The sequence below is a fragment of the Flavimaribacter sediminis genome, from assembly GCF_019492055.1.
GTDB lineage: Bacteria > Pseudomonadota > Alphaproteobacteria > Rhizobiales > Rhizobiaceae > Flavimaribacter > Flavimaribacter sediminis.
Genome location: NZ_JAICBX010000003.1, coordinates 115,344 through 346,029 on the forward strand (window position 1 = coordinate 115,344; position 230,686 = coordinate 346,029).

At 60.3% G+C, this 230,686-nt stretch carries 195 protein-coding genes and 3 pseudogenes (2 of these 198 only partly in view); 85 read left to right on the top strand and 113 right to left on the bottom strand.

Going from position 1 to position 230,686, the window contains the following annotated elements; genetic code table 11:
• Positions 1 to 258 carry the beginning of a glutathione S-transferase gene (locus tag K1W69_RS16240; protein ID WP_258571144.1) on the bottom strand. It extends 414 nt beyond the left edge of the window, so the window shows 258 of its 672 coding nt (coding positions 1-258); its start codon is at positions 256 to 258; its stop codon lies beyond the left edge, outside the window.
• A 70-nt stretch (positions 259 to 328) separates the two neighbouring features.
• Between K1W69_RS16240 and K1W69_RS16245 the strand changes: the two genes are divergently transcribed.
• Positions 329 to 583 carry a hypothetical protein gene (locus tag K1W69_RS16245; RefSeq protein WP_220229482.1) on the top strand — a complete coding sequence of 85 codons (255 nt, stop codon included), beginning with the start codon at positions 329 to 331 and terminating at the stop codon, positions 581 to 583.
• 7 nt (positions 584 to 590) lie between these two features.
• Here the strand turns inward: K1W69_RS16245 and K1W69_RS16250 are convergent, their stop codons facing one another.
• From K1W69_RS16250 to K1W69_RS16270, 6 genes are all read right to left on the bottom strand, one after another.
• Positions 591 to 998: a secondary thiamine-phosphate synthase enzyme YjbQ gene (locus K1W69_RS16250; protein ID WP_220229483.1), complete on the bottom strand. Its 408-nt coding sequence runs from the start codon at positions 996 to 998 to the stop codon at positions 591 to 593.
• Between the two features lie 46 nt (positions 999 to 1,044).
• A complete protein-coding gene (gene rpoD / locus K1W69_RS16255) occupies positions 1,045 to 3,081 on the bottom strand; it encodes an RNA polymerase sigma factor RpoD (RefSeq protein ID WP_220229484.1) in 2,037 nt (678 codons plus the stop codon).
• 512 nt (positions 3,082 to 3,593) lie between these two features.
• On the bottom strand, positions 3,594 to 5,573 hold the full coding sequence (gene dnaG, locus K1W69_RS16260) for a DNA primase (RefSeq protein WP_220229485.1): 1,980 nt from the start codon (positions 5,571 to 5,573) through the stop codon (positions 3,594 to 3,596).
• A 139-nt stretch (positions 5,574 to 5,712) separates the two neighbouring features.
• The gene (locus tag K1W69_RS16265; RefSeq protein ID WP_258571145.1) at positions 5,713 to 7,074 is read right to left on the bottom strand and encodes an erythromycin esterase family protein; all 1,362 of its coding nucleotides are present in this window, start codon (positions 7,072 to 7,074) and stop codon (positions 5,713 to 5,715) included.
• The gene (locus K1W69_RS27080; RefSeq protein ID WP_258571146.1) at positions 7,061 to 7,738 is read right to left on the bottom strand and encodes a phosphoribosyltransferase; all 678 of its coding nucleotides are present in this window, start codon (positions 7,736 to 7,738) and stop codon (positions 7,061 to 7,063) included. The genes K1W69_RS16265 and K1W69_RS27080 overlap by 14 nt, the downstream gene beginning before the upstream one ends.
• Positions 7,739 to 7,872: 134 nt before the next feature.
• On the bottom strand, positions 7,873 to 8,469 hold the full coding sequence (locus K1W69_RS16270) for a TetR/AcrR family transcriptional regulator (protein WP_220229486.1): 597 nt from the start codon (positions 8,467 to 8,469) through the stop codon (positions 7,873 to 7,875).
• Positions 8,470 to 8,592: 123 nt separating this feature from the next.
• Here K1W69_RS16270 and K1W69_RS16275 point away from each other — a divergent pair, with 123 nt between their 5' ends.
• A complete protein-coding gene (locus K1W69_RS16275) occupies positions 8,593 to 9,471 on the top strand; it encodes a crotonase/enoyl-CoA hydratase family protein (protein WP_220229487.1) in 879 nt (292 codons plus the stop codon).
• Positions 9,472 to 9,531: 60 nt separating this feature from the next.
• Here K1W69_RS16275 and K1W69_RS16280 read toward each other — a convergent pair whose 3' ends face one another.
• The 3 genes from K1W69_RS16280 to K1W69_RS16290 form a co-directional block, all read right to left on the bottom strand.
• On the bottom strand, positions 9,532 to 17,007 hold the full coding sequence (locus K1W69_RS16280; protein WP_220229488.1) for an autotransporter outer membrane beta-barrel domain-containing protein: 7,476 nt from the start codon (positions 17,005 to 17,007) through the stop codon (positions 9,532 to 9,534).
• Positions 17,008 to 17,764: 757 nt separating this feature from the next.
• Complete coding sequence (locus K1W69_RS16285) at positions 17,765 to 18,490, bottom strand: helix-turn-helix transcriptional regulator (RefSeq protein ID WP_220229489.1); 726 nt, start codon at positions 18,488 to 18,490, stop codon at positions 17,765 to 17,767.
• A 389-nt stretch (positions 18,491 to 18,879) separates the two neighbouring features.
• A complete protein-coding gene (locus tag K1W69_RS16290) occupies positions 18,880 to 19,332 on the bottom strand; it encodes a GatB/YqeY domain-containing protein (RefSeq protein WP_220229490.1) in 453 nt (150 codons plus the stop codon).
• Positions 19,333 to 19,626: 294 nt separating this feature from the next.
• Here K1W69_RS16290 and carA point away from each other — a divergent pair, with 294 nt between their 5' ends.
• A complete protein-coding gene (gene carA / locus K1W69_RS16295; protein ID WP_220229491.1) occupies positions 19,627 to 20,820 on the top strand; it encodes a glutamine-hydrolyzing carbamoyl-phosphate synthase small subunit in 1,194 nt (397 codons plus the stop codon).
• Between the two features lie 12 nt (positions 20,821 to 20,832).
• Here the strand turns inward: carA and ypfJ are convergent, their stop codons facing one another.
• Positions 20,833 to 21,756, bottom strand: coding sequence for a KPN_02809 family neutral zinc metallopeptidase (gene ypfJ, locus K1W69_RS16300; RefSeq protein ID WP_220229492.1), 924 nt, complete (start codon positions 21,754 to 21,756; stop codon positions 20,833 to 20,835).
• 250 nt (positions 21,757 to 22,006) lie between these two features.
• Here ypfJ and K1W69_RS16305 point away from each other — a divergent pair, with 250 nt between their 5' ends.
• The 4 genes from K1W69_RS16305 (at position 22,007) to K1W69_RS16320 (ending at position 27,714) form a co-directional block, all read left to right on the top strand.
• Positions 22,007 to 22,276, top strand: a complete 270-nt coding sequence (locus K1W69_RS16305) for a helix-turn-helix domain-containing protein (protein ID WP_258571148.1) — start codon at positions 22,007 to 22,009, stop codon at positions 22,274 to 22,276.
• Positions 22,277 to 22,454: 178 nt separating this feature from the next.
• The gene (carB, locus tag K1W69_RS16310; RefSeq protein WP_220229493.1) at positions 22,455 to 25,937 is read left to right on the top strand and encodes a carbamoyl-phosphate synthase large subunit; all 3,483 of its coding nucleotides are present in this window, start codon (positions 22,455 to 22,457) and stop codon (positions 25,935 to 25,937) included.
• Positions 25,938 to 26,157: 220 nt separating this feature from the next.
• Positions 26,158 to 26,634: a transcription elongation factor GreA gene (gene greA, locus K1W69_RS16315; protein ID WP_220229494.1), complete on the top strand. Its 477-nt coding sequence runs from the start codon at positions 26,158 to 26,160 to the stop codon at positions 26,632 to 26,634.
• Positions 26,635 to 26,670: 36 nt separating this feature from the next.
• Positions 26,671 to 27,714 (top strand): glycosyltransferase family 4 protein, encoded by a 1,044-nt coding sequence (locus tag K1W69_RS16320; RefSeq protein WP_220229996.1) that lies wholly within the window; start codon positions 26,671 to 26,673, stop codon positions 27,712 to 27,714.
• On the opposite strand, the gene K1W69_RS16325 is transcribed toward K1W69_RS16320, so the two are convergent.
• Complete coding sequence (locus tag K1W69_RS16325) at positions 27,711 to 28,184, bottom strand: Lrp/AsnC family transcriptional regulator (RefSeq protein WP_220229495.1); 474 nt, start codon at positions 28,182 to 28,184, stop codon at positions 27,711 to 27,713. The genes K1W69_RS16320 and K1W69_RS16325 overlap by 4 nt on opposite strands.
• Before the next feature lie 266 nt (positions 28,185 to 28,450).
• Between K1W69_RS16325 and trxB the strand changes: the two genes are divergently transcribed.
• Both trxB and K1W69_RS16335 read left to right on the top strand, forming a co-directional pair.
• Positions 28,451 to 29,416: a thioredoxin-disulfide reductase gene (gene trxB / locus K1W69_RS16330; RefSeq protein WP_220229496.1), complete on the top strand. Its 966-nt coding sequence runs from the start codon at positions 28,451 to 28,453 to the stop codon at positions 29,414 to 29,416.
• A 57-nt stretch (positions 29,417 to 29,473) separates the two neighbouring features.
• A complete protein-coding gene (locus tag K1W69_RS16335; protein ID WP_220229497.1) occupies positions 29,474 to 30,370 on the top strand; it encodes a LysR family transcriptional regulator in 897 nt (298 codons plus the stop codon).
• A 413-nt stretch (positions 30,371 to 30,783) separates the two neighbouring features.
• Here the strand turns inward: K1W69_RS16335 and K1W69_RS16340 are convergent, their stop codons facing one another.
• A complete protein-coding gene (locus tag K1W69_RS16340; RefSeq protein WP_220229498.1) occupies positions 30,784 to 31,986 on the bottom strand; it encodes a pyridoxal phosphate-dependent aminotransferase in 1,203 nt (400 codons plus the stop codon).
• A 459-nt stretch (positions 31,987 to 32,445) separates the two neighbouring features.
• On the opposite strand from K1W69_RS16340, the gene K1W69_RS16345 reads away from it, so the two are divergent.
• The 5 genes from K1W69_RS16345 (at position 32,446) to K1W69_RS16365 (ending at position 36,323) form a co-directional block, all read left to right on the top strand.
• Positions 32,446 to 33,345, top strand: a complete 900-nt coding sequence (locus tag K1W69_RS16345; RefSeq protein ID WP_220229499.1) for a DMT family transporter — start codon at positions 32,446 to 32,448, stop codon at positions 33,343 to 33,345.
• A 336-nt stretch (positions 33,346 to 33,681) separates the two neighbouring features.
• Positions 33,682 to 33,897, top strand: a complete 216-nt coding sequence (locus tag K1W69_RS16350; protein WP_220229500.1) for a cold-shock protein — start codon at positions 33,682 to 33,684, stop codon at positions 33,895 to 33,897.
• Between the two features lie 288 nt (positions 33,898 to 34,185).
• Positions 34,186 to 35,202 (top strand): amino acid ABC transporter substrate-binding protein, encoded by a 1,017-nt coding sequence (locus tag K1W69_RS16355; protein ID WP_220229501.1) that lies wholly within the window; start codon positions 34,186 to 34,188, stop codon positions 35,200 to 35,202.
• 145 nt (positions 35,203 to 35,347) lie between these two features.
• The gene (locus K1W69_RS16360; RefSeq protein ID WP_220229502.1) at positions 35,348 to 35,632 is read left to right on the top strand and encodes a hypothetical protein; all 285 of its coding nucleotides are present in this window, start codon (positions 35,348 to 35,350) and stop codon (positions 35,630 to 35,632) included.
• Positions 35,633 to 35,822: 190 nt separating this feature from the next.
• Positions 35,823 to 36,323 carry a BA14K family protein gene (locus K1W69_RS16365; RefSeq protein ID WP_220229503.1) on the top strand — a complete coding sequence of 167 codons (501 nt, stop codon included), beginning with the start codon at positions 35,823 to 35,825 and terminating at the stop codon, positions 36,321 to 36,323.
• Between the two features lie 6 nt (positions 36,324 to 36,329).
• On the opposite strand, the gene K1W69_RS16370 is transcribed toward K1W69_RS16365, so the two are convergent.
• Together K1W69_RS16370 and K1W69_RS16375 are read right to left on the bottom strand one after the other, a co-directional pair.
• Entirely contained in the window at positions 36,330 to 36,983 is a 654-nt protein-coding gene (locus K1W69_RS16370; RefSeq protein WP_220229504.1) for an MBL fold metallo-hydrolase, read from the bottom strand.
• Between the two features lie 64 nt (positions 36,984 to 37,047).
• Positions 37,048 to 37,938: a branched-chain amino acid aminotransferase gene (locus tag K1W69_RS16375; RefSeq protein ID WP_220229505.1), complete on the bottom strand. Its 891-nt coding sequence runs from the start codon at positions 37,936 to 37,938 to the stop codon at positions 37,048 to 37,050.
• A gap of 206 nt (positions 37,939 to 38,144) precedes the next feature.
• Between K1W69_RS16375 and K1W69_RS16380 the strand changes: the two genes are divergently transcribed.
• Genes K1W69_RS16380 through K1W69_RS16390 form a run of 3 tightly spaced genes read left to right on the top strand, consistent with a single transcriptional unit; the run spans position 38,145 to position 40,782 of the window.
• Positions 38,145 to 38,627, top strand: a complete 483-nt coding sequence (locus K1W69_RS16380) for a MarR family winged helix-turn-helix transcriptional regulator (protein ID WP_220229506.1) — start codon at positions 38,145 to 38,147, stop codon at positions 38,625 to 38,627.
• A 21-nt stretch (positions 38,628 to 38,648) separates the two neighbouring features.
• Positions 38,649 to 39,347: a response regulator gene (locus K1W69_RS16385; protein WP_220229507.1), complete on the top strand. Its 699-nt coding sequence runs from the start codon at positions 38,649 to 38,651 to the stop codon at positions 39,345 to 39,347.
• Positions 39,348 to 39,399: 52 nt separating this feature from the next.
• Positions 39,400 to 40,782 (top strand): ATP-binding protein, encoded by a 1,383-nt coding sequence (locus K1W69_RS16390; protein WP_220229508.1) that lies wholly within the window; start codon positions 39,400 to 39,402, stop codon positions 40,780 to 40,782.
• Positions 40,783 to 40,790: 8 nt separating this feature from the next.
• Here the strand turns inward: K1W69_RS16390 and K1W69_RS16395 are convergent, their stop codons facing one another.
• The 4 genes from K1W69_RS16395 to K1W69_RS16410 form a co-directional block, all read right to left on the bottom strand.
• Positions 40,791 to 41,132, bottom strand: coding sequence for a tRNA-binding protein (locus K1W69_RS16395; RefSeq protein WP_220229509.1), 342 nt, complete (start codon positions 41,130 to 41,132; stop codon positions 40,791 to 40,793).
• 5 nt (positions 41,133 to 41,137) lie between these two features.
• On the bottom strand, positions 41,138 to 41,947 hold the full coding sequence (proC, locus tag K1W69_RS16400) for a pyrroline-5-carboxylate reductase (RefSeq protein WP_258571149.1): 810 nt from the start codon (positions 41,945 to 41,947) through the stop codon (positions 41,138 to 41,140).
• A gap of 5 nt (positions 41,948 to 41,952) precedes the next feature.
• Positions 41,953 to 42,453, bottom strand: coding sequence for a type III secretion system chaperone family protein (locus K1W69_RS16405; RefSeq protein ID WP_220229511.1), 501 nt, complete (start codon positions 42,451 to 42,453; stop codon positions 41,953 to 41,955).
• A 316-nt stretch (positions 42,454 to 42,769) separates the two neighbouring features.
• On the bottom strand, positions 42,770 to 43,084 hold the full coding sequence (locus K1W69_RS16410) for an accessory factor UbiK family protein (protein WP_220229512.1): 315 nt from the start codon (positions 43,082 to 43,084) through the stop codon (positions 42,770 to 42,772).
• Between the two features lie 169 nt (positions 43,085 to 43,253).
• Between K1W69_RS16410 and lgt the strand changes: the two genes are divergently transcribed.
• The 7 genes from lgt (at position 43,254) to K1W69_RS16445 (ending at position 49,959) form a co-directional block, all read left to right on the top strand.
• Complete coding sequence (gene lgt / locus K1W69_RS16415; RefSeq protein WP_220229513.1) at positions 43,254 to 44,099, top strand: prolipoprotein diacylglyceryl transferase; 846 nt, start codon at positions 43,254 to 43,256, stop codon at positions 44,097 to 44,099.
• The gene (locus tag K1W69_RS16420) at positions 44,096 to 45,190 is read left to right on the top strand and encodes a class I SAM-dependent methyltransferase (protein ID WP_220229514.1); all 1,095 of its coding nucleotides are present in this window, start codon (positions 44,096 to 44,098) and stop codon (positions 45,188 to 45,190) included. The genes lgt and K1W69_RS16420 overlap by 4 nt, the downstream gene beginning before the upstream one ends.
• A gap of 53 nt (positions 45,191 to 45,243) precedes the next feature.
• On the top strand, positions 45,244 to 46,062 hold the full coding sequence (gene pgeF, locus K1W69_RS16425) for a peptidoglycan editing factor PgeF (protein ID WP_220229515.1): 819 nt from the start codon (positions 45,244 to 45,246) through the stop codon (positions 46,060 to 46,062).
• Positions 46,046 to 47,197, top strand: coding sequence for a M24 family metallopeptidase (locus K1W69_RS16430; RefSeq protein WP_220229516.1), 1,152 nt, complete (start codon positions 46,046 to 46,048; stop codon positions 47,195 to 47,197). Before pgeF ends, K1W69_RS16430 begins: the two co-directional genes overlap by 17 nt.
• 31 nt (positions 47,198 to 47,228) lie before the next feature.
• Positions 47,229 to 47,819 carry a hypothetical protein gene (locus tag K1W69_RS16435; protein WP_220229517.1) on the top strand — a complete coding sequence of 197 codons (591 nt, stop codon included), beginning with the start codon at positions 47,229 to 47,231 and terminating at the stop codon, positions 47,817 to 47,819.
• Positions 47,820 to 47,941: 122 nt separating this feature from the next.
• The gene (locus tag K1W69_RS16440; RefSeq protein WP_220229518.1) at positions 47,942 to 48,874 is read left to right on the top strand and encodes a ribose-phosphate pyrophosphokinase; all 933 of its coding nucleotides are present in this window, start codon (positions 47,942 to 47,944) and stop codon (positions 48,872 to 48,874) included.
• An 8-nt stretch (positions 48,875 to 48,882) separates the two neighbouring features.
• The gene (locus K1W69_RS16445) at positions 48,883 to 49,959 is read left to right on the top strand and encodes an AbrB family transcriptional regulator (RefSeq protein WP_220229519.1); all 1,077 of its coding nucleotides are present in this window, start codon (positions 48,883 to 48,885) and stop codon (positions 49,957 to 49,959) included.
• On the opposite strand, the gene K1W69_RS16450 is transcribed toward K1W69_RS16445, so the two are convergent.
• Entirely contained in the window at positions 49,951 to 50,529 is a 579-nt protein-coding gene (locus tag K1W69_RS16450; RefSeq protein ID WP_220229520.1) for a TetR/AcrR family transcriptional regulator, read from the bottom strand. The genes K1W69_RS16445 and K1W69_RS16450 overlap by 9 nt on opposite strands.
• Before the next feature lie 375 nt (positions 50,530 to 50,904).
• Between K1W69_RS16450 and K1W69_RS16455 the strand changes: the two genes are divergently transcribed.
• From K1W69_RS16455 to K1W69_RS16475, 5 genes are all read left to right on the top strand, one after another.
• Entirely contained in the window at positions 50,905 to 51,576 is a 672-nt protein-coding gene (locus K1W69_RS16455; protein ID WP_220229521.1) for a 50S ribosomal protein L25/general stress protein Ctc, read from the top strand.
• 177 nt (positions 51,577 to 51,753) lie between these two features.
• Positions 51,754 to 52,461, top strand: coding sequence for an aminoacyl-tRNA hydrolase (gene pth / locus K1W69_RS16460; RefSeq protein ID WP_220229522.1), 708 nt, complete (start codon positions 51,754 to 51,756; stop codon positions 52,459 to 52,461).
• A gap of 7 nt (positions 52,462 to 52,468) precedes the next feature.
• Positions 52,469 to 53,572: a redox-regulated ATPase YchF gene (gene ychF, locus K1W69_RS16465; protein WP_220229523.1), complete on the top strand. Its 1,104-nt coding sequence runs from the start codon at positions 52,469 to 52,471 to the stop codon at positions 53,570 to 53,572.
• Positions 53,573 to 53,586: 14 nt separating this feature from the next.
• Positions 53,587 to 54,066, top strand: coding sequence for a MaoC family dehydratase (locus tag K1W69_RS16470; RefSeq protein ID WP_220229524.1), 480 nt, complete (start codon positions 53,587 to 53,589; stop codon positions 54,064 to 54,066).
• Positions 54,063 to 54,542 carry a MaoC family dehydratase gene (locus K1W69_RS16475; RefSeq protein ID WP_220229525.1) on the top strand — a complete coding sequence of 160 codons (480 nt, stop codon included), beginning with the start codon at positions 54,063 to 54,065 and terminating at the stop codon, positions 54,540 to 54,542. The genes K1W69_RS16470 and K1W69_RS16475 overlap by 4 nt, the downstream gene beginning before the upstream one ends.
• Here the strand turns inward: K1W69_RS16475 and K1W69_RS16480 are convergent.
• The 7 genes from K1W69_RS16480 to K1W69_RS16510 all read right to left on the bottom strand — a co-directional run bounded on the left by K1W69_RS16480 (position 54,539) and on the right by K1W69_RS16510 (position 64,288).
• A complete protein-coding gene (locus K1W69_RS16480; protein WP_220229526.1) occupies positions 54,539 to 55,084 on the bottom strand; it encodes an adenine phosphoribosyltransferase in 546 nt (181 codons plus the stop codon). The genes K1W69_RS16475 and K1W69_RS16480 overlap by 4 nt on opposite strands.
• A 66-nt stretch (positions 55,085 to 55,150) precedes the next feature.
• Positions 55,151 to 55,984 (bottom strand): cytochrome c1, encoded by an 834-nt coding sequence (locus tag K1W69_RS16485; RefSeq protein ID WP_220229527.1) that lies wholly within the window; start codon positions 55,982 to 55,984, stop codon positions 55,151 to 55,153.
• A gap of 26 nt (positions 55,985 to 56,010) precedes the next feature.
• Positions 56,011 to 57,306, bottom strand: a complete 1,296-nt coding sequence (locus tag K1W69_RS16490) for a cytochrome b (RefSeq protein ID WP_220229528.1) — start codon at positions 57,304 to 57,306, stop codon at positions 56,011 to 56,013.
• Between the two features lie 14 nt (positions 57,307 to 57,320).
• Positions 57,321 to 57,887 carry a ubiquinol-cytochrome c reductase iron-sulfur subunit gene (gene petA / locus K1W69_RS16495; protein ID WP_220229529.1) on the bottom strand — a complete coding sequence of 189 codons (567 nt, stop codon included), beginning with the start codon at positions 57,885 to 57,887 and terminating at the stop codon, positions 57,321 to 57,323.
• A 191-nt stretch (positions 57,888 to 58,078) separates the two neighbouring features.
• On the bottom strand, positions 58,079 to 59,929 hold the full coding sequence (locus K1W69_RS16500) for an ABC transporter ATP-binding protein (RefSeq protein ID WP_220229997.1): 1,851 nt from the start codon (positions 59,927 to 59,929) through the stop codon (positions 58,079 to 58,081).
• 14 nt (positions 59,930 to 59,943) lie between these two features.
• Positions 59,944 to 62,262, bottom strand: a complete 2,319-nt coding sequence (locus tag K1W69_RS27325; protein ID WP_220229530.1) for a mechanosensitive ion channel family protein — start codon at positions 62,260 to 62,262, stop codon at positions 59,944 to 59,946.
• Between the two features lie 166 nt (positions 62,263 to 62,428).
• Positions 62,429 to 64,288, bottom strand: a complete 1,860-nt coding sequence (locus K1W69_RS16510; RefSeq protein WP_220229531.1) for an ABC transporter ATP-binding protein — start codon at positions 64,286 to 64,288, stop codon at positions 62,429 to 62,431.
• A gap of 382 nt (positions 64,289 to 64,670) precedes the next feature.
• Here K1W69_RS16510 and K1W69_RS16515 point away from each other — a divergent pair, with 382 nt between their 5' ends.
• Positions 64,671 to 65,150 carry a tRNA (cytidine(34)-2'-O)-methyltransferase gene (locus tag K1W69_RS16515; RefSeq protein ID WP_220229532.1) on the top strand — a complete coding sequence of 160 codons (480 nt, stop codon included), beginning with the start codon at positions 64,671 to 64,673 and terminating at the stop codon, positions 65,148 to 65,150.
• 7 nt (positions 65,151 to 65,157) lie between these two features.
• Here the strand turns inward: K1W69_RS16515 and ilvD are convergent, their stop codons facing one another.
• A complete protein-coding gene (gene ilvD / locus K1W69_RS16520) occupies positions 65,158 to 67,002 on the bottom strand; it encodes a dihydroxy-acid dehydratase (protein WP_220229533.1) in 1,845 nt (614 codons plus the stop codon).
• Between the two features lie 213 nt (positions 67,003 to 67,215).
• Positions 67,216 to 67,476 carry a hypothetical protein gene (locus K1W69_RS16525; RefSeq protein WP_220229534.1) on the bottom strand — a complete coding sequence of 87 codons (261 nt, stop codon included), beginning with the start codon at positions 67,474 to 67,476 and terminating at the stop codon, positions 67,216 to 67,218.
• A gap of 241 nt (positions 67,477 to 67,717) precedes the next feature.
• Here K1W69_RS16525 and hemF point away from each other — a divergent pair, with 241 nt between their 5' ends.
• Positions 67,718 to 68,629, top strand: coding sequence for an oxygen-dependent coproporphyrinogen oxidase (gene hemF, locus K1W69_RS16530; protein WP_220229535.1), 912 nt, complete (start codon positions 67,718 to 67,720; stop codon positions 68,627 to 68,629).
• 7 nt (positions 68,630 to 68,636) lie between these two features.
• Here the strand turns inward: hemF and K1W69_RS16535 are convergent, their stop codons facing one another.
• From K1W69_RS16535 to K1W69_RS16545, 3 genes are read right to left on the bottom strand one after another with little or no spacing between them, the layout of a single operon-like run.
• A complete protein-coding gene (locus tag K1W69_RS16535; protein ID WP_220229536.1) occupies positions 68,637 to 69,911 on the bottom strand; it encodes a CCA tRNA nucleotidyltransferase in 1,275 nt (424 codons plus the stop codon).
• Positions 69,912 to 69,917: 6 nt separating this feature from the next.
• Positions 69,918 to 70,556, bottom strand: coding sequence for a CoA pyrophosphatase (locus tag K1W69_RS16540; RefSeq protein ID WP_220229537.1), 639 nt, complete (start codon positions 70,554 to 70,556; stop codon positions 69,918 to 69,920).
• Entirely contained in the window at positions 70,553 to 71,164 is a 612-nt protein-coding gene (locus K1W69_RS16545; RefSeq protein ID WP_220229538.1) for a DUF1285 domain-containing protein, read from the bottom strand. The genes K1W69_RS16540 and K1W69_RS16545 overlap by 4 nt, the downstream gene beginning before the upstream one ends.
• A gap of 193 nt (positions 71,165 to 71,357) precedes the next feature.
• Here K1W69_RS16545 and K1W69_RS16550 point away from each other — a divergent pair, with 193 nt between their 5' ends.
• Genes K1W69_RS16550 through K1W69_RS16565 form a run of 4 tightly spaced genes read left to right on the top strand, consistent with a single transcriptional unit; the run spans position 71,358 to position 78,161 of the window.
• Positions 71,358 to 72,374, top strand: coding sequence for an AAA family ATPase (locus K1W69_RS16550; protein WP_220229539.1), 1,017 nt, complete (start codon positions 71,358 to 71,360; stop codon positions 72,372 to 72,374).
• The gene (locus K1W69_RS16555; RefSeq protein ID WP_220229540.1) at positions 72,374 to 73,294 is read left to right on the top strand and encodes a DUF58 domain-containing protein; all 921 of its coding nucleotides are present in this window, start codon (positions 72,374 to 72,376) and stop codon (positions 73,292 to 73,294) included. Before K1W69_RS16550 ends, K1W69_RS16555 begins: the two co-directional genes overlap by 1 nt.
• Positions 73,291 to 76,101 (top strand): DUF4159 domain-containing protein, encoded by a 2,811-nt coding sequence (locus K1W69_RS16560; RefSeq protein WP_220229541.1) that lies wholly within the window; start codon positions 73,291 to 73,293, stop codon positions 76,099 to 76,101. The genes K1W69_RS16555 and K1W69_RS16560 overlap by 4 nt, the downstream gene beginning before the upstream one ends.
• Positions 76,098 to 78,161: a hypothetical protein gene (locus K1W69_RS16565; protein ID WP_220229542.1), complete on the top strand. Its 2,064-nt coding sequence runs from the start codon at positions 76,098 to 76,100 to the stop codon at positions 78,159 to 78,161. Before K1W69_RS16560 ends, K1W69_RS16565 begins: the two co-directional genes overlap by 4 nt.
• A 312-nt stretch (positions 78,162 to 78,473) precedes the next feature.
• Here K1W69_RS16565 and K1W69_RS16570 read toward each other — a convergent pair whose 3' ends face one another.
• Together K1W69_RS16570 and K1W69_RS16575 are read right to left on the bottom strand one after the other, a co-directional pair.
• Entirely contained in the window at positions 78,474 to 79,016 is a 543-nt protein-coding gene (locus K1W69_RS16570) for a GNAT family N-acetyltransferase (protein ID WP_220229543.1), read from the bottom strand.
• Positions 79,017 to 79,198: 182 nt separating this feature from the next.
• Positions 79,199 to 79,774, bottom strand: coding sequence for an NUDIX domain-containing protein (locus K1W69_RS16575; RefSeq protein WP_220229544.1), 576 nt, complete (start codon positions 79,772 to 79,774; stop codon positions 79,199 to 79,201).
• A gap of 152 nt (positions 79,775 to 79,926) precedes the next feature.
• Here K1W69_RS16575 and K1W69_RS16580 point away from each other — a divergent pair, with 152 nt between their 5' ends.
• The gene (locus K1W69_RS16580; protein ID WP_220229545.1) at positions 79,927 to 80,910 is read left to right on the top strand and encodes a glutathione S-transferase family protein; all 984 of its coding nucleotides are present in this window, start codon (positions 79,927 to 79,929) and stop codon (positions 80,908 to 80,910) included.
• A 3-nt stretch (positions 80,911 to 80,913) separates the two neighbouring features.
• Here K1W69_RS16580 and K1W69_RS16585 read toward each other — a convergent pair whose 3' ends face one another.
• Positions 80,914 to 81,360 (bottom strand): NUDIX domain-containing protein, encoded by a 447-nt coding sequence (locus K1W69_RS16585; protein ID WP_220229546.1) that lies wholly within the window; start codon positions 81,358 to 81,360, stop codon positions 80,914 to 80,916.
• Between the two features lie 29 nt (positions 81,361 to 81,389).
• Between K1W69_RS16585 and K1W69_RS16590 the strand changes: the two genes are divergently transcribed.
• Positions 81,390 to 82,301 (top strand): metallophosphoesterase family protein, encoded by a 912-nt coding sequence (locus K1W69_RS16590; protein ID WP_220229547.1) that lies wholly within the window; start codon positions 81,390 to 81,392, stop codon positions 82,299 to 82,301.
• 5 nt (positions 82,302 to 82,306) lie between these two features.
• Here K1W69_RS16590 and K1W69_RS16595 read toward each other — a convergent pair whose 3' ends face one another.
• The 11 genes from K1W69_RS16595 to K1W69_RS16645 form a co-directional block, all read right to left on the bottom strand.
• Positions 82,307 to 82,948: a hypothetical protein gene (locus K1W69_RS16595; protein WP_220229548.1), complete on the bottom strand. Its 642-nt coding sequence runs from the start codon at positions 82,946 to 82,948 to the stop codon at positions 82,307 to 82,309.
• 81 nt (positions 82,949 to 83,029) lie between these two features.
• Positions 83,030 to 83,818 (bottom strand): alpha/beta fold hydrolase, encoded by a 789-nt coding sequence (locus K1W69_RS16600; RefSeq protein WP_220229549.1) that lies wholly within the window; start codon positions 83,816 to 83,818, stop codon positions 83,030 to 83,032.
• A 33-nt stretch (positions 83,819 to 83,851) separates the two neighbouring features.
• On the bottom strand, positions 83,852 to 85,570 hold the full coding sequence (leuA, locus tag K1W69_RS16605; RefSeq protein ID WP_258571150.1) for a 2-isopropylmalate synthase: 1,719 nt from the start codon (positions 85,568 to 85,570) through the stop codon (positions 83,852 to 83,854).
• 294 nt (positions 85,571 to 85,864) lie between these two features.
• Positions 85,865 to 88,036 (bottom strand): anthranilate synthase, encoded by a 2,172-nt coding sequence (locus K1W69_RS16610; protein ID WP_220229999.1) that lies wholly within the window; start codon positions 88,034 to 88,036, stop codon positions 85,865 to 85,867.
• A 217-nt stretch (positions 88,037 to 88,253) separates the two neighbouring features.
• Entirely contained in the window at positions 88,254 to 89,933 is a 1,680-nt protein-coding gene (locus tag K1W69_RS16615) for a formate--tetrahydrofolate ligase (protein ID WP_220229550.1), read from the bottom strand.
• Between the two features lie 132 nt (positions 89,934 to 90,065).
• A complete protein-coding gene (putA, locus tag K1W69_RS16620) occupies positions 90,066 to 93,170 on the bottom strand; it encodes a bifunctional proline dehydrogenase/L-glutamate gamma-semialdehyde dehydrogenase PutA (RefSeq protein ID WP_220229551.1) in 3,105 nt (1,034 codons plus the stop codon).
• A gap of 177 nt (positions 93,171 to 93,347) precedes the next feature.
• Complete coding sequence (locus K1W69_RS16625; protein ID WP_220229552.1) at positions 93,348 to 94,472, bottom strand: DUF2333 family protein; 1,125 nt, start codon at positions 94,470 to 94,472, stop codon at positions 93,348 to 93,350.
• Between the two features lie 4 nt (positions 94,473 to 94,476).
• Positions 94,477 to 95,766 (bottom strand): DUF6638 family protein, encoded by a 1,290-nt coding sequence (locus K1W69_RS16630; RefSeq protein WP_220229553.1) that lies wholly within the window; start codon positions 95,764 to 95,766, stop codon positions 94,477 to 94,479.
• A gap of 7 nt (positions 95,767 to 95,773) precedes the next feature.
• Positions 95,774 to 97,690, bottom strand: coding sequence for an AAA family ATPase (locus K1W69_RS16635; RefSeq protein ID WP_220229554.1), 1,917 nt, complete (start codon positions 97,688 to 97,690; stop codon positions 95,774 to 95,776).
• Positions 97,687 to 98,838 (bottom strand): hypothetical protein, encoded by a 1,152-nt coding sequence (locus K1W69_RS16640; protein WP_220229555.1) that lies wholly within the window; start codon positions 98,836 to 98,838, stop codon positions 97,687 to 97,689. Before K1W69_RS16640 ends, K1W69_RS16635 begins: the two co-directional genes overlap by 4 nt.
• A 25-nt stretch (positions 98,839 to 98,863) precedes the next feature.
• The gene (locus tag K1W69_RS16645) at positions 98,864 to 99,952 is read right to left on the bottom strand and encodes a coiled-coil domain-containing protein (protein ID WP_220229556.1); all 1,089 of its coding nucleotides are present in this window, start codon (positions 99,950 to 99,952) and stop codon (positions 98,864 to 98,866) included.
• A 201-nt stretch (positions 99,953 to 100,153) separates the two neighbouring features.
• Here K1W69_RS16645 and K1W69_RS16650 point away from each other — a divergent pair, with 201 nt between their 5' ends.
• The gene (locus tag K1W69_RS16650) at positions 100,154 to 101,647 is read left to right on the top strand and encodes an FAD-dependent oxidoreductase (protein WP_220230000.1); all 1,494 of its coding nucleotides are present in this window, start codon (positions 100,154 to 100,156) and stop codon (positions 101,645 to 101,647) included.
• A 7-nt stretch (positions 101,648 to 101,654) separates the two neighbouring features.
• On the opposite strand, the gene K1W69_RS16655 is transcribed toward K1W69_RS16650, so the two are convergent.
• The 4 genes from K1W69_RS16655 to betI form a co-directional block, all read right to left on the bottom strand.
• Positions 101,655 to 102,290, bottom strand: a complete 636-nt coding sequence (locus tag K1W69_RS16655; protein WP_220229557.1) for an HAD family hydrolase — start codon at positions 102,288 to 102,290, stop codon at positions 101,655 to 101,657.
• Positions 102,287 to 102,676 carry a c-type cytochrome gene (locus tag K1W69_RS16660; protein WP_220229558.1) on the bottom strand — a complete coding sequence of 130 codons (390 nt, stop codon included), beginning with the start codon at positions 102,674 to 102,676 and terminating at the stop codon, positions 102,287 to 102,289. Before K1W69_RS16660 ends, K1W69_RS16655 begins: the two co-directional genes overlap by 4 nt.
• Positions 102,677 to 102,766: 90 nt before the next feature.
• On the bottom strand, positions 102,767 to 103,348 hold the full coding sequence (locus tag K1W69_RS16665) for a thymidine kinase (RefSeq protein ID WP_220229559.1): 582 nt from the start codon (positions 103,346 to 103,348) through the stop codon (positions 102,767 to 102,769).
• Positions 103,349 to 103,434: 86 nt separating this feature from the next.
• On the bottom strand, positions 103,435 to 104,007 hold the full coding sequence (gene betI / locus K1W69_RS16670) for a choline-binding transcriptional repressor BetI (RefSeq protein WP_220229560.1): 573 nt from the start codon (positions 104,005 to 104,007) through the stop codon (positions 103,435 to 103,437).
• Positions 104,008 to 104,196: 189 nt separating this feature from the next.
• Here betI and K1W69_RS16675 point away from each other — a divergent pair, with 189 nt between their 5' ends.
• From K1W69_RS16675 to K1W69_RS16705, 7 genes are all read left to right on the top strand, one after another.
• Positions 104,197 to 105,105 carry a choline ABC transporter substrate-binding protein gene (locus tag K1W69_RS16675; RefSeq protein WP_258571190.1) on the top strand — a complete coding sequence of 303 codons (909 nt, stop codon included), beginning with the start codon at positions 104,197 to 104,199 and terminating at the stop codon, positions 105,103 to 105,105.
• 177 nt (positions 105,106 to 105,282) lie between these two features.
• Positions 105,283 to 106,119, top strand: coding sequence for a choline ABC transporter permease subunit (choW, locus tag K1W69_RS16680; protein WP_220229562.1), 837 nt, complete (start codon positions 105,283 to 105,285; stop codon positions 106,117 to 106,119).
• A complete protein-coding gene (choV, locus tag K1W69_RS16685; protein WP_220229563.1) occupies positions 106,116 to 107,177 on the top strand; it encodes a choline ABC transporter ATP-binding protein in 1,062 nt (353 codons plus the stop codon). The genes choW and choV overlap by 4 nt, the downstream gene beginning before the upstream one ends.
• Before the next feature lie 82 nt (positions 107,178 to 107,259).
• Positions 107,260 to 108,021, top strand: a complete 762-nt coding sequence (locus K1W69_RS16690; protein WP_220229564.1) for an SDR family NAD(P)-dependent oxidoreductase — start codon at positions 107,260 to 107,262, stop codon at positions 108,019 to 108,021.
• Positions 107,972 to 109,048 carry a CaiB/BaiF CoA transferase family protein gene (locus K1W69_RS16695; RefSeq protein ID WP_258571152.1) on the top strand — a complete coding sequence of 359 codons (1,077 nt, stop codon included), beginning with the start codon at positions 107,972 to 107,974 and terminating at the stop codon, positions 109,046 to 109,048. Before K1W69_RS16690 ends, K1W69_RS16695 begins: the two co-directional genes overlap by 50 nt.
• Before the next feature lie 3 nt (positions 109,049 to 109,051).
• Positions 109,052 to 109,840: a HugZ family pyridoxamine 5'-phosphate oxidase gene (locus K1W69_RS16700; RefSeq protein ID WP_220229565.1), complete on the top strand. Its 789-nt coding sequence runs from the start codon at positions 109,052 to 109,054 to the stop codon at positions 109,838 to 109,840.
• On the top strand, positions 109,824 to 110,165 hold the full coding sequence (locus K1W69_RS16705) for an ArsR/SmtB family transcription factor (protein ID WP_258571153.1): 342 nt from the start codon (positions 109,824 to 109,826) through the stop codon (positions 110,163 to 110,165). The genes K1W69_RS16700 and K1W69_RS16705 overlap by 17 nt, the downstream gene beginning before the upstream one ends.
• Before the next feature lie 6 nt (positions 110,166 to 110,171).
• On the opposite strand, the pseudogene K1W69_RS16710 reads toward K1W69_RS16705, so the two are convergent.
• Positions 110,172 to 110,465, bottom strand: a pseudogene (locus K1W69_RS16710) (GNAT family N-acetyltransferase); the annotation flags it as partial.
• 118 nt (positions 110,466 to 110,583) lie between these two features.
• Here K1W69_RS16710 and K1W69_RS16715 point away from each other — a divergent pair.
• A complete protein-coding gene (locus K1W69_RS16715; protein ID WP_220229567.1) occupies positions 110,584 to 111,540 on the top strand; it encodes a nucleoside hydrolase in 957 nt (318 codons plus the stop codon).
• 44 nt (positions 111,541 to 111,584) lie between these two features.
• Here K1W69_RS16715 and K1W69_RS16720 read toward each other — a convergent pair whose 3' ends face one another.
• The 3 genes from K1W69_RS16720 to K1W69_RS16730 all read right to left on the bottom strand — a co-directional run bounded on the left by K1W69_RS16720 (position 111,585) and on the right by K1W69_RS16730 (position 114,331).
• A complete protein-coding gene (locus tag K1W69_RS16720; protein WP_220229568.1) occupies positions 111,585 to 112,379 on the bottom strand; it encodes an SDR family NAD(P)-dependent oxidoreductase in 795 nt (264 codons plus the stop codon).
• A gap of 1 nt (position 112,380) precedes the next feature.
• Positions 112,381 to 113,412: a phosphotransferase family protein gene (locus K1W69_RS16725; protein ID WP_220229569.1), complete on the bottom strand. Its 1,032-nt coding sequence runs from the start codon at positions 113,410 to 113,412 to the stop codon at positions 112,381 to 112,383.
• An 88-nt stretch (positions 113,413 to 113,500) separates the two neighbouring features.
• Positions 113,501 to 114,331 carry an SDR family oxidoreductase gene (locus tag K1W69_RS16730; protein ID WP_220229570.1) on the bottom strand — a complete coding sequence of 277 codons (831 nt, stop codon included), beginning with the start codon at positions 114,329 to 114,331 and terminating at the stop codon, positions 113,501 to 113,503.
• A gap of 174 nt (positions 114,332 to 114,505) precedes the next feature.
• On the opposite strand from K1W69_RS16730, the gene K1W69_RS16735 reads away from it, so the two are divergent.
• Complete coding sequence (locus tag K1W69_RS16735) at positions 114,506 to 115,807, top strand: NAD(P)/FAD-dependent oxidoreductase (RefSeq protein ID WP_258571154.1); 1,302 nt, start codon at positions 114,506 to 114,508, stop codon at positions 115,805 to 115,807.
• 39 nt (positions 115,808 to 115,846) lie between these two features.
• Here the strand turns inward: K1W69_RS16735 and K1W69_RS16740 are convergent, their stop codons facing one another.
• From K1W69_RS16740 to ggt, 6 genes are all read right to left on the bottom strand, one after another.
• On the bottom strand, positions 115,847 to 117,043 hold the full coding sequence (locus K1W69_RS16740) for an alpha-D-ribose 1-methylphosphonate 5-triphosphate diphosphatase (protein ID WP_220229571.1): 1,197 nt from the start codon (positions 117,041 to 117,043) through the stop codon (positions 115,847 to 115,849).
• A 160-nt stretch (positions 117,044 to 117,203) separates the two neighbouring features.
• Positions 117,204 to 117,944 carry a SpoIIAA family protein gene (locus K1W69_RS16745; protein WP_220229572.1) on the bottom strand — a complete coding sequence of 247 codons (741 nt, stop codon included), beginning with the start codon at positions 117,942 to 117,944 and terminating at the stop codon, positions 117,204 to 117,206.
• A 109-nt stretch (positions 117,945 to 118,053) separates the two neighbouring features.
• The gene (locus tag K1W69_RS16750; protein WP_220229573.1) at positions 118,054 to 118,623 is read right to left on the bottom strand and encodes an invasion associated locus B family protein; all 570 of its coding nucleotides are present in this window, start codon (positions 118,621 to 118,623) and stop codon (positions 118,054 to 118,056) included.
• 223 nt (positions 118,624 to 118,846) lie between these two features.
• The gene (locus K1W69_RS16755) at positions 118,847 to 119,959 is read right to left on the bottom strand and encodes a calcium:cation antiporter (RefSeq protein WP_220229574.1); all 1,113 of its coding nucleotides are present in this window, start codon (positions 119,957 to 119,959) and stop codon (positions 118,847 to 118,849) included.
• Positions 119,960 to 120,144: 185 nt separating this feature from the next.
• The gene (locus K1W69_RS16760; RefSeq protein ID WP_220229575.1) at positions 120,145 to 121,614 is read right to left on the bottom strand and encodes a hypothetical protein; all 1,470 of its coding nucleotides are present in this window, start codon (positions 121,612 to 121,614) and stop codon (positions 120,145 to 120,147) included.
• Complete coding sequence (ggt, locus tag K1W69_RS16765) at positions 121,604 to 123,199, bottom strand: gamma-glutamyltransferase (protein WP_220229576.1); 1,596 nt, start codon at positions 123,197 to 123,199, stop codon at positions 121,604 to 121,606. The genes K1W69_RS16760 and ggt overlap by 11 nt, the downstream gene beginning before the upstream one ends.
• A gap of 201 nt (positions 123,200 to 123,400) precedes the next feature.
• Between ggt and K1W69_RS16770 the strand changes: the two genes are divergently transcribed.
• A complete protein-coding gene (locus K1W69_RS16770) occupies positions 123,401 to 123,928 on the top strand; it encodes a YHS domain-containing (seleno)protein (RefSeq protein WP_220229577.1) in 528 nt (175 codons plus the stop codon).
• 3 nt (positions 123,929 to 123,931) lie between these two features.
• On the opposite strand, the gene K1W69_RS16775 is transcribed toward K1W69_RS16770, so the two are convergent.
• Both K1W69_RS16775 and K1W69_RS16780 read right to left on the bottom strand, forming a co-directional pair.
• Entirely contained in the window at positions 123,932 to 124,777 is an 846-nt protein-coding gene (locus tag K1W69_RS16775; RefSeq protein ID WP_220229578.1) for an alpha/beta fold hydrolase, read from the bottom strand.
• 33 nt (positions 124,778 to 124,810) lie between these two features.
• The gene (locus K1W69_RS16780) at positions 124,811 to 126,031 is read right to left on the bottom strand and encodes a HupE/UreJ family protein (RefSeq protein ID WP_220229579.1); all 1,221 of its coding nucleotides are present in this window, start codon (positions 126,029 to 126,031) and stop codon (positions 124,811 to 124,813) included.
• Between the two features lie 155 nt (positions 126,032 to 126,186).
• On the opposite strand from K1W69_RS16780, the gene K1W69_RS16785 reads away from it, so the two are divergent.
• The 8 genes from K1W69_RS16785 (at position 126,187) to K1W69_RS16820 (ending at position 144,938) form a co-directional block, all read left to right on the top strand.
• Entirely contained in the window at positions 126,187 to 126,666 is a 480-nt protein-coding gene (locus tag K1W69_RS16785; RefSeq protein ID WP_258571155.1) for a cupin domain-containing protein, read from the top strand.
• Between the two features lie 293 nt (positions 126,667 to 126,959).
• A complete protein-coding gene (locus K1W69_RS16790; protein ID WP_220229580.1) occupies positions 126,960 to 129,740 on the top strand; it encodes an ABC transporter transmembrane domain-containing protein in 2,781 nt (926 codons plus the stop codon).
• Positions 129,741 to 129,802: 62 nt separating this feature from the next.
• On the top strand, positions 129,803 to 130,282 hold the full coding sequence (locus tag K1W69_RS16795; protein WP_220229581.1) for a cyclic nucleotide-binding domain-containing protein: 480 nt from the start codon (positions 129,803 to 129,805) through the stop codon (positions 130,280 to 130,282).
• A gap of 270 nt (positions 130,283 to 130,552) precedes the next feature.
• Positions 130,553 to 132,943 carry a FecR domain-containing protein gene (locus K1W69_RS16800; protein WP_220229582.1) on the top strand — a complete coding sequence of 797 codons (2,391 nt, stop codon included), beginning with the start codon at positions 130,553 to 130,555 and terminating at the stop codon, positions 132,941 to 132,943.
• Positions 132,943 to 135,804 carry a PKD domain-containing protein gene (locus tag K1W69_RS16805; protein ID WP_220229583.1) on the top strand — a complete coding sequence of 954 codons (2,862 nt, stop codon included), beginning with the start codon at positions 132,943 to 132,945 and terminating at the stop codon, positions 135,802 to 135,804. Before K1W69_RS16800 ends, K1W69_RS16805 begins: the two co-directional genes overlap by 1 nt.
• Positions 135,801 to 142,136, top strand: coding sequence for a PKD domain-containing protein (locus tag K1W69_RS16810; protein ID WP_220229584.1), 6,336 nt, complete (start codon positions 135,801 to 135,803; stop codon positions 142,134 to 142,136). Before K1W69_RS16805 ends, K1W69_RS16810 begins: the two co-directional genes overlap by 4 nt.
• 36 nt (positions 142,137 to 142,172) lie before the next feature.
• Positions 142,173 to 143,903: an adenylate/guanylate cyclase domain-containing protein gene (locus K1W69_RS16815; protein WP_220229585.1), complete on the top strand. Its 1,731-nt coding sequence runs from the start codon at positions 142,173 to 142,175 to the stop codon at positions 143,901 to 143,903.
• A gap of 6 nt (positions 143,904 to 143,909) precedes the next feature.
• On the top strand, positions 143,910 to 144,938 hold the full coding sequence (locus tag K1W69_RS16820) for an alpha/beta hydrolase (protein WP_220229586.1): 1,029 nt from the start codon (positions 143,910 to 143,912) through the stop codon (positions 144,936 to 144,938).
• A gap of 4 nt (positions 144,939 to 144,942) precedes the next feature.
• Here K1W69_RS16820 and K1W69_RS16825 read toward each other — a convergent pair whose 3' ends face one another.
• Positions 144,943 to 146,313, bottom strand: coding sequence for a DHA2 family efflux MFS transporter permease subunit (locus K1W69_RS16825; RefSeq protein ID WP_220229587.1), 1,371 nt, complete (start codon positions 146,311 to 146,313; stop codon positions 144,943 to 144,945).
• 88 nt (positions 146,314 to 146,401) lie between these two features.
• Between K1W69_RS16825 and K1W69_RS16830 the strand changes: the two are divergent.
• A pseudogene (locus tag K1W69_RS16830) lies at positions 146,402 to 147,100 on the top strand (SDR family NAD(P)-dependent oxidoreductase).
• Between the two features lie 30 nt (positions 147,101 to 147,130).
• On the opposite strand, the gene K1W69_RS16835 reads toward K1W69_RS16830, so the two are convergent.
• From K1W69_RS16835 to K1W69_RS16925, 19 genes are all read right to left on the bottom strand, one after another.
• A complete protein-coding gene (locus K1W69_RS16835; protein ID WP_220229588.1) occupies positions 147,131 to 147,871 on the bottom strand; it encodes a tyrosine-protein phosphatase in 741 nt (246 codons plus the stop codon).
• Positions 147,872 to 148,024: 153 nt separating this feature from the next.
• Positions 148,025 to 149,413 carry a dipeptidase gene (locus K1W69_RS16840; RefSeq protein WP_370688266.1) on the bottom strand — a complete coding sequence of 463 codons (1,389 nt, stop codon included), beginning with the start codon at positions 149,411 to 149,413 and terminating at the stop codon, positions 148,025 to 148,027.
• Between the two features lie 5 nt (positions 149,414 to 149,418).
• Positions 149,419 to 150,474: an ABC transporter ATP-binding protein gene (locus tag K1W69_RS16845; RefSeq protein WP_220229590.1), complete on the bottom strand. Its 1,056-nt coding sequence runs from the start codon at positions 150,472 to 150,474 to the stop codon at positions 149,419 to 149,421.
• Positions 150,475 to 151,263 carry an ABC transporter permease gene (locus tag K1W69_RS16850; protein ID WP_220229591.1) on the bottom strand — a complete coding sequence of 263 codons (789 nt, stop codon included), beginning with the start codon at positions 151,261 to 151,263 and terminating at the stop codon, positions 150,475 to 150,477.
• Positions 151,264 to 151,266: 3 nt separating this feature from the next.
• The gene (locus K1W69_RS16855) at positions 151,267 to 152,091 is read right to left on the bottom strand and encodes an ABC transporter permease (protein ID WP_220229592.1); all 825 of its coding nucleotides are present in this window, start codon (positions 152,089 to 152,091) and stop codon (positions 151,267 to 151,269) included.
• A 67-nt stretch (positions 152,092 to 152,158) separates the two neighbouring features.
• A complete protein-coding gene (locus K1W69_RS16860) occupies positions 152,159 to 153,190 on the bottom strand; it encodes an ABC transporter substrate-binding protein (RefSeq protein ID WP_370688272.1) in 1,032 nt (343 codons plus the stop codon).
• Positions 153,191 to 153,316: 126 nt separating this feature from the next.
• Positions 153,317 to 155,185, bottom strand: coding sequence for an adenine deaminase (locus K1W69_RS16865; protein WP_220229594.1), 1,869 nt, complete (start codon positions 155,183 to 155,185; stop codon positions 153,317 to 153,319).
• A gap of 15 nt (positions 155,186 to 155,200) precedes the next feature.
• Positions 155,201 to 155,692 (bottom strand): (2Fe-2S)-binding protein, encoded by a 492-nt coding sequence (locus K1W69_RS27090; RefSeq protein ID WP_220229595.1) that lies wholly within the window; start codon positions 155,690 to 155,692, stop codon positions 155,201 to 155,203.
• Positions 155,689 to 158,832 (bottom strand): molybdopterin cofactor-binding domain-containing protein, encoded by a 3,144-nt coding sequence (locus K1W69_RS16875; RefSeq protein WP_220229596.1) that lies wholly within the window; start codon positions 158,830 to 158,832, stop codon positions 155,689 to 155,691. The genes K1W69_RS27090 and K1W69_RS16875 overlap by 4 nt, the downstream gene beginning before the upstream one ends.
• A 5-nt stretch (positions 158,833 to 158,837) precedes the next feature.
• Complete coding sequence (locus K1W69_RS16880; protein WP_220229597.1) at positions 158,838 to 159,701, bottom strand: aromatic ring-hydroxylating oxygenase subunit alpha; 864 nt, start codon at positions 159,699 to 159,701, stop codon at positions 158,838 to 158,840.
• Position 159,702: 1 nt separating this feature from the next.
• Complete coding sequence (locus K1W69_RS16885; protein WP_220229598.1) at positions 159,703 to 161,097, bottom strand: amidohydrolase family protein; 1,395 nt, start codon at positions 161,095 to 161,097, stop codon at positions 159,703 to 159,705.
• Positions 161,079 to 162,692 (bottom strand): GMC family oxidoreductase, encoded by a 1,614-nt coding sequence (locus tag K1W69_RS16890; protein WP_220229599.1) that lies wholly within the window; start codon positions 162,690 to 162,692, stop codon positions 161,079 to 161,081. Before K1W69_RS16890 ends, K1W69_RS16885 begins: the two co-directional genes overlap by 19 nt.
• A gap of 31 nt (positions 162,693 to 162,723) precedes the next feature.
• Complete coding sequence (locus tag K1W69_RS16895) at positions 162,724 to 163,332, bottom strand: thiamine pyrophosphate-dependent enzyme (protein WP_220229600.1); 609 nt, start codon at positions 163,330 to 163,332, stop codon at positions 162,724 to 162,726.
• On the bottom strand, positions 163,329 to 163,829 hold the full coding sequence (locus tag K1W69_RS16900; protein WP_220229601.1) for a thiamine pyrophosphate-binding protein: 501 nt from the start codon (positions 163,827 to 163,829) through the stop codon (positions 163,329 to 163,331). Before K1W69_RS16900 ends, K1W69_RS16895 begins: the two co-directional genes overlap by 4 nt.
• A 100-nt stretch (positions 163,830 to 163,929) precedes the next feature.
• Complete coding sequence (locus tag K1W69_RS16905) at positions 163,930 to 164,883, bottom strand: LysR family transcriptional regulator (protein ID WP_258571156.1); 954 nt, start codon at positions 164,881 to 164,883, stop codon at positions 163,930 to 163,932.
• Positions 164,880 to 166,682 carry an adenine deaminase gene (locus K1W69_RS16910; protein ID WP_220229602.1) on the bottom strand — a complete coding sequence of 601 codons (1,803 nt, stop codon included), beginning with the start codon at positions 166,680 to 166,682 and terminating at the stop codon, positions 164,880 to 164,882. The genes K1W69_RS16905 and K1W69_RS16910 overlap by 4 nt, the downstream gene beginning before the upstream one ends.
• Positions 166,683 to 166,700: 18 nt before the next feature.
• Positions 166,701 to 167,333: a glutathione S-transferase family protein gene (locus K1W69_RS16915; RefSeq protein ID WP_220229603.1), complete on the bottom strand. Its 633-nt coding sequence runs from the start codon at positions 167,331 to 167,333 to the stop codon at positions 166,701 to 166,703.
• The gene (locus tag K1W69_RS16920) at positions 167,333 to 168,070 is read right to left on the bottom strand and encodes a Rieske 2Fe-2S domain-containing protein (RefSeq protein WP_220229604.1); all 738 of its coding nucleotides are present in this window, start codon (positions 168,068 to 168,070) and stop codon (positions 167,333 to 167,335) included. Before K1W69_RS16920 ends, K1W69_RS16915 begins: the two co-directional genes overlap by 1 nt.
• Complete coding sequence (locus tag K1W69_RS16925) at positions 168,067 to 168,357, bottom strand: hypothetical protein (protein ID WP_258571157.1); 291 nt, start codon at positions 168,355 to 168,357, stop codon at positions 168,067 to 168,069. The genes K1W69_RS16920 and K1W69_RS16925 overlap by 4 nt, the downstream gene beginning before the upstream one ends.
• Before the next feature lie 511 nt (positions 168,358 to 168,868).
• Here K1W69_RS16925 and K1W69_RS16930 point away from each other — a divergent pair.
• The 8 genes from K1W69_RS16930 to K1W69_RS16965 all read left to right on the top strand — a co-directional run bounded on the left by K1W69_RS16930 (position 168,869) and on the right by K1W69_RS16965 (position 178,541).
• Entirely contained in the window at positions 168,869 to 169,990 is a 1,122-nt protein-coding gene (locus K1W69_RS16930) for a BMP family ABC transporter substrate-binding protein (RefSeq protein WP_220229605.1), read from the top strand.
• 89 nt (positions 169,991 to 170,079) lie between these two features.
• The gene (locus K1W69_RS16935; RefSeq protein WP_220229606.1) at positions 170,080 to 171,663 is read left to right on the top strand and encodes an ABC transporter ATP-binding protein; all 1,584 of its coding nucleotides are present in this window, start codon (positions 170,080 to 170,082) and stop codon (positions 171,661 to 171,663) included.
• Position 171,664: 1 nt separating this feature from the next.
• Positions 171,665 to 172,714, top strand: coding sequence for an ABC transporter permease (locus tag K1W69_RS16940; RefSeq protein WP_220229607.1), 1,050 nt, complete (start codon positions 171,665 to 171,667; stop codon positions 172,712 to 172,714).
• A 10-nt stretch (positions 172,715 to 172,724) separates the two neighbouring features.
• Positions 172,725 to 173,660, top strand: a complete 936-nt coding sequence (locus K1W69_RS16945; protein ID WP_220229608.1) for an ABC transporter permease — start codon at positions 172,725 to 172,727, stop codon at positions 173,658 to 173,660.
• A 2-nt stretch (positions 173,661 to 173,662) separates the two neighbouring features.
• Entirely contained in the window at positions 173,663 to 175,063 is a 1,401-nt protein-coding gene (locus K1W69_RS16950) for an 8-oxoguanine deaminase (protein WP_220229609.1), read from the top strand.
• Between the two features lie 11 nt (positions 175,064 to 175,074).
• Entirely contained in the window at positions 175,075 to 175,932 is an 858-nt protein-coding gene (locus K1W69_RS16955; protein WP_220229610.1) for an aromatic ring-hydroxylating oxygenase subunit alpha, read from the top strand.
• A 3-nt stretch (positions 175,933 to 175,935) separates the two neighbouring features.
• A complete protein-coding gene (guaD, locus tag K1W69_RS16960; protein ID WP_220229611.1) occupies positions 175,936 to 177,297 on the top strand; it encodes a guanine deaminase in 1,362 nt (453 codons plus the stop codon).
• A 77-nt stretch (positions 177,298 to 177,374) separates the two neighbouring features.
• A complete protein-coding gene (locus tag K1W69_RS16965) occupies positions 177,375 to 178,541 on the top strand; it encodes an ABC transporter substrate-binding protein (protein WP_220229612.1) in 1,167 nt (388 codons plus the stop codon).
• Here K1W69_RS16965 and K1W69_RS16970 read toward each other — a convergent pair.
• Positions 178,538 to 179,110, bottom strand: a complete 573-nt coding sequence (locus tag K1W69_RS16970; RefSeq protein ID WP_220229613.1) for a TetR/AcrR family transcriptional regulator — start codon at positions 179,108 to 179,110, stop codon at positions 178,538 to 178,540. The genes K1W69_RS16965 and K1W69_RS16970 overlap by 4 nt on opposite strands.
• Positions 179,111 to 179,221: 111 nt before the next feature.
• On the opposite strand from K1W69_RS16970, the gene K1W69_RS16975 reads away from it, so the two are divergent.
• On the top strand, positions 179,222 to 180,436 hold the full coding sequence (locus tag K1W69_RS16975) for a cytochrome P450 (protein WP_220229614.1): 1,215 nt from the start codon (positions 179,222 to 179,224) through the stop codon (positions 180,434 to 180,436).
• On the opposite strand, the gene K1W69_RS16980 is transcribed toward K1W69_RS16975, so the two are convergent.
• Positions 180,420 to 181,424, bottom strand: a complete 1,005-nt coding sequence (locus tag K1W69_RS16980; RefSeq protein ID WP_220229615.1) for a zinc-binding dehydrogenase — start codon at positions 181,422 to 181,424, stop codon at positions 180,420 to 180,422. The genes K1W69_RS16975 and K1W69_RS16980 overlap by 17 nt on opposite strands.
• Before the next feature lie 79 nt (positions 181,425 to 181,503).
• Positions 181,504 to 181,773: an aa3-type cytochrome c oxidase subunit IV gene (locus K1W69_RS16985; RefSeq protein ID WP_220229616.1), complete on the bottom strand. Its 270-nt coding sequence runs from the start codon at positions 181,771 to 181,773 to the stop codon at positions 181,504 to 181,506.
• A 157-nt stretch (positions 181,774 to 181,930) separates the two neighbouring features.
• Here K1W69_RS16985 and K1W69_RS16990 point away from each other — a divergent pair, with 157 nt between their 5' ends.
• Positions 181,931 to 182,224 (top strand): hypothetical protein, encoded by a 294-nt coding sequence (locus tag K1W69_RS16990; protein WP_220229617.1) that lies wholly within the window; start codon positions 181,931 to 181,933, stop codon positions 182,222 to 182,224.
• A gap of 23 nt (positions 182,225 to 182,247) precedes the next feature.
• Positions 182,248 to 182,577 (top strand): hypothetical protein, encoded by a 330-nt coding sequence (locus K1W69_RS16995; RefSeq protein ID WP_220229618.1) that lies wholly within the window; start codon positions 182,248 to 182,250, stop codon positions 182,575 to 182,577.
• Between the two features lie 20 nt (positions 182,578 to 182,597).
• Here K1W69_RS16995 and K1W69_RS17000 read toward each other — a convergent pair whose 3' ends face one another.
• Positions 182,598 to 183,197: an SAM-dependent methyltransferase gene (locus tag K1W69_RS17000; RefSeq protein WP_220229619.1), complete on the bottom strand. Its 600-nt coding sequence runs from the start codon at positions 183,195 to 183,197 to the stop codon at positions 182,598 to 182,600.
• Between the two features lie 630 nt (positions 183,198 to 183,827).
• Between K1W69_RS17000 and K1W69_RS17005 the strand changes: the two genes are divergently transcribed.
• The gene (locus K1W69_RS17005) at positions 183,828 to 185,264 is read left to right on the top strand and encodes an NAD-dependent succinate-semialdehyde dehydrogenase (protein ID WP_220229620.1); all 1,437 of its coding nucleotides are present in this window, start codon (positions 183,828 to 183,830) and stop codon (positions 185,262 to 185,264) included.
• A gap of 58 nt (positions 185,265 to 185,322) precedes the next feature.
• Here K1W69_RS17005 and K1W69_RS17010 read toward each other — a convergent pair whose 3' ends face one another.
• The 11 genes from K1W69_RS17010 to K1W69_RS17060 all read right to left on the bottom strand — a co-directional run bounded on the left by K1W69_RS17010 (position 185,323) and on the right by K1W69_RS17060 (position 195,525).
• Positions 185,323 to 186,162, bottom strand: coding sequence for a fumarylacetoacetate hydrolase family protein (locus K1W69_RS17010; protein ID WP_220229621.1), 840 nt, complete (start codon positions 186,160 to 186,162; stop codon positions 185,323 to 185,325).
• Between the two features lie 19 nt (positions 186,163 to 186,181).
• The gene (locus K1W69_RS17015; protein WP_220229622.1) at positions 186,182 to 187,477 is read right to left on the bottom strand and encodes an L-fuconate dehydratase; all 1,296 of its coding nucleotides are present in this window, start codon (positions 187,475 to 187,477) and stop codon (positions 186,182 to 186,184) included.
• 19 nt (positions 187,478 to 187,496) lie between these two features.
• Entirely contained in the window at positions 187,497 to 188,231 is a 735-nt protein-coding gene (locus tag K1W69_RS17020) for an SDR family oxidoreductase (RefSeq protein ID WP_220229623.1), read from the bottom strand.
• Between the two features lie 17 nt (positions 188,232 to 188,248).
• The gene (locus K1W69_RS17025) at positions 188,249 to 188,701 is read right to left on the bottom strand and encodes a MaoC/PaaZ C-terminal domain-containing protein (RefSeq protein ID WP_220229624.1); all 453 of its coding nucleotides are present in this window, start codon (positions 188,699 to 188,701) and stop codon (positions 188,249 to 188,251) included.
• Positions 188,702 to 188,703: 2 nt separating this feature from the next.
• The gene (locus tag K1W69_RS17030) at positions 188,704 to 189,777 is read right to left on the bottom strand and encodes a Gfo/Idh/MocA family protein (protein WP_220229625.1); all 1,074 of its coding nucleotides are present in this window, start codon (positions 189,775 to 189,777) and stop codon (positions 188,704 to 188,706) included.
• Complete coding sequence (locus K1W69_RS17035; protein ID WP_220229626.1) at positions 189,770 to 190,099, bottom strand: L-rhamnose mutarotase; 330 nt, start codon at positions 190,097 to 190,099, stop codon at positions 189,770 to 189,772. Before K1W69_RS17035 ends, K1W69_RS17030 begins: the two co-directional genes overlap by 8 nt.
• Positions 190,099 to 191,223, bottom strand: coding sequence for a mandelate racemase/muconate lactonizing enzyme family protein (locus K1W69_RS17040; RefSeq protein WP_220229627.1), 1,125 nt, complete (start codon positions 191,221 to 191,223; stop codon positions 190,099 to 190,101). The genes K1W69_RS17035 and K1W69_RS17040 overlap by 1 nt, the downstream gene beginning before the upstream one ends.
• Before the next feature lie 4 nt (positions 191,224 to 191,227).
• Positions 191,228 to 192,325, bottom strand: a complete 1,098-nt coding sequence (locus K1W69_RS17045) for an ABC transporter ATP-binding protein (RefSeq protein ID WP_220229628.1) — start codon at positions 192,323 to 192,325, stop codon at positions 191,228 to 191,230.
• Positions 192,326 to 192,327: 2 nt separating this feature from the next.
• Positions 192,328 to 193,194: a carbohydrate ABC transporter permease gene (locus tag K1W69_RS17050; protein WP_220229629.1), complete on the bottom strand. Its 867-nt coding sequence runs from the start codon at positions 193,192 to 193,194 to the stop codon at positions 192,328 to 192,330.
• A gap of 1 nt (position 193,195) precedes the next feature.
• Positions 193,196 to 194,092, bottom strand: a complete 897-nt coding sequence (locus K1W69_RS17055) for a carbohydrate ABC transporter permease (RefSeq protein ID WP_220229630.1) — start codon at positions 194,090 to 194,092, stop codon at positions 193,196 to 193,198.
• A 116-nt stretch (positions 194,093 to 194,208) separates the two neighbouring features.
• Positions 194,209 to 195,525, bottom strand: a complete 1,317-nt coding sequence (locus K1W69_RS17060; RefSeq protein WP_220229631.1) for an ABC transporter substrate-binding protein — start codon at positions 195,523 to 195,525, stop codon at positions 194,209 to 194,211.
• 168 nt (positions 195,526 to 195,693) lie between these two features.
• On the opposite strand from K1W69_RS17060, the gene K1W69_RS17065 reads away from it, so the two are divergent.
• Both K1W69_RS17065 and K1W69_RS17070 read left to right on the top strand, forming a co-directional pair.
• Positions 195,694 to 196,476 (top strand): IclR family transcriptional regulator, encoded by a 783-nt coding sequence (locus K1W69_RS17065; protein ID WP_220229632.1) that lies wholly within the window; start codon positions 195,694 to 195,696, stop codon positions 196,474 to 196,476.
• 63 nt (positions 196,477 to 196,539) lie between these two features.
• A complete protein-coding gene (locus K1W69_RS17070) occupies positions 196,540 to 197,376 on the top strand; it encodes an amidohydrolase family protein (protein ID WP_220229633.1) in 837 nt (278 codons plus the stop codon).
• Positions 197,377 to 197,390: 14 nt separating this feature from the next.
• Here the strand turns inward: K1W69_RS17070 and K1W69_RS17075 are convergent, their stop codons facing one another.
• From K1W69_RS17075 to K1W69_RS17085, 3 genes are all read right to left on the bottom strand, one after another.
• On the bottom strand, positions 197,391 to 198,500 hold the full coding sequence (locus K1W69_RS17075) for an ABC transporter substrate-binding protein (RefSeq protein ID WP_220230007.1): 1,110 nt from the start codon (positions 198,498 to 198,500) through the stop codon (positions 197,391 to 197,393).
• A gap of 17 nt (positions 198,501 to 198,517) precedes the next feature.
• Entirely contained in the window at positions 198,518 to 199,678 is a 1,161-nt protein-coding gene (locus K1W69_RS17080; RefSeq protein ID WP_220229634.1) for a CaiB/BaiF CoA transferase family protein, read from the bottom strand.
• Between the two features lie 360 nt (positions 199,679 to 200,038).
• Positions 200,039 to 200,566 carry a hypothetical protein gene (locus tag K1W69_RS17085; protein WP_220229635.1) on the bottom strand — a complete coding sequence of 176 codons (528 nt, stop codon included), beginning with the start codon at positions 200,564 to 200,566 and terminating at the stop codon, positions 200,039 to 200,041.
• Positions 200,567 to 201,044: 478 nt separating this feature from the next.
• Here K1W69_RS17085 and K1W69_RS17090 point away from each other — a divergent pair, with 478 nt between their 5' ends.
• The 3 genes from K1W69_RS17090 (at position 201,045) to K1W69_RS17100 (ending at position 204,826) form a co-directional block, all read left to right on the top strand.
• Positions 201,045 to 201,422 (top strand): hypothetical protein, encoded by a 378-nt coding sequence (locus tag K1W69_RS17090; protein ID WP_220229636.1) that lies wholly within the window; start codon positions 201,045 to 201,047, stop codon positions 201,420 to 201,422.
• Positions 201,423 to 201,692: 270 nt separating this feature from the next.
• The gene (locus tag K1W69_RS17095; RefSeq protein WP_220229637.1) at positions 201,693 to 202,211 is read left to right on the top strand and encodes a putative pterin-binding protein; all 519 of its coding nucleotides are present in this window, start codon (positions 201,693 to 201,695) and stop codon (positions 202,209 to 202,211) included.
• Between the two features lie 11 nt (positions 202,212 to 202,222).
• Positions 202,223 to 204,826 carry a hybrid sensor histidine kinase/response regulator gene (locus tag K1W69_RS17100; protein WP_220229638.1) on the top strand — a complete coding sequence of 868 codons (2,604 nt, stop codon included), beginning with the start codon at positions 202,223 to 202,225 and terminating at the stop codon, positions 204,824 to 204,826.
• A gap of 34 nt (positions 204,827 to 204,860) precedes the next feature.
• Here K1W69_RS17100 and K1W69_RS17105 read toward each other — a convergent pair whose 3' ends face one another.
• Positions 204,861 to 206,102 carry a polysaccharide biosynthesis/export family protein gene (locus K1W69_RS17105; RefSeq protein WP_220229639.1) on the bottom strand — a complete coding sequence of 414 codons (1,242 nt, stop codon included), beginning with the start codon at positions 206,100 to 206,102 and terminating at the stop codon, positions 204,861 to 204,863.
• Between the two features lie 232 nt (positions 206,103 to 206,334).
• Here K1W69_RS17105 and K1W69_RS17110 point away from each other — a divergent pair, with 232 nt between their 5' ends.
• The 4 genes from K1W69_RS17110 to K1W69_RS17125 are packed head-to-tail and all read left to right on the top strand — an operon-like array spanning position 206,335 to position 210,597.
• Positions 206,335 to 207,600: an oligosaccharide flippase family protein gene (locus tag K1W69_RS17110; RefSeq protein WP_220229640.1), complete on the top strand. Its 1,266-nt coding sequence runs from the start codon at positions 206,335 to 206,337 to the stop codon at positions 207,598 to 207,600.
• A 9-nt stretch (positions 207,601 to 207,609) separates the two neighbouring features.
• A complete protein-coding gene (locus tag K1W69_RS17115) occupies positions 207,610 to 208,548 on the top strand; it encodes a glycosyltransferase family 2 protein (RefSeq protein ID WP_220229641.1) in 939 nt (312 codons plus the stop codon).
• A gap of 24 nt (positions 208,549 to 208,572) precedes the next feature.
• Positions 208,573 to 209,568, top strand: coding sequence for a glycosyltransferase family 2 protein (locus K1W69_RS17120; RefSeq protein ID WP_220229642.1), 996 nt, complete (start codon positions 208,573 to 208,575; stop codon positions 209,566 to 209,568).
• An 18-nt stretch (positions 209,569 to 209,586) separates the two neighbouring features.
• On the top strand, positions 209,587 to 210,597 hold the full coding sequence (locus K1W69_RS17125) for a glycosyltransferase family 4 protein (RefSeq protein ID WP_220229643.1): 1,011 nt from the start codon (positions 209,587 to 209,589) through the stop codon (positions 210,595 to 210,597).
• 64 nt (positions 210,598 to 210,661) lie between these two features.
• Here K1W69_RS17125 and K1W69_RS17130 read toward each other — a convergent pair whose 3' ends face one another.
• From K1W69_RS17130 to K1W69_RS17150, 5 genes are all read right to left on the bottom strand, one after another.
• Positions 210,662 to 211,063 carry a GFA family protein gene (locus tag K1W69_RS17130; RefSeq protein WP_220229644.1) on the bottom strand — a complete coding sequence of 134 codons (402 nt, stop codon included), beginning with the start codon at positions 211,061 to 211,063 and terminating at the stop codon, positions 210,662 to 210,664.
• A 30-nt stretch (positions 211,064 to 211,093) separates the two neighbouring features.
• On the bottom strand, positions 211,094 to 211,261 hold the full coding sequence (locus K1W69_RS17135) for a RidA family protein (protein ID WP_220229645.1): 168 nt from the start codon (positions 211,259 to 211,261) through the stop codon (positions 211,094 to 211,096).
• A gap of 27 nt (positions 211,262 to 211,288) precedes the next feature.
• Positions 211,289 to 212,596 (bottom strand): hypothetical protein, encoded by a 1,308-nt coding sequence (locus tag K1W69_RS17140; RefSeq protein WP_220229646.1) that lies wholly within the window; start codon positions 212,594 to 212,596, stop codon positions 211,289 to 211,291.
• Between the two features lie 3 nt (positions 212,597 to 212,599).
• Entirely contained in the window at positions 212,600 to 214,153 is a 1,554-nt protein-coding gene (locus tag K1W69_RS17145; protein WP_220229647.1) for a GumC family protein, read from the bottom strand.
• A gap of 148 nt (positions 214,154 to 214,301) precedes the next feature.
• Entirely contained in the window at positions 214,302 to 214,925 is a 624-nt protein-coding gene (locus K1W69_RS17150) for a response regulator (protein WP_258571158.1), read from the bottom strand.
• A 239-nt stretch (positions 214,926 to 215,164) separates the two neighbouring features.
• On the opposite strand from K1W69_RS17150, the gene K1W69_RS17155 reads away from it, so the two are divergent.
• Positions 215,165 to 216,532 (top strand): WecB/TagA/CpsF family glycosyltransferase, encoded by a 1,368-nt coding sequence (locus K1W69_RS17155; protein WP_220229648.1) that lies wholly within the window; start codon positions 215,165 to 215,167, stop codon positions 216,530 to 216,532.
• Between the two features lie 32 nt (positions 216,533 to 216,564).
• On the opposite strand, the gene K1W69_RS17160 is transcribed toward K1W69_RS17155, so the two are convergent.
• Positions 216,565 to 217,488, bottom strand: coding sequence for a 50S ribosomal protein L11 methyltransferase (locus tag K1W69_RS17160; RefSeq protein WP_220229649.1), 924 nt, complete (start codon positions 217,486 to 217,488; stop codon positions 216,565 to 216,567).
• A 1,049-nt stretch (positions 217,489 to 218,537) separates the two neighbouring features.
• Positions 218,538 to 219,311: a class II aldolase/adducin family protein gene (locus tag K1W69_RS17165; protein ID WP_220229650.1), complete on the bottom strand. Its 774-nt coding sequence runs from the start codon at positions 219,309 to 219,311 to the stop codon at positions 218,538 to 218,540.
• Positions 219,312 to 219,634: 323 nt separating this feature from the next.
• Here K1W69_RS17165 and K1W69_RS17170 point away from each other — a divergent pair, with 323 nt between their 5' ends.
• The 3 genes from K1W69_RS17170 (at position 219,635) to K1W69_RS17180 (ending at position 222,616) form a co-directional block, all read left to right on the top strand.
• Entirely contained in the window at positions 219,635 to 220,591 is a 957-nt protein-coding gene (locus tag K1W69_RS17170) for an NAD(P)-dependent oxidoreductase (RefSeq protein ID WP_220229651.1), read from the top strand.
• A 160-nt stretch (positions 220,592 to 220,751) separates the two neighbouring features.
• Positions 220,752 to 221,408 carry a TetR family transcriptional regulator C-terminal domain-containing protein gene (locus tag K1W69_RS17175; protein WP_220229652.1) on the top strand — a complete coding sequence of 219 codons (657 nt, stop codon included), beginning with the start codon at positions 220,752 to 220,754 and terminating at the stop codon, positions 221,406 to 221,408.
• An 11-nt stretch (positions 221,409 to 221,419) separates the two neighbouring features.
• Complete coding sequence (locus tag K1W69_RS17180) at positions 221,420 to 222,616, top strand: pyridoxal phosphate-dependent aminotransferase (protein WP_220229653.1); 1,197 nt, start codon at positions 221,420 to 221,422, stop codon at positions 222,614 to 222,616.
• A 279-nt stretch (positions 222,617 to 222,895) separates the two neighbouring features.
• On the opposite strand, the gene K1W69_RS17185 is transcribed toward K1W69_RS17180, so the two are convergent.
• Together K1W69_RS17185 and K1W69_RS17190 are read right to left on the bottom strand one after the other, a co-directional pair.
• Positions 222,896 to 223,780, bottom strand: coding sequence for a mechanosensitive ion channel family protein (locus K1W69_RS17185; RefSeq protein ID WP_220229654.1), 885 nt, complete (start codon positions 223,778 to 223,780; stop codon positions 222,896 to 222,898).
• A 344-nt stretch (positions 223,781 to 224,124) separates the two neighbouring features.
• Complete coding sequence (locus tag K1W69_RS17190) at positions 224,125 to 224,739, bottom strand: TetR/AcrR family transcriptional regulator (RefSeq protein WP_220229655.1); 615 nt, start codon at positions 224,737 to 224,739, stop codon at positions 224,125 to 224,127.
• 113 nt (positions 224,740 to 224,852) lie between these two features.
• Here K1W69_RS17190 and K1W69_RS17195 point away from each other — a divergent pair, with 113 nt between their 5' ends.
• Positions 224,853 to 225,971 (top strand): zinc-binding alcohol dehydrogenase family protein, encoded by a 1,119-nt coding sequence (locus K1W69_RS17195; RefSeq protein WP_220229656.1) that lies wholly within the window; start codon positions 224,853 to 224,855, stop codon positions 225,969 to 225,971.
• 776 nt (positions 225,972 to 226,747) lie between these two features.
• On the opposite strand, the gene K1W69_RS17200 is transcribed toward K1W69_RS17195, so the two are convergent.
• Entirely contained in the window at positions 226,748 to 227,446 is a 699-nt protein-coding gene (locus tag K1W69_RS17200; RefSeq protein WP_220229657.1) for a hypothetical protein, read from the bottom strand.
• 59 nt (positions 227,447 to 227,505) lie between these two features.
• Here K1W69_RS17200 and K1W69_RS17205 point away from each other — a divergent pair, with 59 nt between their 5' ends.
• Together K1W69_RS17205 and K1W69_RS17210 are read left to right on the top strand one after the other, a co-directional pair.
• A complete protein-coding gene (locus K1W69_RS17205) occupies positions 227,506 to 228,447 on the top strand; it encodes a LysR family transcriptional regulator (protein ID WP_220229658.1) in 942 nt (313 codons plus the stop codon).
• 91 nt (positions 228,448 to 228,538) lie between these two features.
• Positions 228,539 to 229,159: pseudogene (locus tag K1W69_RS17210) on the top strand (IS5 family transposase).
• Positions 229,160 to 229,567: 408 nt separating this feature from the next.
• Here the strand turns inward: K1W69_RS17210 and K1W69_RS17215 are convergent.
• Entirely contained in the window at positions 229,568 to 230,578 is a 1,011-nt protein-coding gene (locus K1W69_RS17215) for an ATP-binding protein (RefSeq protein ID WP_258571159.1), read from the bottom strand.
• Between the two features lie 38 nt (positions 230,579 to 230,616).
• Positions 230,617 to 230,686, bottom strand: the final stretch of a protein-coding gene (locus tag K1W69_RS17220) for a response regulator (RefSeq protein ID WP_220229660.1). 620 nt of this gene lie beyond the right edge of the window; only the last 70 of its 690 coding nucleotides appear in the window; its start codon lies off the right edge, out of view — the gene reads right to left on this strand; its stop codon occupies positions 230,617 to 230,619.

Genomic DNA, 230,686 nt, shown 5'->3' on the forward strand with positions numbered 1-230,686 from the left:
ATCGGACTGCCGCAGCGACCACACCATGATATCGAGGCTTTCGTCGATCGCCGGCGCCCCAGGCAGGACCAGACATGGAACCGTGGCCGACGGGGACGCCGCCAGGAACTCCGGCGCCTTGTCCTTCAGAACCACCTCGCGCAACTCAACGGTTATGCCTGCCGAGCGCAAAGCAAGCCGCGCCCGCATCGCATAGGGACAGCGTCTGAAGGAATAGAGAACCGGCAATTGTGCAAAATCAGCGCGCATCATGGTCATCGATTTGGATATTCTTGGAACCTTCACAAAACTATGGTCTTGTGCCGACATTCAGAAACAGGAATACGATATGAAAAAACTTCTTGTCTCCGCAATTGTACTTCTGACGGCTCTTTCGCATGCGGCCAACGCCACCTCTGCAGCAATCAGCGACGATGAAACCGCTCAGGTCACGAAATCCATTACCGCCTGGGGCTGCGACGGCGGCGTCATCTTCAAGTCACCGTCCGGAGAGTTCGAGGTTGAAGACGCAACCTGCAATGGCGGGACCTACAAAATCGAACTCGGTCCGGATTTCGTCGTCACCTCCATTGAGCTTGAATAGCCGGCCGCTACCCGGAGACATGCAGCACGATCTTTCTCTGATGCGGCGCGCGGCGGTGTTCAAACAGATAGACCCCCTGCCAGGTTCCAAGCAGGGGCCTTCCGTTCGCTACCGGGATTGACAGGCTGACCTGCGTCAGCGCCGACTTGATATGCGCCGGCATGTCGTCCGGCCCCTCCATCGTGTGCCGCAGCCAGCTCATGTTTTCAGGCGCAATGCGGGCAAAGAATTCGTTGAGATCGCGACACACATCAGGGTCGGCGTTTTCCTGAACCAGCAGGGAACACGACGTATGGCGGACGAACACCGTCAGCAGCCCCTCGACGACGCCGCTCTCCGAGACAAATTCGACAGCCTCGCCGGTAAATTCATAGAGGCCCTGACCGCTGGTGCGAATCGATATCTGACTTTGCATGACGCAATCCGGAAAATGAAAAGGGCCCGCCGGGGCCCTTAATCTGTCAGCTGTCGAGGAAGCTGCGCAGCTTGCGCGACCGGCTCGGATGTTTCAGCTTGCGTAGCGCCTTCGCCTCGATTTGGCGGATACGTTCGCGTGTCACCGAAAACTGCTGACCGACTTCTTCCAGCGTATGGTCGGTGTTCATGCCGATGCCGAAGCGCATGCGCAATACGCGTTCCTCGCGCGGTGTGAGCGACGCCAGCACGCGGGTCGTCGTCTCGCGCAGGTTGGCCTGGATCGCTGCGTCGATCGGCAGGATCGCATTCTTGTCTTCGATGAAATCACCGAGATGCGAATCCTCCTCGTCGCCAACCGGCGTTTCAAGGCTGATCGGCTCCTTGGCGATTTTCAGCACCTTGCGCACTTTTTCCAGCGGCATGGCGAGCTTCTCGGACAGTTCTTCCGGCGTCGGCTCGCGGCCGATCTCGTGCAGCATCTGGCGCGAGGTGCGGACAATCTTGTTGATCGTTTCGATCATATGCACCGGAATACGGATCGTTCGGGCCTGGTCGGCGATCGACCGGGTGATCGCCTGCCTGATCCACCAGGTCGCATAGGTCGAGAACTTGTAGCCACGGCGATACTCGAACTTGTCGACCGCCTTCATCAGGCCGATATTGCCTTCCTGGATCAGGTCAAGGAACTGCAGTCCGCGATTCGTGTATTTCTTCGCGATCGAAATCACCAGACGGAGGTTGGCCTCCACCATTTCCTTCTTGGCGATGCTGGCTTCGCGTTCGCCTTTCTGGACCATGTGGACGATGCGGCGGAATTCGGAAATCGAGATGCCCGTTTCGGTCGCAAGATTCTGGATCTCTCCGCGTATGTCCTTGATCGTATTCTTTTCGCTCTTTGCGAAATCCTTCCAGCCCGAGCCGGAGAGGTTGGCGATCGACTTCATCCAGTTGGGATCGAGTTCCGCGCCCTGATAATGCTGCAGGAATTCCTCGCGTCTGACCTTGTAGGATTCAGCCAGGCGCAACAGACGGCCCTCGTTCTGAACCAGACGCTTGTTGATGTCGTAGAGCTGCTCGACGAGCGCATCGATGCGATTCTGGTTGAGCGCAAGCGATTTGACCGCTGCAATAAGCTCTTCCTTGAGCTGCTTGTACCGGCGCTCCTGCGCCGTCGACAATGTTCCGCTGGCGGCCAGTCGCGCTTCGACCTGAAGATCCTGCAGCTTGCGCAGTTTCTTGTAGGTGTCGGCGATGACGTCAAAGGTCTCCATGACCTGCGGCCGCAGTTCCGCCTCCATGGCGGCGAGCGACAGGTTGGATTCGTCTTCCTCGTCGTCTTCGTCTTCTTCCGACGAGACGCCTTCGCCGCCGACGTCGGTTATATCATCGGATCGGCGGCGCTCGTTGCGCGCCTTTTCCTTCTCTTCGGCAGCCTTGCGATCGGCTTCGATCTTCTCGGCCGACTGGAATTGCGGAGCAGCCTTGGCTTCCGGTCCGGAATAGGTCGTTTCGAGATCAATGATCTCGCGCAGCAGCGTATCGCCCTCGTTGAGCTCGTCGCGCCAGATGATGATAGCCTGGAAGGTCAACGGGCTTTCGCAGAGGCCCGCAATCATTGTTTCGCGGCCGGCCTCGATGCGTTTGGCGATTGCGATCTCGCCTTCGCGCGACAGAAGCTCCACCGAACCCATTTCGCGCAGATACATGCGCACCGGATCGTCGGTCCTGTCGGTCGGTTCTTTTTTCTTCGCTGTCGCAACCGCGGTTCCACCGCTCACCGCAACGTCAGTGCTCGTGTTTTCCGTTTCGTTCGAATTGGAACTGTCGTCGCCTTCCTCTTCTTCCTCGACGACATTGATGCCCATGTCGCTCAGCATTGACATGGTGTCCTCGATCTGTTCGGAAGTGACTTCCTCGGACGGCAAAACTGCGTTCAGCGCATCCATCGTTACATAGCCGCGCTTCTTGGCGGCCTTGATCATCTTCTTGACGGCGCTGTCGGAGAGGTCGAGAAGCGGTCCATCGCCGCTGGTGTCGCGTTCTGCCTCGGCTTCTTCGTTTTCCTTGACCTTGGTTGCCATATATATCCCGTCGCTTTCGTTGCCGCGCTGCGTCTCCCGGCAGAGCGGAACCCTGCCAGCGTCCTAAGAATCAGTAGTTCGAACTGAATAGCGGTATGATGCTTAAATCCTGATTAACCATAGACGGCGGCTTTATGCTCATTCAGCCCACCCCGTGGTTCGAAACGTTCCTGAAGCGTCTGCGGACACAATTTCGAATTGCCTGACCCGATGATCCCGATTGTCCATCTGGTGATTCCGTCAATTTACCATTACGTCAAGCGAATCCCGGTAAAAAACGTAGAATTTGGCGCAAATTCACCAAAATTCACGTAAATCCCCGTCGGGTCCTGCGACGTCACTTCAGATGCCCGTCGCGCTTGCCCGTGAATCTCGCGGCAGCCTGCATGATTTCCTGACCGCGACTTCGGCGCGCGTCCCTATCCTGCCGATGTGGACCTATTTAGGAGCGTAGGCCCGCTTTGCAAGATGCTGCACCGGCGCCAAAGCCAAGATTCTTTCGGTCGCCCGATTCACTGACCAGCCGCTCCCCTCACGCGGCCGGACAATATTCCGAATCCGTCGATGATGGCCTCCTGCTGTTCCAGCCTGTCGATCTCCTGCTGCACGGACCGGAGGCTATTGAGCAGACCAGGCATGGCGTCTTCGTCCCCGGTGTCGGTGATGACGGCCAGATCCCGTTCGAGCTCCAATTTCTGCATTTTGAGTGACCGCGTCCTGTTGTGCAACGCCAACGCCTGCCCGAAGCCGGCCTGCGCGTCTTCCAGCGCAGCTTCGGCGGTCGCCGTCCACAGACCGGTGTAACGAACCTGCTTCTCGAGCGTTTCCACCGTCTCGGCGAGCCCCGCGACCCTGATCGCCGCGCGCACCTCTTCCCGATCGACGGCCTCTTCCTTCATGCACTGGTTCATCAACACGCCCAGCAGGGCCCGCAGGGCGGCGCTCTCGAACTCGATCGCCGCCGCGTCGTCAAACTCGGTCGTCAACAACTGCGGGTGATTGACGAGTGTCAGGGCCAATACGCTTTCGCGCAGGGCCGGCGCCCGTGTGGCGCCGGCGACCAGCGTCGACTGCGCGAGCCGGCTGCTGACGGCGTAACGTTTCCCGGCCTGCTGTCCCCTGGGCCCGGATCGCTGGTTCCCCTTCCTATAGGACCCGTATCCGCCTTCACGCCCCCGTCGCGCGCCCTGGCTGGACGACGTGTCGAAAAAGCCGTTCAGGCGGTCCCGCATGTCCTGCTGGTAGTGTCGCCTGACGCTTTCGTTGGCGATCGAGGCCATCAATCCGCCAATTCGCGATTCCAGCTCTGCGCGTTTTTCCGGCGTGTCGAAGACGCCTGAACGCGTCTCCCTGAACCAGAGCATATCCGCAAGCGGGCGGGCGTTGCGCAACACATCGTCGAATGGCGCCCGGCCGGCGTCCCGCACGAGGTCGTCCGGGTCTTTTCCCTCTGGCAAAGTCGCGAACCGGACAGACCGACCCGGCTGCAATCCCGCAAGCGCGGTGTCGATGGCCCTGTTCGCGGCTCTCTGACCTGCCGAATCACCGTCGAAACACAGGATCGGCTCCGACGTCATGCGCCACATCAGATCAAGCTGGTCTTCGGTCAGCGCCGTGCCGAGCGGCGCTACGGCGTTTGTCACGCCGGCCTGGTGAAGGGCGATGACATCCATATAGCCCTCGACGGCGATCACCGTTCCGGCGCCGTCCGCGCCTTGCGCGGCGCGTCGGGCCTGCGGAAAATTGTAGAGCACGCGCCCCTTGTGAAAGAGCTCCGTATCGTTGGAGTTCATGTATTTCGCCGGTATGTCTGACGACATGGCGCGCCCGCCGAAAGCGATCACCTTTTCGCGCGGATTGACGATCGGAAACATGATCCTGTCGCGGAACCGGTCGTAAGACACGGAAATGTTCGGCCCGTGCACCACCAGGCCGCAGGATTCGATCTGGCTCTTCTCGACGCCTTTTGAGGCGAGGTGTTCCTTCAGAGCGTTGCGGCTGTCCGGCGCATACCCGAGACGGAACGTCTGGATGGTGCGGCCCGACATGCCCCGGTCGCGCAGATAGGCGCGCGCCTTGGCGCCTTCCGCCGCCTGCAACTTTTCCTGAAAGAACACGGTGGCCATTTCCATGACGTCGATGAGGCTCGCCCGCTGCTTTTCGCGCCGCGCGGCCTGTGGATCGGGCGCCGGCAGCGGCACCCCCGCCAAGTCGGCGACCTGCTCAACGGCCTCGACGAAGCTCACGCCTTCAAGCTCGGTCAGGAAGCGGAAATGATCGCCGGACACGCCGCATCCGAAACAATGGTAGCGCCCCTTGCTGTCCTCGCAATGGAAGCTCGGCGTCTTTTCCCCGTGGAACGGACAGCAGGCCCACCAGTCGCCGCGCGACACGTTGGTCTTGCGCTTGTCCCAGGACACACGTTTCCCGATGACCTCGGATATCGGAATCCGGTCGCGCAGATCATCAAGGAACGACGGTTCAAAACGCATGCTGTCTCCGGGCGGCGGGCGAAAAGGGTGTCTGGCTTGCTGGCAAGCCGATTGCCGGTCTTTGGAGCACGTCTATCAGGCGGGGCGGCGGCTCACCATTCAAATAGTCCAATCTTCCCACTATTCCACATGACGGATTTCACAGTCCGCTGGGATAGGTCTCATCCAGTTCGCCCTGGCGCCAGTGCGGCGTCGTGTCCAGAGGCTCGACCGCCTCCGTGACATCGTAGTGCAGCAGGAAATCGAACTGCTCCGGAAGACAACACCGGAAATAGTGACTGCTGCGTTCCGTCTCCGGACGATAGATCACGCCGATCGCCCGCTCGAGACGCGGGACCATGAGCATGTCCACGGCCTCGTTGTCCTCTCGCAGATCCATCAGAAACTGCTTGTGGTTGACGTGATGGAAGACTTCTTCGTAGCTGTCGGGCATCGGATCGCGGACTGTTTTGCGTTCAACCGGCGCGTCCCAGCCGGAGGCGGCCGTCACGGTTCCACGGCACGTCGAAAATCCGATCAGCAAGGCCTCGTCGCCCATTTCATGTTGCACAAGCTGGCCGATATTGAACTCGCCGCGCGTGGACATGTCCGTCGCACCGGCGTTGCCGACATGCGAATTATGCGCCCACACGACGATTCGCGCCTCCCGTCCCAGCTGATCGGAAAGATGCCGGTCCAGGTCCTGCAGCGTCTCGAACATATGCTGGTCACGCAGATTCCAGGAATTGGGGCGGCCGCGGAACATTGTGCGGTAATATTCCTCGGCGTTGCGGACCAGCTTCGCATTCTGTTCGGCGCAGAAGAATTCGTCCTCGGCGACGAGACCGTCCGCCTCCATGTATTCCCGGGCCTTTTTGCGCAGTTCGACCAACTGCGCAACAATCTCGTCCTCGCAGTCTTCGGTTATGCCGAATTCGATTGCACGGCCGTAGGATTGGGGATTTTCGGCAAAATGGTCGAGGCAGGAATAGCGGATGCGTGCGCGCATTGCGGCTTCCGGGTCCGTCTTGTCGAGATAGTCGATGACGGCGTGCGCCGATGTGCTCATGCTGTAGAGGTCAAGCCCGTAAAATCCGACGGGCCTGCGGCCTTCTCCCGCATTGGCGTTCTGCATGTTGAAGGCGCGCAGCCAGTTGACGAAATGCAGAACCTCGATATTGCGCCACATCCAGGTGGGAAACCGCTCGAAATCGGCGAGCGCCGCTTCCGGCGAAACATTTGACCCTGCAGAGCACACGTGACGATTGACCGTATAGGCGTCCGGCCAGTCCGCTTCCACGGCCACGGCGTCAAAGCCCAGTTCGTCGATCAGTCTTTCGGTAATCTCGGCGCGAGCGCGGTAGAATTCCCGGGTGCCGTGCGACGCTTCGCCGATCAGAACATGACGACAATTCTGCGCCGCGCTGACGATCGGATCATAATCAAGCATGGCGCCGCCGATCGGACATGCATGTCTACCGATGGCTTCAACGAGTACGCTGTCGATATCAGTTTTTGTCATCCGGACGCACCTCGCCCGTTCTCCTCGCCCTGCATTTGTTCAGCAGGTCCACCACCAGTGTATCACCGATCTGCGAAAAGTCTGCATACCATTGCCCAACCCCGTAAAACGGATGCGGCGTTGCAAGGCATACGACCTCGTCGGCCAGCGCCAGCAGTTCATCCCTTGTGGATGACGCGCCGACCGGGGCCACCGCGACAATCCGTCCGGCTTCGGCCTGTCTCAGCGCAGCGATCGCCGCCTTCATGGTGGCGCCCGTGGCAAGGCCGTCATCCACCACGATCACGGTCTTGCCTTCGACAAGGGGCGGCGGGCGGTCGTTGCGATAGCGTGTGTTGCGCTGACGGATCAGTTCGCTCTCGCGGGCGACGGCGTCCTCAATCGCATCGTCGGAAATATTCAGTTCCTTGACGATGTCCCTGTTGAGCACGCGGATATTGCCCCAGGCGATCGCGCCCATGGCCAACTCCGCATGGCCAGGGACTCCAAGCTTCCTGACCAGCAGAACGTCGAGCGGCAGGTCCAGGATCCGTGAAATCTCGTAGGCGACAGGGACGCCGCCCCGTGGAAGGGCGAGAACCACCGTGCCCGGTTGTCCGGCATAGTGCGACAAGGCTCCGGCCAGCCGCTTGCCGGCGTCATGCCTGTCCTGCAACAGTTCCATATTGTTCCTCCTCCTGCGCTTACTCCCGGGTCACGCAGGGAACTCCGGTCCCATCCCCACTATATCACACGCACAATTTGCGGATTTGATGATGATCAATCGCCCTTGTCTCCCCGCGCGTCCCCCATGCCGTTTCAGCCGTGATGGAATCTGTGACGGATCAGAAGCCTCAATTGTTCGGAATAGTCTTGCCGCATGGCGGCATGGACTTCCTTGCCGAACATCTGTGTCAGCGTCGGCTCGGACACGACGAAATAATTGATCGATCCGAGGAACTGGTACACCAGCGCCAGCGCCCGGGCTTCCGTCAGGTCTTCCTCCAGGGGAATTGTCCTGACTATGGAAACCAGCGAATCGAGAAACGGCTTCAGATACCAGTTGCCTGCCTGTTCCGCCCGCGCGCGATTATCCAGAAGCTCCCGCATCAGGATTTGCGCCTCCTCGGAATGGGCAAGCTGCCGGTCCAGTATGCCGGTCATAAGCGCTTCGAGCTGGGCGAGAGGGTTCGTCACATGGGCCCTGGTCCGGATGATGTCGCTGATAATGCCTTCCGCAATGCCTTTCAGGATCTCGCCGTAGAGCTTTTCCTTGCTGCCAAAATGATGCAGCAGAGCCTGTTTGGTCAGGCCAATCTCATCTGCAATATCGGCGATGCTGGCGCCATAGAAGCCTTTTGCAGCAAAGCATCGCCTGGCGCTTTCAAGCAGCTGTTCGCGGGTGTTCTTGCTCATGGCGCATACCGATCGGTATTTTCCAAAAATTCATTCAGTGGCTAGAATAATATAGATTTATTGACTTTTCCAACAAGAAATGCCAATTTCCTTACCAATCGGTAAGTTCGCTTGGAGGAAACCGTGCCGGAACTTGTAAAATATGGAAAAGACGGGGCTATCGCCACGATCACGCTCAACAGGCCGGAGAAATTCAACACGCTTCGCGCCGATGTGCTGGACGAACTGGACGGGGCGTTAAAGGCCGCCAATCGCGACGACGCGGTGCGCGTCATTATTCTGGAGGGCGCAGGCGACAGCTTCTGCGCCGGGTTCGACTTTTCGAACGGCCTCGAACACTATGAAGCGCTGATGGAGGAAAATTACGATCCCGGAATGGACGTCAATCTGGTGACCAACCAGTACACCAGCTATATCCCGCAATTCATGGGCATCTGGCGGGGCTCGAAACCGGTCATCGCCAAGGTGCACGGCTATTGCGTCGGCGGCGGATCGGAAATGGCGCTCTGCGCCGATCTGGTGATCGCGTCCGACGACGCCCGTTTCGGCACGCCCTATTCGCGGGTCTGGGGCTGTCACCTGTCAGGCATGTGGATCTATCGTCTGGGGCTCGCGAAAGCCAAATATTACGCGCTGACCGGCGAATGGATCAGCGGCAAGGAAGCCGCCGAAATCGAACTGATCAACTTCTCCTACCCGCTGGAAGACCTCGACCGGAAGGTCGCCGAACTGGCGGACAAGCTCGCGACAATACCGCTGACGCAATTGCTTGCGATGAAACTCATCGTCAATCAGGCCTACGACAATATGGGACTGCAAAGCACGCAGACGTTGGGGCCCATCCTCGATGGAATCATGCGCAACACGCCGGAAGGTCGGGACTTTGTGCGTGTGGCGAAGGATGAGGGCGTCAAGAGCGCCGTCGCCCACCGCGATGGTCCGTTCGCCGACTACAGCCAGGCGCCGCCGGAACAGCAACCGCGTCGAAGAAGCAGCCTGTAGATACAGAGAAACCGGACTCCCAAAGGGCCCCGGCGTCTCTTGTCGCCATGTCTTCCCAGGTCAGAAGTTGACCGAGAATTTGAGCTGTCCGCCAAGGCGTGTGGTGGTTTCTGAGAAACTGCCGCCCACCTGAGCCCGAACGGCTGTGTTCCGGGTGGCGAGCACGTCCAGGCCAGCCGAAAGATCCAGATAGGTCTGGTTGAAGTTCGCCGTCGACGTGAAGTCCGGAATATAGGACGGCGAAGCCTGGAACTGCGCAGTCGCACTCGGCGATGCGTCGCCGAGGAACTGGGTGACGCCTGCCGATACTGTCGGTCGGATGATTACGCCCGATCCGAGCGTAAACTGTGCGCCGATGTCCAGGCCAGCCTGCAGGTTTGTGTAGACCTCGTCGCTGCCCTCTATCCGCAGAGCGTAGGCGTTGTCGCCGTATTCGTTGTAGTCGCCCGTCGACAGATAGTCGAACCCGATGGCCCCGCGCGGCCGGACATACCAGTCACCGATTTCGATCCTGCGCGACGCTTCCAGCTTGCCGCCGATCAGACCCATGGTCTGGGTGGCGTTTAACGGATTGCCAAGGAACGGATTGCGGTCGTAGTCGTAGGAACCGATGCCTCCGGTCACGATCCCTGACAGGTCGAGCAGCGAGAACTCACGAGTAGCCGCGAACCCCACCCGGAATTGCTGGCCGTTGCCGCTGGCCGACGCCTCGGCGACCGACAGCGAACTCGATTCGAACGAGAAGCCGCCGCCCACCGTCCAGCCATTGTCAAGGTCACGCTCGCCGCCGCCGGCGATCTCCCAGGCATGATGGTTGTATGCGAGGCTGTCGGAAGTCGCGCCGCCTTCGAGGTTCTCTCCTTCGAAGGAAACCCAAACGCAATGGTCATCCTGCAAATCTCCCTTGAAGAGACCTTGGCAGCCGAGCATATCGTCCCGAAAACCGACAGAGGAAAGAATATTAGCGACCTGATTGTCGACCAGAACCTCTGCGCCAAAGCTGTCCAGCGCGGCGACATAGGTTTCGGCGTTCTCGATAGCGATCAAGTGTCGGAACTCTGTGTCATGGTAATGTTCAGAGACATACAGCGCATGAAGGGTCGAGGCGATCTCCTCCTGGTTGGAATTCGTTTCGGCCAGAATATCCTCATTGGCGAAGTGTAAATCGCTATGCAGATGCAGGTTGCCGAACGCGTCTTCGACGAGCGCATATTGCCCGACCGCCGATGTGATCAGCTCTAGTTCGTCATAGACAAGCGCGCCTTCAACGCTCAGCAGGGACAGCACCTGCTGTCCGACAACAGGCGACCAGTCTTCGGCCAAAAGCACCTGAATCACGCCGTGAATTTCGGCGTCGCCGTTGATGACGAGATTATCCAGGCGCTGGAGTTCATTTTCATGACCGGGATCAAGGGTGAGGACAATCCTGCCCGTGCTGCCCTGCGTAAAGTTTCCTGTGATCGTCGACATAGCCACGGCGCCCGCTTCGCCAAGTTCCAGCACGCCGTGGTTCACAAACGTATCCACGTTCATCAGTTCACCGGCATAGATCTCGCCGTCCGACTGGTTCACCAGGTGGATCTCGGAGGCCTTCAGCCAGTTGCCTATAATCGTGCCGTTGTTGGTGACGCTCACCGAGGTGTCCTTGACGTTGATCGCCACGCCGTCAACGCCAAGCACCGATGTGATGGTGCCATTGTTGACGAGGGTGTTGTCGTCGGTGCCGTTTTTGATAAAGACGCCGGCGCCGTCTTCGCCGTCGGCGTAAGCCGTCGCCTTGCCCCCCTGGACCGTCGCGCCTACCGCGATCGTCACGGCGATCTTGCCCATGCCCTCGCCGACGCTCTGGGCGAAAATGCCATGCGCGCCTTTTCCGGACACGATTATGTCGCCGGAAACATCCACCGAAACCTTGGTGGCGCCGGATATGCCTGCGGAAGGTCCGCCGGCGCTCTGGGCAAAGATGCCGTCAGACCCGACGCCGGTGGTGGTGATGGTTCCGCTTTCGTAGACGACCGATACTGTGCCGCCCATTCCGTCGCCGCCGCCATTGCCGATATAGACCTCGGGATCCGGGGTGGATGTTCCGTCAGCCTGACCTCCAACGCCGCCGCCGCCGCCAACAGACTGGGCGAAGATTCCGACGCTGGCGCCGCGATCCGTAGTGATATCGCCATTGACTGTGACAGTAACGTCGCCGCCGTCTCCGAAGCTGGACACGTCGGATGTCGACATGCCGTCTAGACCCGTGCCGTAGTATTCGGACGGACCGAACTGGACTGAGCCCGCATAGCCGCCGCCGCCGCCGACCGACTGGGCGAAGATACCGAAAGAGGCGACGTTGTACGCTGCGTCGGTGTCCATCGCCGTGGAAATTGAACCGCTGTGGGTCACTGTCACATCGCCGCCGTCGCCCGAGGCTTGTCCGCTGCCGCCGACGCTCACATCGCCGTCCGCGCCTTCAAGGGCGCCAAGCACCGTGCCGCCGCCGCCGCCGATGGTGTAGGAAAATTGCACCGCCGCCAGCACATCATCGGCAGTGAATTCGAAGTTAGAATCACCGCCGCCGCCGCCAATGGACTGCGCGAAAATGCCGATGGCCCGGTCTCCCGCCGTTGCTATCGACGCCCCGCTTTCATTGATCACCGAAACGGCGCCGCCGTCGCCGGCCGCTTCGCCGTCGCCGCCGATCGTCAGGCTGTGGTTGTCCTCTCCGGAAGCCGAGCCGGCCGAGCCGCCGCCGCCGCCCACAGACTGGGCATAGATGCCGTAGCTGCCGTTGCCGCTCGTCGAGATGCTGGCGCTGTTGGTGACCTCGACGTCGCCGCCATCGCCGCCGGCGCCGCCGCTGCCGCCGATGGACAGCGAATAGTCGGTCCAGGTTGTGATCTTGGTGTATGGATCGTCGTCCGTGGCGTCGCCATAGACCTCGTCGATGTCCTCCAGCGTCTCGTTGGTCGTGAAGGTGTCGAAGCCAGGTGCTGCCGAACCGCCGTAACCGCCGCCACCGCCGACGGATTGAGCAAAAATGGCGTGACTTGCGAGTCCCGTCGTTTCGATCGAGCCCTCATTGGTCACGGTCACGTCTTCGCCGTGGCCGCCCTCGCCGCCGGAGCCGCCAAACTGACCGGTGAAGGAAAATTCCGTCGAGCCGGAGTCCTCGTCGTCATCATCGCAATTGGCGTTGGCGAGCGCCACGACCGTAAAGTCGCAAATGCCCGACACGCTCAGCGAATAGTTCGAAGCCGAACCGCCGTCTCCGCCGCCGCCGCCGACCGAATGGGCGAAGATGCCGTGCGAGTTCATGCCGCTGGTCGCGATCGTGGCCGTGGCGCCGTTGGCAACCTCGACCTTGCCCGCGAGCGCGCCGTCGCCTGCCGATCCGCCCACGGCGATATTGACCGAGGCGCTGACGGAACTGCCCTCATCAGCATCGTCTTCGCCGCTTGCCGATTCAAGCGATGCGTCGGCTATGATGTTGCCGCCGCTGCCGCCCGAGCCGCCATTGCCGCCCACGCTCTGGGCATAGATACCGGAAGAACGGCCGCCATACGTAGTGATGACACCATCGTTCTCGACGGACACGTCGCCCGGAACCGCGCCTCCGCCGCCCGCGCCGCCGACTGCAATGCTCACGTTCGCGTTGTTGTCGCTTTCGTCCTGCAACTTGAGCAACACATTGTAGGCGCTGCCGCCGCGGCCGCCATTGCCGCCGACCGCCTGCGCGAAAATGGCATGGCTGTCGTCTCCCGACGTCGTCACGGCGACGCCCTCGGCGTTGGTCACGGCAACATCGCCGCTGCTTCCGCCGCCGCCGCCTTCTCCACCGACAGTGACCTGAACATTGACGGTTGTGCCGGATGTGGCGACATTGGCGGTTCCCGAATAGGCTGACCCGCCGGTCCCGCCCGAACCGCCGACGCTCTGGGCGAAGATGGCCGTCGAACCAAAGCCCTTGGTCACGACATCAGCGTAGTTGTAGACAGCCGCATTCTGGCTGGCGCCGCCTGATCCCCCATCTCCACCGACGGTGATATCCATGCTGCCGGCCGGGATGTCCGGATTCAGACTGACTGTTATCCCGGCTTCGGCGGCGAAACCGCCGGCGCCGCCATTACCGCCGATGCTTTGCGCGACAATGCCCTCGGACAGGGAGCCGTATGTTTTGACGGCGCCTGTATTTGTCACCTCGACATAGCTGCCGGCGCCGCCGTTTCCACCGTCGCCGCCAAGCGTAATGGACGCATTGCCTTGCGAGACCAATGTCGAGGACATCGAGCCGCCGCCACGGCCGCCGCTCCCGCCGACGCTGGATGCCGAAATCCCCGGTGACAAGTCACCCGATGTTCTGATTTCAGCAGCGTTGTCAACCGATGCGAACCCTGCAGCGCCACCTCCGCCTCCGGCCCCGCCGACGGAGATGTTGACGGAAGCGGCGCTGGCGACGCCGCCGCTGAAATCGAACCCGCCGGAACCACCCGAACTCAGCGCGACGATGCCGCTGCTCATGTCTTCATTGGTTTCAATGAGATTGCCGGTGGCGACGACCTTGACATCACCCGCCACGCCCCCTGAGCCGCCATCGCCGCCAAGCGAGACGCCCAGACTGCCGGCCGAAATCGCGCTGGCGGATATCGCGACGCCGCCGTCGCCCCCGCCGCCGCCGAGGCTCATCGCTTTGATGCCCGCCGAAAACGATTCCGTTGTATATATCTGATAGTCAGTTGAGACGACGGTCACATCGCCTGAACCTCCGCCGTCGCCACCCTGGCCGGCGAAGGCCAGATTGATGGACTCGCTCGTAAAGCCGCTGACGGCCGCCGAAAGATAGGCCGCGCCGCCGCTGCCTCCCACGCTCTTGGCGATGATGCCGCTGGAACTCATGCCCTGGGTAATGATCCTGCCACTTGAATAGACGAACACCTCGCCGCCGCTTCCGCCGTTCCCGCCGTCACCGCCAATGGCCAGATTGACCGCGCCGGTGCTGACCACCGAGCCTGAAATCGTGGTTCCGGAATGGCCGCCACCGCCGCCGACACTGGACGCGACGACGCCGGAAGAGCCATCGCCGTATGTTTGCAATCTTCCCGCATCGATCGTGCTGTCTCCAAGCACAGTCGAACAATTGCTCGTATAGGACGTATCGGTGCCGCGGCAGACCGTCACAACACCGCCGTCGCCGCCATTGCCGCCGTCGCCGCTTTCGCTATAACCGACATTGAACGTAAGCGCGCCCACACTGCTTGCCACGGCGATTGAGGTGCCGGCTGACCCGCCGGCGCCGCCGGTGCTGTTCGCCAGGATGCCGATCGAATGATCGCCGTTGGTAATAACGCCGCCTTGAATGCCGACCTGAACGTCTCCGCCATCGCCGCCGCCGGCCCCGTCGCCGCTGAGCGCAACCGAAACGCCGGTCGCCACGCCGGCCGAAAGCGAAAGCGCGTTGCCGCCGTGCCCGCCGCCGCCGCCGACGCTCTGGACAACGAGCCCGTTGGACATGTCTCCCCCAGTGCCGAGATAGTAAAATTCGCCGCCTGTCGCATCCATCGCACTGGCGTCCGTGTAGGTCGCGTCACCGGCGTCGCCGCCCTTGCCGCCATCGCCTGCAATGGCAAGCGAGAATTCGGCGCTGATCGAAGTGGAACTCGAACCCTTGCCTCCGCTGCCGCCGATGCTCTGAACAAGAATGGCGTCCGAATGATCTCCGCCTGTATAGATCGTTCCAGCATTTTCGACCGTGACGTCGTCGGAGGTTGCTCCGTCTCCTCCGTCACCGCCAATCGCTAGCATTCCTTTCGTCGAGGCGCCCGATCCGCCGCCGCCGCCGACGCTCTGCGCCAGAATCCCTTCCGAGTATTCGCCATAGGTCGTGATGTCAGCAATATTGTAGACGTCGACCGTAGACCCCGAACCTCCCAGTGCGCCGGACCCGCCGACGGCGTAGATCCCGTTGGCGCTTCCGCCGTCCCCGCCGCCGCCGCCGATACTCTGTGCGAAGATACCGCGGGAGCGGGCGTAGTTGGTCGTGATCGTAGAGGAATATGCCTCGACGCTAACGGCGCCGGCCTGCCCTCCGGCAGACCCTGTGCCACCCAGCGTTTCAATCCCGTCACTTGACGATCCACTGCCGCCGCCGCCGCCAACGCTTTGCGCAAAAATGCCGTCGGAATGGTCGCCCCAGGTTTCCAGGGTTTCACCATCCAGAATGACTTCGACTGCGCCCCCCGTTCCAGCGCTGTTTGAACTGGCCCCGTAGGCAACGACGCCGGTGGCGGTGCCTCCGTCGCCGGCAAATCCGCCCACGCTCTGCGCGACGATCGCATCTGAATCGCTGCCAACTGTGTACAGGTCGCCTGTCAGATAGACTTTTACGTCGCCGCCATTGCCCGAACTGGCGCCGTCGCCGCCACCGCTTTTCCCCACCGTGGTGCTTGCGTCGCCGCCATCGCCGCCCGCGCCGCCATAACTGCGCGCAAGAATGCCTCTTGCCTCACCGGTGGAGATCGACACACTGTCGGCGGCGGTCAGATCAACCGTTACGTCGCCGCCAACTCCGCCGGACCCGCCGTCGCCGCCATGGGCATTGCCGGCGTGATTTGTTGAGTCTCCTCCGTCGCCGCCGTCGCCCGCTACGGACTGAATAATAATCGGCGTTGCTTCGTTGACATACGCCATGATCGTTGCGCCTTCACCCGCCTCGAACACGACGTCGCCGCCATCGCCTCCTCGCCCTGCATCTCCACCGTTGGAAACATAAGCATCGTCGCCGTGGCCGCCGTCGCCTCCATCTCCTCCGCTTGAAGAAACGAATATCGCGTCGACACTTCCCTGATTTGGCTCCATGTCGAAATATCCCGAAACGGTAATCTGGATGTCGCCTCCGTCACCCCCGTTTCCGCCGTTTCCGGCATAGGCTCTATAAAGAGTCGTTGCCTCCGCGGCGCCGCCGTCCCCGCCGAGACCTCCCTGACTTATGATATCCAGCAGTTCGCCACCATCATATGTTTCGTTAGACAGACTATTGCGCGTTGCAGAGAAATTCATCAGATCCAGCGTGATGTCGCCGCCGGCGCCGCCTGTACCACCGTCCCCGCCATAGCCGTTCGACGACCCCCATGCGAGGTCGGACCACCCTTCAGCGCCATTTCCCCCATCGCCGCCCCAGGCGTAGGCCCAGATTGCAGTTGCGGGCACAGAGGCCGTGACATCGCTTATGGTGATCATCAAATCACCGCCTTTTCCGCCGTCTCCGCCGTTATGACCACGCCTCTCCCCACTGCCCTTGTTTCTGGAAGGAGACTCCCCTTCCTCACCGTGGGAATAGAGTTCAAAAGCCAAATATTCGGCGACAGTCACGGTGAAAGGCGTCTGTGCCTGATCGGTATTGAAATCCAGAGTCAGATCCGCTCCGTCGGCTCCTTCGTCGAAAGGTGTACTGCGAATTGTGAAAGCGTTGTGCCCGGTCAGCGAATCCCCGCTCAAATCCTTGACCGTCACGGTGATGGAGTCGTGGGCGTAGTATGGCGAAACATACACATATCCGGGTTTGCCGGTGCATACTTCAACCAGCGCATTGTCTGAATCGGTTGTCGAACAACTCGCATCTCCCGTGGAAGACGCCGGCCCTGCCAGAACAAGCATCCAAAGCGAAGATACAAGGATCGCGGATCCCGCGCGGAAGATATGTGAAGAAGAAACCGACCTGCCGTCAGAACTCCGGCGGAAGAACGTATCCAACATTGATGTGCGCCCGTATTCGTAAAACAAAATTGAAATATGAGAACCGGACCAGAACATCCGATGGACTTCACATTTCAGTAAAAATCAAACAGCAATAATAAATCTATTAGTTGCATTTCTTTCCGAATCTCGGGAAGCCGTGCAACAAACATATTGAGTTGATATGAATATCCGAAAATCGGTGGAGATACATATCTTTGTATTGTTTTTATTTGTTTTTTATATGTGCCGCGCCACGAATATTTGACCGAAGCACCCTTCAAAGCCTCTTGATAATGCGATCAACACCTGGGAAGGTCATTGCACATTGATATGCAAAAAAGCAATCTAAAATTGTATTACTTTGGACAGTTTTTCCACGCAAATCGACATTGCGACACAGGCCTGGAGTTCGACGCGGAATTAACAAATGCATCGTCCGTCCGCGTTTGCCTGTCACAAACAAAGACGAACCGGATTGCCCGGCTGGCTAACGGCTCACCGCAATCGCCGCCGGCAAAGAGCCTCTATAGTCAGGAGAAAAAAAGCGGTCCGCGCCATCGGAAAATCGAGTTCAGATCCATCCTTCGCGGATGGACTGGGCGACGGCCTGGATGCGGTTGACGGCGTCCAGTTTTCTGGCCGCGCTCACGAGGTAATAATTGATCGTGTGTTCGGACAGCGACATGATCTGCGAAATCTCGCTGCTGGTCTTTCCCTCGGCCGACCAGCGCAGACACTCGAGTTCGCGCTGCGACAGCGGCGACTCCTTGCCCTCGGCCAGATGCCGGTTGATGGAACTCATTCGGTCCTGGAAATATGTGCTGATCAGAAACAGTTCCAGGAATTCCGCAGTCGTCAGATCCTCGCGCTCTCCTGAAAAAGACACGCAGGCGCGATTGCCCAGATTATCGCAGACAGGAAACAGCGCACTGTATCCAAGGCTGTAACGTTGCAGGAGCTCGTTCAGGGATTCACTGCCGGAAAGCAGGTCTCCGCCCGCCGGCTTGTTACTGACATTGTAGACAAACGGAACGCTTGTGCTTCGGATCATGGAAATCAGCGGACCACTGTCGATCAGATTCTTTTTCTCAAACTGAGTAATCAGTTCCGAAGGCCAGTTCGTCGCCAGATTGTGTTGCGGAAATCGACGCGGCTCGTTTTGCGGGATGATGGCAACCGAATAAAATTCGAACCCGTAATACTTCGAGACACCTTCGAGGAACCGCGAGACATCGACGTCATCCTCCAGAGTCCCGAACTTGCTGGTGACGTTTTGGAGTATCTCTGTTGCTGGCATATTTGGTCTGCTTACAATTTATGGACAGGTTTAATAAAACTAAAAAACATACTTCGACACAATCAGACCACTATGCAATCATCTTGCATCTGAACGCCATCTCCCCAAGAGAACCGGCGCGAAAAACTTAACCGCAACTTTCATCAATACTCAAGAAACGATTATTATGTATATAATATGGCAATCACAAATTAGTACGGACAATGCGCTGAAACTTGTAACGATCAGACAATCAAAGATTGTAAAAAGGCCGCGCACTTCTGTCAACAAGCTGCAAGCCGATTGAACCCGCCGCAACAGCGCTCAAAAAAATCGCCCGACTTTGCAGCCGGGCGACGTACGACGCCGACCTGAGACGCGCGGACGGCCCGGTTTAATAAAACTGCTCCCTAATGTTTAAGCATGTCCTTGACCATCCCGGAGGCCTTGGAAAAATCCATCTGGCCGGAAAACCGCGTTTTGAGCGTGTTCATGCATTTGCCCATATCGCGCAGTCCCTGGGCGCCGGTCTCCTCCACCACCCGGCGACAGGCCGTCTGAACCGCTTCGTCGGAGAGTTGCGCGGGAAGAAAGGAGCGTATCACGTCCATTTCCTCGCGCTCCTGTTCGGCCAGTTCCACGCGCGCCGCCTCTTCGTAGATTCGCGCGGATTCCTCGCGCTGCTTGATCATCTTCGACAGAATCTGCAGGATTTCTTCATCGCTGACCGGATCTTTGCCAGTGCCGCGATTTGCGATATCCCTGTCTTTAATGGCAGCAAGAATCAGCCGAATCGTAGAAACCCGACGTGTGTCTTTTGCCTTCACCGCGTCTTTCAAAGCGGCTGTCAACATGTCTCGCATTCAGTTTCTCCTGCATTTCGCCGCGCACCATAGTTGGACGAGATAGCGATTGCAAATGTTTTGAACTCGCCTAACTAGTTGATATTATTTGCTATTATTTCAACGCGCAAAATTCCGGCACTGGTGTTCCGATCCTTCGCGCCGTCGGCCGGCGGCTCCCAGCATTAACACTTTTGTTCCGATGGCGGCAATTCAAAGTTTCCGCGCGGCCTTGAGAGACAGCCGGCGCGGACTTGAACATCGCCGCTCTTACCTTTATCTCGCGGCAGATTGCAGCTCTAACGGACAAAGTTCATGACAACGGCCTGGCCAAAGAAAAAAACCACCGCACTGCTGGTGCTCGCAAATGGAATGGTCATCGAGGGCCATGGGCTGGGCGCGGTCGGCGCGGTCGAGGCGGAAGTCTGTTTCAACACCGCATTGACCGGCTATCAGGAAATCCTGACTGACCCGTCCTACGCCGGTCAGATCGTCACATTCACTTTTCCGCACATCGGCAACATCGGCGCCAATGACGAGGATATCGAGGATCTGACTCCGGCGGCTCATATCGGTGCTGTCGGCGCGATTTTCAAGGCCGACATCACGGAACCGTCAAATTACCGCTCGCGGCAGCACCTGAACGATTGGCTGGCGACCCGCGGCGTCGTCGCCATGTCCGGCGTCGACACCCGCGCCCTGACCGCATGGATTCGCGACAACGGCATGCCCAATGCGGTGCTCGCACACAATCCGCAAGGCGAATTCGACGTCGAAAGCCTGAAGGCGCGCGCCGCCGCATGGCACGGTCTGGTCGAACTGGACCTTGCGAAGGACGCGACCAGTGGTCAGTCGTCACGCTGGATCGAACGCCCCTGGGTCTGGAACGAAGGCTATGGCGAGGGCGACGATGACGGCGCGGTCCATATCGTGGCGATCGACTACGGCGTCAAGCGCAACATATTGCGCCTGTTTTCCGGTCTCGGATGCCGTGTCACCGTCGTTCCGGCGACGGCGACCGCGGAGGATATTCTGGGTTTGAAACCGGACGGCGTCTTCCTGTCAAACGGGCCGGGAGATCCCGCCGCCACCGGAGAATACGCCGTTCCGACGCTGCAAAAGCTGATGGAAAGCGACGTACCGATCTTCGGCATCTGCCTCGGCCACCAGATTCTGGCGCTGGCGCTTGGCGCCAAAACCGCCAAGATGCACCAGGGTCACCACGGCGCCAATCATCCGGTCAAGGACCACACGACGGGCAAGGTGGAGATCGTCTCCATGAATCACGGCTTCGCCGTCGATGGAAATTCGCTGCCGGCAGGGGTCGAGGAAACCCACACCTCGCTTTTTGACGGAACGAACTGCGGCCTTCAGGTCGTGGGCAGGCCCATATTCTCCGTGCAGCATCACCCGGAAGCGTCGCCGGGTCCGCAAGATTCGCACTATCTGTTCCGGCGTTTTTTGAACCTCATCCGCGAGAAGCGCGGCGAGACTGCGCTGGTCGAATAGACTGGTTTGCGATCACACGGGCTCGCTGAACGTATCGCAACTGTCCAGCCGTCCGCTGTCGAAGCCGCGTTTGAACCAGGTCATGCGCTGTTTCGAGGTGCCGTGGTTGAAGCTGTCCGGCACCACATAGCCCTGGCTTCGCCGCTGCAGCGTGTCGTCGCCGATCTGCCGGGCCGCGTTCAGCGCCTCCTCCAGGTCTCCGCTCTCGAGAAGCCCCTTCTGGTCGGTGAAGTGTCCCCAGACGCCAGCGAAGCAATCCGCCTGCAGTTCGACGCGAACCGACATTTGGTTGGCCTCGGTCTCGCTCATGGTTTGGCGCATCTGGTTGAACTTGGGCAGGACGCCGATCAGATTCTGCACATGATGACCAACCTCGTGCGCAATAACATAGGCTTGCGCGAAATCGCCCGACGCGCCGAAGCGGTTCGCCAGCTCATTGTAGAATGAAAGATCGATATAGACCTTCTGGTCGCCGGGACAGTAGAACGGTCCGGACGCCGCGCCGGCCATGCCGCAGGCGGAACGCACCCTGTCAGTGAACAGGACCAGCGTTGGTTCGGGATACACGGCGCCGTTTGCCTGGAAAACTCCTTTCCACACATCCTCAGTCTCCGCAAGCACTGTGGCGACAAACTGGCTCATCTCGTCCTGCCTGGGCTGGGCGATCTGGCCGCCGTCCTGCTGATAGCCCGGAGACATCGATCCGCCGCCTTCAAGAAGCTCCGCCGGGTCTATGCCCAGAGCCCGCAAAATGAAGAACCCTATGACAAGAATGACAATCAGCGAGATGCCGCCGCCGGAGGCGCGTCGCGTTCCGGATCCGCCAATGGGAATTCGAATCCTGCCTGGACTGCGTCGCGAAGAGCCGCCGAAGCCGCCCCGGCTGCCGCGCCTGTCTTCGATATTGCTGCTTTGCCGTCGACCCTTCCAACGCATCGAACCGTCTCCCGTCTGAAACAGAGCCTGCCGCCGCCCATCGGTTGTTAACACCGCCAGGCGGATACGGTTCCGCCTGTGGAGTCCTGCGGCTGGATACGGCTCACGGCGCAGTTTACATTGAAAATCGCGCCACCCCTCGATTTCAACGACGTCCAGCATTTCAGAACTGATGTAAAAATGCCATACAAAGCTGATAATGAAGCATTATTTTTCAGGAATATTCGAGTAACGACAAGAAGGGCGAAGATTGACATTGACACCAGATGACTTCAGACGCTGGCGAAAGTCCCTTGGTCTCAAGCAGAAAGACGCAGCCCGGGTTCTTGGCCTGAAGAAACGCATCATTCAATACTATGAAAAAGGCAAGCGTGATGGAAAGCAGATCACCATTCCGCTGACCGTCGCTCTGGCCTGCTATGCCATCGCCAACGGCGTTTACGAATACGATGCGTCCGAACTGAGCGACGAGGCGGCGTCGTCCCCGCCAGACGAACCGCATCCGGCAAATGCCTGCTGACCTGTAAAGTTCCTTTGGAAAAACCGTGGAAGACGGGGTTTCCCTGTCTGCGCCTTTGCCCTATAAGCGCGCCTCAGAACGCTCCTGGAGGATGCGGTTCGCCTTCAATTGATGACTACAGTGCACGCACCCGGATTCCATGCAATCCCCGTTGCTACTGCTTGCCGGAAGACCAATCATGCCCAAGCGCGACGACATAAAGTCCATTCTCATAATCGGGGCCGGACCGATCGTCATCGGTCAAGCCTGTGAATTCGATTATTCCGGCGCCCAGGCCTGCAAGGCGCTGAAGGAAGAAGGCTATCGCGTCGTCCTCGTCAATTCCAATCCGGCGACGATCATGACCGACCCGGAACTGGCGGATGCGACCTATATCGAACCCATCACGCCCGAGGTCGTCGCCAAGATCATCGCCAAGGAGCGTCCGGACGCTTTGCTGCCGACCATGGGCGGGCAGACCGCGCTCAACACCGCTCTTTCGCTGCGGCGCATGGGGATCCTCGAGCGCTACAACGTCGAGATGATCGGCGCCAAGCCAGAGGCGATCGACAAGGCCGAAGACAGGGCGCTGTTCCGCGAGGCCATGGCGAAAATCGGTCTCGAGACGCCCCGCTCGATGCTTGCGAATGCAACGGAAGTGAAGGACCGCGACCGCAAGGCGCATGAGGCCAAGCGCGAAGAACTCAGAAAGCAGTTTGAGGGTGACCAGCTGGACGCTGCCCTCGACGCGCTTGAGACGGAGTGGCAGCTCGACGAAACTGACCGCAAGCAGCACTATATCGGACACGCGCTCGGCATCGCCGCCCAGGCGCTCGACCATGTCGGACTGCCGGCGATCATCCGGCCCTCCTTTACGCTCGGCGGAACCGGCGGCGGCATCGCTTTCAACCGCTCGGAATATTTCGAGATCGTCGAATCGGGCCTTGACGCCTCGCCGACCACGGAAGTGCTGATCGAAGAGTCCGTACTCGGCTGGAAGGAGTTCGAGATGGAAGTCGTCCGCGACCGCGCGGACAATTGCATCATCATCTGCTCCATCGAGAACGTCGATCCGATGGGCGTTCACACCGGCGATTCCATCACCGTCGCGCCTGCCCTGACGCTCACCGACAAGGAATACCAGATCATGCGCAACGCATCGATCGCGGTGTTGCGCGAGATCGGAGTGGAAACCGGCGGATCGAACGTACAGTTCGCCGTCAATCCGGAAGATGGCCGGCTGGTCGTCATCGAAATGAACCCGCGCGTTTCGCGCTCCTCGGCGCTCGCTTCCAAGGCGACCGGGTTTCCGATCGCCAAGGTGGCTGCGAAGCTCGCCGTCGGCTATACGCTCGACGAACTCGACAATGACATCACCGGCGGCGCGACGCCGGCGTCTTTCGAACCGTCGATCGACTATGTGGTCACCAAGATTCCCCGTTTCGCCTTTGAAAAGTTCCCCGGCGCCGAACCGCTTTTGACCACGTCGATGAAATCGGTCGGCGAGGTAATGGCGATCGGCCGCACCTTCGCCGAATCGCTGCAGAAGGCCCTGCGCGGCCTTGAAACAGGCCTGACCGGTCTCGACGAGATCGACATTCCCGGTCTCGGCGAAGGCGATGACAAGAACGCAATCCGCGCCGCGCTCGGAACGCCCACCCCCGACCGGCTTCGCATGGTCGCGCAGGCGCTCCGGCTGGGCGCCTCCGCCGAAGAGGTGCACCAGGCGTGCAAGATCGATCCCTGGTTCCTCAGCCAGCTCAAGGCGATCGTCGACATGGAAACGCATATCCGCGCCCACGGATTGCCGGAGGACGCCGACAATCTGCGGATGCTCAAGTCAATGGGCTTTTCCGACGCCCGGCTGGCGGGTCTGACAGGCCAGCGCGAGAAAAACGTGGCGCGGCTGCGCGACCGGCTTGACGTGCACCCGGTCTACAAACGGATCGACACCTGCGCGGCGGAATTCGCCTCGCCGACCGCCTACATGTATTCGACCTACGAAACGGCCTTTGCAGGCGCGCTGCAATCCGAAGCGGATGTTTCCGACCGCAAGAAGGTCGTCATCCTCGGCGGCGGTCCAAACCGGATCGGCCAGGGCATCGAGTTCGACTATTGCTGCTGTCACGCGGCCTTCGCGCTGGAAGACGCCGGCTATGAATCAATCATGGTCAATTGCAACCCGGAAACTGTCTCGACGGATTACGACACGTCCGACCGGCTCTATTTCGAACCGCTGACGGTCGAGGACGTGCTGGAGATCCTGAGGATCGAACAGCAGAAGGGAACGCTGCATGGCGTCATCGTCCAGTTCGGCGGGCAGACGCCGCTGAAACTTGCCAATGCCCTGGAAAGCGCCGGGATTCCAATCCTCGGCACCGAGCCCGACGCAATCGATCTCGCGGAAGATCGCGACCGGTTCCAGAAACTCCTGACACGGCTCGACCTTCTGCAGCCGAAAAACGGCATAGCCCATTCCGTGGAGCAGGCGCGGCTCGTCGCCGCCGAAATCGGTTATCCGCTGGTCGTCCGCCCATCCTACGTTCTGGGCGGCCGGGCGATGCAGATCATACGCGACGAGCAAAGCCTTTCGAACTATCTGCTTGGCACGGTTCCGGAACTCGTTCCCGAAGACATCAAGGCGCGTTATCCGAACGACAAGACCGGCCAGATCAACACGCTTCTCGGCTCCAATCCGCTGCTTTTCGACAGCTACCTGTCCAACGCGACTGAAGTCGACGTCGACTGCCTGTGCGACGGCAACGACGTCTTTGTCGCAGGAATCATGGAGCATATCGAGGAAGCTGGCATTCATTCCGGCGACAGCGCCTGTTCGCTTCCCGCGCACTCGCTGTCCGGAGAAATCATCGACGAATTGGAACGGCAGACCCGGCGGCTCGCGCTCGCTTTGCATGTCGGCGGCCTGATGAATGTGCAATACGCCATCAAGGATGGTGAAATCTACGTGCTTGAAGTCAATCCGCGCGCCTCCCGCACCGTGCCATTCGTCGCCAAGACCATCGGCGCGCCAGTCGCCAAGATCGCAGCCAGGGTCATGGCCGGCGAAAAACTGGACGCGGCGATCTCCGCCTACGGCGCGGTTCCGGACACGAAAAATCTCGCGCATATCGCCGTCAAGGAAGCTGTCTTCCCGTTTGCCCGCTTTCCGGGCGTCGACACGCTGCTCGGCCCGGAAATGCGCTCCACTGGCGAGGTGATGGGCCTTGACACCGACTATGCGCTCGCCTTCGCCAAGGCGCAGCTCGGCGCCGGCGTTGAGCTTCCGCGCGACGGCGCGGTCTTCATCTCGGTTCGCGACGAGGACAAGCAGTTCGTCCTGCCTGCGGCGCGGCGGCTGGCCGAGATCGGCTTCAGCATCGTGGCGACCGGAGGCACGGCGCGCTTCCTTGCCGAAAACGGCGTCAAGGCGACCCGGATCAACAAGGTCCTCGAAGGGCGCCCGCATGTCGAGGACGCGATCCGCAATCGCGAAATCCAGCTCGTCGTCAACACGACCTCCGGCGCCAAGGCGATGTCGGATTCAAAATCGCTTCGCCGCGCGGCGCTGATGCAGAAGGTGCCCTATTTCACCACCATGGCCGGGGCTCAGGCCGCGGCAGAGGCCATTGCCGCGCTCAAGGCCGGCAACCTGGAAGTGCGGCCGCTGCAAAGTTATTTTTAACCGAGAGCCCGTAATTGCATTCGATCCGCATGACGCAATCCTTCGTTGCGGTTGAATTGGGTCGAATAGCGAAAACACTGGCTTTTTGGGCGCATTTGCTGCTAGACTGCGTCGATTAACGCATGAAACGGTTCCGGATCTGCAGATTCGGGGGCCGTTTTCTTTTGCGCCAAAGCAGGGCTCTCAAGCTGCTTCGGCGCCAAGAATGACGGAGAAGGACATGGTAGAAAAAGTCCCGATGACACCGGGCGGTTTCGCCAAACTGAATGAAGAACTGCGCTGGCGCCAGCAGGAAGAGCGCCCGCGGATCATCGAGGCAATTGCCGAGGCAAGGGCCCATGGCGACCTTTCGGAAAATGCGGAATATCACGCAGCCAAGGAAGCCCAGAGCCACAACGAGGGCCGGATTTCCGAGCTGGAAGATTTGACGGCGCGCGCCGAGGTCATCGACCTGACGAAAATGTCGGGCGACACGATCAAATTCGGCGCCACGGTAAAGCTCGTCGACGAGGATACTGAAGAGGAAAAGACCTATCAGATCGTCGGCGACCAGGAAGCCGATGTGAAGCAGGGACGGATCTCCCTGTCTTCCCCCATCGCCAGGGCCCTCATTGGAAAGTCGCAAGGCGATTCAATCGAGGTCAATGCCCCCGGCGGGGCCAAGGCCTACGAAATTCTCGAAGTCAACTGGGGCTGACCGCGTCGATCGATGGGTCCTGAAACTCCGGTCAGTATGGACGAGGTCGAGGTTCTCGCACCGAACTTCAAGCGTCGACTGTCCGGAGTGACCTCCACGATCGTCCAGCTGGCGCCGTTACAGCGACGGATCGGCGTGAAGATCGCGACCCTCGGCCCCGGACTTCCCGAACACCTGCCGCACGTCTCCTGGCGCGACCTCGTCAAGGCGTGGCGTCCGCCGCCCGGCAAAACTGCGCGCGTCTGGCATGCGCGGCGAAACAATGAAATGATCGTGGGCATCGTGCTGCGCGACATTCTGCGCATGCCCTTGAAACTGCTTTTCACATCGGCGGCGCAGCGTCATCACAAGCCCTTCACGCGCTGGCTCATAAGGCGCATGGACCGGGTAGTTGCGACCAGCGAGCGCTCGGGTTCCTTTCTGCAGGCGCCGCACACCACCATCCTCCACGGCGTCGACACCGACATGTTTCACCCTCCGCAAACGGCGGAAGACACGATCGCCGCGAGCGGTCTCGCCGGAAAATACCTGATCGGATGTTTCGGCCGCATCCGCCATCAGAAGGGAACCGACCTGTTCGTCGCGTCGATGATCGATTTGCTCCCGCGTTTCCCGGACTGGACGGCGGTGATATCCGGCCGCGCCACGGCGGAACACCAGGCGTTTGCAGACCGTCTGAAGGACGATGTCCGGTCGGCCGGGCTTCAGGACCGGATCGTTTTCCTTGGCGAAGTGCCGGACATCAAGGTCTGGCACCGCCGCCTGACGCTCTATGTCGCCCCGTCGAGAAACGAAGGCTTCGGGCTGACGCCCTTCGAGGCGATGGCTTCGAAGACAGCGGTGGTGACCTCCGACGCCGGCGCATACTCTGAAATGGCCGTGCCTGGCATTTCCGGAAACATCGTCGCCGCTGGCGACGGTCCGGCGCTCACGAAAGCGATAGAGCCCTACCTCGCAGACCCCGCAAAGGCGATCGACGACGCGGAGAAGAGCCTCGCGCATGTGAGGGCGAATTTCGGCCTCGAGCGGGAAGCGTCGGCCCTGAAGGCCGTCTATGAAGAAATGCTTGAGGGCGGCTAATCAAACGCCACCTTGCCCTCGTTCTTCACCTGGCGGATCGTCAGCATGGTGCGGACAGTGTCGACATTTGCGGCCGTTGTCAGTTCGTCGATGACGAAATCCTGGAAAGCGGCGAGATTGCGCGCAACACAATGCAGCAGGAAATCGCTTTCACCGCTCACCATCCACGACTGTCGGACAAAGGGCCAGGACAGGGTTTTCTCGGCGAACGCCCTGAGATTGGCTTCCGACTGCAAGGTCAGCCCCACCGCGCAGAAGGCGACGACATCGAAACCAAGCGCCGGCGCGTTCAGCATCGCGCGATACCCTTCGATGACGCCTGCTTCCTCGAGCTTGCGCACGCGCCGCAGACAGGGGGGCGCAGAAATGCCGACCCGTTCGGAAAGCTCCACATTGGTCATCCGGCCGTCGGCTTGCAACTCTCGCAATATCTTCATGTCGATGCGATCAAGCTCAGCGCGAATCGGCATGCGGCCCTCTCCCTTCTAATGGCTGGAAACGAGACCATTAATTTCGCCGGCGCGCAAGATAATTTCTCTTCCACAGCGCTTGGTCCAAGCCCTGCGCCGCGTCGTTGCACGGTATCGTGAAATATGCGCCCTCTACTTGAAACAGATCGCCGCCGCTACGTACATTGGGACAAACCGGCCCGGCGGGTGAAATGCCCTGTGCGGGCGCAATCAGCCGTGCTATAGGCCCGGCAACCAAGACGAGACCAGTTTCAAGGAATGCAGATATGACGACGCGCCATGCACGCGTGCTGATCGTGGGCTCGGGACCGGCGGGATACACCGCCGCAATCTACGCCGCCCGCGCGATGCTGAATCCGGTGATGATCACCGGACTGGAACAGGGCGGCCAGTTGATGATCACCACCGAAGTGGAGAACTATCCTGGATACGCGGATCCGGTTCAGGGTCCGTGGATGATGGACCAGATGCGCCAGCAATCCGAAAATGTCGGCGCCGAAATCGTCAATGACCTTGTCACGGAAGTCGATCTCGAGGTTCGCCCGTTCCGGCTGAAGACGGATTCGGGACAGGAATACAGCTGCGATTCCCTTATCATCGCCACCGGCGCGCAAGCCAAGTGGCTGGGGATCGAGACAGAGCAGACCTTTATGGGGTTCGGCGTTTCCGCCTGTGCTACGTGCGATGGGTTCTTCTACCGCGGCAAGAACGTTGTGGTTGTCGGCGGCGGCAACACGGCGGTCGAGGAAGCCCTTTACCTGTCCAATCTTGCGGAGAAGGTCACGCTCGTGCATCGCCGCGACGAACTGAGGGCTGAAAAGATCCTGCAGCAGCGCCTGCTCGCCAAGGACAATGTAGAGGTGGTCTGGGACAGCCGCCTCGTTGAAATCACCGGCGCGACGGGCGTTCCGCCCTCTGTGACGGGCGCGCGGCTGGAGAATGTTCGCACCGGCGCAGTGACGGACATCGAAACGGACGGCGTATTCGTCGCCATCGGCCATGCGCCCGCCGTCGCCCTGTTCGAAGGCAAGCTGAAGCAGAAATCCAACGGCTATCTGTGGACGGCGCCGGATTCGACGGCGACGAACGTTCCGGGCGTGTTTGCAGCCGGCGACGTCACCGACGATATCTACAGGCAGGCGGTCACGGCCGCCGGCATGGGGTGCATGGCCGCCCTTGAAGTGGAAAAGTATCTGGCGGAAATCGAAACGATAGCGGACGCCGCCGAGTAGACGGCATCCGCCACGCGAACAGAGCAAGACGCAAAGAAAAAAAGAGAAGCCGGGGCTATGCCGTTGGACTGGGATAAATTGCGGATATTCCATGCCGCTGCGGAAGCGGGGTCGTTCACCCACGCGGCCGAGACGCTGCATCTGTCGCAATCCGCCATCAGCCGGCAGGTCAGTTCACTGGAGCAGGACATCGGCGCGCCGCTGTTTCACAGACATGCCCGCGGCCTGATCCTCACCGAGCAGGGAGAGTTGCTCTACCGGACGGCGCATGACGTTCTTTTGAAACTCGAATCGGTGCGCTCGCGCCTGACCGAGTCCAAGGACACGCCAAGCGGCAAGTTGCGCGTCACCACCACGGTCGGCCTCGGTTCGGAATGGCTGACTGACAGGATGCACGAATTTGTCGAGCTCTATCCGGATATCCAGGTGCAACTGCTTCTCGACAACGAGGAAGTCGATGTGACGATGCGCCATGCGGATTGCGCGATCAGGCTGCGGCAGCCGCAGCAGCCGGACCTGATCCAGCGCAAGATCTTTACGGTCCACATGCACATCTACGCCTCGCCCTCCTATCTCAACCGCTTCGGAGAGCCGGAAACCGTCACGGATTTCGACGATCATCGCATCGTCACCTTCGGCGAGCCCGCCCCGAGCTATCTGCTCGAGGTCAATTGGCTGGAGCTCGCCGGGCGGCCGGCCGGAAATCCGCGCACCCCGCAATTGCAGATCAACAACATGTCCTCAGTCAAGCGCGCCGCGCAGCTCGGCATTGGCATAGCCATGCTGCCTGACTACATGGTCGGCCATGACGCAGGCCTCGTGCGGCTCGATATCGATGCCGACGTGCCCTCGTTCGACAGTTTCTTCTGCTATCCGGAAGAAATGCGCAGCTCCGCCAAATTGCACGCCTTCAGGGATTTCCTGATCTCGAAAGCGAGAAACTGGAAATACTGAGCGCCGTTGACGCGACTTATAAACAGGAATTCGCAGGCTTCTAGAGCCTGCCTGTCAGGGCGATTGCGACTTGTTTTTCGCACGAACCCTTTGAGACATAACGACCAAAGGTCGAGTTATGCAAAATCGCATAGCTGATATGCGGCCCTTCCTATTGATAAATACCACCGAAACCAACATATCGGGGATGGCTAACAACCGGGTGGATTTCCTCCCAGTACCACCTTGTTAGCTGTTCCCCTCTGGAGGTTTCGTTTTATAAACCTTCCCGCTTCGGGCCGGAGAGCAATCTCCCGGCCCGTTTTTTTTAGCTACACTATAGAAATGACGCCGGATAAGCATAGTCCGTTGCTGTTTCCGCCAAATCCCCTGTCAAATCACTGACAGCTTGCCCGTGGCGGATTGGCGTACGGTCATCGGCATGCCGCGCAGAACCGCTGAATTCTGCGGCAGGATTCTTCGAGTTGCTCCTCGGACGTTGCATAGGAAATCCTGAAATTTGGTCCGAGGCCGAACGCCCCGCCATGCACGACAGCAACCCCTTCCGCCTCCAGAAGCTCCGTGACGAAGTCCTCGTCTGTCTTCATGCGCTTGCCGCTTGGCGCGGTTTTGCCGATCAGGCCGGCGCATGACGGATAGACATAAAACGCGCCTTGCGGCGTCGGGCAGTCGATGCCCTTCGCCTGGTTGAGCATCGACACCACCAGGTCGCGGCGGGCTTCGAACACCGCCTTGTTCTTCCTGACGAAGTCCTGCGGACCGTTGAGCGCTTCCACAGCGGCCCATTGCGCGATCGTCGTGGCGCCCGACGTCTGCTGGCTCTGGATCATGTCCATGGCCTTGATCAGCTGACGGGGGCCGCCGGCGTAACCGATCCGCCAACCCGTCATCGCGTAGGCCTTGGAGACGCCGTTCATCGTCAGCGTGCGGTCCTTCAGCGATGGCTCGATCTGGGCCGGCGACACAAAACGGAAATCGCCGTAGCAGAGGTGCTCGTAAATGTCGTCCGACAGGATCCAGACATTCGGATGCCGCTTCAGCACTTCGGTCAACGCCTTCATCTCGCTCTCGTCATAGGCGGCGCCGGAAGGGTTGGACGGGGAGTTGAAGATCAGCCACTTGGTGCGGTCGGTAATTGCGTCTTCGAGCGTTTCCGCATCCAGTTTGAAATTGTTTTCCAGCGTTGTTTGCGCAAAGACCGGCTGACCACCGAATATCGCAGTCATTTCCGGGTAGCTCACCCAGTAGGGCGTCGGAATGACGACCTCGTCGCCGGGATTGAGGGTCGCCATCAGCGCATTGAACAGGATCTGCTTGCCGCCCGTGCCGACGATGATTTCGTCAAGGGCGTAGTCGAGCTGGTTTTCGCGCTTGAATTTTGCGGAGATCGCCTTCCTGAGCTCCAGGATGCCGGCGACCGGAGGATATTTCGTCTCGCCGCGCCGGATGGCGTCGATCGCCGCCTCCTTGATATTGTCCGGCGTATCGAAATCCGGTTCGCCCGCGCCCAGACTGATGACGTCGCGGCCGCTGGCTCGCAAATCCCGGGCTTTTTGCGCGACGGCGATGGTGGCGGACGGTTTGACGCGGGAAAGGGCGTCGGCAAGAAATGCCATGTCAGGTACTCCGGTCGTTGTCGGCATGCAGGCGGAACGGGGTCATTTCTATTGCGAAATGCGATCCAAACGCAAGGCGCATATGGGCTCGGCTTCGGCACAACTTAAACGCTTTTGTGACTGTCACAAACTTATCGCGAGAAGGCCCCAATTCGGCCCTTTATCCGACCGAATTCACCTCTTTATTTCACCGTGTTGAGCGAATGCGAGGGTGGTTTTATGGAGTCGGACATCGACTATACGGAAAAGCATAGCAGGGAAAAACAGACGCGGATCCGCTACTATCTTTGCGCCTTCGCGGTATTCTCATGCGTCGCTCTGTTTTTGAACCTCACCGTCATTTATTGACCGCCGCTCTCCATCCGCGCCCGTCGCAGGGCGCAAACCTGGGCTTCTTGCCTGGGGCTTCCTCTCCTGATAGGGCGTGACCGGTTTCGGATCGCAGGCAGGGTGAGCACGATGGGTCGGGCGCAGGCCAATATGCTTTTGTTGCTGGCAGGGGCCATCTGGGGCGCCGGGTTCGTCGCGCAGTCGACGGCCATGGACGACATGGGGCCGTTTCTCTTCATAGGTCTGCGCTTTGTCTTGGCGACGCTTGTGTGCCTGCCGTTCGCTTGGATGGAAGCGAGACGCGCGTCTGAAAAGCTGGACCGGGCGTCTGTCAAGGGATTCGTCTGGATCGGGGTGGCCCTGTTTCTTGGAATGGCCAGCCAGCAAGTAGGCCTGCTATCCACAAGCGTCACCAATTCCGGGATTCTGACAGGGCTTTATGTGGTCTTTGTACCGGTGCTGTCCGTGATCTTCCTCCGGCAGCGCCCACACGCCGTCATCTGGCCTGCTTCGGCTGTCGCCTTTTGCGGCATCTGGCTTTTGAGCAGCGGATCCATGACCGGTCTGTCAGTCGGCGACCTGCTGACGATCCTGTGCGCCGTCTTCTGGGCGATCCAGGTAACTCTCATCGGATATTTCGGCCAGTCTTCGGGTCGGCCGCTGGCGCTTTCATGCGTGCAGTTCGCCATCTGCGCAGCGCTTTCCCTTGCGGTCGCCGTGGCGATCGAGCCCATTCGCCTTGATGCGATCGCCGCCGCAGCGCCGGAAGTTCTCTATTCGGGTATTTTCGCCAGCGGGCTGGCCTTCTCGCTGCAGGCCGTCGGCCAGCGATTCACAACGCCAGCGCAGGCGGCCATCTGCCTGTCTTCGGAGGCTTTGTTCGCCGCCCTCTTCGGCGCATTGCTGCTTTCCGAACGCTTCACGATAGCGGGCTATTTGGGCTGTCTGCTCATTTTTTTGGCAATTCTGACGGTCGAAATAGTTCCCTTGACGCGAAACAAGCTAATGCAAGACCAGGCAGCCGACTAACGATAGTTTATTTATTTAGTTAACTATCAATGCTTTAACAGAAGGCAGACACTCAAATCGGGAATCGTCATAAAACTTTCTCTTGCTAATTTCCACAACCTGCATCACTCTACGCGTCGTTCGGGCAAATCTACGAACACGGGAAAACCTATTGAAAGCCATGCGGACCGGAGACGCATAATATTCCGGGTGATAAGCTAGCAGGTCATTTGAACCGCCAGGATCACGATAACAGGGACCTTTCCTCACCAATTCGAGAACTGCCTGCCTTGCCCGGAAACGGGTAATACAAGATACGTGGGTAAGCGACCTGCGGAGCAAAGAGGACCTGAAAGCATGGCCGAGACTGGCACTGTGAAGTTTTTCAATACCGACAAGGGCTTCGGCTTTATCAAGCCGGACAATGGCGCGTCGGACATTTTCGTACATATCTCCGCTCTGAAGGATTCGGGTCTCGAGACCCTGATGGAAAATCAGAAAGTAAGTTTCGACACGGAACCCGACAGACGCGGCAAGGGACCGAAAGCGGTCAACCTGTCGATCGTTGGCTGATCAGATCGAAATATGAAAGCGCCCGGCAATGCCGGGCGCTTTCAATTTCGGTCGCCAGTTCCTCCGCAGCTTGCGGTTCGCAAGTCGCCATCTGCGCCGGTTGCGCGTGGATTGCCACGGCGGCCGAACGAACGCCTGCGACCGGACCTTTGCCCTGTAGCATCGCTCGCCTCTGTAATTTTGCCGCAGGAGGCTCATTGGATATTCCAATGGCGGCCCTGACCGAATACTATCAAGAGTTGAATACTGTAGTAATTTTCAAAATTTGTTTTGGGAGGAAGAGATCGCATGAAAACCGCGCTTCTCAGTTTTTTCGTCGGCTCACTCATCGCTTTGGGCGCTGCGCCGGCAGTTTCAGCCACTTTGGATACGGTCAAGGAAAATGGACAGCTGGCCTGTGGGGTGAGCCAGGGTAATCCCGGTTTTTCCAACCCCGACAGCAATGGCGTCTGGAGCGGATTTGACGTCGATTACTGCCGCGCCGTCGCAGCCGCAATCTTCGACGACCCGCAAGCGGTCACATTTCGTCCCCTGTCTTCGCCGGAACGGTTCACGGCGCTTCAATCGGGCGAAATCGATGTTTTGTCGCGCACGACGACCTGGACCATGTCGCGCGACACCACGCTGGGCGCCAATTTCGTCGGCGTCATGTATTATGACGGACAGGCCATGATGGTGCGCAAGGGCCTCGGCCTTAGATCGGCGCTCGAACTGTCTGGCGCCTCGGTCTGCAGCGCGACCGGCACCACCACCGAATTGAACGTGGCCGACTTCTTCCGTCTCCACGACATGCCCTACGAACTGGTCGCATTCGAAAAGAATGACGAAGTGACCCAGGCCTACGACGCCGACCGATGCGACGTCTACACGACAGATGCTTCCGGACTTGCCGCCAACCGGCAGAAGCTGACTGATCCGCAGGCCCATGTGATTCTGCCGGAAATCATCTCAAAGGAGCCCCTCGGACCCGTTGTTCGTCAGGGCGACGATCAGTGGCTCAACATCGCCAAATGGGTTCTCAACGCCCTGATAAACGCCGAAGAACTTGGCGTCACCCAGGCGAATGTCGATGAGATGAAATCCTCCGAAAACCCCGCCATCAGAAGGCTTCTCGGTGTGGAAGGCGCATTCGGGGAAGACATCGGACTTGGCGACGACTGGGCCTACAATGTCATCAGACACGTCGGAAACTATGGTGAGATCTTCAATCGCAATGTCGGTCCGGACACGCCGCTGGGCATTGCGCGGGGCATGAACGCCCTGTGGACGGACGGCGGCCTGCTCTACGCGCCGCCAATACGGTAAAAGTAAACGCAGCACGGTCTGCGTAAATTGAATAATTGTATTATTTCAACGGCTTCCGTTCAGATACGATTCATCGTGACAATCGTACTTTCCGGGCATGAATAAGCAGATCGTCGATCTGCCCTTGCTCGGAAAGGAGCCGGTCATGAATAAAATTACCCTCACCGCCATCGCAGCCGTCATTGCGGTCGCGTCAGTTGCGCCGCTCGGCGCCGCCAATGCAGCCGGCATGAATCCAGGCGCGCCAGGCAAGCCGCCGCATGTTCAGCCGCACCAGCCGATCTACAAGCCGCATAAGCCGAATACGCCGCGGCCGCCGGCCTATTGCTATCCCGTCGTCGTCAAGAAGAATGACAATACTGCCGCCATTGGCCTCATCGGGTTCGCGGCAGGCGCGCTCCTCGGCAACGCCCTGGCGAATTCCAGATAGCGCCGGTATCCGGGAATTCCGGAGGCCGCGACGCGGCGAATATGGGCGCTTCCGGCGCAATTTTGAGGCGCCACAGGATAACCGAATTTGTCTGTTCAGATTCCGTTCAGCAACAGGATCTCATAATGGCCGGGAACGGATGCATCGAAATATCCGTTTCTCGGTATGATGCAAATGCGGGAATGAACACATGAACTTGCTGAGTAAATCGCTTCTGGCCGTGATGGCCATGTCGGTTTCGGTCATGCTGCCGCTCAGCGGCGCAAACGCCGGAGGACCGCCTCCACCGCCCCACAAATACTATGGAAAATGGCACAAGGCGCCGTATCCGCGCTGGGGACCGAGATATGGGCCCCGTCCCTACTGGTACGGTCCGCGCGCCTACTACGGTCCTCGCGGCTACTATTACGGTGACGACGCGGTCGCCCTCGGCGTGCTCGGACTTGCCACAGGGGCCATCATCGGCGGCGCCATTGCGGAAAGCAACCGGCCAGGATCGTACAACAATCCGTTGCCTGCGCCGTCAGCTCCTCCGCCGGCCGGCTACCGCACAAGCGGGCCCGTCGCGGGCGCCGAACCCTGGAGCGACGAATGGTACCGCTACTGCGCGAACAAGTATCGCTCGTTCGACGCGACAAAAGGCACCTATCGCGGCTATGACGGCCGGGACCACTTCTGCGTCGTCAGATAGAGCGCGTCAGGCGGACAGCCCGGTCAGGAAAGGATTGGTGCGGCGTTCCTCGCCAATCCTGCCGCCGGGGCCATGGCCGCAAATGAAGCCGACGTCGTCGCCCAGCGGAAAAACCTTTGTGCGGATCGATTCCAGCAACTGTTGATGATCGCCGCCGGGAAGATCGGTCCTGCCGATCGACCCGCTAAACAGCACATCGCCGACATGGGCGAACTTCGCGGCGCGATTGTAATAGATCACGTGGCCCGGCGCGTGACCCGGACAATGATAGACCTCGAATGCGTGGCCATCGAAGGCGAGGCTCTCGCCCTCCTCCAGCCACTTGTCGGGCGTCACGTTTCTGACCGCGCCGTCCAGGCCGCACATCGCGGCCTGATCCTCCAGCCCGCTCAGCAGCGGCAGGTCGTCGCGATGCGGACCGATGATCTCCACGTCCAGCGCATCCTTCAGGTCCATCGCGCCGCCGGCGTGATCGATATGTCCGTGGGTCAGCCAGATCGCCGTCACATCGATGGCGTTCTTCTCGATGACGTCCTTTATCTGGTCCACATCGCCGCCCGGATCGATGACGACCCCCTTCTTGCTCTCGGAATCGAACAGGATGGTGCAATTCTGCTGGAATGCGGTGACCGGGATGATCCCCGCCTGAAGCTGACCCATAAAATTTCCTCCGAAGACCGAGCGCCGTCAGGCGCAACGCCCCGCGCCCCTCGTGAACCGCCTGCTATTCGGCGGCCTGCTTGATCGGTTGCACAGCGTTTGTGTAGTCGTTCATCAGGTTTTCGGTAATCTCGCCGACGGTGAACCGGTACGGCCCGATTTCTGATACCGGCGTGACTTCTGCGGCCGTTCCGGTCAGGAAGCACTGCTCGAACTCCGCCATCTCCTCCGGCATGATCGTGCGCTCGACAACCTCGTAATTGCGCTTTTTCGCGAGATCAATCACTGTCCGACGCGTAATGCCGTCAAGAAAACAGTCGGGCGTCGGGGTATGAATGACGCCGTCCTTGACGAAGAAGATGTTCGCGCCCGTTGCTTCCGCCACGCGACCGCGCCAGTCCAGCATCAATGCATCCGCATAGCCTTTAGCCTCGGCGGCGTGTTTGGACAGGGTGCAGATCATGTAAAGACCGGCCGCCTTTGCCTTACTGGGCGCGGTGGCCGGATCAGGCCGCCGGTATTGGGCGATATCCAGGCGAATGCCCTTGAGCCGCTCTTCCGGCTTGAAATAGGACGGCCACTGCCAGATCGCGATCGCCACGTTGATCTTGTTGCTTTGCGCCGAGACGCCCATCATCTCGCTGCCGCGCCATGCGACGGGGCGGATATAGGCATCGTCGAAACCCTGCATCTTCAAAAGGCTGTTGCAGGCCTGATCGATCTCCTCGACGGTGAAGGGAATTTCAAAGCCGAGGATACGCGCCGATTCAAAAAGGCGTTCCGTGTGTTCGCGGAGCTTGAAGATTGCGCCTCCATAGGCGCGCTCGCCCTCGAAGACGCTGCTTGCATAGTGCAATCCGTGCGTCAGCACATGCACCTTCGCGTCCTTCCAGGGGACGAATTCTCCATTGAACCAAATATGTCCATCGAGTTGATCGAAAGGAGCCGATGCCATAGCGTTTTCCTCCGGCGCTTGAAGCGAGCCTGGTTGTTTTGATTGCGGGACCTTCTTGTTTCCGTATAAAACCCGCTAGGGGTTGTCCATCGTAGAATTTTCCGACGGCGATCCGGCCACGGCGCCAAATCCTTGACGCCCGGCAACGCTAGCAATAGCATGAAAATATGTCAACAAGGCTGACATATTTGAAGGGAAATGGCCACATGTCGTCCGACCAGGCAAGGAAGACGTCCGAGGAAAAAACAGTAACCGGACCGATTTCCGACGCCGAGGGCATTGATTTCGATCTCATCGAACAATTGTTCTTCGCCTATCGCGACTTTACGTCCGACCCTGACGCCATTCTGGAAAAGTCCGGTTTCGGCCGGGCGCACCACCGTGTTGTGCATTTCGTCAACCGGCAGCCGGGAATGACCGTCGCCGACTTGCTCGACACGCTGCGCATCACCAAGCAGAGCCTGGCGCGGGTTCTCAAGCAATTGGTGGATTCAGGATATATCCACCAGGTCGTGGGTCCGAAGGACCGTCGGCAGCGCCGCCTGTACCCCACCCTGAAAGGACGCGAACTTGCGCTGGAGCTGGCGCGGCCACAGTCTCGCCGCATAGCCAAAGCACTTAGTGCGCTTGATCCGCAAGGTCGTGATATGGTCAGGACATTCCTGCAAGGTATGACCGACACGGATTGAGCGCAGAAGAAGGACGATCGCATGGCTGCAAAACCCCTCTCCGACGACGCGGCGCATCTTCTTGTCATCGATGACGACACTCGTATCAGGGACCTGCTCAATCGGTACCTGACCGAGCAGGGCTATCGCATCACCACCGCAAGCGACGCAACCGAGGCGCGCCGGAAGCTTGCCGGCCTCGAATTCGATCTGCTGATCGTGGACGTGATGATGCCCGGTGAAAACGGCGTGAACCTCACGAAGTCCCTGCGCGAGGTGCGCGACGTCCCGATTCTTATGCTGACGGCGCTCGCAGAAATAGACCATCGCCTGGAAGGCCTGGAAGCCGGCGCCGATGATTACCTGCCCAAGCCCTTCGATCCGCGTGAACTTGTCTTGCGCATCAACAACATCCTGAAACGCGGCGGCCCGGTCGATATTCAAAAGATCGAGCAGATCGTCTTCGGCCCCTACACATTCGGCCTCGCACGGCGCGAACTCAAGCGCGGCGCCAACGTCATTCGGCTTACAGACCGCGAGCAGGAAATCATGGTTCATTTCGCTGAACGCCCCGGCGAGACCATTCCGCGCCACGAACTGGTGGGCAACGACGTCGGCATTGGCGAACGGACGATCGACGTCCAGATTAACCGGCTGCGCCGCAAGATCGAGGACGACCCGGCCAATCCGATGTGGCTGCAAACTGTCAGGGGCATTGGATACCGCCTGAGTGTAGAATAAGGTGTAGCCGATTTCGACAGCCGTGGCAGGAGATCCACGGCAGGGACGGCTGATGACGACCATAGATTCCATAAGACGCGAATACGACCAGCACCCGCCCCGCGGCCTGAACCGCTTTACACGCTGGTTCACCCGGCGCATTCCGACCGGCCTTTACGGACGCACCTTGCTGATCATCATCGTTCCGATGGTGCTGCTGCAGTCAGTCATCGCCTTCGTCTTCATGGAGCGCCACTGGCAAACCGTGACACAGCGTCTGTCGACGGCGGTGGTGCGCGACATCGCCGCGATCATCGACGTGATCGAAACCTATCCGCAGGACGCCAATTATGATGAGATCGAACGCATAGCCGCACAGCGTCTGGGGCTGAGCGTCGCAATTGAACCGGCCGGCAGCCTGCCGCCGCCAATGACAAAGCCGTTTTTTTCGATACTTGATTCCATTTTGAGCGAGGAAATCACCCACCAGATCCGGCGGCCGTTCTGGATCGACACGGTCGGCAACTCCAATCTCGTCGTGATCCGGATACTTCTGGACGACAAGATAATCCGTGTCTTCGCGCGGCGCAGCCAGGCCTATGCGTCGAACACCCATATCTTCCTGTTGTGGATGGTCGGCACGTCGCTGGTGCTGCTGGTCATCGCCATCCTATTCCTGCGCGGCCAGATCCGGCCGATTCTCAGCCTTGCCCAGGCCGCCGAATCCTTCGGCAAGGGTCAAAAGACGCCGGAGGATTTCCGCCCGCGCGGCGCCGACGAGGTGCGACGGGCCGGCCTCGCCTTTATCCGCATGCGCGAACGCATTGAGCGGCAGATCGAACAGCGCACCGCCATGCTGACCGGCGTCAGCCATGACCTCAGAACAATCCTCACCCGGTTTCGACTGCAGCTCGCCCTCGTTGGAAACGCCGACGAAGTAAAGAGCCTGAGCGACGATGTCGACGACATGCAGTCAATGCTGGAGGGATATCTGTCTTTCGCCCGCGGCGAGGCCGAAGAGGATGTCGGCGAACTCGACCTCGAGGAATTGCTGGAAAAACTCGCTGACGACGCCAAGCTCCGCGGCCACAGCCAGACCACGTCGATCGAGGGCAATCCAATCGTCACGGTTCGGCCGAAAGCATTCACCAGGCTTGTCACCAATCTGGTCTCGAACGCCTGGCGATACGCCGACCACGTCGACATTCAGGTGCAGGTCAACCGCAGTTGGTTGACAATTACCGTCAACGACGACGGACCGGGCATACCGGAAAAGATGCGGGAAGAGGTGTTCAAACCGTTCTTCCGGCTCGACGAGGCGCGAAACCAGGACACCAGCGGCACCGGCCTCGGCCTTTCAATCGCAAGGGATATCGCCAGAAGTCATGGCGGTGACATAAGGTTGTCGACAAGCCCGCAAGGCGGTTTGCAGGCAATCGTCCGCGTTCCGGCTTAAACGCGGCGCTAAAACAGCTTGCCGCCGTCGGGCACCTTCTTGTCGATCGCCGCAAGCACGACCGCGCCTTCTTCATCCGGAAAGCCAAGCACCAGCACTTCGGACATGAACGGTCCGATCTGCCGTGGAGGGAAATTCACGACCGCCATCACCTGCCGGCCGACAAGTTCTGCGGGCTCGTAATATTTGGTTATCTGCGCGGAGGATTTCCTGACGCCGATCTCGGGCCCGAAATCGACCTTCAGCTTGATCGCCGGCTTGCGCGCCTCGGGGAATTCGGACGCCTCGACGATGGTTCCCGCCCGGATGTCGACTTTCTCGAAATCCTGCCATGCTATCGTCTCGCTCATCGCAATTACCCCGCCAGTTCTCCGGCGCGTTTCTTTGCAGCAGCGACAGCGCGCGTCAAGAGATCCTGCATCGCGTCGCCGCCCATGAGCACATCAAGGGCCGCCGCCGTGGTCCCGCCAGGGGAGGTAACGTTTTTGCGCAGTGTCTCGGCCGGATCGTCGGAACGGCGCATAAGTTCTCCGGCGCCGGACACGGTCGCTCGCGCAAGCCGCATCGCGATATCCTCGTCCAGTCCCGCCCTGCGACCGGCCTCGGCCATGCATTCGGCGAGATAGAAAACGTAAGCGGGCCCGCTGCCCGACACCGCGGTGATGGCGTCGATGAGCGGCTCTTCGTCAACCCATTCGACAGGGCCCGTAACAGACAACATCCTGTCGGCGGCGTCACGCTGCGCCGGGCTGACGGCTGCGTTGGCCCAGGCGCCTGTAATGCCGCGTCCCACCATTGCAGGCGTGTTCGGCATCGCCCGAACAACGGCGATATCGCCGAGAAACGACTGGATCGTCGAAACCGTCGTGCCTGCGGCGATGGATATGCACAGCGTATCGTCGCCAATCATGCCGGTCAGCGCTGGAAGCGCCGTCTCCATCATTTGCGGCTTCACGGCCAGGACAACGATCGCCGCCTCCACATCGGAAGGCGCGGCTTTCTCATGCCGCAGGCCGTGCTTGTCGATAAGGAGTTGCACTGTGGGCGACGGCGACGGATCGACGATGATATAGGAGCCGGCGTCCGTGTCGGAGTCCAGCCAGCCGGCCAGCATCGCGCCGCCCATATTGCCGGCGCCCACAAGGACGGTCGGAGCGGAAGACATTTCCGTCACGCTTCTCCAACTGTTTCGAACATCACTGTGTCGACGGCCGCCTTGGCGTCCATTCCCGACCAGATCACGAACTGGAACGCCTGGAAGTAGAGTTCGCATGTTTCGAGCGCGCTCGACAGCAGCACCTCCACCTGGGCGTTGGTCGGCTCCGCGCCTCCGGCCAGCAGCAGCGACTGCCGGAATATGATGACATGTTCCTGCTGCCACAGATCGAAATGCCCCATGAGCACCTGGCCGTTTACCTCGAACAGGAGCTTGACCACCTCGTTGACCCGGTTGTCCGGCACATTGATATCGAATGCGCAGGCCAGATGGAGGGCCTCGTAATCCTCCATCCAGGAAAATGAGATGTGGTAATCCGACCAGCGCCCCTCGATCGTCATGGCGATCTCGTCTTCGCCCGACCGTTCAAAGGACCACTCGTTGCTCGTTGCGACAACCTCGATCATGTCGACCGGATTGGACTGTCGCTCATATACCAGTTCCATAAGACCCATGCCGCACCTTCTCAGTCTGGAATTCAATACTCACGGTGATCGAAAACGGACGCCGAAACATGATTACCGTTTACGCGCAAACCCGTTCGCCCGCACAAGATTGCGAAACAGACCCGCAACCGGATCAACCGGCCCTCGTAGCGACCCGTTTCGAATCATCTTGTAAAATCAGTGTATAATGGCAGAGTCTGAGAACCAGCCCCTTTTTGGAGCCTGCTCCAAATCACATGTGGACAGTGTTGTGGGCGGTGACTCTAAGAGATTCTGCGGAAAGGACTTTTCCGGATTCCGGGACGCCTGAATTTTTTTATGAATTTTATTTGGCGGCCGTGTCCGGAGCCGTTTTTTTACGCGTCGTCGACGATTTGGCAGCCTTTTTCTGTTCGGAGAGCTGCGCTTCGAGTTCATCGATGCGTTTCGCCAGCGCCTCGTTTTCGTCGCGCGCCTTCACGGCCATCTCCCGCACTGCTTCGAATTCTTCCCGCTGGACGACGTCCATGCCGGCAAGCACCCGTTCCATCTGCGTTTTGAAAGCCGTTTCCATTTCATTGCGCGCGCTCTGGGCCACACCGGCGGCGTCCGTCATCAAACGGGCGAATTCATCCATGAATCGATTGGGTCCTGACGTCATAGCGATGCCTCGTTGTCTGTGAAAAATCCGTTTTCCCGGCGCGTCGGACCGCAAACGGGAACGCCCAAGAGGTAGGAGTTTCAGCGTCGACATGCAAGTCTTGACCTCGGACAACAAGCCCGGCATGGTCCGCGCGCAGTTGAGCCCTTGAAACCGAAAGATCGCGTTCATGGAAACCGTTCAGGCGGTATTGCCCTATCCGAATATCGATCCGGTCATTTTCTCGATCGGACCCGTCGCGATCCACTGGTACGGCCTCGCCTATGTCGTCGGCATTCTTCTTGGCTGGCGCTATGCGCGCAAGGTGGTTTCCACCAACCGCCTCTGGGCAGGCGACAGACCGGCAATGACGGTCACCGATCTGGACGATTTCCTGCTGTGGGCCGCCGTCGGCATCGTGGCCGGCGGTCGCGTCGGATACATGCTGTTTTACGACTGGCCGACCTTTGCGGCCAACCCCTTGAGCATATTGGAGGTCTGGAACGGCGGCATGTCGTTTCACGGCGGCCTGCTCGGAACGATACTGGCGATGTTTCTGTTCGCCCGGGTCCGGCGCATTTCCACCTGGAGCCTGTTCGACGTGGTCGCCGCGTCAACGCCGCTCGGTCTGCTGCTTGGCCGCATCGCCAATTTCATCAACGGAGAATTGTGGGGCAAGACGACCGACGTCCCCTGGGCCATGGTCTTTCCAACCGGAGGGCCGGAGCCACGCCATCCGAGCCAGCTTTATGAAGCGTTCCTGGAAGGGCTGGTGCTTTTCACTCTCCTGGCTTTCCTCATCTGGCGCATGGGCAAGCTCAAATCGCCCGGTTTCGTCAGCGGCGCATTTCTGGCCGGCTACGCCGTCAGCCGCATCCTGGTCGAGTTCGTGCGTCAGCCGGATGTCCAGATCGGCTACCTGTACGGCGGCTGGCTGACGATGGGCATGATCCTGTCCTCCCCGATGCTGGTGCTCGGCCTCCTCGTCATGGCGATAGCCAGACCCGCCGCCGGAACCGCGGACACCGGAAAATGACAACTCCGCTGGGCGGAAAGATCGCCCGCCTGATTCGCCTCAACGGCCCGATCGGCGTAGCCGATTATTTCTCCCTGTGCCTCGCCGATCCGGACTACGGCTATTACCGCACGCGCGAGCCGTTCGGCGCGGAGGGCGACTTCATCACCGCGCCGGAAATCAGCCAGCTTTTCGGCGAATTGATCGGCGTCTTCCTCGTCAACGCCTGGAAAGCGCATGGCGCGCCTTCGCCCACGCGCATCGTTGAACTCGGGCCCGGACGCGGCGTCCTGATGGCCGATGTGCTGAGGGTGGTCCGCAAACTCGCGCCCGATCTCGCGGCTACGGCGACGGTCGAGCTTGTCGAGACCAGCGAAAGACTGAGAAAGATCCAGTCCGACGCGCTGTCCGCATATACAGCGCCCGTACGCTGGCATGACGATATCGACACGATAGAGCCCGGCTTTACGCTGCTGGTGGCGAACGAGTTTTTCGACGCCCTTCCGATCCGCCAGTTCGTTTCCACCGATTCCGGCTTTCGCGAAAGGATGGTTGCGCTCAACGACGATGATGACAAACTCGTCTTTTCGGTCGGATCGGCATCTCTCGACGACAGCCTTCTGCCCGCTCACGCCGCTATCAGCTCCGGAACCGTGTTCGAGATTTCCCCTGCCCGCAACGCTGTCGCCGCAAAGATCGCAGAGCGGATCGAAAGAGATGGCGGCGCCGGTCTCATTATCGACTACGGGCACCTCCGCTCCGGCTTCGGCGACACTTTGCAGGCGGTGCGTGAACACAGATACTTGTCTGTGCTCGGAACGCCCGGAGAGGCTGATCTGACAAGCCACGTCGATTTTGAAATGCTGGCCCAAGCCATGCGCGGCGTTCATGTCATGCCGGTGATGACACAGGGCGATTTCCTGCTCGCGCTCGGCCTTCTTGAACGCGCCGGTCGGCTCGGCGCCGGCAAGGACGAAGACGCGCAGCAGCAAATCACCGCCGCCGTGCACCGGCTTGCAGGCGACGGAAGTCATGATATGGGTAACCTTTTCAAGGTAATGTGCGTCACCGGCGACAAACTGGATCTGGCGCCATTTTTTACGGATAATTGACATGCACGGTCACATTACACATCATTTGACCGTGCGAAGCTGAGGGGCCAACCATGCTTGACCTGGGCCGACCTGATCCGATTGTCAGCGACATGCTGGAGGAGGCCTGTTCAAAAACCGCAATTCGTCATGGCTATTTCACCCGGATCGGAGGAACGTCCGGGGGAATCTATCGCGGATTGAACGTTGGCCTCGGATCGGATGACGAGCCGGGCGACGTACGGGAGAATCGCGCCCGGGTTTGCCGCTGGTTCCATTTGCCGGAAGACAGTCTGGCCACCCTGCACCAGATTCATTCGACGGACGTCGTCGTGGTGGATCGACCGATGGACGACATGCGGCCGAAGGCCGACGCCCTCGTCACCGCCACGCCCGGCATCGTGCTCGGCGTGCTTACGGCGGATTGCGGGCCGATCCTTTTCGCTGACCCGGAGGCTCGCGTTGTCGGCGCCGCCCATGCGGGCTGGAAAGGCGCATTGAACGGCGTGGCGGAAGCGACGATCGATGCGATGGTGTCGCTGGGCGCCCGACGCGAGGCCATCATCGCCTGCCTCGGCCCGTCCATCAGCGGCGCAAATTACGAAGTCGGTCCGGAATTCGTTGATCGGTTCCTGGCGCAAGGCAGCGCGAACGCGGTCTATTTCGAACCGTCGGCCAATGACGGACACCGGATGTTCGATCTCCGGGCCTTTACGCTCGACCGGCTGGCGACGGCTGGCGTGCGGCCGGTTTCTGTCGGCGAATGCACCTACGCCGACGAAGACCGTTTCTTTTCATTCAGACGCGCCACCCATCGTGGCGAGCCGGACTACGGCCGGCAGATTTCGGCAATAAGCATAATCGACGGGGAGAACCATGGCGCTGCAGTTTGAGAGGGAAGAATACAAGTGGCGAATGCGTCGCTTGCTGGATGCAATGGAAGACAACAAGCTCGACGCCATGCTGCTCTTCGCCCAGGAGAGCATGTACTGGCTGACGGGATACGACACGTTCGGCTTCTGCTTTTTCCAGACGCTCGTCGTCACCGCCGACGGCTCCATGACCTTATTGACCCGCTCGGCCGATATGCGCCAGGCGCGCCATACCTCGATCATCGAAAACATCTCGATCTGGACGGACCGCGCCAACGCCGATCCGGCGGTCGACCTGAAGAACCTGCTGAACGATCTCGACCTGCTGGGCAGCAGGATCGGCGTCGAATACGACACGCACGGCCTGACGGGCGGCAATTGCCGCAAGCTCGACAACCAGTTGCAATCCTTCGCCGATCTCAGCGATGCGTCGCACATCATATCGCGTTTGCGGCTGACCAAGAGCCCGGCGGAAATCGACTATGTCAAACAGGCCGCGACGCTGGCCGATGCGGCGCTTGACGCCGCGCTGCCGCTGGTCGCGCCCGGCGCGGACGAAGGCGATATCCTCGCCGCCATGCAGGGCGCCGTCTTTGCCGGAGGCGGAGATTATCCGGCGAACGAGTTCATCATCGGATCCGGCGTGGACGCCTTGCTATGCCGCTACAAGGCCGGCCGAAGGAAACTCGACGAGAACGACCAGCTCACACTCGAATGGGCGGGCGTGTTTGCTCATTATCACGTGGCGATGATGCGCACCGTCATAGTCGGCAAGCCGACGGAAAGGCACCTGGAACTCTACGACGTATGTCGCGAGACCATTGAGGAAATCGAAGCGGTGCTGCGGCCGGGCCACACCTTCGGGGACGTTTTCTCCACCCATGCCAGCACCATGGAGCAAAGGGGAATGACACGGCACAGGCTGAACGCCTGCGGCTATTCGCTTGGCGCGCGCTTTACGCCAAGCTGGATGGAACGCGAAATGTTCTTTTCCGGCAACCAGCAGGAAATCCGGCCCGACATGTCCCTGTTCGTGCACATGATCATCATGGATTCGGAAACCAACACGGCCATGACGCTTGGCCAGACATATCTTACCGGAGAAGAGGGGCCGACGCCGCTTTCGGCGCATGGTCTCGATCTGATCATCCGGTAGGACCGAGAGCGGGGGAAAGGAAAGCGCAGGCGTGCGAACGATCCCGACCTTGACGATAGTCGGTGTTTTGATACTGGCGCTTGCCGGCTGCAATGCGGGCAGGACGCTCGGACTGTCCCGGGGTCCGCAGCCCCCGGCGGATATTCCGGGTGAACAGCAGACGCTGCAGCAGGCCGGCCTCGTCAACGGAAATACGCAGACGCAAGCCTCCGGCTCGCCCATCCAGAACTCCCTGGCGGCGCTTCCCGGCCGACGCAGGGGAACCATCAGCTTCACGCCTGTCATCGGCGCGCCGATCAGCGCGGTTCAACCCTTGTCGAGCGGGCTCGGTTCCGCGGCCCGCAGCAACGGTCTAATGATCGTGAACGCGATGAGCGGCGACAGCGATCACATTCTGAAGGGTTACTTCTCCGCGTTTTCCGACGGCGACACGACGACCGTCGCCTTTGTCTGGGATGTACTCGACAACAATGGCATGCGCCTCCACCGCATTCGCGGCCAGGAAGTCGCGCAAGGGTCCGCGTCGGATCCCTGGTCGGTCGTCAGCGCCGGCGTCATGGAAACAATCGCCTCAAAAACCATCAGCGACTATCTGGCCTGGCGCGCGACGGCGCGATCCTGAATTTCCTTTCCCGGCAAACTCCTGATTCCTGTTTAAAATCACATAATCCCGCGCCAGTCTCTTGCAATCGCATGCGAGGCCGTTAAAAGCCGCGGTAGAACACCGTGACGACAGGCAGCGCCATGAAAGTTTTCGCAGGCAACTCCAACCGGATCCTGGCGGAATCCATCTGCAATTACCTCAATATTCCTGTTGGGAACGCCACCGTCAGACGGTTCGCCGATCAGGAAATCTTCGTTGAAATCAAGGAAAACGTCCGGGGCGAGGATGTATTCATCATCCAGTCCACGTCGTATCCCGCGAACGATCACCTGATGGAGCTTCTCATCATGACCGACGCCGCGCGGCGCGCCTCCGCGCAGCGCATCACAGCGGTTCTGCCCTATTTCGGCTACGCCCGCCAGGATCGCAAACCCGGTCCCCGCACGCCCATCTCAGCCAAGCTCGTCTCCAACCTGATTACCGAGGCGGGCGCCAACAGGGTTCTGACCCTCGACCTGCACGCCGGCCAGATCCAGGGCTTCTTCGATATTCCGACAGACAACCTCTTCGCCGTGCCGATTCTCGCCCGTGACATCAAGGACCACTATGATGTGTCCAACGTCATGGTCGTCTCGCCGGACACCGGCGGCGTCGTACGGGCGCGAGCGCTCGCAAAACGCCTCGACGCCCTGCTCGCCATCGTCGACAAGAGACGCGACAGACCCGGCGAATCGGAAGTCATGAACGTCATCGGCGATGTCGACGGAAAAGACTGCATCCTCATCGACGATATCGTCGATTCGGGCGGAACGCTCTGCAACGCCGCCGAAGCGCTGCTGAAGAACGGCGCCACAAGCGTCACCGCCTATATCACGCACGGCGTTTTGTCCGGAGGCGCGGTCGCGCGCGTCACCTCCTCCAAACTGACGGAACTGGTGATCACGGATTCCATCCAGCCCACCACCGCAGTTCAGAACGCCCACAATATTCGGGTCATCAGCACCGCCAGCCTCATCGGCGAGGCGATTAACCGCACGGCGTCTGAATCCTCGGTTTCCAGCCTGTTCGATTGAGCGCGAACGTGTCCAGTTGGATGGACCGCATACCGGTCCGTCAGACCAGGATCGTGCTCGCCACTCTCGCCATCGGCGCCGTCGGCGCCGTGATCGCCGTTGTACTGCATTTTCCCGCAGCGTTTCTGACCGGCCCTCTGATTGCCGTCACGATCGCCGGTTTCGCCGGTCTGGAACTCGACGTGCCGGTCTTTTTGCGCCACGTCAGTTTCGTCGTCATAGGCATGGTGATGGGGTCCGGCGTTTCGCCGGCGACGCTGGAGGCGGCGCGGCAATGGCCGCTGAGTTTCATCGGACTGATATTCAGCGTCACGCTCGTCATGGTCACCGGCTGGGCGATGCTTGCGCGCATCTGGAAACTCGACAACAACTCCGCCCTGCTTGCAGCGACGCCGGGGCATCTGAGCTACGTCTTCAGCCTCGCATCGGAAACCCGTAGCGACACGCTCGCCATCGGCATGATCCAGAGCCTGCGTCTGCTTGCCCTGACCCTGCTCGTGCCTTTCACGCTGGCGGGAATGGGACTGTCTTCCCCCGACAGCACGGGCTCTGTCGACGCGATGAGCCTGCCCTGGCTGCTGATCAACGCCCTCCTTGCGATCGCCGCCGGCTGGCTTTTTCTCAAGGCGCGTGTGCCGGCGGCTTTCCTGATGGCGGGCTTGCTGATTGCAACATTGAGCCACATCACCGGAATTGCCGTCGGCGCGGTGCCGCAATGGCTGTCGGTTCCATGTTTCGTGATTCTCGGAAGCCTGATCGGGACCAGGTTCAGCAACGTTTCCTGGGTGGCGTTCAGGCGCTCCGCCGGCGCCGCCGTCGCCGTGACGGTTTCGGCTTTCGCCATCTCGTTCGCCTGCGCGCTGGCCGTCGCTCACGTAACAGGACTCGATCCGAAACAGGTGCTTCTGGCCTATGCGCCGGGCGGTCTGGAGACCATGGCCGCGATCGCCGTCAACATGCATATCGACCCGGCCTATGTCGCAAGTCACCACGTCTTCAGGCTGTTTATCCTGTTGGCGCTGATCCCGCTCTTTCTCAAAGCCCCGAAACCGGATGAACGCAAGGGCGGAGCAGGCTCAGACTGACAGGTTGAGAATATCGCTCAGCAGCGCCGCCCAGTCTTGGTTGTCGCGGCCGGTCTTTCCGGTCGCCTTGGAGCCTATGTAGAAGCGCGTCACGATCGCGGCCTTGCGCCTGCGCGCCGCGGCGTCAAGCGGTTTGAGTTCGTCGATATCGCTGATCGCTTCGAAAATCGCGTCCTCCAGCTTGCGCGTCATGCACAGGGTCTTGTCGGCGACCTGCTCGTCTTTCGGCGCGACTTCGACCATGGCGTTGCACACGAAGCAGCCTCTTGCAGTTTCCTGCCGGTCTTCCTGGGCATGCCTGAACAGCGCCAGGATGCGTTCGAAGCCATCGCCGCGCGCGCCGTCCGTCAACAGCGTCGCCGCGGCCGCGATATTCTTGCGTTCATAGTGGTCGAGCGCAGCGAGATACGCCGCATGCTTGTCGCCGAACGCCTTGTAGAAAGATCCGCGCGACAGACCCATGGCGCGCAACAGCGCGGGCAGGTTCGTGGCGGAATAGCCGAAACGCCAGAAGACGTTCATGGCGCCGTCAATAGCCGCTCCCATTTCGAATTCGCGTGGCCTTGCCATGGTTCAGCGTATCTTTTCGTCCCCTTTCAGCCGGGCGCGTCTTCGAGGCGCGTCAACGCGGTCGTGGTCGACGACCTTCAGGTCGCGCCGGCTGTCCCCTTTCGACCGCTTCCCCCAAGACGCCGCCGATGACGCCAGTACATATGTCATGCGGTCGATTTGGCAATCCCCGGAGACGCCTGCAAACAGTCGATGCAACACAGCCTGTCGCGGCGGATTGGCTCTTGCGTCCCGGGACGGCCTCGGTTATACACCGCCGGTCCGTGCAGACACCCTTGGAGGCAACGCGGACGGGGCGCCAATGGCGCTCACAGTTTTCCGGCGGGTTTTGCCAATCCGGAAGGCTCTCCATATAGAACCTCGAAAGGAAATGCCATGAGCGACTCTTATGAGCTCAAGGCCGAGGCGCGCGAACGGGTAGGTAAGGGGTCCGCCCGAGAACTTCGCCGCAACGGTTATATTCCTGCTGTCATCTATGGTGACAAGCAACCTCCCCTGTCGATCGCCCTGCCCTACAAGGACGTGACGCTCAAAATTCACGGCGGCGGCTTTCTGACGACGCTCGCCACCATCGATGTCGACGGCAAGAAGATCCGCGTCCTCCCGAAGGACTATCAGCTGGATCCGGTCCGCGACTTCACCATGCATGTCGATTTCCTCCGGATTTCGAAGAACACGACTGTTACGGTGGAAGTCCCCGTTCATTTCATCAACGAAGAAACCTGCCCGGGCATCAAGCGCGGCGGCGTGCTCAACGTTGTTCGCCACGCGGTCGAAGTGACCTGCCCGGCCGACGCGATCCCGGACAACTTCATTGCCGATCTGGCGGAACTGGAACTCGGCGACGGCGTTCACATTTCGCAGATTTCCCTCCCTGACGACGTCAGCCCGACGATCACCGACCGCGACTTCACCATCGCGACGATCGCGACGCCGGCTGGCCTGAAGAGCGACGAGGACGCCGAAGCGGAAGAAGCTGAAGACGATGCAGAAGCAGAGGAAGCAGCGGAAGACGCAGAAGAAGGCGGCGAAGAGAGCGAAGACTAAGTCGCAGCCGTTTTCGAAAATCAGGCCCTGCATGTCTGCCGCAGTCGCAGAATTTCCATGCAGGGCCTTCAATTTCAGCGTGATGGAACTATGATCCGCCCACGCTCCGGCGACGCCGCAGAGGCAGCCGGTCAGAACGACGCACTCCGAATCCCGAACACAGGGGACATCTGAGCAATGCTGCTGATCGCAGGTCTTGGCAATCCCGGCAGTCGCTATGCGGATAATCGACACAATATCGGTTTCATGGCGGTCGATTCCATTGCCCGCCATCAATCCTTTTCCCCATGGACCAGGAAGTTCAAGAGCGAAATCGCCGAGGGCGCCCTTGGCGGTCAGAAGACGCTTCTGATCAAGCCGCAATCCTTCATGAACGTCTCGGGCGAGCCCATCGGCGAGACCATGCGGTTCTACAAACTGTCGACGGACGATCTCATTGTGATTTATGACGAACTCGATCTGGTGCCGGGAAAGGCGCGCATCAAGACCGGGGGCGGCCATGGCGGACACAATGGCATACGCTCGATCGCCGCGCACTGCGGCAATGATTTTACGCGTTTGCGGCTCGGCATCGGGCACCCCGGCGCCAGGGAACTGGTCAACAAACACGTTCTCGGCAACTTCGCCAAACAGGACCGTGAATGGCTCGACCCGCTACTCGAAGCCATCGGCGTGAACGCCGCGATGCTCGCCGGGGGCGAGCACTCCAGCTTTCTGAACAAGATTGCGCTCGCCGCAGGCGAAGCGGGCAAAAAAGCAGAAGCAGCAAAAAACAGCGGACAGTCCCACATCCATGCTGCGCGACGCGCAAAACCGGACATCAACAAGGCGTCGGGACCTATGGCGGGCATGCTGAAGAAACTGTTCGGCAACAAGGACGGATAATCGGAACATGGGTTTCAAATGCGGCATCGTGGGCCTTCCCAATGTAGGCAAATCCACACTGTTCAACGCGCTGACGAAGACGGCGGCGGCCCAGGCCGCCAATTATCCGTTCTGCACCATCGAACCCAATACGGGCGAAGTCGCCGTGCCGGATCCGCGGCTGACGAAAATCGCATCGATCGCACAGTCGAAGGAGATCGTTCCGACCCGCATTTCCTTTGTCGACATCGCCGGTCTCGTGCGCGGCGCCTCGAAGGGCGAAGGTCTGGGCAATCAGTTCCTCGCCAATATCCGCGAGGTGGACGCAATTGTCCATGTGCTTCGCTGTTTCGAGGATGACGACATCACCCATGTCGAGGGCCGGATCGATCCGGTCGCCGACGCCGATACGATCGAGACGGAGCTCATGCTTGCGGATCTCGAAAGTCTCGAGCGGCGGGTGGAGCAGACGCGCAAGCGCGCAACCGGCAAGGACAAGGAATCGATCCTTATCCTGCCGATGATGGAAAAGGCGCTGTCCCAGCTGCAGAACGGCAAGCCCGTGCGCGTCATGACGCCGGACCTCGCCGCCGAAGACATGCGGCTTCTGAATATCCTCAATCTACTGACCTCCAAGCCGGTCCTCTATGTCTGCAATGTCGCCGAAGCCGACGCCGCCTCCGGCAACGCGCAGACAGAGGCTGTGGCGGCAATGGCCGAAGCGCAAGGCGCGCAGCACGTCGTCATTTCCGCGGAAATCGAGGCGCAGGTCGCGCAGCTCGATGCGGAGGAAGCCGCTGAATATCTGGGCGAACTTGGCCTCGAAGAACCCGGTCTCGACAAATTGATCCGGGCGGGATACGCGCTGCTCGATCTCATCACCTATTTCACCGCAGGTCCGAAAGAAACCCGGGCCTGGACGGTGCGCCGCGGCTCGAAAGCGCCGCGCGCCGCCGGCGTCATTCACACAGACTTCGAACGGGGTTTTATCCGGGCGCAGACCATCGCCTATGACGATTTCGTAGCGCTTGGCGGCGAAGTCGCCGCCCGCGAGGCGGGCAAGGCCCGCGACGAAGGCAAGGAATACGTCGTACAGGACGGCGACATCATGCTCTTCAAGTTCAACACGTAACGGCGGCCTCTACCATGAACACGGCGTCGGACAATCCAAAACTCTGTTACGAGGATTTCACGCCTGGACGGGCATTCGCCCTCGGGCCGCTAACAGTAGACGCGGAGGAAATCGTCGAATTCGCCGCCGAGTTCGACCCGCAACCCATGCATCTGGATGAAGCAGCGGGAAGAGAGAGCCTGCTTGGCGGCCTTGCGGCTTCAGGCTGGCAGACCTGCGGCCTGATCATGCGCATGATGGCGCAATCCTATATCCTCAATTCCACGGCCCAGGGCGCGCCGAAGGTTGATTATGTCCGATGGAAGCGGCCTGTGCTGGCCGGAGACGTATTGAGCGGCGTCTCGCGCGTGCTGTCCGCAAGACCTTTGAAATCACGTCCGGGTCTGGGAATTGTCCAGTTCGAGCAGGAGATCCACAACCAGCGCGGTGAGCTTGTGTGCGAGTGCTCCAATCCTACATTCTTCGCCATGCGCGATAAAAGCGACCGACAATGAACGGTCTCGACGCATTCATAATCGGCGAGAAGCTCGACTACGGAACCCACACGTTCACGCCGGAGGAGATTATCCGGTTCGCTCGCAAATATGATCCGCAGCCATTCCATCTCGACGCAGAAGCCGCCCGCGATTCCATGTTCGGCGCGCTGTGCGCGTCAGGCTGGCATACGGCTTCGGTCTGGATGAAGCTGGCCGTCGATTATCGCCCGATCTGGTTCCAGTCGCTGCGCGAAAGAGGATTGCCGGTTCCGTATTTCGGGCCGTCGCCGGGCATTTTCGATGTTGTATGGACAAAGCCCGTCTATGCCGGCGACACGATCCATTACCACAGCGAATGCATCGACAAGCGCCCGCGCAAGACCGATCCCGAATGGGGAATCGTGATCACCCGCGCCAGCGGCTTCAACGAGGCCGGCGATCAGGTCGTTTCCTTCGACAATGCGGTGCTGATCAGAAAACAGCCGAGCGACTAATCGCCCTCGTAGGAGACCAGTGTGCGCACGGTCACGTCCATCCCCTCGAGCTTCGCGCGGCCGCCGAGATCCGGCAGATCGATCACGAAACAGGCAGCGACCACTTCTGCGCCCATCTGCCGAAGCAGCTTGATGGCGGCCTCCGCCGTGCCGCCAGTGGCGAGCAGATCGTCCACGAGGATGACGGTCTGGCCGGGCTTGACCGCATCCTCGTGCATCTCCATCTCGTCGATGCCGTATTCGAGACTGTAGGCGATCCGCACCGTGTGATGCGGCAGCTTGCCCTTCTTGCGAATTGGCACGAAGCCGGCCGACAGCTGATGCGCAACGGCTCCGCCGAGAATGAAACCGCGGGCTTCGATACCGGCGACCTGCTCCACCTTCGTCCCCGCGTAGGGGTGAACGAGTTCATCGACGGCGCGGCGGAATGCGCGGGCGTTGCCCAGAAGCGTCGTAATGTCGCGAAACTGGACGCCGGGTTTCGGATAGTCCGGGATCGTGCGGATGGACCCCAGAAGAGTTTCCTCGAGAGACGAATGCATCGGAGTTCCTCGCAGACAAACGAAAGGCGGCCGATGGCCGCCTCTGCAAATAAAGGCCTTCCGGCGTTAATGGTCAACCCGTGACCACACCGCCTTCTTGGTCAGATAGAGTAGACCGGAAAAGATGAGCAGGAAGATGATGACCTTGAAACCGAGTGATTTGCGCTCGGTCAGGTGGGGCTCGGCCGTCCACATGAGGAATGCGGAGACGTCCTTGGCGTATTGCTGAACAGTTTCCGGCGTCCCGTCGTCATAGGTCACGATGCCGTCGGTGAGCGGCGGGGCCATGGCCAGCGCATTGCCGGCCAGGAAATACGGATTGTAGTAGGTGCCCTCGGTGACCTGTACGTCGTGCGGCGCTTCTTCATATCCCGTCAGCAGAGCAGCAATGTAATCAGGACCACCCTCGGCGTACATCGTGAAGATGTCGAACACGAAACGCGGGAAGCCGCGGTGGGCTGCGCGCGCCTTCGCCATTAGCGAGAGGTCGGGTGGAGCGGCGCCGCCATTGGCGAAAGCGGCGGCCTCGGCGTTCGGATAGGGCGACGGAAAGTAGTCGGCCGGAATGCCGGGACGATCGAACATGTCGCCTGCATCGTCGGGGCCGCCCTCGATCGTATACTCGGCGGCGAAGGACTTGACCTGCGCCTCGGAATAACCGAGCGCTTCGAGGTTGCGGAAGGCGATGTATTTCAGCGAGTGACACGCTGAGCAGACATTGGTGTAAACCTTCAGCCCGCGCTGCAACTGCTGCAGGTCGTAAGTGCCGAACGGACCGGCAAAGGACCATTTCAGCTGATGCGGCTCTTTCGAATGGGTGTCCCCTGCAGCCGAGGCGGCTGAAAGACCAATGCCCGTCGCCAGCAGCGCAGACAGCAAAGTTGTGACGAGTTTTTTCATTGGAAGATTATCCTTCATCACTCTGTCTAGCCACGATTTTCCGGCGCTGCGGGAGCGCCTTCCGGGCTGCCGCCGCCATGTTTCGCCAACACCGCTTCAGTGATCGAGTTCGGAACCGGTCTCGGTTTCTCAAACAGGCCGAGCAATGGCAGGATGATAATGAAAAAGGCGAAATAATAGGCGGTGCCGGCCTGGGCCATGGCGGTGTAGACGCCCTCGGCGGGCTGTGATCCGAGCCATCCCAGGAATATCGCATTCGCCACGAACAGCCAGAAGAACAGCTTGTACCACGGACGGTAGACGGCGGAGCGCACCTTGGACGTGTCGAGCCAGGGCATGAAGAACAGGATCAGGATCGATCCGAACATCACCAGGACGCCGCCGAGCTTGGAGTCGATCGGTCCGACGTTGAAGGTGATCGCGCGAAGCATGGCGTAGAACGGCAGGTAGTACCATTCGGGCACGATATGCGCCGGCGTCTTCAGCGGATTGGCTTCGATGTAGTTGTCCGGATGGCCGAGATAGTTCGGCAGGTAAAAGATGAAGTATGCGAAGATCAGCAGGAACACCACCGTCGCGAAACCGTCCTTGATCGTCGCATAGGGCGTGAACGGCACCGTATCGGTCTTCGATTTCACCTCGACGCCGGTCGGATTGGTCTGTCCCGTCACGTGCAGAGCCCACACATGCAGGATCACGACGCCGGCGATCATGAAAGGCAGCAGATAGTGCAGCGAGAAGAAGCGGTTCAGCGTCGGATTGTCTACCGCGAAACCGCCAAGCAGGAGTTGCTGGATCGGTTCGCCCACGAGCGGGAACGCCGTGAAGAAGTTGGTGATCACGGTCGCGCCCCAGAAGGACATCTGTCCCCAGGGAAGCACGTAACCCATGAAGCCGGTGGCCATCATCAGCAGGTAGATGATCACGCCGAGGATCCACAAAATTTCCCGCGGCGCCTTGTAGGAGCCGTAATACATGCCCCGGAAGATGTGGATGTAGACCGCGATGAAGAAGAACGAGGCCCCGTTTGCGTGCATGTAGCGCAGAAGCGAGCCGGAATTCACGTCGCGCATGATCAATTCGACCGAATCGAACGCCTGGGACGTCGAAGACACGTAATGCATCGCAAGCACGATGCCCGTCAGAATCTGCGAAACGAGCATGACCGAAAGGATCGCGCCAAACGTATAGGCGTAGTTCAGATTGCGCGGCGTCGGATAGGCGACGAAGGAGTCATAGACCAGGCGCGGCAGAGGCAGGCGAGAGTCGACCCACTTGCTGACGCCGGTTTTCGGCTCATAGGTTGAATGTCCACCACTCATCGGTAATTCCCCTGCTAGCCGATCTTGATTCGCGTATCGGTCAGAAATTCGTATGGCGGAATGTGCAGGTTCTCCGGCGCCGGTCCCTTGCGGATACGGCCAGCCGTATCATAGTGCGAACCGTGGCACGGGCAGAACCATCCGCCAAAATCCCCCGACTGACCGAGCGGCACGCAACCCAGATGGGTGCAAGAGCCGATCATGACGATCCAGTTCTCGCGATCCTCGCCGGCGGACCGGTCGACGTCGAGAGCCGGCGCGTCAGGCGCCAGATTTTCATTGCGCGCAGACGGGTCCGGCAGATCGTCGAGCGGAACGGCGTCCGCTTCGGCGATTTCCTCATCCGTTCGATTTCGGATGAACACCGGCTTACCGCGCCATTTCACCGTTATCGACATGCCCCGTTCAAGACCGGAAACATCGACCTCGATGGTCGACAACGCCAGCGTAGTCGCATCCGGGCGCATCTGGTCGATGAAAGGCCAGGCCACCGAAGCAGCGCCCACGACGCCCGCCATGGCGGTCGTCAGATACAGAAAATCGCGACGGGTCGGTTCGCCTGTCAGTTCGTGTTCACTCACGGTTTCAGCCTTCCTCTGCGCATGCTCGTCCGTGGCTGCTGGAATATACGGTCACATGTCGTCCCCACGACCGCGCCCGAATACCCGCAATCGGCCGGTTTCTAGGATGCTTCTTAGAATATGTCCAGTCTACAACATGGGACAGAGGCACAATGCCGCAAGTTTTTCCGCGATTTGCGGCTTGACCCCCTTTAGTTGTTGATAAATCCACCCGATTGTCTCTCCCACAGCCTGGCGTAGAGACCGTTCCGGGCAATCAATTCGGCGTGCGAGCCATCCTCGATAATCCGGCCCTTGTCCATCACGACAAGGCGGTCCATTTTCGCGATCGTCGAAAGCCGGTGCGCGATGGCGATGACTGTCTTGCCTTCCATCAGAGCGGCCAGATTTTCCTGTATTGCGGCCTCGATTTCGGAATCCAAAGCCGATGTCGCCTCGTCCAGCACAAGGATCGGCGCATCCTTCAGCATGACGCGGGCGATGGCGATCCTTTGCCGTTGCCCGCCGGACAGCTTGACGCCGCGCTCGCCGACATGCGCGTCCATGCTCGTGCGGCCGCGCTGGTCGCGCAATTCGCCGATGAATCGCCACGCATGGGCCTTGCGGGCCGCTTCCTCCAGCTCCGCTTCGCCGGCGCCCGGCCGCCCCAGCGCGATATTGTCGCGAATCGACCGGTGCAGCAGCGAGGTGTCCTGGGTGACCACCGAAATGAGCGACCGCAGGGAATGCTGGGTGACGCCGGCAATGTCCTGGCCATCGATGACGATACGTCCCGAATCAAGATCGAAGAATCTTAAGAGCAGGTTGACGAGCGTCGATTTGCCAGCGCCGGACGGCCCGACGAGACCGACCTTCTGTCCGGGTTCGACGCGGAGGGTGATCCCGTCGAGCACCGTCTTGCTCTCTTCGTATCGAAATTGCACGTTCTCGAACTGGATCCGGCAATCGGAGACCACAAGTTCCGTGGCGTCGTCGCCGTCCGTCAGCGTCACCGGCCGCGCGACCAGCTCCATCGAATTCTGGATCACGCCGTAGTTGCGCATCAGAATATTCAGCTGGTTCATCATCCGGCCGAGCAACAGGCTCAGTCTCAACACGATTGCCATCGTCGCCGCGACCGATCCGACGGTGATCTCGCCTGCAAGCAGAAGCCCGACGGCGATCGCCGCCATGGCGATCGTCATGACGCTGGAAAGAATGGCGAGGGAGACGCGCACCCCGGTCAGATTGCGGGTGAAGGATTTCAGAACTGAGATGAAGCCATCGAACGAGCCGCGCAGATTGCGCTCGACCTCGTCGTCGCGACCGAACAGTTTCAGCGTCTGTATGTTGGAATAACTGTCCACCAGGCGGCCGCTGACTGTCGAGGCGGCTTCCGCGGCGTCCCTGGAATTTCGCCGTATGCGCGGCACGAAAAAACGGGCGACGACAATGAAGCCCGCCACCCACGCCAGGACAGGAACAGCCAGGCGCCAGTCAAGATCGGCCATCATGATCAGCGTCGCGATGACATAGATCACGATGAACCAGGCCACCTGCAGCATGGAGATCATGAAATCGCCGATGGCCTGGCCCGATTGCCACACCTTCGTCGCCACCCGTCCCGCGAATTCGTTTTGAAAAAAGGAGAGGCTCTGGCGCCCGACATGCGAAGCCGCCTGCCATCGCACGAGTGAAAAGAAACCCGGAACGACGGCCTGTTCCTCGATCAGCGAGGAAAAGGTGACGACGATGAACCGTCCGACCAGAACGACCAGGGCCATGAACAGAAGTTCGCCGCCATGCTCGGCCAGAAGCCCGTCCCAGCCTGACGCGGCGTCGAATCCTTCGAGCATGTCGACAAGCCGGCCGACGAAATAGAACAGGGCGATCTCCATGAGAGCGACCGCGCCGCCAAGCGCAAGCATGGCCGCAAACGGCCACTTCTCCTGACGCACGTAATGCCATATGAAAGCGACCGCGCCCGGCGGCGGCGCGCCGGTTTCGCGGGCGGCATACGGATCGATCCAGCGTTCGAAATAGCCAAGGATCGTGTCGAGAATACGCACTATGCGCGTTAGGCCTCGGACGCCTTGGCCTCAGCCATCTGCTTGACGGCCTTGCCGGCGGCTGCCGCAATAGCCGAATCGGATGCATCATCCGCATCCACGGCGCCAGGCATATTGACCCGCACTTCCGGCCTTGCAAATTCGATCCCGTTCTCGGCAAAGGCCTTCTGCACCTTGGCGTAGACGTCCTTGCGGATCACCCATTGCTTGCCGGGCTTGGCCATGAACTTGCCGCGCACCACCATACCCACATCGTTGACGTCGGAGACGCCCTGGGACTTGAAGGTCTGGATGATGTCGTCGGCGTAGGGCGCCTCGAGCATTTCCTTGCCGATCTGCTTGAAGATCTTCTTCACCTTGTTTGCGTCGGTGTCGAAAGGCACGGTGAATTTCACTTTCATGATCACCCAGTCGCGCGAATTGTTGGTGATCTTCGGAATCTCTCCGTAGGGAACCGTGTGGACCGGACCGGAAGGATGACGCAACTGCAGCGACCGGATCGAAATCTTCTCCACTGTGCCCATCGTGCCGTTGATGTCCAGGAACTCGCCAACACGGAAAGCGTCGTCCATCAGGAAGAACACGCCCGAAACGATATCCTTCACCAGCGTCTGGGCGCCGAAGCCGATGGCCAGACCCAGAATACCGGCGCCGGCCAGAAGCGGCGCGATGTTCACGCCAAAGCTGCTGAGCGCGATCAGCACCGTGATGGTTATGATTGTGATCTGGATCGCCATCTTGGCGAGCGGCAGGACGGTCGACAGTCTCGACCCGCCTGCCCCGCCGCCTTCTCCTCCAGCCTCTTCGGGGGCGCCGCTGATCGCGGTGTTTTCATCGGCAAGCTTGCGATTGATCCACAATGACGCCACTTCCCAGGCGAGATAGCCCGCAATCAGTATGAACAGGGCCTCGAAGAAGGACGACGCTATGCGCGCGCCCAGTCCGGCTGTAGCCAGCGTGCCAAGCTGAATATCCCAGATCCTGATCAGCAGGACGACGACAATGCCGAACACGACCGTGCGTCCGATGCGGATGTAGCTGCGCTTGGTCGAATGATACGCCGCTTCTGCCACAGCGCCCTCGCCGCGCATCGGCGGCACGAGATGATGCACCAGCGCTCGGATTGTCGTGTTCAGCGCCGGCGCGATAAGCAGCAGCGCAAGCGTCAGATAATGCTGTCCCTTGTCGATAAGGTCGAGCCTGCCGTTGATCGCCACGAACTGCACGGTCAACCATGTCAGAGCTATAAGCGCTATGGCGACCCAGGGAAATGCGCGGGCGGTCATGACTTCAGAGCCCGTCACGTCCTCGGTGTCGCCGAGAAGCATTTTCGTCAATCCATGGCGCGCCTTGTAGGTCATGACGCCGAGCCAGACGAACACGCCCAGATTGATCCAGAACACAAAGGCGTTGCCGAGAGCAAATTGTCCGTTCGTCATCAGGAATTCGACCAGGAAGATATTGAATCCGGCCAGTATGACGACGCCGAGGGCGTTATAGTAGATGAACTTTGCAGTCCAGTCATCGGCGTAGACCAACCGCATATCCGGGCGGCCGGGCGCAAGAACGAATCGCGCCAGGGCGGCGACCAACCGCGGAACGACGATGAGATACAGCATGAAGGCGTGCACAACCTGCCGATCCTGATCGGCGATGAACTGCATGATGACGATGCGGCCGACAATGAAAAACGCCAGCAATCCGGCCATGTCGACAACCAGCCGTTTGCCAAGAAATTCAAGGGTCTGGCGCAGGTTCTCCGGCGCGTGTTGATGTTCGTACTGCCGACGCCATTTCGACGCGAGCCGATCCACGATGAATTCGGCGACGAGGCCTGCGGCGATTGCGCCGACGACGAGCAGGATCAACTGGAAGAAGCCCGCGCCGCCACGATCCTCTACGAATTTGCTGATCGCCTTGCCGAGACCGACGACCGAGGCCGGTATCCTGACAACGGAATTTATCAGGTTGTGACCCAGCTTTCCAAACGAGTCGTAAAGCACGATCGCGCTGTTTTGTTCCGGCGCCTTGTTCTTTTCCGCGTCCTCCGCCGCAACCGCGTCGAGACGTTGCAACAGTAACTGCCGCACCTGCTCGTCATCCATCTGGGATACGATTTCGCGAACCATTGCCGGCGTCAGGTTCTCGGGCAGCGTCACCGGCTTCGTTTCAGACGATTTCTCCGCCGACGCAGCCTTGGCCACGCCCACCATCGACTGCGCCTGGACCGGTCCGCACAAAACGGACATCAGCAGCGCCAATCCGAGAAAACAGGCTCCAAGCCGCTGCAGACCAAAGTACAGGCGCACAATTCCAGCAGAACGCACGATCACCATCCCAGTATATCCCCTCTTCGCGGCCGATGTGTCAGAGCCGCTCACAGATCAGAATTGATCTTTCGGGGCCTGACTATCACAAGATTGTCGATACAACCAGTTGACAACAAACCGCAGACGGAATTCGCAATTCCCGACCGAAGATGCTGCCGAAAGTCTACTCGGCGGCCGCCGTGTCGGCGTCGAGCTTGTCCGAATTGATGAAGCCGCCGGACTGTCGCGCCCAGAGATCCGCATAAAGCCCCTTCTCGGAGATGAGTTGCTCATGCGTGCCGGTCTGAACGATCTCGCCAGCATCCAGAACAATCAGCCTGTCCATCTGCGCGATGGTCGAAAGCCGGTGGGCGATTGCAATCACCGTCTTGCCCTCCATCAGGGCGAACAGGTTCTCCTGGATGGCCGCCTCAACTTCCGAATCGAGCGCCGAGGTTGCTTCGTCCAGGACCAGGATCGGCGCGTCCTTGAGGAAAACGCGCGCGATGGCGATGCGCTGCCTCTGGCCGCCCGACAGTTTGACGCCGCGCTCGCCCACATGGGCCTCGAGCCCTTTTCGACCCTTCATGTCTTCCAGATCCTGGATAAAGTCCCAGGCGTTGGCCTGTTTCGCCGCATGGAGGATATCGGCTTCCGTTGCGTCGGGTTTTCCGTATGCGATATTGTCCCGGATCGACCGATGCAACAGCGAGGTGTCCTGCGTGACGACGCCGATCTGACCCCGCAGGCTGTCCTGGGTCACCGCCGAGACATCCTGTCCGTCGATGTAGATCCGACCGCCCTCCAGGTCATAGAAGCGAAGCAGCAGGTTGGTCAGCGTCGTCTTGCCGGCGCCTGAGGGGCCGACGAGCCCAATCTTCTCGCCCGGCGCGATCGAGAGGGACAGATCGTCGATCACCCCGCCTTCCTTGCCGTAGTGAAAGCGGATGTTCTCGAAGGAGATCTTGCCCTTCTGCGGCGCCAGATGCACTTTTGGATCGGCGTCGACGATCTGGTGCGGCTTCGACATCATCGACATGCCGTCGATTACGACCCCGAGATTTTCGAAAAACGCCGCCACTTCCCACATGATCCACTGGGACATGTTGTTGAGGCGCAGCGCCAGGCCGATCGCGACCGCGATCGCCCCGACCGAGATCACCTCGCCCAGCCACAGATAGATTGAAAGGAAGCCCACCAGGAAGATCAGCACTGCATTGTTGAAATAGACGACCGCCTGGAACCAGGTCACCATCCGCATCTGCCGGTAGACGGTGTCCAGGAACTCGTCCATTGCCGAGCGCGCATAACTTTCCTCGCGCCGCGCATGCGAAAACAGCTTGACGGTCGCGATGTTGGTGTAGCTGTCGACGATACGGCCCGTCATCATCGAGCGCGAATCGGCCTGCTGCCGCGCCAGTTCCTTCATCCACGGAACGAACGTGTAGATCAGCGTGCCGTAGACGACAGCCCACAGAAGCAGCGGCATGGCGAGCCGCCAGTCGGCGGAGGCGACAAGCACCACGGTCGTGGTGAAATAAACGCAGATATAGACGAAGACATCGAGCATCTTCATCACGGATTCGCGCACCGCCAGCGATGTCTGCATCACCCGGGTGGCGACGCGGCCCGCAAATTCATCGGCGAAGAAGGACAGGCTTTGACGCAGAAGGTAGCGATGCATCTGCCAGCGGGCGATCATCGGGTAATTGCCGAGCAGCGTCTGGTGGATGACCAGCGAATGCAGCAGCACCACGCCGGGCAGCCCGATGAGCACGAAAACGGCCATGAAGGCGAGCCGCCATCCTTCCCGCTGCAAAAAGCCTTCGCGGCCGGCCTCGGAGAGCCAGTTCACGATATCGCCAAGAAAACCGAACAGATAGACCTCGCCGATCGCGATGAGCATCGTCAGGATCGACATCGCCACAAGCCACGGCATGGCGTCGCGCGAATAATGCCAGCAAAATGCGAGCAGACCCGTCGGTGGACGCACCGCCTCCTGCTCTGGATAGGGTTTCAAACGTCTTTCGAACCACTGGAACATGGCCTTGGACTCCGTATGCGATCTGACGGTGATGAGGCGGAACGCCAAACCGGCAACGACTGGATCGGTCTTGCCTCGTCAAGATGGAACTGTTGAGTGTACAATCAATGATCGCGCTCGGATGGCGCAGATCGTTCGCAAATGGCCAATATCGCGAAAACGGGCGTCCGCCTGTTGCGATAGATTTGGCCGGGTTTTTAAATCATCATCGTCGTAACCGCCGCGAAACAAAAGGCCCGCGCCGCAGCGCAAGCAATCGTCCCGCATTGTCTGGAACATTGGAGCGACTTTTTACCGCGATTCCGTCTTGCAATCCACCGTAGCAGCGATGAAATCATTTGATGGGTCTGTTCAACATTCCTAATTGTTGTATTTCGGCATCATGACGCCACCTGAAACCGATCTGCGCATAGCTCTCTTCCAGCCGGACATTCCGGGCAATACAGGCGCGATTTTGCGGCTGGCCGCATGCCTGGGCCTGAGCGTCGACATCATCGAGCCCGCAGGCTTTGACCTGTCCGATCGCGCGCTGAAACGCGCCGGCATGGACTATGTGGAACAGGCCTCGCTTCACCGCCATCTCAACTGGCCGTCATTTCAGGAATGGGCGGCGGCGGAACAGCGACGTCTCGTCCTCGCCTCCACCCGCGCGCCGACCGCCTATACCCAGTTCTCCTTCCAGCCACGTGATATTCTGCTGTTCGGTCGCGAAAGCGTCGGCGCGCCTGACCATGTGCACGCGGCCGCAAACGCGCGGATCCTTATCCCGATGGCCGAGGGCCGGCGTTCGTTGAATCTTGCGCTCAGCGTCGCCATGATCGCCGGAGAGGCGATCAGGCAGGGTCAATTGTCCGCGTCTTGAGGCGGCTTCAGTCGATTTCGCGCACCGCGCCCTTGGAGGCTGACGTCGTCAAAGCCGCATAGGCGCGCAGCGCCTTGCTGACCTTGCGCGTGCGCTTTTCCGTCGGCTTCCAGGCTTCGGCGCCTTTCGCCTCCATAGCCGCGCGGCGCTTCGCGAGTTCCTCGTCGGAGACGTCGACCCGGATGATCCGGTTCGGAATGTCGATGACGATCGTGTCGCCCTCCTCGACAAGTCCGATCACGCCGCCCTCGGCTGCTTCCGGAGAAACGTGGCCGATCGACAGGCCGGAGGTTCCGCCGGAGAAACGTCCGTCGGTCACGAGCGCGCACGCCTTGCCCAGCCCCTTCGACTTCAGGTAGCTGGTCGGGTAGAGCATTTCCTGCATGCCCGGTCCCCCGCGCGGCCCTTCATAGCGGATCAGCACCACGTCGCCTTCGTGGATCTTGCCGGTCAGGATCGCCGAGACGGCGCTGTCCTGGCTTTCGCAGATTCGCGCTGGCCCCGAGAACTTCAGAATGCTTTCGTCGACGCCGGCCGTCTTCACCACGCAGCCGTCTTCGGCGATATTGCCGTAAAGCACCGCAAGCCCGCCATCCTGGCTGTAGGCGTGGTCGCGGCTGCGGATGACGCCCTTCTGCCGGTCGAGATCCAGTTCGTCCCAGCGTTTCGACTGCGAAAAGGCGACCTGCGTCGGCACGCCGCCGGGCGCCGCCCGGAAGAACTGATGGACGCTTTCGGAGTTGGTCTGGGCGACGTCCCAGCGGGCAAGCCCTTCCTTCAGGCTGGCCGAATGCACGGTCGGCAGGTCCGACTTGAGCAGTCCGGCGCGATCGAGTTCGCCGAGAATGCCGAAAATGCCGCCGGCGCGATGCACGTCCTCCATGTGGATGTTCTCGACGGCGGGCGCGACCTTGCAAAGCACCGGCACCTGGCGCGACAGCCGGTCGATGTCGTCCATCGTAAAGCCGACTTCGCCCTCGTGCGAGGCCGCCAGCAGATGCAGCACCGTGTTCGTCGATCCGCCCATGGAGATATCCAGCGTCATGGCGTTCTCGAAAGCCCCGAAACTTGCGATATTGCGCGGCAGGGCGCTCTCGTCGTCCTGTTCGTAATAGCGCTTCGCTAGATCGACGATCAGGTGGCCGGCCTCGACAAACAGTCTTTCCCGGTCGGAATGGGTGGCGAGCGTCGAGCCGTTGCCGGGCAGCGCCAGGCCCAGCGCTTCGGTCAGGCAGTTCATCGAATTGGCGGTGAACATGCCGGAGCACGATCCGCAAGTCGGGCAAGCCGACCGTTCGATCTGGTCGACGAAGGAATCGGAGACGCGGTCGTCGGCGGCCGCGACCATTGCGTCGACCAGATCGACGGCTTTTTCCTTGCCGTCCTCCATCACCACCTTGCCGGCCTCCATCGGTCCGCCTGAGACGAATACGACAGGAATGTTCAGGCGCATCGCGGCGTTCAGCATGCCGGGCGTAATCTTGTCGCAATTCGAGATGCAGACGAGCGCGTCGGCGCAATGTCCATTGACCATGTATTCCACAGCGTCCGCGATCACCTCGCGCGAAGGCAGCGAATAGAGCATGCCGTCATGGCCCATGGCGATGCCGTCATCGACGGCGATCGTGTTGAATTCCTTGGCGACGCCGCCGGCGCGCTCCACTTCGCGCGCCACCAGCTGGCCAAGATCCTTCAGATGCACATGACCGGGCACGAACTGGGTGAAAGAATTGGCGATCGCAATAATCGGCTTGCCGAAATCGTTGTCTTTCATCCCCGTTGCGCGCCAAAGGCCGCGGGCGCCGGCCATGTTGCGGCCGTGGGTGGAGGTTCTGGAACGATACTGGGGCATGCAGGTAATTCCTTGGTTGTTTTCATGCAGCTCGCATCGCGGATTTGCGGTTCCCGCCAGCGTCGCAAACGCCCTTTACGGGGCCTTTTCAGACGCCAACCACACGAGGCGCTCTTGACCGGTTTGAGGCAAAATGATCGCGCCTCGGTTTCGGGTTATTAGCAGGTCGCAGAAAAACGCCCGAATTTCAAGGGCGGAGGAATAACAGGCGCGTCAATCGGCCGTCGGCAATCTTCGCATCGTGAATTCGATTTCGTCATCCGGAAGCTGGCGCCAGCTTTCCACTTCCGTCCAGTAGGCGGCTTTCGGCCAGGCGTGAAACCACTCGCGCGCCTTGGCCCTGGCCAGGTTTCGGGGAAGTCGAAATGTTTCACGAATAAACGGATCGCCTTTTCCGCGATCGCCATTCTCGCGGCTCTTCCGGATTCGTTTCCGCAACCCGTCCATGGGCGGAACTGGAGGCAATCGGACCATGTTACTTGACCTCGCGAAGCCGCAGGATAAAGCAAAACGACCGGATACGAAACGTCTTTGTGTCGAATTCCGGGATCGCCCGCGCCAAGCGAATTGCAACGGGTTCGGTAGTATAGTTTCGGATTTTTGCAGTGTATTGAATGCGGTATACGCATTTTGATTCAATTTTCACAGTCAGCCTCTATGGCATGTGCGCAGACTTGATATAAAAGAGTCGCGATGAAAATGGGGGCACCAGTTCATGCAACGACCGAACCTTCCCGTGGGCCATCCCGACGCCCTGGAAGACAAGATGCGCAAAGCGAGCACATGGTTCGAAACGCTTCGCGACGCCATCTGCGAGATATTCGAGCAGCTTGAAGACGAGGTGACGGGTCCGCTTTCGGATGACGCGCCGGGTCGCTTCGTGCAGACAAAATGGCTGAGAGAGGAAGGCAAGGGCGGCGGCGGCATCATGTCGATGATGAGTGGCCGCGTCTTTGAAAAGGTTGGCGTCCACACGTCCACGGTCCATGGCGAGTTTTCGCCGGATTTCCGCAGCCAGATCCCCGGCGCCGAAAAGGATCCCAATTTCTGGGCTTCGGGAATCTCCCTGATCGCGCATCCGGTCAATCCGAACGTGCCGGCCGTCCATATGAACACGCGGATGGTCATCACCTCCACGCAATGGTTTGGCGGCGGCGCGGACCTGACCCCGGTCCTCGATCGCCGACGCACGCAGGAAGACCCCGACAGCAGGCTTTTTCACAGGACGATGGAAATCACCTGCAACCGGCACAAGGTCGCCGATTACGAAAAATACAAGGAATGGTGCGACGAATATTTCTACCTTCCGCACCGCAAGGAGCCGCGCGGGATCGGCGGTATTTTCTTCGACTGGCTGCGGTCGGAGGAAAAGGAAGGCGGATGGGACGCCGACTTCGCCTTCGTGCAGGATGTCGGTCGCGCGTTTGCTGTCGCTTACCCCAAGATCGTTCGCAACAATTTCAACGATCACTGGGACGAGAACGAGCGCAACGAACAGCTGATCCGGCGCGGGCGCTATGTGGAGTTCAACCTGCTCTACGACCGCGGCACGATCTTCGGCCTGAAGACCGGCGGCAATGTCGATTCGATTCTCTCTTCCATGCCGCCGGCCGTTCGCTGGCCTTAGTGAACGGTCAATCCCCGATCCGCGCCTGGATGTCCGGAACCTTTTCCAGCAAGGCGGCGCGATCGAGCCGGAAATCGCTGGCAATCCACGCCTCTTCGATCGCTTTGAGTATCCGCCCCATTTCGGGACCGGCCTGCACCCCGAGCGCAGTCAGGTCCTTGCCCCGCACCGGCATGACCGGCCGTTCCCAGTTCTCGCAAAAGGCGATCAGCCTGGAATATCCGGCGGCCTGCATCAGCGCGTCATTGTCCGTCTCCGCGGCGGCGCGCGCCGCGGCGAGTTGCAGCCGCAAACCATCGATCACGCCCCCCGGGGATGTTTGATACAAAATCCGCTTGAGCTTGCTTTCAGCGACAGTCGGCGACAGGCGTTCCGCATCGGCCCACGCGATCAGCCGATCCTTTTCCGCATTCGACAATTTCAGCCGTTCGCCCAGCGCCGCCATGCGCGGCCCGTAGGGCGGCGTGATTGCCATCAGCCGCAGCAACGCGTCCGGCTTCCAGCCAAGTTGCTGCTCGGCGCGCACAAGTCCGTGAATCGCGTCTATGCCCCACTTTTCCGTCTCCGGAAGAATGGTCGTCAGAACGCCGCTCTGTCGCATCCACAGCAGCGCGCGCGACGGATCAGGAGCGGCGAGCAGACGCTTCAGTTCTGACCACACGCGCTCGGCGGAAAGCTGCGCCAGGCCGTCCTTGAGCCTGGCCGACGCCCTGAGGCCGTCCGCATCGGGACGCCCGTCGCCGTACCAGGCGAAAAACCGGAAAAAGCGCAGGATGCGCAGATAGTCCTCCTTGATCCGCGTCTCGGCGTCGCCGATGAAGCGCACCAGCCGCTTCTCGATATCCGCCAGCCCTCCGACGAGATCGATGACGGCGCCGTCAGCGTCGGCGTAAAGACCGTTGATCGTCAGATCCCTGCGCTCGGCGTCCTCCCGCCAGCTGCTTCCGAAGGCCACCTGCGCGTGGCGTCCGTCCGTCTGCACGTCCACCCGCAGCGTGGTGACCTCGAACGGCTTGCCGTCGACAACAACTGTCACCGTTCCGTGGTCGACGCCGGTCGGGATCGTCTTGAAGCCGGCAACCGTCGCCCGGTCCGCCACCGCGTCGGGCGACAGCGTAGTCGCGAGATCGATGTCGCCGACAGCCAGTCCCATCAGCGTGTTGCGCACGGCGCCGCCGACGATCCGCGTTTCCGCGTCGCCTTCATTCAGCACGGCGAGAATTCTGCGCAAAGGCGCATCGCCGAACCATTCGGCGTCGGCGATGATGGCGGCGCTTGTCATGGGCGTCTACCGGTCCGCAAAGTAGATTTCGTAGAGCGTGCGGATAATGCCGGCCGTCACGCCCCAGATATATCTCTGGTCGTAGGGCATCGTGTAGTAATGCCTTTCGAGACCCTGCCACACCCTGCTCTCGCGATTGTGGTTCGCAGGATCCATCAAAAATTCCAGCGGCACCTCGAAGGCGTCGTCGACTTCATGCCGGTTAAGCTCGATCGAAAAACCCGGCTCGACAATCGCCAGCACCGGAAAAATCCTGAAGCCGGTCGCCGTGCAATAGAGCGGCAGCCTGCCGAACGGTTCGATATGATCCGCCGGCAACCCGATTTCTTCATCCGCCTCCCGCATCGCCGCGGCTTCGGGTGATTCGTCTTCCGGGTCGATCGCGCCGCCAGGAAAGGCGATCTGACCCGAATGGGTGCGCATTTTCGTCGTTCGCTGCGTCAACAGCAGGCTGGTGTGGTCTCCGTAATCGACGAAAGGCACAAGCACGGCCGCATCGCGCAGTTTCTGCTTCAAAACCCAGGTGTGCAGATCCGGATTGAGCAAATGGTCGCCGAAAAGCGCGTCGTCGTCGACCGCCGGCCGCGCGGTTATCGTGTCTCGCAACGCTCGCGCGCTGAATCGCTGATCGGCGTCGAGCTTCATCGGCTGAGAGCCTCGAGTTCCCGCATTTCCATCATCGGAAATACGCTTTCTCCAGAGCGCACGGCGAACATCTCCCGCCCGTCGATCTCGACAGGCTCGCCAAGCGCCACGAGGTCGTACATCACCGGGCGGCTGATCAGGGCCTCCAGCCGGCCGCGAACATGAAGATAAGGCTTGAGTTCGTCGTTTTCGCCAGCGATTTCAAAGCGCAAGGCATGGTCCGGACCGGCCTCCACCACGTCGCCGACATTGGTTCTGAACGTCAGGATCTGCTGGTCGCCCCGCTGTGTCACGCTCATTTCCACGCCGACAAACGGCGCGTCCTCCACGCGAATTCCGACCTTTTCCACCGGCGTCACGAGATAGGTCTTGCCGTCCGCGTCCTTGCGCAGCACGGTCGAGAAAAGCCGCACCAGCGGCTGCCGTCCGATCGGCGTTCCCATATAAAACCACGTTCCGTCGGCGCGGATCTCCATGTCGAGATCCCCACAGAACTCCGGATTCCATTTTCCAACGGGCGGCAACCCGCGGGTCGAGGCGGCCGCGCGGGAGATCAGCGCCTCCAGTCCGGCTGCGTCGGATGTCTCCGTCAACTTGCCTTCTGCCATAGCGGAATCGTTACTCCTTCATTCACAACTTTGTCACTTAGTGCAGTTCCAGCTTCGTGTCATTCATAGCAGAATGCAGAAAACCCGTTGCGACAATGCGAATCCCCATTGATGGTGATCATAATTACGCCATTTAACGGTTGGTGAATGCAAGTGTAGACGTTCTCGATCAAGACAATACGGAGACTGTTTTATGGGCCTTGTCGAAAATTCCACCCAGACGATGGATGAGAAGGAGATACTGGCCGTAGCGGAAACGGCTCTCGAGGACATCAGCGCGATCCGCAAGGAAGTCGGCAACGTCATTTTCGGTCAGCAGACCGTCGTTGAGCACACGCTGCTAACCGTATTGTCCGGCGGACACGCCCTGCTCGTCGGGGTGCCCGGCCTTGCCAAGACCAAGCTCGTCTCCACGCTCGGCACGGTTCTGGGTCTCGACGACAACCGCATCCAGTTCACGCCGGACCTGATGCCGTCCGACATTCTCGGCTCCGAGGTCATGGACCAGGACGACGCAGGCAAGCGGTCCTTCCGGTTCATCGCCGGACCGGTCTTCACCCAGCTGCTGATGGCCGACGAGATCAACCGCGCCTCGCCGCGCACCCAGTCCGCCCTGCTGCAGGCGATGCAGGAATACCACGTCACCGTCGCCGGAACCCATCACGACCTGCCGCAGCCTTTCCACGTGCTCGCGACCCAAAACCCGCTGGAGCAGGAAGGCACCTATCCGCTGCCGGAAGCCCAGCTCGACCGCTTCCTGATGCAGGTCGATGTCAACTATCCGGAAGAAGACGCAGAGCGCCGGATTCTCCTGGAAACCACCGGGGTCGAGGAAAAGCCGGCAAAGGCGGTTCTTACCGGTTCGCGCATTCAGGAAATCCAGGCGCTCGTGCGCCGCATGCCCGTCAGCGAACAGGTCGTCGACGCCATCCTGGCGCTCGTGCGCCTGGCCCGACCCGGCAACGGCAACGCCGACACCGACCGGCATGTCGCCTGGGGACCCGGGCCGCGCGCCGGCCAGTCGTTGATGCTGTGCGTGAGAGCCCGCGCGCTCTATGACGGCCGATTGGCGCCGTCGGTCGACGACGTCTACGCGCTGGCGCTGCCGATCCTGCAGCATCGTATGGCGCTGACATTCGCTGCGCGCGCCGAGGGCGTGCACATTCGCGACGTGATCGCCAATCTGGTCAAGACCGCAAGCGGGGAATAATGGCGCCCGTCGGACAGACCACGCAACCGGTAGCCGTCAGCGACGCGCTGGTTCGCGCGCGACAGCGCGCCGCCCTGGTGCCCGACCTGCTGGTCGAGGCGCAGCGTGTCGCCAATACGGTGATCACCGGCTGGCATGGCCGCCGCAAGCGCGGGGTTGGCGAGAATTTCTGGCAGTTCCGTCCCTATGTGGAAGGCGAGACGCTCGCCAGGATCGACTGGCGCCGATCGGCGCGCGACGACAGCGTCTATGTGCGCGACCGCGAATGGGAAGCCGCTCATACGATCTGGCTCTGGGCCGACGCCTCCCCGTCAATGCTGTATCAGTCCAGCCTCGCACAGGTCTCGAAGCAGAGCCGCGCCGTCGTCATTCTGCTCGCGCTCGCGGAAGTGCTCGCGCGTTCCGGCGAACGCATCGCCTCGCCCGGCGTCATGGATCCGATCGCCGCGCGCAACGCCTCGGAGCGGCTCGCCACAGCCCTCATGCTGCAAAAGGAAGAAAGCGACTGGCCTCGGCTCGACCGCATCGGCCGCCATAGCGACGTCGTGTTGATATCCGATTTCCTGGACCCCGCCGAAACCGTGCTCGAGCGGCTCGCGCCAATCGCGCGGCGCGGCGTGCGCGGCCACGTTCTGGAAATCTGCGATCCCGCGGAAGAAGTGTTTCCCTACAATGGCCGCACCGAGTTCATCGATCCTGAAACCGGCGAGAAACTGACCGCCGGAAAGGCCGAGACGCTGCATGACGACTATCAGCGGGCGTTTCTGTCGCGCCGGAGCAACATCGCCGAGAATCTGCGGCGGCTTGGCTGGAACTTCATCACCCACCACACCGATCAGCCTGCGTCGTCGGCGCTCGTTGCGCTGCACACCCATCTGTCCGGCGTGGTCGGAGACGGTTTGAGAGGTACGGCGGCTTGAGTTTCCTCCCCATCGCATTCGGAGCTCCCGCCGTCCTGTTCGGCCTGTTGGCCTTGCCTGTCATCTGGTGGCTGCTGAGACTGACCCCGCCGCGCCCCAAGACCGAACCCTTTCCGCCGTTTCGCATCCTCGCGCGCATTCTGAAAAAGGAGGAGACGCCGTCCAAGAGCCCCTGGTGGTTGACGGCGCTGCGACTCCTCATGGCGGCGCTCGTGATCGTCGCGCTGGCCGATCCAATCCTCAATCCGCAGGAAACCACAGTCAGCGACGAAGGCCCGCTGGCCATCATCATGGACAACAGCTGGGCGACCGTCAGCGACTGGGACGAACGGGTGGCGACCGCCGAGCGCCTGATTTCCGACGCGGAAAGCCAGAACGTGCCGGTCTCCATCGTCTTCACGGCGGACCGGACCAACGACGCGACGCCGGATATCGCCGCGCGAGCGCGCGAGCGGCTGCTTGCCGCGGAACCGCGTCCGCTGACTGCCGATGATCTGTCGGCGATCGAAAGCCTGACTGCGGCTCTGCACACCACGCCGCTCGGCACAATCGCAGTGTTGTCCGACGGCATCGCCGAACCCGGCGCCGAGCAAGCCTGGGACATGCTGGCCGAACTCGAGACCGCCCAGGCGCTGATTTTCGAAACCGACGGCGAAAGCACCGTCGCGATCACCTCCGCCGAAAACAGCGCCGACGGTTTCAATCTGTCGGCGGTCAGGGTCAACGACAGCGCTGCGCAAACCCTGCCGATTACGGCCCGCGACAACAGGGGCCGGCCAATCTCCACTGGAACGCTGGAATTCGCGGCGGGGGAACAGCGGGGGCAGGCGTCCCTCTCGGCGCCTTTCGAGCTGCGAAACGACTTCGCACAGATCGTCGTCGACAACGCGGCCACCGCCGGCGCGACCTATCTGCTCGACGACAGTTTCCGCAGGCGGCGCGTCGCCCTGTTGTCGGCCGAACCGCTGGATCTGACGCAGCCGCTGCTTTCGCCGCTCTACTATCTCACGCGCGCCCTGCAGCCCTTCGCGGATCTCATCGCGCCGGAAAGCGATGAATTGTCCGACGCGATCTCGGAGGTGCTCGAGCAGCGTCCCTCCGTCGTCGTCATGGCCGATATAGGGACCCTTCCCGAAGAATCGGAAGCCGAACTTTCGGAATGGGTGGAGGATGGCGGCATGCTGGTCCGTTTCGCCGGGCCGCGCATGGCGAGCGGCATCGGCGATGATCCGCTGGTTCCCGTCAAGCTGCGTCAGGGCGAGCGCACGCTGGGCGGATCACTGTCCTGGAGCGAACCGCAACCGCTGTCTGAATTTCCGGAAAACAGTCCGTTTGCGGGCATGTCGCGGCCAGACGACGTGAGCGTAAACACCCAGGTTCTTGCAGAACCGTCGCCAGACCTCGCCGCCCACACCTGGGCCAGCCTGCTCGACGGCACGCCGCTCGTCACCAGTCGCGAATCCGGCCAGGGCCGCATCGTGCTGTTTCATGTGACGGCGGAGCCGAAATGGTCCTCGCTGCCGATTTCCGGACAATTCGTCGAAATGCTTCGCCGCTCGATCCTGCTGTCGCGCGCCACCACGGTCGCGGGAAGTCAGGACACCGGCGTCAATCTGCCGCCCTACCAGTTGCTGAACGCAAGGGGCGCCTTGGTTGCGCCAACAGGCGCCGCGCAGCCGCTGCAGATCGCCCGCGGCGAAGCGCCGGTCGTCTCCTTTGACAATCCGCCAGGGCTCTACGGCGCGGAAAGCGGCTTTCTGGCGCTCAACCTGATGCGCCCTGACGACACGCTGGAACCGTTCGTCCCGCCGGAATTCGTTGTGACGGCGACGCGGTCCGGTTTCGTCGCCGGTGAAAGCCGCGATCTCAAGCCGCCGCTTCTGACGGCGGCTGTCATCCTGCTCATCGTCGACAGCCTCGTGGTTCTCGGAATGGCGGGCGCCTTCGCGCGTCGAAACTTCAGCCGCCCGGCCGCGTCCTCGCTCGGCATGGCGCTGGTCGCCGTCGCGCTCGTCCTTTCCTACGGCGGAAACGGCCTCGCGGCCGACGAAATGCCGAATGACGACCAGATTCTGGCTTCTCTCGATCGCACCCATCTCGCCTATGTCATCACCGGCGACGCCGTCGTCGACGAGACCAGCCGGCAGGGCATGACCGGGCTGTCGCGTTTTCTTTCTTTCCGCACGTCGCTGGAGCCGGGGGGAGCCATCGGCGTTGATCTCGAAACCGATCCGCTCGCCCTCTACCCGATGCTTTACTGGCCGATTTCCGTCGATGCGGAGCCGCCCTCGCCTGAGGCGATCAGCCGGATCGACGCCTTCATGAAAAATGGCGGCACCGTTCTGTTCGACACGCGCGACGCGCTCGCCGGGCTCGACGAGGCGGCGATCACGCCGGAGACGGCGCGGTTGCGCAATATCCTGGCCGATCTCGACATTCCCGCTCTCGAACCGGTGCCCGAGGATCACGTGCTGACAAAGGCGTTCTATATCCTCAACGAGTTTCCCGGACGCTATCGCGGCAGTCCGCTTTGGGTGGAGACGAGTTATGACGCCGGTGAAGAGAGTGATCGTCCGGCGCGCAGCGGCGACGGCGTCTCCTCGATCATCATCACCGGCAACGACCTCGCCGGCGCCTGGGCGATCGACCGCAACAATATTCCCGTCTATCCGACGGTGCCGCCGGATCCCCTGCAACGGGAATACGCCTATCGCGGCGGCGTCAACATCATGATGTACATGCTGACCGGCAACTACAAATCCGACCAGGTTCACATTCCGGCGTTGCTGGAGCGTCTTGGCCAATGATCCATTTTTCACCGCTCATTCCACCCGTCTACATCTATGTCGTGGCCGCTCTAGGCGCGCTGCTGATGGCGCTTGGACTGTGGCAGAGGGTGCGCGGCGCATGGATCAGGGTGCTTGCGCTTGCCGCCCTGTGCCTCGCGCTCGCCAATCCGGTCTATATGCAGCAGGAGCGCGAACCGCTTGACAGCGTGGTCGCAGTGATCGTCGACCGCAGCCAGAGTCAGGCGTCCCCGGAGCGCGCGGAAGCGACGGACGAGACGCTCGCGCGTCTTGAAGAGCAGTTGTCGCGCTTCCGCGGACTGGATGTCCGGGTTGCGGAAACCACCCATGACGCGGCGGACAATTCTCCCTCGACACGGCTTTTTTCCACGCTCTCGACGACGCTCAGGGACGTGCCGACAGCGCGGATCGCAGGCGCGGTGATGATCACCGACGGACAGATTCACGACGTGCCCGAACAGGCCGCGCAGCTTGGCTTCAACGCGCCGGTGCACGGGCTCGTGACCGGCAGCGCGGACGAGATCGATCGCCGTGTCCAGTTTGTCAATGCGCCGCGTTTCGGCATTGTCGGCGAGACCCAGGAAATCGTCTATCGCATCGTTGATGACGGGCGCTCCGGCGGCGACGTTACGGAAGTAACCGTCAGGATCAATGGCGAGGTCTACAGCCGCGAACTTGCGCCGATCGGTCAGGAAATGCCGCTGACCATCGACATTGAACACGCCGGCGACAACATCATCGAGCTGTCGGTGGAGCCGGTTCCCGGCGAAGTGACGCTCGCCAACAACAAGGCCGTCACCATCCTCGACGGGATTCGCGAAAACCTGCGCGTGCTCCTGGTTTCGGGCGAACCGCACAGCGGCGAGCGCGCCTGGCGCAATCTCCTCAAATCCGACACATCGGTCGACCTGGTTCATTTCACCATCCTGCGCCCGCCTGAAAAACAGGACGGCACGCCCATCGACGAATTGTCGCTGATCGCTTTTCCAACCCGCGAGCTCTTCGTCGAGAAAATCAACGAATTCGACCTGATCGTATTCGACCGCTATCAGCGCCGCGGCGTTTTGCCGGTGCTCTACTACGATTACATCGCCCAGTATGTGGAGGACGGCGGCGCGCTGCTGATCGCCGCAGGTCCGGAACATGCCGGGCAGGATTCCATCGCGAGCACGCCGCTCGCGCCGGTTTTGCCGGCGGCGCCCACCGGCCGCGTCAGCGAAGTCGGCTTCTATCCGCGCCCGACCGATGTCGGCGCGAGGCATCCCGTCACCCGCGATCTGCCGGGCTCCGGCCAGGAGCCGCCGCAATGGGGCCGCTGGTTCCGGGCTGTCGAATCCGAAGCGCCGGTTGACGACACGGTGCTGGAGGGACCCGACGGCATGCCGCTCCTGGTGCTCGAACGCGTCGGCGATGGACGCGTCGCCATGCTGATGTCGGATCACGGCTGGCTCTGGGCGCGCGGCTTCGAGGGCGGCGGTCCGCATGTTCCGCTCTACCGGCGCATCGCCCACTGGCTCATGAAGGAGCCGGCGCTCGAAGAAGAAGCGCTGACGGCCACGGCCAACGGCAATGTCATCACCATTGATCGCCAGACCATGGCGGACGCCGTGCCGGAAGCCGTGCTCACGTCGCCGTCCGGCGAGACGGTTTCGATCAACCTGTCAGGCGGAGAAGACGGACGCTTCACCGCTGACGCGCCTGTTGCCGAAAGCGGCCTGTTCGAAATATCCAACGGGGACATGTCGACGCTCGTTCATGTCGGGGCGACCAATGCGCCGGAATTTTCCGCAACCGTGTCGACCACGGAAGTCCTGAAACCGATTGCCGATGCGACCGGAGGCATGGTTGCGCGGGTTTCGGACAATGGCGGCGCCGTGCAATTGCCGCCGATCGTGCCGGTCAAGGGCCTGCAGCGCGGCTCCTCGGATCGCATGATGCTGAACCTGACCGGAGAATCCGAGCTCAGGGGCATTAACAGGATCCCGCTCTTCGGCGGCTTCCTCGGTCTCGCCCTGCTGCTTTTCGCGCTCGCCGGCACGTGGTACCGCGAAGGCCGCTGACCTCGCTCAAAAAACTTCGTCGCTGACGAACAGAGAACAAAGCTGGAACTTTCCGACTGCAAATTCCGGCCATTTGTGCTATACTGTCGTCCTGTTGAACGCTGTTTCCTGGGTGTTGGATGGCGCTGTAAGGGGCGGAAAATGCGGATTCCCGAAACAAACCCAGTTTACCCTGAAAGGGCCGATCGGCAGATTCCCGAAACAAAGCCAGAATTGACCGAACCCGTCGCTAATCCAGGAAGAAGGCTGGCAAAATCGTCATAACTTATTGTTTTTAATTAAAAAATTAATCGCAGATCAGCTATGCGCCTCTCAGGCGATTTCCTGCACCATGAGTTCGAAAGCCTCGGCGACGGGATCTTCGCGCCACCGGATCGGTCCGTTTAACCGCTCCTGGATGTCCAAGTGATCCGTCGCCACGAGTATGCGCGACCGATCCACGGGGCCTGGAAAATCCAGCCGCGCAGTCACCGGTGTGAACCCGAGCGGGCCGTAGTAGGGAGGGTCGCCGACAAGGATCACAGCCTCGCTCCCCTTGGCCTTGGCGGCGAGCACCGAAATCCGCACCAGTTCGCGGCCGATGCCGAGGTTCTTGTGCGACGGACGCACGGCCAGTGGTCCGAGCATATGGCCCAGGGCCTCTCCCGCCATGACCGGCGTCAGGCGAACCGAAGCGATGACCTCACCGTCCACAGTGGCGACGAAAGACAACGATCTGTCATGCGGCCCCTGCTCGCGAACACGCTCCGCCGCGCGCGTCAAACGGCCCGGCCCGAACGCCTCTTCATTGATGAAATTGATGACGTCGTCGTGGGTGGGGTCTTCGGTCAGATAGACAGGATTGAGAGCGGACATGGCGAACCCGGATTATTGAAATGAAAAGACAATGGACGGCCGTCTGCCTGTCGGCAGCACGTTATCAGCGTCGTCGCAATTGTCCCGGGTTGTGCATCTCGCTTCCTTTCGCAAGTCCGGGGCGGATAGCACAAAGATATCCGGCTGTGCAAGCAATTATCCGTTTCCGGCGCCCACCGTGCTCAGCGCCGCTCCAGAGCCAGGTGCTGAATCAGCATGATCGTCTTGGCGTCGCAGATTTCTCCGGTCCGAATCATCGCGAGCGCGTCTTCAAGCAGAACGTGCAACACCTCGATATCCTCGCCTTCCTCCACGTTGCCGCCGCCCTCCGCGGCGCGGTCCGAACGGTCGTAGGTTCCCTGGTAAAAGGACAGATACTCCGTCACCGATCCGGGGCTCATATAGACGTCATACAGATGGTCGAGTTCGGACACGCGATAGCCGGTTTCCTCCTCAAGTTCCTCGCGCATTCGCTGCTTGGGATCGGCCCCGTCCAGCATGCCTGCCGGAACCTCGATCATCATTCCGTCATGGCCGTTGACGGCGGCCGGCAGCCGAAACTGCCGGATGAGAAGCACGGTGCCGCCTTCGGGATCATGAAGAAGGCAGGCCACGCCGTTGCCCCGATCATAGGCTTCCCGCCGCTGGGCCTGCCACGCGCCGGAGCGGGTCTTCAGCTCGAAATCGTAACGCGCAAGATTGCCCCAGTCGTCGGACAGAACCGTTCGTTCCCGGATGCGAAATAAGTTGTTGGCCATATATGTTCTCCAATGCCTGTATCGAAATATCCTTAAAAGGCAGGCGTCAACGCCTTGTGAACGTCTAAGACCATAAGAACAGACTGTTCAACCGAACGGTCTTCGTCTTCCGGCGTTAGGACCCTATGTGAGTGTGGAAAAGGAGTTTTGACATGGGTAAACTGGTCGACGGCGAGTGGAAAGACGTCTGGTACAATACGAGCGAAACAGGCGGTCGTTTCAAGCGATCTGATTCGAGCTTTCGCAACTGGGTGACCGCGGACGGAAGCCCCGGACCAAGCGGCGAAGGCGGCTTTTCAGCCGAGGCCGGCCGCTACCACCTCTATGTCTCATACGCCTGCCCCTGGGCCCATCGAACGCTGATATTCCGACTCCTGAAGGGCCTCGAAGAGGCGATCGGCCTTTCCGTCGTCGACTATCACATGGGAAAGAACGGCTGGGAATTCCGCGGCAGGGAGGGCGGGACAGAGGATCACATCCATGGGCTGGAGAAGCTCTGGCAGGTCTATGTAAAGGCCGATCCGCACTACACCGGCCGGGTGACCGTCCCGGTGCTGTGGGACAAGGAGAAAGGAACGGTCGTCTCCAACGAATCCTCGGAGATCATCCGCATGTTCAACAGCGCCTTCAATGAAATCGAAGGCGTCGACAGCGATCTCGATTTCTATCCGGAGGCGCTGAGAGCGGACATCGACGCAATCAACCAGCCGATCTACGACAACGTCAACAATGGCGTCTACAAGTGCGGCTTCGCCACCAGCCAGGAGGCTTACGAAGAAGCCTTCGACGCCCTTTTCGCGGAACTCGATACACTCGAGGAGCGTCTGGCGACCAACCGCTATCTTCTCGGAGAAACGCTGACCGAGGCCGACTGGCGGCTCTTCACGACGCTCGTTCGTTTCGACCCGGTCTATGTCGGTCACTTCAAGTGCAACCGGAAGCGCATCGACGACTATCCGGCGCTTTCGGGCTATATGCGCGAACTCTACCAGATGCCCGGCGTCGCCCAGACCGTAAACCTCACCCACATCAAGAAGCACTACTACGGCAGTCACGAAAGCATCAATCCGACCGGCGTCGTGCCGAAGGGTCCTGACCTCAACTACGACGCGCCCCACGATCGCGGAAGGCTTTGATCGTTACCAGGTGCGAGAAACGGATTGACCTTCGAGCACTTCAGCAAGCCTGCGCCGGGTCGCTTCCGTGGTGTTGTCCGGCAACGCGTCGGTTTTAAAAAAGCCGGCTTCGGCGATCTCGGCATTGCCCTTTAACGGCGCCGTCTGCGAGACGTTCCGGCACACGAAAAGCGCGACATGATCGCGCCGGCTGGCGTTTCGATTGAAATAGAAACCGAACAGCTCGGCGGCGGCGCCGATTGCAAGGTTTCCTTCTTCCGCCAGCTCGCGCTCCAGCGCCTCGTAAGCGCTTTCCCCGGCGTCTACGCCGCCGCCCGGTAGATACCAGCCGCCGATATAGGTATGCCTGACTAGGAAAACCCGACCAGCGGCGTCGAAAGCCGCTGCGCGAACTCCAAGCGTCATCGGACGTTTAAGGATATGGATCAGATGCAAAAATCTGACGAGCATTTCAACTCATCTCGCTTTAAGGTCATTACATGTTTCGCCTTGCTCATATCTCCGACGTCCATCTTGGACCGCTCCCGAAAGTAACACTACGACAATTGGCGTCCAAGCGGATCACCGGCTACGTCAACTGGCATCGCAATCGCCGCAAGCATCACGCCACCGACGCGTTGACCATCCTGATGGAGGACATCTTCGCCCAGGCGCCGGATCACCTGGCCATCACCGGAGATCTGGTCAACCTGTCGACCGATATCGAAATCGAGACGGCGACGGCGTGGCTGCAAGCCGCCGGCGACCCCGAAACCACGTCGGTAGTGCCTGGAAATCACGACGCCTATGTGCCCGGCGCCTTCCGGAAAATATGCGCCGCATGGGCGCATTACATGGCCGGCGACGACGTGAGGGAAAGGCCGCTGACAGTGAAGTCGTTTCCCTATCTGCGCCGTCGCGGGCCGGTTGCGCTGATCGGCGTGTCGACCGCCAACGCCTCCCTGCCCTTCATGGCGACGGGCATTTTTGACGAGACCGAGGCGCGGCGCTTGCAGGCGCTTTTGAAGCAGGCGGGAGAGGAAGGTCTGTTCCGCATCATCCTTATCCACCACCCGCCGGTCAACAACGCCGCCGCCTGGCATAAACGCATGCAGGGCATCGGCAGGTTCCAGAAAGTCGTCGCCGAGGAAGGCGCCGAACTCGTCCTGCACGGCCACACCCACCTCGACACGCTGCACCGGATCATGGGCAAGGCGAAAACAGTTCCCGTGCTGGGTGTGCCGTCGGCCAGTGAAGGCCCATCCGGCCGCCGGCCTGCCGCCGGCTACAACCTGATATCGATCGAGGGCGCGAATGGCGACTGGCGTTGCAATGTGGCGCGTCACAGGCTCGACCGATCGGGCGAGGAGATCGTGCTTTCAGACGCGATTGATCTGCACTTGAAAGTCTAGGCGTCTTAAAGACCTGCTATGGACGGGCTGATTTCGCCCCAGAAAATTGCCCCCATCGCGAACAGCGTCACCAGACTTCCGATGATGAACCAGATGAGACCGGTCGCAAAGCCGGATCCGTTGGCGTGGTCCTTTTTCGCCGCTGGCTGAGGCGCTGCTTCGATTTCGGCCGCCTGCGCCGGGGCTGGTTGCGGCCGCTGAACCGGTTCGGAAGCGGCCGGTCTGGCGTTTCTGAAACCGTCCCCCGCCAAAAAGCGCTGGCGCTCGACGGTCCGCTCGGCAATGTAGATGGTGACCTGATCGGCCATCTTCATCAAATCGTCGGACTCGGCAAGCACACTGCGCCCGTAGCGCCTGTCGAGCACGAAGCGAAAGGTGCGACGGTCATGTCCCATGTGGACATGGGAGACGGCGTCGACCCAAAGACGCGGCTGCGCGCCTGACGACAATGCGAAGTCGAACTGGTCGTCGTCTTCCGACACCTCGTCAAAAACCGGTTGAAGTTCGTTATAGAGCAGTTCGAGACGGGCGCGATCCGCCTCCTTCATGTCGACGATGACATCCTGCCTCTCGGCGGCGGCGATCTTGACCTCGCGCACGGCGTCGGACAGATGTCTCTTGTTCTGGGGAGCGGGATCGTTGCTCATGAGCCGAATAACCTGCTGATATGGTTAATTTACAGTTACCCATAACATGGGACTTCGCCTCGACGCGAGCAAGCCGACATTTCAATCGCCCACAGAAGCTATATTTTGGCGTATGAGGGTCTCGACCTCGTAAGGCCGCTCCTCGATCAACATGTGACCCGTGTTCTCGAAGACATGGGCGGCGAAAAGCGCCGGCAGGCGATGAGACTGGCGCGTCGGCAAAACCCGGTCCTGCGTTCCCCAAAGCACCTTGACCGGCATGTCGAGTGCCGCGAGCAGCTCGCGACGTATAACGCCCTGGGATACGCCCGCATCATCCTCGACAAAGATGCTCTGCATGATCTGTTTCATTCTGTCGGCGGCCCCGTCGGCTTTGCGCAAGTCGGTCAGGCGCAAAACAAATTTCTGAGGGATCGTCGCGTTCCAGCCGAACATCTCCTCGAGACAGGCGATGAAGTCCTGTCCATTGTCGGCGAGCGCATAGCGTCTGAGAAGCCGGTGATTGATTTCCGCGCCGAAACCGCCTGGCGCGAGCAGGGTCAGAGACGCAACGCGTTGCGGCTGCCGGGCCGCGACAAGCGCCGCCACGGCTCCACCCATTGAATGGCCGACAAGGTGCGCCCGTACGACGCCGCGCCGGTCGAGGTCGGCGATCAGCGCCTTCGCCATGCGGCCGCCGCCGCCCACGCCGGAGGACGACGCAGAACCGCCATGTCCGGGCAGGTCGAAGGCGAGCGTTCGCCGGTCGACCGACAAGGCGTCCTGCAGGTGCGACCAGACGAAAGAGCCAGCGGCGAAGCCATGCAGAAAGACAAGCGGCGGTCGGTCCCCTTCGCCCTTCTGGAGAGCGTAGAGACCGTCCGCCGTCATTGTGTGATCGTCAGTAACCGGCATCGTCAGCGGCTACTTGGACGCGATGAGGCGGTTCGCCGCAGAGACGACTGCCTCAAGCGAAGCCGCAACGATGTTCGTGCTGACGCCGACCCCGAATATCTTGCCGCCCGGATGCTCCATTTCCATGTAGCAGATCGCCGATGCGTTGGCGCCGTGCTGGAGAGAGTGTTCCGAATAGTCCGCAACGGTCAGTTCGATCCCGATGTGGCGCGACAGGGCGTTGACGAAACCGTCGATCGGACCGTTGCCGGTCCCGGTGATCTTCATGGTTTCGCCCTTGTCGGTAACAACCGCCTCGACCTCGCGAACGCCTTTCGTCTCAGTGGACGCGTAGGTGTGGTGGTCGACATATTTGAGCCGTCCTTCCGGCTGATCGACATAAATATCCATGAACCGGTCGTAGATCATCCGCGAGGGGAGCTCTTCGCCCGCCTCATCGGTGATGCGCTGGATTTCCGACTGGAACTCGACCTGCAGCCCGCGCGGCAGGTTTAGCCCGTAATCCTCGTGCAGCACATAGGCGATGCCGCCCTTGCCGGACTGCGAATTGATACGGATGATCGCTTCATAGGTGCGGCCCACGTCCTGCGGATCGATCGGCAGGTACGGCACTTCCCAGAGTTCCTTGTTGGAGGAGCGGATCGCCTTCATGCCTTTGTTGATCGCGTCCTGGTGTGATCCGGAAAAGGCCGTGTAGACCAGTTCGCCAACATAAGGGTGGCGTTCCGGGATCTTCATCTGATTGGCGTATTCGTAGACGCTCTTCATGTGCTCGATCCGCGAACAGTCGAGTTTCGGATCGACGCCCTGGGTGTACATGTTCAGCGCCAGTGTGACGATATCGACATTGCCGGTGCGCTCGCCATTGCCGAACAGCGTTCCCTCGACCCGGTCGGCGCCGGCCATCAGGCCCAGCTCCGTGGCCGCAATTCCGGTCCCGCGGTCATTGTGCGGGTGGAGCGACACGATCAGGCTGTCGCGACGATCGAGCTGACGGCACATCCATTCGATCTGGTCAGCGTAGATGTTCGGCGTCGACATCTCGACGGTCGAAGGCAGATTGATGATGAGCTTGTCATCCGGCGTCGGCTGAACGACCTCGATCACCGCATTGCAGATTTCCAGCGCGACCTCCAGCTCGGTGCCCGTAAAGCTTTCCGGGGAATACTGGAATCGGTAGCCGCCTCCAGCCTTTTGCGCCATGTCGGTGATCATCTTCGCGGCGTCGACGGCGATCTCCTTGATGCCCGCAACGTCCTTGGCGAAGACCACGCGACGCTGCAGTTCGCTGGTCGAATTGTAGAAGTGCACGATCGGCCGATGCGCGCCTTCCAGCGACTCGAAAGTCCGGGTAATCAGTTCGGGACGGCACTGGACCAGCACCTGCAGGGAGACGTCTTCAGGCACTCCGCCCTGTTCCACGCACCAGCGCGCGAAGTCGAAATCGGTTTGCGAAGCGGAAGGAAAGCCGATCTCGATTTCCTTGAAACCCATGTCCAGCAGCAACCTGAACATTCGCGACTTGCGGTCGTGCCCCATGGGATTGACGAGTGACTGATTGCCGTCTCGCAGGTCCACCGAACACCACACCGGCGGGCTCTCGATGCGCTTGGAAGGCCAGGTCCTGTCGTCGAGGCCCACTGCTGGATAGGGGTGATATTTCCGGGACGCGTCCGGCATGCCGGACTGCTTTTTACCGGCTTCGCCGATTGTCTGTACAATAGTCATGTCTGTTTCTCGATCTCTTCAGACGAGGCCCTCGGGCTGTCGCCATGCGGCCTTCAGGCCGTTTCACTTTACTGATGAAGGTTTCAAGGAGCTGGCGCCATCGGCAAATCGACCGCCGGACGCTCCCTCAACGAGCCCGGCGATCGCCAGTAAGGCCGAGAAGAAGAAGCACGGACAGGGCCGGCGCGCACAAGGTGCTCGCGACCTTCAGATCTTCAAAAATATCAAACGTGCTCTTCGACATGGGCGGTCTTATAACCGCCCGCTCGAAGCACGGCAAGCCTTTTCAGCCGGTCAGGCGCGACGGGCGAGATGCGCCACCACATTCTCGATCATGCGCATTCCGGCGTCCTGGCCGAGCGACATGATGGATTCGGGGTGGAACTGGACGGCCGCCACGGGTTCGCTTCGATGCTCGATCGCCATGATCGTTCCGTCCTCCGCTTCCGCCGTGATGATGAAATCCTGCGAAAGCGTCGCGGGATCGGCGAATATCGAGTGGTAACGACCGACGGTCACGGAATTGCCCAGACCCGAGAAAACCAGACCGGGTTCGGACACGCGAACGCGCGACGGCTTGCCGTGCATGGGTATGGCGAGCGTCCGGAGATCCCCGCCATAGGCTTCCGTCAGCGCCTGCAGTCCAAGACAGACGCCGAAGATCGGCAGGTCGCGGCTTCGCGCTTTCTTGATCGTCGCCTTGCAGTCGAAATCTTTCGGCGAACCCGGCCCCGGCGACAGTACGACGAGATCCGGTTTGACCTCGTCGAAGACCGCGTCCGAAATCGGCGACCGCATGGTGGTTACCTTTGCGCCGGTCTGGCGGAAATAATTGGCGAGCGTATGGACGAAGGAGTCCTCGTGATCGACGAGCAGGATGCTGACGCCGTCGCCTACCCTTGCGGCGGACCGCGTGGACGCGACATCGTTGGCCTTGCCAGCCTCCCGGATTGCTGAAAGCATGGCCGACGCCTTGAGTTCCGTTTCCGCCTCTTCCTCGTCCGGATCGGAATCGTAAAGCAACGTCGCCCCTGCCCGCACCTCCGCGATGCCGTCCTTGATACGGATCGTTCTCAGCGTCAGTCCGGTGTTCATGTCGCCATTGAAGCCGACCATGCCGATAGCGCCGCCATACCAGGCCCGCGTGCTCTTCTCGTTCTCCTCGATGAAGCGCATCGCCCAAAGCTTCGGTGCGCCGGTGACGGTCACCGCCCAGGCGTGGCTCAGAAAGGCGTCGAAAGCGTCCATGCCATCGGCAAGTCGTCCCTCGATATGATCGACAGTATGGATGAGACGGGAATACATTTCGATCTGGCGCCGGCCGATGACGCGCACGGTGCCCGGTTCGCAGACGCGGCTCTTGTCGTTGCGGTCGACGTCGGAACACATCGTCAGTTCCGATTCATCCTTTTTCGAATTGAGCAGCTTGAGGATCTGCTGTGAATCCGCGATCGCGTCCTCGCCGCGCTTTATCGTTCCGGAAATCGGGCAGGTCTCGACACGGCGACCATTGACGCGCACGAACATTTCGGGCGACGCGCCAACCAGATATTCACGCTCGCCAAGATTGATGAAAAAGGAATAGGGCGACGGGTTGGTTTCCTTCAGGCGCCGCGAAATCGCCGATGGCGGGCTGACGCAGCGTTCGTAGAACATCTGTCCGGGAACCACCTCGAAAAGGTCGCCGCGCTGGAATTTCTCCTTCGCCTTTCGCACGAGGCGCGCATATTCGCCGGGTTCGTGATCGCCGCGCGGCGGGGTGTTTTCCGCCATCTCGAACGGCGTGGAGTCAGTCTCGGCCGACTTGCCGACGGTGGTGTGGTCCCGCCGCGAGAATTCGTAGCGGTCGACCCAGGCCTTGGCTGAATAATGGTCGACAACGAGGATCTCGTCAGGCAGGTAGAGCACCAGATCGCGCTGGCCATCCGGTCGCTTGAGATGCAGATCAACGCTGTCGAACTGTAACGCCAGATCGTAGCCGAATGCGCCGAACAGTCCGAGATTGTCGTCTTCCTCGTTGAAAAACAGATCGATGATGGCGCGCAGCGGCGTGAAAACCGTCGGAACCTTCGACCGGCGCTCCTCCGAAAAGGATCCCTTCGGCATGAGCACGGTCAGTTCGAGACTGCGCTGGAGTTTCAGCCCGAGTTCGATCTCCTTTTCGCGCTCAAGACGCCGGGCAACGATGGCGAGCAGCGCCTCGCCGCGTTCATTGTGCGCCTCCACGCGCATGGAGCGACCCCTCGCGATGATAGAAAGGGGCGGATCGATGATCGCCGTGTCCCAGCGCGTATAGCGGCCGGGGTATTCGTAATTGGAAGAGAAGACTGCGCCGCGCCGGCTGTCAAGGCCTTCGATATAGTCGTCGAGCGCCGTGGAATAGGACACCGCGTGGCGCGTTCGGCTGACCGACACCCCGCCGCGCGTCGTGAATTCCTCGGAGTCTTCGGTGTTTTTCGTTGCCATCATCAGTCACGATCCCCGTTTCGCCGACTGCCCGGCACAAAAAAGCCGCCGGACTGGTTCTCGGCGGCTTGCATTGTCGTCACGCATGACTGGTCGCGGCCGCTTTTAGCGAACCCACCACCAGTTCATGTTGTTACGATCATTTCTCATAACGTCTTGTTAGCGCCAAGCGCAGCGCCATGCAAGATGGCGCGTGTGTCAAATTGCGATGAGGCATTCAGAACAAGCCCTCGATATAGCCTTGCGGGTTCAGGCGAATATGTTCCGATGACGGCGTGCGGGGCAACCCCGGCATCGTCATGATGGCTCCGGTTATCACAACGATGAAGCCTGCGCCGGCCGAAAGCCTCACCTCGCGCACCGGAACAGTGTGACCCGTTGGAGCACCCCGCAGATTGGGATCGGTCGAGAAGGAATACTGCGTCTTCGCCATGCAGACCGGCAGGTTGCCGTAACCCTGGTCCTCCCACTGCTTCAACTGGTCCCGCACAGACTTGTCGGCGATGACCTCGGAAGCGTGGTAGATGTTCTTCGCCACCGTCTCGATCTTCTCGAACAACGACATGTCATCGGCGTAGAGCGGCGCAAATTGAGACTTCCCGGATTCCGCCAGGGCGACCACCTTGTGCGCGAGGTCCTCAATGCCTTTCGAGCCTTCCGCCCAGTGCCGACACAGGACCGCCTCAGTGCCCAGGGTTTCGACATAGTCCTTGACTGCCTGGATTTCCGCATCGGTGTCGGAGATGAAGTGATTGATCGCGACGACTACCGGGACGCCAAATTTCTTCACGTTCTGGACGTGGCGACCGAGATTGGCGCATCCCTTTTCGACGGCCTCCACATTCTCTGCGCCAAGATCTTCCTTCTTGACGCCGCCATTCATTTTCATTGCGCGCACCGTTGCGACGATCACCGCGGCGGCGGGTTTCAGTCCCGCTTTGCGACACTTGATGTCGAAGAACTTCTCCGCTCCGAGATCGGCGCCGAAACCGGCTTCGGTGACGACGTAGTCGCCGAGCTTCAGGGCCGTGGTCGTCGCCACGACGGAATTGCAACCATGCGCGATGTTGGCGAAGGGGCCGCCATGCACGAACGCCGGATTGTTTTCCAGTGTCTGCACGAGATTGGGCTGCATCGCGTCCTTGAGCAGCACGGCCATGGCGCCATCGGCCTTGATGTCGCGGCAGAAGACCGGCGTCTTGTCGCGGCGATAGCCGATGATGATGTCGCCGAGACGTCTTTCCAGATCCTGCAGGTCGGTGGCGAGGCACAGGATCGCCATGACTTCCGAGGCGACAGTGATGTCGAAGCCGGCTTCGCGCGGAAAACCGTTCGCCACGCCGCCCAGCGAACACACGATCTCGCGCAAGGCCCGGTCGTTCATGTCCATAACCCGCCGCCATGCGACGCGGCGCAGGTCGATGCCGAGTTCATTGCCCCAGTAAATATGATTGTCGATCATCGCCGACAGAAGATTGTGGGCGGAGGTGATCGCGTGAAAGTCGCCTGTGAAGTGCAGGTTCATGTCCTCCATCGGAACCACCTGCGCATAGCCGCCGCCGGCGGCGCCGCCCTTGACCCCGAAGCAGGGGCCAAGCGAGGCTTCGCGAATGCAGATCACCGCCTTCTTGCCGATACGGTTGAGACCGTCGCCAAGACCAACCGTGGTCGTCGTCTTGCCTTCGCCGGCCGGAGTCGGGTTGATCGCGGTGACAAGGATCAGCTTGCCATCGGGCTTGCCCTGCAGCGACTTGATGAAATCGGCGGAGACTTTCGCCTTGTCATGCCCGTAGGGCAACAGGCTTTCGCCCGGAATGCCCAGTTTCTCGCCTACCTCCATGATCGGCTTTTTGGAAGCGCCGCGCGCAATTTCGATGTCGGACTTGACTTCGGCCATTTGGGTTCCTCCCGATAGTGACAGCGGACTTCCTCAAAGCCGCAGCACAATTTAGAGCCCAAAAACCCGAGCGCCTAAAGGTCCAATAAAGTCGAAAAATGCGTCATTCGCGACAAGTCGACCGGAAGCGGCTCATTCGTCCCCGATCGCAAGAAGCGTCGCGTTGCCGCCGGCCGCCGCCGTGTTGATCGACACCACCTGCTCCTGCGCGAAGCGGCTGAGATAGTGTGGGCCGCCCGCCTTGAAGCCGGTGCCGGACAGGCCGGAGCCGCCGAAAGGTTGCGTGCCGACCACGGCGCCGATCGTATTGCGGTTGACATATATATTGCCGGTGTCGAGCGCTGAAACGACCTTGCCTACCGTCGCCTCGATGCGTGTGTGGACGCCGAGCGTCAGGCCATAGCCGGTCGATGCGATCTCTTTCAGAACCTTCTCGAGATCCTTCGATTTCCAGCGCACCACATGCAGGATCGGACCAAAGACTTCCTCCTTCAACGCTGACGCCTTGTCCAGTTCTATGATATGCGGCGCAAAGAACGTGCCGCGTTCCGGCGCTTCGCCGGCATAGCGCACGGACTGCGATATCTCCATGGCGGCGACGTGTTCTGCAAGCATGCGGCGTTGGGTTTCGTCGATGATCGGCCCCATATCGGTGGAGGCGATTTTCGGGTCGCCGATAGACAGTTCCCTTGCCGCGCCTTCGATCATCGCGATCATGGAATCGGCGACGTCGTCCTGAACGAAAAGGATTCTCAGCGCCGAGCAGCGCTGGCCGGCGGAACGGAACGCCGACATGACGACGTCGTCGGCCACCTGTTCCGGCAACGCCGTTGCGTCAACAATCATGGCGTTGAGCCCGCCGGTCTCGGCGATCAGCGGAACGATCGGACCGTCCTTGGCCGCAAGACTGCGGTTGATCGCTCTTGCCGTTTCGGTCGAACCGGTAAAGGCCACCCCGTCAATCTCCGGATGCGCGGTCAGGGCGGCGCCGACATCCCCGGCCCCCGGCAGATAGATAAGCGCGTCTTCCGGAACGCCCGCTTCATGCAGTATGCGTACCATTTCGTAGGCGATCAGGGGGGTCTGCTCGGCCGGTTTGGCGATAACCGCATTGCCGGCGGCCAACGCCGCCGTCACCTGCCCGGTAAAGATCGCAAGCGGGAAATTCCACGGGCTGATACAGGCGAAGACACCCCTGCCGCGCCAGCCGTAGCGGTTTTCCTCACCCGTGGGTCCAGGCATTACGGTCGGCTTGCCGAACTGACGCTGCGACTGGTTCGCATAGTAGCGGCAGAAATCCACGGCCTCGCGAATCTCGGCGATGCCGTCGTCCAGTGTCTTGCCGGCTTCTCGGGCAAGCAGGTTCATCATCCGGTCACGGCTGGTCCCAAGGGCGTCCGCCGCCTTCTCCAGCGCCTCGGCGCGTTTTTCGACCGGAAGGCGCGACCATGACGCAAAGCCCTTGCGCGCCGCCTTCATCGCCTGTTTGACCAGTTGCGGATCGGCGAACCGGACGGCGCCCACCTGATCCGACGGATCGGCCGGCGATAACACAGCGGTTTCCTCCCCGAATGGCTTGTATCCGGGCAACAACGGCGCGGCGGCGACGGCTGATCCTGCTCGCCCGATGCCTTCGAGCAAAGCGGTAAGTTCACTGCGATCGCCGAATTCGACGCCGGCCGAATTGCGACGATCAGGATAGATTTCAGAAGGCAGGCCGATCTGCGAATGACGCGCGCTTCGCTTGTCGAGTTGCAGCATCAGGGCCGGACGTTTCAGAAGGTCCGAAACCGGAATTTTATTGTCCCCGGCGATTGTCACGAAAGACGAATTGGCCCCGTTTTCGAGAAGCCGCCTGACGAGATAGGCGAGCAGGTCGCGATAGCCGCCGACCGGGGCGTAGATACGGCACGCCATCGGGGCGCTGTCCTTCAGGACGGCCTTGTAGAGGGCTTCGCCCATGCCGTGCAGGCGCTGGAACTCAAAGCCGGAACGATCGTCGCCGGCCATTTCCAGAATCGTGGCGACAGTAAGGGCGTTGTGTGTCGCGAACTGCGGGAAAATGCGCTCTCTTGCCTCGAGCAATTGTCTTGCGCAGGCCAGATAACAAACATCCGTCGCCGCCTTGCGCGTGAAGACCGGATAGTCTGCAAGCCCGCGCTCCTGCGCCCGCTTGATCTCCGTATCCCAATAGGCGCCCTTGACGAGCCGCACCATCATCCGGCGGCCGGTGGAGCGGCAAAGCGCATCGATATAGTCGATGACCTGCGGCGCCCGCTTCTGATAGGCCTGGATCGCGAGGCCGAACCCGTCCCAGCCGTCGAGCGACGGATCGGAAAACACGGCGTCGATCACGTCGAGCGACAACTCCAGGCGATCCGCCTCCTCCGCGTCAACCGTGAAATTGAGCTGGTGACGGCGCGCCATCTGCGCCAGTTCGAGAAGCTTCGGCGCCAGTTCCTTCATGACCCTGTCGCGATGGGTTGCGAGATAACGCGGATGCAGCGCGGAGAGTTTGACCGAAATGCCCATCCGGTCCGGCAGCGTCTTCTTGCCGGCAGCCTTGCCGATCGCCTCGATCGCATCCGCGTAGGACTTGAAGTAACGCCGCGCATGCTCTCCTGTCCGGGCGCCCTCGCCCAGCATATCGAAGGAGTGGCGACAGCCGCGCTGCTCGTTCTTTTCTGCGCGCTCCAGGGCGTCCTTGATGGTTTCCCCGAGCACAAAATGATAACCGAGGAACCTCATGGCCTGTTTTGTCGCCGTGCGCACCGTCGGCATGCCGAGCCGGCGCACGACGCCCTGCATGACCGATTCCGGCGTCTCGCCGGGCCTGATCACCCGCGCCGTCATGCCGAGCGCCCAGGCCGACGCGGAAACGAACCAGGTCTCGCCATGCGGCGTATGTTCGCTCCAGTGGCCTTCCTTCAGCTTGTCCTCGATGAGTTGATCCTGGGTTCGCGCGTCCGGCACCCGTAGCAGGGCCTCGGCCAGCACCATCATCGCCAGCCCCTCGGGCGTCGACAGGCCGTATTCCCGCAGGAAATCCTCAATGCCGCCGATTGAGCCCGAATTGTCCCGTATGGCGCGGATATAGCGGCTGGCGCGCTCGTCGATCCGGGCGTTCTGATCGACGTCAAACTGCAACTGCGATGCAAAACCCTTGATCAGCGCGTCGTCGTCGCCGGCATAGGGAGCGGAAAACCGGAACCTTCCATCGGAAAACGGGGCATTCATGGCGATCTCCTGTGATTTCCGCGATGATACGACGAAAAAGATGGAGATAATCACCAAAATTGATATTCAGGAATGTGTATTTCCCTGACATTTGCGCCGGATCTAGCGCATTCTATTCGCAATAGTGCTTTCACGTTCGACAGGCCGCGAAATGTCAGTTGAACGGACGAAAAATGCTCAGCGATCCAGAATCGAGCGAAGCTCCACAAGGTTCGAGCGGACGCGCAAAAGGTAAAATCCGACAGTCGTCAGATGCGACGGCATGATCCAGCCGTCCTCACGTCCGTTGGAGACGATGACCGGATCGAGTTCGAGCGTAGCGCGGAGCTGCTCTTCCATCGTGTCCCAGACATCGGTGAGCTGCCGCGATTCGATGATATCGGCAAAATCCGCATGGGCGGCTTTCAGGACGCCGTAATAGGCGTAGAGCTGCCCGTAAGCGTACCAGAACTGGTTGTCGGCGCGGGTATCGAACCATCCGGCGTTCGAGGCGTCCGACCGGTCGCGCAGCGCCGCCGACGTCGACCCGATGTCGCTGGCGATGCGATCCAGAAAGCGGATCAGATTGTCGGCGCGCACGTCGAAGACGGCGTTGCAGTTTTCCAGCCTGTCGTTGAACTTGAGGAGCCGTTCCCGGCCTTCGCGATAGGCGTCCGGCGTCGGCAGAATCGGCGATGGCGGCGACAGGGTGAAATACCAGGTGTATTCGTCATACTGCAGACGGCCCCTGGCGCGCGTCAGATCCTCGTCCGCAGCGGAGGTTCCGCGCACGCGGCCAAGCGCGTCCACAAGTTCAATCGCCGTGCGTTGCACCGCCTGCTGCGCGCCGCGCTGGAAGGAAGCCTTGTTGTCGAGAAACGGCGTCGAGTCCCAGTCGATCCCGAAGAAGCCGAGCTTGTAGAGCACCATCGACGACATCCAGCGATTCTGGTTGACGTTGAAATCGATCAGTTCGGCGAGCGCGTCGACGATCGCAGACCGGCTGCAGGTGCGCGTGGTCTGTGAGCTGTTTTCGATCGACGTTTGCTCGCCGGCTCCGGTCTCCAGGCGATCCTGCTGGAACTTCGTGACGTAGTCGGGATCGAAATTCCTGATCCAGAGCGCGTTCCAGAAAAACAGACCGTAGAGTACAAACAGACCGAGCACCAAAACCCCGATCACGGCGCGCAAGATGAATCCCCTGCGGCGATACCACCGTCCAAGCAACAGAAAAGGCCAGAGGATCCAGGCGATCAAAAGGCCTATGCCATGCCCAATCCAGTGAAATATGCGCTCGAAAAAGGCGATGATCGGATCCAGCATGGTCTCAGTCCTCGTCTAGTCCGTAAAGGCGTTGGCGAAAGGCGCGCTTGTCCTGCAGATAGGTACGCGTGAGTGTTGCCACAACATGGGCGCGAAAGCCATCGCTGTAATCCTCGTAAAGATCATAGAAGCCAGGCTTGTCGAATATGAAACGCGAAACGAAATCGGACGGCGCCATCAGACTGATAAGCTGGTTCGTCAGCCAGCGGTCCGGATGCGACGGGTCGGCCCGGACCAACAGGAACCGCAAGGAGGCCGGCATGTCGTTGATGTGGACATCGCCGCCATTGTCCAGCCTTCTCGAAACGTCCCGTAGAAAGGAGAGTTCGCTATCCTGCGCGACGAGATCTGCATGACGAAGACCCCAGTTGTGCAACCACTGGCCATCCACCCCGGAAAAATCGATATCCGGCTGCGTCCGGTTGACAAGCGCCCACAGCGCCATCTCGATGCGGTGATCGAGGAAGCCGGAGGTTTTCAGCCAGCCCGCATCCGCCGTCTCGATGCGCCCGCTCTGATCCAGAAACCGGAAAATACTTTCATGATCCTCCAGCGGCAGATAGCTGACCTGCCACGGCCTGGAACGGCGAAAACCCGGAGCGGCCGGGTCGCATATGACTGTCAGGTCGCGATCGTCGGCGAATACGAACAGGCCGCCGAAATGGCTTGTCCAATAGGCGTCCTGCCGGAACACCAGCTTGTCAGGCACGAGATCGTTCTGGCGTATGTCGCCCGTGTGACGGACAAGCTCCACCATGCGCTCGATCATGGCGTCGTTGCGCCATGCATTGGGCGACGTCAGCAAACGGTCCGCCAGTTCGCGCAGTTCCTCCGATTTCGCCAGCGTCCCGTCAGCCGCCCGCACGTGGAATGTGACTTCGTTGATCGAAAGCAGGTCCTCGATTTCCTGTACCTGCGAAACATGCTCCTCGATCTCGCCGTAAAGGGCATCGCGAATCGTCACGGCGTGGACAGCCCGTCGATTGGCCTGGAAAAACTGATGCATCAGCGACGCCGTGTTGGAAAAACTCGTATGAACGACCGGCAGGCTTTCCTGGAACGGCGACAGAATGATGAAGCGGCGGTTGATCCGGTTCGGATCCAGATAATCCCGGTCATCGAGTTCCAAGGCGATTTGAGGCGAAAAACCGGTCATATCGATATCGAACGCTTCGAGTTTTGTTGGCGGCAAGCCGAAAGCAGTCATCGCTCGATTGTAGCGCTCGATGAGGTGCGGCTCGGAGATCTCCATGAGCCGGCCGTAGATCAACTTTCTTTCGAGAAGGCGTTCCATAGAGAAATCAGGCCTGCCAGCGTCCGTCGCGTTTCATGTCTTCGATCTCGCGCACGGCCTTTTCGCGTTGTCGCTCGCGACGAACGATTTCCTGCACGGCTGCGTCGTCTGACTTGTCCGTGTATCGAAATTCGGAATCGGCGTAGCGGTTGATCTCTTGCAGAACCATGTCGATCGTGAAAGGACCTCGCAGGTCCTCAATCATCGCTTTCTTGTCGTCGTAAGACTTGTGCATGAAAGCTTCGGGCGTTTCGAACCATTCGTCCGGCAGGTCGATATCCATCGCCCGCAGCTTGATCGCATCGGTGATGTTCTTGATGGCGCGCCCGGTAAAGCGCGGCTCGGCCCGTTTGATCCGGTAGAGGTATTCGCCGATATCGGCCATCGTTTGTGGTTCGCCCCTTTCCTTCGCAAAGGCGTCCCAAACGGCGACGAGCCCGTCTTCCCTGGGCCGCTCGTGCCCCTCATAGGAAGCAGCCACCGCCCGGTTGATCTCCTGCCCGGCGAACAGCGAATGCGAGCCGAGCGGAATGTCGTGGTTTTTGCCGGCAAGCAGCACGAAGATATCGATATAGTCGTCCCTGCTTTGCGGTCCGTCGACCAGCCAGCGGGCGCCGGCGCGCTGGCGAAGCGCGTCGTCCACGTTCTCCGGATAGTTGGAGAACATGCCGAAGCAGCAATTCCCGCGCACCACGGTGGAAGCCCCTGCGAAACTCTCCATCAGCACCGCGGTCACCTCGTGCTGGCCGGCTGAAGCGCGATCATCCGAACGTCTGGCCGCCACCTGGTCGATGTCGTCGATCGTGCCGAAACCGATCGCACGCGGATTGACGACATTGTTGACAAACTCCTTGCAGTTCTGGCCGGACTTGCCCTGATAGGAGGAAATCTGGTCGACGCCGAAGTTCTCGTAGTGGAAATTGTAACCGGCGATGCGGCAATAATCGTTGATCAGCCCCGCAATCATCTGGATCAGGATCGTCTTGCCGGTTCCCGGCATTCCGTCGCCGATAAAAGTGAAGAGAAAACCGCCGAGCTCGACGAAAGGGTTCATCTGTCTGTCGAAGTCATAGGCGACCAGCATCTTGGCGAGCTTCATCGCCTGGTACTTGGCGATGTGGTTGCCGATAATCTCGTTCGGCTTCTTGAAGCTCATGACAAGAGGCTTGCGTTTTTCTCCGGGCGCCACCTCGAAGCCGTTGAGGGTGAAATCGTCCTTCTCGATCCGGATATGCGCCTCGGCGAATCCTGCTAGACCTGTAAAGCGCGCCCGGCGCTGCAGAAGGCCGTCGATCGCCGTGCGGGCAAACGCCTTGGCGCGCGCGTTCAGGGCGATCTCGTCCGGACTGCCGCTGATCGCCATGTCGAGGCCTGCAAGCAACGATTTCAGCGCGTCCTGCGGGGTGTCGAATTCGTAGGCGGGCTCTTTCGAGTCTGCGACCGGCTCCACCTCGCCGTCGAGCAACTGGCTGAGATAGGCAGCGAAGGTGAACGCCGCCACATAGGAAGAGGCTGAAAGGAGCGCCTTGAAGCGCAGCGCGTCGTCGCCCGACAACGGCGACGCCCGGTTGCGCGATTTCAGACTCTCGAGGTCGCTCTGCTTTGCAAAGTCATCGGCGATCGCCAGCGCGATCGCAAGCCCGCGGCGGGCGCGATACAGAAGCGCGTGTTTCGGGATCGACAGCATTTCGTCAACCGGCGGAACATCGGAGACGGTCCTGCTGAATTCCACCTGCCTGGTTCTTCGCGCCGAACCGGTGGACACGGTTGAGACGAAACGCCTTCCGGTCCCCGCCAGCGCTGTGTTCGACCGTCCGTCGTCGTGCTCCAGGATAACGGTCCTTGTCACCATTGACTGCGCGGTCGCAATATGCGTCTCGATATCGTCTTCGGGAATAGTCGTCAGGCCTGCATTGCGGCTCATTTGTGAACCTCGCTGATGATCTGGTTGCCGGAAATCACGTGCACCGAATAGCCCTGGAAAACGTCGGCCGCCTCATTGCTCGCAAACAGGGCCTGGTAGGCGTCGTGCGTCACGAGCGCATGGTTTTCGTAATAGCTTACGCCCTGTCGCGTGGCTTCGAGATCGTTGGTTTCGATATGAAACTCCTGTTTCGCGGGCTGGCTGCTCCACAGGCCGTGACGTGCAGGCTTCTCGGATTTCGACACGACTTCCTGCAGCGTCCACGTCAGCATCCAGGCATTTTCCGGTCGGCTGACCCGGGAAAGCACGTCGGTCACCCGATTGTTGTGCTCGGTGATTCCGGCGGAGTAAAACGGCCCCAGCACGAAACGGTGCAACTGCTTCGGATGCAGTTCGTCGAAATCCTTGTCCATATTGACAGCGATCGTGGCGGGCGACAGCGAATAGGCGCTGTTCTTTTCCGCAAAGGCGTCGAATTCGTGCGCAATCAGCGGATTGAGGAGGCCTTCCACAGGCAGCGGAATCTCGATGTTCCGGTTCAGCCGGTTTTCCTTCGTCACCAGCATTTCGGTCAGTTTGCTGCTCGAATCCTCGATGACGGCGAGATAGACCATCGGCAGGGAGCGCGTGCCGTCGAAAACACCCCAATGCACCACGCAGTAGGGCCGGCCGCTCTTTGGATTGACCGAAACCTTGACCGTTTCCGGAAGCATGAAAGGCAGGAAAACATCGCCCTTCCGAAGCGATTCGAGATAGAGCCGTTCAGCGAGTTTTTCCTGCTGCCTCGCGGGAAAACTTCGCTTGGTGAAAATGTGATCGACCATTTGCCGCCGCAGATCTTCCGCGTCCGGTATCGCGGCGAGCCGCTTTTTGGCGGCTTTTCGATCGTTCGCGAGCTCAAGCACGTTGTGATAGACGGGGAAACCGCTTTCCGCGCGCTGAATACGGAAACGGTCGGCGAAGCCGATCCGGTTCCGCCAGCAATCGAAGGTCCCGTTCAGACGCTCGATGTAGGCGCTCACGACCTGGGCGATGAGCCCGTGCTGGTAAAAGGGCGATGTCCGATCGCCGAGAAACACGTCCAGCCCGTCAAGGGCGGCGCGCATCGCGTCGAAATATCGCTCCGCCTGGTTGTTGGCGCTTTTCATCGATCTGCCGATGCGGCTCGTTGCATCAGGACTGAACGTAGTTGGAGGCGTTGTGCTTTTCCATCACCTCCGAAAACCGTCTGGCGAACGCGTCGTCGGCCAGTTTCTTGCGGCGCTGGATATCCTGTGTCGAGAGCATGTTCTTTTCGTGCATTTCCAGAAGATCGGCGATGTGGCGCTGCGCCGCCGAACCGATGCCGGCCATGGTTTCTTCGGCCGCGGTGTCGACCTGACTTCCGAGCGTATTGATCTTGTGAGCGACATCCTGCTGGGCGGCTGTCTTCAGCGAATCTTCCAGGGCCTTGTAAAGAACGATGCGCTGTTCGGTGTCGATGGTCAGCTTGTTGATCAGTGTGTTCTGTGCGGCGATCTGGTTGTTGAGGGAATCGACGAAGGTCTGGAACATCGACGTGTAGCGCTCAAGCGTCTGGCTTTCAGCCAGCAATTCCTGCTCCTTGGCCTGAGCCTGATTATACTCGGTGGCGAGCGCCGTGCGTTCGGATTCAAGTTGCGTGCGGGTCGACTGGTCGGTGGACGCCGCGATCTTGTTCTCGATATCCATCAGCAACGGGTTGAGTTCCTCGATGCGGGCTTGCGTGGTCTCGAGACTCGCCATCGTCGATTTGCGTCGTTCGATGACCTGGACGAGACTGGCCTCGGATGTCTTGTAACGGTCCTCGAGGACGGATTTCTGCTCCTTCAGAATGCCGACGATGGCGTCAGACTTCGCCAGCAATTCCTGGAGATTGTCGGACAGCGACATGTTGCGCACCCGGTCGGTGCGCAGTCGCTGCATGCGCTGCTTGGAAAAGACGCCGACGAATTTCTCCCACCCGGAAAAATTCTTCATGCTCTCGAACTCGGCGCCGAAGACGTTTGTCGCGTCTTCAAGACCGATGATGAGATCAGCGATATTGCCTTCCATGACTTTCTGCTGACGGATCACATCCTCGATACGCGCATTCTCGATCTCGAATTCCGCGTCTCCGAGTTTGGTCTCGGCTTTGGAAAATTCCTGTAGAACCGCCCCGGATTTCTCGATCTTCGACCGCATGTCGTTGACGATATCGCGGGTCTTTTCAATCTCCGCGTCCATATTCTGCAGCTTCGCCATCCGATTCCCTCTCTTTCAACCGCCTGCAAGCATACATGCATCTATGTTGTGACAACACAATGCAACCGCAAGACAAGAAGTGATTGTTGTTGTCGTTAAAAGACTCACATGCAATCCGAGACAACGCCCCGGAAGCCCCGCTCAAGTATCGTCTCTTGATCTACTGTAGTATCCTGATCGTCAATTGGAGAAAATTGGGGTATCGCCATGGAGACGGCAGCCGACGTTTTGATATGCGGCGCGGGCGCGGCTGGACTAGTGCTTGCCATAGATCTCGCCAGAAGAGGCGTCTCCTTCCGCCTGATCGACAAGATCGACGAACCCTTCGGCGGCTCGCGCGGCAAGGGGATTCAGCCGCGCAGCCAGGAGATATTCGAGGATCTCGGTGTTCTCGACCGCCTCGTTGCCGTCGGCGGGATGTACCCGCCCCAGCGAAAACACCGCGACGACGGCGGTTTCACCGAAATCCCGGTCACCGAACACGTCGATCCGACGCCTGCCGAGCCTTACCACCTTGCTCTCATGGTTCCGCAATATCTGACGGAAGGGGTATTGCGTGACCGGCTTGCAGAAACCGGCCATAAACCGGACTACGGTTGCGAACTGGTCGGACTCGAGCAGGACGGAAAAAGAGTAAACGCGCGCATCCGCCATAATGAACGGGAAGAGACCATGCGCGCCCGCTTTCTCGTCGGCTCGGACGGCGGCCGCAGCTTCGTGCGCCATGCGCTCGATGTCGGCTTTGAAGGCAAATCGCTGCAGGCCCGGTCGATCGTCGCGGATGTAAGGCTGACGGGTCTGGACCGTGACGCCTGGCACATGTACCGGAGAACCGAGGCGGAACAGCTCTCGATATGCCCGCTTGCCGGTACCGATCTTTTCCAGTTGCAGGCCCCCATCCCGCTCGAAAGCGAACCGGACCTCTCGCTCGGCGGTCTCGAAGCAATGGTAAAGCAACGCACCGGGCGCGACGATATTGCAATTACTCAGGCAAACTGGTCGTCCTCCTACACTATGAGCGCGCGCCTTGCCGATCGTTACCGCATCGGACGTGTTTTCCTTGCCGGCGACGCCGCCCACATCCATCCGCCAACCGGTGGACAGGGCCTCAACACCAGCATCCAGGACGCCTACAATCTTGGCTGGAAGCTCGGGGCGGTTCTGGGCGGCGCGCCGGACCGCCTGCTCGACAGCTATGAGGCGGAGCGACGTCCGGTGGCGGCCGGCATGCTGGGTCTCGCCACAAAACTCCTCGATGAACTCAAGCACGGAGAAATGCGACGGGGCCGCGACGTCGTCCAGCTTGACATCGGTTATCCGCATTCGCCGCTGCTATTGGAAGAACCGGCACGCACCGGCGGCCTGCGCGGGGGAGACCGCGCGCCCGATGCGCCACTGCAGGGCGCCGCGGGTCAGGCGCGCAGGCTGTTCGAGATATTCCAAGGCGCGCACTGGACCTTGATCGGGTACGAAACCGGCGACTGCCATCCTCCCGCGCGCAAGGGGTTGAACATTCACAGGATCGGAGCGGGCCGAGAGCTCGTCGATGTCTGGAGTCATTTCAGCGAGGCCTATGGTCTTGCGGCAGGTGAATGGGCCCTCATTCGTCCGGATGGCTATGTCGGCGCGATTGTCGGAGAAACCGAGATGGCGCTCCTGGAAGAATACCTGCAGAAAGTGGGGCTGACTGCCTGATTTGCAGTCACCTGCCTTGCGGCATTCCATTCCCAAACGCAGCTTCGACAAGGCGCGACAGGCTCGAACCCCGGTCCCAATGGGCCGCACGCCAACCGGCGGCGCGCGCCGCCTCCACATTGGCGATCGTGTCGTCCACAAGAATGAGGTCTTGCGGTGAGCCGCCGCTTCGCTTCACGGCGGCGTCGAAGAACGCGCGGTCGGGCTTTTTGGCGCCGATCTGCGCAGAATATGTGATCCCGTCCACGTGCTTGCCGAGACCAAGACGGTCCATCAGATACTTCGCTCTCAGATGCTCCTGATTGCTGGCCAGGAATATCGCCGCGCCGTTTGCGCGCAACGCGTCACAGTCAGCGAGCACCGAATCGTCGAGCCTGGAATCGTTTTCGAACCAATAATCGACGAATGCCTGCGGAGTAACTGATGGCGCCAGCGCGGGCAGGCAGGCGGAGAGGACATCAAGCAGGTTCTTCCGACCTATGACGATATCGGGCCAGTGTGGCTCGAAGAACGCCTTCTGGAGACCGGCCGGATCCACCCCCAGATCGTTCGCAATGTCGGTTGCCCACGACAGGCCGTCTTCAGGGCGGCCATTGACGACCACACCGTCGACATCGAGCATCAGGCAGAGCTTACCAGTCATTCCGCCGCGGAAGGATCGGACAGATAAGCAAGCAGGTTCTCGATATCGCCGTCCTTCTTGAAGCCGGCGAAGACCATGGTCGTCTTTTTGACCAGCGCCCTGGGTTTGCGGAGATAGACGGTGAGCGTCTCCTCGTCCCAGACTTTGCCGTCGGCGCCGAATTCAGTCATCGCGCCGGAATATTTGAAACTGTCAATGCTGGCGACTGGACGGCCAACAATACCGACCAGGTGCGGCCCGACCCTGTTCTTTTCCTGATCAACCGTATGACAAGCCCTGCATTTCCTGAAAACCTTGGCGCCCTCCGCCGGGTCGCCGTCGGCAAGCGCCGGCGCGGTCGCGGATATCGTGAAAACGGCCATCGCGGCGAGGAATTTCGAAAACATGGCTTGGTCCCCCGGGCTGTTGTCGTCGAACACGCGGATTCTATACACAATTTGCCGGCTCTGGACATGACACGGTGACGCATCGCGCAGCTATGAACGCCCCATGGCCTCTTTCCAGTGACGGCGGCAGAGCGAAACATATCTGTCGTTGCCGCCGATTTCGACCTGCGATCCCTCGCGAAGCGGTTTGCCGTCAGCGCCCAGACGCACGACCATCGTCGCCTTTCGCCCGCATTCGCAGATCGTGCGGATTTCCCTGAGCGAATCGGCGATGGCGAGCAGCACCCTTGAACCGGGGAAAAGCGCACCCTGAAAATCCGTGCGCAGTCCATAGGTCATGGCCGGAATATCCAGTTCGTCGACGGCGCGCGCCAGTTGCCAGACCTGATCTTCGCTCATGAATTGCGCTTCATCGACAAAAATGCAGGCAGCCGGCGTCTCCTCATGCTGTCGACGGATCATCTCGAAAAGATCGTCCTGCGTGGAAAACGGAATTGCATCCGATTCGAGACCGATGCGGGAACCGATTTTGCCCTTGCCCGACCGGTCGTCGAGGGCGGCGATGAACAACAGCGTGTGCATGCCGCGTTCCCGGTAATTGTAGGAGGCCTGCAGCAGGAGCGTCGATTTGCCGGCGTTCATCGCCGAATAGCTGAAATAGAGCTTTGCCAATTCCCGATTCCGAATTCGAATTCGTCCGGACGCACCATAGGAGCCGCGCTCCATGCGGCAAGCAGCGGGAAGCGGTTTTCCCCGCCTTACTGACCAATCTGCCTTTCCAGATAGTCTTCAACCAGTTCAGCAGCGGACATGCCCGCAGGAAGGCTGCCGAGCGCCTTGCGGATATAGAGCCCGTCGATCATCGAGGCCATGCCTTCGGCGACAGCGCCTGACCGTGCGCCGATCAGCGGTTTCAGATTGTATATCAGGTTCGATCGCAGCCGACGCGAATAGATCGACAGCAACGCATGGGCCTTGTCCGACTCCTGTGCGTGGACGTAAAACACAAGCCAGACCGATATTGTCTCCGGTCGGAACTGTTCGGAACCGAGACTGGCCCGGATGATGGCAATTAAACGTTCATGAGGCGTTGTCGCCTCTTCGAGTTTCGCCCGCACCTCGCGCCGGTATTCCGCCAGCAAATGACGCATGGCTGACAGCAGCAGATCTTCCTTGTTGTTGAAATAGTGGTGGGCAAGCCCCTGCGAAACACCGGCGCGCTGGGCGATTTCGCGGATCGTGACGTCGATCGAACCCTTGGAGTGTATCGCCGAAATCGCCGCCTCGACCAGCGACTTGCGCCTGATTGGCTCCATTCCCACCTTCGGCATTTGCGTCCTTTCACTTGTCAACGTAGCGATTATGCGTCATTTTTCGCGCGGCAGGCGATTTATTTTGAACGCACATTCAATAAAGCTTGCAAATTCTCGCTGTTTATGGCGCGATAGGCGGGGAAGTGTAAAACAGAAAAACAGGGGCCCCGCATGAAGACTATCACATCATCCATTCTCGCTTTCGCCATGAGCGCGGCCATCGCCGCCCCGTCTCTGGCGGCGGATCCGGAAAGCTGCGGCACGGTGACCTTCTCCGACGTCGGCTGGACGGACATAACAGCGACCACAGCGGCCACGACGAGCGTTCTTGAAGCGCTTGGTTACGAGGCTGACGTAAAGGTTCTTTCCGTGCCGGTCACCTATACCGCGCTCAAGGAAGGCGATATCGACGTATTCCTCGGCAACTGGATGCCGACCATGGAAGCCGACATCGCGCCCTACCGCGAAGACGGATCGGTCGAGACGGTTCGCGAGAACCTCGAAGGCGCGAAATACACGCTCGCAACCAACGCCGCAGGCGCCAAGCTCGGCATCGACGATTTCAGCAAGATCGCCGAAAACAAGGACGCGCTCGACGGCAAGATCTACGGCATCGAGCCCGGAAATGACGGCAACCGCCTGATCCTCGACATGATCTCGTCCGATACGTTCGGCCTGAAGGATTTCGAACTCGTCGAATCGTCCGAGCAGGGCATGCTCGCCCAGGTGGCGCGCGACGTGAAGCGCGACCAGCCGATCGTGTTTCTCGGCTGGGCGCCGCATCCCATGAACGCGAATTTCGACCTCACCTACCTTTCAGGCGGCGACGACGTTTTCGGACCCGACTTCGGCGGCGCGACCGTCTACACCAACGTGCGCGCCGGTTACACCGACGACTGTCCGAATGTCGGCCAGTTCCTGAAGAACCTGAAGTTCACACTCGCCATGGAAAACGAGATCATGGGCGCGATCCTCGACGACGGCGAAGATCCGCAGGATGCGGCCAAAGCCTGGCTGAAGGCCAATCCGGACGCGCTCGCTCCGTGGCTCGAGGGCGTTACGACCCTCGACGGCGGCGACGCCATGCCGGCCGTCAAATCCAGCCTCGGTCTCTGAGGCACATCTGATCACTCCGCCCCGGCGTCGCCTCCGGGGCGGACTTTTAATTTCTGCAGCCAAAGCGCGAACCGCGCCGCAATACTCTCTCGAAACGTTTCGACAAAGTGATATGGTGACGCGCGCCCGACACTGTCCCATTGTGACGGGAACCATCAGGAAAGGCGAGGACCAGCCATGGAATGGCTGACGGAGTACAAGATTCCCATCGGCAAATGGTCCAAGGCCGTCGTCGATTGGCTCACGGAAAACGCCGACTGGTTTTTTGACGGACTGGCCGAAATTCTCGGAGCCGTCATCGACGCCATCATGTGGGTCCTTCAAACGCCGCCGCCGCTTGTCGTTATCCTGGCTTTGACCGCGATCGCCTATGTCATTCGCAGGTCGTGGCCGATCACCGTCTTTGTCCTTCTCAGCCTGCTCTTTGTCGTCAACCAGGGGTACTGGACGGAAACCACGGAAACGCTGACCCTCGTCATGACGGCCTGCATTGTCTGCATGGTGATCGGCGTGCCTGTGGGCATCGCCGCCGCCCACAGGCCGAAGCTGTATGCAACGCTGCGTCCCGTGCTGGACCTGATGCAGACGCTGCCGAGCTTCGTCTATCTCATCCCGGCGATCATCTTTTTTGGCATCGGCATGGTTCCTGGCCTTATCGCGACCGCGATCTTCGTCCTGCCGGCGCCAATCCGCCTGACGCATCTGGGAATCACCTCGACGCCGCAATCCCTGCTTGAGGCCGGCGAAGCGTTCGGCGCAACGCCGCGACAGTTGCTCTGGAAAGTCGAACTCCCCTACGCCATGCCGCAAATCATGGCGGGTCTCACCCAGACAATCATGCTGTCGCTTTCGATGGTCGTGATCGCGGCCCTGGTCGGCGCCGACGGGTTGGGCGTTCCGGTCGTCCGCGCCCTGAACTCCGTCAACACCGCTCTCGGCTTCGAGGCGGGCTTCGTCATCGTCGTCATCGCCATCGTGCTTGATCGGGTGCTTAGAGCGGGAGACGGTAAATGATTGGCGATCCGGTGGTTCGTTTCGAAAATGTCGATATCGTCTTCGGCGACAATCCGGCGTTGGCTCTGCCGCTGATAGACCGGGGCGAGAGCCGCGACGCCATCCAGGAAACGACCGGACAGATCCTCGGCGTCGCCGGCGCAGAACTCGATGTCATGGAAGGCGAGATCATCGTCCTCATGGGATTGTCCGGCTCGGGCAAATCGACGCTCCTTCGCGCCGTCAACGGCCTCAACCCGATCGCGCGCGGACAGACGCTGGTCGACAGCGGGTCCGGTTTCGTCAATCCGCAACAATGTTCAGCGAAAGAACTTCGAAAGCTGAGAACCAACCGCGTCGCCATGGTCTTCCAGCAATTCGGGCTGCTGCCCTGGCGCACGGTCGAGGACAATGTCGGCTTCGGGTTGGAGCTCGCAGGCGTTTCCACCGCCGAACGCAAGACACGGGTTCGCGAGCAACTCGACCTTGTCGGGCTATCGCAATGGGCGGATCGCAAGGTCAACGAACTTTCGGGCGGCATGCAGCAGCGCGTCGGACTTGCAAGAGCCTTTGCAACAGGCGCGCCCATCCTGCTCATGGACGAGCCCTTTTCGGCGCTCGACCCTCTGATCCGCACGCGTCTGCAGGATGAACTGCTGCAGCTCCAGGCGCAGTTGCAAAAGACCATCATTTTCGTCAGTCACGATCTCGACGAGGCTTTCCGGATTGGTAATCGCATCGCCATCATGGAAGGCGGGCGGATCGTGCAATGCGGCACGCCGCAGGAAATCGTCCAGAACCCGGCCAACGAATACGTCGCGGATTTCGTCGCCAACATGAACCCGCTGACCATGCTGATCGCCTCCGACGTCATGGCTGAGGGCATCAGCGAAGCAGCGTCACAAGACAGCTTTTCGGCGACGGCGGCTCCAGACACGCCGCTCGTCGACATTCTGGATTCGATTGCCGCCAAACCCGGCGCCGTGGGGATCGTCAGCAACGGCCGGATCGTCGGTTCGATAACCTCGCAAGACATTGTGAAGGGCTTGACCCGTCATCGCCAATCTGCCACCGAGTAGCCAACCTGCAGCTGGCTAACAGGCGGCTCAGACAACAATCACGCAGAACTCCGGCCAAGGAATTCAAAGAGAGAGATTCGAGATGAAAACAGAAGGACAAGCCGCCATTGTCACGGGAGGCGGATCGGGTCTCGGCGCCGGAACAGCGCGTGCGCTTGCCGCCGCCGGCGCCAAGGTCGCCGTGCTCGACATCAATGCGGAACAGGCAAAATCCGTCGCTGACGAAATCGGCGGGATCGCCCTGACCTGCGACGTCGCCAGCGGATCGAGCGCCGAAGAAGCGGTCGCCAAAGCCGCCGAGGCGCATGGCGAAGCGCGTATTCTCATCAATTGCGCGGGCATCGCCAACGCCGGCCGCATTGTCGGCCGCGAAGGTCCGCACGACCTCGAATTGTTTTCCCGGGTGATCAACGTCAATCTGATCGGCTCTTTTAACTTGATGCGACTGGTCGCCGATCGCGCTTCAAAGCTCGACCCGCTTGACGACAATGAACGCGCGGTGATCATCTCGACGGCTTCGGTCGCCGCCTTCGATGGCCAGATCGGCCAGGCGGCCTATTCCGCGTCCAAGGGCGGCATCCACTCCATGACACTTCCCGCGGCGCGCGAACTCGCCCGCTTCGGAATCCGCGTCATGACGATCGCGCCTGGCATCTTCGGCACGCCGATGCTGATGGGCATGACCCAGGAAATCCGCGAAAGCCTTGCAGCGGCCGTGCCCTTCCCCTCGCGCCTCGGCACGCCGGAAGATTACGCCAGCCTGGTCATGCATATCCTGGAAAACACCATGCTGAATGGCGAGACGATCCGTCTGGACGGGTCCATTCGCCTGGCGCCCAAGTGACATGAAGGGACCGCTCGACGGCATCAAAATCGTCGAGATGGCGGGCCTCGGGCCCGCCCCCTTCGCCTGTTATCTTCTGGCCGGCATGGGCGCCCAGGTCACGCGCATCGAAGCGGCCAGGCGCGGTTCTACCTTTATAAAGCTGACTCCCGAAACCAACCCCGACATTCTGATGCGGGAGATCCGCGAGATCGACCTCAAGTCGCCGGAGGGCCATGACGAAGCGATGCGCCTCATCGAGGCGGCCGACGTGCTGGTGGAAGGCTTTCGACCAGGCGTCATGGAGCGGCTTGGGCTTGGCCCCGAGCCTGCGCATAAGGTCAATCCGGGCCTGATCTACGCTCGCATGACCGGATATGGTCAGGACGGACCGATGTCCGCGACCGCCGGACACGATCTGAATTACATCGCGATGTCCGGCGTGCTCTCCCTCATCGGCCGCAAGAACGCTCCCCCAACGCCGCCGCTCAATCTCGTCGGCGATTACGCCGGCGGTTCGATGATGCTCGTCACCGGCGTGCTGGCGGCGCTCTTCGAGCGTGTCCGGACCGGACGGGGACAGGTCATCGACGCGGCGATGGTCGAAGGTTCGGCGCTTCTTGCCACCCCGGTCTTCTCCTTCATCGCGTCCGGCATGTGGAATGTTGATACGCGCGGCGAAAACCTGCTCGACAGCGGCTGTCCCTTCTACGATTGCTATGAAACCGCCGACGCAAAATTCGTCGCCGTGGCGCCGCTCGAGCCGCAATTCTTCGCAAATCTCGTCGACACGCTCGGTATCGACGCCGAATGGAAAAAAGCGCAATACGACCAGACCCGCTGGGACGAACTGAGGCGGCTTCTGAGTTATACATTCGCGCAAAAGCAGCGGGACGAATGGGAAACGATCTTTTCGGGGATCGACGCCTGCGTGACGCCCGTTCTGTCTCCCGAGGAAGCCGCGTCCCATCCGCACAACCGGGCGCGAAACAGTTTTACGTCGCAAAACGGCGTGATGCCGGGACCTGCGCCGAAATTCACGAGTTAGGCAATGGCGGAGACAAAGGCGACCATTCTCGAAACGGACGAACAGGCGCGCGCGCTGGCGGCTCGGCTTTTCCGCACCGCCCGTTTCGGCGCGCTTGCGGTTTTGCACGCCGACACCGGCGCCCCTTTCGCCAGCCGTGTGGCTGTCGCAACCGCCTGCGACGGCGTTCCGGTGATCCTCGTGTCCCGCCTTTCAGAGCACACGTCCGGCCTGCTCTCCGATCCGCGTTCAAGCCTGCTCGTCGGGGAGCCCGGCAAGGGCGATCCGCTGGCCCATCCCCGCATCAGCCTTGTCTGCTCTGCTGTCAGGATCGACCGGGACGATCCCCGTCACGCTTCCGTTCGAAGCCGTTTTCTCAGACGACATCCCAAATCCGCGCTCTACGCAGATTTCGCGGATTTCCTGTTCTTTCGGCTTGAGCCGTTGTCCGCCAGCCTGAATGGCGGCTTCGGCAAGGCTTACCGGCTTGCGCCCGAGGACATCCGCATTGATTCGCCTGCCAACGAAGAACTCGCCGGGATGGAAGAAAGAGCGGTCGCGCATATGAACGAAGACCACTCGGACGCCGTCGATCTTTACGCCAAAGCGCTCGCCGGAGAAAGCGGCGATGGCTGGAAATTGGCGACGGTCGATGCGGCGGGGTTTGATATGATTCGCTCTGAGCGCGTCAGTCGTGTAGAATTCAACCCAATTTTGAAGACAGCGGCCCAACTGAGGCCGGAATTGGTGGCGCTCGCCCGGAAAGCGAGCAAGACGATGGATAACCGACGTGAACATGACGGCAGTAATTGAAGACGAAATGACTCTCGACACGGAGAAACTGGAGGAGAACGCCGAAAGGGCGGCCTGCCTGCTGGGCGCCATGGCGAACGCAAACCGGCTTCTCGTGCTCTGCAACCTGGTAAAAGGCGAAATGTCTGTGAATGCGCTGGCCGAAAACGTCAATCTCAGCCAGTCGGCGCTATCCCAGCATCTGGCGAAACTCCGCGCTCTGGATCTCGTGAAAACGCGTCGCGAGGCGCAGACGATCTACTATTCCATCGCCTCCCACGAAGTCAGCGCAGTTCTCGAAACACTCTATGCGCTCTATTGCGCGCCTGTGCTTGAGCCGGCCTGACCCAAATCAGCGCTGATACTTGATGAACGGAGTAAGAGTTTCAATCCGGTCATAGAGCTTGCGCGCCTGGGTATTAAAATCCTGAGTCGTCCAGTAGACCGACGGGCGCCCTTCAGCGTCTGCAGCGCTATACACGGTTTCGATCAGCGCGCGACCGACGCCTTGTCCCCTTGCCTCCGGATCTGCATAAAGGTCCTGAAGGTAACAGACATTCTCGATGCGCCAGCCATGCCTGTGAAACAGGAAATGCGCGATCCCGACCGGTTTGCCGTCAAGCTCGGCAATCAGCCCGCGATACTCGTTCGGCGCGCCGGCATTGCCCGCCAACAGCGCCCCGCCTTGCAGGAGGTGTTGACCTTGCAATGAAGATCGGCCACTACCGATCTCTCTTTTCTTCGGGACACGAGGGATCCGCCCCATGAAACACAAGGTAGTTATCGATACCGATCCGGGTATCGACGATACAATGGCCATTGCCTATGCGGTCGCCCATCCGGAGATCGACCTTCTGGGGTTGACTACGATTTTCGGCAACGTCTCCGCCGCGGAAGCAACGCGCAACGCCCTGTGCCTCCTCGACTTCTTCGGTCACGACGCCGATGTCGCCCAGGGTGAATCCCGGCCAATGGAAATTAATCCCAATCCCCATTCCTACTATGTGCATGGCCATAACGGCCTCGGAGACATCGACCTGGACGCGCCCAAAAGGCGCGCCATCGATCAAGGCGCAGCCGAATATCTCGTTGAGATCACTCGAAAAATACCGGGTGAAATCAACATTTGCGCGGTTGGACCGCTCACCAATCTGGCAAAGGCGCTGGAACTCGACCCGACGATCACGCAGCGCGTCAAGTCTGTCGTGGTGATGGGCGGAGCCGTCTATCGCCGTGGCAACGTTTCGCCCGTTGCCGAAGCGAATATATGGAACGATCCGCATGCCGCCGACGCCGTGTTCGCGGCGGACTGGCCGCTCGTTCTGGCGCCGCTGGACGTGACGACGCCGGTGGTCCTGTCACCCTCGTTCTTCGCCGATCTGCGAAGCGCGAATTCACGGGTCGGAGGACTCCTGGCCGACATGGCGCAGTTCTACACCCGCTTCTACCGCAGCCACAGCGGCATCGAAGGATGTATTCCGCATGACGTTATGGCCTTGTCCTGGCTCACCATACCCGGCGTCTACCGGCAGCAACGCGGGTCCATGGCCGTCACGACGCAGGGACCGGGCATCGGACAGACGCTGTTCCAGCCAACCGGCCGGCGATCGGTTGACCCGATGTGGATGGAACGGCCGCAGCACACCGCGCTTGTCGAGATCGACCCTGGCTTCTTTACCGCCGATTATTTCAGCACCATCGTCGGCCTGAAAGAACACTGAGGACGCAAAGCCGACAGAACTGTAAAACGGCGAAACCGGTTGGTTCAATAACCGGTCAGGCCGCCGTCCACATGCAGCGTCTGTCCTGTCATGAAGCTGTTATGCGGCGATGACGCAAAGACGAAGACTTCCACGATCTCGTCCACCTCGGCGAGCCGGGCCATCGGTATCCCTCTGACCATCTGCTCCTCTGTGAGGACCTTGCCGCGCACGTTCTGACCGAGCTGGCTCGTCGCCATCGGCGTGCGCGCAAAGGACGGGCAGACCGCATTGATGCGTACGCCTAGGCGCGCATATTCCTGCGCGACCGAACGGGTCAGGCCGACCACGCCGTGCTTGGCGGCCGCGTAGACCGAGAGACCGGATGCGCCGGTGACGCCGGCGACGGACGCGACATTGACGATAACGCCGCCCTGGCCGGTTGTCCTGAACTGGTTCTCCATGGCGGGAAGCTGATGCTTGAGGGCATAGAACACGCCTAACAAATCGACATCAATGACGTGGCGCGCCTCTTCGGATCCGATTTTCGGAAGTTTCGTAAATCCGTCCTGGACGATTCCAGCATTGTTGAGGGCCACATCAAGTCGTCCGAACCGCTCCAGCGCCAGAGAAACAAGCTGTTCCGACAGGCTCTCGTCTGCGACATCTCCGGCAAGAAACGCGATCTCGGCGCCGGTTTCCTGATTGACCTGATCGACCGTCATTTGCAGCGCCTGCGCCTTGTAGTCCGAAAGGACCAGATTCGCGCCCTCGGCCGCATAGCGACGCGCCGCCGCGCCGCCGAAACCACCGCCCGCGCCGGTTATCAGCACTGTCGACCCTTCGAATAGTCCGCTCACGTCACTCTCCCTCCCGTGTGATGTCCACCGCCATCGCGGCAAGAACCGGCACCGCCGTGCCCATCTGCTTCGCGCGCTCCGGATTTGAAGCGTTCCCGTCCAGCGCCCGTTTCAGCACACCCTGCAGAATTGCGCCAAGGCGGAAAAACGAGAACGCCAGATAGAACGGCCAATTGTTGATTTCGCCAATATTGCGCCGTCCGCAATAGGCGTCGACATATTCCCTTTCGGTCGGAAGGCCGATGGCAGTCCGGTCGAGGCCGCCGAGACCGCGAAAACCGCTCTTGTGGGGCAGTCTCCACTGCATGCACTGATAGGCCAGATCCGCCAGGGGATGACCAAGCGTCGACAGTTCCCAATCCAGAATGGCGAGTATTTTCGGCGCTTCGGGATCGAAGATCATATTGTCGATCCGGTAGTCTCCGTGCACCAGCGAAACCTGTCCGTCATCGGCGGGCAGATGGCGTTCAAGCCATTCGATCAAAACGTTCATGTCCTCGATCGACTCGGTTTCGCTTGCCCGGTACTGCTTCGTCCAGCGACCGAGCTGGCGCTCGAAATAACTGCCCGGCTTGCCGAAATCGCGGAGCCCGACAGTGTCCACATCGACGTCGTGCAACGCCGCCAGTGCGGCGTTCATCGCGTCGTAGATCGAGAATCGATCCGCCTCGTCGACTTCAGGCAAGTCCGGCTGCCAGAATATTCGGCCTTCGAGGTAGTTCATGACGAAGAACATTCGGCCGATGGAGGAGTCTTCCTCCGACAGATAGAACATCTCAGGCACCGGCACGCCGCTGCTTCTCAGCGCCTTCATGACGCGGAATTCCCTGTCCACCTGATGCGCCGATTTGAGCAATTCTCCCGGCGGCTTCGCCCGCAACACATACTTGCCGCTCGCCGCCGTAAGCAAATAAGTCGGATTGGATTGCCCCGTGTTGAACTTCTTGATTTCCTTCAGTCCCGAAAAGCCGGCAATGCCGGCCTCGAGTTCCGAACCGAGAGGTTCGAGAGCAAGGTCGTTTGTCTTCGTCATGCGCAATCCTCCCAAATCCGCGCTTCGGAAACCTCTCCCTTAACGGACAGGATGCTCTATACGCGTATATTCCGCCACTGAAAATCCGTCAGCCGGTATGGGCGGCTTCTGCAAAAAGGCCCTTCCCATGGTGGACGGAAAGACCGCCGTCTATGGGCAGAATCGCTCCGGTGATGTACGAACCGCCCTTGCTGCACAGATAAAGCGTCGCAGCGGCAATGTCGTCCGGAGATCCGATCCGCCCGATCGGAACGCCTTGGGATACAGTGTCGACCTGCTTGTCGGTCCCGGTGGCGAACGCCGTCATATTGCTCTGGAACGGGCCAGGCGCAAACGCATTGACCGTGATGCGCTGTCCGGCGAGTTCGCTTGAAAGAATGCGCGTCAGATGATGGACGGCGGCTTTCGAGGCAGAATAGGAGTAGGCGCCTTCAGCGAGCGGTTGGGTTCCCATCACGGAGCCGAGATTGATGACCCGCGCCGGGTCTTCATCGCTACCCGCCTTTTCGAGCAGGGGGAGCAGTTCCTGCGTCAGTGTAAAGAGGCCCGCCACATTGACGCCCAGCACACGACCCCAGGCATGATACGGAAATGTGCCGAGTGGTTCGCCCCACGTCGTGCCCGCATTGTTGACGAGAATGTCAAGCGCGTCAGTGCGCGATCGAACGGCGTCGGCCAGGGCCAAAATGCCCTCTTCCGTTGCAACATTTCCAGCGAAGCCTTCAGCCGACCCGGGAGCGTCCATGGCGTTGAGTTCGCTAGCAACCGCCTCGCAAGCCTCGGCCTTGCGCGAAGCGATCATGACCGAAGCGCCGCCTCTGACGAGCGCCGTTGCGACCATGCGGCCAATACCCGTCGCGCCGCCAGTCACCAGGGCTTTCTTGCCCGTGACCGAAAACAATTCCTGCAAATAGTCCATGACATCCTCCCTGATGCAACATACTGAGTAGTATGTTTCACGCCGATGGACGAATGTAAACCCATACCGTGGGCTTGATTCTGCATTCCACCACTATTCTCGGATGATGACCCAGGCTGGTCGGATGGTGTATGAATAATCATCTCTGCGATCGGTCGACACGAAAGGAATATTTTGGACCTTCTTTCCGAAAATGACGTCCCGGGCGCCTATCCCGACAGCTACTATCATGCAACGGCCCACGCCGAGCCGGATCTGCCCGAACTTGAGCAGAACGAGCAATGCGATGTCTGCATCATCGGCGGCGGCTACACCGGCCTGTCGACGGCGCTTCACCTTGCCCAGTCAGGACTGGACGTGATCCTTCTGGAGGCGAACCGCGTCGGCTGGGGCGCGTCCGGTCGCAACGGCGGCCAGCTGGGTTCGGGGCAACGCGTCGACCAGGATCAACTGGAAACGATGTTCGGCGTGGAGAAAGCGCAGGCGCTCTGGCGGCTTGGGGAGGAATCGAAAGCGCTCGTCCACAAGCTCATTGCTGACCACAAGATAGAGTGCGGCTATCATAGCGGCATCATGTACGTCGATCACCGACGGCGCTTTGTCGAATCCAGCAGGGCCTATGCCGAAAAACTTCAGAACGACTACGGCTACGAGCAGATCCGCTTCATCGACAAGTCGGAACTCGGCGAAATCATGCAGACGGACGCCTATCACGGCGGCGTTCTGGATTCCGGCGCCGGGCATCTGCATCCGCTGAATTTTGCGCTCGGTCTGGCTAGAGCCGCCAGATCCGCCGGCGCGCGCATTTTTGAAAACAGCCGCGTCACGGCGGTCGAAAACGGCCCGACACCGACGGTCATGACTGAAAAGGCGACCGTGAAAGCCAATCATCTCGTCTATGCCTGCAACGGCTACATTGGCGAGCTCGAAGAAGCCGTGTCGACCCGCGTGCTGCCGATCAACAATTACATCATCGCCACCGAGCCCATGGATGCGGCGCTGGCGCAATCGCTGATTGCCAACAATGCGGCGGTCGCCGATTCAAGGAACGTCATCAACTATTTCCGGCTGTCGCCCGACAACAGGCTTCTCTTCGGAGGCGGCGAAACATATGGCTACCGCTTCCCGAGTGATATAAAATCCTATGTCCGTCGTTACATGCTGAGGGTCTATCCGCAGCTGGAGGACGTTCGCATCGATTACGGCTGGGGCGGGACCCTGGGCATCACCTTCAACCGTTTGCCGCACATCACCCAGGTGGAGCCGAATATCATGTCGGCGTCAGGCTACTCCGGGCACGGGATCGGCATGGCGACGCTGTGCGGCAAACTGCTGGCCGAAGCGATCAACGGATCGACGAGGCGGTTCGACCTGATGGAATCGATCCCCAATGCGCCGTTCCCGGGAGGAACCGGCCTGCGCCAACCCCTGCTGGTGCTCGCGATGCTCTATTACAGTCTTCGCGACAAAATCTGATTCCATCCACCGACGAACTCGAAGGCCGTTGGCGCCAGATCATCTTACGTCGGACCGAAAGACCTGGCGCCCCTCGACAAGCGCCGCTAAGACGTTGGGGAAACGAGCTCTGTCGGATCCCGGATCGACAAGCAACAGATCGGCGCGGCGACCGATTTCGATCCGGCCACGATCCGTCATCCCGAGCGCGTCGGCGGGATTGGCTGACACGAGATCCCAGGCGCGCTCCAGTGGCAGTATTCCGTCGCCGGCAAGACGGAAAGCGGCGTGCAGCGGCGCCGGATAGTAGTAGTCGGACGAGAGCACGCTGCACACTTCGTCGGCAACGAGGTCCGCGGCCGAGGGATTGCCAATCTTGTGGCTTCCGCCGCGCAACACGTTCGGCCCGCCCATGACGACGTGTTCCCCATGCGCGCGGGCGTCGGCGGCGACGTCGCCTGAAAGCGGGAATTCGGCAGTGTACGCGCCAAGCGCCCGGTATCGGGCCCGCGTCTGTGTATCAGGATCATCGTGACTGAGCAGCGGCGCGCCGGCGGCGTTCGCCATGTCGGCGAGCGCTTCAATCGTCGCCTGTGTCTCGGCGTCGCTTTGCGCAACCCTGTCCACAAGCTTGCAAAACGCGTCCACGGACAATCCGGTGCGACCGGCATGGCGGGCGAGTTTCTCGGGGTTTTCCATGTCGTTGCGCGTATCAGCCAGATGATCGTTGAAGGCGACGACGCCAATCGAACCGTCGGCAATCAGCGGCGCCACGTCTTCAAGGCCATCATGGTTTTGCACCTCAAAGCGCAAATGCATATGCGTGTCGCACCGCAGGCGGCCTCGCCGGGCGCGCAAGGTTTCGGCGAGCGCAAGGAAAGTGTCCCTTCCCCGCAGACCCGGCTCCCAGGAATAAGTTACGCCGTGCATTGCGGTGGTTATGCCGAAACCGGCCATCAGCCGGTCGGCCTCGTCAAAGGCCAGTTCCGGCGGAAACCGCACGCCTGGGCGCGGCATCAGGGATCGCTCGAAAGCGTCGCCATGAATATCGACGATCCCGGGAAGCAGCAAAAGGCCACGACCGTCCAGCCGCGCGCGTCCGCCTCCGCCTTCAGATCCGGAAACTTCGGCAATGCGCCCTGCCTCGATGCGAACGACTATTTCGTCGAAACGCCCTTCGACAAGCGCCCGCGCGCCTGTCACATCAATGGACTGCGGAACAGTTCCGTCCGCTCGGGCGTACTCTGGGTCGGTCATGATGAAACCAGGAACAAGGGGGTGAAACCCGTTATGGCGACGTTCGCGAAAGATCGAAAGAAAGTCTCCTATCCGATCTTTGTGACAGTTTCCCAACGGGCGGCGGACGTTCGTTCAGTCCGTCCGCGCCAACTGCCGAAGCCTGATGGATTATCGCCGCCTACGCCTTGATCCAGGCAATGGCTCCATCGAGGTCCCCGCGCTCGAAGAGATGAACCTGCCCCGACATGAGAGGAGCAAACAGCCTGGCGCTGTTTCGCAACCATCCGATATCCGTCACCAGGGCGATCTTCGAGAAGGAATGCAGATGGCTGAACCCGAGTCGGGTGTCATCCCAGATGGCGGACGCCGTTGCGCCTTCGAAATCCTCGTCCATGACCACGAGAAACTTAAGCCGATCGTGGGTCTTCAGTTTCTGCTCGATCAGCGGATACATGAAATCGAGATAGTCCTTCGACGTCAGTTTACCGACGACTTCGCAAGCAACAACATCGTCGGGCATACCATCCATCAGCCGGAAGGAATGTCCCGGCGGATCGATAACGGAGGCCCAGTCGAGAGCTTCTTTCAGGGCGTCGCTCCTGAAATGTCGAATACGCGCCCCGACGAAATGATTGACGATCGACGGCATGGCGGAAAGAACCGCACTATCGCTGACGATGGCCACTTTCGGCACGATCTTCTCGTGCTCGCGCACGAGTTTGAGATGCGCCACAAGTGAATCCAGATCTTTCCAGATCGGAAACTCTTTCGCGTTCAAGACAAGCGCGGGCACCGTGTCCTTGTCATTGATATACTGGTCGATGCGCGCTGAAAGTCCTTCGAAGTCTTCGGCGGTCAACGAGCCTTGCGGTTCGGCGACAATGACGTTTTTTGCGCTGTCAACTGCGATATTGAGCATGGCGACAACCTCCTTGGACGACGCCGACGGCGTTCGCTCGGCCGGGCCTTTGGCCACATTGACCGATTTCGACCCGCAGAACAACCATGGGCGCGCCGGTCAGGCGCGGTCAGAATGACGCATATTTCTGGCTGGCGGAAGTAAAGCCCTGCAGCGAGAGATTGACCGTTATGGTTTTACCTTCAACCGTGTCGAAGATGATCTTGAGTTCGTTGCCTCTCTTGAAGGAAGCGAGCCACTCGGGCTTGAGAACGGCGTTTGCATACACGCCGGAACCGTCGCTGTGCGTATAGGGCAACGGGATCGGCTGGTTGTCGTCGACTTGCAGCCGCAGCGGGTTCTGAAGCACCAGGCCATGGGGCAACGCCATGCTGATGAGATCCTGATCGGAATTCGGTTGCGGCAGGATCGTGAAACGCAGAAGCCGCTGATTGGTGTCTTTCAGAAGCACTTGCTGGAACATCTCGCACCGCATATCGGAGGAGGCGCCGCTACCGGTGCAATTAACGATCCAGTTGCCGCCGGTTGCAGTCGGCGCTTCCTGCCCGTTTCTGGGCGTCTTGTTCGTGGTGGCCTGCGCCAGCAGGATTTCTTCGGCGGCGTGCGCCGTTGCAAACGGCGCAACAGCCGCAGCAATCAGGAACACAAAACCGGCTCTCAAAATATTTACGTAAGTCACAAGAGGAATCTCCCTTTGCCGTCAGACGGTCTTACCCACAATTCTCTGGCGTCCAACCGAACCGGCAAACTGAAGACACGACCGGCGGGACGCATATCCGAGATCTGTCGCCTTCCACGAAACCATTAGAGCGTTTCGCGTTTGGATGGAAGCACCCGTTGGCGGGAAATCGACCCGCCTTCAACTGTATTGCTGTACCGCCAAAGCGACGTTCAACCAAGGGTCAGGGATCGAAAATCAAAACGACGTAGACGACAAAGATCACGAGATGAACCGCCCCCTGCAACATGTTGGTCCTTCCGCCCCCGAAGGTCAGCGCGCTGACGAACATGGTGAGCAGAAGCAGGGTGAGATCGGTGTTGGTGACGCCGAGTTGAATCGGCTGATTGATGAACACCGAAATCGCGAGCGCGGCCGGAACCGTCAGCCCGATCGTCGCGAGCGCCGATCCGAGACAGATATTCACGGCGCGCTGAAGGTAGTTCTCCCGCGCTGAATGGAAGGCCGCGAGCGCTTCCGGAGCGAGAACCAGGCTGGCGATCAGCACGCCGCCAAGAGCGGCCGGCAATTGCCACGTTCCCACCGCAAAATTGGCGAGCAGCGCCATTTTCTTCGACAACAGCACGATTGGCACGAGAATGCCGACCAGCAACACTGCATGAAACAGGATTGAGTTCGCTTCGCCATGCGAATGATGCTCGGCTCCGCCCTCGGAGGCATTTTCGGCAAGCGGCTGAACGAAAAAGGAGCGGTGGCGCCGGGTCTGCATGGCCAGAAAGGTTGCGTACAGCACGATGGTGATGACGGCGAAGAGTTCCGACTGCGTGTTGTTCAGACTAGCGTCGGATGTCGAAACCGTGAACTTCGGCAGGATCAGCGACATGCTCGCAAGCGTCACCAGCACGGTCAGAAACGCGTTGGCGCCGCGAAGGTTGAACTCCTGTTCGCGATGATGAAATCCGCCAACCAGAAGCACCACCCCGACGACGCCGTTCATGACGATCATGAGCACGGCCATCATGGTGTCCCGGGCGAGCGTCGGCGCGGCGTCGCCGCTCAGCATGATGGACGATATCAGCGCGACTTCGATCGTAATGACGGCGATCGTCAGGATCAGCGTGCCCAGCGGTTCCCCAAGCAGATCTGCAAGATGATCCGCATGCCGAACCGCGGAGAAGGACATAGCCATCATCACGCAGAACAACACAACGAACAGCATGAGAAAAATCGGCAAACTAAACGTGTCGCCGAACAAAAAAGCAGCCGGCCCATAGAGAAGGATCGCCATTACGACGCCGAATAAAAGTGGTGTTTCCTTCCGCACATGCTTGAACATAGAAAGCTTCCGATACAGTCAAAAAGACGATTTCAGATTTCTGACTGCCACACTTTCCGCGATTTGCAAACCATACGGAGCAGATAAGACGGCGTCGCGGCTAATACGCTGAAGAAAATACCTGAATTCTGCGCACAGAGCTGCGTTGTACTTTGCCGGCCACCGCGAAATGGCGGCAATTCCCGTCAGACCACCGCGCTGACGATGAGTATGACGATTGACGCAACCACCCAGGAAAGGATCGTGAACACGCCGTTCCAGCGCCATGAGTGCACAGTGCCGGGAATTCCGGTCACCCGGTAAAGCACCAGTGAAGACGCGCTGAACGGAGAGCCTGTCAGATTCAGTCCCCAGCCGATCAGCAGCGAAAGGCCGAGCACCGAAGGCTGCAGACCAAGCCCCGGCATATCGACGAGAATTCCACCGACGAACGTCACCGCCATCATCGGCGGCAGGCCGATACAGGAGGCCAGCGGAATAATGGCCGCGACCGAAATGTAAACAAGCAACGGGTTGACGCCGTCCATGAAGGTCGATCCGGCAAACCAGGAATGATCAACAAGCGAGGCGCCGAGAATGCCGATGAAGCCCGCCAGTCCGAGTGTGGCGGCCTCGGGGCTGCCCGCCGGAATGGATTGCGTGAAGACACCTCGCGCGCGATTGACGAATACTGGCCAGGGATGGGCGGGATTTTCCAGGCACTGGACGAACAGCCAGAGAATAGATACGGGAACCGCCGCAATCATGATCCCCGAAACAAGTGGTATGCCGCTTGCGTGCCTGATCATCCAGGCCAGACCCACCAGCGCCGCGCTGACGCTCAGGAAGCGACCGATCGCAGCATAGGGGAAATCGGGTGGCGGGACGGCGGGTACCGGCACGCCGTCGCGCACAAGTTTCTGGCGCGCCCGGTGACCGGTCAGGCGGTCTTCCGCCCAGCCAACGCCGAGCAGGACGATCGCCATCAGAACGCCGGCGATCGCAATGACCGAAGCCCTTGCTCCCGGCACGGTGGTGATGACGACGGCCTGGGCGATCGCTGTCGGCGCCCATACGTTGAACCAGGAAAAGCCCCTGCTCAGCGCGCTGATCTGCCGCCGCAAACGGATTTCCGACAATTGCGGCGTGACGACGGACGCCGCATCCACGCCGCGCTTGATCAGTGGGCCGAGGAGACTGATTGCTCCGAAGTTCAGGAGCACGCCCATGAAATGTCCGCCAAGATGCAAGGCGATGTAGCGCCTGCCAGGCGGCTGGCTGGTCAGGTACGAGCCGATCGCAACAACCGACGACGAGGTGTTGGCGCCGGCGCGCAAGCTCGTCATCAGCATCATGAAGGCGGCGAGGTAGGCGGCCCGTGACAGATCCTCGATGACGTGTTGCACGCCGTCGGCGTCGGCGCCCCAGAGCGCAATTGCCGTCACCAGCGCGGCGATCGTCAGTAACGCCCTTTCTCTCAGGCGGAAATATGACTGGCACACCACGCAAAAAATGACGAAGAGCACGCCGCCCGCAAGCTTCGCTGACCATGAGGGTTCGAATACGGTCCAGATCGCGGCAATGCAAAGAAGGCCACAGCAAAACGCAATCAAGGCTTTGAGGCGATCGCCGCCGTCGGATGGGGCAATGGAAGCGGCGTTCGTGTCAGTAGCCAATGGCGCAGCCGTCCTTTCGAGGGTCGGACGCGCCTGTCAGCACATTGTTCCGCCAGTCAATATGGATCGCCTGCGCTCCGCCGATCGGGCGCGCCGCCAATTCGATGCGATGGCCGCGGGCAATGAGTCTCTCGCGAACCGCGGAGGGAACGGCCCGCTCCATCTCGACGGCGCCCGTCGCAGGATTGACCATGAAGCGCGGCAGATCCATCGCCTCCTGCAGGTCGTATCCGTAGTCATAATAGCGCGTAAGAAACTGCATGTGTCCGAAAGCCTGGTAGTGACCGCCCATCACGCCGTAGGACATCACCGCCTTGCCGTCGCGTGCGATCATGCCGGGGATCAGCGTATGCAGCGGCCGCTTGCGCGGAGCGATGCAATTGGGATGCCCTTCGGCCAGACTGAACCCCGTGCCGCGATTGTGTAAAAGCACGCCGGAACGCGGCGCTACGAGGCCGCTGCCGAAACCGCTGAAAAGCGAATTGATGAAACTGCAGGCGTTGCGTTGCCTGTCGACAACGGTGATATAGACCGTATCGCGATGGTTCGGCAGCTCCAGTTCCCTTGGCGGCGGCGTGGCGCGGAACCGATTGATCGACGCATGAAGCTCTTGCGCTGCGTCCCGCGACAGCAAGGCCTCGACAGGTATCTCGGAAAAATCCGGATCGCCCACGTAAGTGTTGCGAACTCTGTACGCGAGCCGACACGCTTCCAGTTCCGTATGTATCCGTTCGACGGAAATCGGACCCGTCCGGTCGATTTCGGCCTCGGACATGAGATTGAGCAGCATCAGCGCCGTGACGCCCTGGCCTGCGGGAGGGCATTGATAGACCGTGTTGCCCCGGAATTCGACGGATATCGGCGTGACATAGTCGCCTTGCGTCTCGGCGAAATCGGCAAGCGAGTGCAACCCGCCAAGTGACTGGAGATAACCGACGATATCATCGGCGATCCATCCGGAATAGAAGACGTCGCGGCCCTCCTCGCCGATTGCGCGTAGCGACCGCGCCAGCCGCGGCTGTTTGTGAATCGTGCCGAGTCCGGGAATTTGCCCGTTGTTGAGGAAGATGTCCGCCGTTGACGCGTCATCCGCCAGAAACGCTGCGGCGGCCGCTAAATCGGAATGAACACGCGAGGAAATCGGGTAGCCGTTCTCCGCGTAGAAGATCGCGGGTTTCAGCAATTCGCCGAGTTTCATCGAACCGTGATCGCGGCACAGCTGCGACCAGGCGTCGACTGCGCCGGGCGTCGTCACCGCGTGCGGCGAGCGCTGCGGTATCCGGGCGATCCCCTGCTCCCGGAACCAGGAATGTTCCGCGGCCATCGGCGCGCGACCCGATCCGTTGAAGGCGATCGGCTCAACAGCCCCCTGCGGCGCATACAGGCAGAAGCAGTCGCCTCCGATTCCGGTCGAGCCCGGCTCGACCACGCACTGGACGGCGCAGGCTGCAATCGCCGCGTCCATGGCGTTGCCGCCGCGCAACAGAACCTGTATCGCAGTTTGAGTAGACAGCGGATGAGACGTCGCGGCCATCCCGCCGGTCGCGACGACCGGGGAACGACCGGGAAGTGACAAATCTCTCAACGCTGACCTCCGGAAGACGGGCAAGGACGGGACTTGTCTTTCCTATCGCGAATTGCAAACGAATGACCAGCCTGAAGTTGACGCTCACGCCGGATCAATTCGCCGTCACGCAGCCCTAACGCGAGTGTGTATAGCCGTGAGTGGCGGGCAATTCCGCCGGTGCGTATCGTAACGGTAGAAATTTCAACCGGGAGATAAATCATGTCAATTCGTTCCTTGTTCCTCGCGACGGCCTTTGTCGCGGGAAGCGCAACGCTTGCGTTCGCAGGCGAACAATATGTCGATAGCAGCGGCTACGCCGCATCCGGCTTCGACGTCGTGGCCTATTTCGATATGGAGCAATCGGAAGTCGGCAAACCACAATCGGACGCCGTGCGGGGCAATTCAGCCTATACGGCGGAGTACAACGGCGCCAATTGGGCTTTCTCTTCTGCCGAGAACCGAGACCGTTTTGTCGCCGATCCAGGCAAATACGCGCCGCAGTACGATGGTCATTGCGCCTATGGCGTTTCCAAGGGCGGCAAGGTGCCGGCCAATCCCAACCTGTGGCGGATTGTCGACGGCAAGCTCTATCTCAATATTACGAAGCCTGTGGTCGGATTCTGGGAGGAAGACATTTCCGGCAACCTGTCCCTCGCCCAGTCCAACTGGAGCGGCATCGAGGGTTCGCCCGCCTCGGAAGCGGAAATTCCGCAATACGACGGACCGATCGGACCGGTGTCAAACTGACGCCTATTGTCCAAGGAAGCTGCCGACGACCCGGTTGAAGCGGTCCGGGTTCTCGATGAACATGAAGTGGCTTCCACCCTCTGCTTCGCTGAACATTTCCAGTCGTGAACCGACTATGTTTTCAGCGATCCAGCGCGTCGCGCGGGGAGAGACGACACTCGCCTCTCCCCCGATGACAAGGCTTGGAACAACAATCCGTGGTATGACGTCCCGCCAATCGTTGAAAATATTGCTGAGGAGCAACCGCGCCGCCAGATCGCGCGGCATCAGCAGGTTTTTGTCGATGACCCACTGGATCGTTTCGGGTGGAGCGCCCGACGTGAACATTGACCGGATCATCTCGCGCGTTGCCTGCTCGCCGTCTTCTCCGGCAAGCCTGTGAGCGACTTCGAAAGCCATCGTCGGCTGGAACGCCGAGCCTGTTTCGTCGATCTTTTCCTGCTCCCAGTACGGATTGATCGCCAAACAGGGCGGCTCGTCGACAAGGACTAGCCGGTCGACCCTGGAAGCCCCGTACTGGTCCAGATAGGCCCAGATCACCGAACACCCCATGGAATGGCCAAGCAGAGCGGCTTCGTCGATCTCCAGGAACTCCAGGAGTTCGCGCAAGTCCTGCGCCAGCCGGGAGACGCGGTAGCCATAGTGAGGCTTTTCGGAGCCTCCGTGGCCGCGCTGGTCAAGCGCGATGACCCGGTTGCGACCGCGCAACGCCTCGATCTGAAACCGGAATTCCTCCAGGCACTGCGACCAGCCGTGAAGCATGACCAGCGGCATCCCGCTCCCGGTGTCGAGAAAGTTCAGCGCCACCCCGTCCGAAGTCGTGAATGTCCGGACGCTCTCCTGATCCATCAGACGTTCCTCCATCCTTGATGATCCGTCGCCTCAGACCATGCCCGTAAAACGCTCTGCAATCCACCATCCCGACACCATCGCGATCATCGCGAGCACGGCGACCCTGATCGGCCGGACCGCGCGCACTGAAAGCTGCGACAGCATGGCCATACTTGTCAGCGCCACCGCGAGGATGGCCACCTGGCCGAGTTCTATACCGATGTTGAAGGCGATCAGAGACAGCATGAGGTGTGGAGACGACGGCCCGAGCATATCCGTCAGGACGAACGAGAACCCGAGACCGTGCAACAGGCCGATGAGGCCAAACACCCATGGTGATCCGGCTTTGCCCGCCAGCGCGGCAATGGCTGCGTAGAGAACGGAGACGGCTATCGCCGTTTCCACGGCGGGGACAAACCAGGGCCACTGCGGCGCGAGACCGAACAAGGATGCAATCAGCGTGATCGAGTGACCGACCGTAAAAGCGCTCACCATCCAGAAGAGATTCAAGGTCAGGCCAACCGCCAGGGCGATCGCCACGACCAGCAGAACATGGTCCGGGCCTTCCGCGATGTGCCGCACGCCCCGCCAGAGAAAGGTCCTGAAAGCGAAAAGCCTGCTGCCGTTGATCGCGGCGCCGCCCTCCAGTTGACCGGTCTCGACATAGGCCGCCGCGCAGGCGTGCCGCGCATCGATGATGACGTTTTCTATTGTCATGCCGGAGTCCAGACGGATAGCCGGAAATCCGGACCGCACATTGATTGTACCGGACAACGGCTCTTCCGAAAGGACAATCCTCGCCTCGACGATAGCTTCGCCGAGAAGAGGATCGCCGTCCGCTCCGGAAAGGGCAAGTTGCGCTTCGGCGTCTGAAGCAACGGAAAAGTCGCGGTGCCGGGTCCGGTCCAGCAATCGCAAGGCCGTCACGCGCGGCGACAGGTCGCCTGCGGCGTGTCGCCATCTCAGGGAGCGCTCGACGCGACGGGCAAGTTCCCCCCGGCTGTCCGCCACGGCCGTGGACGACAGTCGGTAGTTTTGCGTTGCGCCCGTCTGCTCCAACACAAGAAGGGATGAAGTCAGTGGCTCTCCAGTTCTTTGCGACCTGACCACGAGATCGGCGAATACGAGCGGCGCAGGCATCTGCACATAGGCGACCGTCCTGTTGTCCTGGATGGCGACGAGAATCGTCCGGCTCCGCACATCTTCCAAAAAATGCGCCTTTGCCGGAAGACAGAAGGCCAACACCGTGGCTATCGCGATGATGAGTTTCATGAACCCGCCTTGTGATGCGGAACTGTACGCGCCATGGCGCTCACAGTGAAGCGGATCCATTCAAGTCGACCAGCAAATTGCGCGTTCACATTGCATTGGCGAGCCTGTAAACGGTAGAGCTGTCAATATCTGTTGATCAAAGGGATACTTTAACAATGCTCAGCATCCGGAATTTTCGTCGGATTTCCAGCAGCCAGTTTAACCACGGCGCAATGGCGCTGATTTCGGGCCTCGGCCTGTGTTTCCTTGTCGCCTCGCAGGCCGCGGCGCTGGAATACAAGCGCCTTGAACCCCTGCTGGAAACCGGTGAAACGATCATTGGCCAGACTTTCGTCTACCCGCAGGGCAGCCCTGCCGAAGTGACCGCGGTGATCGTGACAATGCTGCCGGGCGAGGAAACGGGGTGGCACGTTCACGAAGTTCCGCTGTTCGGTTACATGCTCGAAGGCGAACTGACCGTCGATTACGGCGCCGAGGGCAAGAAAACCTACAAAGCGGGCGACACGCTTATGGAAGCGCTCGATCACCCGCATAACGGCGTCAATACCGGCACGGGCGTCATGAGAATTCTCGCGGTCTTCATGTCGAGCGAGAACGGCGTCAAGACAAAACCGGTCGAGGCGCCAGCTGATTGAGCGCGAGCGCTGGACAAATATATTGCGCGGCAAAATGAAAACGTTCAGAATTGGATGGGGTTTAACAGGTACTGGATTCGTTTCTGCGCCTGTTGTCATCCGCGACAACGAATTCATTGTGGCGAGATGCGCGAATCGCCGTCAGGCGCCAACGGGTCCGTAGGAGAGGGTTATTTGATTTACCGGCTTCGCATAGGTGGGCTTGCAGGGCGCATGCCCAATCGCATGCGTGGGCAAACGCACAGTCGACTCACCCCCTGTGCTGCTACACATCTGACGAACCGGATAATGTGATGAACGCCCACAGCCGCGATCATAACACGCACCCGAGGCCGTCGACCGAGCTTGAGCCCAGCCTGCTCAAGTATATCTGGAAGAATTCCAGGAACGACCAGGTATGGATGCTGGTCGTCATTCTCGTCTCGATGATCCCTTACTACATGACGCTCGATCTGCCGAAATCGATCGTCAACGGACCGATTCAGGGCAACGGATTTGAAAACCCTGGCGCGACCTCCAAGTTCCTGGAATTCTACCTGCCCTATGGCGACGCCATCTTTGGTCAGCCGGTTCTCCTGTTCGGCGGATTTGAACTCGACAGGATCGGCCTGCTCTTCGCGCTGTCCTTCATGTTCATTTTTCTGGTCGCCGTGAATGGCCAGTTCAAGCGGTATATCAACACCTTCAAGGGCCGAATGGGCGAGCGCATGCTGCGCCGGATGCGGTACGAACTCTTCGACCGGGTTCTCCGCTATCCGCTAAGACATTTCCGCCAGGTCAAATCGTCGGAAGTCTCCTCGATGATCGTCAACGAGGTCGAACCGATGGGAGAATTCATCGGCGACGCCTATACGCAACCCTTGTTGATGGGCGGACAGGCGATTACCGGCTTCGGGTTTATCGCCGTCCAGAACATCTATCTCGGAATTCTGACGCTCGTCGTGATCGGTTTTCAGGCGGTCATCATTCCAAGAATGCGCCGCAGGCTGATCGCTCTTGGCCGCGAACGCCAGATCAAGTCGCGCGAACTGGCCGGACGCCTCGGTGAAATCGTCGACGGTATTCAGGATGTCCATACCAACGACACGACGAATTTCGAGCGCGCCACGATTTCGAGCCGCCTCAGCAACCTGTTTTTCATCCGCTTCGAAATCTATCAGCGCAAATTCTCCATCAAGTTTTTCAGCAACATGCTGATCCAGTTCCTGGCCTTCCTGTTTTATGCAGTGGGCGGCTACATGGCGATCCGCGGATCGCTCGATATCGGTCAGCTCGTCGCCGTTATCGCGGCTTACAAGGATCTGCCCGGACCGATCCGCGGCCTTCTCGACTACGACCAGCGGCGTTTGACGGCCGAAGCTCGTTACAATCAGGTGGTCGAGCAGTTCAGCGTGCCCAATCTGCAGGATCCGGACATGCAATCGCTTCCGGAAGGCGAGGTCCCTCATTTCTCGTCCGGCTACACCCTTTCCAACGTGCAGGTGATGGACGATTCCGGAAACAGGCTGCTCGACGGCGTAACGACGAAAATCGATATCGGAGAGCGCGTCGTCCTCCTGAGCAACAGCAGCGAACCGCTCAGCGTCTTTGCAAAAACGCTCGCCAGAGTCACCGATATCAGTTCCGGAAAACTGACGATCGACGGCAAGGAAGTGGACGCCTTGCCGGAATACTTGGCCGGACGACGGATCTCCTATGTCGACAGCAGCACGTTCTTTCCGCAAGGGACAATCTACGAAACGCTGACCTACGTTCTCAAGAACCATCCTCCTGAGCTTTCCGAGGAGGAAGCCAAGAACTATGAGATGACCAAACTCGAGATCACCGAGGCCAAGCGGACGGCGAACAGCCTGCTTAATGCGGAGGTCGACTGGATCGACTATGGCAAAGCCGGCGTCTCCAACCAGATTGAACTCGATGCGGAAATCTACCGCATTCTTAGCGATCTCGCGATGCAGAAGGACATCGTCGCCTTCGGCCTGCGCGCAACCGTGAACGCCGAGGAGAACGAGGAATTCTGCAAAGGCATCCTGGAAGCGCGAAACGAATTCCGCTCCAGTTACACGGAACTCGGCCTCGAAAACTCCGTCGAAACCTTCGAATATGACAGCTACAACAATTTCGCCAATATCGGAGAGAACCTGCTTTTCGGAACGTCGTCGGATCCCGACTACGAGCCGGAGAACCTGCCATCGAACAAGATGATCCGGAAATTGTTGGCTTCCGAAGGCCTGGAAGAGCCATTGTTTTCCATGGGCAAGGAAGTGGCCGAAACGACCGTCGAACTCTTCAGTGGCCTGTCGGAAGAAAATCCGTTCTTCGATCAGCTGGAATATCTCAAGCCGCAGGAACTTCCGGAATACAACGAGGCGATCAGTCGGGTGGCGTCTGCCAAGTACAAGGACATCAGCGAGAAGGACAAGAAACGTTTCCTCAGACTTGCCTTCACCTATACCGAATCGCGCCACCGCCTCGGACTTCTCGATGACGAACTGATGGACAAGATCGTGGCCGCGCGGAAGGCTCTTCGCCAGGAGCTGGAGGAACTGCCGGAAAATCCGGTCAATTTCTATGATCCGGGCGCCTATATGTCGTCAGCCAGCGTTTTGGACAACGTCCTTCTTGGCCGTATTTCTTCCACCATGGCCGGCGCGGAAGACGCCGTAACAGAAGCCATATTGCGTATTCTCGATGAACTGGAGCTGCAGGGCAGCGTGTTCCGGATCGGCCTCAACTTCAATATCGGGTCGGGCGGCAAGCGGATGTCGGAAACACAACGCCAGAAAATGCATGTGGCGCGCGCTATCCTGAAGAACCCGGATGTTCTGATCGCCAATCAGCCCCTTTCAGGCGTCGACCCGCAATCGCAGAGGCGAATTCTGGAGTCTATTCTGGAGCGGGCGAAGAAATCGGAGAACGGAGGTCCGGCGATAATCTGGGCGCCGACCGACCAGAGCGTCGCGACATTGTTCGATCGTGGGCTCATGTTTGAAGGCAACAAGATTGCAGGTGATGACAAACCCGGCAAATTGCTGGATGATTCCAAAAACGAAAGCGAACTGGCCGGAGCTTGAACATTGGTGATATATATTGATCCTCATTATTTCCTGAATGTCAGCAGTTCGAGGCGAAGCTGATGAAAAGCACCCTCAACAGCGAAGTTGAAATGCTTCGCACCATTCCGCTGTTTGCCGGGGTTGATCCGGCCAAACTGAAGCTTCTCGCTTTTTCGTCCGAACGCGTGACTTTCAGCGACGGACAGATCATTTTCAAACAAGGCAAGGAAGGCGACAACGCATACGTGGTCCTCGACGGAAACGCCGATGTTATTTTTGAAAAGGACGGAGAGGAAATCCCGGTCGCCAAGGTGGGCAAGAACGCACTGATCGGCGAATTGGCCATCCTGTGCAACGCGCCCCGCTCGGCGACCGTCAGGGCAAGGGGAAGGCTGGAGGCGCTCAATATCAAGAAAGAGTACTTCCTCGGCCTGATCACGGAATTTCCGAATATCGGCATCCATGTCATGCAACTGCTCGCCAAGGACATCACCAACGCTACGCGCGAATTGGCGAACGCCCGCATGGAACTTGCAAAACATACGTCAGAGCAGCACTGACGAGGCCGGATCTGGCCGACAACGCCTGACGCCAAGCCGTAACAGACTTTATCGACGCAGAGAACGTGTTTGCGTCTTGCGAATTCCGTAAGTCCAACGAAATACTGACCTCCTCGTCGTCTATCTGGTGATAACTTTATTGTTACCGGACGCCTAAACAGCAAATAAAGCCAATTGCATAACATTTAGCGCCCAAGTTTACGGTTGTAATTACATATAGTTCATCTGTACTGTATGGCAGGGCGCAGGAAATTGGGGATTTGGGACGCCTTGAAGCTTGAACGTCTGGCGCGATCGGCTGCTTTGGCATTGCTAACCACAATCGCCATCGTTCTTCCTGCTATTCAGCGGGACGAAACGGATGCGTTCGCCCAGACCTCCGACGCGATGACCGGGGCGTTTGCTCTGGAAGATGAGTTCGTCACCATCGCGATGCTTCCCGGCACAAATCTTCGCGACATTGCGGCGGAATACCTCGACGATCCGGATTTGTGGCCCATTATTCTGAGCCTGAACGACATAAGCGACGTTACGGAGATCGCCGAAGGCCAGGAACTGCAACTCCCGACAAGCCAATTGCAAACCGCAGTCAAGGCGCTCGCCGCGTCCCTTGAGAGCATTCAGCTTGCGAATGAGGCCGGGGCCCAGTTGTTTGCGCCCATACTGATCCGAAACGCCATCACCTTGCGAGACAAGGCGATCCGGGAAAAGCAGAACGGCGTTTACAAGGAGAGCATTCTGCTGTCGTCCCGCTCGATCGATCGTGCGGAATCCGCTCGCAAGAAAAGTCAGGAAAATCGCGACGTTGAGGCCGAAGCGCGTCTGAGCGATCGGCAGGGTTGGGTCGAAGGCCAGAAAATACAGGAGAACAGCTGGACGCAACGCGAGCTCAACGCCGTGCTCAATGAACAGGAAAAACTGAGAACCCTGTCGAGTTCGACGGCGCAGGTCGTGTTCCGCGACGCCAGCCGGCTGCGTTTGAACGCCAATTCCCAGGCTGTCATCGAGCGCATGCGCGCAGACCCGCTGCAACGCCGCGAAGACGCCCAAATCAGTCTCGTCCAGGGCGATTTCTATGCCCTTCTGGCGTCGGAGAACAACCGAAACCGGCTGGAGGTCAACCTGCCGAACGCTGACGCCACGATCGACTCGGGAAGTTTCTGGGTCAGCCAGGACCAGTCCGGCGCCAAGTTCTCAAACTTCGACGTCAAACCGGTCTCGGTCACAGCCGCCGGAGAGACGACGGTGCTCGGCCGAAATGAGGGCGCGGTGATCCGCAACGGCAGAGCCCCGGAGGAAAAAGTCAATATCCAGGGCCGCGTCCATCTGGTTTCGCCCGATGAAGGCGCCGTCTTCTATGGCAACGATGCCGAGCTTGTGTGGGACCCGATCGGAGGTGGAGAACAATACTGGGTCGAAATCGCCTATGACCCGCGTTTCGACCGCATGGCCAAGAGCCTTTTTGGAATTGAAGGCGCGCAGGTCGGCAATCTCGAATTGGATCCCGGCGGCTACTTCTGGCGCGTTGCGGCGATCGACGCCTTTGGTCTGCCGGGGCAAATGAGCACTGTGCGCAAATTCGAGGTCCGGTTCGACGATACGCCGCCATTCCTTAAAATCCTCGTCCCCGGACCTGACGCAATTCTTCGCAGGGCGTCCATCACGCTGGAGGGCGAAACCGAACCGGAGGTGGAAATCGTCATCGAGGGCGACCGCCTCGAAGTCGGGCCCGATGGCCGTTTCGGGTATCAAATGGAGGCTGTTGAAGGCGAAAACAGCGTCACGGTGACAGCCATCGACAGGGCCGGCAACGAAACCCAGCGTGTCGCGAAATTCACTTACCTCAGGGACGAGAACACGAACATCGCCTTTGACGACGCTCTGATCCGCGACGAGCGCGGCCGCTTCCTGACGGCGGGCGATACCCTGACGCTGTCCGGCAAGGTGAATGCGGACGCAAAAATATCCGTCGTTGACGCCGAAGAATCCATCCGCTCCGAAACCTATGCGGAGCCGGACGGCGCCTTCCTTGTCAATATTCCCATCGCCGGCGACGAGGAAAACCTCGCAATCCGGGTGACGAGCCCCTCGGGCTACGCCTTCGAAGAAACCCTTGAAGCCGTTATTCTCGACACTGCGCCCACGATACGATTTTCAAGCCCGCCGCCGCTCGTAACGTCTGAATCCATGCTGCAGTTGGCGATCGAGACGGATCAACCGGCAAGCGTCATCGTGAATGGCCATGAGGCAAGAGCGGAGAATGGCGCCGCCCATGTCGAGATCGAATTGCAGCAAGGGCCAAACCTGATCGAAACCGTCGCGACGAATGCTGTCGGCCTGGTCGCGATCGACAAGCGCACGGTGATTTTCGATACCGAAGCGCCCACCATCACGCTTCAGAATATCGAGGTCACGCCAAAGGGCGAGACAGCCCTTGTATCCTTGAATATCGGAGCATCCGATGCATCCGGACTGGCGAAGACGTCGCGTTTCAATATCCGATCGGGCGAGCAGCAACACAGCGGCGTATTGCGCTTCAACAAGATACGGAAGGCCTATCAGGGAAGCATGGAAATTCCGTTCGGGGAGGATGAATTGATTTTCGAGATCGAAATCGCTGATGTCGCCGGCAACGTCAATAATCTGAGGCTTGTGCAGTAATGCCGATCAGACGCCGCACGCAGCCGACCTTTACGTCTGCCCTCGTCGCGATTTTTATTGCCGGCGCTCTGCTTCCCGTCCGCGCCGAGGAGGCTGGATCGTCGTCGCAAACGCCGGTTCTCGTGACGTTCGGACCGCGCGCGGCGCAGTCGGAAGGCGACCACGACTATCGGCAATTCTTTCGCATTTCCTCGCCGTCGGACGCCGGCCGGCTTTATATCCGCGTCTACGATCCCGATGTCGGCGGCGCCCACGACGAACCCTTGTCGGGTTTTAACACGCAAACCCGTTTCAGCCTGTACGGAGACCGGTCCGAAACCACGATCTATCGCGATCCGCAGGGCGTCGTTCAGGAAACTGTCATGGGCGACCCGATCGGATCTGTCGAATTCAGGTCGGACAGCGAAGCCGACGGACAATGGGTCACGTTGTTTACGGTAGATGCATCCGATGGCGTTGAGCGCGGCGAAAAGCGCGAGTTCGTTCTTGCCGTAGAGGGGATGTCCGGCAATGACGGCAATGTCTTTGACGTTTTCGTCAGCCGCGAGGAGAATGAAAATGTCGCTCCCGACGGCACAAGCCTCTATTCCTATATCCCGACGTTCCAGTCGCCTGAAGATGGCGTTTTCGTAGAACTGCGCTTTCTGATTCCACACAATGCCGACGCGCTCGATGTCGAGAATTTCGACGCGGCGCGCGGTGAAATCGCCTATGCGGGTCGCTTTCGATCGCTGCCGCTCGGAGCATCGAACAAAAGCGAGTGGAAACGCGACAGGATAATGCTGAAGGCGGATGAACCCGGCCGCCTCGGATCGGTAACGTTCGCCGGCGGCAACGAATCGCCCAACGACCTGACGGTCTTCGCCGGCGTTCCGAAAGACGGCGCAAATTCCGTTGCTGCGCCCGTGCCGGTCGAACTTCCCTTGCGTGTTTTTCCTCTCAATCGCCGGCCACTGACGAGCTTCAACAAACGCCAGACCGCTTGTCTGGAAATGCGTTTCGGCGCATCCGCCTCCATCGATCCCGACACGGATGCAATCTCTCATTTCTGGCGGTTCGATGGCATGGGTCCGTGGATTCCCGGCGCAGTGCTGACCCACGTTTTTGAAAAACCGGGGGACCATACCGGGCGCCTCGAAGTATTCGACGACACGGGTATGGTCGCAAGCGGAGACGCATTCGATTTCTCCTTCTACGTCAAGCCGCGCCCCGTCGCCGCCTTCACAAATCCAATTCTCGCAGCGCAGGGCGCCGAGGTCCGGTTTGACGCGACGGGTTCATCGACAGTCGATCGGCCGGCCGGCAATCATATCATCGAATATCAATGGGACTTCGGCGACGGCGACAGGCTGATCCAGCGCGAGGGCGAACCGGATTTCGGTAAGCCAGTTCACGCCTACAAAAAATTCGGAAACTACACGATAGGCCTGACCGTCGTCGATTCCGCCGACAATCCCTGCAATACAGGCAGCATAACGGGAACGATCGAAGTCAATGCGCCGCCGGTCGCGAACGCCGGCGGCGATCGCGAATTGCTCACCGGCGAGATCGCGAAATTCGACGCCTCCGCATCCCATGACCCGGACGGCTCCGTGACCTATCATCACTGGAATTTCGGCGACGGAACCGAATCCATTCGCCAGGTGACCGAACATGCATGGCATCGGCCGGGCGCCTATGAAGTCACGCTGTCTGTCCTCGACGATTCCGCTTTCGAAACAGCCAGGGATTCCGAAACGATCACCGTCACCGTGCGCGACGCCGCCAACATGGAGCCTCAAGCCGTCGCCGGCCCGGATCGCGTCGCCGCCGTCGGAAAACCGTTCGCGCTCGACGCCGGCGGGTCCGCGGACAGCGACGGTTCGGTTCTCGTTTACGATTGGGACTTCGGCGACGCCACCGGCGCGAACACGCCAAAAATCAGCCACACCTACTGGGAGCCCGGCGCCTATCCGGTTACGCTCAAAGTCAGGGACAATGACAAGGGCGAAGCCATCGACACGCTTGTCGTCACCGTCGCGCCTCCGGACAACCGTGCGCCACTCATCGAGTTTCCCTCACGGTTCGAGACGATGGCGCACGAGCCGCTTCTTTTCAACGCCTCTGAAGCCGACGATCGCGACGGCTCGATCATCGCCTGGGAATGGGATTTCGGAGACGGGACAGTCGGCCTCGGACCTGTCATCGAACACCGCTACGACGCGCCGGGCGTGTACGAAGCAAAGCTTGTGCTCACCGATAATGGCGTCCTGAACAAGCAATCGAGCACGATCGACTTTAAGGTCGACGTCGCGCACAGACCCAATGAGAGGCCGATGGCGGACGCGGGTCAGGACATAACGACGGTCGCCGGTTCTTCCATCGCGTTGAGCGCCGCCGGGTCGAACGATCCGGACGGCTCCATCATCGCCTATGAGTGGGATTTTGGAGACGGCAATAGATCAACAGGCGTCGACACACGACATATCTACCAGTTTCCGGGGACCTATCGCGTCGGGCTGAAAATCACGGATGATGGCCGAAGCGGCGATCGTCTCGAACACGAAGACACCATAACCATAACCGTGCTGCCGGCGGAAAACCTTGAGCCCGTGGCGATCGCGGGCGGGGATCTTACAGTCGGCGTGCAGGAGATTGTCAGGTTCGACGGTTCAGCGTCCTACGATCCGGACGGAAACGTCATGCGATACCGGTGGGACTTCGGAGACGGCGGCAAATCGCCCGACCGTCGCCCCTACCACGCGTTTCATGATCCGGGAGAATATGAAGTGCGGTTGGTTGTGACTGACGACGGCGAGGAACCAAAAACGAGCGAGGCGGCTTTCACCGTCACGGTCAGGGAGGCAGGCGCAGAAAAATGACATTTTCGTACATGCGCGCATCCCTCTTCAAACACGCCTTCGCTTCGGCGGCGTTCCTGCTGGCAACCCTGCCGGTCCAGATCACGCCTGGCGGATCACATGGAGCTGCTCTCGCTCAGGACAACGAATACGCCGACACGCGGGCGCTCGTGACCTTCGGCCCGGCCGCCCGCCGGATCGAAGGCGATCACGACTTCCGGCAATTCATACGCTTTTCCGTGCCAGAGGATGCGGGCGCGCTTTATCTCCGCGTCTTCGACCCCGACAACGGCGGCAAGCACGATGAGACGATCGGTTACAACAGGGGTCATACGCGCTTCAGCCTGTACGGCGCCCGCGCCAGCATGCGTCTGTGGCGCGACGAAGACGGCGTCGTCCAGGAAAACGTCGAAGGCGAAGCCATTACCTCGGCCGAGTTCGGAACAGACCCGGAAATTGACGACACCTGGCACGGGCTCTTCGTCTTTGACTCCGAGGACGGAAAGCCCGCAGGCGAAGGCCGCCGGGAGTTCGTTCTGGCCGTCGAAGGCGTCGACGGCGACGGAGGCAATGTTTTCGATGTCGCCGTCAGCATGTCTGAAACCAGCAACGTCCGGCCGGACGCGCTCGAGATCTACAGCTACATGCCGACGTTCCAGGTCTCGCGTAAGGGGACCTTCGTCGAACTGCGTTTTCGGATACCGGACAGCGCCAAATCGCTTGTCGTGGAAAACTATGATTCCGCCGGCGGACATGTCGCATATGCGGGACGCTTCCGCACGGTTCCGATCGAGGCTTCGCGCAAGAGCGAGTGGAGGAGAAGCCGCGTAGAGCTTGACGCCTCGGAGCCGGGCCGGATGGGATCGGTCACCATGGCGGAAGGCGGCGAAACGCCGAACGACGTCACCGTGTTCGTCGGAGCGCCCGTCAATGGCGATGACGCGGTGGAACAGCCGGTCGCCGTCGAATTGCCATTGCGTGTTTTCGCGCCCTACCCGCGACCCGAAGTCGAATTCAGCCTGCAGCCAGGCGCGTGCGGCGACATGGCGTTCGACGCTTCCGCGTCCATCGATCCGAGAGGCGGACCGCTTGCCTGGAGTTGGCGACTGAACGACGGCGACACACTTTCCGGAGCGGAAATACAGCAGAGCTTCGAAGAGCCGGGCGACTATCCAGCGCGGCTCGAGGTGTTCAATGACAGCGGCATGATCGCCGACGGGAGCGCAACCGACTTCTCTTTCTTCGTCAAGCCGCCGCCGGTCGCGCGCCTCGAAGCGCCGGCCCTCGTCGCCCAGGGCGCCGACGTCCTTTTCGACGGAACCGGTTCGACCACCCAGGCCCGCCCGGACGGAAACCATATCAGCCGATATCATTGGCGCATGGGCGATGGCGGGGAAATTGTTCAGAACGAAGGCGACCCGGATTTCGGCAAGCCGGTCTACGTGTTCAAAAATCACGGCGTCTTCACGGTTGACCTGACCGTCACGGATTCCGCCGGCAACCCCTGCGACAGCGCCTCTGTGACCCATCAGGTTACGGTCAATGCAAAGCCGGTCGCCGAAACCGGCGGCGATCGCCGGATAGCCTTCGGCGACGCCATCGCTTTCGACGCGGGCGATCCGACGGGACCTGACGGCGATGCGCACCAGTTCGCATGGGATTTCGGCGACGGAGCGACTGCGACAGGCGCGAAGGTCGAGCATAGGTACGAAAAGCCGGGAACATACGATGTGTCACTGCGCGTCGATGACGGGAAAGGCGCTGAAAACAGCATCTCCACCGATACGGCCAGCGTTTTCGTCAATGCCTCCCCGGATGGCGCGGCCGCCGTCATTCCCGACATCATGCGGACGAATACCCCGGAGATATTTGACGCTTCCGGCGTTTTCGACAGCGACGGAGAAATCACCGCCATCGAATGGTCGTTCAGCGACGGCGTGACGACCGACAAGACCGCCTTCAAGCGCATGTTCCGCGACCCCGGCGACTATTCCGTCACTCTCAGGCTGACGGACGATTCGAACCTCGGCAACGCGGTGACGGAAATCACAAAGACGATCGCCGTGCCGGACCCCGGCAACATCGCGCCGGTTGCTGATCCGGGCGGCGACCGGCAGGCGCTGGTTGGCGAGATCGTCACTTTCGACGGTTCGGCGTCGAGCGACTCCGATGGCTCCATCCTCGACTACAAATGGGATTTCGGCGACGGACAGACCGCCGACCGTCTCGTGGTGGATCACGCCTATCACAAGCCGGGCGCCTACAAGGTGACGCTGGAAGTCACCGACGATTCCGGTCGTGACAACGCTACATCCGCCGCCTCATTCACCATTGTCGTCGCCAATCGCGACAACCAGTCGCCCATTGTGACCGCTGGCGGCGACCGCGCGGCTTTCGTAAACGAGATCATCGAATTCGACGCATCCGCCTCGATCGATGTCGACGGCAATCTGATGTCGGTGGACTGGGATTTCGGCGATGGCGGCGTGGCTTCCGGCAAGACCGCCTTTCACAGCTACTCCGAACCTGGCGACTATGTGGTCAGCGTGATCGTCAGCGACGATTCCGGACTTCGCGGCGCCGTCACCGCCAGGCAGTTCACGGTCACGGTCACCCACGCGCCCAACGAGGCTCCGCAATCCGATGTTCCGCAGACGCTGCGCCTCAAGACCAAGGTCCCCCACCAGTTCGATGCGAGCGCGGCGCAGGATCCGGACGGCAACATCATCAGTTTCGCCTGGGACTTCGGCGATGGCGGCGCATCGCACAGGCCAGTCATCGACCATGTCTACGATCGGCCCGGCGTCTACGAGGGCTCGCTCACGCTGACCGACGATTCCGGACTTCCGAACGGCGTCACGGTGCGCAATTTCAAAGTGTATGTCGAGGAAAAGTCCAACGAAGCGCCAATTGCCGAAGCGGGAGCGGACATCACGGCGATTGTCGGAGAACGCATCGATTTCGACGGCGTCGCGTCCACCGACGCCGACAGCAGCATCGTCTCCTACCACTGGGATTTCGGCAACGGCAAGACGGCAGTCGGTCAGAAACGGTCTATCGCCTATTTCGACCCCGGAACCTACGACGTCGTCCTGACGGTGACCGACAATTCCGGTCAGGCCAACGCATCCGCCAGCGACAGCCTTACGGTTACCGTCAACAATCGTCCCAACACGACGCCGGTCGCAAAGGCGCCTGAGGATCGGCCGGCGGCGATCGACGAAGCAATCGAGTTCTCTGCGGCGGAATCGGAAGATCCGGACGGAAACATTCTTTCCTACGAGTGGGATTTCGGGGACGGTAACACCGCCAGCGGTCGCGAAGTCAGCCATCTCTACGAGAAATCCGGAACCTATGTGGCGCGGCTGACAATCCGTGACGATTCCGGACTGGAAAACCAGAATTCCGTCAGCGAACGCACCATTGTCATCAACGAACCGCCGGTCGCCGAGGCCGGTCCGGATCAGCACGTCACCGCATCCGAAGTCATCTTCGACGCGTCACAGTCCTATGACCTGGACGGCGAGATCATTTCCTGGGAATGGGATTTCGGCGATGGCCAGCGCGGTACCGGGCAAATGGTCGCCCACACCTATCGGGCTCCCGGCGTCTATGACGTCAGCCTCTATATAGTCGACAGTTCCGGCACGATCCGCAACGACGCGTCGGATACGATGACGGTGATCGTCAACGCTCTCCCAGTCGCCGACGCCGGTTTCGATGTAGTGACGGCTCCCGGCGAAACGCTGACATTCGACGGGCGGCGATCCAGCGACCCCGACGGCGAAATCACCCGCTATCTGTGGAACTTCCGCGACGGAAACAGCGCGGAAGGAGATGTCGTCAGCCACGCATTCTCGACGCCCGGCTACTATTCCGTGGAACTGCGGATTTATGACGACACAGGCCATGAAGAAGCGACCGATTTTTCGCAGATCCTCATCACCGTGAACGACCAGCCGACGGCCGAAGCGGGACCGGATCTCTCGGTTGCTCCGGGTGAAGCGTTCATCCTGTCCGGCGCAGGCTCCACCGACCGGGACGGATCGATCACCAACTGGCGCTGGGATATCCAGAACACCGAGGAGACGCTGGAAGGCGAGACGGTCGAACACAGTTTCGAGGAAGCCGGAATTTACACGATCACACTGACGGTGACGGACGACAGCATCGCGTCGAACCGCACGGCGCAGGACGAGCTTACGGTCGAGGTGAACCACAAACCGGTCGCGGAAGCAGGTCATGACATCGTCAGCGACAAGCTGCGCATCGTCTTCAACGCCGGGGCCTCGGCCGATCCCGACAATGACGGTCTGACCTATATGTGGGATTTCGGCGACGGTTCGAAAGCCGCCGGCGCCGAGGTCGAGCATGTCTATGAGACCGGCGGCGTCTACCCGGTGTTGCTGACGACCGACGACGGACGCGGGCTCGCCAACTCGATCGACACCGACGCCCTCACCGTTTCGATCAACCGGCCTCCGGTGGCGATGGCCGGAGAAGACAAGGAAGCGTGCGTCGGCGACATCTTCGTCTTCGACGCCAGTTCATCCGTCGATCCGGACAACGGCCTTCTTCTGTACGAATGGGATTTCGGCGACGGAAACACGTCGACCATCATCAATCCGACCAAGGTCTACGACGATCCGGGCGCCTACACGGTGCGCCTCTCGGTGCGCGACGAATCCGGCCTCGCCAACGCGACCCATTCCGACGAGGCGCTGATGACGGTCTTGCCGGCGCCGGAAGCCCATGCCGGTTCGGACATCGAAGTCTGCGCGGGAACTCCGGTTCGTTTCGACGGAACCGAATCGAGCGATGTGGACGGCGTCGTCAATCGCTTTTCCTGGGACTTCGGCGACGGCCAGACCGGCGGCGGAGACCGCCCCGAGCACATCTATTACGACGCCGGCGTCTATCGCGTTTCCCTGCAGATCGAGGGGGATAATCTGGGGCTCTGCTCGCCGATTTCCACCGACGACATCCAGGTGACGATCCTTCAGGCGCCGGTCGCGGTCGTCAATGGCCCTTCATTGGTCGCCGCCGGAGAAGAGGTTTCTTTCGACGGTTTTGGCTCCAGCGTCGAAGGCGGCGTCATCGCCGCCTATGAATGGGATTTCGGCGACGGAGCCAGCGCGTCGGGCGGCAAGGTCAGCCATGTCTTCGAAAAACCGGGCCTCTATCATGTCCGGCTGCAGGCCAGCGCGAGCGAAGATCTTGGCGGCTGCGCCAGCACGGAGACGATACATCTGGTGACGGTCAACGCCGCGCCCATGGCGCAGATCGACGCGGCGCCGGTTGTCGAGGTGAACAAACCCCTCATGCTCAGCGGCGCCGGGTCTTCCGATCCCGATGGAGGCGTCTCGGGATATACCTGGGATCTCGGCGACGGCGGAGCCGCTACAGGCGTTGAAATACGCCATATCTGGCGAGAGCCCGGTCTTTACCCGGTCACCCTCAAGGTGGACGACGGGACAGGTCTTGCCAACGCCGCCGACGAAGAGCTCTTCGAGGTAAAGGTCCTGCCGGCGCCGGCAAGCGAGATCAACGGCCCGGCGATCGCCTGCGTCGGCGAGCCCGCGCCTTTCGCGCTGACCAATTTGCCGGAAGGAGCAGACAGCAGCCGGGCGGCCTGGACCTTCGGCGACGGAAACGGCGCTGAAGGCGAAACCATCGCCCACGCCTATGAGAAATCCGGCGTCTACTCGGTGAATGCGATCCTGCCGGTCGAGCGTGCGGGCGAAGTGCTGCAGACGCCCGTTTCGCGCAGCATCACCATCAATCGGCCGCCGGTCGCAATCATCGACGTCGTTCGCAAGACCTGCGCGGGGAAAGACATTGTTTTCGACGCGTCCCGGTCCTTCGACCCTGATGGCGAAGCGATCGCCTATCACTGGGACTTCGGAGACGGAACAGTCGCCGCAGGGCCGGTCACGGAACACAGCTACGGCGAACCCGGCACCTATCGCGCCGTCCTGACAGTAACGGACGCGACCGGTTCGCAATGCGCGGCTACCGAACAGGCCGTGGAGATTTTCGTCAACGCGCCGCCGGTCGCCGACGCCGGACCGGACATCGACCTTCTCATCGGCGGCGCTCACGATTCCCTGATCCTGGACGCCGGCCGATCGGCCGACTCAGACGGCGATCATCTCGAATATTACTGGATCCTGTCCAACGGGCTGGAGCTCGACGGCGAGAAAGCCCGCGTGGAATTCACCGAACCGGGCGTCGTGGAGGTGGAGTTGACCGCGGGAGATCCGCATGGTCTCGCCTGCAGCGTTTCCACGGATGTCATGACGATACGGACCACGACGAGGGAAGCGTCGACAACGCTGTCGCAACTGGAGTAATACCGTTGTCCTTCCTGAATCAGAACCGGGCAGACGATGCGTTTTAACCTTCGTTCCAAAATGATGATCTTCGCAGCGCTGATTGCCGTGCTGCCGCTGGTGGTCGCAGGCCAGTCGATCATTCGCGTCGCCCGCGACGAATTGAAGAGCGCCGCCAACGAACAGTTGGTCAGCACCGCGCGACAGGTCACGAACGAGTTCAACGCCTTCTTCGAATATTCGCTGTTCGTGCCGCTCGATCTCATCCGAAACGCGATCGGCGGAGAAACCCTGGATTCCCGCTCCAAGATCACGCTCTTGAAACAGGGCATCGCCGATCTTCCGGACGTGGTCTCCCTGCAGGTCAACATTGAAGGCGTGCCGCGGCCGATCGTTGTCTCGCAGGAAGCCTATGTCCGCACGCTGGCGGAACACTTCGAAGATCCCGTCAGCATTCTTCAGATCGACCCCGAAGACGCCCGGCCGGAAACGGAATCGTCGCAAAGGGCGACCAATGTCGAATTCATTGCCGAAACCGGCGACTGGCTGGCGACGGCGAGCCTGCCCATATCGGGGGGTATCGGCGGCAGGAACGCGATCCTCTATGCGCGCATCAATCTCGAACGTCTGAAACGCTTCATCACCAAACACCCCTTTGCGCGCACCGGCGCCATCCATGTCATCAACGGCGAAGGCGATATCGTCTATGGCACGACCGAGGGCAAGTACGAGCACGAAAGCGTGTCGGTGATGGCGCAACAGATGCTGTCTTCCCGACAGGCTGTCATCACCGTCGAACCGTTTGAGCTTGCCGACGGGTCGATTTCGCTCGGCGCGATCACCCTTGCGAGAGCTTTGCCCTGGGCGGTCGTGGTCGAGAAATCCGAAGCCGACGCCTATGCCCCGATCAGGGACATGATTCGAAGTCTTTTGCAGTGGCTCGGCATCGGCGTCGCCGTGGCCATGCTCGGCGCCGCCTTCTTTGCGCTCAGGATTTCACGCCCGATCCTGCACATCGGCGAGGCGGCGATTGAAATCGCGAAGGGCAATCTGGACGTCAGGGTCGACAACGTTCGCTCCCGCGACGAAATCGGGGATCTGGCGAAGCGCTTCAACGAGATGATCGTGCAACTGGCCGAACGGTTCGAATTGCAGAAATTCGTGTCGCAAGGCACGATGAAGGCTATCAGCGGAAGTTCCGATCGCGAGGTCTCCCTTGGCGGCGAACGGCGCAGCGTGGCGATCCTGTTCGCCGATATTCGCGGCTACACAGCCTTTTCCGAAACCCGCGAGCCGGAAGAAGTGGTTGAAGTGCTCAACAGCTACTTCCAGAGAATCACGGATATCGTTGTCGCCAATCACGGCGATATCGACAAATTCGTCGGCGACGAGATCATGGCTGTGTTCGGCGGCGCCAACCAGTCGAAGCACGCCGTCGAGTGTTCGCTCGCAATCATGCAGGTCATGGAAGAAATGCGCCTCACCTCCAAGGCGGACTTGAGAATCGGTATCGGCGTCAACGTCGGCGAAGTGGTTGTCGGCGCCATGGGCAGCAACCAGCGCAAAGACTTTACGGTGCTCGGCGATCACGTCAATCTCGCCGCCCGCCTCTGCGGACAGGCCGGACCGGACGAGACCTGGATCTCGCGCAATGTCCACGAACAGCTGCCCGCCAAATTGACCAGCCAGGCGCGCCGGATCGAACCGATCGCCGTGAAGGGAAAGAAAGACAGGATCGAGGTCTTCGTTTATGACGGCCCGGGGAAATCCGAGTCCGACGCGGCGTAGCGCATCATGGTCAAACCATCCGCTCTGGCGGCCTTTATCCCGACGCGCCTCCCCGCCCCGATTGTCCGTTGCCTGTACGCCGGGAGAAGAGAGAGACTGGCGCATCGCGTGATGGATCCGAAGGCGCAGGCTTTCGGCCGCCTTTCGAGGGCCGTCCAGAGCGATCGTCCCCCGACAATCGCCGAGATTCGCAAACAGGCGCAGAAAATCGTTGACCTGTTTGACGAGCCCGCCCCGCCGCTGCTCCGCAGGGAAGACATGGCTGTCGCCGGCGCCGAATGGCCGATACCGGCGCGGCTTTACAGCGATCGCCCGAAGGAGGCCGGCCCTTCGCCTGTTCTCGTATTCTATCATGGTGGAGGATGGTTCCAGGGCAATTGCGATTCCCATGACGGCCTGTGCGCCAGGCTCGCCAAATGGTCCGGCTGCGTCGTCGTTTCGGTCGATTACCGGCTGGCGCCAGAGCACAAGTTTCCGGCCGGCGTGGAAGATGCGATCGCCGCCTATCGGTGGGTCCGGCATAATGCGGAAGCCCTTGGCGGCGATCCCGCCAAAGTCGGTGTCGGCGGCGACAGCGCTGGCGGCAACTTCGCCGCCGTCGTTTCCCAACAAGCGCTGGACCGGAACTTCCAGCCGCCCGAACTGCAGCTTCTCATTTATCCGTCGCTCGATTCCAGCATGTCGACCCAATCCATGGAGGAACTGGAGCACGCCTACATCATCCCGCGCGACAGGGGCATGTGGATTGTCGATCTCTATCTCGAAAACAGAGGCGACATGCAGGATCCGCGCGCCTCGCCGGCCATACGGACGGATCTGACGGGCCTTGCGAAGGCGTGCATCGTAACGGCGGGTTTCGACCCCTTGCGCGACGAGGGCACGACCTATGCCAACAGGCTGCGGGCGGACGGGATCGATGTCCACCATCTGGTCTACGACGGACAGATACACGGCTTTGTCAGTTTCAGCCGCGCAATTCCTGGAGCAATCGATTGCCAGCGCGCCATGTCAAACTGGCTGCAAACCGCCTGGTAAGCGATCAGGCGCCCGTCTTCCGCCTGTCGTCTTTCATGTAGAGAAACGCAAGCAGCAGGATGACGGCGGAGACGGCGGCGTTTCCCAGGAACACTACAGGAAAGCTTTTCGACATGGAAAACAGCGCGCTGCAATAGGCCACGCCGAACGTGCCGCCCAGAAGCTGCGCGCTCATGACGATTCCGCCGACCTGACCATGCTTTTCCGGAGGCGTCATCTTCATCGCCGCGCTCCTTGGCGGCGCGAATATGAAGGTCACGCCAACGCCCCAGCAAAGCATGCCGGGAACAAGCAGCAAGTAACTGTCGCGATCCATCGTCAGGCCGACCCAGACAAGCCCCGCCGTCACGGCGACCAGAGCGAACAGGATCAGCGGCCGGGCGCCGAAGCGATCGGCCAGGCGGCCCGACGGTCCCGCCAGTATCGGCACCGGGCCGACAGCGAGAAGCAGCGCCAGTCCCGCCATGAAAGGGCTCATGTGCAATTCGGTCTGGAGGAACACAGCGCCGAAGACGATCATGGCCATCTTGCTGAACTGCGCCATGAAGATCACCAGGTTGCACAGGGCGAACCCGGAATTGGCGAATAGATCGATCTCGATCAGTGGCGCAACGCTGCGCCGCTCAACCACTATGAACGTCGCCGCCATCAGCAAACCGATCGCGAAGAACGAGAGGATCGACGGACTGAACCAGCCAAGCGACGGTGCTTCCATCAGGCCGAAGGTCAAAACGCACACGCATGTGACAAGACTGGCGAGCCCGATGACGTCAAACGGGCCTGTATTCAACCCTTTAGGCGTCTCGCGCCCGCCCGTGGCGACGATGCCGGCCACGAACACGACGACTGGAAGATTGATCCAGAAGATCCATCGCCAGGACAGAATATCGGTAAAAAATCCGCCGATGAGTGGGCCGAGCGCCAGGAACGTCGTGCCGATCGCGCCATAGATGCCGAGCGCTGTTCCTCTCTCCTCCGGTGGGAAAGGCATCGTGGCGAGCGCCATGGACAATGGGAAAATCGCCGCGGCGCCGATGCCCTGGATGGCGCGGGCTGCGATCAGCCAGTTTCCGTTCTCTGAAAATCCGCAGGCAAGCGACGACAGGGCGAACACCGCGAGGCTCGCCAGAAACAGCCTGCGATGGCCCAGAATATCGCCGAGCTTGCCGCCGGCGGCGGCCAGCGATGCGAAGACGAGCAAATAGGCGTTGATGGCCCAGTGCGACGCGCCTTCCGACATGGCGAGATCGCGGCGTATCGTCGGCAGCGCCACCCCGACCACTGTTTCGTCGAGGAGTATGATGCCGATGACGCCTCCCATGGCGGCGAGCATCCACCATTTCCGGCTGTCCGGTCTTTCGATTGAAGCCGCCATGTGAACTTATTTCCTCGCGTCCCGTTTTTGCACTGGCGGTCCAGTCCCTGAATCCTAACTTTGGAGGTATGAACAGGAGTTTGCAACAATGACTGAAAATACAGCGCTCATTGTCGGCGTCGGCGACGGTTTGTCGGCGTCTCTGGCCCGCCTGCTGCACGCGAACGGCTATCGCCTGGCGCTGGCGGCGAGAAACAGCGACAAGTTGGCGCCGCTCGCGGCTGAAACGGAAGCTGAAACCATTTCCTGCAACGCAGCCGACGCCGACGATGTCGAGCGGCTCTTTGCCTCGATCGGCGATCGACTTGACGTTGTGGTCTACAACCCGTCCGCCCGGGTTCGGGGTCCGATCGCGGACCTCGATCCGGAAGCGGTCCGAAACGCCATCGAGGTGACGGCGTTTGGCGCCTTTCTCGTCGGTCAGGCGGCTGCGTGACGGATGCTCTCGCAGGAACCTGGGGATGGCGTGCGCGGCACGATCCTCTTTACTGGCGCTTCAGCTGGCGTGAAGGGGTTTCCCAATTCCGCTCCCTTCGCCATGGGCAAGTTTGCCCAGCGCGGCCTGGCGCAGTCCATGGCGCGTGAACTTCATCCGCAGGGCGTTCATGTGTGTTGGGTCAACATTGACGGCGCCATCCGCAATCCGGGACGGACCGAACCGACCGACAAACCGGATTCCATGCTCAGTCCGGACGCAATTGCCGACAACTATCTGGCGCTGATCCGCCAACATCGGTCGACATGGTCAAACGAGCTTGACCTGAGACCCTGGGTCGAGCGCTTTTGAATACGTATGAGTGAAACGAGGGGCCGCAAGTTATTCGACATAAAGTTCACGAAGGCGGTCGATTGCCTGGTGATCGAGACCGAGAACTTTATCCGCATAGGCGTCGAATGAACCATAGGTCGCGTCAACGGAGTCAAAGGCTGCTTCGAGATAGTCCCTCTCGACCCTTTCGATGGCCAGACGCACCTCGTCGGGAAGATGGTCGAGTTTGCCGGTGCCCGTCCAGTGTTCGTTCGTCAGCATGTAATCGTGCAATATGTCGTCCATCGGCACGCCAAGCAGACGCAGGATGATCGCTGCTCCAAAGCCAGTCCTGTCCTTTCCGGCGGTGCAGTGGAAAAGCAATGGCGTCTCGTCCGCAGTCAACAGTCCCACGAGATCGATGAATGCATTGATCCGTTTCGCGCCGAAACTGCGATAGATGTCGACCATAACGTCACGGGCCGATATCCCCTCCTGAAAACTGGTTCCGAACAAGGCCCCCATATGCGCCTTCAGCGTCGGTTCTATTGGCAGAGGATGGAAACGTCCCACAACGCCGTCCAGCTCCGAAGGATCGAGTGCGCTTTCCTTCGTTCCCCTGAGGTCGCAGACCACCGCTATGCCCAGGTCCTTCAGCTGGTCCCGCCCGCGGTCCGTGACGGTGCTGAGCCGCGCGCTGCGATAGAGCTTGTTGCGCCGGACGCTGCCGCCATCAGTCGTGGAAAGACCACCAAGATCGCGCAGGTTCATCGCGCCGTCCACTGTGATGACGCGGGAAACGGTATTCATGCCTTCTCTCCTCCTTGTCGGACGACTTCCTCTTATAGAACGCACTGACGGGTTCGAGAACAAACGCCCTGCACTTCTGAACGACGACCCATTGATCCCGCCAATCCCATGACAAAAGGATGACAGTATCCCCGGCGCCGTCTTCGCTTCCAGTCAGTCCTCCGCCAACGCCGCGAGAATGCGAACCCAGGAGCGGATGCCCTTGTGGAAGCTGGATAGGTCGTATTTCTCGTTGGGGCTGTGGATGCGGTTGTCGAACCGCGCGAAGCCTACGAGCAGGGAGTCGCATCCCAGTCGCTTCTTGAACTCGCCTATGATCGGAATCGAGCCGCCGGTTCCGGCGAGCGCCGCCTTCCGGCCCCATTCTTCCGTCAGCGCCCCAAGCGACTTGCGCAAAAACGGGCTGTCCAGCGCCATGACAGTCGCCGGCGCCGCGGCGATATCGGTGAATGTCACGGAGCAATCGGCCGGAATGGTGTTGCGCACATGCGCCTTGAAGGCGTCCCGCACCTTCTCCGGATCCTGCCCGTCGACCAGCCGGAACGAAATCTTGGCGTGCGCTTTCGCCGGAATCACCGTCTTGAAACCGTCGCCCATGTAACCGCCCCACAGACCGTGGATTTCGCAGCTCGGCCGCGCCCAGACCTGCTCCAGAACGGGAAAATCCGTTTCCCCGGCCGGGATCGACAGACCGACGTCGCTCAGAAAACCTTCGTCGTCGAATGGCAGGCTTTGCCATTGCGCCCTCACCGCGTCGGGAAGCGGACGGATTCCGTCGTAGAAACCATCGATCGCTACACTGCCGTCGGCGTTCCGCAGGCTGGCGATCATGTCGCCCATGACCTGCAGGGCGTTGCGCGCCGCATTGCCGTATATGCCGGAGTGCAGGTCACGGTCGGCGCAGGTAATTTCGATCTCCTGGCTCACCAGGCCGCGCACCATGGTGATGACCGCCGGCGTGTCCCTGTCCCACATGTCCGTGTCGCAGACGAAGATCGCATCGGCCGCGAGTTCGTCTGCCGTCTTGTCCAGAAACGGCATGAGGTTCGGACTGCCGGCCTCTTCCTCGCCCTCGAAGAGTACGCTTACGCCAACCGGCAATTCTCCGGTGACAGCCTTCCAGGCCCGGCACGCCTCGACGAAGGTCATGAGCTGACCCTTGTCGTCGGACGCGCCGCGAGCGACGATCGCCGTATCGCCGTTCGGCAACGGTTTCATCACCGGCTCGAAAGGATCGGTCTCCCACAGCCGCAGCGGGTCGACCGGCTGGACGTCGTAGTGCCCGTAGAAGAGGATATGCGGGCCGGCGTCGGCGCGGTTGTGACCGACGACCATCGGATGGCCATCCGTATCGCGAACAGACGCGTCGAAACCCAGACCGCGGAGGTCCTGCGCCAGCCATTCCGCGGCGTCGCGGCAGTCTTGCGCGTGGGCCGCCTCGGTGGACACGCTCTTGATGCGGATGAGTTCGAAGAGCCGTTCGAGACTCAACGGCAACGCCTTGTCGACGTGATCCAGCACTGCATCGATTTTGTCGCCCATGGTCATCACTCCACCGGAAGAATGCAACATTGCTCGAAATGCGGCGCAAGCACCGCAGCGCCGCCCTGCTCCATCGGGTCGGACAGGGGGCCGTTGGCGACCAGCTCGCCCGCGGTCGACTGGCATTGATACTGGTAAGCGCGTCCCAGATAGGTTCTCAGACCCAGCGTCACCGGTAGGCCCTCGCCCGCCCGGCGCACAGACAGGCCGTCGGCCCGCGCCGCCAGCACGAATTCATCAGGTATCGGTCCGAGACTGTCCTGGGACAGGCTCATCGAACCGCCGCCTTCTGCTTCGGCCGTCACCCGATCTCCGTCGCGCTCGCTTACCTTCATCGGAACGAGATTCTCGAAACCGACGAAGCGGGCGACAAAGGCGTTGGCCGGCCGCTGGTATAGCACCTCCGGATGATCGAGCTGCATGATCTTGCCGGCGTTCATGATCGCCACACGGTCGGAGATGGAAAACGCCTCTTCCTGATCGTGTGTGACATAGAGCGAGGTCGTGCCGTTGGCCCGCTGCAGCTTGCGGATTTCCACCCTCATGTCGATGCGCAGCTTGGCGTCGAGATTGGAAAGCGGTTCGTCGAACATCAGGAGCGGCGGTTCGATCACAAGCGCGCGTGCGAGCGCGACCCGCTGCTTCTGACCGCCGGACAATGCCGCAGGAAGGCGCTCCGCATAGGGCGAAAGGCCGACGCGGTCGAGCATGTCGCCCGCCCGCTTTCTGCGCTTGTCCGATCCGACGCCGCGCTGTTTCAGTCCGAAGGCGACATTCTCAAGCACGCTCAGATGCGGAAACAACGCGTAGTTCTGAAACACCAGGCCGATGTTGCGCGTATGGGCGGGCAGACGGGTGATGTCTTTGTCGCCCAGTTTGATGCGGCCTTTTGTCGGCGGCAAAAAGCCGGCGACCAGGCGTAGTGTCGTCGTCTTCCCGCAGCCGCTGGAGCCGAGCAGCGAAACAAGTTCCCCGGCCTTCACCGAAAGCGACAGATCTTTCAGCACTTCCGTGTGGCCGTAATGGGCGGTGATGGATTCGATATCGAGAGAAACGGTCATCTACTTGGTCAGGAATGTCAGTCCGAGGGTCGCTTCGACGATCGCCATCACGGCGACCGTCACCAGCATGAGAAGCACGGAAACGGAGGCAATGGTCGGGTCGAAGAACTGCTCCATGTGCGCGAGAATCTGGATCGGCAGGGTGGAAATGCCTGGTCCGGTCAGGAACAGGGACACCGATACGTCGTTGAGCGAGGTAATGAAGGCGAGGATAAAGGCGGCGATCACGCCCGCGCGGATGTTCGGCAGGACGATGGTGAAGAAGGTTTTCAGCGGCGGGCTGCCAAGGCTGATCGCCGCCTCCTCGATGGAGAAGTCGAAGGAGGCGAGACTGGCGCTGACCACCCGCACCGAATAGGGCAGCACCAGCAGCGCGTGACCGATCAGAAGCGTCAGGAAAATCGGCGTATCGAGGCCTACGGTCACCGACTTCATCAGGGAAAATCCGAAGACGATTTCCGGCACGAGGATTGGCAGAACATAGACCGTCGAAAGCCAGGACGGCAGTTCGATCCGGTAGCGGTTCAGCGCATAGGCGGCCGGAATGCCGACAAGCAGGGACAAGGCCGTGCCCGCAAAGGCGAGCTGAAAGCTGGTGATCCCCGTCCGGCGGAAGGCGCTCATCTCGAAGATGTTCTCAAACCAGTGCAGCGTGAGGCCGCGCGGCGGAAAGGTCAGATAGGTCGTGTCGCTGAGAGCCGATCCGATGATGATCACCAGCGGCGCCAGCAGGAAGAAGAAAACGATTGCAGCGAATACGATCAGGGCCGGATGAATGCGATAGGTCATGTCTCACACCGCCATCGGATTCAGCCGCCGGGCGATCCGGCTCATGATCAGCACGATGCCGATCGTCACGACCACCATGATCGTGGCGATGGTCGAGGCGCCCACCCAGTCAAACGTCACCATCGCGCGCTGATAAAGGAATGTGCCCATCATCATCTGGCGCTCGCCGCCGAGAAGCTGAGGCGTCGCATAGGACGTAAAGCTGCCGGTAAAGACTAGTACGGCGCCGACGATCAGTCCGGGCATGGCGAGCGGAAATATCACCTGCCGGAAGGTCGCCGCCGGCGAGGCGCCGAGCGAAATCGAAGCCTCGACGACGTCGTTCGGAATGCCCTCGAGCACACCGACCAGCGTCAGGATCATCAGCGGCACGAAAAGATAGACCATGGCGATGATCACGGCGAATTCCGTGTAGAGCATCGACAGCGGTTCCGCGATCGCGCCGATCCAGATCAGGAAATCGTTCAGGATGCCGTTCTTGCCGAGGATGATCAGCCAGGCGAAGGATCGCACCACCACGCCGGTCAGCAACGGAAAGACGGCGGCGATGATCGCGATGCTTTTCAGTCGACCCGGCATGCGGGCGATCACATAGGCGGTGATGAAGCCGATCACCAGGGAGACGGCCGTGGTTATGAGCGCCACCTCGATGGTCCGAAAAAGCACCGTGCGCCGGAAACCGCTTTTGAAGAATGCGATATAGGGCGCGAACGGTCCGGCGGACTCCCCGAACGTCGTGGCGATGGTGCTCGCCACCGGGATGACCAGCAACAGCAAAACCGCAAGGGTGGCGGGCAGCGCCAGGCTCCAGCTGCGGAAATGCTTCATCGGTCGATCACCCGGACGGTCTGCGGAAAATGCAGCTCCCGAATATCATCGGGAGCCGCGAGGTTTATTAGGAACCGAAGATCTCGTTCCAGCGGTCGATCCAGTCCGGCTTGGCGGCGTTCAGCTTGTCGTAGTCCACACGGTTCAGGCTGTCGATCATCTCCTTGCCATAGGTCCAGATCTTCGCCTGCTCCTCGGTCAGTTCGACATTCTTGTTGACCGGCGCGTCGACGCCCTGCTCGGCTTCCGTCTGCTGAATGTCCTTCGACAGAACGAAGTTGATGAATTCGAGCGCAAGGTCGACATTCTCGGCGCCGGTCGGAATGTTGATCGTGTTGAGCGTGGCGATGTCGCCGTCGCTCAGCGTCGCCCATGTCATGCTGGGCACGGCCGCCGTCATCGAAGCCATGGTGAAGTCCTGCGCCACGGCGACGGTCGCCTCGCCGGTCGAGATCAGGTTCACCAGTTCCGAACCGGTGTTGTAGTTCTTCACCACATTCGGCTTGATTTCCTCGATTGCGACGAAGGCCTCGTCGGTCTGGGTATAGGGGTCTACGCCGGCATGGGCCGCAGCGCGCAGCACAACGATCGGGCCGGCCGTGGTGGTGATGCCGGGCAGGCTGATCGTGCTCTTAAGGTCATCGCGCCACAGATCGTTCCATGACCCGATCGGCGGATCGACCTTGTCGGCGTCATAGACGATGCCGATGCGGCCGATCGTGTAGGCCGGGCCGTAATTGCCTTGCGGCGCCTGCGCGAGGTCGTAGAGTTCCTCGACATTCGGGATTTTCGCGCGGTCGATTTCCTGGAACAGGCCTTCCTCGATGCCGATCTGCGAATAACTGTCGGTCAGGAAGATCACGTCCACGCCCTTGCCGCCGCGGATCTTCAGCTTGTTCAGCCGGTCGGCGTTGTTGCCGGTTTCGAAGACGACTTCGCACTCGCACATCTTCTTGAAAGGCTCGATGATGTTGGCGTTCAGCTTTTCGCCGTTGTAGCCCCACCAGGAAATGGTGAAGGTCTTGTCCTGGGCGATAGCAGCCTGGCTTCCCAGGGCCAGGGCGCCGAGAGCGACGGCGGTTTTCATCCATGTTTTCATTGTCATTTTCATTCCCTTCTGTTGCATGTTTCGAATGAGCGCGACTTTTAAGCGACCGTAATTCCTGCCTGTTTTTTTAGCAATACTAAAAGACGGGCATCGTGAATCTACGAGTGGATTTTCGCCTCAGAAAACCACCGGATGGGTTTCGCCGGTGGCCACATTGACCAGACCCTGCGGCGCATGATCGCTCGGCGCCACGAGCACCCAGCGCCAGGGCGCGCAGGTCAGCGTCGCGAAGGCCAGCCGCTCGGGAAACCCCGGCCCCCAGCGCGGATGAAAGGTCGGTTCGTACATCCAGTCGACCTTCTCGCCCTCCGCGTAGAGCGCCTGCATATCTGCGTCGAGGTCTTCGGCCGTCCGGCAGCTCATCAGTCCGGCGACCTCGTAGCGCACGGTCGCCGCTGCCTCGCCTTCGCGCACCAGCGCCCAGCCGCCGTCCATCTCCGCGATGGCGTTGACGGCGGCCGCCATCGCCTCGTCCGACGATCCCGCGCACCAGATGTTGTGCTTGTCATGGGCCATGGAACAGGCGAGCGCCGTGTCCGGCGTGCGCGGACCGCAGCCGAGCCAGAACATTTTCGAGACGGCCGCCTTGCCGGAAAACCGGTCGACGATCGCGAATTTTGTGATGTTGCGGCTTTCGTCGCGCTGGACGAGACCATTCTCGACCGGAAGATCGAAGGTCAGGAAATCATCGGTCCAGTGAAACGGCCGAAGCACCGCCGCCGTCATTGAACTTCGCCCCGCTTCCGCCTTGATATGAAAGTCTTCCGCCGTCAGGGCGCGGCCGATATTCACGGTCTTTGTCGCCCAGTCCGGCCAGTCGATCTGCGGGATTGGGGGAAGATAGGTCTTGCCCTCCGACACGGGCTCGCCATCGGCCCAGACCTTCTCGATGGCAAACGACTGCATGTCGGACACCAGGACGATATCGGCGTAGCGCCCCGGCGCGATCGATCCGACCCATGGCGTCAGCCGCATGTGGCGGGCCGGATTGATCGTGACGCATTGCACGGCGATCTCGGGCGGCAGGCCCGCCTCGATCGCCATCCGGACATTGTAGTCCGTCGCGCCGAGCTTCAGCGTGTCGGAGGCGCTGCGATCATCCGTCGTGAGCGCAATCTGCGACCAGTCCTGGAGCCCCTTCTCCAGAAGCCCGGCAATGACCTCCGGCAGGCTATGGATTCGCAATTCCATGAAAAGCCCGTGCGTCAGCTTTTCCCAGAACTCCTCGACGGTCCACGCCTCGTGATCGGAAGAAAGGCCAGCCGCCGCAAAGGCGTTGATGGTCGAAACGTCGCGAATGCCCGCCGCGTGCCCCTCCACGACGCCGCGTCGCTCGAACGTGGCGCGGATCATGCCCCACAGCCGGTCGTAGGACGGATTGTCGGGATTCCAGACCGACGGCCAGTCCATCACCTCGTCGAGGCCCGCCGTCATCAGGCTCTCTTGCATGAAGCGCTTCTGCTCCTCGTAGCCGAACCAGCCGCCGCCGTGTTCGTAGCCGGTTGGCGGCACCGCGGAGCCCGGCAACGGAAAGATCTTCAAAGGCGAGCCCGCAGCCCGCGCCGACAGCCAGAAATCGAGCGTTTTGGCGCCATTCACATTGGAAAATTCGTGGCTCGCCTCGCAGGTCCAGGTATTGCCGCGCGGCAAAACCAGCGCCGCCTCGTATTCCGGCGTCAGGTGCGAACTCTCGATATGCTTGTGGATTTCGCCAAGTCCCGGCACCGCGGAAAGCTCGGGCTCGTGCACCCGACGCCCCACTTCGCCGGGATAACTGCCCGCATCGCCCACATAGGCGATCCGCCTCCCCTTGATAATGATCTCCTGGTCGTGCCTCCAGGTTCTCGTCGCGACGTCCAGCAGCCGTCCGACGCGCAGCGCCGTGTCTGCGGGCCGCTTGCCGAGCGCGGTCAGCGTCAGGTCCTGGCGAATGGCGATTTCAGTCTCGGCGTCAAGCTCGACGTCGATCGGCGTGCGTACGGTCATGGCGCTTTGTGGGCCTTATGCTGATTTGCTGCGCTCTGCGCGAACCGCCTCGGCGGCGGCCTGCGCGCCACGCAATATAGAATGATATCCCGTGCAGCGACATATATTGCCTTCCAGCGCCGCCTTTATCTGCGACATCTCCGCGTCAGGGTCGTTGCGCAGCAGGCTCACGAGCACCGTCACGAAGCCCGGCGCGCAATAGCCGCACTGGAAAGCGTTTTCCGCCGACAGCGCCTGCCTGACAATCCGTGTTTCGGGCAGGATGTCGAGCCCTTCCGGGCTGACGATGTCCGCGTCCTCCAGTTGCCAGGCCATGACGAGACAGGCGTTGACCGGCCTTTCGTTCATCAGCACCGAGCAGGCCCCGCACCGCCCCACGCCGCAGGCGACCTTGCTCGCAGTCAGCGACAGCAGATCACGCAGGATTTCCGACAGCCGCGTTTCCGCCGGCACATCAATCGTGCGCTCGACGCCGTTGAGCCGGAAGCTGACGGGCGCGCCGCTCACTGCATCGTCTCCATATGGTCGAGAAGAGCTTCAGCAGAAAGCGGCGAGCGCGACGGCCAATAGCCGATGGCGTCGCCCACCGCGTTGACGATGGCCGGCGTGACAGAGGCGATGCCCAGTTCGCCCACGCCGCGCGGCCCCAGATCATCGCCCTCATCAAGGCTTTCCTGCGCGAAGACGCTCAGCCGCTCGGCCGTGTCGGCAACGCCCGGCATCATGTAGGTGTCCAGGTTCGTCGTGAGATAGGCGCCGTCCCGCATCAGGGAGTCTTCCAGCAAGGTAAACCCGAGACCCTGGATCGCGCCGCCCTCCATCTGGCCGAGATAGGAGGCCACGTCGATCACCGGCCCCGCCGCCGAGTGCAGGTCCAGATCGAGCACGCGCGCCTCCCCGGTCGCGCGCGACACCGCAACGCGCGCGATCGTTGCGCCGAATGCGAAAATGTAGCGGGCGTTGCCGCGGTCATGCTCCGTCTTCGGAAACGCGAAATGCGTCGAAACGCTCGGACGCTCGTCCGGATCAAGCGCCGCCGCGAGATCCACATAACTGATCAGGAGATCGCCGCTGTTCGACCGCCTGTCGGCGATCCCGCCGGCGACCAGACACAGGTCTTCCGGTTCCCGGCCGAGACGCAGGCCAGCGGCCGCTATCATTCGCCGCACAAACTCCGGCGCGGTGCGCCGCGCCGTATTCCACAGCACATAGGAGCCGCGCGACGCGGTCGTTGACCCGGAATCCGGCGCAAGCAGCGTATCGCCGGTTATCGGGCGCACATCGTCGCGCGCGCAACCAACAAAGTCAGCCACCTGACTGACTGTTGCCGCGTGCAACCCTTGTCCGAGTTCGTCGAGCCCCAACAATGCTTCAATACGTCCGTCCTCCGCCAGCCTCAGCACGCCCCCGCCCTCGTCATGCGGGATTGTGCCAAGGCCGTTGCCCTGGTAACTCAGCGCCATGCCGACGCCGACATAGTCGGCGCCGTCCGGCGAAAGCCCCCGCTCGCAGGACCACAGACGACTGGTCATCGCCGCTTCCAGCATTTCATCGCATCGTTCGGTCAGGGAAACGCGTTGCCCCAGAAAGCCCGGCATGCCCGGCGTTCTCAGATTGCGCCGGCGTATGTCATTCGGTGACAGGCCGCAAAGCGCGGCCAGGCGGTCCATCTGGCATTCCACGGCAAATGTCATCTGGTTGGCGCCAAAGCCGCGAAACGCGCCGCCCACGCCATTGTTTGTGTAGGCGAGCCGTCCCCGCGTGCGGATATTGTCTATGACGTATGGACCGGCGGCGTGCTCCAGCGCTGTTTCGAGCACGCCGGGGCTGAGCGACGCGTATGCGCCTGAATCCGAAACAAGGTCCACCTCCTGCGCGACCAGCCGGCCGTCCTTGTCACAACCGGTGCGCATGCGCAGCCGCATCGGATTGCGCTTCGTGCCGGCAAGAACGGATTCCGGGCGATCGAGATGCAGACGAACCGCCTTGCCGCTCTTCAGGGCAAGCAGCGCAAGCGCCGGCTGAACGGTCAATTCGTCCTTGCCGCCAAAAGCGCCGCCTGTCGGACTGGACGTCACCCGAATACGCTCCTCGGGAAGACCGAGTATCCGGGAAAGCTGCATTCGGTCGCGGTAATTGTGCTGGCCGCCGGCCGCAACATGCAGCGTTCCATCGGCTTCCAGGCGCGCATAGCCGCCTTCGGTCTCCAGGAAGCCGTGCATCTGCCGGGGCATTTCATAGATCTCTTCAACGACATGCGCCGCCTCAAGAAACCCGGCGTCGACGTCGCCGCGATCAAGATGCAGTTCGGTCTGCAGATTGCCGGAATCGTGCACAGCCTCGCTCTGAGGCTCAAGCGCAATCTCGGGATCGTCGACCAGCGGAAGCGGTTCGTATGCGACGCGGATAAGCCCAAGCGCGGCTTCGGCCGTCGCGGCGTCAACCGCGGCGACCGCCGCCACCGGATCGCCGGCATAGCGAACCTTGTCGTGACAAAGTGCGGGCTGATCCTGGAACACGATGCCGAAGCCGTTTTCTCCGCGGATATCCCTGTGGGTGACGACGGCTGCGACCCCGGGCAAAGCCTCCGCCGCGCTGACGTCGATGCTTAGCAGTCGCGCATGCGGCACGCCGGCTCTGAGAATTCGTCCGACGAGCATACCATCTTCCCTGACGTCGGTCAGATAGGAGAGCGTTGCGTCGACCTTCTCCGGCATATCCGGACGGGTAAACCAGCGATCGGGAAGCATCTGCTTTCCCAGCGCTATTTCACCGCTAGCAAGCGTGGGCGGCGCTGGATCGGCGTGCACATAATCGGCGACGCCGTCCAGTTTCGCCTTTAACGCATGGACAATCGTTCCGGCCGCAGCCTTGCGGCGATAGGCGCCGCTGCGAAACAAGTCATCCGGCGCCTCGACCTCCCGCATTATCGTTTCCGAAACGGAAGCCCAGTCGCAGGACTCGATGCTCCTTCCCTGCAGCGCCTTTTCCGCCGATACGAGCCGTGACGGCGTCACGACGCCACCGCCGACTGCGATGCGACATTCACCGAGCCGGCTAGAATCAAAGTGGACAACGCCGGCGACTGCAACAACCGAAGGCGTGAACACGCGCCGCAGCCCGACCTTCCGGTGTATCCACACCGCGCCTTCGCCCGGCGCCGTCACATTGACAGAGCACACAATATCCGTCGCCGTCGCCGTCTCGCCAAGCCACTCGGCAAGCGCGATCTCGCGCATTGCGCCGGATCGGAAGACGACGAGCCGCGCCTCAAGCGCTAGCAAAACCGGCAGCAGGCAGCCATTGCGATTGGCGATATTGCCGCCGATCGTGGCGAGGTTACGCACTGCTGGTCCGGCGACCGATCCGATCGCATGGGCAAGCAACGGCGCGCCCGTCTGAAGACCTTCATCACTGGCGACGTCGGAGAGGGTCGTCAGCGCGCCAATGCGAATGTCTCCGCCTTCGGCCACAACGCCTCTCGATTTGGCAATCCCGCCAAGATCGATCAGGATGTCGGGCTTCGCCCCGCCATTCGCCCACAAAAGCTGCAGCGCTGTCGCGCCGGCGACGAAGCAGGCGGTCCCGCCGGCGTCCCGCGCAATCTCCTGCGCTTCCGTCAGACTATCAGGATGAACGACCCGCATACGGCTCAGGACCTCACGGTTCCGAAGCGCACGCCCTTTTCCTTCAGCCAGCGCCGGTAGGCGACAGACGAGGAATCTGCGCGGGTCGGGATTTCGCGGCGCGGTTCGAGCGGCAGCAGCAACGGCCGCTGGTTTTCCACGATGATCCTGTCCTGCAGGAAGATGATCTGCTCGAAATGCAGGATCGAGGTGTGTGACGACTGGTCGTCAACCAGGTACATCACCGGCTGCGCGCGACAGTATCCCTCTTCCATCGGCTGAATGAACAGGGCGATCGCGTCCAGCCGGTCCGGCGCCGTGGGGCAGACCCGATAAAGCATCACGGTGAAGGGCGACGGGACACGATAGGTCAGGTGAACGAAATCGCCCTCGCTTTCCGTCGCCGCGATGCGCGGCTGGAAAAATGTGCAATTAGTGGCCCACACCTCGTCCACGTCGCGGCGGATTTCGCTCTTGTAGACCGGAACTTCCGTGTGGGGTTCAGCGCCCAGAATGTCCGTGTGGACAAATGGAAAATGCGCCATGTCGAGGAAATTCTCGACGACCCTGAGACCGGAAGCCCGCATCGTCACCCAGCCGCAGGGCACGAAACGGCGATCGGCCTCATGCGATTCCTCGATCTCCACAATGTCCTTGTTCGGCGCGCCAAGCGTGGTGAACACGCAGCCATAGCGCTCGCGAACGGGAAGCGGCGGGCCATGTTCGCCATCCTCCATCACCTCGCGGACCACCGGAGTTCCGCCCTCGTTGCGGTAAAGCGCGATATCCTGACCGAGAAGCCGGGTGCGGACCGGTTTCGAGGTCAGATCCGTGGATGTCTCCACGGCGTACCAGTCGTCAAGCACCGCCCTGTCTGTGGTCTTCGTCATCTCATGACCCTTCCTGGCCGGCCTCGGTCCACTGTTTCGATCCGCCCGTATTGGCCGCAAGCCACGCTGCGCGGCGCTCGAACAGGCCGGGCGCTACGCGGTGTATGTCCGCGATGATTTCGGACAGATCCCCGGTTTTCAGTTCTCCGTCATCGACAAGTATCTGGCCGTCGACCATCGTCAGACAGACGTCGCCGCCGCGCACCGCATGGACGAGATTGTGCTGGAGATTGAAATATGGGCCATCGCCGAATAGCAGCGTCATGCGCGGCGTATCGGTTCTGACGGCAATGATGTCGGCCTGCTTGCCTGCTTCGACAGAGCCGATCTCACCGTCGAGCCCGATGGCTTTGGCGCCCAGAATCGTCGCCATTCGCAGACACTGCCAGCTGTCCATGGCGGCGGCGTCGCGATGCCTCAACTTGCCGAGCAGCGAAGCGCCCTTCATCTCCTCGAACATGTCGAAATTGTTGTTTTCCTTTTCGCCGTCCGTTCCGAGCCCGACCGGCACGCCGGCTTCGAGCATGTCCGAAATCGGCGCAATGCCGCTCGCAAGCTTCATGTTGCTGACCGGATTGTGGGCGACCGACACCGGCCTTTGCGAAATCAGCTCCACTTCGCTTTCGTCCAGCCACACGGCGTGGGCGATCATCGCACGCGGCGTCTCGAAGAAGCCAAGATCCTCGAGCGCGAACATCGGTCGCTTGCCATAGCGTTTTTCGAATTCTGCGACCTCGATATCGGCCTCGCTGCAATGGGTGTGGAACCCCGTGCCATGGCGCTTGGCCATCTCGATCGCCCGCTGCTGGCCGGCCTCATCCGCGTAGAAAAGATGTTCGAGCCCGACCCACACATTGACCCGCCCGCCCGCCTTGCGATGCCAGTCCTCGATCAGCGCCTCGTTCATGTCCAGCGTGTCGAAATAGTCGTAGTCCGGATGTTCGCCGACATAGGGCACCGCCACCAGCCGGTTGCCGATCGCCTCGGCGGCCCTGGCGCTGCCGTCCATGTAGCGCCACATGTCGACGACGGTCGTCGTGCCTCCAAGCACCGATTCCGCATAGCAGAGGCGGGAGGCGATCTCCGCTTCGTGCGCTTGCAGCATGCGATGCATCGGGTTGATGTGCAGGGTCAGCCAGTCCCAGACCGGCAGATGCTCCGCCGTGCCTCGAAGAAAGCCGGAATGAGCGTGGGCGTTGACGATGCCCGGCATCAGGAGCGCGTCGGGCAAATGCTTCACGGCGATGTCAGGATGGCGCGAAGACAGATCCTTGCGGTTACCCACGGCCTCGATCCGCCCGTCGCGCACCAGCACAGCGCCATCCGCAACAACCGTGTTGTCGTCATCCATCGTCAACAGATAATTGCCGGAAAGGATCAGTTCGTCTGCAGACATGCCGTCTCCTGTTCAGTCGGTGCGCCGACGCCATGTTCGGACAGTATGAAACTGGCGGCCCGCTCGCCGATCATGGTGACCGGGGCGTGGGTATTGCAGCTGGGTATAACCGGAATGACGGACGCATCGGCGATCGACAGCCCGTCCAGGCCGCGCACGTTCAACCGCGAATCGACCACCGCCATTTCGTCCGAACCCATGGCGCAGGAGCCGCAGCAATGGAAAAAGGTCGAGCAGCCATTGCGAATGAACTCGATCGTCTCCTTGCGGTTCATCGGGTGATCAGGGATCGCGTAACCGCCAAAAAGTTCCGCCATCGCCCCGGTCCGGGACAACTCCATCATCGTGTCGACGGCGACGATCAGCGCTTCAAGATCGTCGGGCTCGGCCAGGAAGTTCGGCTGGATTTCGAGCAGTCCGTCCGGTTCTGTGCTCCAGAGGCGCAAATATCCCCGGCTCTTGGAGTGCATCAGCCCGGCGCCGAACGAGAACAACTCCCCGTCCGCATCGTAGCGGTCGCGCAGAGCCGGTTCGGCGCTGTTGCCCTGCACCGGAAAGGCGTGAACATCGGGCTGCGCCAGATCAGGCCTTGATTTCCAGTTAAGCATCGTGCCGCCGCCATTGTCGGTCACAGGACCAAGCGGCGATTTCGAACGGAACACGCAGGCCTGCACCAGCGGGTGGTCCTGGAAATTGCGTCCGACGCCGGGTAGCGCGCATTTTACCGGCGACCGCAACCGGTGCAGTTCCTCCGCATCGCCGATGCCGGACATCATCAGGAGACGCGGCGTGTCGATTGCGCCCAGCGCCAGGATCACATGGGCGCTGGCGCGCGTCTCGTATACGCCGCCTTCACCGGTATGCCGCACCCCGACGCAGCGCGCTCCGTCCAGAAGAAGCCCGATCGCCTGCGAACCGGTGAGGATCGTCAGCCGCTCCTCATCGAGGATCGGCTTCAGGTAGCCGTCCGCGGAACTGTGCCGCCGTCCCGAACTTATATTGAAGTTCGACGGCGCCGCGCCCTCATTGTCCGGGCCGTTCGGATCGTCAATCAGGGGAATGCCGAGTTCCGCAGCGCCCTCCATCATGCCGCGCGCGACCGGATGCAGGTTACGGCTCGTCTCGATCCGCAAGGGTCCGCCGGCGCCGCGATAGTCATTTGCCCCGCCCTCCCAGTCCTCGCAACGGCGGAACCAGGGCAGGACGTCTTCGAAACTCCAGCCTTCCGCGCCGGCCTCGACCCATGCGTCGTAATCGCGCGGATTTCCGCGATACCACATCAGCGCATTGATGCTGCTCGAACCGCCCAGCACCTTGCCGCGCGGAATGCCGATCACCCGGTTATTGACGAGCGGCGTCGGCGCATAATTGTAGCCCCAGTCGTACTGGCTGCGACCGAGCGGAACCCACCGCGACGGGTCCTCGATTTCCGGCGCGCCGTAGCCGCTCTCGCCGGCTTCGATCAAAAGCACCGTCGCGTCGCTGCCGTCGATGAGGCGTCGCGCCACAACGCAACCGCCGGAGCCGCCGCCGACTACGATGAAGTCATATTCGGGCAGAAGCGGTCTATTCGGTATGATCGTGCCTGCTGTCATCTCTGGCTAAGGTTTCCCCGGCTGAGCGCCTCTAGTTGTGTTCGCTCGGACCCATGATCACCACGCCTTCGGTTTCCTCCACGTGGCGCACGAAAATGTACTTGTCCTCGCGGCCGTCCGAATGCTTGCGCCGGATATCCGGCTCCACCGTGCCGGCGACCTTGGCGACGACGATGTATGGAACATCGGCCGCGAGCCCCGCCGCGCAATGCGCGTCGAATTCTTCAAGCGTGTGCGCGGTAAAAGCGTTGTCGACGCCGGCGCCGCGGGCAATGGCGGCGATATCGACCCTGCCCGACGCCGTATGCGTCGGCGGCCCGCCGATCGACTGGTAGCATTCATTGTCCCAGACGACGACAAAGAGGTTTTTCGGTTGCTCATTGCCGAGTGTCGCGAGGATTCCGAGATTGAACATCATGCCGCCGTCGGTATCGAGCGACACGATGCGGCGGTTGGGAAGACCGGCGGCGAGACCAAAGGCTTCCGGCGTTACGCAACCGAGTTGCTGCTGGAACAGGCTGGCTTCGCGCATGTGCGGCGCCGCGTTGTACCATTCGTCGACACTGGCCCCGAGCGACAGGATCACCAATTCGTCTTTCAGCCGCGCGGCCAGCGCCTTCATGCAGTCATAGCGTTTCATCGCACCACCTCGCCGCCAAGCGCCACCGCAGAATGGTAATAGGCCGAATAGGACCATTCATAGGCGTTGACGATGGCCTGCTCGATCCGCTTCTCCTCGCGCACGACGTCATAGGGAATGCGCAGGGCGTTCAGCACCGGCTCCATCGTTATGCCGTGAGGAATGGCCCACCAGTTGTTTTCGCCCAGTTCACCGCGATAGCTCATCAGCATGATCACAGGTATTCCGGCGCCCAGGCCCATGCGGGCAAGCGGTTCGACCGAGGCGCGCAGTCCGGAATTCTCCATGACCAGCGCCGCGCGCTTGCCCGACAGGAACACGCCGCCGCAGATGGCGGCGCCCTCGCCCTCGTTCGTCACCCGGATGGTGCGAATGTCCGGATCTGCGTCGAGCGCCGGATAGAGTTCCTTGAAAAGCGAGTCGGGCAGGTAGCAGACGACGCTCACTCCCGCCCTTTTCAGTCCGCGTATCACCGCGTCTACAGCCGTTTTTTTCATGCATAATCCTCGTTGTCGGCCGAAAATCGCAAAAACAAGTTGTTCGGAATAGTGCCTGATTTCTGATCAATGAATTGCGTAGAAGGCAACAACTTCGCCATCAGCCCGTGGCCTCCGCCAGCGCCGGCGTCGAATTCACGGAACGCTCGATGGATTGCGCCAGCAATCTTCCCAGAGCCGCCGCGGCGTCCGACATCTCGCGTTCGGATCGCGACAGCAGCATCAGCTTGCGGGTTGGAACCTTTGGATCGCGCAAGGGCACGAAAATCAGGGTTCCGTTGCGGATTTCCTCCTCGACGCCGATCTGCGTCTGCAGCACCGTGCCGAGATTGCGGCGCGCTAGCTCCACCATCAGTTCGATGGAATTGGTGCGCGAGCGGCGCGTGAGATCAATCAGGGTCTGGCTGAAGGCTTCCTCGACGGAGGCGCCCAGCATCAGGCTGGAATCGGAAAGGATGACGCGATCGCCGGACAGGTCGAACAGCTTCAGGCTCCGCCGGCCGGCAAAGCGGCTGCCGGGCAATGCGACCACACCCAACGGCAGGGAGGCGCTCGCGATACGCCGGATCGAATGCGGCGTGTTCACGTCGAAGGCGACGGCCAGATCGCAATCGCCTTCATGCACAGCGTCGGCCGCCTGTTGTGATCCCGTGACCTTTATGTCCACCACGATGGCAGGATAGCGCTTCCAGAATTCCTCCAGAACCGCCGGCATCTGGCCGCGTGCGACGCTCTCCACCACGCTGATCGAAACCGTGCCGCGTTGCAGGCCATGAAGTTCGTTGATTTCGTTACAGGCGCGGCCAAGCTCCGAAAGGCTGATGCGGGCGTGATAGAGCAGCAGTTCGCCGGCGCTTGTCAGTTTCAGTCGCTGGCGCACCCGCTCGAAGAGCGGCGTGCCAAGCTCCTCTTCCAGTTGCCGGATGATCCGGCTGACGGATGACGGCGCGACATTCATCGCCCGGGCTGCCTGACGGATCGACCCCAGCTTGGCGACAAGCTGGAAGTAGTGGGTCCGCGTTGCGACAAGCCCGAGGCGGTAGGGTTCCATCATGCGGTCTCGAACAACGGCACGGTTTCCATTTCAGGCACGAGCACCAGTCCCATATCGGTGATCCGGATTTCGGGAATGACGGAAAGCGGAATCAGGTTGAAGCCCATATAGGCGATGGTGCAGCCGGCCTTCTCCCATTCGACCTTCAGCGCCTTGACCTCTTCGGCGACCTCGCCCACGCGCTTGTCGGAAAGCAGGCCGGCGATCGGCAGCGGCAGCATCGCCTTTATCTCGCCGTCAGCGACCACGCAGACCCCGCCCTGATGGTCCTCGATCGCCCTGAGCGCGACTTGCATGTCTGCCTCGTTCGTGCCGGCGATGATGATGTTGTGGCTGTCGTGACCGACGGAGGATGCGACGGCGCCCTGCTTCAGGCCGAAATTGTTGAGCAGGCCGCGCGAAACGTTGCCGTTCGATTTGCCGTGCCGCTCGATCACGCTGACAAAGCAGAGATCATGCCGGTCAAAATGCGACTGCCAGTCATTGGCCGGATCCAGCGTTATCTTCACATGTCCAAGTTCGATGCCCGGCAATTCCGTCCGGATGGCGTGCGCGGTCACCTTTTCCGTCGGCAACTCCGGAGCGAGCGTGATTTCAGTCGGCAGCTTGACCGTATGATACGCCGCATCCGGATAGCGGTAGGGGTTCGACAGCGCCGCGTCGAGCAGCGGCGTGATCGCCTTGTTTTCCACCATGAGCTCGCCCCCGTACCAGGTGTTCACCGGCTCCAGGTCGTCGGTCAGCAGCACGACGTCAGCGCGCCGGCCGCCGCCCATGCCGCCAAATTCGTTCTCCATTCCATAGCGCGTCGCCCCGTGCAGCGATCCCATCGACCAGGCCTGTTCCCGCGTCATGCCGGCTTTGACGGCCTGCCGCGTCACCCAGTCCTGCCCGAAGATCAGCAGGTCGTCCGCGTCGCGATCGTCCGTGCAGACGCAAACGCGCTTGTGCGACGCGCCGAGTTCGGTGATCGTCTTGATGGCTTCCGGCAAACTGTGCCAGGGCGTCGTCGGCGGACCGCCTCGCAGGAACAGCCATATGCCGGCTTCAAGCAGGTCGTCTGCGATCTCGCGGTCGATCGCCTCATGCGTGTCGGTCACGCCGGCTGCCGCGTAGGCCGCGACGAACTGGCGTCCGTAGATGTGGCCACACACCGGCCGGCCGCGTTCAAGCGCAGCAGCGATAATCGCGTGGCTGCGTTCGTCGCTCATGGCCACCGGCACGAAATCCATCTTTTCCCCGAGCGCCACAGCCTCCGGCCATTTGTCGAAAATCGCGGCGATCTTGTCCGGCGTCAGGTCGCCGCCGGCGGTCTCGAGTTCCGGCGAGGTCGCCGGCACGGTGCTCGGAACGGTCAGGAAGATCGAAAGCGGCGCCTGGCGCGCATCCTCGAGCATCGCCTCGACGCCCGCGACGTCCATCACGTTGCCGATTTCGTGGCTGTCGCAGAAGATGGTCGTCGTGCCGTTGAGGAGCGCTGCTTCGGCGTAGGCGCAAGCCGTAATCATGCTGGATTCGACATGGATGTGCGGATCCACCAACCCCGGAGCGATGATGCCGCCGGCGGCGTCGTAAATCTTTGCGTCGCCGCCCTTGTAGGTTCCCTTGGGCTGCACGGCGGCGATCCGCCCGCCGGAGATCCAGATTTCCTTGTCCGGCAGGATTCGCTCCGAATAGGTCGAGAGCACCCTTGCGTCACCGATCACAAGGTCCGGTTCCTGCCGGCCGAACGCCACGTCGGCGAGCTTGCGGGTCATGGTGGAGAGAGGGGCGACTGAAAATCGTGTGATCGTGCTCATCGCGACAGATATCCTGCTTCAGTGATAGTCGGGAATGCCGGGCATGGTGGTGAACTTTTCAAGGTTGCGGAAACGCCTGATCCACCGTCGAAGCGCCGGAAACTCGTCATGGTCGATTCCGAAATCACGGCTGAGCGCAAAGGACGGGAAAAGGGCGAGGTCGGCCAGCGTCACATGATCGCCGACAAACCACTCGCCGTTTTCATAGCCGCGCTTCGTCATGTGATCGTCCATGATGCGAAAAGCTTTCCGGCTCGCCTCTTTCAGGGGTGCGTCGACTCCGGTCGTCCCGAAAAGCGACTGCAGCCGGGCCTGCGAAGCAGCGCCGAGGGCCGAGCTCGAAAAGTTGAGCCACATCATGACCCGACCGAAATCGGCGCTGTCCTCGGGCAGCCAGGTGTTCGCGCCATCATAGGTTTTTGCGAGATAGGCCAGCAGCGCGTCTGCGCCATGCAACACCAGATCCCCGTCCTTCAGGACGGGCAGCTGTCCAAGCGGGTTCAGGGCAAGCATGTGAGGCTGCTTTTCCTCCTGACCCGGAACCATGTCGATCGGATGCGGCTCCCACTCAAGGCCCAGCATGGTCATCAGCAACCGAACCCGGTAACAGTGCTCGTCGAGTTCGTAATCGTACAGCGTAATCACGGACATCAGGCGACCTCCGCCGTCGTCATTTGCGCAGAAATCGCCTCATCCGGCGCGTCGTCTTCCAGGCTTCGCCGCAAAGTTTCAAGCCACCCGGAAAAGTGCGCCTGACCGGCGCCGGCGTAGGTCGCCTGCGGACCTGCGATCACGACATGGAGGGCTGTCCGGGAAGGATTAACAGTCTGAACGCCGATATAGAGCCTGTCCTCGCCCGACGTCAGTGTCCAGACGACGTCGGAGACCGCGGTGAAGACCGTTTCTCCTTCTGAACCGGAAAAACCGGGCATCGATGCAGTTTCCAGCGTTTCACGGACAAAAGCGGCCGGACAATCGACATAGAGGCTGCGCAGAGGGGTGACTTCGTCTGTTTCGCCGGGAATTGCCTCGTCCGGAACCGCGTCGGACAGGGTCGACCAGACAATGCCGTTTGCCTCACTCGTCACATAGGTTGGCACCTTGATCGTCTGCGGCACATCGAGATCGGGATGGGCCGGTATGTAGCGGCACTGGCCGGCCGTATCGTATTGCCAGCCGTGATAGAGACAGGCGATATGGTCGCCGCGCACGAAGCCGAGACTCATGCGCATGCCGCGATGCGGACAGCGATCTTCCCAGGTATGCGCGACACCGCTGGTGTCACGCCACACAACCACCTCGTTGCCGTCGACCACCGCGCCGGCGGAAGCGCCTGCTTCGATCTCCGACGATAGGGCGACAGGAATCCAACCGGTCGGAGCCGTCATGCCAATTTCTCCTTGGTCTTGCCGGACAGAAGAGCTGCGCCGGACTTTCTTTCCACATCCAGAACAATGCAATCATGCGGCCCGAGGCTGCAGGCCATCTCGAAGGCGTCCACGAGGTCATGAGCGCCTTCCACCGCAACGCTTACGGCCTGATTGCTGCATTCGCCGAATACGTAGCCGAGATCGAGACGCCGTGCGCGATGCGTGGCGAACTCCAGAAAGCTGTCGGCCTGAAGGCTCCCGAAAAAGGTGAACTGCACCGCTTCAGTCATTGCAGGCGCGACCATTTAGACGCTTGTTCCGACATGTCTCGGCAGATACTCTTTCGGATGCAGAATTGATCACGATGAACCCGTACTCGATGCCTAATTATTAGAATATTGCCTAATAATTAGTCTTGCATTATTCGTAGGCATTCTAGTCCGCGCGCGCTTCCGCTTTCAAGTGGTTTTTTGATCCAGGCTGTTGCGTTTGACGCATGACAGCGTTCAAAAAATTCTCTCTATTCCGAACAACTGCTTTTTGTCAGGCTGCTCTGCGGACCGTTTTTCCAATCGAAAACAAGCAGTAATCCCTTGGAGTTTGAACCGGTCCGGCCTGCCGTCGCGAGCGTGGGCCTGGCCTGCTCGCGTTCACGGCTCAGTCGACCTTCGTGAAAGCGCACCATGGCGGAGCAGGCGCGGCTTTGAAGCATCGCGGTTGGCACAATTGTTGCGTTGCAAATCGCAGTTATTCTCGATCGGCACGAACGGCGCGGTCCCGGACTGCCGGTCTCCTGTAGAAAGAAAAGGGAACCTCATGGTCAATCTACGTAACCTTTCCCGCCGCGGATTCCTCAATATGAGCGCCGCCGGCGCCGCTTCGACATTCCTGCCGAGCGGTCTTATGAGGCAGGCGGCAGCCGCCGAGCCATTGCCGGCGATCAAGGAAGAGGACGCCGTCCTCGGTTTTGGTCACGTCGGCCCGATCACCGACGAAGGCTGGACCTGGAGCCACCACCAGGGTCTGCTTGCCTGCAAGGAAGCCTATCCCAACCTGAAGAACATCCTCGAAGTCGAAAACGTCCCCTACTCCTCCGACGCGACGCGCACCTACCGGCAGTTCGTCAAGGAAGGCGCGAACATGATCTTCGACACCTCGTCCACCGGCGACTTCCTGCACGAAGTCGTCAAGCGGGCGCCGGAAGTCGCATTCATGGAGTGTAACGGCCACGTCCTGATGGACAATCTCGGCTGGTACTATCTTGCCCACTGGTATCCGACCTATGTCATCGGCGTCGCCGCCGGCCACCTCAGCAAGACCGGCAAGCTCGGCTACGTCGCTTCCTTCCCGGTCGCTTCCGTCTATTGCAGCACCAACGCCTTCATCATGGGCGCGCGCACCGTCAATCCGGACGCGACGCTGCAGACGATCGTAATCAACTCCTGGTTCGACCCGCAGGCCGCGACCCAGGCCGGCACGGCGCTGGTCGACAATGGTTGCGACTTCCTGTTCGGCATCATGGACGAGGCGGGATACCTGCAGGTCGCCGAGAAGCGCAATGTCTGGGCGGCCATGTGGAACACCGACATCCGTCGCTACGGTCCGAACGCCTACGTTTCCTCCGTCATCATCGACTTCAAGGACTTCTACGTCGATCAGGTGGGCAAGCGTCTTGCCGGCGAATGGACTCCGGGCGAACATCTCCTGCCGCTGGGCGGCGGGGTTGACCGTGACGCATGGGGACAGAACGTTCCGCAGGAAGTCGGCGACGCCGCCGACGCCGTGCGCCAGAAGATGCTCGACGGCTGGTCGCCCTTCGTCGGCGAACTGAAGGACGTCAACGGCGAAGTCCGCGTGCCGGAAGGCCAGAGGATGACGGAAATGGAACTCTACAACTGGGATTGGTCCGTCGAAGGCGTCACCGGCCTTTCCAGCTGACGCAACGCAATCATGCCAGCGGACCGGGCGGAACCAACCGCCCGGTCCCTCTCCTCGGTTTTTCAAAGCCTGGCGTCAGGTCACATTGAATGAATGAAGCAGCCCCACATTTCACCCCGCCCGCCGGCACGCCGCCGATCGTTCAGCTGAAGGGGATTGCAAAATATTTTCCGGGCGTCATCGCCAATCAGGACGTCGACCTCGAAGTCTATCCGGGTGAAATCCACGCCCTGCTCGGCGAAAACGGCGCCGGCAAATCAACGCTCATGAACATCCTCACCGGCATTTACCAGGCCGACGCCGGCGAGATCATCATCGACGGCTACAAGCGCGAATTCGCGTCGCCGCAACAGGCCATCGCCGCCGGGATCGGCATGGTTCACCAGCACTTCAAGCTGGTGCAGGCCTTCACTGTCGCGGAAAACATCCATCTCGGCTGGGACGAGACCCCGCGCAGGGCGTCCGCCGCAAAACTCGAACGGCGCACGGCGGATCTCGCCAAACGCTTCAATCTGCAGGTGCGCCCGGGCGCGCGCATCAGCGATCTGTCCACCGGCGAACAGCAGCGCGTCGAGATCCTCAGGGTTCTGGCGCGCCAGGCGCGCGTTCTCATTCTCGACGAACCGACTGCGGTGTTGACGCCCGCGGAAGCGCGCGAGCTCTTCAGCGCGCTGCGGAACTTCGTCGCCGAAGGCAACGCCGTCTTCTTCATCAGCCACAAGCTTGATGAAGTCCTCGAAATTTCCGACAGGATCACAATCCTGCGCGGCGGCAGGAAGATCGCCACCGAAAAGGCGTCCGACTGCGACCCGCGCATGCTCGCAAAACTGATGGTGGGGCGCGACATCGTTCTCGACGACATGCGCGCCCGGCCGCAAGGCGCGGCGCCGGTTTCGAAAGAGCCGGTTTTGAGCCTGAAAAACGTGACGGCCAGGGGCGACGACGGTTCCCCGGCCCTGCACGATATCAATCTGGCCGTCCACGCCGGTGAAATCGTCGGCGTCGCCGGCGTCGCGGGCAACGGCCAGCGCGAGCTCAGCCAGGTGCTGACCGGCGTGCGGCCCGCTGCCTCCGGCCAGATCGTCGTCGACGGCAAGCCCATGAGCGGACGCAACGCCGCAGCTTATGCGGCGGGCGGCATCGGCCATATCCCGGAAGACCGGCTTCACAGCGGTCTCGCGCCGGCGCTCAGCATCACGATCAACGCTGTCATGCGCGAATATATGAAGCCGCCCATCACCAATGCCGGCGTCTACAATCCCGGCGCCGCCACAGCCCTGTCGAAGGAGATCGCCGAGGCGGCGGACGTCATGATCCCCGACTACGGCATGCCGATCCGAAATCTTTCCGGCGGCAACCAGCAGCGCCTCGTCGCCCGCCGCGAAATGCGGATCGCCAACAAGGTGCTGGTGGCCGCCTATCCGAGCCGCGGTCTCGACGTCGGCGCGATCAACACCATGCTGCGCTACATCGTCGAACTGCGCGACGCCGGCGCCGGCATCGTACTCATCTCGGAGGAACTGGAAGAATTGCTCAACCTCTCCGATCGCATCGCCGTCCTCTATGAGGGCCGGATCATGGGCGAACTGGAAAATCAGAACATCGACATCGACGAGATCGGCCTTCTCATGGGCGGCAGAACCCAGTCCGAGAAAACCCGGGAGGTCGCCTGACATGTTCGGTAACTGGCGTTTCCAGAGGCTCCCGTCCGCCCATCCCGGCGTCGCCTTCGGCGCGCGCGCAGCAGCCGTCATCGCCGCGCTGGTCTTCACCGGCATCATTCTCGCCATCGCGGGCGCCAATCCGATCGAGCTTGCCGGCGAAGTGATCGATTCGTCGTTCGGATCATCCTTCGGACTGGAGGATCTCGCCCTCCTCTTCATCCCGCTGATACTGACCGGCCTCGCCGTCACCGTCGCCCAGCAGATCGGCACCTGGAATATCGGCGCAGAGGGCCAGTTCTATCTCGGCGCCTTTTCGGCGACGGCCGTCGGCCTGTTCGTGCCCGGTCCGCCGGCGCTGATTCTCGTGCTGATGTTTGTCGCCGGCGTCGTCGGCGGCATGCTGTGGATCCTTGTGCCTACGCTCGCCCGCGCCTACGCCAACGTCAACGAACTCATCACCACGCTGCTGCTCAATTTCGTGGCGGCGCTTCTCGTCTACTACGTTTCGACCGGCCCCTGGCGCGACCGCGTGGGCCTCGCCAATTCGGCGACGCCGCGGCTCTCGGCCGAAGTTCCGGAATTCTGGGGCATAGTTCACTGGGGCCTGCCGGTCGCGGTCCTCGTCGTCATCGCCACGGCCGCCGTCTTTACCTTCTCCAGGTGGGGCTACGAGGTGCGCCTCTCCGGCTCCAATCCGTCGGCCGCCAAATATGCGGGCATTCCGGTTCGCCGGCATCTCATCACCGTCATGCTCTTGTCTGGCGGCATTGCCGGGCTTGCCGGCATGCTGGAGATCGCCGGCACGGTTCACCGGCTGCAGGGCGGCATCTCCAACAATTTCGGCTATCTCGGCATCATGGTCGCGGTTCTGGCGCGCGGCTCCAGCATCGGCGTGATCTTCTCCGCCGCATTGATGGCCTTCATTCTCAATTCCGGGATCATTCTTCAGACACAGGGGCTGACGACCTCCGCGGTGCTGGCCATGACCGGGCTGATCCTGTTCCTGACGGCGATCGGCGACGAACTCTCGCATTATCGCATCACGCGGGAAAAGACCTAGGAGCGCGACCATGGATCTCTTGACCGGACTGCTCACCACGGCCTTTCTCGCAGGCGGCGTTCTGGCCCTGGCGGCGCTCGGCGAAGTGCTCGCCGAGCGCGTCGGCGTCGTCAATCTCGGCGTTGAGGGGCTTATGGCCATGGGCGCCGTTACCGGCATCGCGACCGTCGCCGCGACGCCTGTTCCCATCTTCGGCTTTCTCGCGGCCCTTCTCGTCGGCGCTGTCTTCGGCGCGATCTTCGCATTCGCAACTGTCATCGTGCGCGCCAACCAGGTGCTGTGCGGCCTGGCGCTGACCCTCATGGGCACCGGCCTCGCCTCGACGATCGGCCGCAACTATTCGGGCATGCCGGCCCGCGCGAGCTTCGAGGGCGTCTCGATCCCGCTTCTCGACCAGATTCCGATCCTCGGCCGGGCGCTGTTCTCGCAGAACATCCTCGTCTACCTGATCTACATCATCCTGCCGATCGGCCTGTCCTACCTGATGTTCTACACGCGCCACGGCCTCAATCTGCGCGCCGTCGGCGAAAATCCGGCTGCAGCCGACGCCGCAGGCATCCCGGTAATCCTGATCCGCTTCACCTATGTCACCGCCGGCGCCGCGCTCGCCGCCGGCGCCGGCGCCTATCTCACGCTCGCCTTCGTCCCCTCCTGGTCGGACGGCGTGGTCGCCGGTCGCGGCTGGATTGCTGTGGCGCTGGTGATCTTCGCCGGCTACCGTCCGGTCGCAGCAGCTCTTTCCGGCCTGCTCTTCGGGCTCATCACGGCGCTTGGCTTTGTCGGCCAGGCCCGTGGCTGGCCGGTCGCCTCGGCGATCCTTTCCATGCTGCCCTATCTCGGCACCATGGCCTTCATCATCGTGCCGGTTCTGGCCTGGCACAGGATGCGCCGCGTGCTGGCGGCCCCCGCGGCGCTCGCCGTTCCCTACTACCGCGACATGCGCTGACCATGACGACCAGGCTCTTCAGGAACATCAGCCATCTCGCAACCTTCGACGACGCGGGGACGGAAATTACGGACGGCGCGATCCTGATCCGCGACAATGTCATCGAAGCGGTCGGCGCGACAGCCGAACTCGGCGACAGCCAGGCCGACGAAGTGCTCGATCTTTCCGGCCACATTGTCATGCCCGGCATGGTGAACATCCATCACCACATGTACCAGAACCTCACCCGCGTCATGGTGCAGGACGATGAACTGCTGGTCTGGCTGAAGACGCTCTATCCGATCTGGAGCCACCTTGATGACGAGGCGATGGGCGTTTCGGCCCGCGTCGCCATGGCCGAGCTGATCGCGTCGGGTTGCACGACCACCTCCGACCATCTTTATATTCTGCCCAACAACTGCACGCTCGATTCCACTATCGACGCGGCCCGCGAAATCGGCATGCGCTTTCACGCCGCCCGCGGCGCCATGTCGCGCGGCGAGAGCCAGGGCGGCCTGCCGCCTGACCGCTGCGTCGAAAAGGAAGACGATATCCTGAAGGACGCGGAACGGCTGATTGGTGAATACCACGACAACAGCCGGCACTCGATGAGCCGGATCATTCTCGCGCCCTGTTCGCCTTTTTCCGTAACGCCAGACCTGATGAAGGACGCGGCGGCGCTTGCAAGACGCCATCCGGGCGTACGTCTCCACTCGCATCTCGCAGAGGACCTGTTCGAGGAAGATTACTGCCACGACGTCTACGGCATGCGCTCGGTCGGGTTCGCAGAATCCGTCAACTGGCTCGGTCCGGATGTCTGGTTCGCCCACTCTATCTTCATGACCGGCGAGGAAATCGACCTGTTCGCCGAAACCGGCACCGGCGTCGCCCATTGCCCCTCGGCGAACATGCGATGCGGACAGGGGATCGCCAAGATCCGCGAAATGCTCGACAAGGGCGTCAATGTCGGCCTGGGCGTGGACGGATCGGCGTCCAACGACACGTCGAACATGTTCATGGAGGCGCGGCTCGCCATGATGCTGCAGCGCGTCGCCCCCAACAAATATCTCTCCGAAAAACCGGGCGGGCGCGGCGGCTTCGGCGGCACGCCCAGCGCGTTGTCCGCCCGCGAGGCGCTGACCATGGCGACGCGCGGCAGCGCGGCTATTCTTGGCCGCGACGATATCGGCTATCTGGCGCCGGGCATGAGCGCGGATTTCATTGCGGTGAAACTGCGCCAGCTCGGCCTGTCGGGCACAAAACGCGATCCGCTGGCGGCCCTCGTCATGTGCGGGCCTTTCAAAGTCGACTATTCTTTCATCAATGGCCGTGAAATAATCACCCAGGGCGAATTCCGGGATGTCGACATCCCGGCATGGCTTGAAAAGCACGAAGACGTCATGGACAGGATCTACAGTCACTAAGGAGAACTGGCATGAGCACGATTGCGGAAAAAGCGGCTCTCGATCAGTGGTACGTGATCGACACCGAAGCGGATATCCCCTACGGCGCGTCCACCAACCGGCTGCTTGGCGTCGACCTTCAGGTGACCCGCAGCAAGGATGGCGAGGTTGTCGTCAAGGCCGCCGGCCGCGAAGAGCCGCTGGCCATCGAACGGCGTTTCGGCTTCATCTGGACGACGCTCGGCGCGCCTGAACGCGATATCTTTCCGGTTCCCGAAACCGACGAGCCGGACCGTCGTTACGTCCCTTGTGGCGCGGTGTCCGTGAAAGCATCAGGTCTGAGAATTGTCGAGAATTTCCTTGATCTCGCGCATTTCCCCTTCGTGCACACCGACATTCTGGGATCCGAGCCGCATACGGAAGTCACCCACTACAATGCCGAGATTCGCCGCGACGTCGACGAGGTATGGGCGACGAATTGCCAGTTCTTCCAGCCGCAGGCGGCGCTTTCGGCCAAGGAAGGCATCATGACGCAATATATCTACCGGGTCATGACGCCGTTCACGACGCTGCTCTACAAGACCTGCCCGAACGCCGCCAATCGCTGGGACGTGATCTGCCTGTTCGTGCAGCCGGTGGAAGAGGATTTCTGCCGGGCGCATCCGGTCATGTACCTCATCGACGACGAGTCGACGCTCGCCTCGCTGGTTCACTTCCAGCAGCTCATCTTCCTTCAGGATCGCATCATTCTGGAGAACCAGCGGCCAATCCTGCTGCCTTTGGAACCGCGCGCTGAAATTCCGACCCGCGCCGACGCCACCTCGATCGCCTATCGCCGCTGGCTGAAGGAAAAGGGAATCACCTACGGAACGACCCTTCAGGCCGCCTGACCCGTGAACCTCCAGGACAGGACTCTGCTGGCTTCGGGATTCCACGCGCCGGAACCGGGCGTCGTGGAAGTGCTCGAGGACGCCCTGATCGCCATCGACGACGCCGGAACCATCGTCTCGGTCATGAAAAAAGGCGACGTGGGCTACGATGCAGCTTACGAAAAGGCCCGTTCGAAACAGCGGCTTTCGACACTGCCGTCCGGCTCCTGGCTTCTGCCCGGCATGGTCGACCTGCACATCCATGCGCCGCAATATCCGCAGCTCGGAAATGCGCTGGACGTGCCGCTGGAAGTCTGGCTGGAGCGCTACACCTTCCCGCTTGAGGCGCGTTACCAGGACGCTGCCTTCGCGAAACGGGCCTATTCCGTCCTTGTCGACGACCTCATCGCCAACGGAACGACGACCGCGCTCTATTTCGCCACCATCCATGACGAGGCGACGCGTCTGCTCGCCGACATCTGCCTGGAAAAGGGCCAGCGCGCCCTTATCGGCAAGGTGGTCATGGACAATCCCGACCAGTGCCCGGACTACTACCGCGACGCGTCTACCGATGCGGCTCTGTCCCAGACACGCGCCTTCATCGACTATGTCCGCGCGCATCCGGACAACGGAGACGGCCGGGTGCAGCCGGTCGTCACGCCGCGCTTCATACCCTCCTGCACCGACGAGGCGCTGGAAGGGCTGGGCGCGATCGCGAAAGACTGCGGCTGCCACGTCCAGACGCATTGTTCGGAGAGCGACTGGGAACATGGCTACGTGCTTGCCCGGCACGGCGTGACGGATACGGCGAGCCTCGACCGCTTCGGCCTTCTTGGCCGCCGCAGCGTGCTCGCGCATTCCAACTTCCTCACCCGAGAAGACATGGAGACGGTCAAGGTTCGGCAGGCCGCCGTCGCCCACTGCCCGCTCTCCAACGCCTATTTTGCAAACGCCGTCTTTCCGCTTCGCGCGGCGCTCGAAAAAGGCCTGCATGTCGGATTGGGCACCGATATTTCCGGTGGCCCAAGCGCCTCGCTCTTTGAAAACTGTCGCGCTGCTGTCATGGCTTCGCGCATGCTTGAAAGCGGCGTCGATCCGGCGCTGCCGGCCGAACAGCGCGGCGCCGGCGGCAATGCCAGGATCGACTTCCGCGACGCTTTCTACCTCGCCACTGCCGGTGGCGGCGTCGCCCTCGATCTACCGGTCGGCCTGTTTGCGCCCGGCTATCGCTTCGACGCCATCGCCATCGACACGAACGCCGCTGACGGGACGATCCGTCTCTGGGACGAACTCGATTCCGGCGACCACATACTCCAGAAGATCATCAACACGGCGTCACGCGCCAACATCGCCGATGTCTGGATTGACGCAAAAACGGTGGCCTGACCTTGCCCGCAAAAGCCGTATTCGCTACGGAAGTCTCAACCTTTTGTGGATTGGCGCAACTCGGAGGACAACACAACATGGTTGCAGTTCGATTGACCGGCATTCTGGCCGCACTTGTCATTGCGTGCGGATCGACAGTTGCGGCTGCGGCGCAAGATGCGGAAAAAGCCATCGAGATTGGCACGATGTTCAACACCACGGGCATGATCGCTCCGTTGGGCGCCCCTTCCGACAAGGGCGCGAAGCTCGCAATTGCCGAGATTAACGACAATGGCGGCGTCCTGGGCCGGAAACTCCTGCAAAAAGACGCGCCGACAAACAGTGTTTTGAGCGACATCCACGCCGCCAGTCACACGCTCGTATCCGACAATCCTGATCTTGTCGGCGTCGTAGGCTTTGTCGATTCCGGCAGCGTCCTGGCCGCCGCCCCGGATATCGTGGACGCCAAAATGACGTTCATCACAAGCGGAGCAACCTCGCCGCAATTGCCATCGGAAGTCCCGACATATCTCTATCTTGCCTGTTTTGGCGACAACGTTCAGGCGGCCGCGGCGGCGCAATGGGTCTATGAGGAGCAAAAAGCGCGCTACGTCACGGTCTACGTCGAGACCGACAAGCTCTATCCGCGCCTCCTGCAGGGCTATTTCCGCGCGAGCTTCGAAATGTACGGCGGCGTGGTCAGGGCTGTCCATGCGGTCGATCCATCCGACAGGACCGGCAAGATCCAGCTTCCTCATACGTCCGACGTGGTGTTTCTCAGCACGGAATCGGCCGAAAACGCCCTGGTGATCATCAAGAAGCTGCGCGAGCACGGGTATGAAGGCCTGATCGTCGGCGGCGACGGCTACGACGCGCCGGAAGTCTGGGCGGAGAATCCCGATATCGGAGAAATCGTCTACACCACCCACGCCTATCTCGGCGAAAGCAACAAGAATGAACAGGTGCGCGCTTTCGTCAGCGCCTATGAGGCGGCCTATCCCGGAGAAAAGCCGACCGCTTTCGCAGCCCTCGCCTATGACGCGATCGGCCTCGTCAAGGCGGCGATCGAAGGCGCCGGCGATGCGACGCGGGAAGGCCTTTTGAACGGTCTCGGAGGGATCGAAGACTATCAGGGCGTCACCGGCCTGATTTCCTACCCGCAAGGCAGCCGCATTCCGGTCAAAAGCGTCACAATCATGGGCGTCGACAAGGGCAATCTCAATTTCCTTGGCGAGATCACGCCGCGTCTCGTACCAACTCCCTAGAGACACAGACCCCGGGCGATCGGAAACCAGGCGCGCCGCGCGAACTCGTCGGCGTCCGGCCGTTCGGCAAGCGTCAAGGCCATATAGGCCGCATGCCGCAATCCGCCATTGATGACGGCCGATGCGATCTCCGGATCGATATCCGGATGGATCTCACCCTGCTTCTGGGCATTGGCGATATTGCGCGCGCCGGCTGCGATGATCCGGTTGCGTCGATCGGTTTCGACCGCCGCCGCCTCGCCGCCACTGGCCAGACGGCCGATAATCATCGGAGCCAGCGGATCGGTGAATAGAAACTGCACGGCGATCGAGAAGCGTCTCAACTCGCGTTCGCGCCACGGCGCGTCGCTCTCCATCCGCGCCATGACGATCGCGTCGAAACGGTCGTAGAAATCGGAGACCAGCGCCGAGACCAGTCCGGTTTTCGATCCGAAATAGTGATAGGCGAGACCGACCGAGGTCCCTGCGCGTCGCGCAACGTCAGCCATTTCGAAATGACCGTTGCCTTCGACAAAGGCCGCGCTGGCTGCTTCCAGGATCTGTTTATGGCTGCCATTCGAACGATTCATGACACAATTTTCACGCAACTTTCCATTGACTTTCACGCTATGCTATTATTGAACTGAATTCAATTCAAGCCAAACCAGCCTTAGTCAAAGTATGGAAAGGCGCTCATAACAATGACGAATGTCGAAGCCTCAATCCACAAACCTCTTCTGGTCGATCTCGACAACTTCCGCCCCGATCCGCATCGGGGTTACGCTCTATACCGGCCGCAAACCGCAGTGATCGACTTTGGAGACGGCGTTGCGAGCGCCATCCGCCACGATGACGTCGTCGCCATGATGACCGATCCCCGCACGCGTCAACTCGAAACCGAAGCCTTGACGTTTCGCGGCGTCAGTTCCGGCGCGCTCCACGATTTCTTTTCACACAGCCTGCTGCTCTCCAATCCGCCGGACCATGCCCGCCGCCGGGCGCCGCTTTCGCGCACTTTTGCTTCAAAGCTGATGGAGCTATGGCGCCCGCGCGTTCGAGAACTGGTCGAAGGCATGATCGACGAAGCTGCGAAAGACGACGAATTCGATGTCCTGACGCGGATCGCGTCGCCTCTGCCGTCGCGGATCATTGCCGAAATCCTCGGTGCGCCGGAAGAGGACGCGCCGCGCTTTGCCGAAATGGTCTACACCATGTCGCGCGGCCTGGGCGGGTTTCGCATGGAGGATTTCCCTGGCATCGAAACAGCTGCGCGCGATCTCTGCGACTACGTGGAAAATCTGCTGGAAGAGCGACGCCGGGCGCCCCGCGACGACTTTCTCTCCCACTATCTCGAGCGGGTGTCGGGCGAGGACGGGCTCGATCCGAAAGAGACGGTGATCCAGGTGGTCAGCCTGATCATCGGCGGTAGCGACACGACCCGCTTCGCCTTCACGATGCTCGTCTCTCTTCTTTTGACCCACCGCAACCAGTGGGAAGACCTGTGCCGCGATCCCGACCTTGTTCCCGGCGCGGTTCGCGAGGGCCTGCGCTACGAACCCTCCGTGGGATCGATCGCCCGCGTCGTCCTCGAACCACTGGACATCGGCGGCGTCGCGTTCAAGCCCGGAGCGCTCATGCAACTGTCGATGCTGTCGGCGCAACGCGATGAAAGGATATTCGCCGATCCGCAGCGATTCGACATCAGGCGCGAGGATCATCCGCGCTGGAGCGTGAGTTTCGGCATGGGCGCGCATCGCTGCCTTGGCGAGGCGCTGGCCCGCGCGGAACTGGAGGAAGCGCTTGCCGCCCTCGCCCGCAAGCTGCCGAACCTCGCTCTGGCCGGTGAGCCTGCGAGAGCAAAAGGCCATGTCGGCATTCGCGGCGTCGGGCCGTTGATCGTCAAATCCCGGTCGTGACGACGACCTTTCCGTGCTTTTCGCGCGGTTTGCTCAGATAATCGAAGGCTTCCTTGTATTCCTCCATCGGGTAGACCCGGTCGATGCTGGGCGCGAGGCGGCCGGAACCGATCATCTCATAGACGAAATCCATGCCCCGCCGGCAGGTCTCCGGATTTTCAACGTAGTTGAACAGCGAATAGGGATGGAACACAGCGTTCTTCTGGAACATGTCGATGATCGGCAAGCTCGGAAACTGTTCGTCGAGCGTGCCGTAGAAGAAGATCCGGGAATCCCGCGCCAGCGCCGGGCTGTAGCGGTGAATGAGGCTTGCGCCAACCGGATCAAAGACGGCGTCCACGCCGTGACTGTCCGTCATGTGGTCGATCGCGGCGGCGATTTCAGTTTCCTCGCCGGTGACGATGACATGGTTGGCGCCCATCTCCTTGAGATAGTCCGTATTGCGTTCGAAACGCGTCGTGCCGATCATGTTCGCGCCCAGAATCTTGCCGATCTGCAGTGCGGCGGCGCCTGCCGTGCTGGTGGCGGCCGTCACGAGCACATGGCTGCCCGGACCAACCCTGGAGACCTCACCGAGCGGGAAAAACGCCGTCATGTATTGCATCCAGATGGAGGCGCTTTCCACCGCGCTCAGACCTTCCGGCGCCTTGGCGACGAAGCGCTGGTCGATGACCAGGGATTCCGTGCTGGCGCCGCGATTGCCGTAGAAATAAGGCAGCGTCCCCATGCGCTCGCCAAGCTTGACGCCTTCGACGCCCGGACCGATCGCGTCCACGATGCCCGCCGCCTCGATGCCCACGCGCGCCGGAAATTCGGGAAAACTGAAGGAATAGCGGTCCCACATCAGGTCCATGTCGCCCCAGTTGAGCGCGAAGGCCTCGACAGCGAGGCGAATTTCGCCCTCACCCGGTTCCTCCAGCGCGACGTCCTCCAGGGACAGGCTCTCATACCCCTTGTAATCGTGCAAAAGCCAGGCGCGCGGCATCATTATCCCTTCTCTCAAAATTTTAGTTACACTAAAATTTCACAGCGTGAGGATGAGATGTCAAGCGCACATTCGGCCCCGCTCAGGGGAGTTGGTGATGATGCGCCTCGTAAAGTCCGACGGACTCGCGGGCTGTTCTGCCAATCGATGCAACGCCGTAAACCAGCGCCACCAGAGCCAGAATCAGAAAAGAGCCTCCAAGAAAGGCTGAATGCAGAACAAATGCGAAGGCGAGAGCCGCAAGGATGAGAGCCAGATTGATCATGATCCACTTCACGAGATGAAGGACGCTGTAATAGGTCTTCTCATGTGTTTCGAAATCGTCGTCGGGATTTGCTGTTTCCTGTGCCATTGCCGAGATCGACCGAATGCCGATCGCTCCTGTCGTGAAAGAACATGGCAGGTCGGAGTTTCCGAACGCGGACGGGTCGGCCCGGGAACTGTCACCGGGCCATACGTGTTTATACTCCAAAGACTGGGTTGCGACAAACAAACAGGAGTGACACGTCATGTATGTCACACGAGAAAACGAAACGATGACCGGCCGGCGAAACGCGCCGGAATCGAAGGCCAGACGGAAGCCGGGCGCTCGTTTGCGCGCCACTGCGTTCGTCATGCCTGATTTCCACCGCAACGCCGTCAGCACGCCCGGCCAGTCACCGCGGCCGGGCGAAGCAGGCGGCTCGTTCCGGCCTGCGGAAAGCCTTTACGCAGATCGAAATGAGCGGAGCTGGGCAACCGTGTTGCTGGCTTTCCTTATTCTGCTGACGATCATCGGCACAATGCTATGGCTGCTTCGATAGGGCCGTTCCCGAGGTACAGGTTCATGAGCAGACACTCACATCAACTGGCGGAAGCCCTTCCGCCAGCGCTGAACATCGCTTCCCCGCCGGCAAGGCCTTCCGCTGCGAGACATTATCCCGAGCTCGTTGACAGGTTGAAGGAGCTCGGCGGCAAGCTGGACCGCTCAGGCTGTTCGCTCCGCGATCTGATCCTTTGGGAGCAGAATGTCCTTCCGCTTCTTTCAGACGCCGAGCGCGACCTGCTCCTGTCCAGGCGGGACGATCGATCGGGCTTCAACCCCGAGGACCTGCCCGAACTGCGTTGGAAGAACCTGCGCAGGATCATGATGCGCCGCAAGGGCCTGAGGATTTGATGTCAGCTTGATATGGCTGATCAGCCGGCCGGTTTTCTCGCCACCATATCGATCAGCGCCGATACGCCGTCGTGACCGGGGCCTTCGTTGATTTCGCTGTCATGGGCTTCCAGAGACATGATCTCGAAATCATCGAAAGCGTTTTCGAGAAGGTCGCGCGTGTACATATGGTCCCGTTGCGGCGGTCCGCCGGTGCCGTAGTCGACCTGTTCGGGCCTGTATCCCTGCATCAAGACAAGGCCGCCGGGTTTGACCGTTTGCTTGATCCCGTCGAAAATCCGGGCGCGCAGGTCTGGCGGCGCAAACTGAATGAAGATCGCCGCCACGATGTCGAAACGGTCCGGCGCCCAGTCCCAGTCTTCGATCGAAGCGAGTTTATAATCCACAGTGACGCCCTGATCGGCCGCCAGTCGCCACGCCTTGTCGAGCCCGACAGACGAGGCGTCGAATGCCGTGACATCGAGACCCTGGGAGGCAAGCCAGACACTGTTGCGTCCCTCGCCATCAGCGACCGCCAGCACGGATTGCCCCGGCGACAGCAATTCAGCCTGCGAAGCGAGGAACGCATTCGGTTCGGTTCCGAATACATAGTCCGGTCGGTTATAGCGCTCGTCCCACATCAGTGCGTCTCCTTCTGGATCAGTCGACGCGCGAGAACAAAAAAGGAACGCCGTTGATGCATTCTCGCGCATTTTGTTGTATAAATGCATTCCTGCAACGTTCGGGAAAGAGTGAATTGGCCGTCCCCGGTTAATTTCAGCCCCACCCTTGCAGGGCAGAACTTTCGAAACGGCAAATTCCCGAAACAAACCCAGAGCGCCTTAAGCCGAGTCTGATGGCGGGAAACGAGACGAAAAAGCAAATTCCCGAAACAAAGCCAGATCCGGTTCAAGCGTGAACCGCGGAAAACCCGGATTCCCGAAACAAACCCAGATCGCCGTGAACCGACCTTGATGGCGTAAAACGAGACGAAAGAGCAAATTCCCGAAACAAAGCCAGATCCGGTTCAAGCGGGAACCGTGGAAAACCCGGATTCCCGAAACAAACCCAGAGCGCCGTGAACCGACCTTGATGGCGTAAAACGAGATGAAAAAGCAAATTCCCGAAACAAAGCCAGATTCAATGACAAGTTTCATATTTCGGCCCCCAGCGTCGTCTGCGCGCAGGATCGAAAACAATTATCCGTCAATGTGCGAATCCGGCGAACAAATCTGTTGCCGCGAGCGCGCGAATATGGTTCTCAACGATCCATGACCAAATATCCTGACACACAGCTGTTTATCGGCGGAGAATGGCGTGACGCCATTTCCGGCCGATCCATCCCCGTTATCGATCCTGCTACCGAAGAGACGATCGGAACCGTCGCCCACGCCGGCGTCGAGGATCTCGATCTAGCGCTCGAAGCCGTTTCCGAAGGGTTCAAGATCTGGAGCGCTGCCGGCGCCTTCCAGCGATCCCAGCTGATGCGCAAGGCGGCAAGCCTGCTTCGCGAACGCGCCGACGCCATCGCAGCAGTCATGACCGCGGAACAGGGCAAGCCTCTTGCCCAGGCGAAGGCGGAAGTGCTCGGCGGCGCCGACACGATCGACTGGTTCGCCGAAGAAGCGCGCCGCACCTATGGTCAGGTCATCCCGGCGCGCATGCCCAGGGTCACCCAGATGACGATCAAGGTTCCGGTCGGCCCGGTCGCGGCCTTCTCTCCGTGGAACTTCCCGATCAATCAGGTGGTGCGCAAGCTCTCCGCCGCGCTCGCCACCGGGTGTTCCATCATCGTCAAGGGGCCTGAAGAAACGCCGGCTTCGCCCGCGGCGCTGATCCAGTGCTTCATCGACGCCGGTATTCCCGAAGGCGTCGTCAACCTGGTCTACGGCACGCCCGCAGAAATCTCCGAATATCTCATTCCGCATCCGGTCATCCGCAAGATTTCCTTCACCGGATCGACCGCCGTCGGAAAGCAGCTTGCGTCGCTCGCCGGTCTGCACATGAAGCGCGTCACCATGGAGCTGGGCGGTCATGCGCCGGTGCTCGTCTTCGACGACGCTGATATCGACAGCGCGATATCGCTCATGTCGGCGCACAAATACCGCAACGCCGGACAGGTCTGCGTGTCGCCGACCCGCTTCCTCGTTCAGGACGCAGTCGCCGACCGGTTCGTCGACGGCTTCGTCGAAGCATCGAAGGCTCTGAAGGTCGGCAACGGCGCCGACGAAGGCGTCGAAATGGGCCCGCTCGCAAACGAGCGGCGCATTCCGATGATGGAAGAGCTGATCCAGGACGCCGTCGATCGCGGCAGCAAGCTCAAGACCGGCGGTCGGCGCATTGGCAACAAGGGCTACTTCTTCGAACCGACGGTCATCACGGATGTGCCGATCGAAGCGCGCGGCATGAACGAGGAGCCGTTCGGCCCCATCGCCTTCATCAATCGCTTCGATTCGCCTGAAAGCGCGATCGCCGAAGCCAATCGCCTGCCCTACGGTCTGGCGGCCTATGCCTTCACCGGCAGTTCGGCGACCATGCAGTCACTGCGCAGCGAGGTCCAGTCGGGCATGTTGAGCATCAACCATCTCGGTATTGCGCTGCCCGAACTGCCGTTCGGAGGAATTCAGGATTCCGGATACGGCACGGAAGGCGGATCGGAGGCGACGGAGTCCTACCTCGACACCCGCCTCGTGACGCAGAAAGATTAGTCTTATCAAATAGATACGGCCCCAGAGCGGGGCCGTATTCGTTCAGGAATTCATAAACTCAGGCCGTAACGACTTTCTGCCGCTGCGCACCCAGTCCCTCGACGCCGAGAGACATGACCTCTCCGCCTTTCAGGAAGGTCGGGGGGTTCTGTCCCATTCCGACGCCAGGCGGCGTTCCGGTCGAAATGATGTCGCCCGGCTGAAGGCTCATGAAACGGCTGATATAGCTGACGAGAAACTGAACGCCGTAGACCATCGTTTCGGTCGTGCCGTCCTGATAGCGATGCCCGTCGACTTCCAGCCACAGCTTCATGTTCTGCGGATCGGCCACCTCGTCGCGCGTGACCATCCACGGGCCGATCGGACCGAATGTATCGCAGCCCTTGCCCTTGTCCCAGGTGCCGTGACGCTCGATCTGGAATTCCCGTTCCGAGACATCGTTGATCACGCAATAGCCGGCGACATGGTCGAAGGCGTCCGCCTCGTCGATATAGACGCCGCCCTTGCCGATGATCACGCCGAGCTCGACTTCCCAGTCCGTCTTCACCGAATTGCGCGGGATGAGCACATCGTCATTCGGACCGCAAATCGCGCTTGTCGCCTTCATGAAGATGATCGGTTCCGGCGGCACCGTCGCTCCGGTTTCGGCGGCATGGTCGGAGTAGTTCAGACCGATGCAGATGAATTTGCCGACATGGCCGACGCATGGTCCAATACGGCCATCCGCCAGTACCGGCAGAGTGTTGATGTCAACCGCGGCGATTTTCTCCAGCGTCTCCGGCAGAAGCGCCTCGCCGGCGATGTCGTCGACGATCGAGGAGAGGTCGCGGGCCTTGCCCTCGGAATCCAGAATGGCGGGCTTTTCCTTGCCGGCATCGCCGACGCGTAGCAGTTTCATCAGACTATCCTTGTTGTTGTCAGGCTGCGGCAGTTGTGTCGCCGTGAAAGACGTGGCTGTCAATGGATTCCGGTTTCATTTCGATCGAGAAGCCGGGAAGGACAGGCGGCATGTAGGCCGCATTACGAATAACGCACGGGTCGATGAAATGCTCATGCAGATGGTCGACGAACTCGATCACCCTGCCCTCTTTCGCGCCGGAGACCGCGACATAGTCGATCATCGACAGGTGCTGGACATATTCGCACAGTCCGACGCCGCCGGCGTGCGGCCACACCGGGAGCCCGTATTTCGCCGCCATCAGGAGCACGCCGAGCACTTCGTTGAGCCCGCCTATCCGGCAGGCGTCGATCTGCACGATGTCGATGGCGCCGCCGGCGATCAGCTGTTTGAAGATGATGCGGTTCTGGCACATCTCGCCGGTCGCGACCTTGACCGGCGCCACCGCCTCGCGAATACGCCTGTGACCGGCGATATCGTCCGGGCTCGTCGGCTCCTCGATGAAATAGGGTTTGGCGAAAGCGAGTTTGCCGACCCAGTCAATCGCCTGGTCGACATCCCAAACCTGGTTGGCGTCGATCATCAGGAAACGGTCCGGTCCAAGTTCTTCGCGCGCGATCGTCAGACGGCGGATGTCATCTTCCAGATCGCGTCCGACCTTCAGCTTGACATGGGTGTAGCCTGCGGCGACGGCCTCACGGCAAAGCCGGCGCAATTTGTCGTCGGGATAGCCGAGCCAGCCGGCCGACGTCGTGTAGCTGGGATAGCCGTGAGCCTCGAGGTCGGCGATGCGTTCCTGCTTACCCGGCTCCGCCTTGCGCAAAATCTCAAGCGCTTCGTCCCGTGTGATCGCATCGGTCAGGTAACGGAAGTCGACAATATCAACGATCTCCTCCGGACTCATTTCCGCGACCAGCCGCCAGACGGGCTTGCCGGCCTGTTTGGCGAGCAGGTCCCACACCGCGTTGACGACTGCGCCGGTGGCAAGGTGGATGGCGCCCTTGTCCGGTCCGATCCAGCGCAACTGGCTGTCCGACGTGACATGCCGCCAGAACCTGCCGGGATTTTCCAGTATCCAGTCGAGATCAAGCTCCACGACGAGGTGACGCATCGCTTCGATCGCCGCACAGCAGATCTCGTTGCCTCGCCCGATCGTGAACGTCAGACCATGGCCGGCAAGGTCGGCGCGATCCGTTTCAAGGATGACATAGGCAGCGGAATAGTCGGGATCGGGATTCATGGCGTCCGATCCGTCGAGATGCTGAGACGTCGGAAACCGAAGATCGAAAGTCTTGAGTCCGGTGATTTCGGTCACTGTTCAATCATCCTCAGCTTCAGATCGTCCAGCCGCCGTCAATGGCGCAGGCCTGACCGCTCGTGTAAGTGGCGTTGGCGAGGTAGACGGCGAGATCAGCGATCTCTTCCGCTTCGCCGAGGCGACCCATCGGCTGGCGCGCGATAAACGCCGCACGGGCCTTTTCATAGTCGCCCTGCGCCCGCATCCGTTCCTGCAGCGACGGGCTTTCGACGGTGCCCGGACAGATCGCGTTACAGCGGATGTTCTGCGCCACATAGTCCGCCGCCACCGCCTTCGTCAGCCCGACGACGGCCGCCTTGGTGGTGCCGTAGGCAAAGCGGTTCGGCACGCCCTTGATGGAACTGGCGACCGACGACATGTTGATGATCGCCCCACCGTCGTGTTCCAGCATCGAGGGAAGCACGGCCCGAATCGTGCGAATCATGGAGCGGACGTTGAGATCGACAGCAAAATCGAAATCCTCGTCCTTCATCTCCAGGATGGATCCGCCATGCACGAAGCCGGCGCCGTTGAAGAGCACGTCAACATGGCCGATTTCGCCGACGACGGCCTTGACGTCGTCATCGCTCAGCACATCCAGCTTGCGCGTCTCGACGCCGCTTTCGCCTTCAATTTCGGCCAGTGTCGCCTCGTTGATATCCGTTGCGAACACCCGTGCGCCAGCGGCGGCGAAGGCCAGCGCGGTCGCCCGACCGATTCCCTGACCCGCAGCCGTGACCAGCGCCGTCTTGCCATTGATCCAGTTTGTCATCTTGTCTCCATGCAGCCTTACGCGGGCTTGTTCTTGCGTTCTACGATATGAATGTGATCGGCGACGAGAACCACTTCGTCGCGCTGATTGAGCACCTCGGTGCGTTCCACCACCCGGCCCATCTCGGCCCGCTTCGGATCATCCTCCTTCGAGACGATGGTGACCCTGCTGCGGATGGTGTCGCCAATAAAGACCGGCTTCACGAATCGCAAGCGGTCGTAACCATAGGAAAAGGCGACCGGATTTATGACGCTCGCCGTCAATCCCACGCCGATCGCGAACACCATCGTGCCGTGCGCGATGCGCTGTCCGAAAGGCTGCGTCTTCATGAACTCGACGTCCATGTGATGCGGAAAGAAATCGCCTGTATGTCCGGCATGGACCACAAAGTCCGTCTCCGTGATCGTGCGGCCATAGGTCATGCGCTCATGGCCGATTTCATATTCTTCGAAATAGATCGTCTGTTCCATCTTTACGGTCTCTTCTCAAGCGGCGTGGCGGGCGCCGCCGACGATGTGTAGGCGGCCTCGACCAGCGCCATGGTGTTCCAGGCGTCCTCGACGGAGCTCACGAGTTCTTTGTCCTCGCCGGCGGCGAAACGCTGCAGGTTCGCCATGCGTCCGACAAAGGCGTCCGGGAACCAGGATCCCTGAAGCGGAACGGCGATCCATTCCTTGCCGCCTTTCGGGCGGATCTCCAGGATGTCAGGTTCTCCGCGTGGATAATCCAGATTGACGCCAAGCTGCAGAAAGGCCGCCCCTTCCGTGCCGCAGATCCGGAATTCGCAAGCCTGATGCCTGCGGCCGAGATCGTGGTCGTGGTTGATCGACAGCGAGCAGCGGACGCTGTCGCCGTAGTCGAGGATCGCGCTGGTGCGCGTCTGCGCGACGTGGTGGTTCGGGTGGCCGATCGTCTTTGCATGGATCCCGTCGGGATCTCCGAGGACCTGGCGGATCAGATCAAGATAATGGATCGAATGCATGGCGATTTCGATCCGGGGCAGGCCTTTCAAAAACGGCCAGAGCTGCCAGGGCGTCGCGAGCGCCAGCCAGGCGTCGAAGTCCACCAACTCCCCGAGCCATCCTTTGTCGATCGCATCCTTCAGAGCGAGCATCACCGGCGCGAAGCGGAGCTGGAAATTGACCACCGCCTTCAGATTCTTGTCGCGGCAGATCTGCAGGATTTCCGTGGCGTCTTCCAGATCGCCGCCCATGGGTTTCTGGATTAACACCGCCGCTCCGTCCGGCAATTTCTTCAGAACGTCGGCATGCGCCTTCGGCGGCGTCGCGAGATCAAAAATGGCGCCAGGCGCTCCAACGGCATCCTCGATCGATGCGAAGGCGGGCACACCCCATTCGCCTGCCAGCTTTTCCGCTTTATCCTGATCCGGATCGTAGAGACCGGCGACAGGAAAACCCGCTTTCCGGTAGGCGGGAAAATGCGCGTCGCCGACAATCGACCCGGCTCCGAATGTCACAATGGGCCGGGGCTCGGAGGGCATCGGCCAGGACTGACTGAGCGCGGCCGGATCGAAGCGATCAGTCATGATGGAAGACCTCGTCCATCATCGCCCACCATTCGCCCTCCTTGCGGGTTTCGAATGGCTTCTGACATGGCATGCACACGTCCCACCATTCCTGCGTCGTGGGATCGGCCGCCATCTTCGCGGCGTCGGCCTCGAAATCCCCGCCATGATATTCCCAGTACCCGAAGAGCAGATTCTCCGGCTCCTTCAGGAAGATGGAATAGTTGCGGATATTGCACTTCGAGATCATGGCGAGCACGTCCTGCCAGACGGCCGCATGCAGGCGCTTGTACTCGTCAACCTTTTCCGGATCCAGGCCGATGACCATTCCCATCCTCTGCATCAGGAAAGCCCTCCCTCGGTGATGGTGGTAGTGAATTCCGAAATGCTCTGTCCCACGACCGCGTCCCAGTCCCAGTCTATGCCAATTCCCGGCTCCGACGGGGCAATGGCGTGGCCATCCTCTATTTTCATCCCGCGCGACGTCAGCGTATCGAGCTGAGGGATGTATTCGACATATTTGCCGTTCTGAACGGCGCAGGCGAGGCTCACATGCAGTTCCATGAGGAAATGCGGGCACACGGGAATGTCGAAGGCTTCCGCCGCATGCGCCACCTTCAGCCAGGGCGTGACGCCGCCAATGCGACCGACATCCACCTGAACAATCGAGCAGGCGCCCCGCTGCATGTATTCCCGGAAATGGCGGATGGAATAGAGCGATTCGCCAACAGCGATCGGCGTCGACGTGGAGTTTGACAGACGGACATGGCCGTCGATATCGTCGGCGGCGATCGGTTCCTCGAGCCAGGCGAGATCCAAATCACGCAACCGATCGGCTCGGCGGATGACCTCATCGACGGTGAAACCCTGATTGCAATCGGTCATGATCTCGTAACCATCTCCCACGGCGGCGCGAACCGCAGAGAGACGCTCATGATCTTCCGAGCCATGCGGCCTGCCGATCTTGACCTTCGAGCCTTTGAAGCCCTTCGACTGCGCTTCCAGAGCGTCGTCGACAAGCGCCTGCTTCTCGATATGCAGCCAGCCGCCCTCGGTCGTATAGAGCGGGCATCGATCCTTTGCTCCGCCCGCGAGCTTCCACAGGGGCAGACCTTGCTTGCGCGCCCGGAGATCCCACAGCGCCGTATCCACGGCGGCGAGCGCGATCGACGTAATCGGGCCGATGGTCGTTGCGTGCGTGGCGAATTCGAGATCATGCCAGATGGCCTCGATCCTCTCGGCGTCGCGCCCGATCAACCGCGGGGCGAGATGATCGCCGAGAAGCCGCATGACAGAGGAGCCGCCTGTTCCGATCGTGTAGCTGTAGCCGGTTCCCGTTGCCCCATCAGAATCGGTAATCGTGACGATCGGAGTTTCCTGACTGTCGAAACTCTGGATAGCGTCCGTGCGTTTGACCTTGGGAACAAGGTTGACCATCCGCAATTCGATTCTTTCGATCTTCGCCATTCAATCAACTCCTTAACGTTTTCTCCGTGTCCGCAGAAAACAGATGCGCCTGGCTCAAGTCAAAGCTCAGGTCCACCCAGTCCCCCGGATGAAGCGTTTTCGGATTGAGCATGCGCGCGATCCAGTCATCGCCTGCAAATTCCGCGAAAACGAGGGTCTCGTTGCCCAGCGGCTCTGTAATCGATACCGGCACGTCGATCGTGTGCACATCGGTTGCTTCGCCCGAGTGGATGCCGTGGCCCGCCGGAAAAACGTCGTCCGGCCGAATGCCGAAGACGACTTTGTCCCCGGCCGACACCTTGTCGCGAAACTGCGGCGGGATCGGCAGCGCATCGCCATTGGCGAAGACCATCTTCCCGTCTGCGATCCCGGCGTCACGCAAATTCATGCTCGGCGAGCCGATAAAGCCTGCGACAAAACGGGTGGCCGGCCGCTGGAACACCTCTTCCGGCGTGTCCACCTGCTCGATATGTCCGTCGCGCATGATGACGATGCGGTCGGAAAGCGTCATCGCCTCGACCTGGTCATGCGTCACATAGATCACCGTGGACTGGACCTGCGCGTGCAATTTCTTGATTTCGGTGCGCATCTGCATGCGCAGTTTGGCGTCGAGATTGGACAGCGGCTCGTCGAAAAGGAACACGTCGGGCTTGCGCACGATGGCCCGCCCCATGGCGACGCGCTGACGTTGACCGCCGGACAGCTGCGACGGGCGTCGTTCCAGAAGCTCCTCGAGGCTGAGGGTGCGCGCTGCTTCCGCCACGGCCGCATCGATCTCGGACTTCGGGCGCCCGGCGATCTTGAGCGAGAAACCCATATTCTCCGCGACCGACATGTGCGGATAGAGCGCGTAGGACTGAAACACCATGGAAATGTTGCGCTGGCGCGGCGGCAGGTCATTGACCACGCGATCCCCGATCCTGATTTCGCCACCGGTAATATCCTCAAGCCCCGCGATCATGCGCAGAGACGTCGACTTTCCGCATCCCGAAGGTCCGACAAGGGCGATGAATTCCCGGTCGGCGACATCGAGATTGATCGAGTGCACGACCTCGAGGTTTCCGTATTTCTTGACCAGGTTGTTGAGCGAAACAGTAGCCATGACTATCCCTTGACCGCCCCGGACGTCAGTCCGGATACGAGGTGTTTCTGAACAATGAAAGTAAGCGTCAGCGCCGGAATGATCATCACGACCGCGAGCGCGCACATGCCGCGCCAGTCGATGGTGAACTCGGCCGTGTAGTCCAGCAAACCGACCGGAAGCGTCTTGGAATTGGTGGAACGGGTCAGTTGCGACGCCAGGGCGAATTCGTTCCAGGAGATCAGGAACGCGAAAATCCCGGCCGATGCGATGCCCGGCCGCGCCAGCGGAAACTCGACCCTCCAGAAGGCCTGCCAGCGGGTGCAGCCGTCGATCTGCGCCGCTTCTGCAAGATCGCGCGGCACCTGCCGGAAGAACCCGTCGATAAGCCAGACCGTGAACGGCACGTTGAGCGCCACGTAGGCCAGGATCAGGCCGAAATGCGTGTCGATAATGCCAAGGCGGGCATAGACGAAGAACAGCGGCAGCGAAAGCGCAATGCCCGGCACCGTGCGCGTCAGCATGAAACCGAGGAAGATCGACGTCTTGCCGCGGAAACGGTAGCGCGCGAAGGCGTAGCCGCCAGCCATACCGATGCAAAGAGCGATAACCGTCGAGGTCACGGAAATGATCAGCGAATTGCGGAAATAGTCGAGCACCGGAATGCCGCCCTGTCCGACGCCCGAGAACATGGCGACATAGGCGTCGAGCGAGACATTCCGCGGAATCCAGACCGGCGGCTTTGCCATGATCTCAACCGTCGGGCGCAGGGATGACAGCACGATCCACAGACCCGGAAGACAGATGATGGCCATGGCGAAGAACAGGCCGATGAGATGACCAACCTTCAGAACGGTTCGTTTGACGCGGTGTGCGGCGTTTTCGTCCATTCTACCACTCCGCTCCGATCTGCTGGCGCGCCTTGGCGAGCTGCCTGAAGAAGATCACAGTGAACAGGATCGACAGCAGGATGGCGATATAGCTCATCGCGTTGGCAAGCCCCATCCGAGCATCCGAATAGGCGGTGCGGGCAATCAGCGTCCAGAGGATCTCCGTGCGCCCTGCCGGGCCGCCGTCGGTCATTATCTTGACGATGTCGTAGGCGCGGGCAATGTCCAGGGACCGAATCGTCATGGCGATATAGGCGAACGGCATGACAAAGGGCCAGGTGACGTAGCGGAAGCTTTGCCATGGCGTGCAGCCGTCGACCTTCGCCGCCTCAAGCGGTTCGCGCGGCATGGCCATCAGACCCGCCAGAATGAAAATCGCGAACACGGCGGTCGAGGACCAGATTTCTGCCGTCAGGATAGAGATAAAGGCCAACCGCCCGTCGATCAGCCACGGTATCGCCTGATCCGTCAGGCCCAGCGACTGAAGCGCGTTGTTCACCACGCCGATGTTGTCATTGAACATGAACTTGAACTGGAAACCGACGAGGATCGGCGAAAACATCATTGGAAACATCATGATGGTGCGCAGAATGCGCTGGCCTCTGGTCGCCTTTTCCACAAGCAGGGCCAGGACGAGGCCAAACACCATCTCAAGATTGAGCGCGAATGTCAGGAGTAGAACCGTGCGGCCAAAGGCGACCCAGAAATCCCAATCCGACAGAAGCCTTTCATAGTTTCGAAAGCCGATAAAGGTGTAGATCGAATCCGGGCGCGTCAGCCGGAAGGGCGTGAAACTGGAGTAAAGCGACAGAAGCAACGGCACGATGACGACAGCCGCCAGTATGACGAATGCAGGCAAGAGCAAAAGCACATGCGGCGCAGGCTTCCAGCCTCTCATCGTTTCCTCACCTGTTTCTTGTCAGTTTTTTTTGAGAACAATACCGGTTATCGCCAGACGGGTGAACCGGAGAAAGCAAGGGCGCGGACACGCCGCGCCCTTCAGTTTCTAATGGCCTAGAGTTCGCCTGCGTCTTCCAGTATTTCGGTCGCCGACTGGTTCGCGTCGTCAAGCGCCTGCTGGGGCGTCTTGTCGCCGAGAATGGCCGCCTGAAGCTCGGGATAGACGGCGTTGGATATCGCAATCCACTCGGGCGTCTGGGGCACCGGATATGCGCCCTTGGCTGCCTCCTGGAAAGCCTGGAGCACCTCGGTGCGATAATCGTCGCCCTGGGCTTCCGCGATTACCCATTCCCAGACCGCGTCCCGGGTCGGCAGCGGACCGGCCCCGGCTTCCAGCTTCTGACTGTCCTCGTTGGTCAGGAACCAGACCAGCGAGGCGGCGGCCTCCTTGTCGGGACAGCTTTCGGTTACCGAGAAGCCATGGTGACCGGACCATCCGGTGCGAGCGCCGGACGAACCCTTGGGCGGCGCTACCACGCCGACATTGCCAGCGACCTTGGAGGCGTCAGGATCATTGAAGAAGCCTGCCCAGCCCGGCCAGTCCAGATTGAGCGCCACGGTGCCGGAAGCAAAGCCTTGTCCGAGATCGTCCCACAGGTAGTTGGTCGTGCCGGCCGGAACAGCCTTGTTCTCGTACAACTCGACGAACCAGTTGAGCGCACGAACGCCGGCTTTGGAATTGATCGCCGGGCGACCGTCCCCGTCGAGATACTCACCGCCCTCGGCAAGCAGCATCTCATAGAAGCGACCATTGATCGCCTCTTCCTTGCCTGCATACTGCGTGCCGTAGAAATCCGGCGGATTGGCGAAGAACTCGGCCTGGTCGGTAACCTGCTCCCAGGTTTCCGGCGGGGCAAGATCGTAGCCGTATTTTTCCTTGAACTTCGCCTTGTTGTCTTCGTCTTCGAACAGGCTCTTCTGGTAATACATAGCCGAAACGTCGAACTGCGCCCTCGGCAACATCACCAGCTTGCCGTCAAGCGTCGAGGCGTCAATGTTGGCGTCGACAAAAGCGTCGATTTCTTCCTGCGGCAGAAGCTGCGAGAGATCGGTGTAGATGCCCGGATACTGCGGAGCGAATGATGAATGGTTCGATCCGACGCACCAGTTCAGCGCGCCCACTGCGATATCGGATTTGATTTCCTTGTCGAGATCGAAGTGATTCTTCTTCGAAATGACGTTAACCTTCGCGCCGGTCGCTTCTTCCCACTCGGCAATCCGCGAGTAGAGATTTTCGTATTGCTGACCGCCGATCAGCTTGGCGTCGATGGTCACGCCGTCGAATTTTCCCGGCATGTCCTGCGCAACAGCAGCCTCGCCGGCAACCAGTACGAGGACGCCGGCGGATACGCCGGCCAATAGCTTGTTCATGAGCCTCCTCCCGAGACGTTAATGATTGGCGGGCAATGCGCCCTAAACCCTCACTGATGAGTGGTTCATTCATATACAAACATCTTCTTTACTGGCGGTCAAGCGATTCCTTTGTTGTTAATACGCACATATATGCGTATATAAATATTCATTTTCACGGAGGAAGAGATGATTCAGGAGGAAGATCGCTACCGCGCGCCCGCGCTCGACAAGGGGCTCGACATACTCGAACTCCTGGCGCAGATCGACGGAGGACTGACGCAGGCTGAAATCGCCAAACATCTCGGCAGGAGCCCGAACGAGTTCTACCGGATGCTGGACCGTCTGGTCAGACGCGGATACGTGACGCGGATCGACGGCGACCGTTACTCGCTCACCCTCAAGCTGTTCGGGCTTGCACAATCCCATGCGCCCGTGCGCCGGCTGGTCTCCTATGCGACGCCATTCATGCGCGAACTTGCCGAACAGACGCGGCAGGCAAACCAGTTGGCCGTCTTCGATCGCGGCTCCGTCGTTGTGGTTGCACAGCAGGAAGCTCCCGGATACTGGGGAATTTCGATCCGCGTCGGCTCGCATATCGGTCTCTTCGACACCGGCTCCGGTCACGTGCTTCTGGCGTTCAGGTCGCAGGAAGAACGGTTGCTGATGATCAACGAATATTCGAGCAGCAAGGAACATCCGACCGTCGCAAAGGAATTCTTCGACCGTCTCGACCAGATCCGCGAGAGGGGATACGAAATGATGCCGAGCGCCCAGACGGCTGGCGTCTATAATCTTTCGGCGCCCGTGCTCGGCCCGGATGGAAGAGCGATCGCCGCCCTCACGATCCCCTATATCGCGCTGGTCAATGTGCCCCAGGCGCCTGACATGACAGAAACACTGGAATTGATCGCCGAAACCTCCAGACAGCTCTCCGCCCTGGCCGGTTCCGAAGCGCTGAACGCCAAATAATTTCTTATTTGAACAAATTATTCCCCTGTGAAAGATTGCGTTGCAGGATCGGGAGGAAACCGAATGATTGTCGACACGCATCTCCATGTCATCGACCGCGAAGCTCTGGATTATCCCTGGCTGAGCGACGTTGAACCGCTGAACCGGGACTGGCTCTACAAAAATTACGAGCGTGAAGCCCGCCGCGCCGGCATATCGACGACGCTGCATATGGAAGTGGACGTTGCAACCTCCCGCATCGACGACGAAACAGCGTACGTCAAGACGCTGTCGCAGCGCGAAGACAGCCTGATCGCCGGCGCAATCGTATCCTGCCGTCCGGAGGAGAACGACTTCTCCGGACACCTGGAATCTTGGCTCTCCGATCCGTTCGTCAAGGGCTTGCGTCGCGTTCTCCATGTCATGCCGGACGACCTGTCCGAACAGCCTCTGTTTCGCCAGAATATCAAACGTCTCGGCGGCAGCCGGTTGACCTTCGATCTCTGTGTCCTGCCGCGACAACTGGACAAGGCGATAGCGCTGGTCGATCTGGCGCCCGACGTCAACTTCATCCTCGATCATTGCGGCGTGCCTGACATCGCCGGAGACGCCCGCCAGCCTTGGCGAGACCGGATCACGGAGATTGCGCAACGACCGAACGTCACGGCGAAGATCTCAGGCGTCGTCGCCTATGCCGATCCGGAAAGCTGGATCGCGGAAACGCTGCGTCCCTGGGTCGAGCACACAATTACAAGCTTCGGATGGGACCGCGTGGTTTGGGGCAGCGACTGGCCGGTCTGCACGCTGGGCGGCGGTCTGCTGGCGTGGGTTGCGGCCACGCATGCGTTGCTCGAAGGCGCAAGCGAGGACGAAAAGGCGAAACTCCTCAACGCCAATGCCAGGCGCATCTGGGACCTGTAGTCCGGGGCCGCCGCTCAGCCAAAACTCCTTTCAAAGAGATTGTTGATATCGGCGACTACGGGCCCTGCCGCCTCGCCGGACATCAGACCGGCGTTCAGGCGGTCAGACGCCTGCTGCTGAAACGGCATGTAGCCGCTGTGGCGCGGACGGACCCAGGCGCGCTCCAGTGTTTGCCGTGTATTCCTGTAGAAATCGTTGGTCGCGACGTTGACCGTTTCATCTTCCCAGCCAGCGGCGTGGCCGGGCTGGCCGCCGGCGCCTGCAAAGGGTCTGCGCTGTATGTCTGCGCTGGCGATCCAGTAGGCGAAGTCCACCGCTTCATTGACATGATCGGAAAAGGCGGAAACGGCGATTCCCGTCCCGCCGAGCGCAGAGCCTGCCGGTCCATTCTCGCCAGCCGCCGGTATGTCGGCGAACGCCAGATGCTTTTCGCGGAAGCCGTCGATCCCGTAGTTGACATAGCCATAGATCAGCGGCGCGCAGGCGATCTCGTCGCCGGCGCTCATTTTTTCCGACACCGCAATTGGATCCATCTCATAGCAGGATGCCGGAACATGCCGCATCAACCGGGCGATCATGTCATAGACCACTGCGCCGGCGCCGCTGTCGATCAGCGCGCCCGGTCCCTGCGTCGCGCAGGGCGTTCCAAGATTGGCGGCGAGCGTATAGAAGGTCATCAGGCAGTGGGGCGGCCGCATCGGGATCAGAACCCGGCCCTGCTCTGCAAGCGCGATCACCTCGTCGAAGCTTAGCGGCGCTGCCGATATCAGGTCCGGTCGCCAGGCCATGACCTGTGCTGCGGCGTCTATCGGAAAGGCCCACTGACGGCCCTGCCATGTATAGCTCGGATAGGAACCGCCGACCGATCCGGCTTCGAGCGCGTCCCTCTCCTGCTCCCTGCCTGCAATATCCAGAGGCGCAAGACAGGACTGCGCCGTGATCTCGCCGACATGGGGATGATCGATGACGATCAGGTCGTAGGTTCGGGCCAGTTCCTCGACCGGAAAGGATTCGAAATCCTGCAGCGAACGCTTGTCCCACTCGATCTCGACTCCGGTCTGCTCTTTCCAAAGCGTGGAGCAGGCGACCATCGGGTCGTATCCGCGCGGGTGGCTCCAGGTCATGCCTTTGAGCGGGACCGTCACAGGCCGAACTCCTCGCTGATGGCTGCCGTATGCTCACCAACGGCAGGAGCCGCGCGCGCCAATTTCGGGCGCACGCCGTTGACGCGGATCGGCGAACTCGTCGTCAGGATCGACACATCGTCCTCCCGCTCGACCCGCTGCAGCATGTCGAGAACCGAGAACCCCTCGCTTTCCATCAACTGATCCCAGTCGAGCACCGGAGAACACCAGATATCCGCCGGTTCGAACACCGCCTGCCATTCCGCGATCGACTTTTCGGCGATCGCCGCCGCAATGATCCTTTTGATTTCATCTCGGTTTGTGAACCAGCTGCCTGGATCGTCGGCATAGGGCGACAGCGCGGCGACGTCCATCAGATCGCGAAGCCTGGATATCGGCGTCATGGCGATCGCCAGATAGCCGTCCCTGGCTTCGTAGACGCCATAAGGCGCCGACAAGTAGGCGTGGGCGCTCCGGAAACCGGAGCGTTTCGGCATCCGCCTGCCGTCATTGAGATAGGTGGTCAGCACCTCGAACTGGAAGTCGACGAGGGCCTCCAGAAGGCTGGTCTGCACGTGGCTTCCCTCGCCGGTCAGGCCGCGTTTGACGAGGCCTGCAAGCAACCCTTGCGCCATGGCCGCACCGGCGAACATGTCGCCGACGGCAAGTCCCATCGGCACCGGCCCATCGCCGTCGTCGCCGCTCAGCCACATGACGCCCGACCGCGCCTGCGCGAGCAGATCCTGGCCGGGCCTCTTCACCCACGGACCTTCCTCGCCATATCCGCTGATCGATCCGTAAACGATCTTCGGATTGATCTGCTTGACGGCGTCATAGTCCAGCCCCAGACGTTCTATGACGCCGGGACGGAAGTTCTGAACCAGAACGTCGGCCTTGGCGATCAGACGCCGCAGTTTTTCGACATCTTCCCCGCTTTTAAGATCGATCGCCAAGCTTTCCTTGCCGCGGTTTATGGCGTGGAAGATGGTCGAATCCCCGCCGATTTCCGTATCGCTGAGATACAGACTGCGGGAGAGATCGCCGGCGCCAGGACGCTCGATCTTGATCACACGCGCGCCGAGATCCTGCAGGCGCAGGGTCGCATAGGGGCCGGAAAGAAACTGACTCATGTCGAGCACGACCAGCCCGGCGAGCGGCAGATCCGAAGCGCTGGTCATGCCGAAACCGATCCGAGCGGACGCCCGGCTGCATGAGCGAGATGGTCTGGCGACTGCGCGCACGTTTCGCACGGAATGTGCGTGAGGGGCAGTATCATTAATCCTCCCAAATTCTTATGTGAATAATATATTCACATATGGAGGACCGATGCAAGCCGACACGCTCATCCACATGCGTCAATTGTCGCAAGAAACTTGAAAAGACGGACGGCGTCCAAACTCCATGATAACCAAAATCTATATAAGATATTGTTTTACATAAGTTTTTATAAGTTTGGCCTCGTTTCCGCAATCAGGTTCACTTAGTCTGGCTTTGTTTCGGGAATCCACGCTTTCGCATGTCTGAATACAAATGGCGCCTCAATTACACCGCGCCTCCTTTAGCACAGAACCGCTGCAATTGCATTCTCTTTGTTCATGTTTTGTGCTTTTCGCAGTTAAAGCGCGCACGTTCAAACCGGTCCCGACGCCATGACCGCCCGTCAGTCGCCGATCACAAGCGTGGCTCCGAAACCATCCCCTTCGCCGACGCCAAGGAATTTCAGGAGTACTCAGAAGCTGCCTCGCCTCTTGGTCGATCGTTTCCACGCCCGCAATCACGTGAACGCTGTCGGCGCTTTTGTCGAGAATTTCGAGAAGCGGATTGTTCGCCTGACTGCAGGCGTCCAGCCTCTCATATTCCTCCTTCAGTCGCGCCTGCGCCTCTTCCTCCAGCATTTCATAAACGCGGCCATCGTCCTCGACATCGACATAAGGGTTGCGTTCCCGCGCATATGTCTTGGCCTGTTCGAAGGGCATGGCTTCCGTTGCTTCCCTGCCCTTCTCTACGACTTTGAACAGATCACCATCGGCGCAGTTCAACGTTACGACCTCATTGTTCGACGTCACGCCGGAACACTGCGTAAAGACAGGTTCGACCCTAGCGCCAATCCGACTGATCGATCCTGTCGGCGTTGAAACTGATTTTCGGTGTCGTCTGCTGGCTGATCGTGGTGATTTGCTTGCCGATCTTTTCAAACGCTCACGACAATGGCTCGGGAAACGGCAGTCCGGCTGGCTGGTGCATTATCTTCTCTGTTGCGACGTTCGGCGTCATTCCCGTCCCGATCATCTCGACTCACATACCACCGGACGTTTCGCTGGTTACTGTTACAGGCGCTACAGGTTACGGACGGGCTGACAAGAGCGCTTGTTTCATATTCACTGCAGATTGAACGCTTGGCCGCGATCTATAGTGCGATGCGGGCGCCCTGCAAGTCATGCATTGCTTGAATGCAAAGAATAAATTTATCAAGAGCGCCAATCTCACAGTGGATTCAAACTCTGGAAGTCGATAAAAAGGCTCAAAGTCAGATATGGAGTTCACATGAGCAATCTTCTCAAAGCACTTCCACTTGCTATTACACTGTCACTTTCGACTTTTGCCGCTGCTCATGCAGCTGACGAGCGCGTCCTCAGCGGCGAATGGCTCAATGCCAATACGAATGACGTCATAGGCACTTCCATAATTACATTCGCAGAAGATAATTCGGTGACGGACTGCTTCACGTCAAAGACGTTCGGTGAAAGATGCTTTACCGGTTTCACGCTAAAAGAAACCGAAAAAGGTCTCGAGTTCGGAAACAGGCGAGTCCTTTATGTACTGACTGCTGATGGCGACGGCTACAAGGCTGAACGCTTCCAACGGAATAATGAGAACGAAGAATTCTCCCTGGTGAACACTGCGACTTTGTCCTCGAAGTGATGTGAGGCCCAATGAACCCGGGCTGAACTATCCTCTTTTGCAGACTTCCTATCGCCAACATTGAGCCGACTATTTTTCGGGGCGTTGCGCAAGGTCAACGCCCTGACCGACAATGGTGTGAGTGGCCGCGCCAAACGAAAACAGAACGAAACAAGCGAACGACCTTCGGACATCGACTATCCTTTCGTATAGTTCGATAGACTTTTGGGGCGAGCGGCGACGGTCGGCTTGAGGTATACTGGCGTAAAACCTTGCGGAGAAGGAAACGCCATGAACGTCACCAGGATTGCCTCGACCATCGCCGCGTGCCTGTGGATTGCGATGTTCGCGACTGCAGGACAGGCCGCGGATCTGCCTTCTCCCGAAGGCGACGTCATCCTGACCGTGTCCGGCGAAATCGGCGTGACAAACCGTGATGGCGCCGCCGTATTCGATCTTGAGATGCTGAAGGCAATGCCGGAAGCCTCGTTCAAAACCTCGACCATCTGGACCGAAGGCGAAAACGAGTTTCGCGGCGTGCGGCTGAGCGACCTGCTTGAGGCCGTCGACGCCAAGGGGAGCGAACTCCACGCCATCGCGCTGAACGACTACGCCGTGGATTTTCCAACCGTAGACGCCGTTCCGGATGGGCCGATCGTCGCTTACCAGATGAATGGCAAGGAAATGTCGATTCGCGACAAGGGACCCTTATGGATTGTCTTTCCCTATGATCAGGACGCGAAATTCCGCACCGAACTTGTTTATTCCCAGAGCATCTGGCAACTGGATCGGATAGAAATTCGAAAATAAGGCAATCCGCTTTGTCAAAGAAAGCAGCGAAAGGCCTTGTAAAGCAGTCGTTCCTGAAGCGGCAGCTAAGACCTTTGTTGCTGCTTCTGATTCTTGCCATGTGTGTCACCACGCTCTCGGTGCTCGGCTCACGCATGGCGCGGGAGATTACAAGCCTGCAATCTGCGCCGCTGGACAACATCCAGTGGAACCTCGCACAGCTCGAGATCGAATATCTGTCGCTTCTCAACAGCATCAATACCGCGCAAGACAGAGCGGGACCCGACGCATCGGTCCTTTCAGAACTTCGCAAGAGATTTGACATTTTCTACAGCCGCATCGACACGTTGCAAACCGGCAGGCCGTTTCGACAGATTGAAAATGACGACACCGCCAAACGTTTGTTGATCAAGGTTCGCTCAAGCCTGATCGAAGAGCTCCCTGTTATCGACGGAGACGACGCCGATCTCTATGGGTCTCTCGCGGGTCTCGAAGAAGATTTTCTTCTGCTTAGACCCGATGTCAGATCTCTTTCGCTGAGAGCCGTCAAGATATTCGCAGAATCATCCGATCGGCAGCGCGCAAATTTCTCGCTTCTGCTCCAGCAAACAGCCGTCGTCGGAGTACTTCTCGTTCTTGCCTTGCTCGTCGCGGTGACTGTTCTTGTCCGCCAGTTTCAGGTGGCCGAGCGCCGTGCGCTCGAAGCGAGCCGCAGCAGTTCCCGCTTCGTAAGCACTGTCAATGCATCGCTGGACGCTATCATACTGGCTGACGCCAAAGGAACGGTTATTGACTTCAGCCCAGCCGCTGAAACCATATTTGGCTACACTCGCAATCGCTCATTGGGCTCGAACATGGCAGAGCTGATCATTCCTCCCAATTTGCGAGACGCCCACGCGGCGGGAATGCGTCGTTTTCTCGAGACTGGAGAAAAGAAGATCATCGACGCCGGTCGCGTCGAGGTGACAGCCATGCGGTCCAACGGCGCGACTTTTCCTGTAGAGCTTTCCATCGGCATGACGATGGAGCCTGAGGGACCAATCTTCATTGCCTATGTCAGGGATATTTCGGAGAGAAAACGCAACCAGCAGGAACTGATGTCCGCGCGCGACGAAGCGTTGGCGGCGGACAAAGCGAAGTCGCAGTTTCTCGCAATGATGAGCCACGAAATGAGAACGCCGCTCAACGGCGTCCTGGCCACACTTGATCTTTTGCAATCATCAGCCCTGGACGGCCGGCAGGAAGATTATGTGCGCACCGCCATCGCCTCGGGTGAAATCCTGCAACAACATCTCGACGACGTGCTGGACATCACAAGCATCGAAGCGGGCGCCATGGAGTTCCGCTACAACTATTTCTCGCTGGACGATTTGCTGGAAGAGGTGCGCAGCCTCAACGAACGCACAGCCGCCGAACAGAATGACGTAATAGTGCTGGATATCGCAGACGACCTCTCCAACATCTATTCCGACAGGCACCGACTAAGACAAATCCTGCTTAATCTTGTCGGCAATGCGGTCAAGTTCACGCAAGGCGGAACCATTACAGTCACCGCTCGATCAATCTCGAGCACTTACCACAACCGCATTGTCGAATTGACGGTAAGCGACACGGGCATTGGCATAAAACAGGAAGATATCGAACGCATTTTCGACGAGTTTGTCACCCTGGACAGTTCCTATCGGCGAAAGACGCAAGGGTACGGGCTCGGACTGGCGATCTGCCGGCGTATATCGGAAGGTCTGGGCGGTCATATCGGCATAGAAAGCACGCCAGGGGCCGGCAGCACCTTCACCGTCACCATACCGATCGCCGCGACATCGCAAATGGGCGCCGAAAGCGATGCGGAAACAGCCGAGAACAAAGACGTAGACAATCTGAAAGTGCTGCTCGTCGAGGACAACGAGACAAATCGCTTTGTGGCGGTGGAACTGCTGCAGGCGGAAGGGTGTGATGTGGACGTCGCCATAAACGGAATAGAAGGCGTAGAGAAGTCGCAAAATGGAGATTTCGATCTCATCCTGATGGATATCAGCATGCCGCTGATGGATGGTATTGAGGCAACCCATGTCATCAGGAAAGGCGGCGGGAAATCCGCTACAACGCCGATCATCGGACTGACGGCCCATGCGCTGCCCCATGAACTTGAAAGCCTGACCCAGGCGGGCATGCAGGACTGCCTTATCAAACCCTTGCGGAAGCGCAATCTGCAAAAAATGCTGAGAAGTTTCAGGCAGTCGCGGGAAAGCGAAGCAGTTTCCGAAACACCGCGCACGGCGGTGATCGACAGGTCCGTTATGGATGAGCTCGCCGAACTGTTGCCTGCTGAAAAACTGAAGCAGCGCATGGATGATTTTCTGAACGAGTTGTCCGAGTCCGAAGAGTTGCTTCAGGCTCATTTCGAGCATGGACGCTTGCCGGAACTGGCTGCTCTCGCGCATCGCTGCGCCGGATCCGCCGCAACCTTCGGCGCTACGGAACTCGCAAACGCCATGCGCGGCGTCCAGACCGCCGCACAGGAAGACCGCATCGCTGAACTTGGCGACGCCATGCGTGGCGTTGGAGCAATTGCTGGACGGACGCGCAAGGCGCTTGAGCGCTATAAATCCGGTGCGTGCGATACGAAATCCGGTTAGAAAGGGCCGGCGGTTGGCCCGGCCCCTTACTTGCTCACAGAAGCGACAGCGTCGCGACAGGCCCGAGGACAGAGGGCAGCGTCTCGAGAACATCGGTGACCGTAGTGTAGGTCGAATCGTAGCAAGCCATGGCGTCTCCCGGCATGATGTAGGGATTGAAGTCGTCCCTGTCCGCCTGGCGCATCAGCCGCTCGACCGACCGTTCAACGACAATCGATTCTCCCGTGACAGGGTTTCTGGAAATCAGCGCGGCCGTTCTGTTGGCGTTGGTGAGCTTGGAGCCGCCAAGGCAGTTCATGCCGGCGATCGCCTGCAGAAAGCGCGTTCCATAGCGCAGATCCTGCGTCTCCTTGCCGATGGCGGCGCCGGCGTTGTTTGACGCGGAATCGGCGAGGTTCGACATGAACACCCGCACGCCCTGCATGGTGATGGAGGACGGCTTGACCAGTTCCTCCTGAAAGCAGTTGCGGCTCGGCACCTCGACCACATCCCCGGACAGAAGGATCACGTCGTTGAACGGCCGGCCATCAAGGGCGGGACGCACGTCGATGATCGTGGCGCCGCCGCCGCGAATGAGCTTGATCCGCGCGAGATCGGCGTCGGGCCGCACGCCGCCGGCGACCTGAAGGGCGCGGGACAGCCGGCGGTCTCGCGCGCCGGCGCCGCTTGCTTCCTGCCGAAGCAGATCCCTGTCCTGCGAACTCTGTCCTCCGACGGACACGGAACCGGGCTCGAACACTGCGCCCGATACGTTCACACGCGCGTCCGCTATGTCCTGCAGCCGGATAGAGACGCGTGGAACAGACCGGTAGTAGCCATTGCTCTTCAGCGTGGCGGCGAGCTCCCGCTCAACCTGTTCGACCGTGCGCCCGCTGGCGCGGACAGGCGCGACATGCGTGATCTTCAATGTGCCGTCCTGCATGATCTCGTAGCTGCCCGAGAGCAGTTCGTCTTCCTCGACAATCAAGGTCACGAGGTCGCCCTGTGACAGCAGCTGCGTATCGACCGGACCGGAATAGGATGATGTCGAGACGACGGATGCTCCCGAACCGGTCGTGCATTTCCGGGCGTTGATCGCCACCGAGGACTGGCTTGCCGCCGATTTCCCGACGCCGTCGGAGCGATACTGGGCCTGATAGCTCAACCCCCGCGACACGTCCTCGTTGTTTTCGATCTTCGACAGGGAAGCGCATCCGCAAAGCGCGGTGGCCGACAGCAGGACAGCCAATCGCAAAGCGCTGCGGCAGGTGGCCTTACCATTTTGAAGCTTAGTCATTTCGAGACCCTCATTTAAAATGTGGGCGCTTTCTAGCGTCTCGCCGCGGCGGCGTGGGCGCAGCCTTTGGTTCGTTTCCGGAAATATCGAGACGTCGACTATCCGGAAGGATAGGCGCTGGAGCCTTTGCGATATTTGACTGTTCCAACGCCGCCCCCGCCAGCGCCGCGAATTGCGTATTGAACCCTTGTCCCGGCGCAAGAGCCGCCGGCGGAAAAGGGGTTCACACATCATGTTCGCCAGGATGACGACCAGAATGAACGAGGCGCGCCAGTCTCCGATGTTGCAGAACATCGGCGCCTATCTCGCGTCGGAGGCTTCCGCGAAGCTGTCGCGGATCGTCGCCGTCATCGTCATGGCGCGCGTGCTGCAGCCTGTCGAAGTCGGCATTGTCGCAGCCGCAATGGCGACTTCCGAACTTTTGAAAGCCTTTACAGAGAACGGCGTCATCCAGCGCGTCATCAGCGCTTCCGACAGCGAACTCGAAGCAACCTGCAGAACCGCAAACCGCATCAACTGGATATGGTGTGTCGGCCTATTTGCGCTGCAACTCCTTGTGGCCGGCGGCGTTTATATTCTGTTGGGAAACGCGGCCGCCGCTCTGCTGATTGCAGTCATGGCGCTCGAATATCTCCTGATGCCGCCCGGCCTCGTCCACTGCGGCCTTGCAATGCGCGACGGCAAACTCAAGGGAACGGCATTCGTCGCCGGCGCCCAGACAGTTTCCGCCAACCTGTTATCGGCCGTGCTCCTGATCGTCTGGTACTCGCCCGCCACGATCGCCCTGGCAAGGGTAGCGAGCGCGCCGATATGGACGTCGGGGATGCGCTATCTGCATCCCTGGCGTCCGACTGCCGGCCCGCGCGCGCCGCTGACGCCGTTTCTGCGATTCGGACGCTCCGTGGTCGGCGTGGAACTCGTCAAGGCGCTGCGTATGCAGTCCGACAAGTTCCTGATCGGCGGCCTGCTCGGCGCAGACGCGCTCGGCTTCTATTATTTTGCTGTCAACGCCGGCCTCGGCATCGCCAATTCCTTCTCGGTGGCGTTCGCGACCGTGCTGTTTCCGCACTTCCGCAACAGTAGCAGCCGCGACGCCGTGCTGCGATCCGGCCTTTTGCTGGCGCTGTTTGCCGTGACGCCGGTCGTCGCCATGCAGGCGCTGGCCGCTCCCGTCTACGTGCCGCTGATTTTCGGCGACAAATGGGCGCCTGTCGCGCCGCTGGTGTCACTGCTTTGTTTCCTCGCCATTCCCTCCGTCATCTGGGCGACGACCGCGCAATGGTTTCGCGCCATCGATCGCGCGGATATCGAACTGCGCCGCTCCGTCGTGATTTTTCTCGCGGCATCGGGGGCCATCGTGACGGCCTATCCGTTTGGTCTGACCGGCGTCGCCTGGGCGCTGATGCTCGCCACCGGCCTGACCCAGATTGCACTTTCGCTTCCTGCCTTTTCGGCAGCCTTCGCGCGCCCTGCGCGCGCTCTCAACCCCGCAGCCTAGGAGGTTTCCATGCCGCTCTTCTCAGTCATTATGCCGTGCTGGAACGCACAAAAGACAATCGCGGACACAATTGAATCGGTTCTCTGCCAGAGCTTCGGCGATTTCGAACTGATCATCGTGGACGACGGTTCGACCGACGACACAAGCAACATCGTCGCCCGCTATGCGTCCGTCGATCGCCGCGTTCGCGTCGTTGAACTCGAAAACGGCGGCCCCAGCCGCGCCCGTAATATCGCGGCCTTCGTCTACGCGACGGGCAGCCTCCTGGCTTTCCTCGACAGCGACGATATCTGGGCGCCAGAAAAGCTTCTGCGCATGGCTGAAACCTTCCGCCGTCGCGGCGCGGCGGACGCCGTCTATGCACGCATAGCCTTTTTCCGCAACACGATCGATGTGGTCGAAACCGAATCGACGCCTATGGGCGGACCGCTGACGGCCGGCGACCTGATCCGTGAAAACGCGGTCTGCACCATGTCCAACATCGTGGTTCGCGCCGACATCTTCGAACAGTCCGGCGGCTTCGACACGTCGCTCAAATATGGCGAGGACATGGAGTGGCTGATCCGGCTGGTCGGTCAGGGCGCGCGCATCGAGGCCGTGGACGAACGGCTCGTCTATTACCGCGCCTGCGACCACGGGCTTTCCGCGGATCTCTCATCCATGGAAGCCAACTGGAAAGCATCGGTCGCCACGGCGCTGGCGCACGATCCGCGGATCGGGGCAAGCGACGTCAGAAAGGCCGAAGCCGTGCATCTGCGCTACCTCGCGCGCCGGGCTTTGCGCCTGAAGACGCCTCCGCTTGCAGCACTTGGCCTTGCCCTGCGCGGCGCCGGCCGGAGCCCGTCCGCCTTTTTTGAAAACCCGCGGCGCGGCGTCATGACGCTGATGGCCGCCCTCGCCAACCCGCTGATGCCGTCCGCCGTCAGGCGCATGGTCTTCTATCGCTGATCCATTCCGAAGGGAGTACGACCCATGACCCAATATCCTGTCACCGCCTCGATCGTCGTTCCGGCCTATAATTGCGAAACGATGATCGCCGAGACGCTGCGCTCTCTGCTCGAGCAGACCTTCGCCGATTTCGAGCTTATTGTCGTCGACGACGGCTCGAGCGACGGCACCGTCGACGTCGTCAATTCATTCGACGATCCGCGCCTCAGGCTGGTTCGTCAGGCCAATCGCGGCCTGGCCGGCGCCCACAACACGGGCGTTCACGAAGCACGCGGCGAGTTCATTGGGTTCTGCGACGCCGACGATCTGTGGTTACCCGAAAAGCTGGAGAAACATGTCGCGCATCTGCGCTCCAACCCTCAGGTCGGGATCAGCTTCGCCGGCTCGCGAATGATCGACGAAAACGGAAAGCCGCTCGGCATAGACCAAAAGCCGAAGCTGAGGAACATCACGGCGATCGATGTCTTCAAACGCAACCCGATCGGCAACGGATCGTCGGCCGTCATTCGCGCCGCCGCCCTTGAGGGCTTCGCCTACCGGCCGGCCGGCGAGACGGAACGCGACTGGTGGTTCGACGAGACCTTCCGCCAGTCGGACGACATCGAGGGCTGGCTTCGCTTCATCGTCACGCAGGACTGGGTGATCGAAGGCATTCCGGGCCTCTTGACCGACTACCGGATCCATTGCTCCGGCCTTTCCAGCAATATCGAGCGGCAGTTCGAATCCTGGGACCGCATGCGCAAGAAGGTGATTGCAATCGCGCCGGCGCTTCTCGGGAAGCAGGACCGCGTCGCGGAAGCCTACCAGCTGCGTTACCTGTGCCGCAGGGCCGTATCGCTGCGCGACGGCGATGTTGCTTTCGATCTGTGCGTCCGATCCATGGGCAAGTCCCTGCGCCCCTTCGTTGAAGAGCCCGTCAAGTCTCTGATCACCCTCGGCGCCGCCGTCGCGCTCAAACTCTTTGGCGACGGGCTGCTGGGCGCCGCCGAATCCATCCTGCTGCGCAGGAAACTCGCATAATTGAAAGGGAGAAGACCAATGATCAATGCAATCACCCATATCGTTGATGACGACAGTTTCGGCGGCGTCAACCGGATGCTCGCGCACATGACGAACAGCCCTGTTCTTTACAAGGCCGGACAGCATCGCATCGTGCGGGTCCGGCGCGGGCAGTTCACCCCGCCGAAGATCAAGGCCGACATCATCGTGTCGCACCTGTCCGTCAACTGGGCGAACATGCCCATGCTGACGGCGATCCGGGCGATCCATCCGCGCACGGCGTTCATCCATGTGGAGCACAGCTACAGCGAACGCTTCGTGACGGCGAATGTCGAGAACCGGTGGCGTTTCGAAACGCTGCTTGAAACAGCCTATTCCCTGTTCGACACGGTGGTGGCGGTGAGCCGTCCGCAGTTCGACTGGATGCTGCGCCGGCAGCTGTGCAACCCGAAGCGTCTGCGATACGTGCCGTCCGGCGTCGATCTGGCGCCGTTCTTCGCGCTTGATGCGCCGGCAGAGGATCGCCCGTTCGTGCTTGGCGCCTTCGGCCGCCTCAACGTCCAGAAGGGTTTTGACATCCTCGTCAAGGGCTTCAACCTCTCGGGACGCCAGGACATGGAGCTTCACTTCTTCGGCGACGGCGAAGAACGCGCGGCGCTCGAGACGCTGGCCGCAGGCAAACCGAACATCGTGTTCCACGGCTATGTCGAGAACACGGCGGAAGCGATGGCGCGGTGCCATGCGGTCGCAATGCCGTCGCGCTGGGAGCCATTCGGCCTTGTCGCGCTCGAAACCATGGCGGCGGGCCGGCCGCTGCTGTGTCCGCGCGTCGACGGATTGCGTCAGCATATCTCGAACGGCGCGATCGACATCGGCGACAACACGGTCGCCGGATGGAGCGCCTTTCTGCAGGAACTGGACCTCGCGGCGATGCGCGACGGCGAAAAGAACAGAAGCGTCGCCGCGTCCACGACAGACAACTTCCTGGAAGGCTGGCTGGATCTGTGCAATGCCGGCGACCGGGAGGAAACCATCGCGCTGGCCGCCTGACACATCAGAAATTTCCGGGAGGCCGGTCCGTCAAGGGCCGGCCTTTTTGTTTCCAAAATCCGAGCTAGCCCGGAAGCCCGTCGAGGCAGGGAACATCGGCGAAGCCGTCGTCCCAATCAGCTCTGCTTTCACAACAGATATGGGCGTTCGGCCGGATGTCGACTTCAGTGTCGAGACCGCCGGCGGGGACCACCAGCAAGCCGCGCTTCTCGGTCGGGACGGCGGAACCACACCGGCCGCAAAAACTCTTTTGGTGACGAGATTCCGGAACCCTGTAGCTTCGGACGTCATCGCGGCCGGCGATCCACCTGATCGTCGCCGTCGAGGAAAACAGATTGGCCGCATGGGCAGTGCCCGTGCCTTTGCGGCAGCGTTTGCAATGGCACAGGAAAAAGGCGTCGAACGCGCCGGTGATTTCGTACTGGACGTCGCCGCACAAGCACGAACCGGCAGTAAATTGAGACATGGAGCGGGATCCTTTCGGCGGTTCGGGGGACTAGTCACCCCAGCCTGAAATTATCGCATCCGCCTCGAATTCGACAAGCCATTCCGGATTGACGAACCGGTCTATGGCCATGATCGTATCCACCGGACGAATGTCCCTGAAATAGATCTTGCGCACGTCAATTGCGGCTTTCCAGTTGTTGATGTCCGTGAGGATCACGCGCGTCCGCACATGGGGAGTGAAGAATCAGGACGCCGCGGTCAAACCTTGCGGCGCGGACAATGCTTCGGCAGCGGAAAGCCTGTCACGGGCGATCTGCCTCGCGTGAACGCCAAGCACCATGAAGGATGGCCAGATCAGATAGGCCTCGATCTCGATGTTCTCGCCGAAAGTCAGCATGATCATGACGAGCGTGATCGAAAGCGGCAGGCGGCCGCGGCTGTGGAAAAGGCAATCGTGCACAACGGCGGCGGTTTGCCAGACCAGCGGAATGGCGAAGGCCAGCAGTCCCGCGACACCCTTCACGAAGAGCAGGCCATACCAGGTGTGGTGGCTGCCGATCGGCATATATTCCACCAGATGCGGACCGGGTTGGACCGTTCCATGGCCGAACCAGACGGCTTCTGTGGACCAGCGCTCATAGGCAATCCTCTGCAGGGTCGACCGCACTTCGGAACTTGCCGCGCGGGCGCCGCGGAAGGCGTCTACGGCCTGCTGGATCATGCGGAACAGGGCCGAGCCGAAGACCGTCATCAGGCCCATCAGCGCTGCTGCGAGAAACCAGGCGAAGGGGCGCGAGGCCAACGGAAGCAATCGCGGCAAGGCAATGCTGACTGGCAGCGCCACAAGGCTCATTCTCGACATGGACAAAAGGATCATGGTGAGCCCGCCGAGGACGCCGACCAGCATCCAGAAACGCTGGCGTTCGTCGAGAGCGAAGGCAACGGTCAAAACGCCGATAAGACCGGCGAAGGGCGACCAGGGCGCAAAGAACTGCCAGCGCGCGGAGCCGGACGCGGGGTCGATCGTGTAAAGATAGACGCTGAAATATTCCGGTCCCGGCCCGCCGATTGCCTTCAGCGGCGAGACGAAGATCATGCTCGGCAATCCGGCCATGGGCGCAACGATGAACAAAGGCGTCAAAACCACCGTTATCAGCGCAACGACGCACATGGCCCTGACGATGACGGATCGGCGGATCGGCAAGGTCGCTCCGGCGAAGATGAAGAGCGCGACGAGCGCCCAGCCCTTGGCCCAGCCTACGACCGACTTGATCGTCTGCCCCATGCCGAGATCCCAGCCTGCGTGGGCGATGAGCAGCGGAACCAGCATGGCGACCATGCCCGCAATCCAGCCAAGCACCAGAGGCGGCGGCGATCCTGTCGGCCGCAGATCGGCCCGGATCGCGTTTCCGAGATAGAGGGAAAGCCCGGCAAGTCCTGCAAGAAGCCAGCCGATAACCGGCCCCACGACATACAGGCCCCCGATGAGGTAGAAGAGCCATGTCGAGGCGATTGTTGCAAAGACCAGTTTCTCGGCCGGGTTTTTCTGCATGCCTCAGTCCTCTTCCCCGGCAGGCCGCGCCGTGATCCATGCGATCAGCGGCTGCCGTATCCAGAAGAGAACAAGCCCGCCGATCGCGCACAGGGTGGCGGCGATTCCAAACAGGATCGCCAGCAGCGTGTTGGGGCTGCTCGGGCTTTCCGAATAGGTCGGCGCCTCGATGATCTGCACCATCGGATAGGAGGCGAACACGTCGGTCTCGAAGGTGTTCGAGCGCGCCAGCGCCGACGCAAAGACGGCTTCGGCGACCTTGTAGTCCCGGTTGAGGCTGTCGAGTTCCGAGGCTGCGCTGAGCAGCGAGATCAGACGCTTTTCGACGACCTGCAACTCGTCCTCGAGAATGGCCAGCTCTGCTTCCAGCCCGTCGCGTTCGGCGGTTCCGTCCATCAACTGCGAGAGCAGCGAGGCGCGCTGGCCTTCCGTGGAATGTTCGATCTCGTTCTGCAGCGTTTCCACGCCAAGACCCGTGAGTATGGCGCCGCGCTCCATCAGTTTGAGACGCGCGCCCAGAACGCGCTTTCGGAGGCTGACGATGTTGGGATGCTTGTCGCCGAGGCTCTGGCTGAGTTCGGCGAGTTTGGCGGTTTCTTCCGCAAGCGCGTTCAACAGGGTCTGGAATCCGACATCGGCGTGCAGACGAAGGGACGCGGCCGCGTTTTCGGGCGAGATGTCGAGCAGTGTCGCAAGGGACTCGACCAATCTCGACTGGCGCGCGTGCTGCCCCTTGAGATCGGTCATCTTCTTGACGAGTTCTTCCTTGGCGACGGCGATCTCCTGGAACTGGTCGGCTGTCGTCAATCCTGACTCCATCTGGAGCTTGCTGATGCGGTTCCTGATCTGGTCGACGGCTTCCTGATACTGTTTCACGCTGCCCACCGTGGAGCCCTGCCGGCGTTCGATCTCGTCCTGCCGCAATTTTTCCAGTTCGGCGAGAAAGGCGCTCAACAGCGCGTCTGCATATTGGCGCGCGGTTTCGGGAGACGTCGCTTCCATCATGACCTGTATAAGGCTCGTCTGGTCGACCAGCTTGATGCGCGGATAACCGATCCGGACGCCTTGCTGCAGGAGCATTTCTTCGGCGCGTTTGATGACGGATTGCGACTGCAGCAGTTTTTTGTAGGTGACGGTCGGGCTGATGGATGAACTCGAATAGGCCGAGTTGGCCGACGTGGAGGCCTGCCCGATATCGGTGAGGTTGACGGAGGTTGAAACGCCGTTGCCGGGCAGGATGAGCGAGAAATCGGAGCTGTACCTGACCTCCGCCAGATTGAGATAGAGAAACACGGGAACCCAGATCGCGGCCGTCAGGACGCCGATGACCGTGACATAGCGCGGAAGCCGTCCGGCGTCGCTGACCCGTCCGCCGCGCATGATCCGGCCAATCGTAAGGGAGCCGAAAGACGTGCGTTTCAGGCGGAGCCAGCCGGGCGCGCGAAATATCTTGCGCCGGCGCGCCGAGACATCGCTTCCGCGCTGCCTGGCTTCGCCAGTATCCACAATTTCGATCGGCTCCGTTTCAAGAACCGGATGGTCAACATGAATGTTCATCTTTCAACCCCGTGTTACGGGGGGTGTAGAGGAACAGCGACGGGTTGCGTGGCGGCGAAGGGATAGTATCGGGGAACTGAGATAGGTCAGCTATACCAAAGGATAGAAATGGCGGCCTTCAGCATCCGGCTTGTTCAGTATGAACGCTCTAGAACAGACCAGCTTCCTTGGCGAGGATGGCGGCGTTGGTCCGGTTGCGCGCGCCCATCTTGCGGCAAAGCGTCTTGACGTGCAGCTTGATCGTGACTTCCTGCAAATCAAGTCTCAAAGCGATTTCCTTGTTGGAAAGACCTTCAACGAGACCTTCAAGCACTTCCAGTTCGCGCGATGACAGTTTCTCTGCGAGCGGGTGTTTTTGTTCCTCTTCCTTCTCCGTGAAAAAGGAAATCGGCGCATATTGCTCCCCGGTCGCCATGAAGCGTACGGCGTGGATCAGCGATTTCGCCGTCATCGTTTTCGGAAGGAAGCCGGCCGCGCCCATGGCGAGCGCCTGTTCGGCGGCCGCCCGTGTCATTGTGCCTGAAATAATGGCGACGGGACTGCCCAGATTGAGATCTTTGGCTTTCTCCAGCCCCTCAAGACCGTTCATGCCGGGCATGGTGAAATCGAGAATGACGAGGTCATAGGGGCCCTCTTTCAACATCCTTGTTTCCGCTTCCGCGAAATCCTTCGCAACGGAAACGGAGAACCCGTCCTGCGCCGCCAGATAGTCGGATATCATGTCACGAACCAGATCGTGGTCGTCCGCAAGCAGCAGTTTCAGTTTTTGCATCGCCTTGATCTCCGGCCGTGATTCGGCGGCGTCCTATCCATCGCCGGCGCTGGCCGTCACTCTCGCTCCCAGAGCGCCGAACCTTGTATCCTTTGGTGCAGCGCCAATAGTCTTCAGTACAACCGACACTATACCGCAGTAAATCTGAATCAGCGACTAATGCCGCGACTACGCTTTCGCGCCGCCCTGCGCGGCGCGGCGCTCCTTTATCCAGGTGACCGAAGATAAAGGAGATCGCCATGACACAGACACAACCGCTCGACACCATCAATTTGTTCGGTCTGGACATCGTATCGGCCACGACGCGCGATGCTTTGGACAGGCTTTTAAACAGCGACGAACGTTACACCGCCGCCTTCCTCAACGCGCACTGCGTCAACACGGCCGCCAGCGACCGGACCTATCGACGGGCGCTGGAAAAAGCCGACTTTATTCTACCCGACGGTTCCGGGCTCAGTCTGGCCGCGCGGATGCAGGGCAAGCGTTTTGTGGAAAACCTCAACGGAACGGACCTGTTTTTGCCACTGTGCCGCGAGGCCGCAAAACGCGGGCTGTCGATCTACTTTCTGGGCAGCAGGGAAAATATTGCGCGCATCGCGGCTCTGCGGGCGTCCGCGCTCGCGCCTGGTCTGGTTATCGCCGGCACGCGAAACGGCTTTTTCGAGCGGGATGAGGAACACGCGATCGTGGACGAGATCAACGCGTCCGGCGCCGACATCGTTCTGGTCGCGCTTGGCGTGCCGCTTCAGGAAATCTGGATCGAGCGTAATCGCGAGCGCCTTGCCGCGTCTCTCGTCATGGGTGTGGGCGCACAGTTCGACTTCTGGTCCGGAGAGGTGCGCCGCGCGCCGATGCTCTTCAGGAAAACCGGAATGGAGTGGCTCTGGCGCCTGGCGCTGGAGCCGAAGCGCATGGCGCGCCGCTATATCAGGGGCAATCCGGAATTTATACTGAGGGCCTGGCGCGACAGAAATCCGGAGGCCAGTTCGGCCGATGGCCCGGTGAAAGGCCCGGTAAAGGGGAAGCGCCTGCTTGACCTCCTCGTGGCGAGCGCGGCTATCATCGCCCTGTCGCCCGCCATAGGCGCCATCGCCGCCGCCATCCGTCTCACATCGCCGGGGCCGGTGTTCTTTCGGCAGGAACGCGTGGGCCTTCGAGGCAAGACATTCACGCTCTACAAGTTCCGCACCATGTGCGTGGACGCAGAACAACAGCGCGCCGCCGTGCTGGCAATGAGCGACCGTCCCGGCCTGTGCTTCAAGGCGAAAGACGATCCGCGCATCACGCCGGTCGGCCGGTTCCTGCGCCGCTATTCGCTGGACGAGCTTCCACAGCTTTTCAATGTGGTTCTCAGCCAGATGAGCATTGTCGGACCGCGCCCGGCCTTGCCCCAGGAGGTCGCGGCCTATCCAGGCGACGCGCTGCGCCGGCTCGACGTCAAGCCGGGCCTGACCGGGCTTTGGCAGGTGTCGGGCCGCGCCGACATCGGCTTCGACCGCATGATCGAGATGGACAGCGCCTACGCCCGGTCCAGAACGCTGCTTCTCGATCTCACGATCATGGCGCTGACCCTTCGGGCGGTTTTGTCGGGACGCGGGAGTTACTGAGCAATGGTGGCGGAAGAAGGAGACTGCCCTGCTCAGGCGCCGGTCGGACGGCCGCGAATAACGCAGACCTCATGATAGAGTGCGACGTCGGGATTTTGTTCCGACAGGTTCTGTGCCTCGCATGCCGAAAGCGGCATGTCGCCTTCCTCGTCGGCAAAGAATTCGCAAACGAATTCCTTCTCCAGGCCCGTTCCTGTCAGGGCTTTTTCGAGCGCCACGAAGAACGAGATATCCGTACCGGCGTCCTGTCGCACCATTTGTGAAGCCAGCTTTTCCGGCTCAAATCCGTTGGCCCTGAAGAAATCGAAAATGATGTCGGTTCCGATACGACAGCCAAAATTCATGACGACCTCGGCTTTGGGGGCATGTTTGCGTATCCGGCGCAACAGAGCTTCATTCAATCCCAGACCGACCGCATTGAAAGGATATTCGTCAAACATCGCCCAGGGATAATAATGGGCAATATGATCCTCGGCCCGCTCATCCGCCCCGCTTGCGAGCGGCACGGACTGCGCCTCGCGAAACGCCGCCAGACGGGAATCACGGGGATCGCCCACCTGAGGAAGACAGGCGATAACGACATCTGTTTGCGAAATTTTTGCACGTGCTTCTTCTGTATCGACCAGGCTGACAGCGCCCTTGACCGGCTGGAACTGCTCGGCGTGCTCAGGTGAAAGGCTGTGAATATTTCGTTCGGCAAGTTCCACGAGGCGCGGATCAAGATCGCTGCCGAAAACCCTTGAAACGCCGCACATCCGCAGCACGAAAGCCGCGTTGATGCCCGTGCCTATGCCGACTTCATAAACTGTTTTGCCCTGCAGGTTGGCGCGTTCCAGGCCCATTTGAAACGTTCGGGTCCATGGATCGCCCGGATCAAAAGCGAAATCGGGCGCTTCAGGGGTCAGCCCATAGGTTTCGCTATCACTGGTGGTTCCGGAGCCAGTGGTTTCGACCATCTTTGTTTCCTTTTTTGCGGATAGCGCTGACGCGTCCCATCCTGCAGCTGACACAGCACCGGCGTCGCTGAGGCTATCCTGGATATCAGGCGTACTGCTGCCGAACGTCCTGCGTCGTCTTTGCAGCAAGAATTCTTGCCGATGAAAAAAGCCGCCGGAGCGGCGGCTCAAAACTTTCAGGATACCCGGTGGATTGTATCGGCTGATCGGTCGCTGCGTTGTGCTTCTGCAGACAGGTATGCGGGTATTTGTCTGATATCGGACGCCAGATACACATCACCGGCCGTGGATCCCAGAGAATTGACGAGGCGTGCGCAATCGCATTCCGAATCGACCAGGACACTGAGCGGCAATTTGCTGTCCGGCAACCCGATGAGCGCCTGCTTGATGCGCAGGACAGTCGGCGCAGTGGAAAGACCGCTACAATTTATGGTGTTCGAAACGTGCATTGTTTGCTCCTTGCTGGTCGGTTCGAAGAAATCGAAAGCACCGCTTGGTACGCCGGGAAATCCGACACGGAAACTGTTGTCATTGCATGGCGAACTGCCGGTTAGCGCCCAACAGCATGCAATGTCAGTAGCCGGGATAACAGAAGACCCGGCAGGCATGCCCGTCTCGTTCACCATGCTCCCGCGCTGCGGGAGACATCACTGGACGGGCGCATTTGTTCAACGGTTGTGACAGCCGATTCTCGCAGCGAGCTCGCTGTGGCCTTTAAGGCGACCCGAAGATGGATCGCCAAACCGCCGATTTTCAAAGGATCGCGCTGTAGGACCTGCTCGCAATCCTGAAGCATGACTTTGTTGAGCGTCGTCTTGCGCGCCCATGGTTGACATCAAGGGTAGGCAGGCCCCGATGGCATGTCAAGGTTATTTCGGCTAAATTTTGGGCGCAAACCGGTTGAGATTAAATTTTCATCACGCGGAAAAATTGTGCATCGCACAACAATGTTTCGCAGATGCGGCGACCTCCTCCTCCCCGAGCGCCCCTGCCCGATCGCCGGTTGCCAGGAAAGCTGAAGCCGGTGTGGTGTGCATCAACAAACCCGATCAGTCCCGAAAACCGGGATCAAGGCGATCGGCGAGCCGCATCTGCGCGTCCCATTCGAGTAGCAGGTCGCCGTCATCGAACGCCATCTGGTCATACTGCTCGGTGACGCGGCGCGCGACAGTCTCGTCCACGTGCTTGAGGGGCACGCCCATGGACAACACCGATTCCTGAATTTCGCAGGCCCGGTTGAGGTAGAACATGTTGGAAAACATCTGCGCGGCGTTTTCACCGACCGTCAGCAGGCCGTGATTCCTCAAAACGAGCGCCGGATGCGCGCCGAGATCCCTTGTGATCCGGCGCCGCTCTTCCAGATCGAGCGCAATGCCCTCGAAATCGTGATAAGCGACCCGGCCGTAAAATTGCAGCGCGATCTGGTTGAGGGGCATGAGCCCCTCCTCAAGACAGGAAACAGCCACGCCCGAGCGTGTATGTGTGTGCATCACCCACGCCGCGTCGTGGCGGTCCATATGGACCGCGCTGTGGATCGTGAAACCGGCCGGATTCACGCGGTGGGGGCTGGGGGCGACCTTGGCGCCGTCGGTATCGATCTTGACCAGGGAGGACGCGGTGATCTCTTCCCAAAGAAAGCCGTAGGGATTGATCAGAAAATGACCGGGTTCGCCCGGAACGCGCGCCGTTATGTGCGTGTAGATGATGTCAGTCATCTTGTAGTAGGCCGCGAGCCTGTAACACGCGGCAAGCTCTACCCGCGTCTGGTATTCGGCGTCGCTCATTGCAGATGGTCCGGCAGATGTCTCGCTCGTGCTTAGCATTTCATCCTCTCTTGCCCGCGCCGACCGCCCTGTTCGTCGCGCGGTCGCGGGCCTTCTACATGTCGACAGAGCGCATATTATACGCTCCGGCGCTCCATGTCGGGAGACGTCTCCCTCTCCAGGCATAGCAGCGCTCAGCTTTACTCTTTAATATACATTTGTATAACTAGCCCGTAAGTGCAAGGAAAACAATTCAGTCGCAGGCGCCGATACAAACCTGTTCGTCACCAACGCCAATTCCGGATTGACAACTGCGGGCCGCGTGCTCTGCAGTTCAGAACAGCAATGCCCCGCGCATGAAACTCAGATGGAGATTTTAAAGCATGGCGAACGCGGAAACGATTCACGGCGTTCTTTTAAGCGAAACCATGGACCTGAAATCTTTTTACGATCTTGATTTCGGCGACCGGGCGAGAGACGTTCGCCTTCTCAATCCCGATGAAGTGCAAGCCCCTGATGCAATCCGTTTTGCGATTTGCTGGCTGCCCGGGCCCGAGGCCTTTGCGCCCTATCCCAATCTTGAAATGGCGATGTCCGTCGGGGCCGGCGTCGACGCCCTGCTCAATCATCCGGGTCTCGATGATGACATTGCGATTTGCAGGGTCAGGGACCCGCACCAGGCAGACCTGATGGCAGGCTACGCCGTCCACGAGGTTTTGCATGTAGAGCGTGGTTTTGCGCAAATGCGGGCTGATCAGGACGCCGCGCAGTGGCGGCCGCTTCCGATGCGTGCGCCGAAGGAGTTGAAAGTCGCCGTTCTTGGGCATGGAACCATGGGCGCCGCAGTCGCACGGTCTCTCGCCCGGCTGGGTTTTACCGTCACGGTCGCCTGTCGCCGCCCGCCTCGCGATCCCGAGCAAGGCGTCACATACACCACAGGTGACGATGCTGTCATGCAGGCGGTCGAAGGAGCGAACATGGTGATAAATGTCCTGCCCTTGACGCCGCAGACCGAGAATGTGCTCGATAAAAACCTGTTTGAACGACTCGCAACGCGAGCCTGGCTCGTGCAGATCGGTCGCGGCGAACATCTGCATGAAGACGACTTCGTCGCCGCGCTCGACAGCGGCCAACTGAGCGGCGCCAGCCTGGATGTGTTCCGCGAGGAACCCCTGCCCGCGGATCATCCGTTTTGGCGGGACCGGCGCCTGCGGATTACCCCGCACATTGCGAGCGACTCCATGCCCTACATCGTGTCCGAACAGGCCTTGTTGTCGGCACGGGAACTTCTGGCAGGCCAACCGCTCAGCCTGTCCGTCGACCCCAGGCAAGGATACTGATCTGTCTCGCCCGTCGAACCCCTGCCTGCGTGACGGAGCGCAATATTCCAAGACGCCACCCGATAGGACAGGCGGCGTTTTTGCCTTTGACGGAAAATTATTCAATTGTATAACTACTGGCAAGTCGGCCGGCGTGGCCGGGGGACTATGGAAACAAAAAATGAGCAGGAAAGCGTTTCAGCGCCTGTCACTCGATGACCGCCGTCGCAGCCTCATGGAGGCAACGCTCGTGTGTGTCGCCCAACACGGGTTGCACGGAGCAACAGTTCGCAGGATCGCCGAGGAAGCCGACGTCACCGCTGGTCTTGTCCGGCATTATTTCGGCAGCAAGGACGACATGATCAGGAACGCCTACGCCTATCTGGTCGGGCAGTTGACGACCCTTGCCAGCGACAGCGCCAGGCGAACCGAAGGGGAAGCTGATCTGCAACTGCGCCAGTTCCTGCGCGCGAATGTGACAATGCCCAACCTCTCGGAGCAGAAAGTTTCGCTGTGGGCCACGTTCATTGGACGGGTGCGCTACGATCCGCAATTCGCCGAGATACACCGGGAGGGCTACAGGGAGTTTCTCAATCTGCTCGAGGCGCTCGTCGAGCCGGTGCTTGTGGCCCACAAGCGACCACACAGCGCCGCGATCTGCAAACGTCATGCGATTGCGCTGAACGGGCTGATTGACGGCCTGTGGATGGAAGGCTCGCTGAATGCGGGCCTCTACAGCCAGGCGCTTCTTCCCGACATTCTCGTCGAAGCGAGCGAACGGCTGCTGGGACTTCCGCCGGGCTCGCTATCGAAACCCCAGACAACACAGGAACATTAAAGACAAACATCATGCGCTATGCAGGAATTACCGATCGTCTCGCCGAACTTGGCGGTGAAAAATGGGCCGTCCACAACGCCGCCCGGGACAAGGCTGCGGCCGGTGAACAGATCATCGAACTGACCATCGGCGAACCCGATCTTCCGGTCGACCCGACGCTGATCGACGTGTGCGAAGCCTCGATGCGCAGGGGCCGGACCCATTACTCCAACGGGCGTGGGGAAGCCGGACTTCTCGAAGCGCTGGTCGACAAGTACAAACCACGCTATCCGGACATCACCACGCAAAATGTTCTCTGCTTTCCCGGCACGCAGACGGCTTTGTACGCCGCGATCATCGCCCTTGTCGACGCGGGCCAGGGCGTCCTCGTCGGAGATCCGTACTATGCGACCTATGCAGGCGTCATTCGCGCCTCCGACGCCGTTCTTCAGCCTGTTCCGCTGAGAATGGAGCATGGCTTCGTCATGCAACCCGCTGATCTGGAGGCAGCCGTAACGCCGCAAAGCCGGGTGCTTCTGCTGAACACTCCGCACAACCCGACAGGAGCCCTTCTCGACATCGAGACTATTGCAGAACTTGGCAAGATCGCTCGCGACCACGATCTCTGGATCGTCTGTGACGAGGTCTACGAGGACCTGATTTTCGAAGGCGTCTTCGCCTCTCCCCTGGACATCGAGGAACTGCGCGAGCGCACCATTGTCGTGTCGTCAATCTCCAAGACCTTTGCGGCGACCGGCTTCAGAAGCGGCTGGGCGATCGGGCCGTCGGAATTCTGCACCAAATTGCTGCCGATTTCCGAAACCATCCTGTTCGGCAATCAACCTTTTATCGCCGACATGACGGAAGCGGCGTTGCGCGGCGCATTCGACACGGCCGAAAGGATGCGCAGCAGTTACGCCGCGCGCGTCGATCTCATATCGTCCGAACTGGTGTCCTGCCCCGACCTGAAACCGGGCAAGGCCTCGGGCGGAATGTTCGTGATGATCGATGTTTCGGATACGGGTCTGGACGGCGAAAAGTTTGCCTGGCGGCTCCTCGAAGAGCAGGGCGTGGCCGTCATGCCCGGCGCATCCTTCGGCGAAAACGCAAAGACGCTGATCCGCGTGGCCCTGACGGTGCCCGACGCCGTTCTGCGCGAAGCCATGCGGCGCCTTCATGCTTTTTCGGACTCTCTTCGCGCTGCGGCGCCACGAGCAGCGGCGCAATAGGCTTCCCGCCGCCCTGTTGCAGTTTATCGCCGAGTTCTGGTTTTGCGGAGGAAAACACTGTCAAGCCAAGGTGATCTGCGAGGCCTCCGGACAATGTAAAGCTTGTTCAGGATCGGGAAAACGGGAACTTCCCCGTTCAACTCTGACGGACGCAATTCGTTGCGTGCTTTCAGCTTCAGGCGCCCGCCTGGAACGGCGGATATCCAGGATTGACGTTTTCACTGACAATCTCATGCCCGGCAAAGCACGGCTATGCGTACTGGAATCGCAAAGCCCCGATCACTCGGACGTTACGTCCTCTTCCTTACGGCGCGCTTCCGGTAGTTCCTTGATTACGACATTCTGGTATGCGTAGGGAATTTCTATCCCGGCCGCGTCGAAACGCTTTTTGACGGCTTCAAGCACGATGTTCCTCACCCCAGCCGCCACACCGGAATCCGCGCACCAGAGGCGCAGACTGAAATCGACGCTGGAGGCGCTCAGATTGGTGACCGGGCAGCTGACGACCTCTTCGATGTCGGGAAGTCCCGAGGCGACTTCCAAGATCAGGGCGCGAGCCTTGTCGATGTCGGAATCGTAGCCGATCGAAATGGGAATGATCGCCATTGTCCGCTGCTCCTTGGCGGACAGGTTGACCATGGTCGTGCTCGAAATTGAGGAGTTCGAGATGATGACCCGGCGGTTGTCGTAAGTCTTGAGCATCGTGTAGCCGAGCGATACGTCCTCGACAATGCCGGTTTCGAGGCCGGTCGGTGCATTGATCTGCAATTTGTCTCCGAGCCGGAAAGGGCGATAGAAGATCAGGCTGAAGCCCGCCACGAAATTCGACAAGGTTGATTGAGCGGCAAGTCCGAAAACCACCGAGGCAATCGAAACGCTTGCCAGCAGCGCCGTGGCGAGCCGATTGAGCGCCGGAATCATATGCCCGTAGAACATCAGGATGATGATCCAGAGGAAGGCGCTTGCAACCTTCGACAGGAAGGCAATGGACATGCGGTCAAGTCGATTGTCGTGGTCACGCTCGACAACAACGTGGATCGCCCGATGGAGCAGATGCGACAGCAACAGTCCGGCGAGCACAAAAAGCGCGAGGATGATCAGCGCACCCGACCATCTGTCAGGATGCAGATGCGTCAACCAGTTCTCGACGGTCTTTGAGGTCATCAGTTTCTCCATTAAAGGTCCGGGTGCGCGCCCTTCTAAAGACAAAGCACAAGCGACGAAGTCCTTTCAACGGTTTTTGCCTGCCACGCATCGCAGATTGTGCCAGACCGCATGTTGGCCTGTTGCTGCCGGTGCTTACAGTCGACAACAAAAAATGAAAGCGGCGCGCCTGGCGCCGCTCCTCGAGGTCGTGCAAGAACGGCTCGCCGGCGTCGTGATCGAGTGTCTGCCATGGAGCGAATTCATCGCCCGCCGGGACCGGCCGGAGAACCGCTTCAAAGCAATAGCATTCGTTTGGATATTCCGGATCCGCGCCGATCCGAGACTAGAAACTGATCCATCTGTCAGTCAAAAACCATATTGAAGGCCAGCCTGCTTTGTTCTTTCAGCAGAGTTTTCCGGTCCGCCCATGGAAAATGGGGCCGCGCCAGAATCAGGGCAACAAGGCCATGAAGGGCTGCCCACAGGCACTGCGATCTGGTCTGGACCGCCTGCATGGAGAGATCTGGACGATTAAGTGCGACGATGCGCACCAGATGCCCGAACGCACGCGGCCCCGGATGGTCGGCAAGCGAGAACGCCCCCATATCCTTATGACCATCGTTCTTGGAAATCGCTGCGTGCTCCAACATGAAAGCGATCCGGTAGGCCTGCGGGTGGGTCATTCCGAAATCAAGATAGCCATCAATAGCTTTGCGCAACTGCGCCTCGGGTTTCTCATCCACCGATGCTGCTATGGCATATTCCAGAAGTGCAAATGACCGTAATCCGACCTCATCTTGAATCGCCTGGATGGATGGGAAATGTGCGTAGATCGATGGCTGCGAGATGCCGACCACTTGCGCGATTTGCCGGGTGGTCACAGCCTGCACGCCATGCTCGCTGAAAAGATCGCCAGCTACCTTCAATATCTCGTCGCGTCGACTCTGCGCTTCCGGTTTCCGGGCCTTCGGCGACATGTTCGGGAATCCATTTCTTCTCAATCTACAGAGACTTTATACCGGTCATGAAACATCTTGTAAAACAAACCTATCATCTATAGGTGTCTGCCTATCAGTGATAGGAGATCATCATGACTTCGAATTCCGCTGCCTGGCTCAATGAGCCCTTTGCCCAGCTCAAAGTGGCGGACGCGCCCAGTGTCCCGCCTGAAGCAGGTCAAATTCAGGTCCGAAATCGCGCCGTCGCGATCAATCCGATCGACCGGTACAAGCAGAAGATGGGAAACCCACTGTACGGTTGGCTAAGATACCCGATGATCCTGGGATTCGATCTGGCGGGCGAGGTTGTGGCGGTCGGTCCGGGCGTCACCCGGTTCGAGGTCGGCGACCGCGTGGTCGGGCACGCGACCGGGATGGAGAAAGTCCGCAACAAATCATCCGAATCAGCGTTCCAGATCTATTCCAATGTGATGGCGTACATGGCCTCGCCGATCCCGGACACTATGACGTTCGAGGCGGCGACCGTGCTTCCGCTGGCGCTCTCGACGGCAGCTTGCGGACTCTTCGCCAAGGATCAGCTGGATTTGGAGCTGCCGACATCGCCCACGACTGACAAAGGCCGGACCTTGCTGGTCTGGGGCGGGTCGACCAGCGTGGGCTGTAATGCCATCCAGTTGGGGAAAGCGGCGGGATACCGGATCGTGACCACGGCGTCGCCGCACAATTTCGGGTATCTCAAGAAGCTCGGCGCTGATGAGGTTCATGATTACAACGGCGGTGACGCAGCGACCCGTGTTGCGAACGCACTTGACGGCTACACCCTGGCAGGCGCCGTGGCGATGGGCGCTCGCTCTGCGCAAGCCTGTATTGCCGTCCTTGGCGCGTCCGAGGGCAACAAGAAGGTCGCGCTCGCGACATTCCCGGTCGATATCGATGCGATGCCCGACCGCCCGAATGTTTGGACCTTGATGACCAGGATGGCGCCGAAGATGATGATAAGCAATGGTGGCATATGGATTGCTGCCAAACGCAAGGGTGTGCGGTTGAGCTCGATCTGGGGGTCAGCGCTTATGGATACCGACCTTGGCCCTGCGATCTACGAAAGTTTTCTGCCTGATGCCCTACGGACCGGTCGCTTTGTTGCCGCCCCGCCACCTCTGGTGGTGGGACACCGACTTGAAGCTATCCAGCCCGCGTTCGAGCGCCAGAAGAAAGGCGTCTCGGCGGCCAAGATAGTGGTGACATTGTGATGCCTGTCCGATTCATCGGATGACCATGCAATCATCCCAAATTTTCATTGGAGCAGACACGTATTCGCGGCGCAGCATTTTGCATGTTGGGCTCAAAGCCGACATCCGAGCCTTTCTTCTTTTCATGGGTCCTGACCCGAGCCACAATAATCCGAAAATGTTCCAGAACCTCGTGGCAAAAAACCAGAGTCAGCTGGCGCGCTACATCCGGACGTACAAGGATGTAGTGGTAGCGGGAGAGGAACATGACCCCTCGACACGCGGATTGCGATTCCGCTTTTATTAATTGATATTATTCAATTTTATTACGTACGTCGCGATTGTGTCGCGTTGAAGAAAAAGTTCACATCGACTTGTCACGTCAGCCAATATGGCAGTTGAGTGCTGTAACTACGTTTAGTGCAGCTTCTCCTGAACTACTCTCTCCCTTTGCCTGCTGACCCGGTTCGCTTTGATATGCGGCAAGGGTTCGCGGAGAAAAAGGATGGAACCTATAATCACCTGGCTTGCTCAGGGCAGCCGGGTCGCACCCCGCCCTCCAGTCTCATAGATCGAGGCGGTATAAGTGCTGCACTCAATACTTTGAAACCAAAACCGCAAACAAATAGAATGTAAAATTTACACCAGGATTAGGATCCATTAATCCGGAAGGTCGCAATGACCGCAGTGAGCCCGTCCCTACTCAAATGCGGCGTTGCGGCGAACGGTATCTGCTCGAATTTAGTTCGCTCAACTGAGGAACGCCCCCAATCAAAGAGCGGGGACGTCTCCTGCAGTCACTCTACACGGGCCGCTTGGTATGCCATGATCTCGGCCGCGCCGAAGAATTCCTGCATTTCCGGCCCTAGCGAGACGACGCCGAGCGCTGCTTGGAATGCTTCGACACTGTCCCAACCGATCAGGACGGTTTGCCAGCCATCGGCGGTGACGAATTCACGGTCGAAGATATAGCCCGGTTGCTCAGCTACGCGACCGAAGATGGCGTCTCGGCCTGCATCAAATGCTTCCCGTTGACCTTCCAAAGGGCGGCGGACGGCTACTTCAAGAACCTGTCCCGGCGTGTTGATGTAATCCTCCAGAACGAAGTCACCGCCATCCAAAGGTCTGGCCTGCACGAAGGCCTGCATGTTGACGGTCTCGAAGAAAGCGGCAGCTGTGTCGGTTGGCGTCAAAGCCTCCGATGCGGCGGCGAAGTTCGCCAACTGCGACCATCGGGTGATCCCGACATAAACAGGGTTTGGTCCTGGCTCGGGAAATGTAAAAAATGCCGGGAACGTCCAGTCTTTTTCATTTCCTTCGCGCCCGCTCAGCGCTTCGAGGAAGGCAGCGCGTTGCTCCGCCCAGGCCTCTTCCATGCCCGGCTTCACCTCTTGAATGGCTATTTCGTAGATCGTGTCAGACATTTGCACCTCCTGTGCTTGAGTTGAGAGTGCAACGGCGCTCAATGCACCTGCGGCGATAAGTGTTTTGATCATGGCAATTCCCTTTCGATGATTTGCAAGGGAAGGATGACGGCTATTGAAATGATTGACTATTGCACATTATCAAATGTATCTATTTGTATATGGCTTTGAATGACCTTGAACTGCTTCGCCCGGCTACAGTCTTCGCAACGGTTGTTGACGAAGGCAGCTTCCGCGCTGCCGCAGACCGCTTGGGTCTTTCCGCGCCGTATGTCAGTCAATTGGTTGCCGATCTGGAGAACCGCCTTGGGCGGCAATTGCTTTATCGATCCACCCGCAAAATCGCATTGTCTGCGGATGGTGAACGATTTCTTCCGGTTGCACAGCAGATAGCCGGGGCTCTGCGCGAAGGCCTCAACGCCTTTCGATCAGAGAACACAGACCTTGTCGGGCAGCTGCGCTTGTCCTTACCTTCTGTGCTGGCGTCACCGTTCTTTGCGCGGCTCCTGACGGAGTTTCAATCCAAGCACCCCAGACTGGGTCTGGAGGCGATATTGGATGATGAGGCCGTTGACCCGATGGACCGCCAAACCGATTTGACTATCAGGATCGGCGATCCCGGAGACGACCGCAGGCCGGCGAAACTCTTGTTCAGGACGCGCGGGGTTGTATGTGTTTCGGCAAGCAATACGCATTGGGTTAAAACTCCGAAGGACCTGAAGGCAATGCGTTGGATCAAAACCCCTGCAATGGGGGTGACTTTGAAATTGTCCAAGCCGGGCAAATCTCGCCCGGTCCAGATTGAACCCGACAGCAGCATGATCACGAACAATGGCCAACTCACTGCTCAACTCGTCTCTGAGGGAATGGGTTGGGCGATTTTTCCGGAATTTGCCGTCCGTGAGGCAATCTCATCTGAGCAAATGTCGCGAGCTCTACCGGATTGGGAAGTTTTGGATGTCGGGGTCTACGCACTTTATTCCGCACGCCAGTCGTCACTCAGCAACGCAAAAGCGCTTGTCGATTTCATCGCTGAGAAGCTCGTACAGCCGACCTTCAATCCAAGTTCGTAAACGGTATTAAGGTCCGCTGAGCCGACATTTGTAACTTCATGGATTCAAATCTATTTTAGGATGTGATTCAAGTGGGCAGGAGGACTTGCCCATGTCAGATCACTATTGGCTTAACGAAGCGCAACTTGCGCGTATTCGACCTTACTTTCCGCGCTCCCATGGCAGACCCCGTGTTGATGACCGGTGTGTAGTCAGCGGAATAATCCACGTCGTCCGAAACGGCCTGAGGTGGCGAGATGCGCCTGACATCCATGGGCCACACAAGACTCTCTGCAATCGCTTTGTCCGATGGTCACGGAAGGGCGTTTTTGATCGTATCTTTAGCGGTTTGGCGGGCTACAATGAAGAACCAGACATCGTCATGATTGACGCCACGCACCTGAAGGCTCACCGGACTGCTTGCAGTCTGGCAAAAAAGGGGCAGCTCCGCGTCGTATTGGTCGAACCAGGGGCGGCTTGAACTCCAAACTAGATGCGCTGTGTGACGACAAATGCCAAAGTCCTGATCGGTGACAAAGGCTATGACAGCGACGAGTTTCGTGATGCGTTGAAAGCCCGCAAGATTAAAGCCTGCATTCCGCACCGATCAAACCGGAATTCGCCAAGGAAATACTCCAGGACGCTGTACAGGCAGCGCCACAAAATCGAAAACATGTTCGCGAAGTTGAAGGACTGGCGGCGCATCGCGACCCGATATGGCCGCTGTGCCTAGGATTAGGATCTAAAAAATCTTGCAATGACCAAACTAAGCACTCTCGAAATATTATCGAGCAAAATATCGATATAACCCTCATAATATAAAAACAAGTATATATACAATATTACGGAGAAAAATATCAATATATAATACATGCGTCATTCCATTTTTCTATACTCAGGATTTCACATGTGTTGGGAATATTCATTTCGATCTCGACGGAATTTTTCGTGTTCCCGTTGCGATCGGATGATAACAATAAAGTTTGAAAGCAGGTTTGACATTGTATGAAGATACCATGGAGATCGCTATCTTCGCAGTTGGAAGCTACGACGGCGTCTGGTTGGATTGAGTTGAATAAAATTAAAGTCACGACCTTCCTTTTGCTACTTGCAGCCAGTTCTTGTTCCTGCCGATTCAAGCTCATGTCAGAGGTAGGCTGATTTCGAAAATCGAACCGCCGCGCGATGAACGACGGTAAGAACTCTCACCGCCATGGCCCTCAGCGATCACGCGGACAACAGAAAGGCCGAGTCCCGACCCTCCATTATGGCGTGATCTGGATGGATCTGCTCGCTCGAAGGGTTCGAATGCCCGCTTTACAAACTCTGGCGCCAATCCAGGACCGCTATCCTCGACGCGGATGAGGATGTTGTTGTTTAGTCGTAGCGTTTCGATATTGAGCAAGCCTGGAACCGCATAACGCCGCACGTTTTCAAGAAGTGCATGCAAAGCTTGGCGGATGCGGTCTCCATCGGCAAAGATTTCGATATCAACCAGATTTGTTTCCAGCCTGAACCCTGATTCTATTAGAGGCGCCCGCACGACTTCGATGACCGAGCCGATTTGCTCAGACAGGTCCATTCGGTCCTTTCGCAGATCCAAATGACCGCTCTCTGACAATGAAACCACGCGCAGGTCGTCGACCAATCTACCCAAGCTGTTGATTTGCAACAGCAGGCTGTGGAAAAGTCTTTCGTCGGCAACAATAACGCCGTCTACAACTCCTTGTATTTTGCCGCAGAGTATCGTCAAAGGCGTTCTGAGTTCATGGGCAATAGCCGCATTCCAGGTAATCAGGTTGTTTGTCATGTCCTGCAACCGGCTAGCCATTGTATTGAAATCAGATATCAGAAGTGCGGTTTCGCTGAGCGGAAGATCTCCCGGGTCTGCCCTTGCGCTGAGATCGCCGGCTGCAATTCGTTGCGCTCCTGTCGCAAGAGAATTGAGCGGCGCCAGTATTCGTCTGGTCAGTCTTATCGCAATCCAGCCGGTTAGCATCAGAGCCGGAACAATTGATAATAAAAGGACTGAGAACTCGATTTCAAACGGCAGCCAACCCTGAAAATTCGAGACGTATTCTTCGGCAACAACATAGGCCAAATAGACGAACAAATAGCCAACGATTGAAGAAAACACTGAAACAGCAGCCATTGATATCAGTATTTGAGTGCTTACTCCACGCCGCGGCATTAATCAGTACCCCCAAGCCGGTAGCCAACTCCCCTTACGCTTGACAACAATCCGTACAGGTCAAGCTGT

Bases quoted from the DNA above. Each gene is read 5' to 3' on its own strand.
- K1W69_RS16245 (WP_220229482.1), top strand. From the start codon at position 329: ATGAAAAAACTTCTTGTCTCCGCAATTGTACTTCTGACGGCTCTTTCG.
- K1W69_RS16250 (WP_220229483.1), bottom strand. From the start codon at position 998: ATGCAAAGTCAGATATCGATTCGCACCAGCGGTCAGGGCCTCTATGAA.
- rpoD (WP_220229484.1), bottom strand. From the start codon at position 3,081: ATGGCAACCAAGGTCAAGGAAAACGAAGAAGCCGAGGCAGAACGCGAC.
- dnaG (WP_220229485.1), bottom strand. From the start codon at position 5,573: ATGCGTTTTGAACCGTCGTTCCTTGATGATCTGCGCGACCGGATTCCG.
- K1W69_RS16265 (WP_258571145.1), bottom strand. From the start codon at position 7,074: ATGACAAAAACTGATATCGACAGCGTACTCGTTGAAGCCATCGGTAGA.
- K1W69_RS27080 (WP_258571146.1), bottom strand. From the start codon at position 7,738: ATGGAACTGTTGCAGGACAGGCATGACGCCGGCAAGCGGCTGGCCGGA.
- K1W69_RS16270 (WP_220229486.1), bottom strand. From the start codon at position 8,469: ATGAGCAAGAACACCCGCGAACAGCTGCTTGAAAGCGCCAGGCGATGC.
- K1W69_RS16285 (WP_220229489.1), bottom strand. From the start codon at position 18,490: ATGCCAGCAACAGAGATACTCCAAAACGTCACCAGCAAGTTCGGGACT.
- K1W69_RS16290 (WP_220229490.1), bottom strand. From the start codon at position 19,332: ATGCGAGACATGTTGACAGCCGCTTTGAAAGACGCGGTGAAGGCAAAA.
- carA (WP_220229491.1), top strand. From the start codon at position 19,627: ATGACAACGGCCTGGCCAAAGAAAAAAACCACCGCACTGCTGGTGCTC.
- ypfJ (WP_220229492.1), bottom strand. From the start codon at position 21,756: ATGCGTTGGAAGGGTCGACGGCAAAGCAGCAATATCGAAGACAGGCGC.
- carB (WP_220229493.1), top strand. From the start codon at position 22,455: ATGCCCAAGCGCGACGACATAAAGTCCATTCTCATAATCGGGGCCGGA.
- greA (WP_220229494.1), top strand. From the start codon at position 26,158: ATGGTAGAAAAAGTCCCGATGACACCGGGCGGTTTCGCCAAACTGAAT.
- K1W69_RS16320 (WP_220229996.1), top strand. From the start codon at position 26,671: ATGGACGAGGTCGAGGTTCTCGCACCGAACTTCAAGCGTCGACTGTCC.
- K1W69_RS16325 (WP_220229495.1), bottom strand. From the start codon at position 28,184: ATGCCGATTCGCGCTGAGCTTGATCGCATCGACATGAAGATATTGCGA.
- trxB (WP_220229496.1), top strand. From the start codon at position 28,451: ATGACGACGCGCCATGCACGCGTGCTGATCGTGGGCTCGGGACCGGCG.
- K1W69_RS16335 (WP_220229497.1), top strand. From the start codon at position 29,474: ATGCCGTTGGACTGGGATAAATTGCGGATATTCCATGCCGCTGCGGAA.
- K1W69_RS16340 (WP_220229498.1), bottom strand. From the start codon at position 31,986: ATGGCATTTCTTGCCGACGCCCTTTCCCGCGTCAAACCGTCCGCCACC.
- K1W69_RS16345 (WP_220229499.1), top strand. From the start codon at position 32,446: ATGGGTCGGGCGCAGGCCAATATGCTTTTGTTGCTGGCAGGGGCCATC.
- K1W69_RS16350 (WP_220229500.1), top strand. From the start codon at position 33,682: ATGGCCGAGACTGGCACTGTGAAGTTTTTCAATACCGACAAGGGCTTC.
- K1W69_RS16355 (WP_220229501.1), top strand. From the start codon at position 34,186: ATGAAAACCGCGCTTCTCAGTTTTTTCGTCGGCTCACTCATCGCTTTG.
- K1W69_RS16360 (WP_220229502.1), top strand. From the start codon at position 35,348: ATGAATAAAATTACCCTCACCGCCATCGCAGCCGTCATTGCGGTCGCG.
- K1W69_RS16365 (WP_220229503.1), top strand. From the start codon at position 35,823: ATGAACTTGCTGAGTAAATCGCTTCTGGCCGTGATGGCCATGTCGGTT.
- K1W69_RS16370 (WP_220229504.1), bottom strand. From the start codon at position 36,983: ATGGGTCAGCTTCAGGCGGGGATCATCCCGGTCACCGCATTCCAGCAG.
- K1W69_RS16375 (WP_220229505.1), bottom strand. From the start codon at position 37,938: ATGGCATCGGCTCCTTTCGATCAACTCGATGGACATATTTGGTTCAAT.
- K1W69_RS16380 (WP_220229506.1), top strand. From the start codon at position 38,145: ATGTCGTCCGACCAGGCAAGGAAGACGTCCGAGGAAAAAACAGTAACC.
- K1W69_RS16385 (WP_220229507.1), top strand. From the start codon at position 38,649: ATGGCTGCAAAACCCCTCTCCGACGACGCGGCGCATCTTCTTGTCATC.
- K1W69_RS16390 (WP_220229508.1), top strand. From the start codon at position 39,400: ATGACGACCATAGATTCCATAAGACGCGAATACGACCAGCACCCGCCC.
- K1W69_RS16395 (WP_220229509.1), bottom strand. From the start codon at position 41,132: ATGAGCGAGACGATAGCATGGCAGGATTTCGAGAAAGTCGACATCCGG.
- proC (WP_258571149.1), bottom strand. From the start codon at position 41,947: ATGTCTTCCGCTCCGACCGTCCTTGTGGGCGCCGGCAATATGGGCGGC.
- K1W69_RS16405 (WP_220229511.1), bottom strand. From the start codon at position 42,453: ATGGGTCTTATGGAACTGGTATATGAGCGACAGTCCAATCCGGTCGAC.
- K1W69_RS16410 (WP_220229512.1), bottom strand. From the start codon at position 43,084: ATGACGTCAGGACCCAATCGATTCATGGATGAATTCGCCCGTTTGATG.
- lgt (WP_220229513.1), top strand. From the start codon at position 43,254: ATGGAAACCGTTCAGGCGGTATTGCCCTATCCGAATATCGATCCGGTC.
- K1W69_RS16420 (WP_220229514.1), top strand. From the start codon at position 44,096: ATGACAACTCCGCTGGGCGGAAAGATCGCCCGCCTGATTCGCCTCAAC.
- pgeF (WP_220229515.1), top strand. From the start codon at position 45,244: ATGCTTGACCTGGGCCGACCTGATCCGATTGTCAGCGACATGCTGGAG.
- K1W69_RS16430 (WP_220229516.1), top strand. From the start codon at position 46,046: ATGGCGCTGCAGTTTGAGAGGGAAGAATACAAGTGGCGAATGCGTCGC.
- K1W69_RS16440 (WP_220229518.1), top strand. From the start codon at position 47,942: ATGAAAGTTTTCGCAGGCAACTCCAACCGGATCCTGGCGGAATCCATC.
- K1W69_RS16450 (WP_220229520.1), bottom strand. From the start codon at position 50,529: ATGGCAAGGCCACGCGAATTCGAAATGGGAGCGGCTATTGACGGCGCC.
- K1W69_RS16455 (WP_220229521.1), top strand. From the start codon at position 50,905: ATGAGCGACTCTTATGAGCTCAAGGCCGAGGCGCGCGAACGGGTAGGT.
- pth (WP_220229522.1), top strand. From the start codon at position 51,754: ATGCTGCTGATCGCAGGTCTTGGCAATCCCGGCAGTCGCTATGCGGAT.
- ychF (WP_220229523.1), top strand. From the start codon at position 52,469: ATGGGTTTCAAATGCGGCATCGTGGGCCTTCCCAATGTAGGCAAATCC.
- K1W69_RS16470 (WP_220229524.1), top strand. From the start codon at position 53,587: ATGAACACGGCGTCGGACAATCCAAAACTCTGTTACGAGGATTTCACG.
- K1W69_RS16475 (WP_220229525.1), top strand. From the start codon at position 54,063: ATGAACGGTCTCGACGCATTCATAATCGGCGAGAAGCTCGACTACGGA.
- K1W69_RS16480 (WP_220229526.1), bottom strand. From the start codon at position 55,084: ATGCATTCGTCTCTCGAGGAAACTCTTCTGGGGTCCATCCGCACGATC.
- K1W69_RS16485 (WP_220229527.1), bottom strand. From the start codon at position 55,984: ATGAAAAAACTCGTCACAACTTTGCTGTCTGCGCTGCTGGCGACGGGC.
- K1W69_RS16490 (WP_220229528.1), bottom strand. From the start codon at position 57,306: ATGAGTGGTGGACATTCAACCTATGAGCCGAAAACCGGCGTCAGCAAG.
- K1W69_RS16510 (WP_220229531.1), bottom strand. From the start codon at position 64,288: ATGTTCCAGTGGTTCGAAAGACGTTTGAAACCCTATCCAGAGCAGGAG.
- K1W69_RS16515 (WP_220229532.1), top strand. From the start codon at position 64,671: ATGACGCCACCTGAAACCGATCTGCGCATAGCTCTCTTCCAGCCGGAC.
- ilvD (WP_220229533.1), bottom strand. From the start codon at position 67,002: ATGCCCCAGTATCGTTCCAGAACCTCCACCCACGGCCGCAACATGGCC.
- K1W69_RS16525 (WP_220229534.1), bottom strand. From the start codon at position 67,476: ATGGTCCGATTGCCTCCAGTTCCGCCCATGGACGGGTTGCGGAAACGA.
- hemF (WP_220229535.1), top strand. From the start codon at position 67,718: ATGCAACGACCGAACCTTCCCGTGGGCCATCCCGACGCCCTGGAAGAC.
- K1W69_RS16535 (WP_220229536.1), bottom strand. From the start codon at position 69,911: ATGACAAGCGCCGCCATCATCGCCGACGCCGAATGGTTCGGCGATGCG.
- K1W69_RS16540 (WP_220229537.1), bottom strand. From the start codon at position 70,556: ATGAAGCTCGACGCCGATCAGCGATTCAGCGCGCGAGCGTTGCGAGAC.
- K1W69_RS16545 (WP_220229538.1), bottom strand. From the start codon at position 71,164: ATGGCAGAAGGCAAGTTGACGGAGACATCCGACGCAGCCGGACTGGAG.
- K1W69_RS16550 (WP_220229539.1), top strand. From the start codon at position 71,358: ATGGGCCTTGTCGAAAATTCCACCCAGACGATGGATGAGAAGGAGATA.
- K1W69_RS16555 (WP_220229540.1), top strand. From the start codon at position 72,374: ATGGCGCCCGTCGGACAGACCACGCAACCGGTAGCCGTCAGCGACGCG.
- K1W69_RS16565 (WP_220229542.1), top strand. From the start codon at position 76,098: ATGATCCATTTTTCACCGCTCATTCCACCCGTCTACATCTATGTCGTG.
- K1W69_RS16570 (WP_220229543.1), bottom strand. From the start codon at position 79,016: ATGTCCGCTCTCAATCCTGTCTATCTGACCGAAGACCCCACCCACGAC.
- K1W69_RS16575 (WP_220229544.1), bottom strand. From the start codon at position 79,774: ATGGCCAACAACTTATTTCGCATCCGGGAACGAACGGTTCTGTCCGAC.
- K1W69_RS16580 (WP_220229545.1), top strand. From the start codon at position 79,927: ATGGGTAAACTGGTCGACGGCGAGTGGAAAGACGTCTGGTACAATACG.
- K1W69_RS16585 (WP_220229546.1), bottom strand. From the start codon at position 81,360: ATGCTCGTCAGATTTTTGCATCTGATCCATATCCTTAAACGTCCGATG.
- K1W69_RS16590 (WP_220229547.1), top strand. From the start codon at position 81,390: ATGTTTCGCCTTGCTCATATCTCCGACGTCCATCTTGGACCGCTCCCG.
- K1W69_RS16595 (WP_220229548.1), bottom strand. From the start codon at position 82,948: ATGAGCAACGATCCCGCTCCCCAGAACAAGAGACATCTGTCCGACGCC.
- K1W69_RS16600 (WP_220229549.1), bottom strand. From the start codon at position 83,818: ATGACGGCGGACGGTCTCTACGCTCTCCAGAAGGGCGAAGGGGACCGA.
- leuA (WP_258571150.1), bottom strand. From the start codon at position 85,570: ATGACTATTGTACAGACAATCGGCGAAGCCGGTAAAAAGCAGTCCGGC.
- K1W69_RS16610 (WP_220229999.1), bottom strand. From the start codon at position 88,036: ATGGCAACGAAAAACACCGAAGACTCCGAGGAATTCACGACGCGCGGC.
- K1W69_RS16615 (WP_220229550.1), bottom strand. From the start codon at position 89,933: ATGGCCGAAGTCAAGTCCGACATCGAAATTGCGCGCGGCGCTTCCAAA.
- putA (WP_220229551.1), bottom strand. From the start codon at position 93,170: ATGAATGCCCCGTTTTCCGATGGAAGGTTCCGGTTTTCCGCTCCCTAT.
- K1W69_RS16625 (WP_220229552.1), bottom strand. From the start codon at position 94,472: ATGCTGGATCCGATCATCGCCTTTTTCGAGCGCATATTTCACTGGATT.
- K1W69_RS16630 (WP_220229553.1), bottom strand. From the start codon at position 95,766: ATGGAACGCCTTCTCGAAAGAAAGTTGATCTACGGCCGGCTCATGGAG.
- K1W69_RS16635 (WP_220229554.1), bottom strand. From the start codon at position 97,690: ATGAGCCGCAATGCAGGCCTGACGACTATTCCCGAAGACGATATCGAG.
- K1W69_RS16640 (WP_220229555.1), bottom strand. From the start codon at position 98,838: ATGAAAAGCGCCAACAACCAGGCGGAGCGATATTTCGACGCGATGCGC.
- K1W69_RS16645 (WP_220229556.1), bottom strand. From the start codon at position 99,952: ATGGCGAAGCTGCAGAATATGGACGCGGAGATTGAAAAGACCCGCGAT.
- K1W69_RS16655 (WP_220229557.1), bottom strand. From the start codon at position 102,290: ATGACTGGTAAGCTCTGCCTGATGCTCGATGTCGACGGTGTGGTCGTC.
- K1W69_RS16660 (WP_220229558.1), bottom strand. From the start codon at position 102,676: ATGTTTTCGAAATTCCTCGCCGCGATGGCCGTTTTCACGATATCCGCG.
- betI (WP_220229560.1), bottom strand. From the start codon at position 104,007: ATGCCGAAGGTGGGAATGGAGCCAATCAGGCGCAAGTCGCTGGTCGAG.
- K1W69_RS16675 (WP_258571190.1), top strand. From the start codon at position 104,197: ATGAGCGCGGCCATCGCCGCCCCGTCTCTGGCGGCGGATCCGGAAAGC.
- choW (WP_220229562.1), top strand. From the start codon at position 105,283: ATGGAATGGCTGACGGAGTACAAGATTCCCATCGGCAAATGGTCCAAG.
- choV (WP_220229563.1), top strand. From the start codon at position 106,116: ATGATTGGCGATCCGGTGGTTCGTTTCGAAAATGTCGATATCGTCTTC.
- K1W69_RS16690 (WP_220229564.1), top strand. From the start codon at position 107,260: ATGAAAACAGAAGGACAAGCCGCCATTGTCACGGGAGGCGGATCGGGT.
- K1W69_RS16695 (WP_258571152.1), top strand. From the start codon at position 107,972: ATGGCGAGACGATCCGTCTGGACGGGTCCATTCGCCTGGCGCCCAAGT.
- K1W69_RS16700 (WP_220229565.1), top strand. From the start codon at position 109,052: ATGGCGGAGACAAAGGCGACCATTCTCGAAACGGACGAACAGGCGCGC.
- K1W69_RS16705 (WP_258571153.1), top strand. From the start codon at position 109,824: ATGACGGCAGTAATTGAAGACGAAATGACTCTCGACACGGAGAAACTG.
- K1W69_RS16715 (WP_220229567.1), top strand. From the start codon at position 110,584: ATGAAACACAAGGTAGTTATCGATACCGATCCGGGTATCGACGATACA.
- K1W69_RS16725 (WP_220229569.1), bottom strand. From the start codon at position 113,412: ATGACGAAGACAAACGACCTTGCTCTCGAACCTCTCGGTTCGGAACTC.
- K1W69_RS16730 (WP_220229570.1), bottom strand. From the start codon at position 114,331: ATGGACTATTTGCAGGAATTGTTTTCGGTCACGGGCAAGAAAGCCCTG.
- K1W69_RS16740 (WP_220229571.1), bottom strand. From the start codon at position 117,043: ATGACCGACCCAGAGTACGCCCGAGCGGACGGAACTGTTCCGCAGTCC.
- K1W69_RS16745 (WP_220229572.1), bottom strand. From the start codon at position 117,944: ATGCTCAATATCGCAGTTGACAGCGCAAAAAACGTCATTGTCGCCGAA.
- K1W69_RS16755 (WP_220229574.1), bottom strand. From the start codon at position 119,959: ATGTTCAAGCATGTGCGGAAGGAAACACCACTTTTATTCGGCGTCGTA.
- K1W69_RS16770 (WP_220229577.1), top strand. From the start codon at position 123,401: ATGTCAATTCGTTCCTTGTTCCTCGCGACGGCCTTTGTCGCGGGAAGC.
- K1W69_RS16775 (WP_220229578.1), bottom strand. From the start codon at position 124,777: ATGGATCAGGAGAGCGTCCGGACATTCACGACTTCGGACGGGGTGGCG.
- K1W69_RS16780 (WP_220229579.1), bottom strand. From the start codon at position 126,031: ATGAAACTCATCATCGCGATAGCCACGGTGTTGGCCTTCTGTCTTCCG.
- K1W69_RS16785 (WP_258571155.1), top strand. From the start codon at position 126,187: ATGCTCAGCATCCGGAATTTTCGTCGGATTTCCAGCAGCCAGTTTAAC.
- K1W69_RS16790 (WP_220229580.1), top strand. From the start codon at position 126,960: ATGAACGCCCACAGCCGCGATCATAACACGCACCCGAGGCCGTCGACC.
- K1W69_RS16795 (WP_220229581.1), top strand. From the start codon at position 129,803: ATGAAAAGCACCCTCAACAGCGAAGTTGAAATGCTTCGCACCATTCCG.
- K1W69_RS16805 (WP_220229583.1), top strand. From the start codon at position 132,943: ATGCCGATCAGACGCCGCACGCAGCCGACCTTTACGTCTGCCCTCGTC.
- K1W69_RS16810 (WP_220229584.1), top strand. From the start codon at position 135,801: ATGACATTTTCGTACATGCGCGCATCCCTCTTCAAACACGCCTTCGCT.
- K1W69_RS16815 (WP_220229585.1), top strand. From the start codon at position 142,173: ATGCGTTTTAACCTTCGTTCCAAAATGATGATCTTCGCAGCGCTGATT.
- K1W69_RS16820 (WP_220229586.1), top strand. From the start codon at position 143,910: ATGGTCAAACCATCCGCTCTGGCGGCCTTTATCCCGACGCGCCTCCCC.
- K1W69_RS16825 (WP_220229587.1), bottom strand. From the start codon at position 146,313: ATGGCGGCTTCAATCGAAAGACCGGACAGCCGGAAATGGTGGATGCTC.
- K1W69_RS16835 (WP_220229588.1), bottom strand. From the start codon at position 147,871: ATGAATACCGTTTCCCGCGTCATCACAGTGGACGGCGCGATGAACCTG.
- K1W69_RS16840 (WP_370688266.1), bottom strand. From the start codon at position 149,413: ATGGGCGACAAAATCGATGCAGTGCTGGATCACGTCGACAAGGCGTTG.
- K1W69_RS16845 (WP_220229590.1), bottom strand. From the start codon at position 150,474: ATGACCGTTTCTCTCGATATCGAATCCATCACCGCCCATTACGGCCAC.
- K1W69_RS16850 (WP_220229591.1), bottom strand. From the start codon at position 151,263: ATGACCTATCGCATTCATCCGGCCCTGATCGTATTCGCTGCAATCGTT.
- K1W69_RS16855 (WP_220229592.1), bottom strand. From the start codon at position 152,091: ATGAAGCATTTCCGCAGCTGGAGCCTGGCGCTGCCCGCCACCCTTGCG.
- K1W69_RS16860 (WP_370688272.1), bottom strand. From the start codon at position 153,190: ATGAAAACATGGATGAAAACCGCCGTCGCTCTCGGCGCCCTGGCCCTG.
- K1W69_RS16865 (WP_220229594.1), bottom strand. From the start codon at position 155,185: ATGACCGTACGCACGCCGATCGACGTCGAGCTTGACGCCGAGACTGAA.
- K1W69_RS16875 (WP_220229596.1), bottom strand. From the start codon at position 158,832: ATGCGGGTCGTTCATCCTGATAGTCTGACGGAAGCGCAGGAGATTGCG.
- K1W69_RS16880 (WP_220229597.1), bottom strand. From the start codon at position 159,701: ATGACGAAGACCACAGACAGGGCGGTGCTTGACGACTGGTACGCCGTG.
- K1W69_RS16885 (WP_220229598.1), bottom strand. From the start codon at position 161,097: ATGTCTGCAGACGAACTGATCCTTTCCGGCAATTATCTGTTGACGATG.
- K1W69_RS16890 (WP_220229599.1), bottom strand. From the start codon at position 162,692: ATGACAGCAGGCACGATCATACCGAATAGACCGCTTCTGCCCGAATAT.
- K1W69_RS16895 (WP_220229600.1), bottom strand. From the start codon at position 163,332: ATGAAACGCTATGACTGCATGAAGGCGCTGGCCGCGCGGCTGAAAGAC.
- K1W69_RS16900 (WP_220229601.1), bottom strand. From the start codon at position 163,829: ATGAAAAAAACGGCTGTAGACGCGGTGATACGCGGACTGAAAAGGGCG.
- K1W69_RS16905 (WP_258571156.1), bottom strand. From the start codon at position 164,883: ATGATGGAACCCTACCGCCTCGGGCTTGTCGCAACGCGGACCCACTAC.
- K1W69_RS16910 (WP_220229602.1), bottom strand. From the start codon at position 166,682: ATGAGCACGATCACACGATTTTCAGTCGCCCCTCTCTCCACCATGACC.
- K1W69_RS16915 (WP_220229603.1), bottom strand. From the start codon at position 167,333: ATGTCCGTGATTACGCTGTACGATTACGAACTCGACGAGCACTGTTAC.
- K1W69_RS16920 (WP_220229604.1), bottom strand. From the start codon at position 168,070: ATGACGGCTCCGACCGGTTGGATTCCTGTCGCCCTATCGTCGGAGATC.
- K1W69_RS16925 (WP_258571157.1), bottom strand. From the start codon at position 168,357: ATGGTCGCGCCTGCAATGACTGAAGCGGTGCAGTTCACCTTTTTCGGG.
- K1W69_RS16930 (WP_220229605.1), top strand. From the start codon at position 168,869: ATGGTCAATCTACGTAACCTTTCCCGCCGCGGATTCCTCAATATGAGC.
- K1W69_RS16935 (WP_220229606.1), top strand. From the start codon at position 170,080: ATGAATGAAGCAGCCCCACATTTCACCCCGCCCGCCGGCACGCCGCCG.
- K1W69_RS16940 (WP_220229607.1), top strand. From the start codon at position 171,665: ATGTTCGGTAACTGGCGTTTCCAGAGGCTCCCGTCCGCCCATCCCGGC.
- K1W69_RS16945 (WP_220229608.1), top strand. From the start codon at position 172,725: ATGGATCTCTTGACCGGACTGCTCACCACGGCCTTTCTCGCAGGCGGC.
- K1W69_RS16950 (WP_220229609.1), top strand. From the start codon at position 173,663: ATGACGACCAGGCTCTTCAGGAACATCAGCCATCTCGCAACCTTCGAC.
- K1W69_RS16955 (WP_220229610.1), top strand. From the start codon at position 175,075: ATGAGCACGATTGCGGAAAAAGCGGCTCTCGATCAGTGGTACGTGATC.
- K1W69_RS16965 (WP_220229612.1), top strand. From the start codon at position 177,375: ATGGTTGCAGTTCGATTGACCGGCATTCTGGCCGCACTTGTCATTGCG.
- K1W69_RS16970 (WP_220229613.1), bottom strand. From the start codon at position 179,110: ATGAATCGTTCGAATGGCAGCCATAAACAGATCCTGGAAGCAGCCAGC.
- K1W69_RS16975 (WP_220229614.1), top strand. From the start codon at position 179,222: ATGACGAATGTCGAAGCCTCAATCCACAAACCTCTTCTGGTCGATCTC.
- K1W69_RS16980 (WP_220229615.1), bottom strand. From the start codon at position 181,424: ATGATGCCGCGCGCCTGGCTTTTGCACGATTACAAGGGGTATGAGAGC.
- K1W69_RS16985 (WP_220229616.1), bottom strand. From the start codon at position 181,773: ATGGCACAGGAAACAGCAAATCCCGACGACGATTTCGAAACACATGAG.
- K1W69_RS16990 (WP_220229617.1), top strand. From the start codon at position 181,931: ATGTATGTCACACGAGAAAACGAAACGATGACCGGCCGGCGAAACGCG.
- K1W69_RS16995 (WP_220229618.1), top strand. From the start codon at position 182,248: ATGAGCAGACACTCACATCAACTGGCGGAAGCCCTTCCGCCAGCGCTG.
- K1W69_RS17000 (WP_220229619.1), bottom strand. From the start codon at position 183,197: ATGTGGGACGAGCGCTATAACCGACCGGACTATGTATTCGGAACCGAA.
- K1W69_RS17005 (WP_220229620.1), top strand. From the start codon at position 183,828: ATGACCAAATATCCTGACACACAGCTGTTTATCGGCGGAGAATGGCGT.
- K1W69_RS17010 (WP_220229621.1), bottom strand. From the start codon at position 186,162: ATGAAACTGCTACGCGTCGGCGATGCCGGCAAGGAAAAGCCCGCCATT.
- K1W69_RS17020 (WP_220229623.1), bottom strand. From the start codon at position 188,231: ATGACAAACTGGATCAATGGCAAGACGGCGCTGGTCACGGCTGCGGGT.
- K1W69_RS17025 (WP_220229624.1), bottom strand. From the start codon at position 188,701: ATGGAACAGACGATCTATTTCGAAGAATATGAAATCGGCCATGAGCGC.
- K1W69_RS17030 (WP_220229625.1), bottom strand. From the start codon at position 189,777: ATGACTGATCGCTTCGATCCGGCCGCGCTCAGTCAGTCCTGGCCGATG.
- K1W69_RS17035 (WP_220229626.1), bottom strand. From the start codon at position 190,099: ATGCAGAGGATGGGAATGGTCATCGGCCTGGATCCGGAAAAGGTTGAC.
- K1W69_RS17040 (WP_220229627.1), bottom strand. From the start codon at position 191,223: ATGGCGAAGATCGAAAGAATCGAATTGCGGATGGTCAACCTTGTTCCC.
- K1W69_RS17045 (WP_220229628.1), bottom strand. From the start codon at position 192,325: ATGGCTACTGTTTCGCTCAACAACCTGGTCAAGAAATACGGAAACCTC.
- K1W69_RS17050 (WP_220229629.1), bottom strand. From the start codon at position 193,194: ATGGACGAAAACGCCGCACACCGCGTCAAACGAACCGTTCTGAAGGTT.
- K1W69_RS17055 (WP_220229630.1), bottom strand. From the start codon at position 194,092: ATGAGAGGCTGGAAGCCTGCGCCGCATGTGCTTTTGCTCTTGCCTGCA.
- K1W69_RS17060 (WP_220229631.1), bottom strand. From the start codon at position 195,525: ATGAACAAGCTATTGGCCGGCGTATCCGCCGGCGTCCTCGTACTGGTT.
- K1W69_RS17065 (WP_220229632.1), top strand. From the start codon at position 195,694: ATGATTCAGGAGGAAGATCGCTACCGCGCGCCCGCGCTCGACAAGGGG.
- K1W69_RS17070 (WP_220229633.1), top strand. From the start codon at position 196,540: ATGATTGTCGACACGCATCTCCATGTCATCGACCGCGAAGCTCTGGAT.
- K1W69_RS17075 (WP_220230007.1), bottom strand. From the start codon at position 198,500: ATGACCTGGAGCCACCCGCGCGGATACGACCCGATGGTCGCCTGCTCC.
- K1W69_RS17080 (WP_220229634.1), bottom strand. From the start codon at position 199,678: ATGACCAGCGCTTCGGATCTGCCGCTCGCCGGGCTGGTCGTGCTCGAC.
- K1W69_RS17090 (WP_220229636.1), top strand. From the start codon at position 201,045: ATGAGCAATCTTCTCAAAGCACTTCCACTTGCTATTACACTGTCACTT.
- K1W69_RS17095 (WP_220229637.1), top strand. From the start codon at position 201,693: ATGAACGTCACCAGGATTGCCTCGACCATCGCCGCGTGCCTGTGGATT.
- K1W69_RS17105 (WP_220229639.1), bottom strand. From the start codon at position 206,102: ATGACTAAGCTTCAAAATGGTAAGGCCACCTGCCGCAGCGCTTTGCGA.
- K1W69_RS17110 (WP_220229640.1), top strand. From the start codon at position 206,335: ATGTTCGCCAGGATGACGACCAGAATGAACGAGGCGCGCCAGTCTCCG.
- K1W69_RS17115 (WP_220229641.1), top strand. From the start codon at position 207,610: ATGCCGCTCTTCTCAGTCATTATGCCGTGCTGGAACGCACAAAAGACA.
- K1W69_RS17120 (WP_220229642.1), top strand. From the start codon at position 208,573: ATGACCCAATATCCTGTCACCGCCTCGATCGTCGTTCCGGCCTATAAT.
- K1W69_RS17125 (WP_220229643.1), top strand. From the start codon at position 209,587: ATGATCAATGCAATCACCCATATCGTTGATGACGACAGTTTCGGCGGC.
- K1W69_RS17130 (WP_220229644.1), bottom strand. From the start codon at position 211,063: ATGTCTCAATTTACTGCCGGTTCGTGCTTGTGCGGCGACGTCCAGTAC.
- K1W69_RS17140 (WP_220229646.1), bottom strand. From the start codon at position 212,596: ATGCAGAAAAACCCGGCCGAGAAACTGGTCTTTGCAACAATCGCCTCG.
- K1W69_RS17145 (WP_220229647.1), bottom strand. From the start codon at position 214,153: ATGAACATTCATGTTGACCATCCGGTTCTTGAAACGGAGCCGATCGAA.
- K1W69_RS17150 (WP_258571158.1), bottom strand. From the start codon at position 214,925: ATGCAAAAACTGAAACTGCTGCTTGCGGACGACCACGATCTGGTTCGT.
- K1W69_RS17155 (WP_220229648.1), top strand. From the start codon at position 215,165: ATGACACAGACACAACCGCTCGACACCATCAATTTGTTCGGTCTGGAC.
- K1W69_RS17160 (WP_220229649.1), bottom strand. From the start codon at position 217,488: ATGGTCGAAACCACTGGCTCCGGAACCACCAGTGATAGCGAAACCTAT.
- K1W69_RS17165 (WP_220229650.1), bottom strand. From the start codon at position 219,311: ATGCTAAGCACGAGCGAGACATCTGCCGGACCATCTGCAATGAGCGAC.
- K1W69_RS17170 (WP_220229651.1), top strand. From the start codon at position 219,635: ATGGCGAACGCGGAAACGATTCACGGCGTTCTTTTAAGCGAAACCATG.
- K1W69_RS17175 (WP_220229652.1), top strand. From the start codon at position 220,752: ATGAGCAGGAAAGCGTTTCAGCGCCTGTCACTCGATGACCGCCGTCGC.
- K1W69_RS17180 (WP_220229653.1), top strand. From the start codon at position 221,420: ATGCGCTATGCAGGAATTACCGATCGTCTCGCCGAACTTGGCGGTGAA.
- K1W69_RS17185 (WP_220229654.1), bottom strand. From the start codon at position 223,780: ATGACCTCAAAGACCGTCGAGAACTGGTTGACGCATCTGCATCCTGAC.
- K1W69_RS17190 (WP_220229655.1), bottom strand. From the start codon at position 224,739: ATGTCGCCGAAGGCCCGGAAACCGGAAGCGCAGAGTCGACGCGACGAG.
- K1W69_RS17195 (WP_220229656.1), top strand. From the start codon at position 224,853: ATGACTTCGAATTCCGCTGCCTGGCTCAATGAGCCCTTTGCCCAGCTC.
- K1W69_RS17200 (WP_220229657.1), bottom strand. From the start codon at position 227,446: ATGATCAAAACACTTATCGCCGCAGGTGCATTGAGCGCCGTTGCACTC.
- K1W69_RS17215 (WP_258571159.1), bottom strand. From the start codon at position 230,578: ATGGCTGCTGTTTCAGTGTTTTCTTCAATCGTTGGCTATTTGTTCGTC.